200 protein-coding genes, 2 tRNA genes and 1 pseudogene (2 of these 203 cut by a window edge) are annotated in these 230686 nt (G+C 52.4%); 127 read left to right on the top strand and 76 right to left on the bottom strand.

What is annotated here, in order from left to right; genetic code table 11:
• From Q4E40_RS11485 to Q4E40_RS11450, 8 genes are all read left to right on the top strand, one after another.
• Window positions 1–38 carry the 3' end of an ATP-binding protein gene (locus Q4E40_RS11485; RefSeq protein ID WP_101444487.1) on the top strand. The gene continues 388 nt to the left of window position 1, outside the view, so 38 of the gene's 426 nt are visible here — the last part of the coding sequence; its start codon lies off the left edge, out of view; its stop codon occupies window positions 36–38.
• Window positions 22–450, top strand: coding sequence for an rRNA maturation RNase YbeY (gene ybeY / locus Q4E40_RS11480; RefSeq protein WP_303412284.1), 429 nt, complete (start codon window positions 22–24; stop codon window positions 448–450). The genes Q4E40_RS11485 and ybeY overlap by 17 nt, the downstream gene beginning before the upstream one ends.
• A 67-nt stretch (window positions 451–517) precedes the next feature.
• On the top strand, window positions 518–2380 hold the full coding sequence (gene mnmG, locus Q4E40_RS11475) for a tRNA uridine-5-carboxymethylaminomethyl(34) synthesis enzyme MnmG (protein WP_303412283.1): 1863 nt from the start codon (window positions 518–520) through the stop codon (window positions 2378–2380).
• Window positions 2381–3268 (top strand): class I SAM-dependent methyltransferase, encoded by an 888-nt coding sequence (locus Q4E40_RS11470; protein WP_303412282.1) that lies wholly within the window; start codon window positions 2381–2383, stop codon window positions 3266–3268.
• A gap of 76 nt (window positions 3269–3344) precedes the next feature.
• Window positions 3345–4961 carry an Ig-like domain-containing protein gene (locus Q4E40_RS11465; RefSeq protein WP_303412281.1) on the top strand — a complete coding sequence of 539 codons (1617 nt, stop codon included), beginning with the start codon at window positions 3345–3347 and terminating at the stop codon, window positions 4959–4961.
• Between the two features lie 1368 nt (window positions 4962–6329).
• A complete protein-coding gene (locus Q4E40_RS11460; protein WP_303412279.1) occupies window positions 6330–8408 on the top strand; it encodes a cation:proton antiporter in 2079 nt (692 codons plus the stop codon).
• Window positions 8380–8886 (top strand): DUF4385 domain-containing protein, encoded by a 507-nt coding sequence (locus Q4E40_RS11455; RefSeq protein ID WP_303412277.1) that lies wholly within the window; start codon window positions 8380–8382, stop codon window positions 8884–8886. The genes Q4E40_RS11460 and Q4E40_RS11455 overlap by 29 nt, the downstream gene beginning before the upstream one ends.
• Before the next feature lie 91 nt (window positions 8887–8977).
• Window positions 8978–9436 carry a hypothetical protein gene (locus Q4E40_RS11450; protein WP_188500777.1) on the top strand — a complete coding sequence of 153 codons (459 nt, stop codon included), beginning with the start codon at window positions 8978–8980 and terminating at the stop codon, window positions 9434–9436.
• A 90-nt stretch (window positions 9437–9526) separates the two neighbouring features.
• Here the strand turns inward: Q4E40_RS11450 and Q4E40_RS11445 are convergent, their stop codons facing one another.
• Both Q4E40_RS11445 and Q4E40_RS11440 read right to left on the bottom strand, forming a co-directional pair.
• The gene (locus tag Q4E40_RS11445; RefSeq protein WP_303412273.1) at window positions 9527–10438 is read right to left on the bottom strand and encodes a hypothetical protein; all 912 of its coding nucleotides are present in this window, start codon (window positions 10436–10438) and stop codon (window positions 9527–9529) included.
• A gap of 274 nt (window positions 10439–10712) precedes the next feature.
• Window positions 10713–11849 carry a hypothetical protein gene (locus Q4E40_RS11440; RefSeq protein WP_425475175.1) on the bottom strand — a complete coding sequence of 379 codons (1137 nt, stop codon included), beginning with the start codon at window positions 11847–11849 and terminating at the stop codon, window positions 10713–10715.
• A gap of 226 nt (window positions 11850–12075) precedes the next feature.
• Here Q4E40_RS11440 and Q4E40_RS11435 point away from each other — a divergent pair, with 226 nt between their 5' ends.
• The 4 genes from Q4E40_RS11435 (at window position 12076) to Q4E40_RS11420 (ending at window position 19645) form a co-directional block, all read left to right on the top strand.
• On the top strand, window positions 12076–13578 hold the full coding sequence (locus Q4E40_RS11435; protein WP_303412270.1) for a glycine--tRNA ligase: 1503 nt from the start codon (window positions 12076–12078) through the stop codon (window positions 13576–13578).
• 1044 nt (window positions 13579–14622) lie between these two features.
• Window positions 14623–17976, top strand: coding sequence for an isoleucine--tRNA ligase (ileS, locus tag Q4E40_RS11430; protein ID WP_303412268.1), 3354 nt, complete (start codon window positions 14623–14625; stop codon window positions 17974–17976).
• Window positions 17977–18075: 99 nt separating this feature from the next.
• Window positions 18076–18696: a lipoprotein signal peptidase gene (locus tag Q4E40_RS11425; RefSeq protein WP_303412267.1), complete on the top strand. Its 621-nt coding sequence runs from the start codon at window positions 18076–18078 to the stop codon at window positions 18694–18696.
• A 178-nt stretch (window positions 18697–18874) separates the two neighbouring features.
• Entirely contained in the window at window positions 18875–19645 is a 771-nt protein-coding gene (locus Q4E40_RS11420; RefSeq protein WP_303412266.1) for a hypothetical protein, read from the top strand.
• 63 nt (window positions 19646–19708) lie between these two features.
• On the opposite strand, the gene Q4E40_RS11415 is transcribed toward Q4E40_RS11420, so the two are convergent.
• Window positions 19709–20371, bottom strand: a complete 663-nt coding sequence (locus Q4E40_RS11415; RefSeq protein WP_303412264.1) for an HAD family hydrolase — start codon at window positions 20369–20371, stop codon at window positions 19709–19711.
• A gap of 105 nt (window positions 20372–20476) precedes the next feature.
• On the opposite strand from Q4E40_RS11415, the gene Q4E40_RS11410 reads away from it, so the two are divergent.
• The 9 genes and pseudogenes from Q4E40_RS11410 to Q4E40_RS20420 all read left to right on the top strand — a co-directional run.
• Window positions 20477–22312 (top strand): ABC transporter ATP-binding protein, encoded by a 1836-nt coding sequence (locus tag Q4E40_RS11410; RefSeq protein ID WP_303412262.1) that lies wholly within the window; start codon window positions 20477–20479, stop codon window positions 22310–22312.
• A 171-nt stretch (window positions 22313–22483) separates the two neighbouring features.
• Window positions 22484–24742: a ribonuclease R gene (gene rnr, locus Q4E40_RS11405; protein ID WP_303412261.1), complete on the top strand. Its 2259-nt coding sequence runs from the start codon at window positions 22484–22486 to the stop codon at window positions 24740–24742.
• 8 nt (window positions 24743–24750) lie between these two features.
• Window positions 24751–25725, top strand: coding sequence for a polyprenyl synthetase family protein (locus tag Q4E40_RS11400; RefSeq protein WP_303412259.1), 975 nt, complete (start codon window positions 24751–24753; stop codon window positions 25723–25725).
• Window positions 25726–26027: 302 nt separating this feature from the next.
• Window positions 26028–26675 (top strand): rhomboid family intramembrane serine protease, encoded by a 648-nt coding sequence (locus tag Q4E40_RS11395; protein ID WP_303412257.1) that lies wholly within the window; start codon window positions 26028–26030, stop codon window positions 26673–26675.
• Between the two features lie 108 nt (window positions 26676–26783).
• Window positions 26784–27257 carry a fasciclin domain-containing protein gene (locus Q4E40_RS11390; protein ID WP_303412256.1) on the top strand — a complete coding sequence of 158 codons (474 nt, stop codon included), beginning with the start codon at window positions 26784–26786 and terminating at the stop codon, window positions 27255–27257.
• A 121-nt stretch (window positions 27258–27378) separates the two neighbouring features.
• Window positions 27379–27816 carry a hypothetical protein gene (locus Q4E40_RS11385; protein ID WP_303412254.1) on the top strand — a complete coding sequence of 146 codons (438 nt, stop codon included), beginning with the start codon at window positions 27379–27381 and terminating at the stop codon, window positions 27814–27816.
• 185 nt (window positions 27817–28001) lie between these two features.
• Window positions 28002–29780 (top strand): SLC13 family permease, encoded by a 1779-nt coding sequence (locus Q4E40_RS11380; protein ID WP_303412252.1) that lies wholly within the window; start codon window positions 28002–28004, stop codon window positions 29778–29780.
• Between the two features lie 246 nt (window positions 29781–30026).
• Window positions 30027–31445, top strand: a complete 1419-nt coding sequence (locus Q4E40_RS11375) for an FAD/NAD(P)-binding protein (RefSeq protein ID WP_303412249.1) — start codon at window positions 30027–30029, stop codon at window positions 31443–31445.
• Between the two features lie 99 nt (window positions 31446–31544).
• Window positions 31545–32222: pseudogene (locus Q4E40_RS20420) on the top strand (DUF2490 domain-containing protein); the annotation flags it as partial.
• A 173-nt stretch (window positions 32223–32395) separates the two neighbouring features.
• Here the strand turns inward: Q4E40_RS20420 and Q4E40_RS11370 are convergent.
• Window positions 32396–34246 (bottom strand): ABC transporter ATP-binding protein, encoded by a 1851-nt coding sequence (locus Q4E40_RS11370; protein ID WP_303412248.1) that lies wholly within the window; start codon window positions 34244–34246, stop codon window positions 32396–32398.
• A gap of 138 nt (window positions 34247–34384) precedes the next feature.
• Here Q4E40_RS11370 and Q4E40_RS11365 point away from each other — a divergent pair, with 138 nt between their 5' ends.
• From Q4E40_RS11365 to Q4E40_RS11355, 3 genes are all read left to right on the top strand, one after another.
• Window positions 34385–35212: an energy transducer TonB gene (locus Q4E40_RS11365; protein ID WP_303412246.1), complete on the top strand. Its 828-nt coding sequence runs from the start codon at window positions 34385–34387 to the stop codon at window positions 35210–35212.
• A gap of 141 nt (window positions 35213–35353) precedes the next feature.
• The gene (locus Q4E40_RS11360) at window positions 35354–36289 is read left to right on the top strand and encodes a hypothetical protein (protein WP_303412245.1); all 936 of its coding nucleotides are present in this window, start codon (window positions 35354–35356) and stop codon (window positions 36287–36289) included.
• Window positions 36290–36316: 27 nt separating this feature from the next.
• Window positions 36317–36769, top strand: a complete 453-nt coding sequence (locus Q4E40_RS11355) for a hypothetical protein (protein WP_303412244.1) — start codon at window positions 36317–36319, stop codon at window positions 36767–36769.
• Window positions 36770–37411: 642 nt separating this feature from the next.
• Here the strand turns inward: Q4E40_RS11355 and Q4E40_RS11350 are convergent.
• Genes Q4E40_RS11350 through Q4E40_RS11340 form a run of 3 tightly spaced genes read right to left on the bottom strand, consistent with a single transcriptional unit; the run spans window position 37412 to window position 41155 of the window.
• On the bottom strand, window positions 37412–38461 hold the full coding sequence (locus Q4E40_RS11350; protein WP_303412243.1) for a glutathione synthetase: 1050 nt from the start codon (window positions 38459–38461) through the stop codon (window positions 37412–37414).
• A 25-nt stretch (window positions 38462–38486) separates the two neighbouring features.
• The gene (locus Q4E40_RS11345; protein WP_303412242.1) at window positions 38487–40361 is read right to left on the bottom strand and encodes a peptidase MATCAP family protein; all 1875 of its coding nucleotides are present in this window, start codon (window positions 40359–40361) and stop codon (window positions 38487–38489) included.
• The gene (locus Q4E40_RS11340; protein ID WP_303412241.1) at window positions 40340–41155 is read right to left on the bottom strand and encodes an N-formylglutamate amidohydrolase; all 816 of its coding nucleotides are present in this window, start codon (window positions 41153–41155) and stop codon (window positions 40340–40342) included. The genes Q4E40_RS11345 and Q4E40_RS11340 overlap by 22 nt, the downstream gene beginning before the upstream one ends.
• A 232-nt stretch (window positions 41156–41387) precedes the next feature.
• Here Q4E40_RS11340 and Q4E40_RS11335 point away from each other — a divergent pair, with 232 nt between their 5' ends.
• The 3 genes from Q4E40_RS11335 (at window position 41388) to Q4E40_RS11325 (ending at window position 44534) form a co-directional block, all read left to right on the top strand.
• A complete protein-coding gene (locus Q4E40_RS11335) occupies window positions 41388–41570 on the top strand; it encodes a hypothetical protein (RefSeq protein WP_303412240.1) in 183 nt (60 codons plus the stop codon).
• A gap of 65 nt (window positions 41571–41635) precedes the next feature.
• The gene (locus tag Q4E40_RS11330) at window positions 41636–43213 is read left to right on the top strand and encodes a rhomboid family intramembrane serine protease (RefSeq protein ID WP_303412238.1); all 1578 of its coding nucleotides are present in this window, start codon (window positions 41636–41638) and stop codon (window positions 43211–43213) included.
• Between the two features lie 589 nt (window positions 43214–43802).
• On the top strand, window positions 43803–44534 hold the full coding sequence (locus Q4E40_RS11325) for a head GIN domain-containing protein (RefSeq protein WP_303412237.1): 732 nt from the start codon (window positions 43803–43805) through the stop codon (window positions 44532–44534).
• A 76-nt stretch (window positions 44535–44610) separates the two neighbouring features.
• On the opposite strand, the gene Q4E40_RS11320 is transcribed toward Q4E40_RS11325, so the two are convergent.
• The 6 genes from Q4E40_RS11320 to recF all read right to left on the bottom strand — a co-directional run bounded on the left by Q4E40_RS11320 (window position 44611) and on the right by recF (window position 50013).
• Window positions 44611–45990 (bottom strand): M28 family metallopeptidase, encoded by a 1380-nt coding sequence (locus Q4E40_RS11320; RefSeq protein ID WP_303412236.1) that lies wholly within the window; start codon window positions 45988–45990, stop codon window positions 44611–44613.
• Window positions 45991–46149: 159 nt separating this feature from the next.
• Window positions 46150–46710 carry an acyl-CoA thioesterase gene (locus tag Q4E40_RS11315; protein ID WP_303412235.1) on the bottom strand — a complete coding sequence of 187 codons (561 nt, stop codon included), beginning with the start codon at window positions 46708–46710 and terminating at the stop codon, window positions 46150–46152.
• A gap of 54 nt (window positions 46711–46764) precedes the next feature.
• Window positions 46765–47421, bottom strand: coding sequence for a hypothetical protein (locus Q4E40_RS11310; protein WP_303412234.1), 657 nt, complete (start codon window positions 47419–47421; stop codon window positions 46765–46767).
• A 30-nt stretch (window positions 47422–47451) separates the two neighbouring features.
• Window positions 47452–47775, bottom strand: coding sequence for a DciA family protein (locus Q4E40_RS11305; RefSeq protein WP_303412233.1), 324 nt, complete (start codon window positions 47773–47775; stop codon window positions 47452–47454).
• 218 nt (window positions 47776–47993) lie between these two features.
• A complete protein-coding gene (sigZ, locus tag Q4E40_RS11300) occupies window positions 47994–48536 on the bottom strand; it encodes an RNA polymerase sigma factor SigZ (RefSeq protein WP_303412232.1) in 543 nt (180 codons plus the stop codon).
• Between the two features lie 370 nt (window positions 48537–48906).
• Entirely contained in the window at window positions 48907–50013 is a 1107-nt protein-coding gene (recF, locus tag Q4E40_RS11295) for a DNA replication/repair protein RecF (RefSeq protein ID WP_303412230.1), read from the bottom strand.
• A gap of 132 nt (window positions 50014–50145) precedes the next feature.
• On the opposite strand from recF, the gene pdhA reads away from it, so the two are divergent.
• The 3 genes from pdhA to ribH all read left to right on the top strand — a co-directional run bounded on the left by pdhA (window position 50146) and on the right by ribH (window position 52676).
• Complete coding sequence (gene pdhA / locus Q4E40_RS11290) at window positions 50146–51192, top strand: pyruvate dehydrogenase (acetyl-transferring) E1 component subunit alpha (protein ID WP_303412229.1); 1047 nt, start codon at window positions 50146–50148, stop codon at window positions 51190–51192.
• Between the two features lie 117 nt (window positions 51193–51309).
• Window positions 51310–52029, top strand: coding sequence for a tetratricopeptide repeat protein (locus tag Q4E40_RS11285; RefSeq protein WP_303412228.1), 720 nt, complete (start codon window positions 51310–51312; stop codon window positions 52027–52029).
• A gap of 170 nt (window positions 52030–52199) precedes the next feature.
• Window positions 52200–52676 (top strand): 6,7-dimethyl-8-ribityllumazine synthase, encoded by a 477-nt coding sequence (gene ribH / locus Q4E40_RS11280; RefSeq protein ID WP_303412227.1) that lies wholly within the window; start codon window positions 52200–52202, stop codon window positions 52674–52676.
• Window positions 52677–52768: 92 nt separating this feature from the next.
• On the opposite strand, the gene Q4E40_RS11275 is transcribed toward ribH, so the two are convergent.
• On the bottom strand, window positions 52769–53365 hold the full coding sequence (locus Q4E40_RS11275) for a DUF3575 domain-containing protein (protein ID WP_303412226.1): 597 nt from the start codon (window positions 53363–53365) through the stop codon (window positions 52769–52771).
• A gap of 345 nt (window positions 53366–53710) precedes the next feature.
• Here Q4E40_RS11275 and Q4E40_RS11270 point away from each other — a divergent pair, with 345 nt between their 5' ends.
• The 11 genes from Q4E40_RS11270 (at window position 53711) to recJ (ending at window position 67083) form a co-directional block, all read left to right on the top strand.
• A complete protein-coding gene (locus Q4E40_RS11270; RefSeq protein ID WP_303412224.1) occupies window positions 53711–54100 on the top strand; it encodes a TraR/DksA family transcriptional regulator in 390 nt (129 codons plus the stop codon).
• 12 nt (window positions 54101–54112) lie between these two features.
• Entirely contained in the window at window positions 54113–54673 is a 561-nt protein-coding gene (scpB, locus tag Q4E40_RS11265) for an SMC-Scp complex subunit ScpB (RefSeq protein WP_303412223.1), read from the top strand.
• Window positions 54674–54763: 90 nt separating this feature from the next.
• Window positions 54764–56689: a pseudouridine synthase gene (locus tag Q4E40_RS11260; protein ID WP_303412222.1), complete on the top strand. Its 1926-nt coding sequence runs from the start codon at window positions 54764–54766 to the stop codon at window positions 56687–56689.
• Between the two features lie 4 nt (window positions 56690–56693).
• Complete coding sequence (locus Q4E40_RS11255) at window positions 56694–57416, top strand: type III pantothenate kinase (protein WP_303412221.1); 723 nt, start codon at window positions 56694–56696, stop codon at window positions 57414–57416.
• The gene (gene bamG, locus Q4E40_RS11250) at window positions 57409–58704 is read left to right on the top strand and encodes a BamG family beta-barrel-assembly machinery protein (protein WP_303412220.1); all 1296 of its coding nucleotides are present in this window, start codon (window positions 57409–57411) and stop codon (window positions 58702–58704) included. Before Q4E40_RS11255 ends, bamG begins: the two co-directional genes overlap by 8 nt.
• A gap of 95 nt (window positions 58705–58799) precedes the next feature.
• Window positions 58800–59336 carry an LPS export ABC transporter periplasmic protein LptC gene (gene lptC / locus Q4E40_RS11245; protein ID WP_303412218.1) on the top strand — a complete coding sequence of 179 codons (537 nt, stop codon included), beginning with the start codon at window positions 58800–58802 and terminating at the stop codon, window positions 59334–59336.
• Entirely contained in the window at window positions 59336–59509 is a 174-nt protein-coding gene (locus Q4E40_RS11240; protein WP_303412217.1) for a hypothetical protein, read from the top strand. Before lptC ends, Q4E40_RS11240 begins: the two co-directional genes overlap by 1 nt.
• A 13-nt stretch (window positions 59510–59522) precedes the next feature.
• Entirely contained in the window at window positions 59523–60821 is a 1299-nt protein-coding gene (locus tag Q4E40_RS11235; protein WP_303412216.1) for a hemolysin family protein, read from the top strand.
• 74 nt (window positions 60822–60895) lie between these two features.
• On the top strand, window positions 60896–63001 hold the full coding sequence (locus tag Q4E40_RS11230) for a peptidylprolyl isomerase (protein ID WP_303412215.1): 2106 nt from the start codon (window positions 60896–60898) through the stop codon (window positions 62999–63001).
• A gap of 140 nt (window positions 63002–63141) precedes the next feature.
• Window positions 63142–64977 carry a tetratricopeptide repeat protein gene (locus Q4E40_RS11225; RefSeq protein WP_303412214.1) on the top strand — a complete coding sequence of 612 codons (1836 nt, stop codon included), beginning with the start codon at window positions 63142–63144 and terminating at the stop codon, window positions 64975–64977.
• A 390-nt stretch (window positions 64978–65367) separates the two neighbouring features.
• The gene (gene recJ, locus Q4E40_RS11220; protein WP_303412213.1) at window positions 65368–67083 is read left to right on the top strand and encodes a single-stranded-DNA-specific exonuclease RecJ; all 1716 of its coding nucleotides are present in this window, start codon (window positions 65368–65370) and stop codon (window positions 67081–67083) included.
• Between the two features lie 48 nt (window positions 67084–67131).
• Here the strand turns inward: recJ and Q4E40_RS11215 are convergent, their stop codons facing one another.
• Both Q4E40_RS11215 and Q4E40_RS11210 read right to left on the bottom strand, forming a co-directional pair.
• Window positions 67132–67416: a hypothetical protein gene (locus Q4E40_RS11215; protein ID WP_303412211.1), complete on the bottom strand. Its 285-nt coding sequence runs from the start codon at window positions 67414–67416 to the stop codon at window positions 67132–67134.
• A gap of 79 nt (window positions 67417–67495) precedes the next feature.
• Window positions 67496–68359, bottom strand: a complete 864-nt coding sequence (locus tag Q4E40_RS11210) for a glycoside hydrolase family 25 protein (RefSeq protein WP_303412210.1) — start codon at window positions 68357–68359, stop codon at window positions 67496–67498.
• Between the two features lie 200 nt (window positions 68360–68559).
• On the opposite strand from Q4E40_RS11210, the gene lptB reads away from it, so the two are divergent.
• The 4 genes from lptB (at window position 68560) to Q4E40_RS11190 (ending at window position 71898) form a co-directional block, all read left to right on the top strand.
• A complete protein-coding gene (gene lptB, locus Q4E40_RS11205; RefSeq protein WP_303412209.1) occupies window positions 68560–69291 on the top strand; it encodes an LPS export ABC transporter ATP-binding protein in 732 nt (243 codons plus the stop codon).
• 39 nt (window positions 69292–69330) lie between these two features.
• Complete coding sequence (locus Q4E40_RS11200) at window positions 69331–69711, top strand: four helix bundle protein (RefSeq protein WP_303412207.1); 381 nt, start codon at window positions 69331–69333, stop codon at window positions 69709–69711.
• A gap of 18 nt (window positions 69712–69729) precedes the next feature.
• Window positions 69730–71247 carry a GH3 auxin-responsive promoter family protein gene (locus Q4E40_RS11195; RefSeq protein ID WP_484573332.1) on the top strand — a complete coding sequence of 506 codons (1518 nt, stop codon included), beginning with the start codon at window positions 69730–69732 and terminating at the stop codon, window positions 71245–71247.
• Between the two features lie 141 nt (window positions 71248–71388).
• A complete protein-coding gene (locus Q4E40_RS11190; RefSeq protein WP_303412205.1) occupies window positions 71389–71898 on the top strand; it encodes a hypothetical protein in 510 nt (169 codons plus the stop codon).
• Window positions 71899–72061: 163 nt separating this feature from the next.
• Here the strand turns inward: Q4E40_RS11190 and Q4E40_RS11185 are convergent, their stop codons facing one another.
• From Q4E40_RS11185 to gltX, 5 genes are all read right to left on the bottom strand, one after another.
• The gene (locus tag Q4E40_RS11185) at window positions 72062–72265 is read right to left on the bottom strand and encodes a hypothetical protein (protein ID WP_303412203.1); all 204 of its coding nucleotides are present in this window, start codon (window positions 72263–72265) and stop codon (window positions 72062–72064) included.
• 55 nt (window positions 72266–72320) lie between these two features.
• Window positions 72321–72698 (bottom strand): hypothetical protein, encoded by a 378-nt coding sequence (locus tag Q4E40_RS11180; protein ID WP_303412202.1) that lies wholly within the window; start codon window positions 72696–72698, stop codon window positions 72321–72323.
• A gap of 41 nt (window positions 72699–72739) precedes the next feature.
• Window positions 72740–73507, bottom strand: a complete 768-nt coding sequence (locus Q4E40_RS11175) for a TIGR00266 family protein (RefSeq protein WP_303412201.1) — start codon at window positions 73505–73507, stop codon at window positions 72740–72742.
• Between the two features lie 44 nt (window positions 73508–73551).
• Complete coding sequence (locus Q4E40_RS11170) at window positions 73552–73923, bottom strand: hypothetical protein (RefSeq protein WP_303412200.1); 372 nt, start codon at window positions 73921–73923, stop codon at window positions 73552–73554.
• Window positions 73924–74054: 131 nt separating this feature from the next.
• Window positions 74055–75596 carry a glutamate--tRNA ligase gene (gene gltX, locus Q4E40_RS11165; protein WP_303412199.1) on the bottom strand — a complete coding sequence of 514 codons (1542 nt, stop codon included), beginning with the start codon at window positions 75594–75596 and terminating at the stop codon, window positions 74055–74057.
• A gap of 165 nt (window positions 75597–75761) precedes the next feature.
• On the opposite strand from gltX, the gene Q4E40_RS11160 reads away from it, so the two are divergent.
• Complete coding sequence (locus Q4E40_RS11160) at window positions 75762–76784, top strand: YihY/virulence factor BrkB family protein (protein WP_303412197.1); 1023 nt, start codon at window positions 75762–75764, stop codon at window positions 76782–76784.
• A gap of 160 nt (window positions 76785–76944) precedes the next feature.
• Here Q4E40_RS11160 and Q4E40_RS11155 read toward each other — a convergent pair whose 3' ends face one another.
• Together Q4E40_RS11155 and Q4E40_RS11150 are read right to left on the bottom strand one after the other, a co-directional pair.
• Window positions 76945–78576, bottom strand: coding sequence for a hypothetical protein (locus tag Q4E40_RS11155; protein WP_303412195.1), 1632 nt, complete (start codon window positions 78574–78576; stop codon window positions 76945–76947).
• Between the two features lie 266 nt (window positions 78577–78842).
• Window positions 78843–79223, bottom strand: coding sequence for a RidA family protein (locus Q4E40_RS11150; RefSeq protein ID WP_303412193.1), 381 nt, complete (start codon window positions 79221–79223; stop codon window positions 78843–78845).
• A gap of 49 nt (window positions 79224–79272) precedes the next feature.
• Between Q4E40_RS11150 and Q4E40_RS11145 the strand changes: the two genes are divergently transcribed.
• A complete protein-coding gene (locus tag Q4E40_RS11145) occupies window positions 79273–79956 on the top strand; it encodes a 3-hydroxyacyl-CoA dehydrogenase family protein (RefSeq protein WP_303412192.1) in 684 nt (227 codons plus the stop codon).
• Between the two features lie 193 nt (window positions 79957–80149).
• Here Q4E40_RS11145 and glmS read toward each other — a convergent pair whose 3' ends face one another.
• The 3 genes from glmS to Q4E40_RS11130 form a co-directional block, all read right to left on the bottom strand.
• On the bottom strand, window positions 80150–81985 hold the full coding sequence (glmS, locus tag Q4E40_RS11140; RefSeq protein ID WP_303412191.1) for a glutamine--fructose-6-phosphate transaminase (isomerizing): 1836 nt from the start codon (window positions 81983–81985) through the stop codon (window positions 80150–80152).
• 94 nt (window positions 81986–82079) lie between these two features.
• The gene (locus tag Q4E40_RS11135; protein ID WP_303412190.1) at window positions 82080–83459 is read right to left on the bottom strand and encodes a DUF4270 family protein; all 1380 of its coding nucleotides are present in this window, start codon (window positions 83457–83459) and stop codon (window positions 82080–82082) included.
• Window positions 83443–84258 (bottom strand): glycogen/starch synthase, encoded by an 816-nt coding sequence (locus Q4E40_RS11130; protein ID WP_303412189.1) that lies wholly within the window; start codon window positions 84256–84258, stop codon window positions 83443–83445. Before Q4E40_RS11130 ends, Q4E40_RS11135 begins: the two co-directional genes overlap by 17 nt.
• A gap of 136 nt (window positions 84259–84394) precedes the next feature.
• Here Q4E40_RS11130 and panC point away from each other — a divergent pair, with 136 nt between their 5' ends.
• The 7 genes from panC to Q4E40_RS11095 all read left to right on the top strand — a co-directional run bounded on the left by panC (window position 84395) and on the right by Q4E40_RS11095 (window position 90257).
• Entirely contained in the window at window positions 84395–85243 is an 849-nt protein-coding gene (gene panC, locus Q4E40_RS11125) for a pantoate--beta-alanine ligase (protein ID WP_303412187.1), read from the top strand.
• A gap of 103 nt (window positions 85244–85346) precedes the next feature.
• Entirely contained in the window at window positions 85347–85694 is a 348-nt protein-coding gene (gene panD, locus Q4E40_RS11120) for an aspartate 1-decarboxylase (protein ID WP_116545020.1), read from the top strand.
• A gap of 9 nt (window positions 85695–85703) precedes the next feature.
• Complete coding sequence (locus Q4E40_RS11115; protein ID WP_303412185.1) at window positions 85704–86747, top strand: lysylphosphatidylglycerol synthase transmembrane domain-containing protein; 1044 nt, start codon at window positions 85704–85706, stop codon at window positions 86745–86747.
• The gene (gene rfaE2, locus Q4E40_RS11110) at window positions 86731–87219 is read left to right on the top strand and encodes a D-glycero-beta-D-manno-heptose 1-phosphate adenylyltransferase (protein ID WP_303412183.1); all 489 of its coding nucleotides are present in this window, start codon (window positions 86731–86733) and stop codon (window positions 87217–87219) included. Before Q4E40_RS11115 ends, rfaE2 begins: the two co-directional genes overlap by 17 nt.
• 15 nt (window positions 87220–87234) lie before the next feature.
• The gene (locus tag Q4E40_RS11105) at window positions 87235–87912 is read left to right on the top strand and encodes a zinc metallopeptidase (protein ID WP_303412181.1); all 678 of its coding nucleotides are present in this window, start codon (window positions 87235–87237) and stop codon (window positions 87910–87912) included.
• A gap of 123 nt (window positions 87913–88035) precedes the next feature.
• Window positions 88036–89175 (top strand): acyl-CoA dehydrogenase, encoded by a 1140-nt coding sequence (locus tag Q4E40_RS11100; RefSeq protein WP_303412179.1) that lies wholly within the window; start codon window positions 88036–88038, stop codon window positions 89173–89175.
• A gap of 158 nt (window positions 89176–89333) precedes the next feature.
• On the top strand, window positions 89334–90257 hold the full coding sequence (locus tag Q4E40_RS11095; protein WP_116545025.1) for a helix-turn-helix domain-containing protein: 924 nt from the start codon (window positions 89334–89336) through the stop codon (window positions 90255–90257).
• On the opposite strand, the gene Q4E40_RS11090 is transcribed toward Q4E40_RS11095, so the two are convergent.
• Genes Q4E40_RS11090 through Q4E40_RS11080 form a run of 3 tightly spaced genes read right to left on the bottom strand, consistent with a single transcriptional unit; the run spans window position 90240 to window position 91997 of the window.
• On the bottom strand, window positions 90240–91004 hold the full coding sequence (locus tag Q4E40_RS11090; protein ID WP_303412178.1) for a phosphoglycerol geranylgeranyltransferase: 765 nt from the start codon (window positions 91002–91004) through the stop codon (window positions 90240–90242). The two genes, Q4E40_RS11095 and Q4E40_RS11090, sit on opposite strands and share 18 nt — an antisense overlap.
• Window positions 90982–91626: a hypothetical protein gene (locus Q4E40_RS11085; protein ID WP_303412177.1), complete on the bottom strand. Its 645-nt coding sequence runs from the start codon at window positions 91624–91626 to the stop codon at window positions 90982–90984. The genes Q4E40_RS11090 and Q4E40_RS11085 overlap by 23 nt, the downstream gene beginning before the upstream one ends.
• On the bottom strand, window positions 91623–91997 hold the full coding sequence (locus Q4E40_RS11080) for a phage holin family protein (RefSeq protein ID WP_116545028.1): 375 nt from the start codon (window positions 91995–91997) through the stop codon (window positions 91623–91625). The genes Q4E40_RS11085 and Q4E40_RS11080 overlap by 4 nt, the downstream gene beginning before the upstream one ends.
• A 152-nt stretch (window positions 91998–92149) precedes the next feature.
• Between Q4E40_RS11080 and Q4E40_RS11075 the strand changes: the two genes are divergently transcribed.
• Window positions 92150–93247 (top strand): J domain-containing protein, encoded by a 1098-nt coding sequence (locus tag Q4E40_RS11075; RefSeq protein ID WP_303412175.1) that lies wholly within the window; start codon window positions 92150–92152, stop codon window positions 93245–93247.
• On the opposite strand, the gene Q4E40_RS11070 is transcribed toward Q4E40_RS11075, so the two are convergent.
• The 3 genes from Q4E40_RS11070 to Q4E40_RS11060 all read right to left on the bottom strand — a co-directional run bounded on the left by Q4E40_RS11070 (window position 93244) and on the right by Q4E40_RS11060 (window position 94105).
• A complete protein-coding gene (locus Q4E40_RS11070) occupies window positions 93244–93750 on the bottom strand; it encodes a TlpA family protein disulfide reductase (protein ID WP_303412174.1) in 507 nt (168 codons plus the stop codon). The genes Q4E40_RS11075 and Q4E40_RS11070 overlap by 4 nt on opposite strands.
• Window positions 93751–93753: 3 nt before the next feature.
• Window positions 93754–93885: a hypothetical protein gene (locus Q4E40_RS11065; RefSeq protein WP_303412173.1), complete on the bottom strand. Its 132-nt coding sequence runs from the start codon at window positions 93883–93885 to the stop codon at window positions 93754–93756.
• 144 nt (window positions 93886–94029) lie between these two features.
• Window positions 94030–94105 (bottom strand) — tRNA-Phe (locus Q4E40_RS11060).
• 168 nt (window positions 94106–94273) lie between these two features.
• On the opposite strand from Q4E40_RS11060, the gene Q4E40_RS11055 reads away from it, so the two are divergent.
• The 4 genes from Q4E40_RS11055 (at window position 94274) to Q4E40_RS11040 (ending at window position 99235) form a co-directional block, all read left to right on the top strand.
• Window positions 94274–95647, top strand: a complete 1374-nt coding sequence (locus tag Q4E40_RS11055) for a 4Fe-4S dicluster domain-containing protein (RefSeq protein ID WP_303412171.1) — start codon at window positions 94274–94276, stop codon at window positions 95645–95647.
• A 136-nt stretch (window positions 95648–95783) separates the two neighbouring features.
• Window positions 95784–96602 (top strand): (Fe-S)-binding protein, encoded by an 819-nt coding sequence (locus Q4E40_RS11050; RefSeq protein WP_303412170.1) that lies wholly within the window; start codon window positions 95784–95786, stop codon window positions 96600–96602.
• A gap of 178 nt (window positions 96603–96780) precedes the next feature.
• A complete protein-coding gene (locus Q4E40_RS11045; protein WP_303412168.1) occupies window positions 96781–97263 on the top strand; it encodes a hypothetical protein in 483 nt (160 codons plus the stop codon).
• Between the two features lie 25 nt (window positions 97264–97288).
• The gene (locus tag Q4E40_RS11040; protein ID WP_303412167.1) at window positions 97289–99235 is read left to right on the top strand and encodes a CHU_0125 family OmpA-like outer membrane integrity protein; all 1947 of its coding nucleotides are present in this window, start codon (window positions 97289–97291) and stop codon (window positions 99233–99235) included.
• A 98-nt stretch (window positions 99236–99333) separates the two neighbouring features.
• Here Q4E40_RS11040 and Q4E40_RS11035 read toward each other — a convergent pair whose 3' ends face one another.
• Window positions 99334–99879: an outer membrane protein gene (locus Q4E40_RS11035; RefSeq protein WP_303412166.1), complete on the bottom strand. Its 546-nt coding sequence runs from the start codon at window positions 99877–99879 to the stop codon at window positions 99334–99336.
• Between the two features lie 222 nt (window positions 99880–100101).
• On the opposite strand from Q4E40_RS11035, the gene Q4E40_RS11030 reads away from it, so the two are divergent.
• Together Q4E40_RS11030 and Q4E40_RS11025 are read left to right on the top strand one after the other, a co-directional pair.
• On the top strand, window positions 100102–101271 hold the full coding sequence (locus Q4E40_RS11030; RefSeq protein WP_303412164.1) for an AIR synthase related protein: 1170 nt from the start codon (window positions 100102–100104) through the stop codon (window positions 101269–101271).
• A gap of 170 nt (window positions 101272–101441) precedes the next feature.
• Window positions 101442–102173, top strand: coding sequence for a proline and serine-rich protein 1 family protein (locus Q4E40_RS11025; protein ID WP_303412163.1), 732 nt, complete (start codon window positions 101442–101444; stop codon window positions 102171–102173).
• A 494-nt stretch (window positions 102174–102667) separates the two neighbouring features.
• Here Q4E40_RS11025 and Q4E40_RS11020 read toward each other — a convergent pair whose 3' ends face one another.
• Window positions 102668–103660, bottom strand: coding sequence for a helix-turn-helix transcriptional regulator (locus Q4E40_RS11020; protein WP_303412161.1), 993 nt, complete (start codon window positions 103658–103660; stop codon window positions 102668–102670).
• A 160-nt stretch (window positions 103661–103820) separates the two neighbouring features.
• Here Q4E40_RS11020 and Q4E40_RS11015 point away from each other — a divergent pair, with 160 nt between their 5' ends.
• The 3 genes from Q4E40_RS11015 (at window position 103821) to Q4E40_RS11005 (ending at window position 109777) form a co-directional block, all read left to right on the top strand.
• On the top strand, window positions 103821–106856 hold the full coding sequence (locus tag Q4E40_RS11015; RefSeq protein WP_303412159.1) for a SusC/RagA family TonB-linked outer membrane protein: 3036 nt from the start codon (window positions 103821–103823) through the stop codon (window positions 106854–106856).
• Between the two features lie 27 nt (window positions 106857–106883).
• Window positions 106884–108401, top strand: coding sequence for a SusD/RagB family nutrient-binding outer membrane lipoprotein (locus Q4E40_RS11010; RefSeq protein ID WP_303412157.1), 1518 nt, complete (start codon window positions 106884–106886; stop codon window positions 108399–108401).
• A gap of 80 nt (window positions 108402–108481) precedes the next feature.
• A complete protein-coding gene (locus tag Q4E40_RS11005; RefSeq protein WP_303412156.1) occupies window positions 108482–109777 on the top strand; it encodes a PepSY-associated TM helix domain-containing protein in 1296 nt (431 codons plus the stop codon).
• A 141-nt stretch (window positions 109778–109918) separates the two neighbouring features.
• Here the strand turns inward: Q4E40_RS11005 and Q4E40_RS11000 are convergent, their stop codons facing one another.
• Window positions 109919–110416, bottom strand: a complete 498-nt coding sequence (locus Q4E40_RS11000) for a DUF4293 domain-containing protein (protein WP_303412155.1) — start codon at window positions 110414–110416, stop codon at window positions 109919–109921.
• Between the two features lie 64 nt (window positions 110417–110480).
• Here Q4E40_RS11000 and Q4E40_RS10995 point away from each other — a divergent pair, with 64 nt between their 5' ends.
• The 7 genes from Q4E40_RS10995 to Q4E40_RS10965 all read left to right on the top strand — a co-directional run bounded on the left by Q4E40_RS10995 (window position 110481) and on the right by Q4E40_RS10965 (window position 118226).
• Window positions 110481–111680, top strand: coding sequence for an acetyl-CoA C-acyltransferase (locus Q4E40_RS10995; RefSeq protein WP_303412154.1), 1200 nt, complete (start codon window positions 110481–110483; stop codon window positions 111678–111680).
• A 137-nt stretch (window positions 111681–111817) separates the two neighbouring features.
• Window positions 111818–112279: a hypothetical protein gene (locus tag Q4E40_RS10990; protein ID WP_303412153.1), complete on the top strand. Its 462-nt coding sequence runs from the start codon at window positions 111818–111820 to the stop codon at window positions 112277–112279.
• Window positions 112280–112448: 169 nt separating this feature from the next.
• Window positions 112449–113216, top strand: a complete 768-nt coding sequence (truA, locus tag Q4E40_RS10985) for a tRNA pseudouridine(38-40) synthase TruA (protein ID WP_303412151.1) — start codon at window positions 112449–112451, stop codon at window positions 113214–113216.
• A 1-nt stretch (window position 113217) separates the two neighbouring features.
• Window positions 113218–114525, top strand: coding sequence for a cystathionine gamma-synthase family protein (locus Q4E40_RS10980; protein ID WP_303412149.1), 1308 nt, complete (start codon window positions 113218–113220; stop codon window positions 114523–114525).
• 717 nt (window positions 114526–115242) lie between these two features.
• The gene (locus tag Q4E40_RS10975) at window positions 115243–117012 is read left to right on the top strand and encodes an ABC transporter ATP-binding protein (protein WP_303412148.1); all 1770 of its coding nucleotides are present in this window, start codon (window positions 115243–115245) and stop codon (window positions 117010–117012) included.
• Entirely contained in the window at window positions 117009–117530 is a 522-nt protein-coding gene (locus tag Q4E40_RS10970; RefSeq protein ID WP_303412146.1) for a GyrI-like domain-containing protein, read from the top strand. The genes Q4E40_RS10975 and Q4E40_RS10970 overlap by 4 nt, the downstream gene beginning before the upstream one ends.
• An 84-nt stretch (window positions 117531–117614) precedes the next feature.
• Window positions 117615–118226 carry a TetR/AcrR family transcriptional regulator gene (locus Q4E40_RS10965; protein ID WP_303412145.1) on the top strand — a complete coding sequence of 204 codons (612 nt, stop codon included), beginning with the start codon at window positions 117615–117617 and terminating at the stop codon, window positions 118224–118226.
• Between the two features lie 110 nt (window positions 118227–118336).
• On the opposite strand, the gene Q4E40_RS10960 is transcribed toward Q4E40_RS10965, so the two are convergent.
• Both Q4E40_RS10960 and Q4E40_RS10955 read right to left on the bottom strand, forming a co-directional pair.
• Window positions 118337–118765, bottom strand: a complete 429-nt coding sequence (locus tag Q4E40_RS10960; RefSeq protein WP_303412144.1) for a hypothetical protein — start codon at window positions 118763–118765, stop codon at window positions 118337–118339.
• A gap of 136 nt (window positions 118766–118901) precedes the next feature.
• Complete coding sequence (locus Q4E40_RS10955) at window positions 118902–120686, bottom strand: ABC transporter ATP-binding protein (RefSeq protein WP_303412143.1); 1785 nt, start codon at window positions 120684–120686, stop codon at window positions 118902–118904.
• 149 nt (window positions 120687–120835) lie between these two features.
• Here Q4E40_RS10955 and Q4E40_RS10950 point away from each other — a divergent pair, with 149 nt between their 5' ends.
• From Q4E40_RS10950 to coaE, 8 genes are all read left to right on the top strand, one after another.
• Entirely contained in the window at window positions 120836–121936 is a 1101-nt protein-coding gene (locus Q4E40_RS10950; RefSeq protein WP_303412142.1) for a Glu/Leu/Phe/Val family dehydrogenase, read from the top strand.
• A gap of 241 nt (window positions 121937–122177) precedes the next feature.
• Window positions 122178–123317: a transcription antitermination factor NusB gene (nusB, locus tag Q4E40_RS10945; protein WP_303412141.1), complete on the top strand. Its 1140-nt coding sequence runs from the start codon at window positions 122178–122180 to the stop codon at window positions 123315–123317.
• 80 nt (window positions 123318–123397) lie between these two features.
• A complete protein-coding gene (locus Q4E40_RS10940; protein ID WP_303412140.1) occupies window positions 123398–123703 on the top strand; it encodes a YtxH domain-containing protein in 306 nt (101 codons plus the stop codon).
• Between the two features lie 2 nt (window positions 123704–123705).
• Window positions 123706–124704, top strand: a complete 999-nt coding sequence (locus Q4E40_RS10935) for an isocitrate/isopropylmalate dehydrogenase family protein (protein ID WP_303412139.1) — start codon at window positions 123706–123708, stop codon at window positions 124702–124704.
• A gap of 25 nt (window positions 124705–124729) precedes the next feature.
• Entirely contained in the window at window positions 124730–125269 is a 540-nt protein-coding gene (locus Q4E40_RS10930) for a DUF1573 domain-containing protein (RefSeq protein ID WP_303412138.1), read from the top strand.
• A gap of 32 nt (window positions 125270–125301) precedes the next feature.
• Window positions 125302–125604 (top strand): preprotein translocase subunit YajC, encoded by a 303-nt coding sequence (gene yajC, locus Q4E40_RS10925; RefSeq protein ID WP_303412137.1) that lies wholly within the window; start codon window positions 125302–125304, stop codon window positions 125602–125604.
• Between the two features lie 12 nt (window positions 125605–125616).
• Window positions 125617–126594: a YbbR-like domain-containing protein gene (locus Q4E40_RS10920; RefSeq protein ID WP_303412136.1), complete on the top strand. Its 978-nt coding sequence runs from the start codon at window positions 125617–125619 to the stop codon at window positions 126592–126594.
• A gap of 4 nt (window positions 126595–126598) precedes the next feature.
• On the top strand, window positions 126599–127204 hold the full coding sequence (gene coaE / locus Q4E40_RS10915) for a dephospho-CoA kinase (protein ID WP_303412134.1): 606 nt from the start codon (window positions 126599–126601) through the stop codon (window positions 127202–127204).
• Window positions 127205–127927: 723 nt separating this feature from the next.
• Here the strand turns inward: coaE and Q4E40_RS10910 are convergent.
• Window positions 127928–128002, bottom strand: a tRNA-Val gene (locus Q4E40_RS10910).
• A 203-nt stretch (window positions 128003–128205) separates the two neighbouring features.
• Between Q4E40_RS10910 and Q4E40_RS10905 the strand changes: the two genes are divergently transcribed.
• Entirely contained in the window at window positions 128206–130707 is a 2502-nt protein-coding gene (locus Q4E40_RS10905; RefSeq protein ID WP_303412133.1) for an AsmA family protein, read from the top strand.
• Between the two features lie 402 nt (window positions 130708–131109).
• Here Q4E40_RS10905 and Q4E40_RS10900 read toward each other — a convergent pair whose 3' ends face one another.
• Entirely contained in the window at window positions 131110–132336 is a 1227-nt protein-coding gene (locus tag Q4E40_RS10900) for a Glu/Leu/Phe/Val dehydrogenase dimerization domain-containing protein (protein WP_303412131.1), read from the bottom strand.
• Between the two features lie 438 nt (window positions 132337–132774).
• Between Q4E40_RS10900 and Q4E40_RS10895 the strand changes: the two genes are divergently transcribed.
• Entirely contained in the window at window positions 132775–133083 is a 309-nt protein-coding gene (locus Q4E40_RS10895; RefSeq protein ID WP_076421268.1) for an ArsR/SmtB family transcription factor, read from the top strand.
• 166 nt (window positions 133084–133249) lie between these two features.
• Here the strand turns inward: Q4E40_RS10895 and Q4E40_RS10890 are convergent, their stop codons facing one another.
• Entirely contained in the window at window positions 133250–133657 is a 408-nt protein-coding gene (locus Q4E40_RS10890) for a hypothetical protein (protein ID WP_303412129.1), read from the bottom strand.
• A gap of 340 nt (window positions 133658–133997) precedes the next feature.
• Between Q4E40_RS10890 and Q4E40_RS10885 the strand changes: the two genes are divergently transcribed.
• Together Q4E40_RS10885 and Q4E40_RS10880 are read left to right on the top strand one after the other, a co-directional pair.
• On the top strand, window positions 133998–134252 hold the full coding sequence (locus Q4E40_RS10885; protein ID WP_303412128.1) for a Bor family protein: 255 nt from the start codon (window positions 133998–134000) through the stop codon (window positions 134250–134252).
• A 37-nt stretch (window positions 134253–134289) separates the two neighbouring features.
• Window positions 134290–134478: a hypothetical protein gene (locus Q4E40_RS10880; RefSeq protein WP_303412126.1), complete on the top strand. Its 189-nt coding sequence runs from the start codon at window positions 134290–134292 to the stop codon at window positions 134476–134478.
• Window positions 134479–134549: 71 nt separating this feature from the next.
• On the opposite strand, the gene hemA is transcribed toward Q4E40_RS10880, so the two are convergent.
• Window positions 134550–135824: a glutamyl-tRNA reductase gene (gene hemA, locus Q4E40_RS10875; protein ID WP_303412125.1), complete on the bottom strand. Its 1275-nt coding sequence runs from the start codon at window positions 135822–135824 to the stop codon at window positions 134550–134552.
• Between the two features lie 113 nt (window positions 135825–135937).
• Here hemA and Q4E40_RS10870 point away from each other — a divergent pair, with 113 nt between their 5' ends.
• Window positions 135938–137113, top strand: a complete 1176-nt coding sequence (locus Q4E40_RS10870) for an ATP-binding protein (protein ID WP_303412124.1) — start codon at window positions 135938–135940, stop codon at window positions 137111–137113.
• Window positions 137114–137281: 168 nt separating this feature from the next.
• Window positions 137282–138217, top strand: a complete 936-nt coding sequence (locus tag Q4E40_RS10865; protein WP_303412122.1) for a GNAT family N-acetyltransferase — start codon at window positions 137282–137284, stop codon at window positions 138215–138217.
• 28 nt (window positions 138218–138245) lie between these two features.
• Here the strand turns inward: Q4E40_RS10865 and Q4E40_RS10860 are convergent, their stop codons facing one another.
• From Q4E40_RS10860 to dusB, 4 genes are all read right to left on the bottom strand, one after another.
• Entirely contained in the window at window positions 138246–138698 is a 453-nt protein-coding gene (locus Q4E40_RS10860; protein WP_303412121.1) for a hypothetical protein, read from the bottom strand.
• 10 nt (window positions 138699–138708) lie between these two features.
• Window positions 138709–140706, bottom strand: a complete 1998-nt coding sequence (locus tag Q4E40_RS10855; RefSeq protein ID WP_303412120.1) for a Na+/H+ antiporter NhaC family protein — start codon at window positions 140704–140706, stop codon at window positions 138709–138711.
• 160 nt (window positions 140707–140866) lie between these two features.
• Window positions 140867–141706: a DMT family transporter gene (locus tag Q4E40_RS10850; RefSeq protein ID WP_484573333.1), complete on the bottom strand. Its 840-nt coding sequence runs from the start codon at window positions 141704–141706 to the stop codon at window positions 140867–140869.
• Between the two features lie 223 nt (window positions 141707–141929).
• On the bottom strand, window positions 141930–142919 hold the full coding sequence (gene dusB / locus Q4E40_RS10845) for a tRNA dihydrouridine synthase DusB (RefSeq protein ID WP_303412119.1): 990 nt from the start codon (window positions 142917–142919) through the stop codon (window positions 141930–141932).
• 53 nt (window positions 142920–142972) lie between these two features.
• Here dusB and Q4E40_RS10840 point away from each other — a divergent pair, with 53 nt between their 5' ends.
• The 6 genes from Q4E40_RS10840 (at window position 142973) to Q4E40_RS10815 (ending at window position 148635) form a co-directional block, all read left to right on the top strand.
• A complete protein-coding gene (locus tag Q4E40_RS10840) occupies window positions 142973–143938 on the top strand; it encodes a CPBP family intramembrane glutamic endopeptidase (RefSeq protein ID WP_303412118.1) in 966 nt (321 codons plus the stop codon).
• Between the two features lie 45 nt (window positions 143939–143983).
• Window positions 143984–144811: a phosphatidate cytidylyltransferase gene (locus Q4E40_RS10835; RefSeq protein WP_303412117.1), complete on the top strand. Its 828-nt coding sequence runs from the start codon at window positions 143984–143986 to the stop codon at window positions 144809–144811.
• Window positions 144812–144905: 94 nt separating this feature from the next.
• Window positions 144906–146180, top strand: coding sequence for a Glu/Leu/Phe/Val family dehydrogenase (locus Q4E40_RS10830; protein WP_303412116.1), 1275 nt, complete (start codon window positions 144906–144908; stop codon window positions 146178–146180).
• Between the two features lie 122 nt (window positions 146181–146302).
• A complete protein-coding gene (locus tag Q4E40_RS10825) occupies window positions 146303–146986 on the top strand; it encodes a phosphatidylserine decarboxylase family protein (RefSeq protein WP_188500665.1) in 684 nt (227 codons plus the stop codon).
• A 247-nt stretch (window positions 146987–147233) separates the two neighbouring features.
• On the top strand, window positions 147234–148049 hold the full coding sequence (locus tag Q4E40_RS10820) for a metallophosphoesterase family protein (RefSeq protein WP_303412115.1): 816 nt from the start codon (window positions 147234–147236) through the stop codon (window positions 148047–148049).
• 1 nt (window position 148050) lies between these two features.
• Window positions 148051–148635, top strand: coding sequence for a hypothetical protein (locus Q4E40_RS10815; protein WP_303412114.1), 585 nt, complete (start codon window positions 148051–148053; stop codon window positions 148633–148635).
• 87 nt (window positions 148636–148722) lie between these two features.
• On the opposite strand, the gene Q4E40_RS10810 is transcribed toward Q4E40_RS10815, so the two are convergent.
• Together Q4E40_RS10810 and ribD are read right to left on the bottom strand one after the other, a co-directional pair.
• Complete coding sequence (locus Q4E40_RS10810) at window positions 148723–149205, bottom strand: GAF domain-containing protein (RefSeq protein ID WP_303412113.1); 483 nt, start codon at window positions 149203–149205, stop codon at window positions 148723–148725.
• 78 nt (window positions 149206–149283) lie between these two features.
• On the bottom strand, window positions 149284–150318 hold the full coding sequence (gene ribD, locus Q4E40_RS10805; RefSeq protein ID WP_303412112.1) for a bifunctional diaminohydroxyphosphoribosylaminopyrimidine deaminase/5-amino-6-(5-phosphoribosylamino)uracil reductase RibD: 1035 nt from the start codon (window positions 150316–150318) through the stop codon (window positions 149284–149286).
• A 162-nt stretch (window positions 150319–150480) separates the two neighbouring features.
• On the opposite strand from ribD, the gene prmC reads away from it, so the two are divergent.
• Together prmC and galE are read left to right on the top strand one after the other, a co-directional pair.
• Window positions 150481–151335, top strand: coding sequence for a peptide chain release factor N(5)-glutamine methyltransferase (prmC, locus tag Q4E40_RS10800; protein ID WP_303412111.1), 855 nt, complete (start codon window positions 150481–150483; stop codon window positions 151333–151335).
• A gap of 604 nt (window positions 151336–151939) precedes the next feature.
• Window positions 151940–152965 carry a UDP-glucose 4-epimerase GalE gene (gene galE, locus Q4E40_RS10795; RefSeq protein WP_303412110.1) on the top strand — a complete coding sequence of 342 codons (1026 nt, stop codon included), beginning with the start codon at window positions 151940–151942 and terminating at the stop codon, window positions 152963–152965.
• A 93-nt stretch (window positions 152966–153058) separates the two neighbouring features.
• On the opposite strand, the gene chrA is transcribed toward galE, so the two are convergent.
• Both chrA and Q4E40_RS10785 read right to left on the bottom strand, forming a co-directional pair.
• Window positions 153059–154228, bottom strand: coding sequence for a chromate efflux transporter (gene chrA, locus Q4E40_RS10790; protein ID WP_303412109.1), 1170 nt, complete (start codon window positions 154226–154228; stop codon window positions 153059–153061).
• Window positions 154229–154293: 65 nt separating this feature from the next.
• Window positions 154294–155277: an isopenicillin N synthase family dioxygenase gene (locus Q4E40_RS10785; protein WP_303412108.1), complete on the bottom strand. Its 984-nt coding sequence runs from the start codon at window positions 155275–155277 to the stop codon at window positions 154294–154296.
• 98 nt (window positions 155278–155375) lie between these two features.
• Here Q4E40_RS10785 and Q4E40_RS10780 point away from each other — a divergent pair, with 98 nt between their 5' ends.
• A complete protein-coding gene (locus Q4E40_RS10780; RefSeq protein ID WP_303412106.1) occupies window positions 155376–156212 on the top strand; it encodes a hypothetical protein in 837 nt (278 codons plus the stop codon).
• Between the two features lie 289 nt (window positions 156213–156501).
• Here Q4E40_RS10780 and floA read toward each other — a convergent pair whose 3' ends face one another.
• The 3 genes from floA to proS all read right to left on the bottom strand — a co-directional run bounded on the left by floA (window position 156502) and on the right by proS (window position 159646).
• Window positions 156502–157488, bottom strand: a complete 987-nt coding sequence (gene floA / locus Q4E40_RS10775) for a flotillin-like protein FloA (RefSeq protein WP_303412105.1) — start codon at window positions 157486–157488, stop codon at window positions 156502–156504.
• 9 nt (window positions 157489–157497) lie between these two features.
• Window positions 157498–157971: an NfeD family protein gene (locus tag Q4E40_RS10770; protein WP_303412104.1), complete on the bottom strand. Its 474-nt coding sequence runs from the start codon at window positions 157969–157971 to the stop codon at window positions 157498–157500.
• Window positions 157972–158167: 196 nt separating this feature from the next.
• Window positions 158168–159646: a proline--tRNA ligase gene (gene proS, locus Q4E40_RS10765; protein ID WP_303412102.1), complete on the bottom strand. Its 1479-nt coding sequence runs from the start codon at window positions 159644–159646 to the stop codon at window positions 158168–158170.
• 185 nt (window positions 159647–159831) lie between these two features.
• Here proS and Q4E40_RS10760 point away from each other — a divergent pair, with 185 nt between their 5' ends.
• The 4 genes from Q4E40_RS10760 (at window position 159832) to Q4E40_RS10745 (ending at window position 165989) form a co-directional block, all read left to right on the top strand.
• Window positions 159832–161109 carry a hypothetical protein gene (locus Q4E40_RS10760; RefSeq protein WP_303412100.1) on the top strand — a complete coding sequence of 426 codons (1278 nt, stop codon included), beginning with the start codon at window positions 159832–159834 and terminating at the stop codon, window positions 161107–161109.
• 17 nt (window positions 161110–161126) lie between these two features.
• The gene (locus tag Q4E40_RS10755) at window positions 161127–162629 is read left to right on the top strand and encodes an OmpP1/FadL family transporter (protein WP_303412099.1); all 1503 of its coding nucleotides are present in this window, start codon (window positions 161127–161129) and stop codon (window positions 162627–162629) included.
• A 162-nt stretch (window positions 162630–162791) separates the two neighbouring features.
• Complete coding sequence (locus tag Q4E40_RS10750; RefSeq protein ID WP_303412097.1) at window positions 162792–165029, top strand: S9 family peptidase; 2238 nt, start codon at window positions 162792–162794, stop codon at window positions 165027–165029.
• A gap of 159 nt (window positions 165030–165188) precedes the next feature.
• Window positions 165189–165989, top strand: a complete 801-nt coding sequence (locus tag Q4E40_RS10745; RefSeq protein WP_303412096.1) for a YybH family protein — start codon at window positions 165189–165191, stop codon at window positions 165987–165989.
• A gap of 19 nt (window positions 165990–166008) precedes the next feature.
• On the opposite strand, the gene Q4E40_RS10740 is transcribed toward Q4E40_RS10745, so the two are convergent.
• From Q4E40_RS10740 to Q4E40_RS10720, 5 genes are all read right to left on the bottom strand, one after another.
• A complete protein-coding gene (locus tag Q4E40_RS10740) occupies window positions 166009–166866 on the bottom strand; it encodes a RelA/SpoT domain-containing protein (protein ID WP_303412095.1) in 858 nt (285 codons plus the stop codon).
• Between the two features lie 80 nt (window positions 166867–166946).
• Entirely contained in the window at window positions 166947–167651 is a 705-nt protein-coding gene (locus Q4E40_RS10735; protein ID WP_303412093.1) for a chloride channel protein, read from the bottom strand.
• Window positions 167627–168055 carry a chloride channel protein gene (locus tag Q4E40_RS10730; protein WP_303412092.1) on the bottom strand — a complete coding sequence of 143 codons (429 nt, stop codon included), beginning with the start codon at window positions 168053–168055 and terminating at the stop codon, window positions 167627–167629. The genes Q4E40_RS10735 and Q4E40_RS10730 overlap by 25 nt, the downstream gene beginning before the upstream one ends.
• A gap of 263 nt (window positions 168056–168318) precedes the next feature.
• Complete coding sequence (locus Q4E40_RS10725; protein WP_303412091.1) at window positions 168319–169764, bottom strand: aldehyde dehydrogenase; 1446 nt, start codon at window positions 169762–169764, stop codon at window positions 168319–168321.
• A 329-nt stretch (window positions 169765–170093) separates the two neighbouring features.
• Window positions 170094–170882: an SDR family oxidoreductase gene (locus Q4E40_RS10720; protein WP_303412089.1), complete on the bottom strand. Its 789-nt coding sequence runs from the start codon at window positions 170880–170882 to the stop codon at window positions 170094–170096.
• Window positions 170883–171001: 119 nt separating this feature from the next.
• Between Q4E40_RS10720 and Q4E40_RS10715 the strand changes: the two genes are divergently transcribed.
• The 7 genes from Q4E40_RS10715 to Q4E40_RS10685 all read left to right on the top strand — a co-directional run bounded on the left by Q4E40_RS10715 (window position 171002) and on the right by Q4E40_RS10685 (window position 180299).
• Window positions 171002–171529, top strand: coding sequence for a 3-hydroxyanthranilate 3,4-dioxygenase (locus Q4E40_RS10715; protein WP_303412088.1), 528 nt, complete (start codon window positions 171002–171004; stop codon window positions 171527–171529).
• A 92-nt stretch (window positions 171530–171621) separates the two neighbouring features.
• Window positions 171622–172701: an amidohydrolase family protein gene (locus Q4E40_RS10710; RefSeq protein WP_303412087.1), complete on the top strand. Its 1080-nt coding sequence runs from the start codon at window positions 171622–171624 to the stop codon at window positions 172699–172701.
• Between the two features lie 168 nt (window positions 172702–172869).
• A complete protein-coding gene (locus Q4E40_RS10705) occupies window positions 172870–173949 on the top strand; it encodes a hypothetical protein (RefSeq protein WP_303412085.1) in 1080 nt (359 codons plus the stop codon).
• 120 nt (window positions 173950–174069) lie between these two features.
• Window positions 174070–175347 (top strand): kynureninase, encoded by a 1278-nt coding sequence (gene kynU, locus Q4E40_RS10700; RefSeq protein WP_303412083.1) that lies wholly within the window; start codon window positions 174070–174072, stop codon window positions 175345–175347.
• Window positions 175348–175560: 213 nt separating this feature from the next.
• Window positions 175561–176886, top strand: coding sequence for a mechanosensitive ion channel family protein (locus Q4E40_RS10695; RefSeq protein ID WP_303412082.1), 1326 nt, complete (start codon window positions 175561–175563; stop codon window positions 176884–176886).
• Between the two features lie 183 nt (window positions 176887–177069).
• Window positions 177070–179310, top strand: coding sequence for a monovalent cation:proton antiporter family protein (locus Q4E40_RS10690; RefSeq protein WP_303412080.1), 2241 nt, complete (start codon window positions 177070–177072; stop codon window positions 179308–179310).
• A gap of 47 nt (window positions 179311–179357) precedes the next feature.
• On the top strand, window positions 179358–180299 hold the full coding sequence (locus Q4E40_RS10685) for a mechanosensitive ion channel family protein (RefSeq protein ID WP_303412079.1): 942 nt from the start codon (window positions 179358–179360) through the stop codon (window positions 180297–180299).
• A 94-nt stretch (window positions 180300–180393) separates the two neighbouring features.
• On the opposite strand, the gene Q4E40_RS10680 is transcribed toward Q4E40_RS10685, so the two are convergent.
• A complete protein-coding gene (locus Q4E40_RS10680) occupies window positions 180394–181806 on the bottom strand; it encodes an alanine/glycine:cation symporter family protein (protein ID WP_303412078.1) in 1413 nt (470 codons plus the stop codon).
• Window positions 181807–182186: 380 nt separating this feature from the next.
• On the opposite strand from Q4E40_RS10680, the gene Q4E40_RS10675 reads away from it, so the two are divergent.
• On the top strand, window positions 182187–182780 hold the full coding sequence (locus Q4E40_RS10675; protein ID WP_303412077.1) for an alpha-ketoglutarate-dependent dioxygenase AlkB family protein: 594 nt from the start codon (window positions 182187–182189) through the stop codon (window positions 182778–182780).
• Between the two features lie 78 nt (window positions 182781–182858).
• Window positions 182859–184244: an FAD-dependent oxidoreductase gene (locus Q4E40_RS10670; RefSeq protein WP_303412076.1), complete on the top strand. Its 1386-nt coding sequence runs from the start codon at window positions 182859–182861 to the stop codon at window positions 184242–184244.
• 190 nt (window positions 184245–184434) lie between these two features.
• Here the strand turns inward: Q4E40_RS10670 and Q4E40_RS10665 are convergent, their stop codons facing one another.
• Entirely contained in the window at window positions 184435–185709 is a 1275-nt protein-coding gene (locus Q4E40_RS10665; protein WP_303412075.1) for a porin family protein, read from the bottom strand.
• Window positions 185710–185882: 173 nt separating this feature from the next.
• On the bottom strand, window positions 185883–187148 hold the full coding sequence (locus tag Q4E40_RS10660; protein WP_303412074.1) for a PorT family protein: 1266 nt from the start codon (window positions 187146–187148) through the stop codon (window positions 185883–185885).
• A gap of 277 nt (window positions 187149–187425) precedes the next feature.
• Between Q4E40_RS10660 and Q4E40_RS10655 the strand changes: the two genes are divergently transcribed.
• Entirely contained in the window at window positions 187426–187920 is a 495-nt protein-coding gene (locus tag Q4E40_RS10655; RefSeq protein WP_303412073.1) for a DUF4168 domain-containing protein, read from the top strand.
• Window positions 187921–187981: 61 nt separating this feature from the next.
• Here Q4E40_RS10655 and Q4E40_RS10650 read toward each other — a convergent pair whose 3' ends face one another.
• The 3 genes from Q4E40_RS10650 to asnS form a co-directional block, all read right to left on the bottom strand.
• Window positions 187982–189517: a hypothetical protein gene (locus Q4E40_RS10650; protein ID WP_303412072.1), complete on the bottom strand. Its 1536-nt coding sequence runs from the start codon at window positions 189515–189517 to the stop codon at window positions 187982–187984.
• A gap of 71 nt (window positions 189518–189588) precedes the next feature.
• Window positions 189589–190107 (bottom strand): outer membrane beta-barrel protein, encoded by a 519-nt coding sequence (locus Q4E40_RS10645; protein ID WP_303412071.1) that lies wholly within the window; start codon window positions 190105–190107, stop codon window positions 189589–189591.
• Window positions 190108–190286: 179 nt separating this feature from the next.
• A complete protein-coding gene (gene asnS / locus Q4E40_RS10640; protein ID WP_303412069.1) occupies window positions 190287–191726 on the bottom strand; it encodes an asparagine--tRNA ligase in 1440 nt (479 codons plus the stop codon).
• Window positions 191727–192011: 285 nt separating this feature from the next.
• On the opposite strand from asnS, the gene rpoN reads away from it, so the two are divergent.
• The 4 genes from rpoN to Q4E40_RS10620 all read left to right on the top strand — a co-directional run bounded on the left by rpoN (window position 192012) and on the right by Q4E40_RS10620 (window position 195979).
• Entirely contained in the window at window positions 192012–193457 is a 1446-nt protein-coding gene (gene rpoN / locus Q4E40_RS10635; RefSeq protein ID WP_253401177.1) for an RNA polymerase factor sigma-54, read from the top strand.
• 138 nt (window positions 193458–193595) lie between these two features.
• Window positions 193596–194216, top strand: a complete 621-nt coding sequence (locus Q4E40_RS10630) for a hypothetical protein (RefSeq protein ID WP_303412066.1) — start codon at window positions 193596–193598, stop codon at window positions 194214–194216.
• Between the two features lie 67 nt (window positions 194217–194283).
• Complete coding sequence (locus Q4E40_RS10625) at window positions 194284–195066, top strand: enoyl-CoA hydratase-related protein (protein ID WP_303412064.1); 783 nt, start codon at window positions 194284–194286, stop codon at window positions 195064–195066.
• 187 nt (window positions 195067–195253) lie between these two features.
• The gene (locus tag Q4E40_RS10620; protein WP_303412063.1) at window positions 195254–195979 is read left to right on the top strand and encodes a TapB family protein; all 726 of its coding nucleotides are present in this window, start codon (window positions 195254–195256) and stop codon (window positions 195977–195979) included.
• Here the strand turns inward: Q4E40_RS10620 and Q4E40_RS10615 are convergent, their stop codons facing one another.
• The gene (locus Q4E40_RS10615) at window positions 195980–196690 is read right to left on the bottom strand and encodes an ABC transporter ATP-binding protein (RefSeq protein ID WP_303412062.1); all 711 of its coding nucleotides are present in this window, start codon (window positions 196688–196690) and stop codon (window positions 195980–195982) included. It lies immediately after the preceding gene.
• 239 nt (window positions 196691–196929) lie between these two features.
• Here Q4E40_RS10615 and Q4E40_RS10610 point away from each other — a divergent pair, with 239 nt between their 5' ends.
• A complete protein-coding gene (locus Q4E40_RS10610) occupies window positions 196930–197514 on the top strand; it encodes a DUF4142 domain-containing protein (RefSeq protein ID WP_303412061.1) in 585 nt (194 codons plus the stop codon).
• Window positions 197515–197610: 96 nt separating this feature from the next.
• On the top strand, window positions 197611–198183 hold the full coding sequence (locus Q4E40_RS10605; RefSeq protein ID WP_303412060.1) for a DUF4142 domain-containing protein: 573 nt from the start codon (window positions 197611–197613) through the stop codon (window positions 198181–198183).
• A gap of 57 nt (window positions 198184–198240) precedes the next feature.
• On the opposite strand, the gene uvrA is transcribed toward Q4E40_RS10605, so the two are convergent.
• From uvrA to Q4E40_RS10590, 3 genes are all read right to left on the bottom strand, one after another.
• The gene (gene uvrA / locus Q4E40_RS10600; RefSeq protein ID WP_303412058.1) at window positions 198241–201135 is read right to left on the bottom strand and encodes an excinuclease ABC subunit UvrA; all 2895 of its coding nucleotides are present in this window, start codon (window positions 201133–201135) and stop codon (window positions 198241–198243) included.
• Between the two features lie 131 nt (window positions 201136–201266).
• The gene (locus Q4E40_RS10595; protein WP_303412056.1) at window positions 201267–201650 is read right to left on the bottom strand and encodes a YidH family protein; all 384 of its coding nucleotides are present in this window, start codon (window positions 201648–201650) and stop codon (window positions 201267–201269) included.
• An 87-nt stretch (window positions 201651–201737) separates the two neighbouring features.
• On the bottom strand, window positions 201738–202133 hold the full coding sequence (locus Q4E40_RS10590) for a YidH family protein (protein WP_303412054.1): 396 nt from the start codon (window positions 202131–202133) through the stop codon (window positions 201738–201740).
• 185 nt (window positions 202134–202318) lie between these two features.
• On the opposite strand from Q4E40_RS10590, the gene Q4E40_RS10585 reads away from it, so the two are divergent.
• The 3 genes from Q4E40_RS10585 to Q4E40_RS10575 all read left to right on the top strand — a co-directional run bounded on the left by Q4E40_RS10585 (window position 202319) and on the right by Q4E40_RS10575 (window position 208249).
• Window positions 202319–205003, top strand: a complete 2685-nt coding sequence (locus tag Q4E40_RS10585) for a TonB-dependent receptor (protein ID WP_303412053.1) — start codon at window positions 202319–202321, stop codon at window positions 205001–205003.
• A 71-nt stretch (window positions 205004–205074) separates the two neighbouring features.
• On the top strand, window positions 205075–206142 hold the full coding sequence (locus tag Q4E40_RS10580; protein WP_303412052.1) for a DUF4249 domain-containing protein: 1068 nt from the start codon (window positions 205075–205077) through the stop codon (window positions 206140–206142).
• A 16-nt stretch (window positions 206143–206158) separates the two neighbouring features.
• Window positions 206159–208249, top strand: coding sequence for a hypothetical protein (locus tag Q4E40_RS10575; RefSeq protein WP_303412051.1), 2091 nt, complete (start codon window positions 206159–206161; stop codon window positions 208247–208249).
• A 159-nt stretch (window positions 208250–208408) separates the two neighbouring features.
• On the opposite strand, the gene Q4E40_RS10570 is transcribed toward Q4E40_RS10575, so the two are convergent.
• On the bottom strand, window positions 208409–209272 hold the full coding sequence (locus Q4E40_RS10570; RefSeq protein WP_303412050.1) for an LOG family protein: 864 nt from the start codon (window positions 209270–209272) through the stop codon (window positions 208409–208411).
• Window positions 209273–209413: 141 nt separating this feature from the next.
• Window positions 209414–210661, bottom strand: coding sequence for an ABC transporter permease (locus tag Q4E40_RS10565; protein ID WP_303412049.1), 1248 nt, complete (start codon window positions 210659–210661; stop codon window positions 209414–209416).
• 182 nt (window positions 210662–210843) lie between these two features.
• Between Q4E40_RS10565 and queA the strand changes: the two genes are divergently transcribed.
• From queA to Q4E40_RS10550, 3 genes are all read left to right on the top strand, one after another.
• Entirely contained in the window at window positions 210844–211890 is a 1047-nt protein-coding gene (gene queA / locus Q4E40_RS10560) for a tRNA preQ1(34) S-adenosylmethionine ribosyltransferase-isomerase QueA (RefSeq protein WP_303412047.1), read from the top strand.
• 96 nt (window positions 211891–211986) lie between these two features.
• Window positions 211987–212619: a CatB-related O-acetyltransferase gene (locus Q4E40_RS10555; protein WP_303412046.1), complete on the top strand. Its 633-nt coding sequence runs from the start codon at window positions 211987–211989 to the stop codon at window positions 212617–212619.
• 31 nt (window positions 212620–212650) lie between these two features.
• Window positions 212651–213343: a 2-C-methyl-D-erythritol 4-phosphate cytidylyltransferase gene (locus Q4E40_RS10550; RefSeq protein WP_303412045.1), complete on the top strand. Its 693-nt coding sequence runs from the start codon at window positions 212651–212653 to the stop codon at window positions 213341–213343.
• On the opposite strand, the gene Q4E40_RS10545 is transcribed toward Q4E40_RS10550, so the two are convergent.
• The 3 genes from Q4E40_RS10545 to Q4E40_RS10535 all read right to left on the bottom strand — a co-directional run bounded on the left by Q4E40_RS10545 (window position 213340) and on the right by Q4E40_RS10535 (window position 215953).
• Window positions 213340–214068, bottom strand: coding sequence for an ABC transporter ATP-binding protein (locus Q4E40_RS10545; protein WP_303412044.1), 729 nt, complete (start codon window positions 214066–214068; stop codon window positions 213340–213342). The two genes, Q4E40_RS10550 and Q4E40_RS10545, sit on opposite strands and share 4 nt — an antisense overlap.
• A gap of 72 nt (window positions 214069–214140) precedes the next feature.
• Window positions 214141–214362, bottom strand: coding sequence for a DUF2795 domain-containing protein (locus tag Q4E40_RS10540; RefSeq protein WP_007652164.1), 222 nt, complete (start codon window positions 214360–214362; stop codon window positions 214141–214143).
• 277 nt (window positions 214363–214639) lie between these two features.
• Entirely contained in the window at window positions 214640–215953 is a 1314-nt protein-coding gene (locus Q4E40_RS10535; protein WP_303412038.1) for a DUF349 domain-containing protein, read from the bottom strand.
• 367 nt (window positions 215954–216320) lie between these two features.
• On the opposite strand from Q4E40_RS10535, the gene ettA reads away from it, so the two are divergent.
• Window positions 216321–217991, top strand: a complete 1671-nt coding sequence (ettA, locus tag Q4E40_RS10530) for an energy-dependent translational throttle protein EttA (protein ID WP_303412036.1) — start codon at window positions 216321–216323, stop codon at window positions 217989–217991.
• A gap of 1005 nt (window positions 217992–218996) precedes the next feature.
• Here the strand turns inward: ettA and Q4E40_RS10525 are convergent.
• Entirely contained in the window at window positions 218997–220565 is a 1569-nt protein-coding gene (locus Q4E40_RS10525; RefSeq protein WP_303412034.1) for a serine hydrolase, read from the bottom strand.
• 121 nt (window positions 220566–220686) lie between these two features.
• On the bottom strand, window positions 220687–221700 hold the full coding sequence (locus tag Q4E40_RS10520; protein ID WP_425475174.1) for a zinc dependent phospholipase C family protein: 1014 nt from the start codon (window positions 221698–221700) through the stop codon (window positions 220687–220689).
• Between the two features lie 142 nt (window positions 221701–221842).
• Here Q4E40_RS10520 and Q4E40_RS10515 point away from each other — a divergent pair, with 142 nt between their 5' ends.
• The 4 genes from Q4E40_RS10515 to Q4E40_RS10500 all read left to right on the top strand — a co-directional run bounded on the left by Q4E40_RS10515 (window position 221843) and on the right by Q4E40_RS10500 (window position 225570).
• Window positions 221843–222877: a patatin-like phospholipase family protein gene (locus Q4E40_RS10515; RefSeq protein WP_303412032.1), complete on the top strand. Its 1035-nt coding sequence runs from the start codon at window positions 221843–221845 to the stop codon at window positions 222875–222877.
• A 28-nt stretch (window positions 222878–222905) separates the two neighbouring features.
• Window positions 222906–223328, top strand: coding sequence for a DUF1810 domain-containing protein (locus Q4E40_RS10510; RefSeq protein ID WP_303412031.1), 423 nt, complete (start codon window positions 222906–222908; stop codon window positions 223326–223328).
• Between the two features lie 161 nt (window positions 223329–223489).
• Window positions 223490–224572 carry a signal peptidase I gene (gene lepB, locus Q4E40_RS10505; protein WP_303412030.1) on the top strand — a complete coding sequence of 361 codons (1083 nt, stop codon included), beginning with the start codon at window positions 223490–223492 and terminating at the stop codon, window positions 224570–224572.
• Window positions 224573–224691: 119 nt separating this feature from the next.
• Window positions 224692–225570, top strand: a complete 879-nt coding sequence (locus Q4E40_RS10500) for a hypothetical protein (RefSeq protein ID WP_303412028.1) — start codon at window positions 224692–224694, stop codon at window positions 225568–225570.
• Window positions 225571–225651: 81 nt separating this feature from the next.
• Here the strand turns inward: Q4E40_RS10500 and def are convergent, their stop codons facing one another.
• Together def and ruvX are read right to left on the bottom strand one after the other, a co-directional pair.
• On the bottom strand, window positions 225652–226212 hold the full coding sequence (gene def, locus Q4E40_RS10495; RefSeq protein ID WP_303412027.1) for a peptide deformylase: 561 nt from the start codon (window positions 226210–226212) through the stop codon (window positions 225652–225654).
• The gene (gene ruvX, locus Q4E40_RS10490) at window positions 226209–226625 is read right to left on the bottom strand and encodes a Holliday junction resolvase RuvX (protein WP_303412025.1); all 417 of its coding nucleotides are present in this window, start codon (window positions 226623–226625) and stop codon (window positions 226209–226211) included. The genes def and ruvX overlap by 4 nt, the downstream gene beginning before the upstream one ends.
• 1253 nt (window positions 226626–227878) lie before the next feature.
• Here ruvX and Q4E40_RS10485 point away from each other — a divergent pair.
• Both Q4E40_RS10485 and Q4E40_RS10480 read left to right on the top strand, forming a co-directional pair.
• Entirely contained in the window at window positions 227879–229564 is a 1686-nt protein-coding gene (locus Q4E40_RS10485; RefSeq protein ID WP_303412023.1) for a S41 family peptidase, read from the top strand.
• A 76-nt stretch (window positions 229565–229640) separates the two neighbouring features.
• Window positions 229641–230686, top strand: the 5' portion of a protein-coding gene (locus tag Q4E40_RS10480; RefSeq protein WP_303412021.1) for a homogentisate 1,2-dioxygenase. 154 nt of this gene lie beyond the right edge of the window; only the first 1046 of its 1200 coding nucleotides appear in the window; its start codon is at window positions 229641–229643; its stop codon lies beyond the right edge, outside the window.

Here is a 230686-nt window from a genome sequence, read left to right as displayed (position 1 = left end):
TTAACATCACTTCCTTACAGAATGGATCATCTAATTGAGTTCTTCAGCGAGGACATCGAATTCTCGCTGGATAACCCAGAAAAGATTTCCGACTGGATCGCAGACATTATAGAGCAGCACGGGCATGAACTGGTAGGTCTGACTTACATTTTCTGCTCTGACGACTACCTGCACCAGATCAACGTTGAGTATCTCGATCACGATACGCTCACAGACATCATCACCTTCGACAATGCCGACACAGAGGGCACTATCGAAGGTGATATTTTTATAAGCGTAGACCGGGTGCGCGATAATGCCGCTACGCATGGTACTTCTTTCCAGGACGAACTTCACCGCGTCCTCATCCATGGTGTCCTTCACTTGCTAGGTTTTAAAGATAAAACCCCTGAGCAGGAAGCAGCTATGCGCAAACTCGAAGATTCTTCCTTATCTTTGCGGAAATTTTAATCGCAAAAAAGGGAATTACCGGCCCTTTTTAGATGTTTCACGTGAAACATCTCTAAATCCAGAATACATGTTTCCAGAATACGATATCATAGTTGTAGGTGCAGGCCATGCGGGCTGTGAAGCCGCTGCCGCTGCCGCCAAAATGGGCTCAAAAGTTCTATTGGCAACCATGAACATGAACACCATTGCACAGATGTCTTGCAACCCGGCTATGGGCGGCGTGGCAAAAGGGCAGATTGTGCGCGAAGTAGACGCCCTGGGTGGTATGAGCGGTATCATTACCGACGAGACCATGATCCAGTTTCGCATGCTTAACAAATCGAAGGGCCCCGCCATGTGGAGTCCCCGAGCGCAGAGCGACCGCATGCGATTTGCTGAAGCCTGGCGTCTGACACTGGAGCAGACCGAGAACGTGGACTTCTGGCAGGAGATGGTGACAGGTATAGAAGTAGAGCAAGGAAGAGCCGTTGGCGTGCGCACCAGCCTGGGGATAACTATACGTGGAAAGGCCGTTGTATTAACGAATGGCACTTTTTTGAATGGTATTATCCACATCGGGGAGAAGCAAATGGGCGGTGGACGCTCAGCTGAGAAATCTGCAAAAGGCATAACAGAACAACTAATTCAGCTTGGCTTTGAGGCAGGCCGTATGAAGACTGGCACACCTCCAAGAGTGGATGGGCGTTCACTGGACTATACTCGTATGGAAGAGCAGTTCGGTGACGAGAATCCTTCGAAGTTCTCTTACAAGGAGACAACGCCATTGGCAAAGCAGCGCAGTTGTTTTATTACCTATACCAATTCTGACGTACACGAAATCCTGAAAACAGGCTTCGAAAAGTCACCGATGTTCCAGGGTCGAATCCAGGGATTGGGGCCACGCTACTGTCCATCCATCGAAGACAAGATCAATCGCTTCGCTGACCGTGACCGTCATCAGATCTTTGTGGAACCGGAAGGATGGAATACAGTAGAGGTATACGTGAATGGTTTCTCGAGCTCTCTGCCGGAAGATGTGCAGATGAAAGCACTTCGTAAGATCGTAGGCTTTGAGAACGCCAAGATGTTCCGCCCAGGCTATGCCATCGAGTATGATTTCTTCCCACCGACTCAGCTCAACCTGACACTGGAGACCAAGGTGGTGGAGAACCTTTACTTTGCCGGCCAGATAAACGGAACAACAGGGTATGAAGAAGCAGCTTGCCAGGGATTAATGGCAGGTATAAACGCACACAACAAGATAAACGAAAAAGCACCGTTTATACTTAAGCGATCAGAAGCTTACATCGGTGTGCTGATTGATGACCTTGTAAACAAAGGGACTGATGAACCATACCGCATGTTTACTTCCAGAGCAGAGCACCGCATCCTGCTACGTCAGGACAACGCTGATATCCGCCTGACAAAGCTCGGCTACGAACTGGGATTGGCAGATGAAAGCCGCATGGCAGCTGTGGATAAGAAGATAACTGAATCTGCTGATATCATCGCCTACTTGAATAACAAACCGATTGAGCCCGGAGATATCAACAGCAAACTAGAGGAATTGGGATCGGCTCCGATAGTTGAAAAGCAGCGAGCAGGACAACTGATCAAGCGGCCGAACATTGAAATAAAGCATATCGCTGAAGCTGTCCCAGCTGTTGCTGAATACCTGAGCAAGTTTAAAGCTGACAGTGTAGAGCAGGCTGAAATAGCGGTGAAGTACGAGAGCTACATTGTAAAGGAGCATACCATGGCCGCCAAGATGGGCGAGCTTGAGAATTATAACATCAAAGAGAAAATAGACTACCGCAACATACCTGCCTTGTCAGCAGAAGCACGCGAAAAGTTGCTGCGCGTACAGCCTGAAACAATCGGACAGGCATCGCGCATCAGTGGCGTGTCACCAGCTGACATATCGGTACTAATGGTATACCTTGGAAAATAAATGAGCTACGAAAGACTGGAGCAATGCCCAATATGTGGCAAAGAAGATTTTAAGAACTTTCTGGTAGTGACAGACAATGCGGTCTCTAAAGAGAGCTTTGTAATTGTGGAGTGTGAGAACTGCACCTTCAAGTTTACAAACCCGCGACCCAATGCTGGCAGTATGGATAAGTATTACGAATCTGAAGAATACATATCACACAGCAACATAAAGACGGGCATTATCAACAGGGCCTATCATGTGGTGCGCTCCATTACGACAAAGCAAAAGGTAGAGCTTATCAACAGACACACTCCGGCCAAAGGAAACATTCTGGACTATGGCTGCGGCACAGGCGTATTCCTGAATGCCTGTAAACAGGACGGCTGGGGTATAAGAGGAGTAGAGCCAAATGCCCGGGCACGCGATGAAGCCTCATCACTGACAGGGGAAATGATAGCGAAAGGAATCGAAGAGATCTCCGGTGAAAAGTTCGAGGTCATTACCATGTGGCACGTACTGGAGCACATTCACTTGCTAAATGAGACATTGGCAGGGCTCATCAACCTGCTACAGGATGACGGGACCTTGATCATAGCAGTTCCCAATGCAGATTCACATGACGCACAGCAATACAAAGCAGACTGGGCAGCCTACGATGTGCCACGGCACCTCTACCACTTCACGCAACCTACCATGAAGCGCCTGCTCAAAAAGCATAAGATGCAATTGGAGGAAGTGTTGCCGATGAAGTTTGATGCCTACTACGTGAGCATGTTAAGCGAGAAACAGAAAGAGGGGAAGACAAAAGTCATCAGCAGTGTGGTGAACGGGTTCAAGTCAAACAGCTATGCGGAGAAAAACGGCAATGATTATTCGAGCCTTATCTTTGTAGCAAAACGAAAATAGGCACCACAAACGATTGTTAATAAATAAGAACAAGGCAAGCGAAAGTTTGCCTGTTTTTCATTTAAACGAATAGTAGATGAAACTTGTCAACAGTATTTTCCTCGCCGCTTCTCTGTTAACGCTGGCATCCTGTGCAAGCATAAATAACCCCGAAGGAGGTCCAAAAGACGAAGACGCACCCGAATTGCTTAACAGCAATCCGAAGTCCCGGGAGTTAAGTGTCAGCACCCGCACAATCACTTTGGACTTCAGTGAAGAGGTGCAGCCAAACAATTTACAGAAGGAATTGCTCATCACGCCTTTTACTGAAAACAAGTACCAGGTGAGGTTAAACAAGACCAGATTAGAACTGGTTTTTGAAGAGCCGTTTGAGGAGAACACCACCTACACCTTCAATTTCAGAAAAGGTATACAGGATATCACAGAGAAGAATACAGCGGAAGGATTAGGGCTCACGTTCAGTACAGGCAACTTCATTGACTCAAGTAGGGTAAGTGGGCAGGTGATCAAACTGCTGACACAAGAACCGGAGAAAGAAGCCGTGGTTGCCTTATACCCCACGAACGATACCCTCAGCATTCGGAAAAGCAGGCCTTACTACCAGACGCAGACAGATGCGAACGGGGAATTTGCATTTGAAAACATAAAGGATGGCGAGTACAGGATTTACGCGCTGACGGATAAGAACAACAACTCGCTCTATGATAACGAAGAAGAGTGGATAGCCTATAAGGCAGAACCAATAAGCGTAACTAACAAGGAGCAGGATGTGGTATTGCAAACTGTAAGAATTGACACCAAACGTCCCCTGCTGCAACGACGTGAAAAGTATACCGATCGCTTTGTAGCCAATTACAATGAAGGGTTGGAAGCCTTCATTGCAACTCCCGTCAACTCGCCAAAGGATACTCTGGTTCATAAAATATCAACAGATGGAAAGATCGTGGATGTATTTGGGAGCAACCGTTTCCCAGGGGGCAGGGCCATATTAACCGCACTGGACTCCGCTGCGAACCGCACCGTTGATACGGTTCAAATAGCTTTTGAAGGAAAGAGAGCACAACGCGTAAGCGGAGCAAGGCTGAAAGCAAGTGGCAATGGTACTGACAATAGCAACACGATAAATGAGGGCCAGCTAGTAACGATTGAATTGGAAACGCCGGTAAGCATTAAAACGAAAGAGCCCATTCGCCTGCTGGCTGACAGCACGGAAGTGGCCAGGCTAACATATCCGGATCAGGTGAAATTAGACCGCTCAGCAACAGAGATTAGTTTCACAATGCCGCGATGGAAGAATACAATACGAGAGGCCACAATCATTTTAGACAGCGCAGGTATTGTGCCGGTACAAGGAGAACAGTTCAGTAAGCCTGCTATACAGGTGACGGTAGCAGAAGCACGCGGAGCCGGTAGTTTGAGGGGAGCTGTGAAAACAGAACAGAAGTACTACATTGTGCAGTTAGTAGACAACCAGTACAGAGTGAAGAACCAGGTGCGTAATGCCAAAACGTACAACTTCAGGAACATTGAGCCGGGCACTTATTTTATCCGGGTGATACTGGACGCCAATAACAATGGCAAGTGGGATGCAGGAGACCCCGAACTAGTCAGAGAGCCGGAACAGGTATACCTCCATGACAAACCATTAGAGATAAGGGCAAACTGGGACATGGAAGAGAATGTATCATTTTAAAAGAAAAAGGAAGCTGCAACAGCTTCCTTTTTTTATCTCTATGTCAAATTGTAGATATTAACTTCAAGTGGATAAAAGCTGTAGAAAAGAGCTACAAGTAATACATGGCGTATAAAGATGTTGTATTGTCAACAGTAGGACGTAACCTAAGAACATATATTATGGACTTAGACACACATCAGAAGTACAGGAAGTAATAGCGCTCAAAATCTCCAATCGTTAGCACGCAAACGCAAAGAACAGGTAGTAAAGGATCTTTGATCCAATAGAAGAAGGATAGGCTCCACATCAGGTGCAACAAGATCAAACACTATTGGGGAGTCTTAAAATACCTCAGGTAGGAAAACCTGCAGGCGTATAAAATAAGATGCAGATCATTGAAGTAGACACAACGCAAACTCATTGAACACCTATCAATTTCCCTTCCAATTAAAAACTCACAAATTAGCTTTCCAGGAAAGAGCCTCAAACAAACATATTAGAGAGTGAAGTTGACTCTAATACATACTCGCCCTTACTGATACTATCCCTAGCCAACCATCCCTACAAGAGCAATTAAAACGGACTTAATTCACAAGGCGGAAAATTACAAGTTGGGATAGCCCTTAACTCAAAGTATAAAAATACGGGAAGCAAAACCACGAGAGCAACCAGTTGGATGCGGGTCGGTGCATGGTAGCGAATCAACCAATACGTGAAAAACTATTATTGGAAAGTCAACCCCGGCTTGCAAATAAAGTCTTCGGAATGCCGTAAGAGGTAAAACCTAAACATCGGATCAGAAGAAAAACCAGCGATTTCCTGGAATCAAAAAAGGTGGTTAGTAATCCACAAAAAAGGTGGGTATATCTGTGGACAAGTGTGGAGTAAATCTAATAACTCAACACGCATATGTTCCACAGGTAAGACAAGAGGGCTGTGGAACACCTAAAAAGTGGAAAGCGGTTGACAAAGGTATACCCAGAAAAGGCTTTTCCACGGTAGCCCCGGTATGTGAAAAAAGTAATGCACACAAAATGGGCAAAAGTGGATAAGAGAGGTAAGTAACTGAAAGCTAAAAAATAACAAAAAGATAATGTGTGGGAAGTCAGGTGCACAGACAAGGTATAGCAAATGAAAATGAGGACAAGTCAGGATGTTCCACACTTGTCAACTTATGAACAGCCTTAATAATGAAAGAAGATTTATTTAAAGATTTATCTAATTAAAATTAATAAGGTCAGGTAAGATGTGGAAAGCTGGATAAGTCGGCTCAAAAAGGGAAAAGAAGAGCGGCCGGAATGCACGGGAAGAAGAAGCACGAAAAAAAAGCAAAAAAATAAAAGCCCTATATTTATACGGAGAAAAAGAGAACGCTAAAATAAAACTATGACATTACTATTAAAACTAGTACCCCCCTTCGAAGACCCAGTGCTGATTTTCACGCTGGTGCTACTGATTATCCTGATTGCCCCCATTATACTCAACAAGCTGAAAATACCGGGTATAGTGGGTCTAATACTGGCGGGCGTAATAGTAGGGCCAAACGGGTTTAACCTGTTGCTGCGCGACTCCAGTATCATCTTGTTTGGTACGGTTGGCTTGCTTTATATCATGTTCCTGGCCGGACTGGAAATCGACATGATAGATTTCAAAAAGAACCGAAACAAAAGTCTGGTCTTTGGAGCATTCACTTTCCTGATACCGATCACGGTCGGTACAATCATCTTCTATTACGTCATGGAGTATGAGCTGATCTCTGCCATACTTCTCTCCAGTATGTTTTCCTCGCATACCCTGATTTCCTACCCCATTGTCAGTCGATTAGGTTTAACTAAAAACGAAGCAGTGACCGTGACCATCGGCGGGACAATTGTGACCGATACAGCTGTACTCCTTGTACTGGCAGTAGTAGCGGGAGGGGCAGCAGGAAACCTGGATGCCTGGTACTGGATAAAACTGGCCATATCGCTGACTATATTCGGGGGCATCGTTTTGTTTGTGTTCCCACGCATCGCCAGCTGGTTTTTCAAGCAGATAGAGAGCGAAAAAGGGGCACAGTACATTTTCGTGCTCACCATGGTGTTTGCGGCAGCCTTCCTGGCAGAGTTGGCCGGAGTTGAAGCCATTATCGGAGCCTTCCTGGCAGGTCTGGCGCTTAATACCCTGATACCGCATAGCTCAGCGTTGATGAACCGCATCGAGTTTGTGGGCAACAACATCTTCATCCCATTCTTCCTGATTAACGTGGGCATGATTGTGGATCTGAGCGTTCTTTTCCGCGGACCAGAGGCCCTGATCATCGCAGGCATCATTGTGGTTGTAGCACTCAGTACAAAGTACCTGGCGGCTTGGGCCACGCAGAAGGTATACGGCTACAGCGCCACGCAACGCAACCTAATATTTGGTTTGAGCAGCGCGCACGCAGCCGCGACACTGGCCGTAATATTGGTGGGTTTCAACCTCGGCATCATAAACGAAGAAGCCCTGAATGGAACCATCGTACTGATACTGGTTAGCTGCCTGGTCAGCTCTTTTGTGACAGAGAAGGTGGCAAAAAAACAGGCCATCATCGAGAGCCGACGCAAGCCGGACCTAAGCGAAAAACCAGACCGCATCCTAGTACCAATTGCCAATCCGAAAAATATCGAAAACCTGATCGACCTGGCTGTGATGTTGCGCAACCCGGATTATCAGGAGCCCATCTACCCGCTGGCCGTCGTGCTGGACAATGAGCAAGCCGAGGAAGAGATTTTCAAAAAGAACAAGATGCTGCAGGAAGCCATCACCTACGCATCGGCTACGGACAATGATGTGCAGCTGGTTGCCAAGATCGACATCAACATAGCCAGCGGCATACTCCGTGCTATGAAAGAGTTGATGATTACGGAGGTGGTGCTGGGCTGGAATGCAAAGATCACGACCCGCGACCGCATCTTCGGGACGGTGCTCGACAACCTGTTGGAAAACACCGAGCAGATGATACTGGTTTGCAAGATCATGCAGCCGCTGAATACCACCAGTCGATTGGTGGTGATCGTGCCGGCATACGCCGAACTGGAGCGGGGCTTTTTGCGCTGGATGCGATCTGTGAGCATACTGGCAACACAGCTGGGGGCCAAGGTCGTGTTTATGGCAGGTCACAGAACCATAAACAATCTCAAGTTAACGGTGAAGAGCAGCAAGCCGGCCATAGACGCTACTTATGTGCCAAGGCCGTCCATGCCCGAGTTTGAGAGCAACCAGACAGGTATAGGCAAAGACGATATGGTGGTTGTGATTTCGGCGCGCAAAGGCACGGTGTCTTACAACGGCGTACTCGATAATGTGCCCCGCGTACTTTCACGCAACTACAAAGACAATAGCTTTATCATCATATACCCGGAGCAGCACCCGAACCTATACCAGGACAATCAGTTCAAAACAACGGGCTATACCAATGAACCAAGAGAGATCGAAGGCTTTTAAGTACGAACTGGATTTCAAAAAAACGGACTTCAGGAAAAATCCGGAGCTATACCGTATAGGAAAAGGAGAACAGGGCGTTTTGCTGGTAGAGCCCTATAAGTCGGAAATATTACCGCACTGGCGCTTTAAGACGCCCGAGGTGGCACGGGAGTCTTCGGAGTATATCTACGGCCTGTTCCTGGATTACCTCCGTCAGAACGACTTTGTGGGCGCCGATATGGCCCGTAAGTTTTTGCAGATGGGCTACACCCGCTCGCGCCGCTACGCCAACCACCGCACGGGCCAAAAGTATAAAGGACCCGTTCCGGATGATAAGAAAGGGCAGAGCGGAGCACACGGGAGAGACCAATTGCCGCTTGACCCAGACCCTGTAAAAGCTGAATCGGCTCGTATTTTCAAGGCCAAGTGGGATGAGGCCAAAGAAAATGAAGCGTATAAAAAGCTGATGGCAGACTTCAGGGCGACATACGAGGCGTAAAAAAATTGAAGGAGATGAAATCATTTAACCTTTTAATTCCGAAATTAGTAAATCACATATCTTTGCATACAAGATAAAATTAGAGAGCAACATGGTTAACAAAGAAATCAGGTTAGGCAAAGGGCTTGGTAAGATCAAGTTTGGCCTTACAATGGAAGAAGTAGAAGCGCTATTGGGCGAACCTGAAGAGATAGAAGAGTCCGACGAAGAGGATGAGTTTGAGCATCAGGCCTGGAACTATTGGGAAGAGGGCTACTCGCTGTACTTCGACAAGGAAGATGATTACAAACTCAGCTGCATCGAAACGGCCAACCGCGAGGTGAAGCTGTGGGAAGAACGCATTTTCGAGATGAGCCAGGAACAGCTGAAAAGGCTGTTTGCTGACCACGGGTATGAGGATCTGGAAGAAGAGGAAATGGAAACAGGTGAGACGCGCATTTCTTATGAGAAAGAGATGATCGACCTGTATTTCGACGAGGACCAGCTGATTGCCGTGAACTTCGGCGTGTTCATCAACGACAATCTGGAGGTTGTTTGGCCAGAGAAATAAGAAAACGTCATAAATAAAAAGAGAAAGCCCCGGTAACTACATAGTTACCGGGGCTTTTGTTTTGGCTAAAAAACCAGGATAAAGTTTCTTCTACAAGCCTGGTCCACATGCATACTCAAAAACATCCGGGCTTTGCAATATCTGGCTCGAAGTAGTGGCATAAGGATAGCCGTTTTCATTGTACAGCAACGAATATTGAGAAGATGAATAACCAGAAGGCGACCCGTCTGCAAATTCCAGCAGGTATTCATACTTTCTGTAGTTAGCTGGAGAAAAGGCCAGGTTATAATTGGTAACAGGATCTAAGCCTGCATTCACAAAATCCGGAAGGAGCAGGCCATAGTAGGGATTTTTCATGTTATCATAATCACCAAAAGAGCTGGTGGCGGTGGAAAGACGCTTTTTGCTTCCGGAATCGTAAACATAATACTCGGTCATGATCCGGACGATATTGTGGTTTGCGTCCAAGGTATAGGTACTTTCCTCTAACAGCACATGATCATAAGCATCCCATTTTTCTACCTTAGAAAGAAGCTGTGAACTATTATAGAAGTACTTGTAAATATAAAAGTCTACAAGTGCTCCACCGCGTGGCAGGTAGAGTCGTAATTCATATAACTGGTTATTGCTGTTATACCTATAATCCCAAATCCTGGTGTTTACGAATTCATGGCCAAATTTCCGAATCTCATAAATTTTGGATGGCAGTTTAGAAACACCTTCATAAACAAGGCTGTCTTTGAAGATGTCCTTTCCCGGGTAGGGGTGAAAATCAAGATAGCCTTTTATAACACGACCTGCCTTATCATACTCCAGCCTCCACCTGTCTTCCGTACTGATAAGGGGCGCCGTAGTTCTAGCTCTTTTCAGTACGAAGCTGGTTAATCTGCATTCCTTGGGCACATCCTCCTGATCGTCTTTGCAAGCCAGTGTGAAAAGAGCCAGTATAAAGAACAGGGAGAGCTTTTTCAGAAACCTGGGCCCATTAACGGTAAAAGACATAGTAAGGCGAGTTTTCATGTTTACTAAACAGGGAGTATTATATTTTTCCTGAAGCAAATTCAGGTGCTTTTGCAGCTTATTACACTGGCAAATCGGGCTGCAGGAGTAGGTGGGATAATAAAAAAATAAAGGGCTGAAGTATTCAAGCAACTTATACTTCAGATTGGTTCAAGATATGGGAAATATCTAAAAACAAAAAGCACCGGAAACTTACCTGTTCCCGGTGCTTTTTGTTTTATCCTGATCTCAGGATGCACAAAGTATGAACCTTCCCTTATTCGAAGAAGAAGCCCTTGAGCTCTTCCTGCATAACCGGGTTAATGGCGATGGCCAGAATCAGGGAGATGATCAAACCGATGGTAACGGAAAGAACGTCTTTGCCAATTAGTTTAAAGGTTTTGGCAAACTTGTCCGGGCTGTCATGGGCACGCAGGCGCATACCCAGCTCACGACCGGCGAGCAAGCCTACAAACACCCAGGTCGTGCTCATCGGCACGTTGTTCACCTCTTTGAAATAGTAAAGTATAAGGGAGTACACCAGGTCGATGATGGTGGCGCTGCGCACATCGCGTACGTCCGACTTCTCGTTGATAACGTTCTGTATCCTGTCTCCTTTTTTGAAGAACAAAAAGCCCAGGCCCAGGAAAATAAACAGGGTAAATACCAGGAATTCGTACACGTTCAACTGACGCGGCAGGTATACGGCGATATTGGCCAGGTCCTGCGCCAACCAGGTATACCATAGGAAACCACTGATGATCCACTGAGCCCAAACCCAGAACGCATGTGCCTCACCTTTGATAAAGCGCTTGATCACCTTGGAAAGGGTGATGTAAATGAGGAAGGCAGATATGAAAGCCAGGAAGTAGCCCGATACGCTTTTGCTGAGCATGCTGACGATGGTGCCAGACGTAGCCGAAAACACACTAAGCAGCATGAATGTGGTGGAAACCGGAATACGGAACCTTGTCAGCAGCAGCAGAATAATAGGGGAGGCCAGCTGCAGGTATACAAAACTGGTCGGTGCCACCTCCAGACCAGGCGTGGCCAGACGCTCATAAGACACGTCACCGTCGAATGCCACCCAGCTGTAGGTAACCGTTGCCACAAAAATAAGGCCCATAAAGAGCCACTGCCAATACCATTTCTTGTCCTCGTTGGAGCCGATAAACGTACCGATGGTCTGGATACTGTCGTTTGCAATGGCCGAGTAGCCCGCAAAAGCGAAACCCACCCACATGGCGATGGAAGGATATGGATAGACAACACCCGCCATGATCAGGGAGAATGCAATAAAGTAAAGGAACTTCTTTTCCTTCTGTACAACTACGTCCAGCAGACCAAACCTCTTGGTGAACTTGTGAGGTTGAGCACTAACTCCGAGTTTTTTGGCTTTCTTAGTCTTGGCCATCATTAAAAATTGGGTGAGATTTAAAAAACGACGCAAGTTATCACATAATAGGCGAGAGGTAGTGCCGCCAATGTTAAGAAATTGTTAACAGCCGAGAGATTATAGCTGCTATACCTTTGATTATACAAGCCAATAAGGGAAAATTAAAATATGGAATGGCGGCCCTACCCGAAAATCTATAATGAGCGTTTGGCATAATCACACCTTAATCTTCTATCTTTGCAGCATGGCGACACAAGAGAAAACCCCTGTAGAAAACGCACAGTTAAAAGACATTATCTCGCACGCAAAGGAGTACGGCTTCGTGTTCCCGTCGAGCGAGATCTATGATGGCCTGCAAGCCGTGTACGACTACGGCCAGATGGGCGTAGAGCTCAAGAACAACCTCAAGAACCTGTGGTGGAAGTCCATGACGCAGCTGCACCAGAACGTGGTAGGTATAGACGCCTCCATTTTCATGCACCCGCTCACCTGGAAAGCCTCCGGTCACATCGACAGCTTCAACGACCCGATGATCGACAACAAGGACTCGAAGAAGCGCTACCGTGCCGACGTACTGATCGAAGAGAAGGCCGCCCAGTACGAGGCCGATGGCCACTACGACAAAGCCAGCGAGCTACTCGTGGAGATGGGCCGTTTGCTCGGAGCCGAGGAACTGGACGCGGTACGCGAGTTGATCATTCGTGAAAACATCAAATGCCCGATTTCCGGCACCACCAACTGGACCGAAGTGCGTCAGTTCAACCTGATGTTCTCCACCCAGGTGGGTTCGGTGGCCGAAGACTCCAGCACCATTTACCTGCGCCCCGAAACGGCCCAGGGTATATTCGTGAACTTCCTGAATGTGCAGAAGACCGGCCGCATGAAAGTGCCGTTTGGTATCGCGCAGATCGGGAAGGCCTTCCGAAATGAGATTGTAGCGCGTCAGTTCATCTTCCGCATGCGTGAGTTTGAGCAGATGGAAATGCAATTCTTCGTGCGCCCTGGCACCGAGATGGAATGGTACAACACCTGGAAAGAGAACCGCAAGAAGTGGCACGAAGCCATCGGTATACCTGCCGAGAGCCTGCGTTACCACGACCACGAGAAGCTGGCCCATTACGCAAACGCCGCCGTGGACATCGAGTTCAAATTCCCGTTCGGCTTCAAAGAGGTGGAAGGCATTCACTCCCGCACTGACTTTGACCTAACACAACACCAGGAGCTGAGCCGCAAGAAACTGCAGTACTTCGACAACGACCTGAAAGAAGACGGCAAGCCGTACGGCAACTATATTCCTTACGTGGTGGAGACATCCGTTGGAGCGGACCGCCTGTTCCTGATGACGCTCTGCAGCGCCTATACCGAGGAGGAGATCACCGAAGGCGACCAGACCAAAACGCGTACCTTCCTGAAACTTCACCCGGCACTGGCTCCGGTGAAAGCCGCTATCCTGCCGCTTACCAAGAAGGACGGGCTGCCAGAGAAAGCAACCGAGATTTTCAACGCGCTGCGCTACGATTTCAACACGATTTACGAAGAGCGTGACTCCATCGGCAAACGCTATACCCGTCAGGACTTGATCGGTACACCGTTCTGCATCGCGGTGGACCACCAGACATTGGAAGATAACACGGTAACCGTGCGCGACCGCGACTCACGTGAGCAGGTGCGCATGCCGATCAGCGAGCTGCACAGCTACATCGACAAAGCCGCTAACTTCAAGAGCATCTTCGAAAAGCTGGCCTAAGGTATAGGTATAGCCTGGATTAAGAACAGCCCGCGGCATTAGTCGTGGGCTGTTTCGTTTTTAGCCCACCGTTGTAAGCCTGATAACAGGTATAGGCTGCTTTTCTAAAGTATCTGATAGGCTTAACTATACCATACGGGTAGCTAAAAATGTCTTAATACTGATGAAAGTGTTGTTGTTATGTTAAGTTGACTGCTTGTTAGTGTGGAAAAATCAACGTAGGTGGAAGTGTGTTGAATGGATATGGTCCTGATTAAAAGCGATTTACGATCAATCTGATACGAGATAATCAACAACTATACCTGTAATCATCAATTTGTCGCAGCAGGAAATTAAGGCTGGTCTATACCTTGGTTGTGATCAGCTAAACCGGCAGGTATAAAAAAGTACTTGATATTACTACTGTATGCCGGAGCACTTTTGAGCTTGGTTTCCGCACAGGCTAAATAAGCTTTTTGCAACAGAAAGGTATAAGGCCGGCCGTGTAAAACTGTTTTATAAAGTGCCCATAGGCCGCATACGCCCATTCTGCCAGTCATTATTCCACAGCTTTTGTTGGGTTGTGGCGCTAATTGCAGGCTTGATTTGTTAGGTATAAGTAGAACAGAGTTTGCAGAAAAGTCCTGTAAGCTTCCACGTGGAAAGCAGCAAAAAATTAAAAATACTTACCTTTGTACTACAGTTGGAATATTTGGGGTAAAAAGGCACTTTATCAGCGCCGAAAAAAGGCAGTTAGTGGTTTTGGATCATATGAGTTCTTATGTAAGGTCCGCAAACCCCACCGAGAAAAAGTGGTTCCTCATCCCCTTGTCAGCGTCGTGTGATCTGAACAGGGAGAAGTGATCAAACAGACGTTCAGGCAAGGGTGAGGTGGGTCAATACGGATTGCATTGTGCCCAAACCTGATTATCTTGCCAAATGGCCGCGTTGGCTTTGAGAACAGCAAGGACTGAGGTACCCAATATCCTGCATAAAACAGAATGCCCAGCTAAAACAGCTGATTTGAATTTTGACGAAGAATTACCTGAAGAATAAGTGCTGAACATGGCAAAATATAACGAATACAAAAATCTTAACTACGCGCAAGTAGGCGAGGAGGTGCTGGCATTCTGGAAGGAACACAACATCTTCCAGAAGTCGGTGTCGACAAGGGAGGGGCACAAGCCTTTCGTGTTTTATGAAGGACCGCCGTCAGCGAACGGCACGCCGGGCATCCACCACGTGATGGCTCGTGCCGTGAAAGACATTTTCTGCCGCTACAAGACCCTGAAGGGATTCCAGGTGAACCGCAAAGGCGGCTGGGACACACACGGCCTGCCCGTAGAGCTGCAGGTAGAGAAAGAGCTGGGTATCACCAAAGAGGATATCGGCAAAAAGATAACCGTAGAGGAATACAACCAGCGCTGCCGCGAAACGGTAATGCGTTTCAAGAGCCAATGGGACGACCTGACCGAGCAAATGGGCTATTGGGTGGACCTGGATAACCCCTACATCACGTTCGAGAACGAGTACATCGAGTCGGTATGGGCACTGCTGAAGCGCCTGTATGACAAAGGTCTTTTATACAAAGGCTATACCATCCAGCCTTACTCACCAGGCGCCGGCACCGGTCTGAGCTCGCACGAACTCAACCAGCCGGGCTGCTACAAGATGGTGAAAGATACCACGATCGTGGCGCAGTTTGAGGTGAAGAAGATCACCCGCAACATGTTCCTGTTTGAGTACGAAGAGGAGAAGGTATTTTTCCTGGCCTGGACGACCACACCCTGGACGCTCCCAGCCAACACCGCGCTGGCGGTAGGCAAAGGCATCAAGTACGTGAAGGTGCGGACCTACAACCCCTATACCTTCGAGCCGATCTCGGTGATACTGGCCAAGGATCTGGTGAGCCGTTACTTCAATCCGAAAGCTGCTGACCTGGCCCTGACGGATTATAATGCTGGCGACAAGCTCATCCCGTTCAAGATAGTAGAAGAGTTCACAGGCGCCGACCTGGCAGGAGTGGAATTTCACCAGCTGATGCCGTACGTGCAGCCCGATAAGCCGGCTTTCCGCGTGGTGGTAGGTGATTTCGTGACGACAGAAGACGGTACCGGCATCGTGCATATCTCCCCAACCTTTGGTGCGGATGACTTCCGGGTAGCTGCCCAGAACGACATCCCGGCGCTGCTGGTAATGGACGAGAATGGCAAGCCTGCACCTATCGTGGACAAGCAAGGCCGTTTTGTAAAGGAGATCACCGACTTTGCCGGCATGTACGTGAAGAATTACGACGGGCAGGACGAGTCTGCTGCGGATTACAAACCGACCGACGTACTGATCGCCATCAAACTCAAAGAAGAAGGCAAAGCCTTTAAAGTAGAGAAATACGAGCACACCTACCCGCATTGCTGGAGAACGGACAAGCCGGTGCTGTATTATCCGCTCGACAGTTGGTTCATCAAAACTACGGCTGTGAAGGACAGGATGATCGAGCTCAACAAGACCATCAACTGGAAACCGGAATCGACGGGTACAGGCCGCTTTGGTAACTGGCTCGAAAACCTGGTGGACTGGAACCTGTCGCGCTCCCGCTACTGGGGCACACCGCTGCCGATCTGGCGAACGGAAGACGGCGAAGAAGAAATCTGCATTGGTTCTATCCAGCAGCTGAGCGAGGAGATAGACAGAGCGGTGGAAAAAGGCTATATGGACGCCTCCGTGGAGATCAACGACCTGCACCGCCCGTATGTGGACAACATCGTGCTGGTAAGCCCGTCCGGAAAGCCAATGTACAGAGAGACAGACCTGATCGACGTTTGGTTTGATTCGGGCGCCATGCCTTATGCACAGTGGCATTACCCGATCGAGAACAAAGATATCTTCGAACAGAACTTCCCGGCCGATTACATTGCCGAAGGCGTGGACCAGACGCGTGGTTGGTTCTTTACGCTGCACGCCCTGGCTGTTATGCTGGAGGACAGCGTAGCCTATAAGAACGTGATCGCCAATGGCCTGGTGCTGGATAAGAACGGCAACAAGATGAGCAAGCGCCTCGGCAACGCCATCGACCCGTTCGAGATGATTGGCAAGTATGGCCCGGATGCCGTGCGCTGGTACATGATCGCCAACGCGCCACCATGGGATAACCTGAAGTTCAACCCGGAGGGAGTAGTAGAGACCCAGCGCCGTTTCTTTGGAACGCTGCAGAACACCTATTCCTTCTTCGCGCTCTACGCCAACCTCGACAACTTTACCTTTGCCGAGGAAGACGTGCCGCTGAAACGCAGAACCGAAAGCGACCGCTGGATCATCTCGAAGCTGAACACGCTGGTTGTGGATGTGGATGCCTACTTGAATGACTACGACCCGACCCGTGCGGCCCGTGCCATCCAGGATTTTGTGGTGGACGACCTGAGCAACTGGTATGTGCGCCTGAACCGCAAACGTTTCTGGAAAGGCGAGTACAATGAAGACAAGATCGCTGCTTACCAGACGCTCTATACCTGCCTGGAGACAATCGCCAAACTGATTTCTCCGATCGCGCCGTTCTATGCCGAGCAGCTGTACCGCGACCTGAACCATGTGAGTAGAAAGCACAAGGAAGAATCGGTGCACCTGGCCTATTACCCGGAGGTGGAGCACACGGCCATCGACAAAGACCTGGAAGAGCGCATGGCGCTAGCCCAGACCATCTCGTCGCTGGTGCACTCGCTGCGTAAGAAGCACTTCATCAAGGTACGCCAACCTTTGCAGCGTATCCTGATCCCGGTACTCAACGAACATACCCGTCACCAGATCCAGGCGGTGGAAGACCTGATCATGAGCGAGGTGAACATCAAGCACGTGGAGTACATCGACGATACGTCGGGTATTCTGGTGAAGAAGATCAAGCCGAACTTTAAGAAGCTGGGTCAGGTGTTTGGTCCGAAGATGAAGCTGGTGGCTGCTGCCGTGCAGCAGATGAACCAGGACGACATCGCCCACCTGGAGCGTGAAGGCGGCATCGAGCTGCAGATCAATGACGAGGAATCGGCTGTGCTGACGCCGGACGACGTGGAGATCTCTTCGGAGGACATCCCGGGCTGGTTGGTAGCCAGTGAAGGCAAGCTGACTGTGGCGCTCGACGTGACCATCACCGAAGAGTTGAAACAGGAAGGCATTGCCCGCGAACTGGTGAACCGTATCCAGAACCTGCGCAAGGACAGCAACCTGGAGGTGCAGGACAAGATTCACATCGTGCTGCAGGCATCAGTAGAAGAGGTAAACGCTGCTGTGGAAAACTTCCGCGACTACATACAGGCCGAGACGCAGGCGCTGAGCCTGGAACTGACTGACCATGTGGTAGATGGCACGCTCCTGGAAGTGGATGATTACCAGGTGAACATCCGTATTCGCACCGAAGCGGTAGTAGCTTAAAGAACAATAGGCCCCGGCTGCATGAAACGGCCGGGGCTATACCTTATACCTTTATCCTGCGGCGGTTCACCGAAGTCCCTGCAGCCTAATTGACGAAACATGAAATATTGGAAGTACTACCTGGTGGCCCTTATCGTCATCATCATCGACCAGGCTGTGAAGCTAATCGTGCATTACAACATGGAAATGGGTATGCCAGGCGAGATCGTTTTGCTGGGCGACTGGCTGAAGCTGCACTATACCCTGAACCCGGGCATGGCCTTCGGTGTGGAGCTTGGCTCTGACTACGGCAAGCTGATGCTGTCGCTGTTTAGATTAGTGGCCGTGTTTGGCATTGCCTACTATATCTACCACCTGGTCAAAACAAAAGCACCCAAGGGCCTGATCTGGTGCATTGGCCTGATTCTGGGCGGCGCCATCGGCAACCTGATCGACAGTACGTTCTACGGCGTGTTATTCGACAACCATCCGTATGGCTCATCCACACCCTGGTTCCATGGGCAGGTAATCGATATGTTCTACATCGATATATGGGAAGGCATCGTGCCGCACTGGATTCCGTTGCTGGGTGGCAAACCGATGTCACTGTGGCCTATTTTCAATGTGGCGGACTCGGCTATTTTTATTGGTGTGCTGATCATCCTCTTCAACCAGAAGCGTTTCTTCGCGCACTACGACGAGCCAGCCAAGCAACCTGCTACTGAACAACAGGGATTCTAAGGTATAGGTATAAGCAAAAAAAAGCGGCTGTTCCATGTGGAATAGCCGCTTTTTTCATGTGCTGCAGTCAAGAAAAAAATCAATCCATTTTTCCGCAAACCGTCGGAAACAGTTAGAATAATTCCGCTTATATTTCATGCCGCTTTCTGGCGACCATGCATTTATGATCCCAAACCCGATGAAATTAAGTAAGCTTATAGCAGCTGCAGCTTTAGGTGTAGGCCTGTCTGCCTGTGGTTGCGAAGACGTGAACCTGGGCAAACTGGAGTTCACCAACCAACTGGTGTCCTTTCTGCCTGCCCAGCCAACGCAGGGGAAGAGCTATTACATCAAGGAAGAGGGCGCTGATCGGAAAATGAAATACGTAAACGCGGATGGTGTGACCACTGTCGAGATACCTGTGAGGAAGACAAACTACAGCGGCAAATTTGATCCCAATTCCTGCAAAGAGTATTTCACGGCAGACCAGAAGGTATACGCAAGCCAGGTAGAGGGCGAGAGCCTGGTCAGTATCAGCGTCACCTATCGGAAAAACGTAAGCACGGACCGGTTCAACAACATCACAGACAAAGCTGCGGTAGGGGATGTCATCGAGTTTGCAGTCGGCTACAACAACAAATTTCCGGAACCGATACAGACCGGCACTTCCAGCAGCAGCAACTTCATCACAAGCCGAACCTTCCTGTTTTGGGATGCGACAACCAATACAATTGACAACTATACCTATACCCAGGAGTTCCTGCCAACCGTGACCCTTGATGGCGTGGCGCATGACAAGGTATACCATTTATACCTCAACCAACCCAACTATTACAGACCGGAGGAACAATACATCCACGACCGCTACCCGGCTTTGGATTATGTGCAGGGAATTTATGTGAAGGAAGGATTCGGAATTATACAGGCGTACACTTCCAAAGGCAAGCAGGTTGTGCTAAGCGTGCATTAACGATAGACTTTAACTTATCCGCACAGTAGCTCGCTATACCCTCAGTACAAAACTATGTTCCGATTACAGAACACCCATTTTCTCCAAACGCTCTTTTAGATCCTCCGGCGAGGTGAAATGAATTGACTCGATGCCTAGTTGCTCGGCCGCTTTGATGTTGCGGAGGTTGTCGTCAATGAAAAGCACTTCGTCAGGCTGCAACTCATACCTATTCAGCAAGGTGTGGTAAAAGCTGTGATTGGGTTTGCGGTCGTTTTCGGTGCCCGACACCACAATGCCGTCAAACCAGCCAAGGAAGTCGTAGCGCTCCAAGGCAATCGGGAAAAGTTCGGCTGACCAGTTCGTCAGGGCGTATAGCTTGTGCTCCCCCCGTGACTTCATCACGCGTAGAATCTCCACAGAGGCATGAATCGGCCCGCCCAGCATTTCCTCCCAGCGGCCATAGTAGGCTTTAATATGCGCTTCGTGCTCGGGATGTCTGGCGATCAGGTAATCGTTGGCTTCCTGAATCGTGCGGCCGCCATCCTGTTCTTCGTTCCAGTCAAAGGTGCAGACGTTTTCCAGGAAATGATGCATTTCTGCCCCATCGTCGAAAATCCTGCGGTATAGGTAATGCGGGTTCCAGTCGATGAGCACGGCGCCAAGATCCCAGATGATGGTGCTTTTCTCGTTGGCTTCGGAAGAAGTGAAATGAGTAGGGTGATTATATTCTGATTTGTTCTGCATTGCTTTTTTGGTAAAACTTAAATGTACTATGAAGAAGGAAAACAAGAAAGGCTTCGCAATCATTCAAAAAACCTTATTTTTACCAGAAGCACCAAGCCATCGCCCTTGTCTATACCTACGCCCATACTGCAGGTCACCGATCTTGAAACCACTTTCGCCACACGGCAGGGAATAGTCCGTGCGGTGGACTGGATTTCTTTTGAGGTATACCCCGGTGAAGCGGTGGCGATTGTGGGCGAGTCAGGTTCGGGGAAGACGGTGACGGCGCTTTCGCTGATGCAGTTACTCGACGCCCAGGCGCAGGTAGCAGGGAAGGCCGTGTTTCAATCGGAGCGACTGGGAGGGGTAGATCTCTTACAGCTGAAGGAAAAGCAACTGCAGCAGATTCGGGGCAACGAAATGGGCATGGTTTTTCAGGACCCCATGTCGTCGCTCAACCCGGTTTTTACCTGTGGACAACAAGTAGCAGAGGTCCTGCTGTGGCATCGCAAAATTTCAAAAAAAAAGGCTAAAGAGCTTGTATTGCTCCTTTTTGAGCAAGCCAGGCTGCCCAGGCCAGGGCAAATTTACGACAGTTATCCACACCAGATTTCGGGCGGGCAAAAGCAACGCGTGATGATCGCGATGGCCATGGCCTGCGAGCCTGTCCTCCTTATTGCCGACGAGCCGACGACCGCTTTAGACGTGACGGTACAGGCCCGCATGCTTTCGCTGATTGATGAGCTGCGGGTAAAGCAGAACATGGCAGTGCTGTTTATCAGTCATGACCTGGGGGTAGTGGCCGAGATAGCCGACCGCGTGCTGGTGATGTATAAGGGCCGTATCGTAGAGCAAGGGAAAGTGCTCGACATCTTCACCAATCCGCAGCACCCTTATACCAAAGGTCTACTCGCCTGCCGTCCTACGCTCAGTTCCAGCTCGCAAGCCAGGCTGCCGGTGGTGGCAGACTTTATGGAGGAAGACGCGCAAGGCATCATCCACGAGAAGCAGCCACAGGTATACGAGCCGTCTTTGGTGGACGTGGTGAATGCCTACGTGGGCACCGTATCCGGTATAAAGCAACAACGCGACAACAGCCAGAAACCGCCTTTGCTAGAGGTGCAAAATCTGCAGGTATACTTCCCCATCAAGAAAGGCATCTTTTCCCGCACCACAGGCCAAGTGAAAGCGGTCGACGGCGTGAGCTTTGCACTAAAGCACGGTGAAACCATTGCGCTGGTGGGCGAGTCGGGGAGCGGCAAGACGACACTGGGCCGCGCTATTCTGCGGCTGGTGGAGCCGACAGCGGGCAGTGTGCTGTTTGAGGGAAACGATATCGCCAGTATGAACGCGGAAACCCTGCGCCAGAACCGCCGCCACTTCCAGATGATCTTCCAGGATCCTTATACCTCGCTCAACCCCATGCAGACCGTAGGAGAGGCCATACTGGAGCCGATGCGTGTGCATAAGCTTTACGGAAACGACAAAGAACGCCGCACCAAAATGCTGGAACTCCTTGAGAAGGTAGGACTTAAGCCGGAGCATGCGCAGCGTTATCCACAGGCCTTCTCGGGTGGTCAGCGGCAACGCATTGCCATCGCGCGGGCCCTGGCGCTGCAGCCGAAGCTGTTGATATGTGACGAGTCGGTGTCGGCGCTGGATGTGTCGGTGCAGGCACAGGTGCTCAATTTGCTCAACGAGCTCAAGCAGGAGTTTAACATGACCTACCTCTTCATCACCCACGACCTGGCCGTGGCCAGGCACATGGCCGACCGCATTCTGGTGATGCACGAAGGACGCATGGTAGAAGAGGGTGTACCTGCGCAACTTTTCCAGCAGCCACAGCACGCCTACACGCGTTCGCTGCTGCAAGCTATACCTGTCGGTGGGCCCCAAGCCATTGCAGCGGCGCAGGAGAAGCGGGCAGCTCTGAGATCAGGTATAGCGCAGTACCAGGATTAATATAGCCGTCTGCATAGCCCATATATAGACTTTTCTCTATAAATTCACCTGAAATTGAGTTGGCTTTAACCTTAGTCTGCCTTGCGGGCGTATAGAGTCAAAACCATTTCAACCAATTATTGCATGGCCCGAGGTGCGGCATACCCGCACCGGCCAATAGAAACAAGATACATGAGAAGTAAAAGACCAAGCAAAGGCGGCAGAGACAAAGACAGCCGCAACGAAAAAGGCGGCTCCCGCAGAGGCGAGTCTTCCAGAAGAGAACCATCCGCCGGTGGCGGCTCCCGCAGAGGCGACGGCCAAAGAGGCGGCGGCAGAGACCGTTCAGCCAAAGGCATTGTGCTGGAGATGTTCTCCAATAGCCCCGATACCGTATTCACGCAGCGCCAGATGACCCGCAAGCTGGGTGTAGTTGACAAGAAAGGCCGCGATGACCTAATGGTGATTGTCAATACACTGCTGCGCGAAAACAAGTTGTTGCTGATCGACGGCGACAAATACCAGCTCAACCTGCGCGTCAACATCATCACGGGCCGCGTGGACCTGGCCAACAGCAAGTATGCATACATTGTGTCCGAGGAAACAGAAGACGATGTGCGCGTTTTCCGCGAGCACCTGAAGTACGCCATGGACGGCGACCTGGTGAAAGTAAAAGTGCTGCCCACGATGCAGGGCGGCCGTTCAGAAGGCATGGTGGTGGAGGTACTGGAGCGCTCGCGCACTGAACTGGTAGGCCTGATGGAGCTCACTAAAAACTTCGGCTTCGTGGTGCCCGACTTCAAGCGACTTTACTTCGACGTATTCGTGGGCGAGCGCAACCTGAACGGGGCGCAGTCAGGCGACAAAGTGCTGGTGAAGATCATCGAATGGCCCAAAGAGCCGGGCAAGAACCCGACGGGCGAAGTGATTCGCGTATTTGGTCCGGCCGGTGAGAACGAGGCCGAGATCCACTCCATTATGGCCGAGTTTGGCCTGCCGTTCGAGTTTCCGGAGACGGTGGAAGAAGAAGCCGAGCAGATATCGGATAAGATACCAGCCGGTGAGCTTGCCAAGCGCCGCGACATGCGCGACATCACCACCTTCACCATCGACCCCGCCGACGCCAAAGACTTTGACGATGCGCTTTCCATCCAGAAACTCGAGAACGGGAACTGGGAGATTGGCGTGCACATCGCCGACGTGACGCATTACGTGCACCCGCGCAGTCTGCTCGAGAAGGAAGCTTTCCACAGAGCCACTTCGGTATACCTGGTGGACAGAACCATCCCGATGCTGCCCGAGCGCCTTTCCAACAACCTGTGCTCCCTGCGTCCGAACGAAGAGAAGCTAACCTTCTCGGTGGTGTTCGAGATTGACGACAACGGCAAGCTCTATGATACCTGGTACGGTCGTACGATAACATATTCTGACCGCCGCTTTTCCTACGAAGAGGCCCAGGAGCGCATTGAGACAGGTGAAGGCGACTTTGTGGAGGAAATCAACACCCTGAACAACATCGCCAAGAAACTGCAGGCCAAGCGCTTTAAAAACGGGGCTATCAGCTTCGAGACAACCGAAGTGAAATTTAAGCTCGACGAGAATGGCAAACCGCTTTCAGTTTATGTGAAGGAGCGCAAGGACGCCCACAAACTCATCGAGGAATTCATGCTGTTGGCAAACAAAAAGGTGGCTGAGTTTGTCTACGGCTTAGGCAAAGGCAAAAAGCGCCCGACCATGGTATACCGTACGCACGGCTCCCCGGACCCCGACAAGCTGAGCACGTTCTCGATCTTCGCCAGCAAGTTTGGCTACAAAGTGGACCCGGATGGCGACATCTCTGATGAACTTAACAACCTGACGCACGAGATTGAAGGCAAACCCGAGCAAAGCGTGCTGCAGAACCTGGCGATCCGGACAATGGCCAAAGCCAAGTATAGCACCGAGCCGGAGGGCCACTTTGGTCTGGCTTTTGATCATTACTCGCACTTTACCTCGCCCATTCGTCGTTACCCCGACATGATGGCGCACCGCCTGTTGCAGCATTACCTCGACGGGGGCACTTCGGAGGACAAAGAGGCGTTTGAGGAACGCTGCCGCCACTCTTCGGAGATGGAAAAACGCGCTGCCGATGCTGAGCGTGCCTCTATTAAGTACAAGCAGGTGGAGTTCATGAAGGACACCATCGGCAACCAATACAAAGGAATTGTGTCTGGTGTGACAGAATGGGGTATATTTGTGGAGATTGAAGAGAACAAGTGCGAAGGCATGGTGCGCCTCTCGAGTCTGAATGACGACTACTACGAGCTGGACGCCAACAACTACCGCATCATTGGTCGTCAGTCGAAGCGCATCATCTCTTTTGGAGATGAGGTGATGGTCGAGATTGTGAGCGCCAACATGGCCGAGCGCACCATCGACATGGAACTGGTAGAAACCCTTAAAAGACATTAATACAACCTGTGGATATTACGCAGCTTTCAACCCAGCTTAACCAAACGCTGAATACCCTCCGTTTTGGCGAACAGCCCACGGAGTTGTACGAGCCCATCCGCTACATTATGTCGCTGGGCGGAAAGCGGATAAGGCCCTTACTGGTGCTTCTGGCTGCAAAAATGTACGATGATGATGTGGACAACGCACTATTGCCCGCTGCGGCCGTAGAGGTTTTCCACAACTTCACGCTCATGCACGACGACATCATGGACAAGGCCCCCCTGCGCCGCGGACAGCAAACCGTGCACGAAAAGTGGAACGCCAACACCGCTATCCTGAGCGGTGACGTGATGCTGGTGCGCGCCTACGAAATGCTGCTGGGCATAGCGCCCGACAAACTGGGCAAGGTGCTGCAGCTCTTCAGCAAAACGGCCGCCGAAGTGTGCGAAGGGCAGCAACTCGACATGAACTTCGAGCGCCGCGAGCAGGTGAGCATCGAAGAGTACATCCACATGATTACCCTGAAAACGGCCGTGCTGCTGGGCTTCAGTCTGGAACTGGGTGCCATCCTGCAGGGAGCCCCTGACAGCGACGCTGAGCACCTGAAGGAATTCGGCGACAACGTAGGCATCGCCTTCCAGCTTCGCGACGACCTGCTTGACGTGTACGGCGACAAAGACAAGTTCGGCAAGCAGGTGGGCGGCGATATCCTTTCGGACAAAAAGACCTTCCTGATGCTGACGGCCCTGGAGCAAGCCAACCAGGGGCAACTGCAAACCATCCTCGACTGGCGCGACAAGACCGACGCAGGTATAGCCGAAGAAAAGGTGCAGGCCATCACCGCCATTTACGACCAGCTCAACATCCGCAAGCAAACCGAACAGCAAATCGATTTCTACTTCCAGCAAGCCCTGTACCACTTAGATGCCGTGCAGGTGCCGGTAGAGCGCAAAGCTACCATCCATGGGCTGGCGCTGCAGCTGATGGAGAGGGATTCGTAGAATTGCTAAATTGTTGGTTCGCAGGTGTTGGGTTTTCAGGTATAGCTTCGCAGGTATAGCGATTTATATTGGCAGGTATAGCAGAGGACTGTGTAACTAAAAAGAGATGCTGAAAGGTATAGCGGAGGTCTTCAGATAACTTTAGCTTATGCCTGAAAGTCAAATCAACTAAACAGTACCCGATAAAAAGTTAGTGTCAGCAAACATCAAGCGTTTGTGAATGCGATGAATCACTTATGCACTCAATCACCCATTCAAAAATAAAACACCTACTCATTCGCTAATTCACCCAAAACAAAAAAATGAGCCTTACCATCATCCTGATCATCATTACAGTGGGCATTTCGTGGTATGCCTGGAAAAACCACGAACTCATGCAGAACTGGATCATGTATCCTTATGCAGTTCAGCGCGACAACTCCTGGTATCGCTTCATTACCTCTGGCTTTCTGCATGCCGATTATATGCACTTATTCTTTAATATGTTCGTCCTATACTCTTTTGGGCAGAACATCGAATACATCATGGTGAATGGCATCTTTAACGGTGAGGGAGTACTGGGAGGATTTGGCCTGATAACGGGAGAGCTGCTCTACTTGCTCATTTTTATAGGCGGTATTATCGTCTCTGATATTCCAACATTTATCAAACATAAGAACAATCCGGTCTACCGGGCTCTAGGTGCCTCAGGCGGCGTGGCTTCTGTGGTTTTCGCAAGTATTATGTTTAACCCGCTAGGCGAGATAGGTATACTCTTTATCCCTATCGGAATCCCAGGATTTATATTTGGCCTGCTTTATATGATCTACTCATATTACCAGGGCAAGCAAATGGGCGACAACATCAACCACGATGCACACCTTTACGGTGCTGTATTCGGGGTAATTATGACATTGATACTCGTTCCAAAAGCAGGGCCTCATTTTATTCAGCAAATTAGCAGCTGGTAACTGTTCGGGTAGGTATAATTGCACTCTTCTGGCCTGATTCTTCGAAGTTAAAATCTGGCTGAGAGCCAGTGAATTCCGTATAAATGCAAAAGAACAGCATTTGTACCGATGAAATCGAAACTATATTATATATACCTTGGAATAGTACTTTTTGTAGCCTTTTCCCTGACCAGCAAACAAGCCGTGGCGCAGGACAGTGAGCTGCAGCGCACCACCATCATGCAGTACGTCATCAATGAGCGCCCTGTGCTGGCCGAGCTTCTGACCACGGCAGGTATGGCTCCCGCCCTCTCCGGCAGCACCGCCTATACCTTGCTGATGCCGCCCGAGGCGAGTTTGCAGGAATTGAAAGGCCAGCCTGTAGAGACAATACGCGCTGTGATGGCAATGCACCTAATCAAGGGTACGCTGTCTGCAACCGACTTTAAAGAGGGAAGCCGTTTGCAGACCAATGGCAGTGCGTCACTGAACGTGTGCCGTAAGAAGGACAACACGCTCCTGAACGGCGTGCAGCTGCACACCGCGGACATTGCCCTGCGGAATGGTCGGGTGCACGAACTGGGAGGGGTGTTGCAGCCTTAGGAATGGAAAATATCCGGACCAAATCCACGATTGCACCATCTTACCTTTTATCAGCCTATTCATACTTGAATAGGTATCATGCATTCGTTGAACAATTGCGTATGCTATACCTGAGCCCTACATGGATAGCAAAACGCCACATACCGACCCTTCTATACCTACCCAGCAAAATGTTGTCCGTAACGCTTGTTACGAAATCGGCTATGACGGCATCAGGAACAGATTATACCTCAGCATACTGGGCTTTTGGAAGAATACCGACATCGTACCTGACTTTCTGAAGGATTGGGACGGGGCATTACAGTTGGTCTCGCCGGGCTTCACGCTCCTTATTGACATGCGCACCATGATCACCCACCCGCAACAACTCTGCAGTATGCACGAGGAGGCGCAGCGCAAAATGAGGGCAGCCGGACCAAGCAGGATTGCCAATGTCATGCCGCTTGATAAAATTGCCAGTCTGCAGGCAGCCGATAGCATCAAGAAGATAGAGCTGCCTTTCCAGCTTTTTGAAACCAGCGAAACGGCCCAACATTGGCTGGATACAACAATGGCATAACCCCAGCACAGCTGTAGCATTTGCTGTGCTGCCAGTGTATTTTTCCTTCCCGTTAATTCCTTTCTTTTGTAACTGTTTGACCACAAAACCAGTTATAGCTACCAATTATTCCGCCCTTGTCTGCGGCAACGCTATACCCGCTGGCTGGCAGCGCACCAAGCCGGTTCCATACCTAACTATCAATCATGACATACGAGATTGGCGTGGTTCTATCTGTGATAGCGGTGGCTGTGGTGCTTTTCGTCAGCGAAAGGCTCTCCATCGACACGACGGCCATACTTGTCATGACGCTCTTCATGATGCTCGGCATCCTCACACCCGCGGAGGGCCTGGCCGGTTTCAGCAATCCCGCCACCATCACGGTCGCCTGCATGTTCATCATCAGCTCAGCCATTTTTAAGTCGGGCTCGCTGAGTAATGTGGGGGTGCTGCTCACCCGGATAGGCCGCAAAAGCAACCTGCTCTGTTTACTGGCTGTGATGCTGGCTTCAGGTCTGCTCTCTGCTTTTATCAACGACACGGCGGTGGTGGCCCTGCTCATGCCCATGGTGATACAGGTGGCCCGAGACACCCGCATCAGCCCTGCCAAACTGCTGATGCCCCTGTCTTTCGGAGCGTTGCTGGGTGGTATCTGCACCCTGATCGGCACCTCTACCAACATACTGGTGAGCGGCATCGCGGAGGCGCAGGGAGAGGCGCCTATCGGTATGTTCGAACTCACATCGGCGGGCATTGTATTTCTGATCGTCGGGATACTGTACATGGTGTTTGTTGGCCGGTTTCTGCTCCCTGACCGCAAGGTGGCCGAAGACCTGACAGAGGACTTTAACATGGGCGACTACCTGACCGAGATCGTGCTGCTGCCCAACTCCCCCTCCGTAGGTATGCCGCTCAGGAGTTCCAGCCTGGTGCAGAACCTCGATATAGATGTGCTGCAGGTGACCCGCGACAAGTATAAGCTCAACGCCACCCCCTATACCATGCTGCGGTCAGGCGATGTGCTGAAGGTGCGCTGCGACGTGGAGAAGCTCAAGAAAATGAAGGTGGAGAAGGGCATCAAGCTGAAATCGGAGCGAAGGCTCAAAGACGAGGACCTGAACAACACCGCCACCAAGCTGTTCGAAGCCATCGTGACGCCCAACTCCTACATGGTAGGCAAGTCCTTGAAAGAGCTTGACTTCAGGGCCTACAACCACGGGGCCACCGTGGTCGCCATCCGCCACCGCGATGAGATCCTCCACGAGAAGCTCACCCATACCCGCCTCTCAGCCGGCGACGTGCTCCTGATTTCAGCCGACAAAAACCAGGCCCTGAACCTGCGCAGCAACGAGGACATTCTGCTTATCTCCGAAACAGAGCGCAGCCACTACGACTACAGCAAGATTATACCTGTGTTGGTAATAGGGGCAGGGGTGGTGCTTACAGCAGCCACGGGGCTGGCGCACATTGTGCTCAGCGCATTGGCTGGGGTGGTGTTGCTGGTGCTCACCAAATCCATCCGCCTCGACGAGCTCTACAAAGCCATTGAGTGGAAAGTAATCTTTATGCTGGCCGGTGTGCTTTCCATGGGCACGGCGCTCGAAAAGACCGGCGCAGCCAGCCTGCTCTCAGGCTTTTTGGTGGAGTCGATAGGCAGCTACGGGCCGCACGCACTATTGTCGGCTTTCTTCTTCATCACTTTCATGACCACCAATTTCATGTCGAACAACGCGACGGCGGCCCTGCTGGCGCCCATTGCCATTGTGGCGGCCAAAGAGATGGGCGTAAGCGTCCGGCCCTTCCTGATGGCTGTAACTTTTGCGGCCTCGCTCAGCTTTATCACGCCGATGGGCTACCAGACCAATACCATGATTTACGGCCCGGGTAACTACCGGTTTGTAGACTACCTGCGTGTAGGTACGCCACTCAACATAATGCTGTGGCTGGTGGCCTCGTTTATCATCCCTTTCTTCTTTCCGTTCTAAACTGTTCCACGTGGGACAGCCGGGGCAGCGGTGTTCAGTAGACCAAGGTATAGGCGGCGGTATAATCAGCTTAAAGTCAATGTTATTAAGCGAGGCAGCTTATCAACTCAGCGTCTGGATTACCGTAAAATCAGAATGCTGTTTTGAAACAGTTGCAGGCACCTAGCGCGCTTACACGCAGGCAGTAAGCACTAGGCCACACGCTCGGCCAAAGAGAAAGAAGTCTATACCTTAGCTATACCAACCATGACAATCGCTATAATAGGAGCAGGGCTAAGCGGTACGCTAACAGCTATCCATCTGTTGAAAAATGCTGCGTCGGGCACTACGGTTTACCTGATAGAACCGGATAGGTATAGAATGAACCGTGGTGTTGCCTACTCAAGCCAGTTGCCTTTTCAGCCACTCAATGTGCCCGCTTCTGCCATGAGCCTTTTTGCTGACGAACCACTCGATTTCTTTAACTGGCTGGAAAAGTACGCTCATCTGTACCAAAGGCAAATTTCGCTGCCAGTCCAGTCAACGGACTTTATCCCGCGTACTGTTTTCGGCGATTACCTGAAAGCGCGCCTGCTGGAGGCGGAGGCTGGTGCGGCGAAAGGCGTTTCGTTTGTGCGGGTGTATGAAGAGGCGCTATCGGTATCGAGGCAGGGCCGTGGTTTTGCTGTAAGCTGTAGCAACCAGCTCAACTTGAGCGCCAACAAAGTGGTGCTGGCCGTGGGCAACTTCCCGCCGGCGCCGTTACCTATACCTAACCAAAGCTTCTATAAAAGCCCATGCTATGTCGCCTCTCCCTGGTCGGCCAAAGGGCTGAGAGGTCTGCAGGCACAGGAGCCCCTGCTGCTGATTGGTTCCAGCCTGACGATGGTGGATCTGGTGGGCAGCCTGCAGGCACAAGGCCACAAGGGCAAGGTATACGTGGTGTCGCGCCACGGGCTGCTGCCGCAGCCTTTCGATGTGAGCACGCGGCCATGCCCCAACCTGGCGATCCCGGCAGCGGCGTATCTGTCCGCATTGGGTTTGTTGCGTTTCGTTCGGGAGGAGATAAAGCGAGCTGAAGCGACAGGCTATACCTGGCGGAGTGTGCTGGACGCGCTGCGTGATGATGTACCCGTGCTCTGGCAGTCTTTGCCATTGAAAGAGAAAAAGATTTTTCTGCGCCACGTTCGGCCATACTGGGAAGTGCACCGCCACCGCATGCCGGCCGCCTCAGCCGCGCTGCTGCAGGAACTACAGAAAAACGGTCAGCTGGAGGTAATAGCGGCCGCTGTTGTGGATGTGCACGAGAAGGGGAATGGAGCGCGCGTTACCATCAGGAGAAGGCATCACAAGGCAACAGAAGAAATTGAGGTAGGCAGGGTCATCAACTGCACGGGCCCGCAATGCGATTACACCCAGGTAATAGCTCCGCTAGTACAGCAGTTGCTGGCGGACGGCCTGGCACAGCCCGATGTGCTATACCTGGGGCTTAAGACGACACCAAGTGGCAAGCTGGTCGATGCAGCAGGCAAATCCGTGCGCGGCGCGTTCACCCTCGGGCCTCCCAGGAAGGGGATGCTGTATGAATCGACTGCGCTGCGTGAGATAAGGCAGCAGGCAAAAGCGCTCGCATTCAGATTGATTCGAGAGGGGAAAGCCACATTGGAAATCGCTGAAAAAAGCTGACCTGTTAAAGACCGACCATGGGAGAAGACCTGTTCCTGATCTTACTGGCAGTACTGAGTCTGGCCTGTGTGTTACTGGTTTGGCATTTTATGGCGGAGGATGAATAACTTACAGCTTTGGGTGCTGCTTGCGGTGGGGCTGCTGCATAGTGCAGCGGGTTTTGCCCAATCTACTGGAAAAGAGGTGACACACCAGCAACTGGCCTGGTTCACTTTTTCAAACACGCTTAAGTTCAGCGACAAGTGGTCGTTAACGTCGGAGGTGCAGGAACGGCGATTCGTAAACCCAGACAGGCACGACCAGTTCCTGGTTCGCTCGCAGGCCCGCTACGCATTGGGCGAAAACTGGGAGGCAGTGGCGGGCTTTACGTATATCCGGCAAAGCCCCAACGACCCCAAAGCCACGCAGCGGCTCGTTGTGCCCGAACTAAGGCCGCACATCCAGCTCAATTATAATCAGCCCCTTGGGAGATTAACCATTACCCACAGGTATAGAGCCGAGAAGCGCTTTTTCAGGAATACCAGCAACGGAGAGCTGGCCCCCGGGTATAACAGCAATTACCGTTTCAGGTATAGGCTAGGGGTGGAATACCGGTTGGCAAGTATTAACGACCAGCCGCTCAAGCTTAAGCTAAACGACGAAATCCATATCAATGCGGGCAAAAAAATTGTGTACAACCGCTTCGACCAGAACAGGATATATGCCGGATTGAGTTACGCTGTATTGGACAATCTGGAAGTAGAGGCGAGCTACCTGCACTGGTACCAGCAACGATCATCGGGCTACCAGTTCTACAAGCGGCATATCGTGCAGCTGGCCATCTCCCACAAAATTGATTTAACAAAGAAGCGGAAGGAATCGGAAGGAATCGGAAGACTAAGGTATAGCCGTACGCCATCATTCCTCACGGGAGTGGGCTTTATAAAAAGTTATTTTGTCCTGATACTTGGTTACAGATACCCTTTCGCCTGCAGCGCAAAAAGCTCGGCATACTTGCCGTTTTGCGCCAAGAGTTCTTCATGCGAGCCCAATTCTTTCAGTTGCCCCTGCTCAAGGAACAGGATGCGGTCGGCCATGCGCACGGTGGAAAAGCGGTGGGAGATGAGCACGGCGGTTTTACCGGCGATCAGCTCCGAGAAGCGCAGAAAAACCTCGTGTTCAGCACGGGCATCAAGTGCTGAAGTGGGCTCGTCGAGGATCAGCAGCTGCGCGTCGCGCATGTAGGCCCGGGCCAGTGCCACCTTCTGCCATTCGCCTCCCGACAGCTCCACGCCTTTGTTAAACCGCTTGCCGAGCACCTGTTCATAGCCATCCGGCAGGCGCTGTATCACGGGGTCGGCCAGGCTCTTCTGTGCGGAGCCCTGTATGCGATCGCGGTCAGCAATGTTGCTGATCTGCCCGATGGCGATGTTGTCGGAGGCCGTCATCTGGAAGCGCACATAGTCCTGAAAGATAATGCCGACCTGGTGGCGCAGATCGTTGAGGTCGTACTCGCGCAGGTCGATGCCGTCGAGCAGGATGCGGCCTTCGGAGGGTTCGTAGAGGCGGGCCAGCAGCTTGACCAACGTGGTTTTACCGGCACCGTTCTCGCCTACCAGCGCCAGTTTTTCGCCGGCCTGCAAATGGAAGGACAGGTGTCGCACCGCCCACTTTTCGCTGTTATGGTACTTGAAACCGACATTTTCAAAAGTAAAGCCCTCTTTTATAGGCCGAGGTATAGAAAGCGGATTGGCAGGCGGGGTGATCTGCGGCTTCAATTCCAGAAAATCAAAAAGATCCTGCAGGTATAGCGCACTCTCCGCGATCTGCGAAAAGCGGGTCATGATGCCCTGCAGCAGGCCCCGCATGTTGCTGAACGAGCCCGCCAGAAACGTGAGCGTACCCACTGTAATAGCACCGGCCACCGTTTGCGCCAGTATAAAAATATAGGCCCCGTAATAAGCCAGTGTTCCCAAAGAGGAGAGGGCACTTCCCCATACGGCCCGCCGCACGATCAGGCTTTTGTTCAGGGCATAGTAGCGGTCCGAGAGTTGTTTAAAACGAGTAGCCAGGAAACCCGACAGGTTAAAGGTTTTGATCTCCTTGGCCGTTTCGTCGGAGGCCCCGATGTAGCGCAGGTAGTCGAGTTCGCGGCGCTCGGGTGTCCAGGAGCGGGAGAGGGAGTAGGTGCGTTCGTTGAAGTGCGTCTCGCCCAGAAACGAAGGGATAACGGCCACCAGCAGGATCAGGATGAGCCAGGGATTAAAGGCAATCAGGCCCACGGCCAGAAAAGCGATCGTGACCATGTCCTGCAGCTGCGAGAGCACCTGCGACATCAGCACCACCCGGGTGATCGTTTGCCGACGCGCCCGCTCCAGTTTGTCGTAAAAAGTAGCATCCTCGAACTGCGCCAGGTCTAGCCGGGCGGCGTGTTCGATGAGTTGCACCGAAGTGTTGTTGGAAAAAAGATCGCCCAGCAGGCTATCGAGCAGCGTGATACCCCGGTTGAAGATATCTGACAGGATGGCTAGGCCCAGTTCCGCCGCCACCAGTATCCAAAGAAAACTCAGGTCACGCTCCCCGGTCACATCGATCAGTCCGATCACCTCATCGATGATCAGCTTGCCCACATACAGCATCGCCAGCGGTATAGCCGATTTGACAAGGCGCAGCAGCACGTTGCCGATGGTCATACTGGGGCTTGTGTTCCAGATCAGGCGGAAGAATTTGGGCAGGTTTTTCAGGGCACCCACCTGCTCGCGGAAGCTCTTCTTGTCGTCTGCCTCTTTCGCCCCACGGGCACCTTTGCTTGGTCTGTTCATCGTCAATCTATACCTGAAACCTATACCTATACCGAAAAAATAAGCAGATGTTTTATCCTGCGGCCTGAATCTTAACAAAAGCTGTAGGATAACCTCCTGCTGATACCCTATATTCAGAATTGTGCTTATTTTTAGCGGATGAAACAAATTTACTCATTTCTGATCCTGGTTTTGGCGCTCTTTTCAGGGCAATCGGTGACCGCGCAAACCGTGAAAACAAGGTATCTGTCGGCCATGCAGAAAGAGGTGCCGGCTGCCGAGGTACATTATTTTGAAGAAATAAAAGAGGACTCGCTTGGCGGAGGAACCCGCACGCTATACCTGGCAAAAGACAGCAGCAAGGTCAGGCTCGTTCACTACAGCGACCTGAAAGGAGGTACTTACGGCTTCGGCGTGCAGCACGGACCGGTGTATGAGTGGCACCCCAACGGGCAGATGAAGCTGGAAATGGCCCACTACAACAACAGATGGGACGGACCCTATACCTCGTGGTATGAAAACGGGCAGGTGAAGCTAAGCACCAGGTATAGCCAGGGCAAGGCGGTTGACACGCTGAAGACTTTTTATGAAACGGGAGCATTGCGCCGGGTGGAGGTATACCAGCAAGGCAAAATGGTGTCGGGCGAGATATACGACGCGAGCGGCAATAGCCTGGATTTCATACCGATGGAGGTGATGCCTGAGTTTCCCGGAGGCGAACAGGTGATGCTGCGCTGGATCGGGTCGGTGCTGAAGTATCCGAAAACCACCCGCAAGGCAAAAGTCGAGGGACTGGTGATCATTTCGTTTGTGGTGGACGAGCAGGGTAAGATAGGAAGTACGGAGTTGATCAAGGGGATACACCCGGACGCCGATGCCGAAGGAATCCGGGTCCTAGAAGCCATGCCCACCTGGAAGCCCGGCCTGCAGGAAGGCAAGCCCGTTCCGGTACGCTATACCCTGCCGTTGCGTTTTTCGCTAAATTAAGAGCTCAGAATACGGGAGGTATAAAGTAACATTGGTCTAATGAATATAGATTTTTAATATATTTATAAAATGCAGGCCGATCTTTTGCAAATGCAGCACGAAGTTTGAGCAATACCAAGTCAGAACAATTCGTAAAGACCTATGAAAAAATCTGTACTGTTCATGGTGCTGGCCGGGGCTGTTTCACTACAGGCCTGCTCGCCCTCCCTTTACCCAGAAGTGGACGAACGATTGACCACGCTCCCCTTGCAACCGCATGCTAACGAAATAGAAGTGTTCTTTGCGGGGGAATGGCCGCAGGAGCAATACATAAAACTGGTAGCGCTTGAAACGAGGAGTACTGAGCATGTGCCCTATGCCAGCATGATCAAGAGCCTGCAGGACAAAGCCAGAGCCTACGGCGCCGATGCGGTAGTCATACAGGGAAATAACTTCATGTCCGATGTGCATACTGATGTGATAACGAACAGGGTGCAGACCACTAACTGGGGTGCGCTCATGGGGGTGGGCATCAAGTATAAGAAGAACCTGGACACCAACCTGATGCCCAAAACACAGGAGGTAGAAATATATGATCCGGTAATGGGCTCCTTTCAGCCGTTGATCAACCTGGCTTATCTGCCGAACGGGGAGCTTAAGGCGAAAGAGGAATTGCAGGATAACGCAGCGATCGTGTATAGTAACTACATTGGCCGCTATACCATGCGCTATCTGAACAAGCCGGAGTCAGGCTGGTCGCATCGCCTACAGGAAGGTTATGTAGTAGAGCGGGAGCTGCACAAAGACGGCATACTGCAAAAGCGCATGGAGTTCGACTACGACATATCCAGACGGCTAAAGCAGATCCGGATCAGAAACACGAGCAGCACTTCAGACGAGATAAACTTTGTGTATGATGAAACAGGTAGGTTGAGCCAGCGCCATATCCTGAGAAGTGGCAATCCTTACATCGAGGAGGTCTACCACTACAACGAAGCGGGGCAGGCATACGAGGTGCAGATCTATAACACGAACCTCCCCGAAAAACAGCCGCTTTTGCGAAGTACCTATACCTATTACACCCTGGAGGAAATCTGAAACAGGGCTTCTGCAGTATAGTAGCCTATGACACGCTACCTGCTGCTTTTCCTGACGGGCTTTGCCCACGCACTTCTGATCCTGCTCTATACCGACCTGGCTGGCGATGAAGCACTCTTTTACCGGCAAATGGGGTTGATCGCGGCTGTTCCGCTTTTTGCCTTCGCTTCGTGGCTCACTTTGTTCAGCATGCGGTTAGGCGCGCTTGTGTCCTTGCCTTGTCTGCTATTACTCGTGTACTGGAACCTGCGCACCGCCGAGCGTATCATCGCGCAGAGCTCCGCCTTCGATACGGTCATTGCCATCACCCACTTGGCGGTAGGCCTGATAGCCCTGGTCACCTTGATGACCAGCCTCCGCTACGTGTTTAAAACAAAAATGCCGTGGGGAGCGGGCACTCCTTCACCGGGGCTGTTCCTGAAACTGCTCCTGACCGCTATACCTATCACGCTGGGAACGGCCTATCTACTGTATGCCTGATCTGTCTCTTGAAGAATGTATACCTGATTGCTTCTTAAAGGAAAAGGCGGCAGACCTTTTTAGAGGCAGGTATCTGGAAAACGCGAATCAGAAAAGCTTTTAAATGAGAAAAGCCCCGTCAAAATGACTGGGGCCTTCTCTCACCTTAAAACAAACTAATCTAAACTTTAACTAACCTTATCTTTGTATCTGCTCAGGGCAGATTTTATAGCACTTTTTGAAAGCCATGCTGTACATAGCTAATAAAATTCAAAAAAATCATAGAGAGATTTGCGTCTTTAGGAATTGCTCCACATATTAGCCTTCCGGTTATGTGTCTCTCTCAATTCGGGTGCAAAATTATGGTTTTGTTTTTACAAAGCAAAGCAGTGCGCATAAATTTTTTTGCATTTTCCGTATGTAGCTGGTTATCAGCAGAATATTTTTATTTTTATTCCCGCATCCTTCCCGTCTTTTGTCTTTTCTCCCGGGTTTTCCAAGCTTTAAGTGAAGTTTCCTGTGCGCTATACCTCGCCAACAGGCAGCAGGTATGCTACCTGATAGGGCGTTCGTTCCACTATACCTGACACATAAAAAAGGCAGCGGGAAACGCGTTTATAATTAGCGCACTTCCCACTGCCTTTTGAGCTTCTGAAGCCCGGCTTAGATCATCGCCACCGTCTTGTTGTCGATCTGCGCGCCATAGGTTTTCTTGTAGTGCACCTTACGCTCCAGCGCCTCGATGACAGGTATAGAGAAGTCTACCCCCTCCAGGTTGCTGGCAGTTGGCATACCACCCGGGCTGAACACGTTGATCTCCATCAGCTTATCGCCCACAATGTCAAGGCCTACCATAAACATGCCATCCTGGATGAGCTTTGGGCGCACCAGTTCTACCAGGTCCAGGGCTGTCTGGGTGATCTTGGCGGCCACGGCAGAGCCTCCGGCGTGTATGTTGCTACGGATGTCGTCTTTGCTGTTGACGCGGTGCATGGCGCAGTACTTGCCTTTGTGCTGCAAGGCCTCGCCATTCACTACAAAGAGGCGTGTGTCTCCTTCAGCGGCCTGTGGCAGGTACTCCTGCGCAATCACGTAGCCGTCGCGGCTGATGGCTTCCACAATCTGGTTGAGGTTAGTCGCGTCATTCTTCTTCACCATAAACACGCCCGAGCCGCCCGAACCCTGCAGTGGCTTCAGGATGATGTTGTTTTTCTGCTCGTTAAAGAACTCCTTTATCTCCTCTTTGTCGCGGGTGATGAGGGTGCGGGGACGCACTGCCTCCGGAAAGTGCTGGAAGTACATCTTGTTCACGGCATCGGAGAGCGAAGTCGGGTCGTTGAGCACGATCACGCCGTGGCGCTGTGCCAACTGACCGAAGATAATGCCCGCGTTCTGCGCCCAGCTGCGCCCTTCACCTTCCGACGAAGGGTCATTGCGCAACATCAGCACATCTATTTCCGGAGCGGTCACGCGGGCCTGCTTCGCCTTGGGCCCTTGTATGGCTTCCAGAAACGTGGCTGGGGATTTATATTTTTGCTTGGAGTCAGCAAAAGTGGCCGTGGCGCCCATGTAGCCGTCGGGGTAATAAGCCAGGTCACCCACGCCCATCAGCAGCACCGTATGCCCCAAATTGTGCATGCGCTGCGCCAGAAAAATAGTGGTATGGTCGGGCTTTTCTGTTTTTACGTCGTTTACTACGAATCCTATTGTCATGTCTATATATCAGTATTTATTGGGATTAATTTTCCAGTAGGTTAAATACTGATATCCCTGTTTTTAGTTTTTCCAGTTTGGGTTGCACGGCCGGATCAGTGAGGTAGCGGGGCCGGATGGGCACGGGTCGCAGCACCTGCCGGTAGATGAGCTCCTGCACAATGGGAATGTACTCCTGCCGGATCTTCCCGATCAAAAGTGGTTCCAAATCGTTGCCTTCCTTGAGATAGTGCAGCAGATGCACGAGCCCGCGCAGGTATACGGCATCTTTGGTGAGTCCGCCCCCCCTGTGCACGCGCATGGTTACGTTAAAGGCCGTTTCATCGTCGAACTTGTACTCATCTTTGAGCCGGCAGAAGTTGTCGGTAAAGCTGCAGCCTTTGACAAGGTGGTGCACGGCCACCACGCGGGCAGCCAGTATGCGCAATCGGTCTTGGTCAAGGCCACCCACCAGGTACTCGCTCAGCACGGCCAGCCCTTCCTGCAATTCCTCGTAGCCTGGCGCGCCCACATACAGCTGCTGCAGGGGCTGCGCCTTGCCGTTAAAATAGGTGAGAATGTGCGTGCCCACCTCGTGCTGAATCAGCGCTTCGGCGCGGTGACGCGGTATTTTGGCATCGGTGCCGATGTTGAGCCTGCCTTTGGAGACAATCAGCCCGACAATGTCCTTGCGAATGTCCACACCCGACTCGAGCGGTGGGTATTGGCTTTTGAGGAAAGCGATTTCACGCTCGGCCAGCGCGGCAAACTCGTCCACAGGTATAAGGGGCACATCTTTCTGGCGGGCGGGCTCCGGTATAGCGGCCAGTATACCTTCCGCTACTTTCAACAACTGTTCATCCACGCCACCGAACAGCTGCATGCTGCTGTACAGAAAGTGCGGCGTGTTGCGGTTGGCCAGCATCGTCAGGGTTTTGTCGAGCTCGTTGCGCTTGTCCCGGAACAGAAAGGCCAGCGTCGGGTCCTCCACCTTCTCAATCGGGATGTTGTAGAGTTTGCGCTTGAGCAGGTCGGCGTCCATGGGCATGAGGCGGTAGTGGAAGTTGGGCGCCTGCCTGTACTTATTTATGCGGAACTCATCCCAGGCCTCGACAGCATTAATGGGCGTGACGAGCAGCAGAAACCGGAACTGGTCGCTGATGGCTGTGAGCTGCCTGTCGATACGCCAGACGGCTGGCACCACCGCCTGCCGGCCCAGTGCCTGAAAATGCTTAGGCTGATGGGTGGTCTGCACGCGCACAAAGTCGAACACAGCTTTTTTGATGGCGCTCGACACATGGCTGCGCAGCGTGCGCTGCAGCAAGGGGTATACCTGTCCGGTGCCGGCCTGGCGGTAAATGGGCTTCAGCTCCAGCCCGAGCATGAGCGTGCTGTGCTGCTTCAGTTTTTCTTCGCTCATCAGGCTCTTGGGTCCTTCCAGCAAGGCCTGGTTAGAGGCTGTGGCCACCGTAACAGGCAGGTTGCTGATCTTGATGCTGGCCAGTTCGGTCTTTAGCGTGCGGATGGTGGCGGGCAGCGCCTCTTCGGGCCCCAGCACCCGAAAGGTCGGGCTATCAGGCGGGCTAGTGTCCGGGGCGGCGAAAAGCTCAAGTACCATAAAAGCGCCAAATTCATCGGCCATGGCTTTGGCTATTTCGCCTATCAGCTGCCGCAGTTCGGGTGTCTGCTCTTCGCGGGCGATGATATAGGCGGCTTCGGCTTTCACGAAGTCGGCGGTGGCATGGTCGGGCTGGCCTGCCGGGTGTCGGTAGAGCACCAGAAAGGGCAGTGGCCTGTCGATGTGCAGCAGGCCGCCATCGGGCAAACGGCGGCGTACCTGTCGGCCCCGCTTCAAACTCCGGACAATGCCTTTGATGAAAATATCGGAGATAGTGTCGGTCATGGCGAGAGGGTTTTGCATACCTGTTCACGCGCTGCCAAAACAGGAGCAATCGTGTGCTGCAGCGCTTTCCTGATTTCCTGCAACTGCGCTTCGTCTGCTTTGCCCGTCCACTCGTCCATGAAGAACTTCTTGAACTCGATAGAGATGACGCAGGAGCGGTCGGGGAAAGTATCGTGGATCCAGCGCATGAAGTGGCCGCCTTCGAACTTCACGTTTTCGCGCACATCGAGGTGGCGGCCCTGGTAATCGTACGCTTGCAGGCTTTGAGTGAAGGCATCGACCACAGGCGCCCAGAGCTGCCGGTTCATGTTGCCGGTGCCCAGGTTCACTTCGGGATTTGCCTGGGGGTCGGCTTCCGGACCATTGGCGCCATCGCGGCGGTGGTTGTAGGTATGGAGGTCGTATATCACAAAGCAACCGTGGCGATCGGCTATACTTTGCAGCATCTTTTTCACGTTGGCATAAAACTGGTCGTAGCGGGCCAGCGACTCCTGCGCCAGTTCTTCCGGCAGTTCATCTTTCCAGACGGTGAGGCCCCAGGCGTCTTCGGGTTTGCGGTAAATGGCTTTCTCGCGCGGGCGGTTCAGGTCCATTTCAAAGCGGGAGTTCAAACCTATTATCTGGTTGTCGGTTATACTTAACCAGCCCGCCGTAAAGGGGTCTTCCTCGCGCAACCGCTCATCTGAAGACAGCGAGAAAAGGGATCGGATGTTGTCGCGCACGGCATGACCGTCGTGGATGGCAGTGGCAATGAGGGGGCTTGGGCCTGTCGTGATGGTATAATAGGGTGGTGCTTGTCTAGAATCAGGCATAAAATCTTTTTGGAAACTTTTACCCGATATTTATACCTAAGGTTATTCTACAGGCATGTTTGTTTAAACCTTGATATTCAATCACAAACAGTTCATAGTGTCAGAGCGAAAGCTTATGCCGGAATGGTTTGTAGATTGATGAGAAATAAATAGATTTAGAAGTATAGAACAAATTTAGTTACTATAAAGTATAGCTATATACCAATTGTTTCACCAAAATGTAGAGTTGCCCATGCGTCAGATTTACAAGAATGCGTTGTTAGCTATTGCCATTTTCTCAGTGATCCTGCTCATGCAGAGCATCCGGAACGGAGGACTCTTCCTGACGGAAACACTAGCCCTTGTTTTGTGGTATGCCATCGGTCTGACAGGAGCCTTATTGGTGGGAAAGGGGATGCTAGCCTATTCCCGGTAATATCCCCAGTGCTTGTATAATGCGTCCGCTGCCTTATCTTTACAGGAAGAGAATAAGGTTTGCAGATGGAAAACAGTTATGCAGCAGTGGCCTCTGAAAAAGAGGACGATCAACTGCTGGAAATTTTAGGGGAACATGCAGCATACGAGCCGGAAGCTATACTGGCCTTGATCGCTGAGATTGAAAAAAGAAACCTACAGGCTCCGGATCTGGAGCAGATAAAGCAGGAAACCCTGCAAGCCCTTCAACAGCGCGAGCTACAGTTGAACCCTGAACCCGCAGGACCGACTTCCTTCGCAGACAAATTCAAAGACTTCTGGACGCTCTTCGTGCCGCAACGGCATTACTTCGTCACGCCTATCCTGGTCAACATCAACATCGTTATTTTCGTGCTGCTGGTGCTCACGGGCATGCACGTGCTCTCGCCCGAGGGAGAGGACCTGTTGAACGCTGGCTCCAACTACGGGCCTTATACCCTGACCGGAGAGCCATGGCGCCTATTCACGGCCATGTTTCTGCATATCGGCATCATCCACCTGCTTGTGAACATGTATGCACTGGCCAGCATAGGCGGGGCGCTGGAGCCACTGGTGGGTCGCAAGCAGTTTATCACGGCCTACGTGCTCTGCGGACTGGCGGGCAGCCTGGCGAGCCTGTGGTGGGACCAGCAGCGCAACGGTGCCGGAGCCTCCGGGGCTATTTTTGGCATGTTCGGCATGTTCATGACCATGGTGCTGCTGGAGCGGCGGATGACCTGGGCCGAGAAAAAAGGCATGGTGTACAATATGCTGGGCGTCATAGCGCTGAACCTGGTGTTTGGCCTGCAAGGAGGTATAGACAACGCGGCCCACACGGGAGGTTTGGTGCTGGGGATAGCGTACGGAGCCGTGCTGATGCTGCGCTCGGGCAGGTACTTTACCCAGCAGTATAATTTGCGCGGAAGCATCGTGACGGTGGCGCTATTGCTGGTTGCTTTCGTGGGCCTATACCTGCAGATACCGACCGAGAATGCCAAGTACCTGACCATGCTGGACCGCTTTGGCGAGCGCGAAACAGCGGCGATGGATGTGATGAAGGAAATGGAGCTGGATGCCACGCTGATCAATGGGGGAAAATACCTGCCAGGGCTGGAGCAAGGTATAACCTTGTGGGACGAGAGTATTAAAGAACTGATTGCACTGCAGGAGTTGCCTGACTTGGGCGAGCAGCAGGCAAAAGAAGTGGAGATTTTGCTGAACTATACGCAGCTGCGCAAAACATCCTATCAGATGATGCGCGACGACATACAGAGCAATCAGCCGTGGATGCACTCAAAACAACAGCAGGTGCTGTGGGCCATTAGCACCTATGTGCAGGAACTGAACGATTTGCGTGGGGGAGAAGAGCCCGAGCCAACAGCATCCGAAAACGAAATACCTGTTCGTATGGAGGTAGACGACCTGGAAAAGCTGGACCCGGACGCAAAACCCCTGTTTGTGATAGATGGCGAACCACTGGAGCAAATGAATCCGGATGATGTAGAAAAGATCATTCACCCGGACGACATTGCCTCGGTAACAGTGCTGAAAGGAAAAGAGGCGGTGGCACTTTACGGGGAGCAGGCCCGAAATGGTGTCGTGCTCATCACCAAAAAGAAGGAATAACCTATTCTGATAACCGGAACAGGCAATTTCATGTAGTTATAGAACTACTAATTTAGAATAACCTACGTGCCTTGCAGAGGCCCTGCCGACATACGGATGGTAACCTGTCCGCACGGCGGGCAGGAAGTGCTGCACAAAAACCGCTGCCCCTGGTTTCTGGTCACCTTAGGCTCCAGCGTGCTCACCCTTATACTGGCTGTTGAGCGGAGCTACTTTCAACATAATAACTTGTGATGCCACTTGCCTGGTTAGTAATAGCAATCGTGGCTTTCGGCATCTTCTTCGGGCTTTTGCTCCCGCACATCTCCCGAAACATACCGCCGACTGGCTGGATGTAGCCTATACCTTGGGTGCGCTGGTTTTTCAGTCCGCCATCAACAAGCCTTCACGGCAAACAGCTCTCAGGCACCAGTCCATACCTTACAACTCCTTCAGCAGGGGATTCTCGAAAAGTATAATTTTTTCTGAGCTCCAAGCAACCTTTCGGGAATCCGTGCATCTATTAGGCAGTGAAAAGCTTCAAGGCAGGTATAGCCTGCTGCCTGGCCAACACACACTTCTAACCAAAACCATCAAACAAAATAAAACTATGAACACCATTAACATCTACAAAACGTTAACCTCTGTTCTTTTAGTGGCCTTTCTGCTGACGAGCCTGACCACCATGGCGCAAGAGCGTCGCAATCTGAAAGGCGAGGGGGAGCCTGTGTCACAGAACAGAACCGTATCCGGTTTTAAAGGAATCGACGTGAGCGGCGGCTTTGCAGTGGAAGTGACGCAAAGCGGCAAAGAGGGCGTGCGGATTGAGGCGCAGGAGAACCTGCTCAACAGTATCAAAACAGAGGTGAAAAACGGGGTGCTTCACATCTATACCTCTGATAACATCAGCACCAGCAAAGGCCTGAAGGCTTATGTTTCCATTAAGGAACTGAACATGCTCGATATCAGCGGCGGCGTGAAAGTGAAGGGCAACTCCACCTTTAAGTCGGATGCCTTTAAAATGGATCTGAGCGGCGGCTCTAACGTAACGCTGGCCCTGAATACCAAAAAACTGACAGCTGATATGAGCGGTGCCAGTAAAGTAATGCTAACCGGCCGTGCCGACGAAGTACGCATGGACTTGTCAGGGGCTTCAAAAGTAGACGCCGCTGAACTGGAGGCCAGTAATGTATACCTGGAAGCTAGCGGAGCCAGCAATGTGAAAGTGTATGCCAAAAAAGAGTTGAGCGTGAATGCCTCCGGTGCTACTAAGGTGGCTTACAAAGGCGACCCTAGCGTATCGTCCAACGTGTCGGCTGCAGCCAAAATTTCTAAAATGTAAGAGAATACATCGCATATAAAGCAGAAAAGGGCAGCCCGCTGGGTTGCCCTTTTCTTTTGCGTTGTCTTGTCTATACCTACTGGCGCACCGGCACCGGCAATACCGGCAGACTGGTATGGCCCAGCTCGTCAGCGGCCTGTACGGCAAAGAAGTAGTTGTCTTTTGAATAAGGTAGTGTCACTTTCGTGTCTTTCACAAAGAACTTCTTGTCCCAGGTCTGGCTGCTGGTTTCGCGCATCAGGATGTAGTAGCCCGCCGGTTTTTTGCCTTTGGCTGGGGCGTCCCATTTCAGGTCGGTTTTATTGGTGAGGTTGGCGGTGAGCACGCCCACTTTTTCCGGCGCATGCGGCGCCCGGCCCAGGTTGGCCATGGTCGCCAGGTTCACGGCAGTGTTCTTGCGCAGGTACTCGAAGTCCATAAACTCTGTCAGGTCGCCGTACTGCTTGCCGTTCTCTTTGCGCACATCCTGGTGCTGGTGGTCGAAGTCCTCGTTCATCTCGCTCATGCGTACCGCGGCATAACCCTGTTGGTTAAAGGGCGTGTGGTCGCCGCCACGCAGGAAACGGTCCGGACGGTAGCCGAGCACCACCTCGATCTGGTCTACATAAGCCTCGCCGGCCATCTTCATGTAGCGGGCCAGGTTGCGGCTCGGGCCGTCGTTCTCAGAGCCCAGGGTACGGCGCAGCCTCGCTTGTTCTTCGGTTTCGTTGGAAGGCGTAGCTTCACTGAACACACGCACGCGGGTATTGTCGTGGATGCCCATTTCAGCGGAATAGGAGTTGCCTACGATGTCGTTGTTGAGCACGGCCACCAGGTTCCAGCCTTCTTTCTTGACACGCTCGGCCATGTGGCGGGAACCGTACAAGCCCTGCTCTTCACCCTGAAAAGCCACAAAAACTAAGGTTGCCGGAAACTGGCGCGAAGCCATCACGCGGGCCATCTCCATCACAATCGCCACACCGGAGGCATCATCGTTGGCACCAGGTGCTTTGCTTTTGGCGTCCATCACGTCGGTAGCACGGGAGTCAAGGTGGCCTGCCACAATGATCACGCGGTCATCGTTCGGGTCAGCGCCTTTGAGCGTAGCGACCACGTTGGCCATCTCCACGTCCTGCGGTATGCGGCGGCCGTCACTCTTTACGGTATAGCGGTCCATCTCCACGGTCATGCGGCCGTTGGAGGCTTTTGCGTATTTCTCAAACTCCGACTTTACCCACTCGCGGGCGGCACCTATACCTCTTTTTTTGTCTGTGGTAGAGCTCAGGGAGTGGCGGGTCTCAAACGAAACCATCTTTTCAACAAGAGCCTTCAGGTTATCTGCCGACACTTCGCCGACCATCTTATGGATTTCTTCGTCATGTGTGGCCGGTGCCTGTGCCGCGACGGTTTGGCTAAGGTATAGCCCTGCCAGCAGGCAAAGCGCCAGCAGTCGGGTGAACTTTGTTCTGTAAGTCATTGGTGTTAGGTGAGGTCGGTTAAGTGCTTAGTTGGTTAGATTTAGTTTCTAAATATAAGCAGCTTCAGGAAAGAATGAAAAGAAAGGCTGAGCCAAAGCATAGGCAGGCGAAGGTATAGCAGAGGAATCCAATTTGAGATGTAAATTTCCCAAGCGAACTCAAGGCGTATAGTTCAGCTGACAGCGCTCCCCCTCGAGTTTGTGTAGTTCCGCTTCGACAGCGATCCCGTGTTTGGCCTCGGTAAGCTCCGTTTGGTAGCGCTGCGCCAGTTCGCGGCGCTTGATGGCTTCCAGAAAACGCCGGGCATCCTCGCGGCTTTCCAGCGTGAGGCCAGGCACCTGCGTCGGTTTATCGTCGTCGCCTTTGGCTACCATGGTAAAGTATGAGGTATTGGTATGTTTGACGATGCCTGTCTTCACGTTCTCAGCAATCACCTTTATACCTACCATCAGCGACGTATTGCCCACATAGTTCACCGAGGCCAGCAGCGACACCAGCTCGCCCACCTCCACGGGTTGCAGGAAATGCACGCCGTCCACTGTTACGGTGACGCAGTAGTTGCCGGCGTGCTTGGCGGAGCAGGCGTAGGCTACTTTGTCCATGAGCGAGAGCAGGATGCCACCGTGTATCTTGCCGCCGAAGTTGGCGTAGCTCGGGATCATGAGCTCGGTCAGGGTGGTGCGGGAGTAGGAAACGGGGCGGAATGCAGGTATAGCCATGTGCTGTTTGTCGATTATGGCAAGGTATACGGGGCTGCTAGAAGAGGGGGTACGCTACTGCTGCAAATAAGGCGCCACTTCGGAGAGCTTAAACGAAACGGAAGCACCGTCTATGGAGAGGCATGCTTCAGGCAGGCCAAGCGAGGCATGAAAAACCAGCTGATCGTCTTCGAAGCCGATGTTCAGATCGTCATATCCAAACTCAGGTATAGATTCCACCATGGCAAAGCAGTCACTAAAGTCAGGGTCGCCTGAGAAGAGGTGGTACTCAGCCAGTACCCGTTGGTTGACTTGCCGGAGCAGATCGTTTCGTTTGTCGTTGAACAGCAATTCGTTTTTTACCGGCACGTATTCATCACCTTCCAACTTGTACAGGGCGTGCTCCCAGCTGTAGCGGCCTTTGTAGTCGGGCATGCCGGTGGCCACCGATTTGTAATTCTGGTAAGTGCAGGTTCTGACAATGATCGGATCTTCAGAGCCCGGGTTGTCCTCGTCTTTTTCCTCACACGAAGTAGTGGTATTTTCAGTCGTGGCCTGTGCTTCGGGCTCAGTTTCAGGAGAAGCTGCCGTGTCGGGTGCAGCCGCTATCGTTTCTTCTGCAGACTCGATCGTAATGCCGTTGGCCTCTGTCAGGCTCCGTTTGCTTTGCTCACAACCCAGGCACATGCTCAAGCACAGCACCGACGGGATTAAAAACGCAAGGTTTCTCATAAAATGAAAGCAGCAGATCAGGTATGGGGGCTACAAAAATACGACTTCTTTGACTACCTCATCACCCATGGCGCGGTTGAGGAGCTCTACCACCTTGCTTTTCGACATGTTGAGCTCGTGCTTGAGGGGGGCGGAGGTGAGGCGCACAAATAATTTCTGATCCCGGAAGTATAGCTCCTTCGTTTTCATGGCAATGGGCTTGCCCATGATCTCTTCCCATCGCTGTACCAAATCCACTTCGTTCAGCTTGCCTTGCAGCCGGTAGGCCTTCAGCAACCCTTTGATGCTGTCGCCGATGGTCTGCACGTCAGTCTTTCGCTTGGCAATCTCCTCTTTCTTCTTGTAGTAGCGCACGGGTGGTTGGTTTTTGTATAAGCGGGTTCGTTTTCACAGAGGCGTGTATTTCAGGCAAATTGCTGCCTTGTAAAAAACTTCCAGGGAGCTTTCCGTTTGGCTTTTAATTCCCTCTCGTAAAGCAGAGGCAAAAGTAATCATAAAGCTTCAGAGTTATAGCTTATACGCTGGGTATAAGTTATAAAGCCACGGCACTGCATTAAATTAACCCGCTTCTACTAGCTTTCGAAGCCACAGCGCTGGCAATTCTGCTCCCCCTTCAGCTTGCCTTGCGCATCTATTGTAAATTGGCAGCATTCCACGAACTTCTCTTTCAGCATTTCTTTCGCGCGGTGTACCCTCGACTTTGTGTTCGCAAGCGAAACCCCGAGCAGTTTGGCCACTTCCTGCTGCTTCCTGCCCTCCAGGTTGATCAACTCGATCACGTTCCGATACTTTTGGGGAAGTTCATGGATGAAGGAATCGAAACAGCAGTACATGTCCCTCGCCTCTGGCTCTGAGAGACTTTCAAGGGTTGTGTCTTGCAACTCAACCGACTGTCTGGTTTGCTTATAAAAATCTATAATCTGGTTTCTGGTGATCTGATAGGCCCAGGCCTGCACGCTGGAGTGATTTTTAAGGTGGGGGAGGTTGAGGTGGATCTTGATGAAAACCTCCTGCAGAATATCCTCTGCCTCCGCCTGATTTCTGACTCTTTTCAGAATAAAGCGGTAGAGATTCTCCCTCAGGCCATTCCAGATATGTAAAGTGTCTTTTTGCATTTCAAGTAATTTTAAAGAGAGGAGAGGTTGCCCCTCCTCTCTTTATACCTTGTTAACAGCAGTTTACGCAATTATCACATTCGCACTTGTCGCATGGGCACTGGCCTTCGGCACAGTTTACGCAATCGCAATTGCCACACTGGCAATCAGGACAGGTACAGCCTCCTTGTTTCTTTTCGGTTTCTTCGTTGAGCAGCATGATCGTCTTCATAAGATTGATTTTTAAATTTATCTGTGCTGTAGACTGCAAAAGCTCAAAAAGGATTCAAAGTTTTGGAGGTATAAAATTGTGCTGTCCGGAGTTCGGTAAAATACCCAACTCCCAGATAACATCAACCTAAGGAATAAAGTTGAAACCAACCGGCAACAATTACCCAATCAGCTTTACCGTGCCCTCCTTTACTTCAAACCTACGGATCTGGTCCGACAGGTTTTCGAGGATCTTATCAGTTCTTTCCAGGTGCGTGTCCGTCAAAAATATCTGGCCGAAGGTATGGGCGGCGACCATTTGCATGAGCTTGGTGATGCGTTTCTCGTCGAGGCGGTCGAAGATGTCGTCGAGGAGGAGGAGGGGCTTGTGGTGCTGACGCTCGGCCATCACCTCGAAGTGCGCTAGCTTCAGGGCGATGACATAGCTCTTCTGCTGGCCCTGTGAGCCGAAGCTTTTCACCGGGTTGCCGTCCATCAGGAACACGAAGTCGTCTTTGTGCGTGCCCACGGTGGTGCGCTGCAGGGCGCGGTCCTTCTGCTCGGCCTGCTCCAGCAGCTGCGCAAAGTTGGCCTCTGCCAGCTGACTTTTGTAAGTGAGCGTCACGGTTTCGTGGCTGTCGGAGATGTGGCGGTAGTGTTTCTGAAAAACCGGCTCAAAGCTCTCCAGAAAAGCCATACGCTCCCGGGCCAGTTGCTCGCCCAGCGGCACCAGCTGCTCGTTGAGGATGTGCAGGTAGTCGCGGTCGAAGTAGCGGCGCTCGGCAAACTGCTTGAGCAACGAGTTGCGCTGCTTGAGGACGTAGTTGTACTGAATCAGCTGCTCCAGGTAGGTGTGGTTGAGCTGCGAAATCAGGCTGTCGAAGTACTTGCGGCGCTCCTCGCTGCCCTCCCGGATCAGGTCGGTATCGTAAGGCGAGATCAGCACCACTGGGAAGCGGCCGATGTGGTCGCTCATCTTCTCATAGGCCACCTTGTTGTGCAGCACCGTTTTTTTCTGCCCTTGCTTCAGGCTGCAGGTCACGGTGTGCTTCTCACTGTCGATCTTAAAGCGGCCTTTCACCATAAAGTACTCCTCGCCCTGCTTGATGTTGAGGGCATCGGAGCTGTTGAAGGCACTGCGCGTCATGGACAGGTAATGGATAGCGTCGAGCAGGTTGGTCTTGCCGCTGCCGTTGTCGCCGATAAAGCAGTTTATGTGCGGCGAGAAACTAATGTTAGCGTCGTCGTAGTTCTTGAAAAACAGCAGACTTAGATTTTCGAGGAGCATTAGTTTCGTCTTTGATTTCTTTTTCCTTAATTTCGCATGCTAAAACCCGACAGTAAGCCGATTTGCCGTCCATTTTGGGCCGAATCTCGCTAAAAAAGCTGTAGGGACAACAATCACGTTACACAAATACTCATGGCTGATACGAAAGAAAAGGCAAAAGCGAAGTCGCAGAAAGCAAAGGTACAGGCTGAACCATCATTTTCAAAAGAGACCTATATGCGGTGGTACGAGTCGATGAAACTCATGCGCCGTTTTGAAGAAAAATCCGGGCAGCTGTATGGCCAGCAGAAGATCAAAGGCTTCTGCCACCTCTACATTGGCCAGGAGGCCTGTGTGGCCGGTGCGGCTACAGCGCTCACCAAAGACGACAAGTGGATTACCGCTTACCGTGACCACGCGCACCCGCTGGCGCTGGGCTCATCGCCAGGAGCGATTATGGCCGAAATGTTTGCAAAGGTGACCGGTTGCTCCAAAGGCAAAGGCGGCTCGATGCACATGTTCGACAAAGAGGTGAACTTCATGGGCGGCCACGGCATCGTGGGCGGCCAGGTGCCACTGGGCGCAGGTATAGCCTTTGCCGAGAAGTATAACAAGACCGGTAACGTGTGCATCTGCTACATGGGCGACGGTGCCGTTCGTCAGGGTGCCTTCCACGAGGCCCTGAACATGGCCATGACCTGGAAGCTGCCGGTTATTTTCGTGATCGAAAACAACGGCTACGCGATGGGTACATCCGTGACGCGTACCTCTAACGTGACAGAGCTTTACAAACTGGGCCTTGCGTTCGATATGCCATCGGAGCCGGTAGAGGCCATGAGCGTGGAGAATGTGCACGAGGCGGTGGCAAGAGCTGCCGAGCGTGCCCGCGCCGGTGAAGGACCGACCCTGCTGGAGTTCAGAACTTACCGCTACAAAGGTCACTCCATGTCTGACCCTGCCAAGTACAGAACCAAAGAAGAACTCGAAGACTACAAAGGCCGCGACTCGATAGAGTCTGTAAAAGCCACCATCATTAAAAATGGCTGGGCAACAGAAGAGGAGCTGGACGAGATCGACGAGCAGAAGAAGCAGATCGTGGCCGAGGCTGTGAAGTTTGCCGAAGAGTCTCCATACCCGGATCCTTCTGAGCTGTACACCGACATTTATGTGGAGCCGAACTATCCATACATAATGGACTAAATTCTAAATATTTAAAGATTAGGAATTAAAAAACATAAATTTGATGTTCTGGTCTTATGAGATTTGGAACGAATCGCTTTTAATTTCTATTTTTGAGTTCTTATTTCAATTAAACTAATGGCAAAAGAGACAGTAAAGAAGCACAGCGAGTTTGAGGAGCTGGTAGAGAGTCCGGAGGTGTTGGCTGAACGCCTGGCGCATTCGGAGGACTTTGTGAAGAAAAACAAAACCAAGCTGCTCGGTGTGTTTGCCGCCATTGCCGCTATTGTTGTTGCAGGTTTCCTGTATTATAACCACCGCACTACCCAGAACCAGGAGGCGCACGAAGCCATGTTCCAGGCTGTGTACTACTTTGAGGCCGACTCGCTGAACAAAGCCCTGAACGGCGACGGACAGTACGACGGTTTGCTGAGCATTGCGGATGAGTATAGCGGAACAGAGGCCGGCAACCTGGCCAAGTTCTATGCTGGCGTTGCTTTACTGAAGGAGGGAAACTTTGCCGAGGCACAGGCTCACTTAGAGGACTTCAAATCGGATGATTACCTGATGCAGGCGCGTGCTTACAGCCTGACGGGCGATGCCCTTTCTGAGCAAGGTAAGTACAAGGAAGCCGCTGACCTGTATAACAAAGCAGCCAGCCACAACAGCAACGCATACTTCTCACCACAGTACCTGATGAAGGCTGCCGTAGCTTACGAAGCTGCCAACGACTTCAAGGCTGCTGTCGGCATGTATGACAAGATCATCAAGGATTATGCGACGTCAGCTGAAGTAACCGATGCCAAAAAGTACAAGGCGCTTGCTGAGTCACTGGCCGGCACAGCTGCTGCCAAGTAAGATCCGATAGGCGAAGGCCTGGATATAAAAAGCGCTTTTGTCTTTCCGGCAAAAGCGCTTCTTTTTTTAGGCTAGCGGGGCATGGAACGTAAGCGCTATACCTTCTGTATGGCGTGGTGCTATACCTGCGAGTCAACAATTTAACAATTTAACCATCAGCAATTTAACACATGGCTACTTCTCTCAAAAACCTGAACGACTATAAGAAAGAGGGCTTCGGCGATATATCTGAAAAGAAATTTGGCATTGTAGTGGCGGACTGGCACCATGAGATAACGGATGTGCTGTGTGCAGGCGCTATTGATACCTTGCTGCAGCACGGAGCCAAAAAGGAGAACATTTTCCGCAACACCGTGCCGGGCAGCTTCGAGCTAACACTGGGTGCACAGTTCCTTGCCTTGCAGGAAGAGATCGACGCGGTGATCTGCATCGGCGTCGTGATCAAGGGTGACACCAAGCACGATGACTACATCAACCACGCGGTGGCGAATGGGCTTACCAATGTGTCGCTCAAGTTCAACAAGCCTGTTTCGTTTGGCCTGGTGACTACCAATACCCTGGAGCAGGCCCTGGACAGAGCCGGCGGCAAGCACGGCAACAAAGGCGTAGAGGCAGCCGCAGCAGCCATTCACATGCTTAGCTTCTAGGCTGAGAGCAGGTATAGAGGTATAACAAAAAGGCCCTTGCTAGTTGTAGCAAGGGCCTTTTTGTTATACAAGGGAATACAGGTATAGGCAGGTTAAAAATTATAGCCAATCGCTATACCTGGCCGAACGGCAAAACCGCCTCCCAAAAGCATGTCGCCGATGATACCTGTATCAAAGTCTTCCTCTGTCCCGACGTTCACCTTCAGATTGCCGCCATTGTAGCCGGCGCCCAAAAACACATCGAAGGTAAAGCCGCTGTTAAAGATCCATTGGTTACCGATGGCCACACCAGCTCCTATTGGCTTATAAGTGGCACTGTAGTCTCTTCCTTCTTCGTCCTGCTTCTCTGCTGTCAGTTTAAAGCTCCTGATACGGCCATAGCCTGCCACATACGGCCCCATGGGCGCTACCTTGTTTTCAGAGAAATAATACCGAAGCTCAGGCGTAAAACCGTATCCACTGAACTTGATATTAGAGATAGACACGCCTGTAACAGAAGCGCCAAGCTGGGCACTCAGGTTATCGGTGATGGCATATTCCAGAAAGCCAGAGCCCGTAAGTGCGAAAGCGCTCAACGGGTTTACCTTGATAACGGCCCTGTTCGGCTGTTGTGCTTGAGCCTGAGCCTGTTGAGCAGGTATAAAAAGAAGTGCCGCAGCGGCAAAAGCGAGTATTATTCTGTTTTTCATATATTGAAGCGAGTATATCGAACCTAATTGGGGCAGATCATGTTCAGGCTATCAGCAAGTTCCATTCCAGTATTGTCGCCAACCGGATAAATGAGCGGAAAGACAAAATTAAAATTAAAATAGAGAAGGCAGGTAGCAAATTATAGATATAACTTCTATTTTTGCACGAAATTTAGCTTAAATAATAATCTGAACATCAGCGTGGTTCGGTTTTTGGGTTTAAGTTTGAAGCAGTAAACTAAAACGCACCCTTTGCTGTTGAATAGGCACAAGCGCTAACACGACAGAGGGGCGGTTTTTTGAGAATCAAGACAAAAAGCTATAACCTAGTTCTAAGATAGTATAATGAACACAAACGAAGAGAGACAGCGGTATTCCCGTGAGGAATTGGCAGAATTTGAAGCAATCATCCAGGAGAAGCTGACGAATGCACGCAAGGAAGTGTCTTTTATCAAAGAGACCCTGAGCCGCAAAAACGACTCGGGCACCGATAACACGGCATCTCCAACCAAAGTACTGGAAGACGGAGCAGACACAGCGGAAAAGGAAAGCCTGAACCAGCTGGCATCGCGTCAGATGAAGTTTATCCAGCAGCTGGAGAATGCGTTGATTCGCATCAAAAACGGCACTTACGGTGTTTGCATCGTGACGGGCAAGCTGATCCCGAAAGAGCGTCTTCGTGCCGTGCCGCATACGCAGCATACCATCGAAGCCAAGCTTCAGCGTAACGACTAGTAAATTTTTACTTTGAATATACTGCAGAATCACATTCAGGCACTGGTATTTTGTGCCCAATCGCCAATAAGCATTGAAGAGGTGCAGCGCTGCCTGACGGAGTCGCTGCAAATGGAGGTGCTGGTGAGCGACGTGCTGGAGGCTATTGAGAATATCAATCAGCAGCTGGCCGAAGCTGGTTTTGCCTTTCAGATATATGCTATCGGGGGCGGTTACCAATTCCTGACCAAGCCGGAGTACCAGGAAACGGTAAGTACTTACCTGAAGCACAAGTCAAAAAAGAAATTGTCAGCGTCTTCTTTGGAGACGCTGGCAATTATTGCCTACAAGCAGCCGATCACCCGCACGGCGCTGGAGCAGATTCGTGGCGTGGGCTGCGACTACGCCATTCACAAACTACTAGAGAAAGAGCTTATCGAAATCAAGGGTAAAGCCGATACCATTGGGAGACCCGTACTGTACGGCACGTCTCAGAAGTTCATGGACTATTTCGGTATTAACCACATCAAGGACCTTCCACAGCTAAAGGATTTCGCCTCAGAAGAAAACATGATCGGCGAAATAGCCGACTAGCGAACCCCCATCATTCATTAGAGTATACTATTCTTACATATACTGCACACAAGGGTACAGTAGCGATACTGCATCGATAATAATTAGACAATGGCAACAGAAAACGAAAGACCTTCACGCGACGGCGAAGGCAGAAGATCGTCTGACAGAAATGAGTCAGGCAGACCGTACAACGACCGCGGCGAAAAGAAGATTTTTAACAGAAGAGATAAAGGCGAAGGAAGAGATGGCGGAGAGCGCCGCTCTTTCGGAAACGATAGAAGAGACGACCGCGGAGACCGCAAACCATACGGCGACCGCCGCGAAGGTGGCGAGCGCCGCAGCTTCGGTGGCGACAGAGAGCGCCGCGAGGGTGGCGAAAGAAAGTCGTACGGTGATCGTAGAGAAGGCGGCGAAGGCCGTTCTTTCGGAGGCGATCGCGAACGCAAATCATATGGTGACCGCAAGGAAGGTGGCGAAAGACGCTCTTTCGGTGGTGACCGTGAGCGCAAACCCTACGGCGACAGAAAAGAGGGTGGCGAACGCCGCTCTTTTGGAGGAGACCGGGAACGCAAGCCTTATGGCGACCGTAACGAAGGAGGCGAACGCAGATCCTATGGCGATCGCCGCGAGGGTGGTGAACGCAAAGAGGGCGGAGAGCGCCGCTTTGACTCTGAGCGTGGCGAGAGAAAATCCTTTAGCCGCGATAACAGAGAAGAAGGTGGTGAGCGCCGTTCATTCGGTGAAAATCGTGAAGAAAGAGGCGAACGCCGTTCGTATGGCAACGACCGTAGCGAAGGCGGAGAACGCAGGTCTTTCGGTGGCGACAGAGAGCGTAAATCTTATGGCGATCGTCGTGAAGGCGGCGACCGCGAGCGTAAACCATACGGCGACCGCCGCGAAGGTGGTGGCGACCGCAAGCAATACGGTGACAGAAGAGAGGGCGGTGAAGGCCGTTCTTTCGGAGGAGACCGGGAGCGCAAGCCTTATGGCGACCGCAGAGAAGGTGGTGAAAGAGAAGACCGCGGCGAGCGTCGCAGCTTCGGTGATCGTCGTGAAGGGGATGACCGTGGTGAGAGACGTTCTTTCGGAGGTGATCGCAGGGAAGGTGGTGAGCGCCGCAGCTTTGGTGATCGCAGAGAAGGAGGCGAACGTAAGTCATTCGACCGCAAAGACAAGTTCAGCAAAGGGGGCGAAGAGCGCCGTGGCCGTAGCTTCGACAGCAGCTCCGATTCAGAGCACAATCCGGAGACGCCGAACTACGACCTGCGTCGCTACAAAGACAATCCACGCATCAAGAAAACCAACCGCAAAGGCGAGGACGAGGACGGAAGCATCCGTTTGAACCGTTACATTGCCAATGCCGGTGTATGCTCCCGTCGTGAGGCGGACGAACTGATTCTGTCAGGCGAGATCAAGGTGAATGGTGAAGCAGTAACCGAAATGGGCTTCAAAGTACAGCCTTCTGACACCGTGACATACGGCAAGAAAGTGCTGAGCCGCGAGAAGATGGTTTACGTGCTGCTTAACAAGCCAAAAGACTTTATCACGACTACAGAAGACCCGGAAGGTCGCAAAACGGTGATGAGCCTGGTAGAGAAAGCCTCAAAAGAGCGCATCTTCCCGGTGGGTCGCCTGGACCGCAACACAACCGGTCTGCTGCTGTTCACTAACGACGGGGAACTGGCCCAGAAACTGACGCACCCATCCAACGAGATCAAGAAAATCTACCAGGTGGAGCTCGACAAGCCGATCACCAAGGACGATTTCCAGAAAGTGGTGGAAGGCGTGGAACTGGAGGACGGCAAAGCGATGGTAGACGACGTGGCCATGCTGGGCGACTCGAAGAAGTTCCTCGGACTGGAGATCCACATCGGACGCAACCGCATTGTTCGCCGTATTTTTGAGCACCTGGGCTATGACGTAGTAACGCTGGACCGCGTGCAGTACGCCGGCCTGACCAAGAAGGACTTGCCACGCAGCGAGTGGCGTTACCTGTCTGAGAAAGAAGTGATTCGCCTGAAATACTTTATGTAAGCACATGCGCAGCATCGCCATTGACATAGGCAATACGGGAGGCAAGTACGGCGTCTTTGAAGAAGACGCCCTTGTCTCGCAAGGCAGTTTTAAAGAACAGGAGGGATTGCCGCAAGCGGTAGCGTCCCAAACCTTTGACCATGCCATTATTGCCACTGTGAGTGGTGGTGCAGTAGAACAAATAAAAGCAGGGCTGTCAGTGTCCGGAAGCATCATCGAGCTTTCGGCGCAGACAGCTCTGCCTGTTTCTAACGATTACAAGACGCCCGCAACACTGGGTGCCGACCGCATCGCAGCCGCTGTGGCAGCTAATTATTTCTTCCCCGGGCGCAACTGCCTCACGATTGATGCAGGCACGGCCATCACTTATGACTTTATAAATGAGCGTGGCCATTACCGGGGTGGAGGTATAGCTCCCGGCATCCAAATGAAATTCAAGGCTCTGCATAATTTTACGGGCCGCCTTCCGTTAATACAAGGAATCCACGAAAATTTTCCTTTGATCGGCCAGACCACACAAGAGTCGCTGGAGAGCGGTGTGCTGGGTGGTACGGTGGCAGAAGTGGAGGGTATAATCAGCGCTTACCGGCAAAAATCAGATAAACTGGTGGTTATACTTTGTGGAGGAGACGCAGGATTTTTTGAAAGTACCGTAAAACACCCCATCTTTGTAATTCCTGAACTGGTCCTGATTGGACTGCAAAGAATATTAAGACATAATGTATAAAACGCTCCGTTTACTTATTTGCGCATCCGTGCTGTGCCTGGCGCAGGGCGTGCAGGCGCAAAGCATCGGTAACTCGCCTTACTCCCGCTACGGATTAGGAGAACTTAACACAAACTTAGGCAATCTGCGTACGGCAGGTATGGGCGATGTGGGCGTAAGCACTGGGAACAGCTTTCATTCCAACACAGCCAACCCGGCACTCCTATACTACAACAGCATCACTGTGTTTGATGTCGGCATAACCGGCAGGTATAAAACCCTAAAGAATGCCAACCAATCGCAGCGCGACGGCGACGCCAACCTGACTTATCTGACCCTGGGCGTGCCTATCAGCAAGCGTTGGAGCTCTGCGCTCAGCTTAAGACCTTACAGCTCGGTTGAATATAACATCACAAACATGGGTTCTTTGCCGAACAGGCAGGAGGCTGTGGTAATCAGCGAATACAGTGGCGAAGGCGGCATCTCAGAACTCTACTTTGGGCACGGTGTCCGGATTGCGGACGGCCTGACAATTGGCGCCAGCGCCTCATACCTGTTCGGCACTATCTCGCAGGAGTCTTCTTCTATCGTAGCAGATACCTCGATCAGCAACGCCTCGCTGGAGCGGGTGGCCTACGTAGAGCGCACCCGGTATTCCGATTTTATTTTCAGGGGTGGCGCCAACTACCGCAAGAAGATCGCTGATAAGGCCTTTGTGAGCGCAGGGGCAGTTTACGCACTGGGCGCCGATCTAAATGCGAAGCGCAACTCAGCTTACGAGCGCCGCGACTTGGGTGATGGCCTTAAGGGAGCGCCGATGCTGCCAGACAGTGTTAAATCCTCGGTGAATGTTCCGCCAAGCCTGAGCGCCTCCATCAGCTACGACAATGGCTCTAACCTGACCATTGGCACGGAGTTTATGACGCAGGACTGGTCAGACTACCGCAACCTGGACGGAGAGCAGGAACTGGGCAAGAGCTACAAGATTGGTTTTGGAACTGAGTACACGCCAAATCCTACCGCCATCGACAGCTACTTTAAGCGTGTTACGTACCGGGGTGGCCTGCGCTATGGTCAGAGCCCGTACATAGTTAACGGCGAGAACATCAAGGATATGGCCGTTACGGGTGGTGCAACATTGCCAATTGGACGGGGTAATTACTTTGAGCCGCCCTTCCAGCTGAACGTGATGATGGGCTATGGCAAGAGGGGCACAACCGACAATGGCCTGATCGCCGAAAACTACTTTCAGTTCGGTGCAGGCGTGACCGTCAACACCCGCTGGTTTGTAAAACGCAGAATAGAGTAAACTATTCTGACTTTAAAAGCATTATTAAAACAGGCCGTTCTGACGACGGTCTTTTTTAATTTTTAGTATCTTCACTTTCGATAAGGATAAAAAGCATGCCGAGATCTATTTTTTCAGTGCTGATCGCCTTGCTAGCCCTACTGGCGGCAGGCTGCGGAACAGACCTGAAAGACCCGGACCAGGAGAAAAAATACGAAGGCCCGTTTCGGGAGACAGCCAATGTGCTGACGCTCTACAGCGACTCGGCCAGGGTAATGGTCAGGCTGCAGACCCCGATGCAGGAGGACTACGAAAATGGCGATGTAGTTTTCCCGGATGGCATTGATGTGGAGTTTCTGGAAGAAGGGGAGACGGTGACGTCGACGCTTCGGGCCAACTACGGCAAGCAGGAGCGCAACAAGGACCTATACCTGGTGCGGGGCAACGTGATCGTGCACAACCTGCAGAAGCAGGAAAAGCTCGAAACCGAAGAACTCTACTGGAACAAAGCCAAAGCCCAGATCTACACAGACAAGTTTGTGAAGATTACGACGCCTGAGGAGATCCTGATGGGGCACGGCCTGGAGGCAAACCAGGACTTTAGCAATTATAGAATCAAAAAAGTGACGGGCGTATTCAGCCTGAAAGAATAATGAGCCAAAAACTGGTTAATACTATTTTATTGTCGCTGGCCTTTGTGGCCATGGTAGTCGGCGTGCACAGAAGCATTCAGGAGTCTGATATAGCTGGCAATTACTGGATTTACATGATCGGGTTCATGCTCTACATCGTGTACCATTACCGCAAGAAGAAACAGACTGAGTAGTCTGTAACATCTTATGATAGACCCCGACCAGATACTGCTATTAATTCTTGCACTGCTGTCCTGCGCCTTTTTCGCAGGTATAGAAATCGCCTTTATGGCAGCGAATAAACTGCAGATAGAGCTCGACGAGAAAAATAACGTCCTCTCCGGGCGCATTCTCACGTACCTGATGCGACACCCCGCCCAGCTGATGGGCACCACGCTGATTGGCTACGCTCTTTCGCTGGTGCTCTACGGCTTCGTGATAGCGGGCATCCTCTATACCTTGTTCCAGGCCTTTCTGCCCGGGGCTTTGCAACTGGCGCCGCTCATCTTGGTGCTGCAGGTGCTGTTTGCCTCGGTCTTCGTGCTGCTCACCGCCGAGTTTCTTCCCCGCAGCCTCTTTGCCATTAACCCCAACCGCATGCTCGACGTGCTGGCTATACCGATGCTGGTGCTCTATTACGTGCTATACCCGGTTGTCATCCTGTTGATGAGGCTGAGCAAATGGATTGCCGAGCGTGTGCTCAAGATCGAGTTCTCGGACGAGCACCCGGTGTTTGGGGTGACAGACCTGAACGCCTTCATCAAAAATAGGCTATACCACCCGGTAGAGGAAGGAGCCCCGGAAGTGAATCAGGAAATATTTCATAATGCGCTCGAGTTTAAGAAAGTGCGTGTGAAAGAATGCATGGTGCCGCGTACGGAGGTGGAGGCCGTAGAGGTAAATGAGCCGGTAGAGCTGCTGCGCGACACCTTCATCAAAACCGGGCATTCCAAGATACTGGTGTACGAAGACTCCATCGACAACATCATCGGGTACTGCCACCAGTTGGCCATGTTCCAGCAGCCACGCCACATCCGCGAGATCTTGTCGCCGGTGAGCCTGGTGCCGGAGAGTATGCTGGCCAGTGAGTTGTTTTTGCGTTTCGGCACAGAGCACCGTACCGTGGCGGTGGTGGTGGATGAGTTCGGCGGAACGTCCGGTATCGTAACCGTGGAGGACGTGATCGAGGAGATCGTAGGGGAGATACAGGACGAATACGACTACGAAGCGCTGCTCGAGCAGGTGTTCCCGGCCAAGGACCTCTACCTGCTGAGCGCCCGCCACGAGATCGACTACCTCAACGACAAATACGAGCTCCACCTGCCTGAGGGGGATTACGAGACATTGGGCGGACTTATCTTCTCGGTACTGGGCGAAATACCCAAGCCGGGCGATGTGGTGGAGCTGCGTCCCTTTACGGTTACCATCCTCTCGATGGATGATAACCGCATCAACGCCGTGAAGCTCTTCAAAGACCCAGACTTACAGGCAGATGGCGTATTTTAAACAGATGTGCACAAAATTTTGAATTTTTGCACGATTAACCTTATTTTGCACATCCTTTATCATTCGTATAACACATGGCATTAATTAACAAGATTAGAGAAAAGTCGGGTTGGGCTGTTGGCGCTATCGCCATTGGACTTGGCGTATTTGTAGTAGGCGGCGACCTATTAGGGCCAAACTCCAGACTTTTGGGTAACGATGCGACTACCGTAGGCGAAATAGCCGGTGAGGAAATTGACTACCAGCGCTTCGATATGGTGTTTCAGCAGATCAAAGCCCAGTACGAAGGACAGGTACAGCGTGCTGCCACAGAGAGCGAAATGGCTATGATGCGTGAGCAGGCCTGGAACCAGCTAATCTTCCAGATTGCCTTGCAGAAAGAGTATGACCGTCTGGGCATCGAGGTGTCAGAAGAAGAACTGGCCGACATGGTGCAGGGTAACAACATACACCCTTCAGTGCGCCAGGCATTCACTAACCCGCAAACAGGCGAGTTTGACCGTGCCCAAGTTGTTCAGTACCTGCAGAGCCTGGACCAGACCGGTGGCCGCCCGATGTGGGTTAACTTCGAGCAGAGCATTCTCAACGACCGCATCCAGACCAAGTACAGCAACCTGCTCACCAAGTCGGTGTACGTAACAACGGCTGAAGCAAAGAAACACTTCGATGCGCAGAACACGATGGCCGACATGAAAGTGTTGTACATCCCTTACTTTTCGATCGCTGACTCTGCTGTGAGCGTAACAGACGCGCAGCTGAAAGACTACTACAACCGCAACAAAGAGCTTTACAAAGTAGAGGATGGTCGTACAGTAGAGTTTGTGACCGTTCCGGTGGCTGCTTCTACCGATGACATGAACTACTTCCAGGAAGAGTTGAAAGACATGACAGAGCAGTTCGCGGCATCGACCAACGACTCTGCTTTTGTGAACACGCACTCAGACGTGCCATACGACGGCACGTACCTGCACACAGCAGAGTTGCCTGAGCAACTGCACAAAATCGCACCGCTGGAAGAAGGCAAGGTATACGGCCCTTACAACGACGGCGATACCTATGCGCTGTACAAGATCATGGACATTAAGGACGGCAGCACAAACACTGCTCGTGCCAGCCACATCCTGATCAAGCCGGAGAACGACTCACCGGAGGCGAAGCAGGCTGCCCTTGCCAAAGCAAAAGACATTCATGCGCAGATCAAGAACGGTGCTGACTTTGCTGCTCTGGCGGCACAGCATGGTTCTGACGGTACTGCGTCAGTAGGTGGTGACCTGGGTTACTTCACAGAAGGCCGCATGGTGCCAGCATTCGAGAAGGCCGTGTTTGGCGCTTCTGCCGAAGGCCTGCTGCCTACCCCTGTTGAAACAGAGTATGGCTACCACATCATTAAAGTAACGGCTCCTAAGTCGAAGCGTACTTACAAAGTGGCTGCTGTGCAGCGCGCACTGGACGCAAGCGACGCCACCCGCGACCAGGCCTATGCAATGGCTGACGAACTGGCCGGCACAAGTGGCTCAACTCAGGAGTTCAGAGAGAACGTGAAGAAAAATGAAGCCCTTTCTATTGAAGAGGCGCCGAACGTAGGTAAAAACAACGTGCTGGTAGGTAACCTGAGCAACGCCAGAGAACTGGTGCGCTGGGCTTACTCAAAAGACACTTCGGTGGGTGATGTATCGCCTGTGTTCGAAATTAACGACCAGTACGTGATCGCTACCCTGACTGGCAAGCGTGAAGCGGGCTACGCCAAGTTGGAGGATGTGAAAGAAGAGCTGACCGCAGCCGTTCGTAACGAGGTGAAGGCACAGCAGATCATGGATAAGCTGAAAGGTGCTACAGGTTCAATCGATCAGATCGCGGCTAACTACGGTCCGGATGCGATTGTAAGAGACGCCGAGGAAGTATCGCTTGCCTCTGGTGCTATACCTGGCCTTGGCCTGGAGCCAGTGGCGATCGGCAGTGCCTTTGGCTTGAAGCCAGGCAGCCGTACTGCCCCGATCGAAGGACAGGGCGGTGTGGTGATGGTAGAGCTGATCAACCTGACCAAAGCGCCGGATGCACAGGATCTTTCTGGCGTGAAAGCACAACTGGCCAACACCCGCTCTTCGCGTGTAGAAACCAACGCATTTGAGGCGATCAAAGAGAAAGCCGATATCAAAGACAACCGCGTAAGATTCTTCTAAGAACTGCACGACAGGTATAGGAAAAGGGCTGCCCCATTAGGAGCGGCCCTTTTCTGTTTATGGCTGAACCGAAATTATTGGCTATCTTCATTTTCGGGAGCCAAGTCCATATCAAAAAGCCCGTCTACACGTTGTAATAGATGATGTTTATACCTGCCTATACCTATTTACTACGCCTGCTGTTTGTGCTCCTGTTTGTGGTGCTGGCAGCGCCTTTTACCATGGCGCAGACCCAGGAGCTGGCGCTGGCACGCGAGTACCTCAGCAAAGGCGAGTACCAGAAAGCGGAGGCCATCTACAGCAAGCTGATCGACGACCAGCGCCTTTTCTCTGTCGTGTACCCCGACTACCTGAAAACCCTGCTGGCGCAGAACAACCACAAAGATGCTGAGAAGTTGGTGAAGCGCACCATCAAGCGCTACCCCGGCCAAATTAGCTACAACGTTGACTTAGGTATAGTGTACCAGGCTGCCGGCGACAAAGCAGCGGCCGAGAAGCATTTCGACAAACTGATCGCGCAGCTAAAGCAAGAGGAGGTGATTGTGGCAGCCAGCGTGTTTGTGCAGCACGAGTTGTTTGACTATGCTGAGAAAGCTTACCTGCGCGGGCGTGAGCTCAGCAAAAATCCCTATGAGCACAACCGTTCGCTTATCGCGCTCTATACCTTCCGCCAAAAGCACGAAAGCCTGATAGGGGAGGCACTCAACCTGCTGCAGGAAAATGAAAGTGAGCTCATCTATGTGCAGAACATGCTGCAGAACAGCATGCAGGACGAAAAGACGATGAATGCGCTGGAAAAGGAACTGATAACGCGGGTGCAGCAATATCCAGATCTGCTGGCTTATAACGAACTGCTGATCTGGCTCTACATCCAGCGCCGTGACTTCTATAGCGCCCTGCTGCAAGCCCGCTCCGTGGACAAACGCACCCGAAGCGGCGGTACCCGTGTGATGGAACTGGGTGCCATCAGTGCCCGCAACCAGGATTACCAGGGCGCCATTGAAGCCTACGAGTACATCATCAAAGAGTATCCGGATGGCCCCTACTACCTGATTGCCCGGCAGCGGCTGATACACGCCCGTGAGGAGCAGGTGGAGAACACCTTCCCGGTTGACCTGGATAAGATCAGGACGCTGATATCAGACTACGAAGCACTGTTGGCCGAGGTGGGACGCAATGACCAGACGGTGGAGGTGCTGCAGCACATGGCCAACCTGTATGCTTTTCACCTGGATGAAAAAGACAAAGCCATCGCCTTGTTGCAGGAAGCGATCGCCGTGCCGCGGGCCAAGGCCGACTTTGTGGCCGAGAGCAAACTTACGCTGGGTGACATCTACCTGCTGAAGGGGGAGCCCTGGGAGTCGACCTTACTGTACTCGCAGGTGGAGAAGTCGCACAAAGAAACGCCGATCGGGCATGAGGCCAAGCTGCGCAATGCCCGCCTCAACTACTACAAAGGCGACTTTGAGTTGGCCCAGGCCCATCTCGACATCCTGAAACTGGCCACCAGCCGCGAGATCGCCAACGACGCCATGGACCTGAGCCTGCTCATCACCGATAACACCGGTCTGGACACATCTACTGTAGCGATGGAGGAATATGCGGCCATCGAGCTGCTCGTTTTCCAGAACAAGCTGGATGAGGCGCAAAAGAGGCTGGATGCCATGCTGCAGAAATTTCCGGGCCACAGCCTGACCGACGAGATTTACTTCCAGAAGGCGACGATTTACGAGCGCACCGGTGCGTTTGACAAGGCCATTGCCAGTCTGGAGAAAGTGGTCAGCGCTCCTGCCGATATACTGAGTGATGATGCGCTGTATAAGATGGCCTACATTTATGAGGAGAACCTGAAAAATAACCAGAAGGCACAGGAGCTATACAACGAGTTTCTGGTGAAGCACCAAGGCAGCATTTATGTGGCTGAAGCCCGTAAGCGTTTCCGCAACCTGCGCGGCGATGCGCCCGTCGTGAACTGACAGGTATAGCGCTCAGTCGCAAAAGCTATACTTCCAGCTGTTTAGCCCGGATTCACACAGGCCCACAAGCTCCCATCCACCCGGTGTACGCCTAATGGGGCGTGCTTTAAAAATCTTTGCGAAAGGTATAAACTTTGTTCTGCTCTACATCCTAAGCAAAGAAAAGGAACAGGAACAGGATGAAAATAAGGAAGAATCCATACATGATCAGGTCGAGCGAGTAGTTCTTATACTGCTCATAAATTTCTCTAAGTCGTTTCATGATCTGGTGAATTGTATGACTGCAAATTACAAAAAATAGCGCAAAGGTGCTGTGTTATGGGATGCGGCCGACCCAAATCCTGCTTAAATTGACTAACTTTGCAGCCGGGATTATTTGTGAAGCAGCATATGGAGAAAAGGTGGGTATATAACGAAAGCGTTGCGCCAGCGATGATCAATCAATTGGCCGAATCGCTCCGGATCAGCACCACGCTGGCCGACGTACTGTGCCAGCGCTCTATCTGCACGTACGAGGAAGCCAAAGCGTTTTTCCGACCTAGCCTGCTCGACCTGCACGACCCCTTCCTGATGAAGGACATGCACCGCGCCGTCGACCGGCTGGCTGAAGCGCTTCACCGCTCCGAGCGGATACTGGTCTACGGTGACTACGACGTAGACGGAACCACCTCTGTGTCGCTCATGTACAGCTTCCTGCTTCCGCTCACCCAACCCGGCCAGGTCGAATATTATATCCCGGACAGGTATAAGGAAGGCTACGGCGTCTCCACACAAGGTATAGATTACGCCAAAGAGCAGGGCTTCACACTTATCATCAGCCTCGACTGCGGCATCAAATCGGCCGACAAGGTAGCCTATGCCAAGACGCTGGGTATAGACTTCATCATCTGCGACCACCACTTGCCCGACGAGGACATTCCGCAGGCCGTGGCGGTGCTGGACCCGAAGCAGATCGACTGTCCCTACCCCTACAAAGAACTGTCAGGTTGTGGCGTTGGCTTTAAGCTGGCGCAGGCTTTTTGCATTCAACAGGGCATTCCGCAAGAAGAAACTTTTAAGCTGCTCGACTTGCTGGTGGTGAGTATTGCTGCCGATATTGTGCCGATCACGGGTGAGAACCGTATCCTGGCATACTTTGGTCTGCAACTGATCAACGGACCAGGCCCGCTGCGCCCGGGGCTCGAAGCACTGAAGGAACTGGCAGGTATAAGCGGCGAAATGGACATCACCAGTGTTGTGTTCGGCTTTGCGCCCCGCATCAACGCGGCAGGTCGTATGGGCGATGCGAAGCGCTCTGTGCGCATGCTGCTGGCCCAGACGAAGGTAGAGGCCTTTGAGATGGCCGACATCATCAACGAGTCCAACAAAGAGCGCCGCGACAAAGACTCCAACATCACCAAAGAGGCGCTGCAGATGATTGCCGAGGACGAGTTTCTGCGCAACGCCAACTCGACGGTACTCTATAAAGAAAACTGGCACAAAGGCGTGATCGGTATCGTGGCTTCACGCTGCATCGACCATTACTACCGGCCTACCATCATCCTCACGCAGTCCAACGGCAAGGCGTCTGGCTCGGCCCGTTCGGTGCATGGTTTCAACGTGCACGACGCCATCGAAAGCTGCTCCGACCTGCTCGATCAGTTCGGAGGCCATATGTACGCAGCCGGCCTTACGCTGCCCGTGGAAAACGTGCCTGCTTTCCGGCAGCGTTTTGAAGAGGTGGTGGCCCGCACGATCACCGAAGACCAGAAGATCCCGCAAATAGAGGTAGACGCCAAGATCAGGCTCAACCAGATCACCCCGAATTTCTACAAGATCATAAAGCAGATGGAGCCTTTCGGGCCGGGCAACATGAAGCCCGTGTTTGTGTCGGAGTGCGTGTACGATACGGGGAGCGTGCGTGTGGTCGGCGACAGCCACCTGAAGCTGCGCCTGACGCAGGACGGCTTTTATGACATTGACGCCATTGGCTTCGGCTTTGGCGACTTCTTCCGGCACATTTCCAAAGGGATACCTTTCGATGTCTGCTATACTGTAGAAGAGAACGAGTACAGGGGGAACGTGACGCTGCAGCTGCGCATCAAGGACATCCGGATGCTGAAATAGTAACTGAAATGTCTGTTACAGCTCTTGTGCAAGGCGTTAAGTCTGTCGCTAAAAGGAGTAACCATACAAAAGGATAAGGCAAAGCGTGCACAATCCTATACCTAGCAACCCCAGCTTGATGTGCCGGCTCCTGTAGGCCAGATAGCCCAGCAAAACACCCAGCGCCTCCACTGTAAACAAAACAACCCGCAGCGGGAGGCTCATGGTGTAAACAGAAGCCATGTGCAGCATCTCACCTGTATCCACCTGGCTTTCTTCTGCCTGAAGGTAGAAATAGGTGATCACAATCAGACCGACCAGGCCGATTAACACAGAAGCGACTCCCATTTTCATATACCTAGGATTACGCACAAGTAGCAAAAATGAATGAAGCGAGCCCTACAGTTGCAGGGCTCGCTTCATTCATGGGGTGTTAAGGTTGTTCGGTGTTGCTCGCCAGAAGCTTTACGGCGGGCAGCTGCTCCAGTTCCGCCAGGATTATTTTCTCCGGGTATGGCGTCAGCTTCGGTGGCACGCACATTAGGTTCAGGCTGTTGAGGTCGCCTGCAAAGTAGTTAAGATCGATCGCCGCATTCACGCCGGACAGCCTGCCCGTATCGGTATACTGCCAGAAAAGCCATTTGTCTTCGTGGTGAATGTCGGGCTCGATGGTGTTGTAGCGGGCAATCCAGAAATGGTAGTCCTTGAAGTGCCCCTGCAGCCAGCGGCGGTAGAAATTCTGATTGGTATAGATAATCGGCTTTACGCCATAGTGTGCAGTCACGGCTTCCAGCCAGATGCGCATGTTCTTTCGCATGTCGGCAGGGGAGGTATGCTTTTCAATCACTTCCACATCCAGCACCGGAGGCAAATCGCCTTCGTGCAGCTCCACCGTGTTGATGAACATTTCGATCTGGCCCTGCACCGGGGCGGCAGGTATAAAGAAATGATAGGCGCCCCGTTTGATGCCCACGCGCTTTGTTTCGGCCCAGTTGCGGGCAAAGTATGGGTCCAGCCTATAATCGTCCTGCGTTGCCTTTACGAATGCAAACGTTACGTCAGCATCGCGCACCTGCTCCCAGTCCACCTCCTTCTGCCACTTGGACACGTCGATGCCCTTCAGGCTCGAAGAAGTGATCAACGCTGTCTTGGTAGTAGCACTTGTATTTTTGGCAGTAGTGCCGTTGTTTTTTGCATTATCGGACTCTCCGGAAGGAAACCCGGTAAACATGAACGAAAGCAATAAGCCGGAGTAAGCCACCTTGTGGACGGCCATGTAAAGTAAAGAAAACATCATAAAGGCTGGTTAATCGGAATTCCAAACTAATAAGAAGACGCGACACTAACAACAGTGTGCCCGGAATAATTTCATTTCTAAAATTAGATTTTCTGAATATAAGGTCAGGTATACCTGCTGTTATACCCGCCAGGTATAGGTATAAAACTTGGCAGGATTACTGCATTGCAGGACGGGTCTAGAATGCGTAAATTAGCCCGATGATATTAAGAGCCGAACATCTATATAAAAAATATAAGTCGCGCATGGTCGTGAACGACGTGAGCGTGGAAGTGAACCAGGGTGAGATTGTGGGTTTGCTGGGACCGAACGGTGCCGGTAAAACCACCTCGTTCTACATGATCGTGGGGCTGGTGAAACCGAACCAGGGCCGTATTTTCCTCGATCAGGAAGATATAACCGACCTGCCCATGTACAAGCGTGCCAAGCGCGGCGTGGGCTACCTGGCGCAGGAAGCTTCGGTGTTCCGGCAGCTGACGGTGGAGGAGAACATCCTGGCCCCGCTGGAAATGACCAACCGCCCCAGGAAAGAGCAGCTCGAAAAGGTTGAGGAACTACTGGAAGAGTTTTCGCTCACGCACGTGCGGAAAAACAAAGGCATTGTACTTTCAGGAGGTGAGCGCCGCCGCACCGAGATCGCCCGCGCCTTGGCTGTCGACCCCAAGTTCGTGCTGCTCGATGAGCCCTTCGCCGGCGTAGACCCGATTGCCGTGGAGGAAATCCAGAGCATCGTGGCCAAGCTCAAGAGCAAAAATATCGGCATCCTGATCACCGACCACAACGTAAACGAAACCCTTTCCATTACCGATCGCGCCTACCTGCTGTTCGAGGGCAAAATCCTGAAGTCAGGTACCGCCGAGGAACTCGCCGCCGACGAACAGGTGCGCCGCGTATACCTGGGCAAGCACTTTGAGTTGAAGAGGAAAGTTTAGGTTAAATTGTTGAATGGTTAAATGGTTGTTCGAAGAGAGATGGAAGAGAAAAAATATCTTAAATTAAACGACATTGAAGCCTACAAGATCAGTTTTGCATTAAGTAATCATATCTGGGACATTGTGATAGCCTGGAGCCACTTTCCTCAAAACACGGTGGGGCAGCAGTATGCTACGGCAGCAGATAGTATCTCAGCCAATATTGCGGAGGGGTTTGGCAGGTATGGGAAAAAAGACAAAATAAAGTTTTACCGCTATGCACAGGGCTCCATGTACGAATCGTTTAATTGGACCGAGAAAGCAAGAGTACGTAAGCTGATTACTGAGGAGCAGTACCAGTACATATTAGGTGAGTTGAAAAAGCCGCCAATAGCCATCAACAGCCTAATAAAGTGGACAAACAACAATTTAACCATTTAACAATTTAGCCTTCAGCCTTTGGAGATCATCAATTCTATCGTGACGTGGGTGATGAAGAAGCGGATTCATGACATTGATCTGTTTCGGAAGTACCCGCATGAAGTGCAGAACGAGCTGTTTCAGAACCTGATCAGCACAGCGAAGGGCACGGAGTTTGGCAAGAAGTATGGCTTCGGCGATATCAAGTCGGTGAAGACCTTTCAGGAGCGGGTGCCGATTGCTGCTTACGAAGACTTGTACCCCTACATTGAGCGCGTGATGAAGGGCGAGCAGAATGTGCTGTGGCCAAGTAAGATCGAGTGGTTTGCCAAATCGTCGGGTACCACCAACGCCCGCAGCAAGTTTATACCTGTCAGCCCGGAGTCGCTGGAGGACTGCCACTACAAGGGTGGCAAGGACATGCTGTCGCTCTACGTCAACAACTACCCTGACACCAAGCTTTTCACGGGTAAGGGCCTCTCCATCGGGGGCAGCCACCATCCCAACGAGTTCAACGCCAAAACCTCCTGTGGCGACGTGTCGGCGGTGATCATGCAGAACCTACCGATCTGGGCCGAGGCCATGCGCACGCCACCGCTCAAAGTGGCCCTCATGGACAAGTGGGAGGAGAAGATCGAGAAGATGGTGGAAGTGACCGTGCCCGAGAACGTGACCAGCCTGAGCGGCGTCCCTACCTGGACCTACGTGCTGCTGAAACGCATTCTGGAGGTGACGGGCAAGCAAAACATCCTGGAGGTATGGCCGAATCTGGAGCTTTTTACGCACGGGGCTGTTGCCTTTGGACCTTACCGGCAGCTGTTCAGGGAGATCATACCTTCCGATAAGATGCGCTACCTGGAGGTATACAATGCCTCGGAGGGCTTTTTCGGAATACAGGACCAGCGCGACACCGAAGACGAAATGCTGCTCATGCTGGACTACGGTGTGTACTACGAGTTTATCCCGATGGACCAGTTTGATGAGGAGAATCCCGCAACGCTAACGCTGGACCAGGTGGAGTTGGGCAAGAATTACGCCATCGTGATTTCGACCAACGCCGGTTTGTGGCGCTACAAGATCGGCGACACGGTGCGCTTCACCAACCTCAGCCCATACCGCATCAAGATATCCGGTCGCACGAAGCACTTTATCAACGCTTTTGGCGAAGAGGTGATCGTGGAGAACGCCGAAGTAGCCATCACCAGGGCCTGCGAAGCCACTGGTGCGATCATCTCCAACTTCACAGCCGCACCTGTGTACATGGAGAGCGGCAAGCGTGGCGGTCACGAATGGCTGATTGAGTTCGAGAAAGAACCCGATAGTTTGCCCCGTTTCACCCAGGTGCTCGATGAGACCCTGCGTGAGATCAACTCCGACTACGACGCCAAGCGCCAGAATGACATCGCCCTGCAGGAGCCCATCGTGCATGCTGCCCCGAAAGGCACTTTCATGAACTGGCTCAGCAAAAAAGGAAAGCTCGGAGGCCAGCACAAAGTGCCAAGACTCAGCAATACCCGCGAGTACCTGGAGGAGATCTTAAATTTAGTAGAGAGTTAAAAATTATAGAAAAGTATCTAAAGCCCCTGCAGCTATACCTGCAGGGGCTTTTTCATGTGAAGTGAAATTAGATTATGCTACTCTATTTTTATTTTTGATATTTAGAGTGATAAGCGATTCAACCACTTAAGCACCAGCTACATGAAAGCAAAATCTTATACCCTCAACCAGTTCGGGAAAGTCATCACAATGCTGCTGGTAGCCGTCAGCCTCACGTTCACAGCCTGCGAAAAGGAGGAAGGGGAGGTGATACAAGATATTGCGATCGAGCTCACCTTCAAAGATTCCGCTGGTAATGATCTGTTGGATGCAAAAAATCCCCATGCCTTTTCTACCAACAACATAGACCTGTACTACCTGACTAACGGAAAGCAGGAGCGCGTCTTTGATGGGAAAATGGATTATCCGAAGCAGTTCTTTGTGTTTCAGACCGGAAGCCAACATGTCATGCGGCTTTTCCCCAGCCTCGATGAAGAGAATATGCGAACGCAGACTTACCTTAAGCTTAATGAAACAGATACCGACACGATATCCTGTATTATAAAAAGGTGGGGGAAAAGCAACCAGTCTGTTGCCGTAACCAAGGTATGGTATAACAATGAACTGGTATGGGAAGGAGCGGGGCCAAGGTATGTGGAGATCGTGAAATAAGGCGCCGGCTCAGCGTGTCATTTCGGGCGGCAGCGAGAAATCAGGAATAGTGAGTCGTTACGACTCCAGATTTCTCACCAGCGTTCGAAATAACATTAAAAAACGCCCGGCAGTCTATACCTGCCGGGCGTTTTTGTCTTTAAGCTATACTCAGGTATAACGGCTATTTAAGCAAACCATATAAGGTCACGAACACTGCGAAACCCAAGACGAACAGCAGAACCAAATTTAGGTATAACGGCACCGTCTTGCCTTTCACCTTTTTATAGTCAAAGCCTTGACCATTCAGTACCATAAACAGAATAAGGTTGATGATGGTCAACACCCTGTTCACGGCGTTCCAGGTAGGCTTGATTTCTAAAGTCATGGTACAGCTTTAAGGTATAAAGATAGCGCTAGGTATAAGTTGGAAAAGCGGATGCTTACGCTGCCAGTTTACGCGAGTTCGTTACAGTCAACAAAACCCCCATGGCAAGCCCGCTTAATGAAAGGATTGAGCCAACAGCGATCAACTGTATAGCACTCCCATTAACAACTTCAAAATCGCTAAACTCTGAAAGAACTGCCAAAAAAGCTACGAAGCTGATTGCTGCGGCGAATACGCCCAGACACGTTCCTGCCAATTTATTCTGCCACACGGCTTGAATAGCTAGCGCGACCATGATGCCCAAGGCAACGAGGCTGAAATTTTCTTTGGCAACCAGGTCGCCAAAGAACCAGAGCGCGGCTAGTCCGATGAAGTAGGTATATGGAAGTACTTTACTACTTCCATAATTGCGCAATTGATGGAATCCTTTCATTTATAGGGGCTCTTAAAAATTACTCATTCATCATTATTCCTCTACTCTAAAAAGCTGCTCATAAAGCCGCCTTCCTTCTTGGCATTCTCGCCGTGCGGCATTAGCGCCTGGATCAGCTTCTTCACTGGCATGGACTGGAGCCATACCCTGCCGGTACCGCGCAGGGTGGCCAGGAACAGGCCTTCGCCACCGAAGATCATGGATTTGAGTCCGCCGGCCTGCTGAATGCTGAAATCTATACCTAGCTCAAAGGCCACCACACAACCAGTGTCCACGCGCAGGGTTTCGTTGTTGAGTTCTTTCTCTACGATAGTACCGCCCGCATGCAGAAAGGCCAGTCCGTCGCCGGTGAGCTTCTGGAGGATAAAGCCCTCGCCACCGAACAGGCCGGAGCCCAGTTTCTGGTTGAAGTGCATGGCCAGTTTGGTGCCCAGCGCCGCTGCCAGAAAGGCGTCGCGCTGCGCAATCAGCGTGTTGCCGGCGAGCTGCTGCAGGTCGATGGGCAGGATGGTGCCGGGGTAGGGGGCCGAAAAAGCGACCCGGCTCTTACCATGGCCTTGGTGCGTGAAGTGCGTCATAAACAGCGACTCACCCGTAATCAGGCGGCTGCCCATCGAAACCAGTTTGCCCAGAAAGCCCTGGCTGGGGTTGGAGCCGTCGCCCATTTTGGTCTGGAAGTCGATGCCTTCTTCCATGTAGACCATGGCGCCGGCCTCGGCAATAACCGTTTCGTTGGGGTCGAGCTCTATTTCGAGTACCTGTATGTCGTTACCGAAAATGCGGAAGTCGATTTCGTGTGCGTTTCTCATAGTTTTTAGGACTTAGGTTTCAGACAGACAAGATAACAAATTATCTAATCCGCTTCATCTTCTTCGTCCTCTTCCGCCTGACCTTTTTTTCTACGGGCCTTCGGCAGGTCCTTGTCGTCTTCGTCATCCGAAACGGAGCTGGTGCCTTTTACGAAGTCCTCATCGGTTTCTTCCACTTCTTCGCCTTCCTCAATGTGATATTCATCCTCTTCCTCCTTCTTGGCACGCTCGGCGGCGTCGCGCTTCACGAGCTTCTTGTCTTCCACGTTCTTGTTCAGAAACTCGTTTATCTGGTCAATGGAGTAGTTGGAGATGATCTCGCCTTGCTTGTTCACCTTTATCTCGAAGCCCTCGAGGTCTTTGTGCACGCGGGTTTTCTTCTTCGAATTTTTATTTTCTTTCTTATCCTTAGCCATACCTTGGGTCTGTTGCTTTCTGAAGTATAAGGCGAAATGGCCAAATAGTTACAAACAGGTATAGCGGGCAGGTATAAAAAAGAGCGGCTATCCCTTTCGGAATAGCCGCTCTTGCAGGTATAAGGTATAGCCTAAGCCGTTGCGTACTGGCTCAGGGCGCTGATGGCAGCGTCGATGCGGCTCTGGGTTTCCTCACGGCCGATCACCTCGATGATCTGCATCAAATCAGGACCCGCCTCGGCACCGGTCACGGCCAGGCGAAGTGCCTGCATCACCATGCCGATCTTCATGCCGTGGCGCTCCAGGATGCTTACCAGCAAATCCTTCACAGTGTCGGCGTTGAAGTCGCTCAGGCTAGAGAGCTCGTTGCGGAAGTCGGTGAAAACGGCCACAGCCTGGCTGTTCCACTTCTTGGAGGCCACTTTCTCGCTGTACTCGGTAGGCGCTACGAAGAAGTATGCGGCCTCACGCCAGAACTCCTGCGGGAAGCTCACGCGCTCCTTCATCAGGCCGGCGATCTTCTCAGCTTTCTCAGGCGAGCAAGCAATGTTGTGCTCTTCCAGGGCTTTGAGCAGGTAGTCTGCCAACTCGGCGTCCGGCTTGGCGCGCAGGTACTGCTCGTTGAACCAACGGGCTTTCTGTATGTCGAAACGGGTGCCGGACTTGCCGATACGCTCAATCGAGAATTCATTAGCCAGCTCGTCCATAGAGAAGATCTCCTGCTGCGTGCCCGGGTTCCAGCCCAAAAAGGCGAGGAAGTTGATGAACGCTTCCGGAATATAGCCTGCCTCGCGGTAGCCGGAAGATACTTCGCTGGTAAACGGATCTACCCAACGGAGCGGGAACACCGGGAAACCGAGCTTGTCGCCGTCACGCTTGCTTAGTTTGCCATTGCCGTCAGGCTTGAGCAAAAGCGGCAGGTGCGCGAACTCCGGCATGGTGTCTTCCCAACCCAGGTAGCGGTATAGCAGCACGTGCAGCGGCGCCGATGGTAACCACTCCTCCCCACGGATCACGTGCGTGATCTGCATCAGGTGGTCGTCCACGATGTTGGCCAGGTGGTAAGTTGGCATGCCGTCTGACTTCATCAAAACTTTATCATCAATGGCAGAAGAGTGCACCATGACCCAACCGCGGATCAAGTCTTTCAAACGCACTTCTTCTTTGCGTGGCACTTTCAAACGAATTACATACGGGTCGCCTGAATCCAGACGCTTCTTTACTTCATCTTCCGGTAGCGTGAGCGAGTTTTTCATCGTCATGCGTGTGATGGCGTTGTACTGCGGTGTAGCTACCTTGGCGGCCTTCAGGCGCTCGCGCATTTCGTCCAGCTCCTCGGCCGTGTCGAAAGCATAGTAGGCGTGGCCGCTCTCGATGAGTTGCATGGCGTACTGCATGTACATTGGCTTGCGCTCCGACTGGCGGTAAGGTGCGTAGGGGCCACCGTTCCATGGGCTTTCGTCCAGCTCAATGCCGCACCACTCCAGCGACTCCCGGATGTAGTCTTCAGCGCCGGGCACAAAACGGTTCTGGTCGGTGTCCTCGATGCGTAAAATCATTTTGCCGCCGGTTTTCTTGGCCAGCAAAAAGTTGTAAAGGGCCGTGCGAACACCGCCGATATGGAGAGGCCCTGTCGGGCTCGGGGCAAAGCGTACTCTAACTTCTCTTTCCATGTATGGTTATTTCAAAAAGGCATTGCTAATTCAGGCACAAAGGTACAAAATAAATTCTCGTTTCGGTAAGTGTTGCGTGCTCTAACCTATACCTGTACGAGGTTCAGGTATAAACATAACCTTTCACCTGCGTATCAGTTTTAGGATAATATCCCTTACCTCCCCATGCCCCGCAAGACGCTGAAAAAGATATGGTGCCTGCTCCAGGAGGCTGGCCTTGAATTCATCGAGAACAACTCCTTCCAGAAAGGGGCGGCGCTGGCCTATTACACCATTTTCGCGCTGCCACCTATTCTGCTGATCATCATCAACGCCACTGGCTATTTTTTTGGCGAACAGGCTGTGTCGGGAGAGGTCTATTACCAGATCCGGGAGACGATCGGCTCAGAGGCCGCTTTTGCCGTGCAGCGCATGGTCGAGAGCATCAATGATATTACTTCCTTCAACTTCGCGACCGTCATCATCGTGGTTACGCTCTTTATTGCAGCCACGGGCGTATTCGTTTCGCTGCAGGATTCGCTGAATGAGGTATGGTACGTGCGGCCCGCCCCCAAGCGCGGCTACGTCAAGCTGATCCTCGACCGCTTTCTGTCCTTCGCTATGATTCTGGCCATCGCCATTCTGCTGATCGTGTCGCTGCTGGCCAACACCATCTTGGTCGCCATTGGTGATTTTCTGGAGGCCCGTTTGGCTGGTTGGATCGTCTACGTGATGCGCGGCGTCAATCTGGTATCGGGTTTCGTGCTGATGACTTTTATGTTCGGTTGCATCTACCGCTTTCTGCCCGACGCCAAGATCAAGTGGCGCGACGTGTGGGTGGGCGCTCTGGTGACGTCGGGGCTCTTTGCCATCGGCCGCGAAGTCATCGGCCTATACCTGGGAACGAGCAACATCACTTCTATCTACGGGGCGGCGGGTTCTGTTATTGTGATCCTGCTGTGGGTGTTCTATACTTCCCAGATCATCTTTTTCGGGGCCGTGTTCACGTTCGTCTACTCCCGCAAGTATGGCTTCAACATTTACCCAGCCGAGTATGCCGTGCGCTTTATCCGCCAGGAAATAGAAGTAGGCCACACCGCCGTGAACGCCGAACCGGGTAAGTTCACCAAAGATATTTATGGGGAAGAGGAAGCGAAGGAAGCCGCCAAGTCCGATGAGCACGATAAGTCAGCGGGGGAGGGGATTTGAGGGGGAGTTTAACGCTTGGGGTATCGCCGAAGCCGTAGCCTTTTATCGCAAAATTTAAACTGGAGAACTATCACTCAACTCTACACAATTGTTCAAGCGAGGCCGTTCAGTCCCGCTTTTGACAATACCTTGTTAGCCGTTCAGTCGGCCGTCAGTCAGGTTAGGCACGCATGTTATCAGGGTTTTCAGTCTTTGCTGCCGCCAATGCTAATAATAGTAAAGTGATGAGCCAGATACCTCCCCACGCATATTTTGCAAAGTCAAAGGTTCTGGAATAATCGCTTGTGTAATTTGCCCACACCACCCTGAAATGTCCGTCCGGTATGCCACTCACCGGAAATGAAGTGTCGCCAACGTGCAGTTCCAGCCTGCCGCCTTCCCGTTCTGTAGTCATCAGGTGAACAGGCACGCCGGATGCAATAACGCGACCATCTGACATAACATTGCCAAGTGCGTAGACAGCCACATCAGAATGGGTGTCTGGCAATTTAGAAGTACCTATACCACTTCGCCCGTGATGCCACACATCGTAACCCACACCTGCCCAGGTCGTGAACCGCCCTAAAGGGTCTGAAATTATTGGTTGACTCGCAACTACATTCCATGTGAGCCCATCAGGCGTTGTAACAGTTGCGTTGATGTCAACTTTATCATGTGGCGGCAAAGGTGTCCTGTGGGTGTTTGCATTTTCGGTGCGGGCCTCTATGGCCGCTGTTGTAGCTGCCATATTATTGCTGTAAAATTGTCCCTGTTCCAATGTTGCTGCGCTTGAAGCAGAAATAGTAACGCGGTGTACTTCCGGTCCCGTGTATTTAAATACAACAAAGCCTACAATGATAATAGCAATGGCAGCGGCTAATAAGCCTATGCTCATTATTTTAGCTGGTTTTTTCTCCGTAGCATTAGCTGCGCCACCTCCTTTAATGCGGCGGTTGCCTATGAAAAATGCTATAATAGCAACGATTAGCGTAATAGGAAGGATAATCAGAAATTCATCACGATAGGAAAGCCAATGAACCTCGGAAGAGGGCGGATATTTTTCGAATATCCTAAGCGATGGGTTGGGAAGTCCTATGGGTGCGAGGTAATGTGTGTAGGCTGACAATAAAAATGCGAGCATTACGCCGCCGGTTATGTAAGAAGTGCGTCCCTTGCCAACAATTGCCCACCAGGCAAATATAAAAGGGAATGATACTGCAAGACGAACAATAAACCATGTAGCTCCGGGGAACTCACTTTTTAAAATTGTTTGTACCAGGCCCAATATAACTACAATTCCGGCAGCCATAATGAGAGCGACAATAGCGATCTCTTTAAAGTACTTAAGTTGTAGACCTGTATGTTTTGCATGCTTATGTTTCCGCCAGAGCCAAAGGGCCACCAAATAACCCAGGTAGTAAATACCAAAATGTACTGGCAATCCCGTCAACCAGGTACGCTCTAAGTCTAGCCACTCACCATGCCCCGGCAGGCCAATAGGAGAAAGTATCCAGTAATAAGTAGTTAGTAAAAAAATGTGGACGGCGGTCAGGATAGCACCCCTTCCTACGCCTGCACCAAAGAAAGCTGTGCCAAGTCCAAAGACAGTAGACATCAGCAGCCCGTCGGTAATCCAATAAGTCCAATAAGGGTCATTTCCCCAAAGCATGGCATGAGCAATAGCTGCGTCACCAAACATGGCAAGCAATGCTGCAAGAAAGGTGAATTTCATGATGCCTATAAGAGGAATTGGGCTACCATTTGGGTGCATGGCTTTAGTGCCTGGGTTTGACACTGTTTCATATTTTTCCATAGCAGAAAACTTTATAGCGAAACCCAAATCCTGCCACAACCTGTCTTACTCCCCACCTGGGTATTACAAAACTTATACTACGACTTTTGGAAATAGTTACCGGGTGACGGCTGACCACTGTATAAACGGAATAAGCATACAGGTTTTCGTCATGTAGACAGATAACTGGGACCGGATTACCGAAAACACCATATATGCACAAATACCTCCAACCCCATCATCAAATGACAAGGCTGGAGGTATAGCAATTATTTAATTAAGCTTTCCTACAAAGCCGCAATACAGGAAATCTCCACATTCACATCTTTTGGCAGGCGGCTTACCTCCACGGTCTCGCGGGCGGGCGGGTTGGTTGGGAAATAGCTGCCGTATACCTCGTTTATTTTGCCGAAGTTGCCCAGGTCTTTCACGAAGATGGAGCACTTAAGCACATTGTCGAAGCCCATACCTGCCTCTTGCAATATGGCAAACAGGTTCTTCATGACCTGGTGCGTTTCCTCCTCGATGGTGCCACTCACCAGCTCGCCGCTTTGCGGGTCCAGTGGGATTTGTCCCGACACATACATAGTGCCGTTGTGAAGCGTCGCCTGGCTGTAAGGCCCTATTGCGGCCGGTGCTTTCGGGGATGTGATGATGCTGTGCGTCATAGTCTGATTCGTTTTAATGTGTATCTTTACTGATCAAAAGTACAGAAATATGCACATACTTGTTTTGTCTGGTGATGAAATGGCCGCTGAGTTCCGGCAGAAGTTTCCTGAAGGGAGCAATGGCAACACCTATACCTTTCTGAACAGCCGTCACCTAACCGACGATCAGTTGAAGCCTTCTGACATCGTGTTTGACTTCCTGCTGCACGAGGAACCGGAGCGCCTAAGCGATTATGCACCAGGGCAGGTAGTGTTCTGCCAGGCCGTAACGAAACAACTGGCTGCACTAGTGCATGAGTCGAGCTTGGGGAATACCTGCACGCTGTTCGGCTTTAACGGACTGCCGACGCTGTTCAACCGCCCTGTTCTGGAGGTAAGCCGGTACCAGCAGAGCGATGCCGAAAAACTGCAGCAGGTATGCGAGCAGCTAGGCACGGAGTACCAACTGGTGGAAGACCGCGCAGGTATGGCTACGCCGCGCATCCTGTGCATGATCATCAATGAAGCCTGCTATACCTTGCAGGAAGGCACTGCTTCCATCCAAGATATTGACCTAGGCATGAAGCTCGGCACCAACTACCCGCACGGACCTTTCGAGTGGGCAAATGCCATAGGTATAGCCAATGTGTACCAAGTGCTTGAAGCCATGTACGAAGACACGAAAGAGGAGCGCTACAAGATTTGCCCGCTACTCAGGACGAAGTACCTGAAAGGCGAGAAGTTTGAGTTGTAATATTAGTTTGGATTAGGGCTTTCGGACACGATTAACCCACCCCTACCCCTCCCAAGAGGGGAATTTCTGCCGCTACTACTATAAAGGTATAAGCGCAACAGATAAGCAGCTAACAAGAGTGGCGGTGTTAGATTAGCAAAAAAAGGGGGAAGCCAGTCAGCTTCCCCCTTCTCTTTTATACCTAAACTTATAATTACTCCACCGTCACAGACTTCGCCAAATTACGCGGCTGGTCTACGTTACAGCCACGCATCACCGCGATGTGGTACGAGAGCAACTGCAGCGGAATAACGGACAGCAACGGCACCAGGTGCTCACTCGTTTCCGGAATCTCAATCACGTGGTCTGCCATAGCAGGTATAGTGCTATCGCCTTCCGTCACTACAGCGATGATCTTGCCTTTGCGGGCCTTCACCTCCTGTATGTTCGACACGATCTTCTCGTACGAGCTGTCTTTGGTAGCGATCACTACCACCGGCATGTGCTCGTCGATCAACGCGATCGGGCCGTGCTTCATTTCGGCGGCAGGGTAGCCTTCGGCGTGGATGTACGAAATCTCTTTCAGCTTCAGGGCGCCTTCCAGTGCAACCGGGAAGTTGTAACCACGACCCAGGTATAGGAAGTTTGTGGCGTCTTTGTACTGCTCGGAAATACGCACGATCTGGTCGTTCAGCTCCAGCGCTTTTTCTACTTTGGCGGGTATGCTCTCCAATTCCACCATCAGCTGGCGCAGCTTGGTAGTTTCCAGGGTGCCGCGCTTGCTTCCCAATATCATGGCAATCAGCGACAGCACCGTTACCTGTGCCGTGAAGGCCTTGGTAGACGCTACGCCAATTTCAGGACCCGCGTGGGTGTAGGCACCCGCGTCAGTAGCACGGGCGATAGACGAGCCTACCACATTGCAGATACCGAAGATCGTAGCACCTTTCGATTTCGCCAGTTCCAGTGCCGCCAGCGTATCAGCCGTTTCACCAGACTGTGAGATGGCCACCACAATGTCGCGCTCGCTTAGGATCGGGTTGCGGTAACGGAACTCAGAGGCGTACTCCACTTCCACAGGTATGCGGGCAAGGTCTTCGATCAGGTACTCGGCCACGAGGCCGGCGTGCCAGGAAGTACCGCAGGCCACGATGATAATGCGCTCCGCGTTCACAAATTTGTTTTCGAACTCACGGATGCCGCCCATCATCATGTGGTCGCTCTCCGCGATCATTCGGCCGCGCATGCTGTCGAGGATAGAGCGTGGCTGCTCAAAGATCTCCTTCAGCATAAAGTGCGGGTAGCCGCCTTTCTCAATTGACTCCAGGGCCATTTCGAGGCGCTGTACGTAAGGTGTTTGCACCACGTCCTCTTTGGTACGGATCTCCAGCTCACCGTTTTTGATCACCACCAGTTCGTAGTCATTTATGTACACCACATCGTTGGTATACTCAATGATCGGGGTAGCGTCAGAAGCGAGGAAGTATTCGCCCTCGCCTATACCTACCACCAGCGGGCTGCCTTTGCGGGCAGCGATCAGCTGGTTATGGTCGTCTTTCGAAAGCACCACGATGGCGTAGGCACCTACGACTTCGTGCAGGGCCAGACGCACCGCTTCGGCCAGCGTACAGTTGCTGTTCTGCTTAATGTCTTCGATCAGGTTGATGAAAACCTCCGAGTCAGTCTCGGACTGGAAGGTATGGCCTTTTTCGATGAGGAGCTGCTTCAGGGAAGCATAGTTTTCGATAATGCCGTTGTGGATGATGGCAATGTTCTTGGAGCTAGAGTAGTGCGGGTGTGCATTTACATCGTTTGGCTCGCCGTGGGTAGCCCAGCGGGTGTGGCCCATACCGATGTTGCCGTGCACATCTTTGTCTGCAATAAACTCTTCAAGGTCGCTTACCTTGCCTTTTCTTTTGAAGATATTTAAACCTCCGTTCATCAGGGCTATTCCTGCGCTGTCATAGCCTCTGTATTCAAGTCGTTTCAAGCCCTTAAGGACTATAGGGCAAGCTTCTCTATGCCCTACGTATGCTACAATTCCGCACATATAGTATAAAATTTCATTAAAAAAATAAAGGGTACCTACAAAGGTACCCTTTTCTATAATATGTATAAAATTTCTAACTAAAATTTAGGACTTTCTACTGCAGCTTTGAGTAATATATTAGTAGTCTGACCGGATTTGCTTCATTGTTTGTGATAATAGTGCGGTATGGGCGCACTTCCGGGCGTATAGTAGTTGACCTGTCTTGATTCGAAGTGGAGCTTACAGCACCCAGCATCAGACCATTGTTTGACTTCAAGCCCATCACCACACCCTGCAAGTAGCTGGTTACGTTCATGGTATAGTAGTCCACGCCATTTTTGCGGCTGCTGGCCACCAAAGCCGGATAGTTGGTAAACAGGGGGTTAATGCCATCCTGCTGCACGGCGCGCACGGTGCCGGTTATGTCTTTCAGAAACTGGTTCGCATTGTTGGTTTCATACAAAACCAATTGTGGCGGTCTCGGCAGGTTGTTAGCCGAGGAAGCCGCTTTGACAGGTATGATCAGTTCTGCCCGGTTGATGATCAGGTTACCCGGCAGGTCCTTGATTTTGTCCAGGTAAGGGAAGGTGATCTTGCTGAGCAACTGCGTGCCCGCCTGCACATAAGAGTCTCCGCCTGTCTCCGTGGCAGGTATGAAGCTGCCGTTGGTCTGCAGCGCCGCTACCGCAGTGCCCGTGCGATCAGATGTTAGCTGCGTGAAGTAATTGCCGGTGCCCATCAAGAAGTTATGCTGCCTTGCCGTGCCTTCCGCCGTTTTGTAATGCAGTGACAGGCTTGAGTTGGTGCTGCTCAGGGTCAGGCCCACAATACTTCCATTCTCGCCCTCAGGCACCGTTAGCGCAAGCCCTTTGAAAAAGTTTCGGAAGCCCGCCTGATCGGCTAAACCCGCTTGGCCGGATTGGGCCATAAACTCGTTTGCCAGCTCAGTGCTCAGTTTTATCTTAAGCAGTCGTGTCTTTTTGGTCGTTGCCCCGTTAGTCGTTTCTGTATCTATGCGGGGGATGAAAGCCCGCGAGCCAACAGGGTTCTGGTCATAGGGGAACGGGGTGGTAGTGAAGTAGGACGTTCTCTCATCAAAAGTACCGGTCAGGCGGTGCACATTTACCTGCATCGCTTTCAGGGTGTCCGCATACTTAAACGAATAGTCCAGCGTGAGTACCAGCGAGTCTGCTTTGGCGCCTGCGCCAAAGTTTAGGCTAGTGCCGTTGAGTGCCACCTCCGTGATCGTGCTGGCACGTACCTTGCCTAATACCGGATCGATGTACTGACCCAGCAGGGGCGGCTGCGAGCGGAACGAAGGGATGGAGTCCCCCTGAAAAACGGTTCCGGTCCGGATGGTAAGAGTGTCAGTGAACTCGGTGCCTATCAGGTTTTCGTCCTGAAGTTCGAGTCCGATGTCTTTTGGGTCTTCGCAGGCTGTGAGGGCGGCAAATGAAAAGAAGAAAAGGAATAATCTTCTAGCGGCTGAGTTCATTATATAAGTTGAAGTATGAATCACACAGGTTGTCGTCGGCACTGATGGTATTGATGTTCTTATTTGTCTCCACAAATTCGCTGAACAGGGCATTGATGTTCTCGCTGAAGTTCTCGTTCGTCTTGATCACAGAGTCAGCGTATTCCATGCCCACCTTGATAAAGCTATCCAGGTCCGCTTCCTGCAAAGAGGCCAGCATGCTGTTGTCGATATCAAGCATTTTTACTTTTTCGAGCAGGTCGCCATCAAACTTGTGCTTGTACTCGTGGTTGTAAACCGTAAAGATAGACTTCGAATCCTTAAAGATCGGGTCTTTCTTGTAAGTAGTTTTCAGGTAAAGCGGTATCAGGCCGGTCATCCAGTCGTTGCAATGCACGATGTCAGGCTGCCAGCCCAGTTTCTTCACTGTTTCGAGCACGCCCTTGCAGAAGAAGATGGCACGCTCGTCGTTGTCCTGGTGGAAGTTGTTGTTCTTATCCACAAAAACGGACTTGCGCTGGAAATAGTCTTCGTTATCGATAAAATATACCTGCAGCTTGGCATTTGGGATAGAAGCTACCTTAATAACAAGCGGCTTCTCGTCATCACCTACGGCAATGTTGATGCCCGACAGGCGAACTACCTCATGCAAACGGTTTTTACGCTCGTTTATTATACCGAACTTGGGCACGAAGATGCGGATCTCCATACCTCTTTCCTGCATACTCTGCGGCAGCGTGTTCAGAAATTCTGCTACTTTAGTGGTTTGAAGGAAAGGAAGGATTTCGGTGGCGGCGTACAGGATTCGCAATTTGGACATGGGTATGGAATTAAAAATTAATGAGCAACAGTAATGGGACGTGCAAAATTAGCATTTTTTATTCTAATTTTCAATTTAATGTTCTATAACCTACTTTTGCGGGCTTTCAGCAATTGCATCTTTTATACCTATTAATATGGAAGTTATAGAGCAGGTGTCAGCCCTGAGGGCCATTGTGACGGCGCTGCGTTGCGGCGGCAAGCGCATTGGTTTTGTGCCCACCATGGGCGCCCTGCACGAAGGGCACCTGCAACTCCTGCGCGCCTCGGCCCGCGAGAATGACATTACGATCTGTAGTGTGTTTGTGAATCCGACTCAATTCAACAGCGCCTCTGATTATAAGCTATACCCCCGCACGCTCGAGTATGACATCAGCTTGCTGCAAACCGTTGGCTGCGACTATCTGTTTGCGCCGAGCCCGGAGGAGATATACCCACAACAGTCTGTGCTGCAGTTTAGTTTCGGTGCCCTGGAAGCCGTGATGGAGGGAGAGCACCGGCCCGGCCACTTCAACGGGGTGGCCACTGTGGTGAGCAAATTGTTTCATATCGTGCAGCCGCACAAGGCCTATTTCGGGCAGAAGGATTTGCAGCAGGTGGCCATCGTGCGGCAGCTGGTGCAGGCCCTGAGCTTTGACCTGGAACTGGTGTGCTATCCCACCGTGCGCGAGACCGACGGGCTGGCCATGTCGTCACGCAACAAACGCCTGAGCGAGGCACAGCGGCAGCTGGCCCCGCAGCTATACAAGGCCCTGCAAACGGCGGCGGCCGATCTGCAGCAGAAGCCCATCCAAACTATCAAAAGCGAATTGGCGCTGCAACTGCAGCAGGAAGAAGAGATCAAGCTGGAATACTTTGAAGTAGTGGACCCGCTTACCTTGCAGCCACTCGGGGATATAAGCGGGCAGGATGAAGTGGCCCTTTGCATTGCCGCCTATGTAGGAGAGGTGCGCCTGATCGACAATGTGCTCGTGAATCTAAAATAAGGCTGATTTGTTTAGGAGGGTAGAGAGCTAAGAAGATGCTGAAACGCTGGTAGTTTATCTGCCGCTAAATGCATAACTTTGCGGCCTATTACAAAAATAAACCATGTATATTGAGGTTTTAAAATCAAAGATCCACCGTTGCCGGGTTACGCAGGCGGAGTTGCACTATGTAGGAAGCATCACGATTGATGAAGACCTGATGGATGCCGCCAACGTGGTGGAGAATGAGAAAGTACAGATCGTCAACATCAACAACGGGGAGCGCTTCGAGACTTATGTGATTAAGGGCGAGCGCGGTACCGGAACGGTTTGCCTGAACGGACCGGCTGCCCGCAAAGTGCAGGTAGGCGATATCGTGATCGTGATCTCTTACTGCTCCATCAAATTTGAAGACGCCAAAAGCCACCAGCCAACGCTCGTGTTCCCGGATCAGCACAACCGATTGGTGTAACGCCACCGCATGAGAAAACTGCTCTCTTTTCTGAAGTACGGCCTGCTTCTGGGGCTTTCCGCATTCCTGATGTGGTATGCCCTCAAAGAGCTCGACTTCGAAAAACTGTGGGCGGAGCTACAGAACATTAACTACAGCTGGCTTGCGCTCTCACTGATGATGGGGTTGGCGGCCTACCTGAGCCGGGCCTACCGCTGGTACATGCAAATACGGCCTACGGGCTACACCCCTTCCTTTAAGAATACCTACAATGCCATGATGGTGGGCTATGTGGCCAACCTGGTACTGCCCCGTATGGGCGAGGTGGTGCGCTGCAGCATGCTCCGTCGCAGCGATGGTATACCTGTCAACAAGGCCTTCGGCACGGTCATCGCCGAGCGCATCATCGATATGGTCATGCTGCTCCTTTTCCTGGGGCTTACCTTTCTGCTGGAGGTCAACCGCCTCCGCGACTTCCTCTTCGGCCTTTTCACGGATAAGTACGCCAGTCTGGAGCAAAGCTTCGGGTCGCTATACCTGTTGGTTGGGCTGGTGATGGCGGTTGGCATCGTATTCCTGGTGCTGGGGCTGCTATACCTGAACAGGCTCCGGCAAAACGCCTTCTTCAGGAAAACCGTCACCTTTGTGCGCGGCATGCTGCAGGGCGTGTTCAGCATCACCAAAATTGAAAACCAAGCTGCTTTCTGGGGCCATACCCTGTTTGTGTGGGCCATGTACTACGGCATGAGCTTTGTCGTGTTCTACGCTATACCTGCCACATCGGGGTTGACGCCAGTAGCCGGGCTTTCGGTGCTCGTGATCGGCACGCTGGGTATGGCAGCGCCTGTGCAGGGCGGGGTGGGCGTGTACCACCTGCTGATGCAGACGGTGCTGCTGCTGTACGGTATACCGAAAGAGGCAGGTATGGCCTACGCCCTGGTAGCGCATACTTCGCAAACACTTTTGGTAGTTGCCATGGGAGTGCTTAGTTTTATAACAGGTATGTTGCAAACGCCTGCCGTAGCAGAGGAGCTCACGGAGGCAAACCCACCAATACATGAACTCGAAAGATAAAATCCTATCCCTGCCCGACCTGCAGGAGCAGGTGCAGGGCTGGCGCAGCCAGGGGCAGAAGATCGTTTTCACGAACGGCTGCTTCGATATTCTGCACCTGGGCCACGTCGATTACCTTGAAAAAGCACGACAACTTGGCGACAAACTGGTGCTGGGACTTAACACAGACGCGTCAATAAGCCGTATAAAAGGTCCAAGTCGCCCGCTGCAGGACGAAATGTCACGCGCGCGGGTTATGGCATCGCTTTTGTTTGTGGATGCCGTAGTATTCTTCGATGAAGATACGCCACTCGAGCTGATCAGGGCTGTGCAGCCCGATATACTGGTGAAGGGCGACGATTATACCATCGAAAATATAGTGGGGCAGGATGTCGTTACAGCAAGAGGGGGCGAGGTGAAAACCGTGCCGCTCGTGCAGGGCTACTCCACCACGAATGTTATTAAAAAAATAGAGAACCGACCAAATACTTAAAAGTTAAATAGAGAGATGGGAATATATTTGATTGTTATCCTTTTTATGGGCCTCAGCATGTGGGTAAGCTGGAGGCTGAAGAGCAAGTTTAAGAAGTACTCAGAGATTCCGCTGCAGTCGGGCTACACCGGTCGCGAGATTGCCCAAATGATGCTGGCCGACAACGGCATACACGATGTGAAAGTGATATCGGTGGCTGGCCGACTGACAGACCACTACAACCCGGCCGACAAGACCGTGAACCTGAGTGAGTATGTGTACGAAGCACGCAGCGCCGCTGCGGCAGCGGTGGCAGCGCACGAATGCGGTCACGCGGTGCAGCATGCCAAGGCGTACGGCTTCCTGAAATTCCGCTCGGCCATGGTGCCGGCGCTGAGCATCGCCTCGCGCTACATGCAGTGGATCATCCTGATCGGTATCCTGATGCTGCAGACGACGCCTATTCCGTTGACAATTGGTGTGGCGTTGTTCGGTCTGACCACCATCTTCAGCTTTGTGACCCTGCCGGTGGAATTTGACGCCAGCAAGCGCGCCCTGGCCTGGATCAGCTCCAACAATATCGTGACGCCACAGGAACTGGCCATGTCGAAAGACGCGCTGAAGTGGGCAGCCATGACCTACGTGGTAGCGGCGCTGGGCTCTCTGGCCACGCTGCTGTACTACGCATCGGTCTTAATGGGCCGCAGAGACTAAGCTGGTTACTATGCACCTGATACATTAATCGAAACGCCATCCGTTCAGAACGGGTGGCGTTTTGTTTTTTTTCATAGTTTTGTACTATAATCCATTAATTACAGTCCTTTTATATATAAAAGCATGAATTTTCAATTAACTGAAGAACATTTGGCGGTGCAGGCTGCTGCCCGTGAGTTTGCGCAAACAGAATTGCTGCCTGGTGTAATTGAGCGCGACGAGCACCAGAAGTTCCCGACTGAGCAGATCAAGAAAATGGGGGAGCTTGGCTTCCTGGGCATGATGGTGGACCCGAAGTACAACGGCGGCGGTATGGACACCATCTCCTATGTGCTGGCCATGGAAGAGATCTCTAAAGTAGATGCTTCTGCTTCTGTCGTGATGTCGGTGAACAACTCGCTGGTATGCTGGGGTCTGGAGAAATACGGCACGGAAGAGCAAAAGCAAAAGTACCTGACGCGTCTGGCAACGGGCGAGATCATTGGTGCTTTCTGTCTTTCAGAGCCAGAGGCTGGCTCTGATGCAACCTCGCAGCGCACCACCGCCGAAGACAAAGGCGACTATTACCTGCTGAACGGTACCAAAAACTGGATCACGAACGGTAGCACCGCTTCTGTATACCTGGTGATCGCGCAGACTGACCCGGAGAAGAAGCACCGCGGCATTAACGCCTTTATAGTGGAGCGCGGTATGGAAGGCTTTCAAATTGGTCTGAAGGAAAACAAGCTGGGTATCCGTGGCTCTGACACGCACTCTTTGATGTTCACCGACGTGAAGGTGCCGAAGGAGAACCGCATTGGGGAAGACGGCTTTGGCTTTAAGTTCGCCATGTCCACGCTGGCAGGCGGCCGCATAGGTATAGCCTCGCAGGCTTTAGGTATAGCGTCAGGGGCTTACGAGCTGGCAGTGAAGTACTCTAAGGAGCGCAAGGCATTCGGCGTGGAGATTTCTAAGCACCAGGCTATCCAGTTTAAGCTGGCCGACATGGCCACCAACATTGAAGCTGCCCGCATGCTTTGCCTGAAGGCCGCTTACCACAAAGACACCCACCAAGATTACGGCATGTCCGGCGCCATGGCGAAGCTGTTTGCCTCAAAAGTTGCCATGGACACAACCGTGGAAGCAGTGCAGGTACACGGCGGATATGGTTTCGTGAAAGAGTACCATGTGGAGCGTTTGATGCGCGATGCTAAAATCACACAAATCTATGAGGGTACTTCTGAGATCCAGAAAATAGTAATTTCAAGAGAATTGTTAAAGTAATTTGGCACTTAAACCTTTGCTGCTGTGTTATTTAGGCTAAGGATATGGTTTATTGAATTAAAATTAAATATTTAAAATATTTTGAATTTTATAAAGATTAGCCTAGCTTTAGGACAAAATTAAAGGGTTTATAGTATAAAAGTTAGTTGGTAACACACATGGAAGATTACAATAAGATTATTGAGTCGCTTGGGGTGCGATTCATTAAAGCGAAAAATCTGGTGTTGCAGCAGCCGTTTTCGGTTCGCAACTACTACGATGTAGGCAACAACCTGATTCTGCTTCATAAAGGTACAATTTTCTTTGGCGAAGAGGAACAGATGGTAGAAGAGGGCGAACTGCTCTTTATACCTGGTGGGCGCAGCACAAAGGTAACCTATGGTTCTACCGACGGCCGCTCCATCACAAATGATGATCTGATCACCAACAGAGAAAAGTTCTTTAAGAGCAACAACGACCTCGACCTGATCGGCGACGCCGAAGAAAGCCACAGCTATGTGAGCTTCGAAGCAAAGGTGTTCGATTCTGTTAACTTCTTTGCATCGCTTGACCTGCCTGCTTTCCTGATCTCAGGAAACAACAAGCTGGCTAACCTGGTGATCAAAGTGGTGGAAGAGAACATTCAGGACCTGCCTGGCAAGGAGCGCCTCATCAGCATCTACACCGAGAACATCGTGGTGGAGATCGTGCGTCACATCCTTCGCAACAAAATGTTTGTGGAGCAGCTGGCTACGAACAGCACGTACTTCAAGGACCCGCGCCTCATCGACCTGTTCAACTACATCAAGGAGAACCTGGGTGGCGACTTGTCTAACAAAGTACTCTCTAACGTTGCCAACGTATCTGAGGACTATGTAGGTCAGTATTTCAAAATGCTGACAGGTATAAACCCACAGGACTACATTGAATACCAGCGTATGGAGCGCGCCGTGTTCCTGCTTCGTACCACGAAGAAGAGCATCCGCGAAATCGGTAAGGACGTGGGCTACAAAGACACAGCTTACTTCTGCCGTCGCTTCAAGATGATGTTTGGTATACCTGCCGGTAAGATGCGCCGTCGCGAATCAGCGATGAACATCTAAGGCTAGATTATAAGAAGCTATAGTATGAGAAACCTCGGCCAGAAAGCCGGGGTTTTTTTCTATGTGGTTGCCTACCACAATCACATCGGCGCCGGCTCCCAGCGCTGCCTTTGCCTTTTCCGCCGTGTCAATGCCTCCTCCCACGATGATGGGCGCCTCCACTGACTGGCGCACGGCCTTAATCATGTCAGCGCTGACAGGGTGCAGCGCACCGCTGCCTCCATCCAGATAAATGTAACGCAAGCCCAGGAGTTCGCCGGCCATGGCAGTGCAGGCGGCAATGGCCGGCTTGTCATGCGGTATCGGCGTGGTGCCACTCATGTACGAAGCGGTGGTCTGGCGGCCGGATTCAACGAGGATGTAGCCGGTAGGGTATACCTGCAGCGCACTGGCTTTGAGGATGGGGGCCGAAAGCACATGCTGGCCGATCAGGAAGTCGGGGTTGCGGCCCGAGATAAGGGAAAGAAGCAGAATACCATCAGCCTGTTTATCGATGTGCAGGCTGTTGCTTGGGAAAAGGATAACCGGGATGCTGCTGTTCTCTTTGATGAGCCGGATGATGGCGGCCTGGTTGTCGGTGGTGATGAGGCTGCCGCCGACAAAGAAAAAATCTACCTGGTGGGTTTCGCTTAAAGAGAGCAGGTTCAGGCAGGAAGCTTCGTCCAGATTATCGGGATCGATCAGGAGGGCGAAGTGCTTTCTGCCTGGCTCATGCTGCTGTCTGTTACAAAGGTTGTTGAATGGCATCCTCTTCTGGAATGGTATAAGCAATGGTCTCTATTTCAGTCACCTCGATAGGTGCTGCTGCAATATCGCTATTTTTAGAAACAGTGCTTAAGTATTCCTCCACCTTTTTAGTAAGGTATACAAGGAGCAGGGCCATTACCTGCTGACTGATGACCTGCATCAGCTCAGGGCTTACGAAGCTCCTGGAAACGCCGGTTTGTTGCTGCGGGGCGCGCTGCGCGTGCGGCATGCGCTCAGAAGATAAGGTATAGGCGTCCTCCTGCTCGTGCACAAAGGAGTCGTATCCGGCCACGTCTGCATTGCTGGCGGTATAGCCGCCTTCTTGTTCGTATGTATACCTGTTGAAGCCCGGTATGTCCGCCTCCCTGGCAGCGTACTTCGATTGCTTGGCCGCCTTCCTGCCCTTCAGCGTTTTAACTTTTTTTTTACCGCCGCTGAACATGCTTCGGAGCAGTAGCCCTGCTACCAGTACACCGCCCGCAATGGCGACCTTCTTGCCGATTTGCTGGCCCTGTGTTTTTATCTGGTCCACGTCACCCATTAGCGCCTTCTTGTATTCTTCTTTCTGGCGCTCCAGCAGTTCGCGCTCGTTGTCGAACAAAGGGTTTATTATCTCGCTCATATCTGATTTTCTCGTTTATCGGTTTTATAGATGGTATTGTCCAGAGCCTTGTCGGCCATACCCTGGAACACTTTTTTGTCGAGGCCTATTAGCAGTATTACAAGCACCACCACATAGAACAAGGCAATAATCCCGAAGCCCCAGAAAGAACTGTCAAGCAGGTGGTTGAGCAGCAGCCCCAGGAAAATGCTCACAAACAGAAAGCTCATCAGGCCGAAAAATCCCAGCAGTACCCCATGTATGGCACCCACCATGGCCGCCTTCATCTTTTCCTGTATCTCAAGCCGTATAATGTCTATGCGGGTATCGATGTACCCCATCAGGTTCTCGATCAGGTTGGTGCTTTTCTCTCTTGTGCCGTTGTCGTTCATAGTGCCCAGCTTTTTTAGTGCTTTTTCTGTATACGGTAGTATATTAAAATATGTACGGAAGATGCAATCAGTTAAAGTTACAGTACGGAATTTGCTGTATCTTGTCCGTGTTTACTTAACTTAAGTATTCCTTTTTTGTTACATTAGCCCCCTTGGATCATAACCTATATAGCATTCTGGGCGTGAGTCCCACGGCGTCGGCGCAGGAGATCAAACTGGCTTACAAGCAGCTGGCTTTGAAGTACCACCCTGACCGTAACCCGGACAATGCGCGTGCCGAGGAATTGTTCAAGGTCGTCAACTCTGCCTACCAGACCTTGTCAGATCCGGGCAAACGTGCGCGCTACGACCTGCGCCTGCAATACCTGCGCGAGCAGCGGCAGGCTATACGCCAGCACCAGCCGTATCATCATGACCGCTACCGGCAGACCCGGCCACCGGCTCCCGTGTCGGAGCGCCACTACCAGAACATACCCCGCCGCGAAGGCCGCCGCTTTGTGCGCAAAGACCTCTACATCACACTCGGCTTTTTCGCTTTCATGTTTGTGTTCAGTGTGCTGCTCAAGTCCACTATGGACTATATCACCGGCGAAGACAGGTATAAGACGGCCCTCAGCTACATCGAGCACGGCAAGTATAGCAGTGCGCACAGCCTGTTGAATGACGCCATCTATTTCCGGCCAAAGCATGCGGACGCCTACCTGACAAGGGCGAGCATCTCGATGAACGTGTATGAGAATTACCGATCGGCTGTGGAGGACCTGAACCAGGTGATCGCGCTGCAGGACAGGCCCTCTGCAGAAGTGTTTTTGATGCGGGGCAAGAGCCTTGCCAAGCTGGAGAAGTATCCTGAGGCTGAGCGGGATTTTGGGATAGCCCTAACGCTGGACAGTACCCTGCACACGGCGCAGCTGGACAGGGGGGAGGTGCGCTTATTTTACCTGCAGAAGTTCGAGCCGGCCATCGCCGACTTTACCAGCTTTCTACGCTATACCTCCAAAGGCGAATCGTGGGCAAACGCGCTGACCTTCCGGGGCTTCGGCTACTACAAAACAGGCGACTACGCTGCCTCAGAGGCCGACTACCGGCAGGTGCTGCAAGCCGATAACGCCAATGGCCGGGTGTATTACCTGCTTGGCCGCACCGAGGTAGAGCAGGCGCAGCCCGACTCCGCCTGCGCCCATTTCAACGAAGCCTACCGACTGGGTTACTCCGCGGCGCTGCTGGAGCTTCGGGCCAATTGTCGTTAGAAGTATTTTAGCAGCTTCTGCTGCATTTTCTCACTGTCCCAGGTCTGTCCTCCCAAGTAGATCTCTTTTATCTCACCTGCCGGGTTCAAAATGTAGGTGGTCGGGTATACCGTCAGCTGCTGGTTGGCAAGAGGTGTGTTGGCCTTGAGGTAGGTAAAGGAGTAGGGCTGCCTACTTCGGAACTTCAGCAGTTTCTCCAGCTTCTCATCCGACACGGTAACGACGGCTATCTTATCAGGGTGCAGCTGCTGAAGGCGGTCCATGGCAGGCATCTCCTCGATGCAGGGCTTGCACCAGGTGGCCCACACGTTCAGCACGACCACTCTTCCCTGGTACTTGTCAATAGAGATGGGTTCGCCCTGCAGGCTGGTGAGTTTTAGCGATTGCCAGTCCACGCGTTGCGGCACGGTTTGGTTGAGCATGTAAAAGGCAAAAACGGCAATGATGCTCGTTACGGCAAAGCCCACGGCATAGGCAGCCCAAAAGGTTTGGCGGCGGGTCATGGCTTAGACTTGGATATTCTGGATGAAAAACATGTAAACGAGCGCAAGCAGGAGCACCGTGCCGATGCCGGCAGACATGCCCGCAAAGATGGCGCTCCAGTAGGTTTTTTTCATGGCAGTGATTGAATGTTGCAACAGCTAAGTTACTAAAATGCAGGAAGAATCGCAGCCCGAAAACAATTTAGACAACCAGTGGCTTATTATGAAGTATAGTAGGGCAGCAGAAGCGAGAAGGGTATAAAACAGAAAACCCTTACCGGTTAGGGTAAGGGTTTAAGCTGGTGGTGATGATTGGAATCGAACCAACGACACAAGGATTTTCAGTCCTTTGCTCTACCAACTGAGCTACATCACCAGCTCTGTTGTTACCCCGTCTTTCGAAAGAGTATGCAAAAGTAGTAACCAAATTCGAAGACGCAAACTTTCGGGCAAAAATATTTTAAAAAAGGGCCTCCGTATACGTTTATTCTCACTATTCTGCTATCTTTATCTACGAATTGGTATGTATAACGAATAATTCACCGTGATTCAACTCGAGAACATTATCTTTCTGATAGTAGCAGCCCTGGGCATCGGCCTGTTTGTGTGGCAGATTCGCAAGATTCGCAAGAACATTCTCATAGGCCGTGATGTCGACCGGAGCGATAATCCGTCGGAGCGCATCAACAAAACCCTGCTGGTGGCCTTTGGGCAGCAGAAGATGTTCAAGCGTATGCTGCCTGCCGTGCTGCACCTTTTTGTGTACGTGGGCTTCCTGGTGATCAACATCGAAGTGCTGGAGATCATGATCGACGGGATCTTTGGCACACACCGGGTGCTCGGTTTCATGGGTCCTTTCTATGACGGGCTGATGGCCGTGAACGAGATTCTGGCTGCCCTGGTGATTGTTGCCTGTGCTATCTTCTTGTGGCGTCGTAACGTGACCAAAGTGCCGCGCCTGGCTACCGGCGTGGAGATGCGCGCCTGGCCCAAAATGGATGCCAACGTGATTCTGATCACGGAAATCGTGCTGATGTTTGCCCTCTTTGCCTTCAACATTGCAGACCTGAAACTGGCGGCGCTCAACAACCATACCTTGCCGGGTACCTTTCCGGTGAGCAGTTCCTTTGTGGATATTTTCGGCAGCGATGCCGGCACGCTGGCGAACATAGCAGGCGTGGGCTGGTGGATCCACATCATCGGTATCCTGGCCTTCATGAACTACCTGCCAAGCTCCAAGCACTTCCACATTATCATGGCTTTCCCGAACGTGTACTTCTCCAAGCTGTGGCCGAAGGGCAAGTTTACCACTAACCCAGCTATCACGCACGAGATCAAAGCCATGCTGGACCCCAGCTACCAGCCGCCGGCTCCGGAAATGGACGCCGAGGGCAACCCGATCGTGCAGCGCTTCGGTGTAAAGGACGTGGAAGACCTGACCTGGAAACAGCTGATGGATTCCTATACCTGTACCGAGTGCGGCCGCTGTACCTCGGTGTGCCCGGCTAACATTACGGGCAAGCTCCTGTCGCCACGCAAGATCGTGATGGACACCCGCGACCGCCTGGAGGAGAAAGGCGAGCATCCGGCCATTTTCGCGCCGAACCACTACAAAGAGATGGGTGTGGAGCGCGTGCAGACCACGGATGAAAAGGCGCTGCTGCGTGGCTACATCACACCGGAAGAGCTGTGGGCTTGCACGACCTGCAACGCCTGCGTGGAGTCCTGCCCTGTAAACATCGACCAACTGTCCACGATCATGGACCTGCGCCGCTACCTGGTGCTGGAAGAGTCGGCTGCACCGGCCTCGCTCAACGCCATGTTCACCAACATCGAAAACAACGGAGCCCCCTGGGCCTTCCCGGCATCCGATCGCTTCAATTGGGCAGAAGACCTGTACATGCCTTCGAAGAATTAATTGCTTGATTGCTAATTATTAAATTGTTGAAAAACTAAGTGTCACGAAACATTAACAATTTAACCATCTAACAATTTAGCAATCGAAATAGAGTAGCAACAGCTACAACAAATAAGCTTTAGAATTACCCTACCAGATGGAAGAGAATAAAAGACTAGTGAAAGTGCCAACCATGGCGGAGATGGCGGCAAACGGCGAGGAGCCGGAAGTGCTGTTCTGGGTTGGCTGTGCCGGTTCGTTCGACGACCGCTACAAGCGCGTAACGCGCGCCTTTGTGCAAATATTGGAGCACGTAGGCGTGAAGTATGCTGTGCTGGGCACTGAAGAGAGCTGCACCGGCGATCCCGCCAAGCGTGCCGGCAACGAGTTCTTGTTCCAGATGCAGGCGCTTACCAACATCGAAGTGCTGAATGCTTATAACGTGAAGAAGATCGTGACGGCCTGCCCACACTGCTTCAACACGATCAAAAACGAATACCCGGACCTGGGCGGCAACTACGAGGTAATTCACCACTCTACGTTCCTGCAGCAGCTCATTAACGAAGGCAAGGTAGCGGTAAAAGGTGGCGAGGCCTTCAAGGGCAAGCGCATCACCTTCCACGATTCCTGCTATCTGGGCCGCGCCAACGACATTTACGAAGCGCCACGCGACGTACTGGCCGCTTTGGATGCCGACCTGGTGGAAATGAAGCGCAGCCGTGCCAACGGACTTTGCTGCGGTGCCGGTGGTGCCCAGATGTTCAAAGAGCCCGAGCCAGGCAAAAAAGACATCAACATCGAGCGTACGGAAGAAGCACTGGCAACCCTGGGCACTGGCAACGGCGTGATCGCGACAGCCTGCCCATTCTGCATGGTGATGATGAACGACGGCGTGAAAAACAAGGAGCAGGAAGAAAGCGTAAAAGTTTTTGACATTGCCGAGCTGATCGCACAGGCGGAAGGTCTTTCAAAGTAGTATCAGATTGCTATATTGTTAAATTGCTTCATTGTTGATTCCTGCAGAGTGGAAAAGGGAATACTTGGCCTATCGGATTTAATTTGAAACGTCAGGTATAACCGGGCACTAAAGGCGCTCAACAAGCTGCACGTTTTTTGAGGCAACAATTTAACAACCAACAATTCAACAATTAATTATGTACATTCCTTTTGACCAACTGCCACCGCATGCCCGGCTCTGGATCTACCAGGCGGACAGGGCGTTGACGCAGGCAGAGCAAGCCGAAATAAAGCCGATGCTGGAGCATTTTGCTGCTGACTGGAGCAGTCATGGTGCGGGCTTGCAGGCGTCGGCGAGTTTGTTGCACGACCGCTTTCTGGTGCTGGCTAACAACGAAACCGTTACCTCTGCCAGTGGCTGTTCTATTGATAAGTCCGTGAGCTTTGTGCGGGAACTGGAGCAACGCTTTGGCGTTTCGTTCTTCGACCGCACCCGACTGGCTTTTTTGAAAGACGGAGAGATGCAGGTGGTAGGCATGAACGAGCTGAAAAATAAAGTAGCCGCCGGCGAGATTGACGGACAGACCTTATATTTTGATACATTGGTAAATAATTACGGAGAGCTGCAGGATGCCTGGCCAAAGCCGGCGCAGCAGAGCTGGCTCTCCAGGTATTTTTAGAACCGCTAATTCAAAACCTACCCCCATGCAGCAGACGCTATCGACCAAGTCAGTGGCCAATTACCTGAAGTTTACAGCAGCCATTCTGCTGCTGGCCGTCGTGCTCAGCTCCTGTGGGGCGGGCATGTACCTGAGCAAGGCCGACAAGCGCTTCCAGGAAGAGCAGTATGAGCGGGCCATCGAGTATTACAAGCAGGCGCTGAAAGGGGCGAAGAACACCGGTGAGATCAACTACCGCATCGCCGAATCGTACCGTTTGTCTAACCGACTGGCGGAGGCCGAAACCTACTACAAAGCCGCGCTCGACAACAACTACCGCAAGGAGGAGGGCTTCTTCTACTATGGTATGGCGCTGAAGGCCAACGGCAAGTACGAAGCCGCTTTGGGTCAGATGAAGGACTACGCCCGCATCGGCAGCAAGCCGGAGCTCAAGGCGCTGGCCCTGCGCGAAGTCGAAACGTTGAGCCAGTTGAGCGGCATCCTGAAAAAGAACACGGGCTTCGAGATCTACAACCTGGAGGCGCTGAATACGGAAGGCTCTGATTTCGCCCCTTTTGTACGTGGCAACGAACTGGTTTTCTCATCCTCCCGCGGACCAGGCAAAACCTACCTGGGCAATGGCGAAGGCTTCCTGAACCTATACGCTACCACGCTCGGCGACTCGGCCAACATGGGGGCTGCCGTGCGCAAACTGGAAGGTGTAAACACCGAAGACCTGCATGATGCGCTGGCTACCTTTGCTGACGAGGGGAATACCATGGTATTTGCCCGTGGCAACGAAGGCACCAAGAAAGGCCGCCGCAATGTGGACCTGTACATCTCGTTCTACCGCTCCAATGCCTGGACCGAGCCGAAACTGCTCAACATCAGCGACCCGCGCGCCTGGGATTCTTCTCCGGCTTTCGCGCCAGACGGCAAAACACTCTACTTCTCCTCTGACCGCAAAGGAGGCCTGGGAGGCAACGACATCTACAAAACCACCATCGACGACAACGGCCGCTTCTCGGCTCCCGAGAATATGGGGCCGAGCATCAACACGCCGGGCAACGAGAGCTACGTGTACGTAGGCCCGGACGGCACACTCTACATCGCCTCCGACGGGCTGCCAGGCTTGGGTGGGCTCGATGTCTTTAAAATAGAAGATGGCAAACCGGTGAATATGGGTGTGCCGGTTAACTCCAGCGGCGACGATTTTGGTATCTTTTTCCAGGACGCTCTCACAGGCTACATCTCCTCTAACCGCGAAGGCGGCAAAGGGGGCGACGATATTTACGCGATTGCCAAATCGGCCCGCAAACTGGTGAATTTCTTTGTGGACGGTACCGTGTACCAGCGCCGCGACAAAGACAAGCAGCAGACGGTGGTGCCCAACACACTGGTAGTGCTGCAGGATAGCAAGGGACAGAAAATAGCCGAAACAAAAGCAAATGACGAGGGTAAGTTCAGCTTCCCGCTCGACAGCGCCACCGCTTACTCCCTGCTGTCCGAGAAACCCGGCTTCTTCGCTGCCCGCCAGCGGGTGACCACGGTAGGCAAAATGCCGCCGCAAAACCAATTGCCGAATGAAGTGAACGAGGTACGCCTCACTGCTGACCTGCTGCTGACCGAGATCGTGAAAGAGAAAGCCATTGTACTCGAGAACATTTTCTACGACTTCGACAAAGCCGATATCCGGCCGGATGCCGCTGAAGAACTGGACAAACTGGTGGAGATACTCGTGGACAACCCGCGCATTTCCATCGAACTGAGCTCACACACCGACTCCCGTGGCGTAGATATCTATAACCAGGACCTGTCACAGCGCCGTGCCCAGTCTGCTGTGAACTACATCATCTCCAAAGGTATAGACAAGTCGCGCATTACAGCCAAGGGCTACGGCGAGAGTCGCCCGGTGGTGCGCAATGCCAAGACCGAAGACGAGCACCAGCGCAACCGCCGCACCGAGTTTAAGGTGGTGCGCATTCAGGAGTAACAGGTAGAAGGTATAGCGTTATACCTTACTAGAAACAGCATCGGCGGCTATAGTCTTGGACAGTAGCCGCCGATGCTGTTTCTATGCCTGTGCTATACCTAGCGGAAGGTATATTTCAGGCCTATACCTAAATTGCTGGACCTGTAATGGTTTACATAGTTTGGTGTGGTGCGTCCATAGCGCAGGAAGGTCGATCGGTAATCGAGCGAAAGGGCCAGAGGAAGCTTCTTGAAAGCGTATTCAGCGCCGAAAGAAGCAACTCCTACCGGATTAATATAGGAGGCGGGTCCATCGAAGTAGGTAGGCGCCGGATTGTTGGTGCGGAGCAAGCCAACGCCTATACCTGCATAAGGTCGGAGGCGATCTGATGTAGCGAGTTTTGGCTGCCAGATGTAGCTGACTGAAGAAAGAAACTGGCGGGATTCAGGATTCACATCGGAGTAAGCCTCTAAGGCAGACTGTTCACCTATGAAATACTTTGCCGCTACGCCCAAAGTTAAGCCCGCCGGTCCGGTTGCGTAGCGGAGGCCAACGGCAAGTTTATAAGGTGCCGATACCTGCGGCTTTACCTGCAGCGAGTCCTGTGCCTGTACCGTTAAAAATGTGAGCAGGCTGAAGTATGAAATCAACAATTTCTTTTTCATATTTAATTTAAGTTTGTTTATATAGAGGAGCCAATATATTTCAGGAAGGTTGCAAGGTATAGGGGTTGCTTTTTCGGAACGCACTACTTTATACCTGCTGGTTTTGGCTCTGCGAAACGCTGGCCCGACTAATAATTGCCACCACGGCTTTTTAAAAGCATTTCTTTTTGCCGTATATACAAAGGCCTTTCTTAAATTTGTAAAGCAAGTAATACCAGCACTATGGAAAATAGATACCTCCGGCGTGGCGTGTCCGCCTCAAAGGAAGACGTGCACAACGCCATCAAGAACATCGACAAAGGACTTTTCCCGAAAGCATTCTGCAAGATCATCCCGGACATCCTCACCGGCGACCCCGAGCACTGTGTGCTCATGCACGCCGACGGCGCAGGCACCAAGTCGTCACTGGCCTACATGTACTGGAAAGAGACCGGTGACCTGAGCGTGTGGAAAGGTATAGCGCAGGACGCCGTGGTCATGAACACCGATGACCTGCTGTGCGTGGGCGCGATGGATAACATCCTGCTTTCGTCTACCATTGGCCGCAACAAGCACCTGGTTTCGGGTGAGGTGATTGCTGCCATCATCAACGGCACCGAAGAAGTGCTGCAGATGCTGCGCGACAACGGCATCGGCATTTACAGCACCGGAGGGGAGACGGCTGACGTGGGCGACTTGGTGCGCACCATCATCGTGGACAGCACCGTGACGGCCCGCATGCGCCGCGACGAAGTGATCTCAAACGACAACATACAGTCTGGCGACGTGATTGTGGGCTTTGCCTCTTACGGGCAGGCTACGTACGAAGACGAGTACAACGGCGGCATGGGCAGCAACGGCCTCACCTCCGCCCGCCACGATGTGTTCCATTCTTACCTGTCGGCTTCTTACCCGGAGAGTTACGATCCGGAACTGCCGAAGGACCTGGTGTACTCAGGCAACTACCGCGTGACCGATGTAGAGCCCGAGACAGGTATAGAAGTAGGCAAACTGGTGCTTTCGCCCACGCGTACCTATGCGCCTATCGTAAAGGCCATACTGGAGCAGCACCGTCCGCATATACACGGCATGGTGCACTGCAGCGGCGGCGCCCAGACCAAAGTGCTGCACTTCACCGACAAGGTACACATCATCAAAGATAACCTCTTCCCGGTGCCGCCGCTGTTCCGCATCATTCAGGAGCAAAGCCATACCGACTGGAAAGAGATGTACAAGGTCTTCAACATGGGCCACCGCCTCGAGATATACCTGCCTGAGCAATACGCCCAAAGCCTGATCGATATTTCCAAGTCCTTCAATGTGGATGCGCAGATCGTTGGCCGTGTAGAAGCCAGCGAGCGCAACGAACTCACGATCAAGACTGATAAAGGGGAGTTTTACTACGAAGGGTAGTAGACGAAACTCACAGATAAAGGAAAACCACAGGTATAGCGCCTGTGGTTTTTTGTTATACCTATACCTGTAACCTACGAAATTCCCGCAGACAAACCCCACTGCACTTTAGTTCCATAAACTGGCACAATAATTGGCTTAGCGAGAGTATACGCTAAAAGCTATACGCCATGAAAAGACTTCTACTTCCGCTTCTGTTTGTGCTGCTGGCGCTGCCGGCTTTCGCACAACCCACCGTCGTGACCTTTTCCACCCACCGGGGTGAGCTGTTCCAGATGGCGCTGGATGGGCGCCTGATCAACCGTTCAGCTTCCAACTTTGTGCGCATCAGCCACCTGCGGCCCGGCAACCATTATGTAGAATTCCGGATCAGGGGCCGCCATGGCATTTACAGGACAGGTATAAACGTGCTGGCCCGCGCCGGCTACGAAACGAATTATTCTGTGCGCGTATCCGGTAGAAAAGTGGCCCTGCATGTGATCAGCGAAATACCGCTTGGTCCGCCGCCGGTAGTGGTCGTGCCACCGCGCTATCCCGACCGATATGAGCCCGCTCCGCCGCGCTACGAGCCGGCACCACCCCGCTACGAAGAGCCCGCCAACGGTTGCCGCAACCTCATGGACCGCTACGAAGTGGACCGTCTGCTCGACGCCATGAAGGGCCGCGACTTTGAGAGCACCCGACTTACTGTTGCCCGCGAGGCAGTGCGCAATAGCAGCATCCTGTCAGAAGATCTGCGCAATGTGCTGCTGGCTTTTGAGTTTGAAAGCACCCGCCTCGAGTTTGCCAAGTTCGCCTACGACAGCGTGTGCGACAAAGAGCGTTTCTACTACATTTACGATGTCTTCCAGTCGGACCATAACGTGCGGGAACTCGAGCAGTATACCAGCCGGAGGCGCTAAGGTATAGCACCGTCCGCTAAAGCACCGAAGGGAGCAGTAGGTATAAGAACCTGCTGCTCCCTTCGCTTTTGCTATACCTGAGCAAATGGCCTGGCACCCTCAATGCCATCAATTTAAGGACTTTCCTGTCCTCTAGACCCTTGGGAGAGATCTGGTTTCTTTCACAATTTGCGCATTCATTCAGATTTCTTACAAGGGTCGAAATGGTACTGAAACGCAAAAGTTTAGGGAACCGGGATGTGCTTGCATCGCTACCGTGTTACAAAATCGCACCCTAGGTTTTCCAACCCTTCAGCTTAGCGCCGTCTCTCGCTCGCGTCCCGCGAGTGTGAGCTATTATGCGGACTCTGGCCGCTTTTTCTATACCTATTGGCACAAGTGGCGGGACGCCACCAAATGACGCACACTCGCCAGAGGCGAGCGGGAGCATTTTTTTAGGTCTGCAAAACTTCGAACTTATGTAACTTCAGTTTCTAATTCTTTCTGGCGCAGCACTACGCCTTTATCTTCTGGGGCAGGTAGCCGAAGTGCTTTTTAAAGGCGGTCGTGAAATGGGCGGCATACTTAAAGCCCAGGGCGCTGGCAATATCGCCAACTTTCTGGTCGCCTTCCAGCAACATTTTGCGGGCCTGCTCCATGCGGTAAGTGTTCAGGTAGCCAAACACCGTGGTACCGAACACCTGCTTGAAGTGCTTTTTAAGGTAATACTCGTTCGTCCCGACCAGATGGGCCAGGTCAATGAGCGAACAGGGGCATTCCATATTCTGGAGGATCAGATCGCGGGCGTGGAGCATCTTTTCGATGTCCGTCTGTTTTAGCCCGTTCGTGCTCGGCGTGTCGTCCTGCTCACACAGTTCAAACTGCAGCATCAGCAGCTCAATCACTTTTGCCTGCACAAACATGCGCTTGCAGTAGCCCGTGTACATGCAGTTGAGCAGCTCGTGCAGCACCGCCATTATTCTGGGAGTGATGGGCAAATTCGCATTTCTGAGTCGCGCAGGCTTACCAGCCAGGATTTGCTCCCGCATCTCTGAAAACGGGCTGCCTGTCTCAGGCAAATAATGGAGTAGAAAGTCAGAGGGAATGTAGACCGTCAGCATCTCCACCTGAGGGCCGGGCTTTATTTCCTGCTGCGCATCCGCGTCGGAGAAGAAAAGCAGGTTGTGCTGGTGGGCGTCAAAGCTGGCAAAGGGCTTTGGCCTGTCCCCGACTCTAAAAGCGCTCTTGCCGCGCATCGAAAAGTACAGCTGCGCAAAGTCCTCGCTATTAAAGCAACCCACCACCTTTTTGCTGGACAAGCTGATAGAGGTATGGCTGAAGTGAATCTCGCCCGAAGGGAAGCGCATGTTGGCCTCGGCAGCCGCGCGCGCATTTTGGCCTTGGCAGGCGCAGAAGGTGGGCTGCTTTTGCTCAGCCAATTGCTGGCTGGTGCAGTCCCTCTCACTGGTTCTCGGTTCGCTCACGTCATGCTCCATGTTTTCCCTCATCTGATAAAAGAATTCCCTTACCCGTTACCGAAATAGCTTTGTAAGTTATACTTTTGCGCAAGTTACGTTTATTTAGACTATATCTAAATAACGAAACGCCTAAAAGAGGTAATTGCTATACCTGCAATCGCCTTACAGCAAAAAATATACTTCTTTAGATATGTTCAAACATTTACTGGCGTCGGCTTTCCTTATACTGATGACGCTCGGGGTTTCAGCACAGGACCTGGCCGTTTCGGGGCAGGTGACGGAACAGGCTACTGGCATGGCACTACCCGGTGTTACGGTCAGAGTGAAAGAAACCAACAACGGAACCACAACGAACCCGGACGGCGCTTTTCAGATCCGAGCGAAAGAGGGGGAGGTGCTTGTTTTCTCATACATAGGCTATGCCTCCCAGGAAGTGCCGGTAAACGGGAACACCGGTTCGCTGCAAGTGGAACTGCAGCCTGGCAACACACAGCTATCCGAAGTGGTAGTGACAGGCGCACTTGGCATCAAGCGGCCCGCCCGCGAACTGGGTACGGCCAGCGCCCAATTGAACACCGCCGAGCTGAACCAGGGCAAAGTGGTGAACCCCATCCTCGGGCTGGCCAGTAAGGTGTCGGGTCTGCGCATCAACATGTTCGACAGCAAAGTAGACCCGGATGTGCAGGTAAACCTGCGCGGCATACGCTCGCATACCGGCAACAATGCTCCGCTTTATGTAGTGGACGGTGTGCCTATACCTGACATCAACCGCCTCAACCCAAACGACATCGAAAGCATCAACGTGCTGAAAGGCGCCAACGCAGCTGCCGTGTATGGCTCTGACGGCGTGAATGGCGTGTTGATGATCACCACCAAAAAAGGCCGGGCAGGAACGCAGCGCATCACCTTCTCTAATACCACCACTTTCGACAAAATTTCCCGTCTGCCGGAGCAGCAAACAGAATTCGGGCAGGGCCTGAACGGCGTATACGATCCGCTGCAGTACCAGTCCTGGGGCCCACGTTTTGACGGGGAGGTGCGCCCGGTAGGACCTGTGCTACCAGACGGCAGCCAGTGGCAGCTGCCTTACAGCGCGCACCCGGAAGGTAGAAAAGCGTTCTTCAACACGGGCTTCACCACCCAAAACGATCTGAATTTTTCAGGCGGCGACGAGAAATCTACCTACTATTTCTCGCTGCAGGATGTGCTCACCAAAGGCATCATTGAAGGAGACAAAAACAGACGCTCCGGCGCCCGCTTCAACGGTTCCCGTTCGTTTGGCAAGCTGAGCACCAGCTACAACGTTAACTACGTGTTCAACAAGAGCGACGTAACCCAGAGCGAGCCTTGGTCCACGGTATACCGTCTGCCGGTCAGCCTGCCTTTTGCCGACCTGAAAGACTGGGAAAACACGCTGCATGCCAACCCGAACTACTGGTTCAGCACCAACCAGCCCAACCCATACTTCAACGCCGACAACCAGCGCACGGTAAACGAGCAGCAAACCCTGACTGGAAACATCGAGCTCAACTACGAGCTTGCCCCCTGGGTCAGCGCCATCTACCGCCTGGGCCTTTACAGCCGCAACACCGACACCCGCACCACGGTAGGCAAGTATACCTATACCACACTGGGTCGCACCAACATACCGGGTAGCGTGAACGATGCCACCAACACCTTTCGCCGCATCAACAGCGATTTCATCCTGGACCTACACAAAGACTTCGGCAAGTTCAGTACTCGTTTGCTGTTGGGCAACAACCTCCGCACCGACGACAGCAAGACAACCAACCTGAGCGCTTCGGCGCTGGTAGTGCCCGGCCTGTTCAACCAGGATAACCGTCTGGGGCAGCTGGGTGGTAAGTCCGGCATCAGCCAGAGAAGGCAAGTGGCGGTGTTTGGAGAATTGACAGCTGGCTACAACAACTACCTGTTCCTGACCTTTACCGGTCGCCAGGAAGCCGTGTCGGTGCTGAGCCCGGAGAACCGCAGCTACTTTTACCCGGGGGTGAGTTCGTCTTTCGTGTTCAGCGATGCCATACCTGCACTCAAAAACAACAGCACACTCTCCTACGGCAAGGTATACGCCTCCTACAACAAGACCGGTAACGTGGTAGTGGAGCCTTACCAATTGCAGAACGTGTACAGCCAGAGCAACGGCTTCCCTTACGGCAACCTGCCGGGCTTTAGCCTGGGCACTTCCGATGCCAACCCGAACCTGAAGCCTGAGTTTGTGACCTCGTTTGAAGTGGGTACGCAGCTGAGCTTCTTCCAGAACCGCCTGAACCTGGAGGCCGCCTACGTGGACGCCAGGACTACGGATGGTACCATTCTGGCTGACATCTCTGCCGGGTCAGGCTTTACATCGGCCTGGGTAAATGCCTTTAAGGCCAGCAACAAGATCATCGAACTCAACCTGAATGGGGACGTGATCCAGCGCGGAGACCTGTTGTGGAATGTGGGCGCCAACCTCACGCATATAAAGAGTGACGTGCAGGAGATCTACGGTGGCATCGATCAGCTGTTCCACTTCCGACAGAACTACCTGATCGTGGGCAAGCCTTACAACAGCTACCTGTTCAGCGACTACAAGCGCGACCCACAGGGCAGGGTGATCGTGGACCCGACTACCGGCAACCCGGTAAGCGGTTCGGAGCTGTACTACGGCGGCACCGGCACACCTCCTTACCAGCTCGGCCTGAACACCACTTTGCACTACAAGGGCCTGCAGCTGGGTGCGCAGTTTGACTGGCGCATGGGCGCCGTGGTCTACACCGAGGCGGCAGCCCGCATGATCTCAGACGGTACCAGCCCGCTCACCACACAGTATGGCCGCGAACCGTTCGTGATTCCCAACTCCGTGATCGAAACGTCTCCGGGCGTGTTCACACCTAACACCGAGATAAAGACCAAGGGCGACCGCAACTACTTTGCAAACCACTACGCCACCGTGCAGTCGAACTACGCGGTTAGCGCCGACTTCTTTAAACTGCGCGAGCTGAGCCTGAGCTATACCTTGCCCATGGAGTGGCTCGAAGGCCAGAACCTGGTGAAAGAGGCGACCATCGGGTTTGTAGGCCGCAACCTGTTCTCTGTCTGGGCAAAAGACAACATTTACAACGATCCGGAGTTTGTGTACGCCGGCGGAAGCAGCGAGGGCTACATGAGCTGGCGACACCTGCCGCCAACCCGCTCGTTCGGTTTCAATTTAAATGTGGCATTCTAAATAAGATCATTCTGCATACTTCGTGATATGAAAAAGTTATTCTTCTTTATCCTGATCGCGCTGGCCAGCACCGCTTTTACCGCCTGCGACAGCTTTCTGGATACGAACGTGAACCCCAATGCCCCGACCGATGTGCCGGTGGAGCAAAAATTGCCTAACGCGCTGGTGAAAACAGTGAACCTCGAAACAGGCGCCCTGAACCAACTTGGTGCGGTATGGGCAGGTTACTGGGCCAAGGCCACCGACGGTCCGGTGAACACTTCGCTGTTCAGGCTGGAGGAAACCTACGGTGTGGAGGCCATGTCCTTTGACCGCGACGGTCGCCCGATCTGGGAAGACAGCTATACCACCTTGGTGAACTACAAAGATATCGAGAACAGCGCCGCTGCCACCGGCGACCTGGCCTATGTAGGTATAGCCAAGATCATGCAGGGCTGGCACTTCATGCGCCTCGTGGATCTTTACAACAACGTGCCTTTCTCGGATGCCCTGCAGGGTAGCAAGAACGTAACGCCGAAGTACGAAGACGGACAGCAGGTATATGACAGTGCCATCAACCTGATCACAGCAGGTATACAGGACATCAAGGCAGCTCCGGCCTTGTCTAAAAAGCCTGTGACGGACGATGTAATTTTCAAGGGCAACCTGACACTGTGGGTGAAATTTGCCAATACCATTAAGCTGCGAGCCTTGCTCCGCCAGTCAGAGGCCGGAAGAGCAGGTTACATCAACGACGAACTGGCCAAGATCAGACAGGAGGGGAGCGGCTTTTTGGGTGCCGGTGAGAGTGCCCTGGTGAATCCGGGCTACCAGATTACGGCCGGGCTACAGAATCCTTTCTGGGATGCTTATTATCGCAACCAGGCCGGAGCACTTACCACCGGCTACAATACACTGCGCCCCACGGCATATCTGGTGCAGCAGTACAAAGAACGCAACGACCCGCGTCTGCCCAAGCTCTACCGCAGCGTGAACGGCGACTATGTAGGCGCGCCGCTCGGAGCAACGAGTGCTGACTTTACCATGGCCAAAACATCTGCTTTGCTGGGACCGAACGAGAACGGAAACCAGCCGGCGGGTTTACTCAAGAGCGCACAGCAGCCCTCTGTCTTGCTGTCTTCCTTTGAGAGCTTGTTTTTGCAGGCCGAGGCGGCCGAGCGGGGATGGCTGAGCGGGGCTGAGCAACTCTATGAGGAAGCCATCAGAGAATCGTTCAAATACATGACCGTGCCGGCAGCAGAATTTACAGTATATAATCTTCAGCCATCTGTTAACTTTGCACTTGCTCCGAACAAGATCGAGCGCATTATCGAGCAGAAGTGGCTGGCGCTGAACAGCATCAGCAGCATCGAAGCCTGGAACGACTTTAGAAGACTGAACTATTTGAGCAGGTTGCCGCAGTCGCTGCAGAGCCCGTCCGCTGACCCGGATTTCAGGCCGCGCCGCCTGACGTATCGCCAGTCGGAGGTATACACCAACAGCGAAGAAGTAGCCAAACAAGGGGCCATCGATCCATTCCGCTCGCGGGTATTCTGGAACAAGTAAACTAAACATAGCAACACAGTACCTTCCCTTCCTTGCCGGCAAAAGCAAGGAAGGGATTTTTAGCTAAACATCTCTCCATCATGAAGCAGAATCAAAAACCGAAATCGACCTGGCAAAAGGTGCGCAAGCTGTTCAATGACCTCCACCTGTGGATGGGCATCGCGAGCGGCTTGATCCTGTTTGTGGTCTGCCTGAGCGGCACGATCTATACCTTCAACACCGAGGTGCAGGAGTTTATGGAGCCGGAGAAGTTTACTGTGCAGGTAGAGGCGGGGGCTGAGCCCATGGCAGCTGAAGCGATCATTGCAAAAGTGGCAGCCGAGACGGGCGGTAAGGTGAGCGCTATTACCATACCTGCCGACGCCAGCCGCACCTACACCGTGAATGTGAAGAAGGAAGAAAAGGGTGGGGAAGGTAAAGGCGGTGAAGCCCGTGGCGGCGACAAAGGTGGCCGTGAGAAAAGTGGCGAGGGCAAAAAAGGCACTGAAGGAGCCGTAGCCAAAGGCGGCGGCCGGGGCACCAACTACCTGGTGAACCCCTACACCGCAGAAGTGATCGGCACAACAGAAAGCCCGACCTCCGAGTTTTTCATGACGATGTTCCGTCTGCACCGCTGGCTGTTGCTCGACACCGAAACAGGCCGTCCGATCGTGGGTTGGGCAACCGTTATCTTCACCCTGATCGTGATCAGTGGCTTGGTGATCTGGATTCCGCAGAAAGTGAAGAACTGGCGGCAAGGCCTCAAAATAAAGTGGAGCGGCAACTGGAAGCGCGTGAACCACGACCTGCACAACTCACTTGGTTTTTACTCATCTTTCCTGCTGCTGGTGATGTCGCTGACCGGCCTCACCTGGTCGTTTGAGTGGTACAAAGAGGGCTTCTTTAAAGTGTTGGGCGTAACGCCGCAAAAAGACCGCAAAGAAGAGCCGCTTTTCTCGACTGTGCCAACTGATCCAACGCAAGTTGCTACGCTTTCAATTGCGGACTACCTGAAGTCGGCCGATACCGTGCTGCCTTACAAAGGCGACTACCGCATTTCGTTTTCAACTGATTCAGCCGCTACTGTTTCCATCAACAAGAACAAAGTGGGCTTCTTCGCGCCCGCGGCTTCAGACAAACTGCAGCTCGACCAGTACAGCGGCGAGGTGCTGAAAGCAGAGATATTTGCCGACAAGCCGCTGAACGAACAGATCACGTCGTCTATCAAGCCACTGCACGTGGGCAACGTATATGGCACCTTCTCCAAGATACTTTACTTCATCGCCTGCCTCGTGGCGACCAGTCTGCCTATAACAGGCACGATGATCTGGATCAACAAGCTGCGCAAGAAGTCGAAGAAGGGTGCTATACCTGTGGCGAAAAGAGCGGTAGTTTAGAGGCGGTAGCTTAGGCTTTTTTTCTCGTTGCACTCGAAATGACAAGGTGGTTTTCACCACTCAGTACTCAACTTAAAAAGGAAGGGCTTCTGTACATCACAGAAGCCCTTCCTTTTTATGCATTTGGCAATGCGCTATACCTTAGCGCAGTCTGTCGACAGAGCGAACCAGGTCCTCGTCTTTTTTGATGAAGCGGTTAGCCAGGGCATTGAGAAACAGCGCTAGCACGGGCATGTAGAATCCGGCTTCGTAATTGCCTGCGTTACCGGCGGCCATTGCGTTGCCTACATAGTTGGCATAGTAAAATGAGGTGCCAAACAGCGCGATCAGGACCAGCGAGTTAATCAGGCCGAACTTCATCTGATTGAGGCGGCTCTTGTACTGGAAAATCTCATAGATGGCTACACCTGCGGCCACAATCGCGAGGATGCCAATGGCGATGGTGCTCGTGCCTGTCTGGGCGCCAGCCTGCACCGCCTCGCCCTGTTCGTTCACTGTCTGGAAAAACAGGTTCCAGGCGGTTAGCACGACTTCTTCACCGGTAGTGGCATCTACTTTAGACCAGATTGGCAAAAACAACAGGGATACCATGGCCACTACGATGAGGGCCAGAAATACGGTTTGAATTCTTTGTATCATAAGGGGGTTAATTTAACTTGCAAAGAGATGCAAAATTAGACAAAGACCTGTAAAACAAAAATTGATGAGCACAGCTTATATAATTGATATCGTTAGAACACCCGTTGGCAAGTTTACCGGAGCCCTCAGCAGCGTGCGCCCCGACGACATGGCAGCCTTCATTCTGAAAGAGTTGATGGCCCGCAATCCGCAGCTGGACCCGAGCCTGATCGAGGATGTGGTGCTGGGAGCTGCCAACCAGGCCGGCGAAGACAACCGCAACGTGGCCCGCATGGCGCTCCTGTTGGCCGGGCTTCCGCACGAGATCGGTGGCGTGACCGTGAACCGCCTTTGCGCTTCGGGATTGCAGTCCATCATCGACGCGGGCCGTGCTATAAAGAGTGGCGACGGTGATGTTTACCTGGCTGGTGGCGTGGAGAGCATGACGCGTGCCCCTTTTGTGATGGCCAAAGCCGAAACCGCTTTCGCCCGCACCCCTGAAATCTATGACACCACTATCGGCTGGCGCTTTGTGAACAACCAACTCTCGTCGCTGCACTACCCGTACAGCATGGGTGAGACGGCCGAGAATGTGGCCGAGCGCTACGGTGTTTCACGTGAAGCGCAGGACGAGTTTGCCCACAGCTCGCAGCTCAAGTACAAGGCCGCCGCCGAGGCAGGTAAGTTCAAAGATGAGATTATACCTATACCTGTTCCGCAGCGCAAAGGCGACCCGATTCTCTTCGACACCGATGAGCACCCACGGCTTTCTTCCGTGGAGAAACTGGGCACGCTGGGCGCAGCCTTCAAAAAAGGCGGCACTGTGACGGCGGGCAACGCCTCCGGTATAAACGACGGAGCGGCCGCTTCGCTGGTAGTGAGTGAGGAAATCGTGAAGCGCTTCGACCTGAAGCCAATGGCCCGCATTGTGTCGGCGGCAGTGGCCGGTGTAGAACCCGCATACATGGGCATGGGCCCGGTTCCGGCTACCCTGAAAGCCCTGAAACGCGCAGGCCTCACCATCAACGACATTGGTTTGGCGGAGATCAACGAGGCGTTTGCGGCGCAGGCTATACCTTGTGTGCAGGAACTCGGCATCAACCCGGAGATCGTGAACGTGAACGGCGGCTCCATCGCCATCGGGCACCCGCTCGGCGCCAGCGGTACCCGCATCTCAGCTACCCTGCTGCACGAGATGAAGCGCCGCAACAACGTGCGCTACGGTCTGGCCACTATGTGCGTGGGCGTGGGGCAAGGAGCAGCCATCATTTACGAGAAACTATAGTTATTTTTTATATCAGGAAAGGCCCTTCTGAAGCTTCAGAAGGGCCTTTTTCTTTTGCATAGTGTGCCGCAGTGGCTAACCGGATAGAAACTGGCACCTCCTTTGCCTACATTTCATCAAACCTAAAACAAAAGCTTATGAAAAAGTTGATGACACTGGTACTGGTAGGTTTGATGGCATTTGGGGCTCAGGTAGCCACCGCCGCCGACTACAATGGTGATAAAGATAAAGGCAAGAAAAAGGGCAAGCCCTCTTTTGTAGAGGAGAAACACCGGGCGCATGCCGAGTGGAAGCGGGAGAAGGAGTATGAGAAGGCCCGCAAAAAGGAATACAAAGACCGTGATGACGACGATGATCGTTGGGAGGATAGAAGAAGAGATGACGAGCGTTGGGAGCGACGAAGAGAAAATGAGAGAAGAGATGATGATCGCTGGGAACGACGAAAAGAAGACGAGAAAAGAGCAGAACGGCAGGAGCGTGAGCGCTGGGAGAAGCGGGATGAGCAGCGCCGCAATCGCAGCCTGGGCGAAATTCTGCAGGAAGGTGTGAGAAACGGCGATATCGGTAATCGCTCCCCTGATCCCAGCCACAGAAACTAAACAACCTTTTGCTATAACGATACTAGTGTAGAGCACACAGTTTCACCCTTTGCAGAGGGCACTCCTGATGGGAGTGCCCTTTCTGTTTTTATAAACTATGAGGCGTGGCCTGCAGTAGTTAGGTGTACTAATTTTCTCTCACTGTTGTCAGGAAATCTTATCTTTGCCCATGCGGTATTTTCTGGAAATCGCCTACGACGGCACTCGTTTTCATGGTTGGCAGGTGCAGCCCAACGCACTCTCTGTGCAGGAAGTGCTCGACGATTGCCTGAGCAAAGTGCTGCGGCAGCCTATCAGTTCCACGGGCAGCGGCCGTACCGATACGGGTGTGCATGCGAGTCAGCAATTCGTGCATTTTGATGTGGAACAGGAGTTGGATCCCGAGCAAGCGGTCTACCGCTTCAACCGCCTCTTGCCGGCTGATATCGTGGCGAAGAACCTATACCTGGTTACCGACGAGGCCCACGCCCGCTTCGACGCCTTTGAGCGTACCTATCACTACCACATCACACTGGCCAAAGACCCTTTCAAAAGATACTACGCCACTTACCTTCCGCGTTCCGTGGATGTGGCGCAGATGAACGAGGCAGCAGCCGTATTGCTTCGTTACGAGGATTTTACGACCTTTAGCAAAGTCAAAGGCGACACCAAACACTACCGCTGCAACATGTACGAGGCCGTATGGCGACAGCAGGGCGACGAGCTGGTGTTCACGATCCGGGCCAACCGCTTCCTGAGAGGTATGGTGCGGTTGGTGGTTGGCACCTTGCTGGACGTAGGGCGCGGCAAGCTCACGGTGGCCGACTTTGAGCGGATTGTGGCCAACCAGGACCGCAGCAAGGCCAGTGGGGCAGCTCCCTCCGAAGGGCTATACCTGGCCAAGGTGTCGTATCCGGAGCATATTTTCAAGACATCACCCAAAACAAACCCTTTATAGCATGCAATTACCAGAAGACCAGAACGGTCCACACCTAAACGGCAAACACCTGCGCCCCGAAAGCTTGATGATGAGCTACGGGTACAACCCGGAGTGGTCAGAAATGGCCGTGAAAGCGCCGATCTACCAGACGTCTACTTTCGTTTTCAAGAACGCGGAAGAGGGCAAGGCCTTTTTTGAACTAGCGTATGGCCTGCGTGAAAAGCACGCCGAAGAACAACTTGGCCTGATCTACAGCCGCCTCAACAACCCCGACCTCGAAATCCTCGAGAACCGCCTCCGCTTCTGGGACGGTGCCGAAGAGGCAGCCGTGTTCGCTAGCGGTATGGCCGCCATCAGCACCACGCTGCTAGCCTTGCTTAAGCCAGGTGACCTGATCCTGCACAGCGAGCCTATTTACGGCGGTTCGGATTATTACATCAAAAACATTCTGCCCAAGTTCGGCGTGAAGAGCATGGGCTTCCGGGCCAACACTCCGATAGAGGAGGTAGAGCAAATGCTCGAGGAATCAGGTATGGCCGACAAACTGGCGATGGTATACCTGGAGACGCCAGCCAACCCGACCAACCATTTGGTGGATATCGAGGCCTGCGCCGCCATGGCCAGAAAACACTCCACTGCCGACAAAAAAGTAGTGGTAGCCGTGGACAACACCTTCCTGGGCCCGGTGTTCTCGCACCCGCTCAAGCACGGCGCCGACCTGGTGCTCTACTCCGCCACCAAATACATCGGCGGCCACTCCGACCTGATCGCTGGTGCCTGTGCCGGTCCGGCCGACCTGATGAAGCAGGTGAAAGGCATGCGTACGTTCATGGGTTCCATGGCGAGTCCGTGGACAGGCTGGATGCTGATGCGCAGCCTGGAAACGCTGAAAATCCGCATGGAGTGTCAGGCCCGTGGCGCTGAAGTAGTAGCCGCCTATCTGAAAGAGCACCCGAAAGTAGACAAGATTTACTTCCTGGGCTACCTGCAGGACAACCCGCAGCAGCAGGCTATTTACGACAAGCAGTGCAAAGCGGCAGGCTCTATGATTTCATTCGACATCAAGGGCGGCGAGAAAGAGGCCTTCACCTTCCTCAACAACCTGAAGCTGATCAAACTGGCCGTGAGCCTGGGCGGCACGGAATCGCTGGCTGAGCACCCTGCCTCCATGACGCACTCCGATATCTGTCTGGCCGACCGCGCCGTGATGGGGATTGGCGAAGGTATGGTGCGCATTTCGGTAGGCGTGGAGCATCCAGAGGATATTATCTCTGACATTGCGCAGGCGCTTGAGAAAGTAGCTATACCTGCGGAAGCGGAGGTATAGGTATAAGACATAATCTGGTTAAAGCCCTTCTCTGGTTTTCTGGGGAGGGCTTTTTTGTGCCTTCAGGAGTAATCGCTATACCTGATAAATCCCGAAAATCCTGATGCAAAAACCATTAACTTTGCAAGCGGTTAGCATGTAGTATCCGTAAGGGTATAGCTACGGCTGGTCTGTGGGCCTATGGCGCGAGCGTCCTCGCTCGTGTCTGCTATGGTGGGGCCTCTGGCCCAGGTATAGGTATAGCAAACAGTATTGTTTTATAGTTTCGCCTGTGCGGCGGGCACTTACTTTTTTCCTTGATGAAAAAAGTAAGCAAAAAAATCAAGACGCTTTTGAACTCGCTGACCGCTCAAACAAAAAATCGTCAAAAGCGCACCTGGCACCATTGTCAGTTTCATAGCCAGTGTGCAAGTTAGTCTTGCTATACCTGCCGGTGGTTATTGCCACAAGGGTTATACCTTGGAATGGCAGCAACTGATTCCACGCCTTGGGCTACTGAGAACGAGAATTCGAAAGTAGCCAACGAACTCTGAGGAGTTAGGGGTGGTTGGACCCGGTCTAGCAAAACATGACCAGCAGCTACAAGGCTTTTTACTTGTAGAATGGTAATAGCTAATTCCCCTCTGGGGGTAGGGGCCCTCGACAAAAGGAGGGGTAGGGGTGGGTAAATCATACCTATGATCAACCACTCCAAAAACAGAAAACAGAACAACGAATTTGGAAGATAAACCACAAAATACAGGCAAGGTATTCGATGCGGACGTGATCCGGCGGCTCTTCACCTTTGTGAAGCCGTACATCCGGATCTTCTACTTCATCGTGTTCCTGACGTTCGCCTCGGCTATACTGGCTGCGGTGCGCCCTTTCCTGATTCAGTATACCGTGGACCAGGAAATCCTGCAGAACGACTGGGAGGGCCTGAACAAGATGTTCGTGATCCTGGCGGTGCTCTTGGTGGGGCATGCCATCGTGCAGTACCTCCATACCTATTTCGCAGGTTGGCTCGGGCAGCACGTGGTGCGCGACATCCGGGTGCAGCTCTACCGCCACATCCTCAAACTGCGCCTCAAGTTCTTCGACCGCACGCCCATCGGCACACTCGTAACCCGCAACGTGTCGGATGTGGAAACACTCTCGGATGTGTTCAGTGAAGGACTGGCCGCCATGATCGGCGATATCCTGCAGCTGGTCTTCATCCTGGGCTTCATGTTCTACATCGATTGGGAGCTGGCGCTGGTCAGCCTGTCTACTTTCCCGATCATGCTCATCAGTACCTACATTTTCAAGGAGAAGATCAAAGACACGTTTCAGGATGTGCGGACGGCCGTGGCGCGGCTCAATTCGTTTGTGCAGGAGCATATCACAGGTATGAGCATTGTGCAGATCTTCAACAACGAGAAGCGCGAGATGGAGAAGTTCAAGGAGATCAACAAGGAGCATACCCGCGCAAACGTACGCTCTGTGCTGTACTACTCGGTTTACTTCCCGGTGGCGGAGATCATCGGTGCGGCCGGTTTGGGCCTGCTGGTATGGTATGGCGCCCACGGCGTGATCGACAACGACGTGTCGCTGGGTACGCTGATGGCCTTTATCCTCTACATCCAGATGTTCTTTCGCCCGATCCGCATGATCGCCGATCGCTTCAACACGCTGCAGCTGGGCGTGGTGAGCACCGAGCGCCTCATGCGCCTGCTCGACAGCAAGGAGATGATCCCCGACAATGGTGATTATAAACCCGAGAAGATAAATGGCAACGTGAACTTCAAGGATGTGTGGTTTGCCTACAAAGACGAGGACTGGGTGTTGCGTAACATTTCGCTCAACGTGAAGGCGGGCGAATCGGTGGCCTTTGTGGGAGCGACGGGTGCCGGCAAGACCTCGATGATCAACCTGCTCAACCGTTTCTACGATATCAACAGCGGCCAGATCCTGATCGACGGACACGACATCAAAGCGTACGACCTGGATGTGCTGCGCCATCACATCGGCGTGGTGTTGCAGGATGTATTCCTCTTTTCGGGCACCATCGCCGACAACATCAGCCTCGGTAACAAAGCTATTACTGAAGAGCAGATGTGGCATGCCGCCGACCTAGTGGGCGCCCGCAAATTCATCGAGCGACTGCCGGGCGGCCTGCACTACCAGGTAATGGAGCGTGGGGCCACCTTATCAGTGGGGCAGCGGCAGCTGATCTCCTTCGTGCGGGCCATGGTCTACAACCCCGAAATCATCATCCTCGACGAGGCCACCTCCAGCGTCGACTCTGAGACTGAAGAACTGATCCAGTACGCCATCGACCAGCTCATGCACGGGCGAACGTCCATCGTCATCGCCCACCGTCTGTCTACCATCCAGAAGGCCGACAAGATCATTGTGATGGACCGGGGCGAGATAAAGGAAATGGGTAACCACGAGGAATTACTGCGCCGCGACGGTTACTACGCACAACTCTACCACATGCAGTACAAAAACATGATCGACCTATGAACAAGAAATTCTTGTTAGTGATGCTGGTACTCTCCTTCATCGTGGCGGCTTTTTATGCCTATCTGGGAGGTTTCAGCTCAGCTAATGTATCAGAAGCCAGTTCAACGCAACTATATGTGGCAGGCCGCGCCTTCCATGGTTCTGTAAACGACAGTGGAATCAATGACGCTTTCCGGAGAGCCGCCGAGGTGCTCGACAAAAAAGAACTGGAAGGTATGCTGGGCAACATTTACTACAACAATCCCGAGGGGCGGGCCGATAGCGTGAATGCTTTTATCGGGGTGGTTATACCTGACAGCACCATGCAGATCCCTGCCGACTACGAACTGCGGGTAGTGCCCGCCGGCCGACGTGTCCTACGTGGCGAAGTGAACGCCCATTACATGTTGGCCCCAAACAGACTCTACGAAGCCATTTTTAACTACGCCAAGGAGAAGAATTTGGAGCTGGAAACCTTCTACGTGGAGTGGTTTCCCGATGACCACCGGGGCCTGGTGGAGGTTCCGATTCAGGACTAGCTTGCAGGTATAGATTATCTCTCTATATTTGATAAAAGGGGAATGGCTGTACCTTTCCCCGTGGAACGATAGCAACAGAGCAAATTGGGCAAAAAGGCAGAGGCAAAAAAAGAGCTGATACTGGACGCAGCCAAGTCGGTGTTCGGCAAACTGGGCTATAGCAAAGCCACGCTGGATGATATTGCTCATGCCATCGGACTTAAGAAACCCACGCTCTACTATTACTACAAGAGTAAGGAAGTGCTCTTTATCGAGGCTTTCTCGCAGGAGTGGAAAGACAGCCTGTACCGGATCAAGAAAATTGCCGAGCAGGAAAGAGATCCCCGCGAGCGCCTGCTGCTTTACATCCGCTCATCGCTGCGCTACTATCAGGAAATCGTAACGCAGCACACCATCTCTATCCAAGTGCTCATCGAGACGCGCATTATGTTTCAGGAGCTGTTCAAGGAATCGCGCGCCAAAGAGACGAATTTCTACGCCTCCGTCATCAAGGAAGGTATAGCCAACGGCACTTTCCTTGACTGTGAAGCTGAGCGGGTGGGCTACTCCATCATGGTCGTCAAAGACCTGATCCAGTTCGAAGAGTTTCAGCGTGCCCAGTTCCACAACCTGCCTTCCATCGACTTCGAGAAAATAGAGCGCGAGGTGCTGTATACGGTCAATCTGATACTGGAAGGTATACGGGTGAGAGCGTAAGGAATAAAAATGCCCCAACGAAAGCAAGCCGCTTGCATTGGGGCATTATCATATCAGGCCTATTCAGGCTAGAAACTCTCCAAAAAGTGGGTGCTGGGTTTGGCCGTTGATTACTCAGCCATGCTGTTGTTTTGACTGGCTTTGTATTCTTCCAGCTTTGCCTTCAGCGCGTCCACATCGGCGTGGTGGCCTTTGGCTACTTCAGCAGCGTCGAGCTCGATGAGCATGTTCTGCATTTGCTTCAGGTAGGCGGTTTTATCTTTTTTGAGGCAGCCTTTGTGGTTGTCCTTGCAGGTGCCGTCCTCGTCCATGGGCTTGAACATACTGCCCTCGCCATAGATGAGCCACTGCGTGTTCAGGTCCTGAAAATTCTTTACGATAGCCACTAACTCATCGAGCAGGTAGTTTTTCCCTGACAGGATATTGGCAAGCACTGCTTCATCGCTGCCCGTCATCTCGAGGAGCTGCCGCATTTCCAACTCTTTGATGCTGGTATAAAAACGGAACCTTTTGCCGATTTGCTGTATGTCAATAGCCATAGATAGAGATTTAGGAGTTGAATAAACTTGCTATACGTACCTATAACAGTTTCTGTATCAAAAAATTCCCTCAGATGATACTATGCCCGGTTGAAGCGTCTCTTTTCGGGTTCATAATCAGCAACTTATAAAGGGGCTACTGCGAGTCCTCTGCCTGCAGCTGCCTCTCATAAAGCACCTTGTAAAGCCCCTGTTGCTGTATCAGCTCCTCATGGGTGCCGTGCTGCACAATCTCACCGTCGTCGAGCACCAGAATCTTATCGGCCAGCTTCACAGACGACACGCGGTGCGAAATGATGATAGAGGTACGGTTGGCCATGATGCGGCGCAGGCTGTTCAGGATGGCGTTTTCTGTCTTCGTGTCCACCGCTGAGAGTGAGTCGTCCAGAATCAAGATACTTGGCTCCCGAACCAGTGCCCTGGCAATGGAAACCCGCTGCTTCTGTCCGCCCGAAAGGGTAATGCCGCGCTCGCCCAGCTTCGTGTCGAACTGCTCAGGAAAGCGCATGATGTTTTCGTACACGTCGGCATCCTTGGCGGACTGTACCATCTGCTCTTCCGTGATGCTTGGCAAACCAAAACCGATGTTGTTGCGGATAGAGTCGGAGAAGAGGAACACATCCTGCGGTACGTAGCCAATCTGGCTGCGGAGGCTCTCCAGATTATAGTCACGCACATCCACCCCGTCAATCAGAATGCGACCGCCGGTGACGTCGTACATGCGCGGCAGAAGCGTGGCAATCGTGCTTTTGCCCGAGCCGGTGTTGCCGATTACCGCCAGCGTTTCGCCGTGGTTGATGCGGAACGAGATGTTTTTGAGTGCATGGATATTCGTGTCAGGGTATACAAAATCCACATTTTCGAACACAATGTCCCCCTCAATCGGCTTGGCGATGTTCGCGCGCGACACGATGTCGTTTTTGGTGTTCAGAAACTCGTTGATGCGGGCCTGCGAAGCGGCGGCGCGCTGCACCAGACTGGCCGTCCAGCCCAGCGAAGTCACAGGCCAGGTGAGCATGTTCACGTAGATGATGAACTCGGCAATGTTGCCGGTGGTAATGCTGCCGTTCATCACTTCCTGACCGCCGATGTATACCGTGATGATCGTGCTCAAACCCACCAGGAACAGTACCAGTGGGAAAAAGAGCGAATTCACGAAGTTGAGCTCCAGCGATTTATCCTTGTAGTTGTTGCTGGCTTTGGTGAAGTTGTTATGGGAGTCGTCTTCGCGCACAAAGGACTTGAGCACCCGTATACCTGAAAAAGCTTCCTGCACAAAGGTCGTTATACCTGACAGACTGCGCTGGATCTCGTCGGACTTGCGCTCGATGATGTTGTTGACGTAGTAGATGCTAATGGCCAGGATCGGCAGCGGAATCAGGGTATAGAGTGTGAGCTTCACGTTTACCGACAGCATGTACGGAATCACCATCAGGAACAGAATGACCAGGTTGAGGCCGTACATAATAGCCGGGCCAAGGTACATGCGCACACGGCTCACGTCTTCGGAGATGCGCGACATCAGGTCGCCGGTGTTGTTTTTGCGGTAAAAGCTGAGCGGCAGGCTCTGGTAGTGTTCGTATATCTCGTTTTTGAGGTCGTTCTCGATCAAGCGGCTCATCACGATGATGGTCTGCCGCACGAAGAACAGGAAAAGGCCCCGCAGGAGCGCCATCACCAGGATCACGACCCCGTACACCAGGATGCTGCTGGCAAAATTGTCGTACACCAGTTCCTGCTGCTCCATACCCTCGTAAAGGTTGTGCAGGTTGATGCCCTCCTTGATCAAATTGAAGGCATGGCGCACCACCTGGGCGGGCAGAATCTGGAAAAAGTTGGATATGATGATGAATACCAGGCCCCAAAGAAGACGGTATTTATACTTGAGTAAATATTTATTGAGGTAGCGGAGTGATTTCACAGCAAGAATATGGAACTCAGAGGCTTTTACGTAGAGTTAACAGGTACAAATTGAATTAATCAAAAAAAGAATTAATTTTGCAGCATGAAACGGGAGGCATCCCTCCCTATCTTCTACAAAGATAGAATAACCCTTAATCAAAATCATAAATGGTCGAACTAAAAGAAGTTGAGCTGAAGAAAGACAAGTCGGTCTTCGGTCAGATATCAGAGTATAACCATGAGAAAGTAGTTTTCTGCCATGACCACGAGACTGGCCTGAAAGCGATCATCGGTATCCACAACACAGTACTCGGCCCGGCGCTGGGCGGTACACGCATGTGGGCGTATGCTTCTGAGGCTGAAGCGCTTGACGATGTGCTGCGTCTTTCAAGAGGTATGACTTACAAGGCTGCTATCTCTGGTCTTAACCTGGGTGGCGGCAAGGCCGTGATCATCGGTGATGCCAAAAAAGACAAAAGCGAATCGCTGATGCGCCGCTATGGTCGTTTTGTGAAAAACCTGAACGGTGCTTACATCACTGCCGAGGATGTTGGAACGACCACCAAGGACATGGAGTACATCAAGATGGAGACAGACTACGTAGCCGGTCTTCCTGAGGCGATGGGCGGCAGCGGGGACCCGTCTCCGGTGACTGCGTACGGTACTTACATGGGTATGAAGGCGGCTGCTAAGAAAGCCTACGGTTCTGATTCGCTTGAAGGCAAGAAAATCTCTGTACAGGGCGTTGGTCACGTAGGTGGTTACCTGGTAGAGCTACTAGCCAAAGAGAACGCACAGATCTTTATCACTGACATCTACGAAGACCGTCTGCGCGACATCTCCTCTAAGTACAAAGCCAAAGTGGTAGGTATGGACGAGATCTATGACCTGGACGTAGATATCTACTCTCCTTGCGCATTGGGTGGAACCGTGAACGATGACACCATCAACCGTCTGAAGTGCCGCGTTATCGCAGGATCGGCCAACAACCAGCTGCGTGAGGAAACCGTGCACGGACCAGCGCTGGTGAAAAAAGGCATCCTGTACGCGCCGGACTTCCTGATCAACGCCGGTGGCCTGATCAACGTGTACTCTGAGCTGCAGGGCTACAACCGCGAAAGCGCCTATGCCCAGACAGAGCGCATCTACGGCTATACCCTCGACATCTTCGACAAGGCCGAGAATGAGGGCATCTATACGCAGCTGGCCGCTACCAAAATGGCAGAGCAGCGCATCTACAGCATCGGCAAGGTAAAATCTACTTACTAGGTTCTGCCTTCGTGACTATATTCAAAACAAAAGTGCTGCATTAACCTGTGGCACTTTTGTTTTACTACAGCACATATTTATTGGCGCACGGGTTCGCCTTTGCGTATACCTTTACCAGCAGCGGCCATACCTGTCTGCTGCTTTTGGTGCCACCGCACCGACTTTAGTAAAAACACATATCAACCAACACGTTCTTTAAAATACCATTATGCTCAACCGCAGAACACTTCGAATCAAGGCTATGCAAGCCATTTATGCCTACAAACAGGCCGAAGGTTCGGATTACCAGCTGGCACTTGACCAGATAGCAGAAGACTTCGCACCAGACCTGAACTCGATGGAGGTGCAGGACCGCAAGCTGCTTGAAGGCCGCAAACAAATTGCGCAGCTACTCTTTAAGGAATGGCACGAGACGGGCCAGTTCGAGACAGAAGAAACCGACAAGGAGATAATTGATGCGGTAAACAGAGCTGTTGTGGCTTATAAGAACCTCACCAAAAAAGACTACAAACAATACAGCAGCCAGATGATGAGCGCTGTGGAGCGCATCTACGATCACTACCTGGGCACCCTGCAGATTCTGGAGCTGATCAACGAGCTGGTGAAAGATGAAGAGGAGAAAAAAGAGAAACGCTTTACGGCCGCCACAGGTCCTGATGTAAAGCGCTTTCTGAACAACCGGGTAGCGCAGCGCATCCTCACCAACAAGTCGTACCAGCAGCACATCATCCGTCGCAACATCAGCTGGGGCTCCGACATCAGTGAGATTCGCCTCGTATATAAAAATATCCTGAAGCAGGATGAAGTGTTTCTGAACTACCTGGCACTGCCTGAGCCTACGCTCGAAGAGGACCTGGAAGTGGTGAAACATATTTTCAAAAACATTATTTTTAAAGAAAAAAACTTACAATCTTTGTTTGAAGAGCAGGATTTGAACTGGGTGGAGAACAAATCCATCGTGAAAAGCCTGGTCAACAAGACTGTCAAGATGTTTGGCGAAGAGACCGAAGAAGAGCCCGTATTATTGGATCTTTCGGCTAACTGGGAAGACGACAAGGCCTTCTTTGAGGAGCTCTACCACCAAACCCTGCAGGATGATGAAAAGTACGAGGCCATGATTGCCGCAAGCGTGAAGAACTGGGATGTGGAGCGTGTGGCCCTGCTTGACAAGATCATCCTGAAGTTGGCGCTTTGCGAAATGCACATCTTCCGAAGCATACCCGTTAAAGTGACCATCAACGAATACATTGAGATATCGAAGCTGTACAGCACGCCCAAGAGCAAGCAGTTTGTGAACGGTGTACTGGACAAGATGGCGCAGGAGCTGACCACAAAAGGAGAAATCCGCAAGTCAGGCCGTGGTTTGATCGACAACAAATAAGGTATTGTCCGTCTTTAAGGCCCTTTATACCGTAATAAGGGGAAACGACATACCTAATATATAAGTATAGAGATAATCCTATGAGTAAGAAGACGAGCAACATACTGTTTTTCGTGTCCGGAGCCGCTGTGGGAGCCATGGCAGGCATCCTGTTCGCACCAGAAAAAGGCAGGGAAACACGCAGCTGGCTGAGCTACCGCCTTGAGAAATACCGCGATACCCTTTCAGACCTGCTGGAAGAACTGGTGGAAGACCGTGGCCGTGTGACATCAAGCGCCAAGTCTGAGGGACAGCGCGTGATACAGGACGCAAAAGACAAAGCCGAGAAACTGCTGGGCGATGTGGATTCACTTATCAACGAGATTAACAGCAGGAAAGAAATATAAACATGAGAGATATTACACTGATTCCCGGCGACGGGATTGGACCAGAGATTACAGAAGCCGTTAAAGCTGTTTTCAGCGCTGCTAACGTGCCCGTAAACTGGGAAGAGGAAAATGCAGGACAGACCACCTTCGATTCGATCGGTGAACTGATCCCTTCTACACTGATTGCCTCGCTTAAGAAGAACAAAGTGGCCCTGAAAGGCCCTATCACTACGCCGGTCGGCAAAGGTTTCAAGAGCATCAACGTGCAGCTGCGCCAGATGTTCGACCTGTACTCCAACGTACGCCCTGCCAAGACAACGCCCGGTGTGAATACCCGCTTCGATAACGTGAACCTGGTGTTGTTCCGCGAGAACACCGAAGGTTTGTACTCCGGATTGGAGATGTTTGACGAGCGCCTGCAGATCTCTGACTCAGTAGCCCGCCTGACGCGTGTAGGTTGCCGTAAGATCGTCCGTGCCGCGTTTGAGTATGCCAACAAACACAACTGCAAAAAGGTGACGGCAGTGCACAAAGCCAACATCCTGAAAAGCGCCGGCGCCCTGTTCCTGAGCGAGGCCAGCGAAATTGCAAAAGAATACCCGCACATCCAGTACGACGACAAGATCATCGACAACATGTGCATGCAGCTGGTGATTAAGCCGGAGCAGTTCGACGTGATCGTGACCACCAACCTGTTTGGCGACATCCTGTCTGACCTGTGCGCGGGTCTGGTAGGTGGCCTGGGCGTGGTGTCGGGTGCCAACATCGGCAGCGACATGGCCATTTTCGAAGCCGTACACGGTTCTGCTCCTGATATCGCAGGCCAGGGCAAGGCAAACCCAACCGCGCTGCTGCGCTCCGCCATCATGATGCTGCACCACATCGATCTGAAAGATGAGGCGAACCGCATTGAAACCGCTCTGGACGCAACGCTTGCCAACAGAGAGCAATGCACAGGCGACCTGGGCGGCAAAGCCGGCACCATGGAATTTGCACAACACATCATTTCGAAACTATAATCAAGCAAAAAGCTGTTTAACTGATATGAAAAAGAACTTCTTATTAGCCTTAGCGCTTGGCACTGCCATGACAGTGACCAGCTGCGATCAGAACAACACCACAGAATCGGAGGCAACGACTGCCGAAGCAACTGCAGCTGTAGATCAGCCGCAGGTTGTAGACAACCCGAACGTAGTGCCAACCAGCCAGGCGGCCGGCACAGAGAACATGGCTGTGATGAACTTCGAGACAACCGAGTTTGATTTCGGTACCATCAAAGAAGGCGATATAGTGGAGCATACCTTCAAATTCACCAACACAGGCAAGTCGCCGTTGGTGATCGAGAGTGCTTCTGCTTCTTGCGGTTGTACCGCCCCTGACTGGACGAAGACCCCAGTTGCTCCAGGTGAAGCAGGTGAAGTGAAGGTGCGTTTCGATAGCCGCAACAAGCCAGGCCAGCAGTCTCCGACTGTAACAGTACGTGCCAACACGGAGCCTAACATCGTTCGTGTGTTCATGAAAGGCAACGTAACTTCATCAAGCATTCCAACTGCAGGCGCCGACGGTCCTGTGAAACTTAACTAAAAAATCACGCTCTCAAGAGCACAACCCTTTTTATGCAAACGATATTCCTACAAGCCGCACCAGACGGAGGCATACTGCCTCAGCTGCTCATGTTCGGCGCTATTATCCTTGTTTTCTATTTTTTCATGATCCGCCCGCAGCAGAAGAAAGCGAAGGACCAGAAAAAATTTCGTGAAGAGCTCACCAAAGGTATGCAGGTTGTGACAATAGGCGGACTGCATGGCCGTTTAACAGCTATAAACGATGACACCGTAGAGATAGAGGTAGACAAAGGCGTACGCCTTGTGTTTGAAAAATCTGCTATCTCGCTGGAAGCCACTGCTAAAGTGAAATAAGGATAAGACACCTTGTCGTTTGAGAAAGCCCGAAATATCATTTTATGGTTTGTAAGGCCATTTAAGCCCCAAACAGAGCACTACTGGCGAATTGTAGTGCTCTGTTTTGTGGCTGCCTCTACTTTTTGGCTGCTTAACGCCCTTAACAAAAGCTACTCTACCCAAACCACCTACCCGGTGCGCTTTGTGTACAATGATCAGCGCCTGGTTCCAATTAGTCCACTGCCCGAAGAGGTGGCGGTTAACGTTACCGGTCGGGGGTGGAAACTCCTCCGCAAAGCACTGAGGGTAGAAGTACAGCCCGCAGAAGTCTACATCCGTAGTCTGCCCCGCAACAATTACCTGCTTGGCTCCGCCTTAAGACCCGCCCTGGTGAATGCCATGGATGGACTGCAGCTTAACTTTGTTGTAACCGACACCCTTTTCTTTAACTTCGATGAGACGGTGACGCGTCGTATTGCACTGCAGCTCGATCCTGCACAGAAGGTGACAGGCGAACGTCACGCCTTGCTGCGCCCTGTTCGCATCGATCCCGACACCATCACCTTCCGCGGCCCATCCTCCATGGTCGATAGTCTGCCGAGCCCCTTTATGCTGCGACTGCCGATCACTAACCTGACCGAGTCAGCGAAGATCGTGGTGCCCATCGAGTATGACAACAAATCGCTGGTGAAAGCGGATATAACAGAAGCCACTGTTTCGGCAAGGATAAAGCCGCTGCTGCAGCGTGAACACCAGGTTGTGCCAGAGATGGTGAATGTGCCGTTGAACACTGAGGTAACCTTGCGCCCGCAGGTGGTGCTGATTCGCTACCTCGCACTCGAAGATTCAGCGGCCGTCATCAACTCCGAAGCATTCAAGGCCATCGTGGACTTCTCCAGGTATAGCCGCCTCGACTCCACCGTGGTGCCCGAGCTCGTGCAGAAGCCTGCCGGCGCCCGCAACATCACGCTCTGGCCTGAGCGCATCAAAGCTGTATTGGAAAAATAAGAGCATGCTCAGGATAGGTATAACCGGCGGAATAGGCGTAGGCAAAACCATTGTCTGCCGCGTGTTCCAGGTATTGGGTATACCTGTGTATGACGCTGACACCCGCGCCAAATGGGTGATGCAATACGACCCTGCATTGAAGCAGGAACTGCAGGCCGCCTTTGGGAAAGAAACCTATACCTTAGAAGGACATCTGGACCGAGCTTATCTGGCGTCGGTGGTCTTCAACAACCAGGAGCGGCTGGACAAGCTGAATGCCCTCGTGCACCCACACGTCGGCCTTGACTTTGAGCGCTGGGCTACAGCCAATGCCACCGCGCCATACCTGATCAAAGAAGCAGCGCTGATGTTTGAGTCGGAATCGTGGCGGCAAATGGACGAGATCATTGTCGTGACTGCCCCGCTGGAGGTACGCCTCAAGCGCCTGCTTAAACGTGATCCGCACCGCACGGAAGCCGATATAAAAGCGATCATCAGCAAGCAGCTTAGCGAAGAAGAGAAAATAGCCCGTGCACAGCACATTGTCTACAACGACGACCAACAGCTTATTATACCCCAGGTGCTGGCCCTGCATGAGCAATTCCTCCCCAAGTCAGGTATAGCTAAGTAGTATTCCCAAGCTACCCAATTGCAGGTATAATATACCTATACCTGACCTCACATCCGCAAAATACCTGTGCCTATAACTGGCACAGTCATTCCCAAAGCCGATACTCGTAAAGCAAAGTCCCTTCGGCTAGATTTATACCTTATGTTGGTATGCAAAAAAGTTGGGGTATGGACCGAACGATTTCACACTGCTAATCCTTTTTTCGAAAAGGTATACGCCTGCTCTGGAATAGAGTGTGCTGATCTAAATTGTGTCTAAAACGGATGGAGGGTTAAATTTAAACAACTTGCCTTAAGGCCCGACTAAGAGGTAAGGCTGTTAAGCTTTGTAGAAAACTATCCCTTTGAGGACACGTGATACATGAGCTGAAACCTGCGATCAGCGGTCAATAGGGGAGAGGCATTTCAATGCAGTACTTTAGCGATTGATCTTACATCCCCCTGAGAGCTTCCCTCGCAAGTTTCGAACTCGCTCTTACTTGTCCTCAAGGGGAGACTGAGGTTTCTACTATGCTCAATATGCGGCGCTTTCGAAAGCAGGTATAGGACAGAGCTTAACTGCGCTGCTGACTGAGAGGGAAATTGAAAAGCTTCTGCAGTACAGAGTATTATATTCGGAATCAGGGCGTTATACAAACAGGTAAAGGACAGGCCAGATCGCGGGGGCGCAACTCTCAGAAAAGTATGGACATAAAAAAAGGACAACTTTTAAGTTGTCCTTTTGTGGGGCGTACTGGATTCGAACCAGTGACCCCCTGCTTGTAAGGCAGGTGCTCTGAACCAGCTGAGCTAACACCCCGTTTTTTCGTTTTAGAGACCTTTTGTCCCCGTTTGATGATGCAAATATGGGGTGATTTTTTGGAACTGCAAAACATCTGATAAAAAAATCTTAAAATTTTTTTTCGAGCCTCATCCTCTATTGTGCACGTGTGAATACTGCAGTACCTTTAGCTTTTGTAAGATGCTTAAAATCTGAACTTTCTCTTGGGACGAATTCGTGTTGTGAAAAAAGTGCTATTTTATGTCGCCCTGGCAGCAGTGGCGATCACTGGCATTTCGGCGGGACTGGTGTATGCGTACCAAGATAAAATAATCGGTCTTTTTGTGGCTGAAGCCAACAAGCACATCACCACCAAGGTGGATGTCGGCAAAATCTCCCTCTCCCTCTTCGACAAGTTTCCGCAGGTGGCCGTGGCGCTCGAGCAGGTGAACGTGCACGAAGGTATAGCGGAGAGTGATTCGTCGCTGGCCCGCGCCGAGAAGCTGTACTTCACGTTCAGTGTGTTCGATATCATCCGGGGGAAGTATGACGTGAAGCAGCTATACCTGGAGAACGGCTCCATACACGTGCGGGTGCTGAAAAACGGGCAGGTCAACTACCATATCCTGGCAACAGATTCCAGCAACGCATCCGGTGACTTCGCCTTCAACCTCGAGAAGATTAACCTGAGCCAGGTGGCGCTGCGCTATACCGACCTGCAGCTGAACCACTACATCGAAGCCGATGCGCAGCAGTTGGTTGCCGCAATGGCGATCACAAACGAGAAGATAGCCATCGAAACGAAGGGGAATACCAGGATCAGCACCATCCGGATAGGGGAGAGTGAGTATTTCAAGGAGAAGTCAGTAGTGCTGCATACCGCCCTGACAATAGACCGTGCGGCGCGCACCATTGCTTTGCGGCCATCGGTTGTGCAGGTAGAAGGCGCAGCCTATGAAGTAGGCGGGCAGATTGCCTACGGCGGCACGACAGAGCTGAATTTACAACTGCAGGGTAAAGACACCAACATCCAGTCGCTACTCTCCTTACTACCCCAGCATATTACACGCGAGTATAGCCAGTACCGCAGCGAGGGCGATGTCTTCTTTAAAGGCACTGTAAAAGGCAAGGCATCCGGCAAGCAGAACCCAGAGGTCGCTTTTAAGTTCGGCGCCCGAAACGCTTCCTTCTTTCACCCCGACACCAAGCAGAAGATCGAGGGCCTGCACCTGGATGGGTACTTTACAAATGGCAGCAGCAAGGGCGCCGCAACGTCGTTGCTGGAGTTGAAGAACCTGAAAGGCGTGCTGAACAAGCGCCCTTTTGAGGGGAGCCTGACCTACCGCAATTTTGAAAATCCCTACCTCGCCTTCAGTGCCAAAGGTATGTTGGATGTGGGCTATGTGGTAAGCCTGCTGCAGCTGGATGAGGTAAAAGGCGGAAGCGGCCTGGCAGATGTGCGCATCGCTTTTGCGGGCAACCTGAAAGAGTTCAAGGCCAGGCCGGGCAACAGCACGCTCAACACAAGCGGCGATATTACGCTGCACGACGTCATGCTGAACCTCAAGGAGATGCCGATGCCGCTGAAAGGGTTGAACGGTAACTTCATTTTCAAAAAGAACGATGTAGCCGTGTCGGATTTCAAGGGGCAGTTGGGTGACTCAGACTTTGTGCTGAACGGGATGTTCCGGAACGTGATGGCCTGGTTGCTGCTCGACAAGCAGCGCCTGCTCGTAGAAGCCGACTTCAGTAGCCAATACCTCAACTTTGACCAGTTGCTGAGCGAAGAGCTCAATACCCCGGCCGACGCCAGGCAGGCCAGCAGTGCTGCCTATAAGTTCAACATCTCGCCCGATATTGCTTTCGACCTGGGTGCCACCATCCGGCAGGCTAAGTTCAGGCGCTTCAGGGCGGAGCACATCAAAGGCGAGGTAAAGCTGCGCAACCAGATCGTATCCTCCCCCAACATCTCGTTCAATGCCATCGGAGGCAACTTTGCCGTGCGAGGCAATCTGGATGCCCGCAACCGCGACCACATCAAGGTGAGCACCGCCACCAAGCTGAGCAACATGAGCGTCGACAGTCTCTTCTATGTCTTTGAGAACTTCGGACAGAGCTTTATTTCTGATAAGCAGCTGCGCGGCAGGCTGACCGCCAATATTGTATCGGATGTGTACTTCGATAGCCAGCTCAATACCAAGACGGACCTGATGCAGGCCGAGATTGCGGCCACCGTGCGCGACGGGCAGTTGATCAACTTTGCCCCGATGCAGAAGATGTCGGCTTTCGTGAAGCGTTCAGAACTGGCGAACATGAAATTTGCAGAGCTGAGCAACAACTTCTGGATACAGCAGCGCACTATCTTCATTCCGGAGATGGACATTCGCTCCAACCTGTCGGCTATACCTTCGGTGTCTATCTCGGGTACCCATTCTTTCGACCAGGACATGGACTACCGCATCAAGCTGCCGCTCACGAAAGATCGCCGGCCTGACCGCGACAACGTTTACGGTGTGGTAGCTGAGGACCCGGATGCAGGCAACAGCTCACTGTTCCTGACCCTGCGTGGAAAAGAGAGCGACTTTAAGCTGGCGTACGACAACGAGCGTGTGCGTGAGAAAATCAAAACCGATCTGAAGCAGGAAGGGCAGGAGCTAAAAGAGCTGCTGCGCGGCAAAAAACCTGTGAAGAAGCAGGAAAAGAAAGTGGAACTGCAGGAAGGCGAGTACTTCGACTTTGACTAGGTCAGAAATAAAACGGCTATACCTGATAAGGCCCTATGCAGAACTGCGACAGCAGCCAGGTATAGGCATGAGGTTATGGGGAGGTAGTGGCTGTATTGTAAAAATTATATTTTACTTACATCCTCTGTTAACTTACGTTTACGGTACAAAAGTAAGTGTTTGTTAAAAAAATACTGTTTATTGTATAACCTGAGCAGCAATCGGTCGTTAGATAAAACAAAATTACAATAACGATTTGTATTGAATTTTGAATATAGATTTGGTGATAACTGCAAGGCTCCTTGGGAAGGTCCTATCTTGTTGAGGAAGACGTAGCAGCTTGAAAATATAAGGGTGAAAAAAAAGCCGGAGTTTCTCCGGCTTTTTTATTTATACCTAGGCCATAGAGGCCATTATTTTAGATTACAGCAGTTGGCTAAGCGCAATTTCAAAAGAGGCCTTCGCGATCTCTGTTTTTGCCTGGTTCTTGGTGTGCGTTTTCTCAAGCGCCTCCCGGATGACACGGGAAATATCGTGGAAAATGGCATCGTCCGTAATCTCCACCTCATTCTCCATCAGGTAGGCAAACACACGGGCCATGCCGCAATTGGCGATAAAGTCAGGTATAACGGAAATGTTTTGATCGGCGAACTCGCCGGTAGAACCGAAGAATATCTCCGGATCCTGGAACGGCACATTGGCCCCGCAAGAGATCACCTCCAAGCCACTGGCGATCATTTGCTCAAGTTGTCCGCGCGTAACAAGGCGCGAGGCGGCGGCAGGTATAAATATTTCGGCAGGAAGCGACCAGATGCGGCTGTTCATCTCTTCGAATGGGATGAGGCCCTCTGCATAAAGCGTGTTGCCCTGTCTGCCCAGGTATAGCTCCCTGATCTCTTCGAAAGAGAAGCCTTCCTCCCTGATCAGGCCGCCCGTACGGTCGATGATGCCGACAATCTTAACACCCTTGCCGGCCAGGTAGAAGGCAGCGGCAGCACCAACATTTCCCCAACCCTGTATGATGGCACGCTTGCCTTCATACGAGCCGCCCCAAATGGTGTAATAGTGGCAAACAGCTTCGGCCACCCCATAACCTGTAATCATGTCGGCTACCGTATACTTGCGGGCCGCAGCCGGGGTATAGGCGGGGTCCTCAATCACCTTGATCACGCCTTGGCGCAGCTGACCTATTTTGTTGATCTTCTGGGGCTCTGTGGCGTTAAAATGCCCGTTCACAACGCCTTCCTGCGGGTGCCACAGGCCGTAGTCTTCCGTAATCGGGATCACTTCGTGTATCTCGTCCACGTTGAGGTCTCCGCCCGTTCCGTAGTAGTTCTTGAGCAGCGGAATAACCGCCTTGTACCAGCGCTCCAGCACGCCGCGCTTTCGCGGGTCGGCCGGATCGAAGTTTATACCTGACTTGGCTCCGCCAATGGTTGGACCCGACACGGTGAACTTCACCTCCATGGTTTTGGCCAATGATTCTACCTCACGCTTGTCCAGGCCTTTGCGCATGCGGGTGCCACCGCCGGCCGCACCACCGCGCAGCGAGTTGATCACTACCCAGCCTTCGGCCTCGGTCTCAGCGTCCTTCCACTCAAATACTATCTCAGGTCTTTTATTCTCAAATTTTTCGAGAAGCTCTTTCATGGGTTTGTTTGTAGTTAAGGGTTTACAGACCGCAAAGGTACGAAAATACCCCGGAGCGTACAGAGCACGAAATCCCCCAGCTGCTCAGTCATAAGGATTGTACTGTACCGTGAATGCGCGTTGCGACACTGATTTTTTGGCGAGCGGCTCGGTGTGTTGGACATTTCACGGAGGCAGTCAATTAGGAGAGAGCCATATAGTAATCTAGCAACATTAAGTATTTCATATATCCAATTTTAATTTTTATACGTACATCTACTCAATTCAGCATTCAGGATGTATCTGACAAGGAGTGTGTTGTGTTATGGGAGCCTTCAGAAGAAAATTTTAAAATTCCTTTGAAGCTACATCAGCCAAATGTCGCGGTTGCCGTATATATCTTAATATGAATTGTATTGTTTAAATGTATGTAGAAACTGTTAGGTATAATTATTAATTATGAAAAGTTTGTTATCTAGAATTGAATCTAAGAAAATAGATAAGGCGGCAGCCATGCTTAAAGTGTTGGCACACCCAAAAAGACTGGCGATAGTGGACTTGCTCGGCAAGGAGGATAAAATGACTGTTACGGAAATTTATAAGTACCTGGACCTGCCACAGGCTATTGCTTCCCAGCATTTGATTACGCTGAAGGACAAAGGAGTGCTATCTTCCTTTAAGGTAGGCACCAAAATTTACTATTCCCTTGCCATTCCAAAACTGATCGACGTGATCGATTGCTTGGAAGAATGTTGCATTGATATTTAGTGATCCGCCCAGGTGCTGAAGCACCTAGTATTACATTCATAGAAAAGCCAAAGGTCTCCGTTCCCTTCGTAAAATGAAGCAGGCGGGGACCTTTGGCTTTTTTATATACTAAATAAAACAGGCGGTTCACAAAGTCCCGCGTAAAGTGGATTCCTGTGTTTCAGGCTTAGAGCAGAATTTTACCTCCCGTTTCTTGCTGTTTTTTTGTTTTCGCTTCCTTCTTGGTCGGAGCAGCTGCAGACTTTTCTTTTTTCATAGCCTTCTCAACTTCACGCTTCAGTATCTCGTGGCCTTCGTGGGTAGTGGCAGCAGAAAGTGCCACGGCATCCGTACGGCGCACCACGCGGGCAGAAGTAGAGGCAACGTGCGGCTTTGAAGTTGCTACCCATTTAGCATCCGCATCTGCATAAGCATCCGCAGGCTTGTCGGCTACCAATCTATAGTCTGACTTCTGGATCGGGGCAATGCCATCATTGGCAATGTCGCGCTCGGTCAGCATGAATGAGTGGCTGGTGCAAGAGCTAAATAGCAGAATAACAGTGATAAAAGATAGGAGAGTAGAGATGTTTTTCATTTTTTACTGCACTAAGGGTGATGAAATAGAATTTACTTGCCGCTGTTCTCGTAGCCTGGATCGGAGGTTCTTCTGTTTAAAGTGAATATCTTATTTAAATATTTATATATGCAAAGATATGTAAAAATGTTTATATACCGCAAGTTTAAACATATAAAAAGCTGACCATGAAAAGTCAGCTTTCTAATTAACAGGTCAGGACTTTATATATTTTAATTAATAAATGTATATATATAGAATTTAGTATATTCGTGTGTTCGAACATTTATATACGTTTTACAATTTATCAACTTATCACAAAATGAAAAGAAATTTACTTTCGCTTATTATCGGAGCCGCTATGACGCTGTCCATGACTTCATGCTATACCTACACTTTTACAGTGGGTAGTGGCGCGCAGTCTAATGTTCAGGTAAAGAAAATGAACCATTACCTGATCTATGGTCTGGCACCAATAAGCACGTCTAACCCGAAGGACTTGGCTGGAGGAGCTGATAACTACACTGTTACAATTACCCATACCTTCGTTGATGGTCTGCTGAATGCACTGACATGGGGGATTTACACGCCAACAACCACGATTGTTACGAAGTAATACTTCCTGAAGCTATTTTCTTGTAACTCAATCTGATATGATGAAGGTATTTGTATTCCTGGTTCTGACTGTGTTGGCGATCTATTTCGGCTATGCGATTTTTTCTTTAGAGTTTGATAAGCTCTCTGACTATGGAATGGGTTACCTGGCAGGCAATTGTATACTATTTGTATCGGTGCTGGTCAGTGCTTTTGTAGTTGGCAAAAAGATTGCGCTACAGGAATAAAGAATATTTCAAGAGATAAAAAAAGCTGGCTCGTATGGGCCAGCTTTTTTTATCTCTTGAAATATCAATGGTTAGTTTGCGTCAATCCCTTGCTTTTCCAGATCAAACAGATCGTTCAGCAGATCGATCAGCGTTTCGGCTTCACCGCGCTTGCAGGCCGCTTTCAGTTGCAGCACAGGTAATTTAATTACTTTCTGCATCATTGATTTGGTGATGCTATCCACGAGCTTGGCTTCTTTCGGGCCGAGCTTTTTCATGTAGCGGGCCATCTCTTCCTGACGGATCGACTCCAGCGCGTTTTTCAGTTTGTTGATAGTAGGCGATACCATCATCTCTTTCGACCAGTCGTTAAACTGCTCGATCGACTCTTCGATGATGGCGCGTACCTGAGGCACGGAGTCGATGCGCTGTTGCAGGGCAGCTGAGGCCTTGTTCTGTATTGTATCGATGTTGTAGACCAACACGCCTGGCACGGCCTCTACCTCGGCCTCCACGCTGCGTGGCACAGACAGGTCTATGAAGAACTTAAACGTGAGCACGTTCAGGCGCTGGATCATTTCCTTGGTGAAGAAAGGCGTTTCGCGTGCCACCGACGAGATGATCACGTCCGCCTCCTTCAAACCCTGCACGATCTCTTCGAACGGAAGCACGGCCATGCCGCACTCGTCTGCCAATGCCTGCGCTTTGGCCATCGTTCGGTTGGTGATGGTGACGTGCTGATAGCCTTTGTCTTTGAGGTGACGGCACACATCGGCTCCAATCTCGCCTACTCCCACCACCAGGATCTTCGGCTCGGCCACCACATCGGCGGTTAGCTCCTCGATCAACTCAATGGCGGCATAAGACGTAGAAGCGGCACCGTCGCGGAAGGCAGTCTCCTGCACAACGCGCTTGTTGGTGAAGAAGATGGTGTGCATCAGCCGGTGCAGGAACGGACCGGCCGTCTCGTTATCGGCTGCCCACTGGTACGACTGCTTCACCTGGTTGGTGATCTGCATATCGCCCACCACCTGCGACTCCAGCCCCATGCTTACCTCAAATAAATGCTGAACGGCACCGTTGTGCTCGTTGAGGATCGTAAAGTAGTCGAGGTATTGGGTGATGTTGTTGATGCCCTTGGTGATGCCGAGCAGCTTCACAATTTCGGTACTATAGTCCACATCGGAGTTATAGTATACTTCGGTGCGGTTGCAGGTGGAGAGCACCAGTATGTCAGAAGCCTGAATAAAGCTTTTCAGCGTCTGAATAAATTGCCTGCATGAGTTCTCATCTAAGGCAATCAGTTCCCTGATATCCAGCGGTGCTTTCTTGTAGGACAGGCTGATTGCTTTAAAGTTCTGAAGCATAACTTTCGTTCGGAATACTAAAGTGCAAAATTACTGCTTTGCTTATTAAAAAGAAACTTACTTGACCTTATTAATTAATTTATACTAATTTCAGATAATTTTCGCGCCGCCGCATGATTCCCATTTACGCCCAGAAAAACAGAATAAAGTTTCTTGTCGTTATTGTCGCGCTCTTTATTGGGGCGGTTACCATTACGTACACTAACGTATTAGTGAGCAAACTGTCTGAAAGAGAGCAGGAACTGGTGCAGCTCTATGCCAAAGGGCTGCGCTACATGATCAATGCTCCCAGCGATGACAACATCGTTTTTATTGAAGAGGAGATCCTCTCATCCAACCACACCATACCGGTTATCCTGACAGACGAGAACGAAAACATTCTCGATTTCAAGAACATTAATCTGCCTGACAACATTTCGGAGGAACGCAAAAATGACCTGTTGCAGCGTGAGATTGCCCGCATGAAGGCGCAGCACGCCCCGATTATTGTGCCCTGGGCGGAAGGCTCCGAGAACTATGTGTTCTACAAAGACTCGGACCTGCTTTCGCAACTCCGCTACTACCCCTACGTGCAGCTGATGGTAATTGCCTGCTTTGCCCTGATGGCGTATTTTGCTTTCAGCTACTCCCGCAAGGCCGAGCAGAACAGGGTATGGGTGGGACTGGCCAAAGAAACCGCGCACCAGCTGGGGACCCCGCTTTCTTCCCTCATGGCCTGGTACGAGTACATGAAGTCCAGCCCGAAATTCGAAAACGAGCCTATTACGGCCGAGCTTTGGAAAGACATCCGCCGCCTGGAGATCATCACGGAACGCTTCTCCAACATAGGCTCGGTGCCGCTGCTGCGCGACGAGAACATTCTGCAGGTAACGGAGAACGCGATCGGCTACCTGCAAAACCGTATTTCGAGCAAGGTAGACTTTACGGTAGCGTCTAGCTTTGCACCCGAAATCACTGCCAAGGTAAACGTGCCGCTCTTTGATTGGGTGATTGAGAACATCTGCAAAAATGCGGTGGATGCGATGGAGGGCCGCGGCAGCATCCGGCTGCAGCTCTCGCTGCTGGGCAAGAGTCAGATCGCACTCGACATCAGCGATACAGGCAAAGGTATACCGAAGAGCAAGATGGATTCAGTATTTTTGCCGGGCTTTACAACCAAAAAAAGGGGCTGGGGGCTGGGACTGGCGCTGGCCAAACGCATCATCGACAACTACCACGAAGGCAGGCTTTATGTCAAGTCTTCTGAAATCGGCAAAGGCACCACCTTCCGGATCGTGCTGAACAGGTGAAGTTGAGTTAGAAAGATGGGAAGTTGGAAAGATAGAAAGTTTGGGAGTTGAAAAGCTGAGAAGCCTGAAAGTGACATGTAGCGATGTTGAATCATCACGCCGTTGGCAGGTATAGCCATCTTTTATCCTTTGTCAAGTAATCTTTTGTAACATAGTGTTTCCTTGTGAATGGTAGCAGTAGTCAGGTATAGCGACAGGTATAAACCGGAGTGGGATGCTTTTGTGAAGGCCTCCAAAAACGGCACGTTCCTGTTTCAGCGCGACTATATGGAGTATCATGCTGACCGCTTCGAGGACCACTCGTTGCTGTTTTACCACAAAGACAAGCTGGTGGCGGTGCTGCCGGCCAGTGCTGTAAACAATGAATTGCATTCGCATGCGGGATTGAGCTATGGGGGGATGGTAAGCAGCAGGAAAATGAAAAGCCCACTGATGCTGCAGGTGTTTGAGGCTGTGGTCAGGTATAGCCGGAAGCAGCATTTCAAGGCGCTTTATTACAAAGCCATCCCGCACATCTACCACCAACTGCCAGCCGAAGAAGACCTTTATGCCCTGTTCAGGCATGAAGCTACGTTGTACCGCCGGGATGTAAACTCTGTGATCGACCTGGGGCAACCTGTCAGGTATAGCCAGGACCGCCGTTGGCGCTTGTCACAGGGCAGGCAGCAGGAGTGGCAGGTGCAGCAGTCAGAGGATTATGCTGGTTTTATGCAGCTTGTAGCGACGACGCTTGAAAGCAGACATGGGCTACAACCAGTGCATACAGCAGCGGAAGTCGGCAGGCTGGCGCAACTATTCCATGAGAACATCAGGCTTTACACCATTACACAGGAAGGCGAGCTGCTGACGGGTGCCCTGGTATACGAAACCGCTACTGCGGCCCACTGTCAGTATATCGGCGCAAACAAAAAGGCTCAGGAAGAAGGCGCAGCTTACGTGCTGGTTGATCACCTGATCCGCAAGGTATACCCACACAAAAAGTACTTCAGCTTCGGCGTTTCCACAGAGCAGCAGGGGCTATACCTGAATGAGGGCCTGGCAAAGTATAAGGAGAGCTACGGCGCCCGTACCCTGGTGCACGACTTTTATCGGCTGGACTTCTAGTTTCCGGTCGGGAGGCTCTTTCCTGATTCTACTCCAGGTCAAGCTGCCTGCCTTCGGCTTTGGCCTGTTCATCGAGCTTCGTGCCAACTGCTATACCCATCCCTATCCCGATCGGCATACCTAGTCCCAAAAAAGCGAAGTTCTTCAGCGTTAAGGCGAACACAATTCCGAATGGGATTCCCAGTGCCGATATGCCAAGCGCCATCCACAGTTTCTGATGATGTTTTTGAGGCACCAGTTTTAATTGCTTCTCCACCAGTTTGAGGATGGCGCCCCGGGTTTCCTTTAGCTTGGCAGCATGCTGTGGAGCAGGAATCTCCAGGCGATTGAGCGGCTCAAGTTGCTGCATGATGGCAGCGGCTATACCTTCCGGAATGGCTTTGCTGTTCAACGCATCGATCAGCTTTTGCATGCGGTCAAACTCTTCGGCCAGTGTCTCAGACTGTGCTATACCTTCTCGTAGCTGCAGTTTCGGGATCATCAGTTCTTGGTTAAGATTGCAGGCTTGCTACTTCAACGGGTGCGGGCTCGTGTTCCACTTTCTTGCCAAATAACCTGATAATGCCCCACAGCACGGCTATCCCGATAAGGTATACCAGAAGCCAGTTCACGCCCCAGCTCGAGAGCGAGGTACAAACCAGGTTGGCCACCAGCGCTACTGTAATGGCATAAGGCAGCTGCGTCTTCACGTGGTCGATGTGGTTGCAGCCCGAAGCCAGGGAACTGAGAATGGTGGTATCGGAAATAGGGGAGCAATGGTCGCCGAATACGGCGCCGGCCAGCACTACGGAGATCACATTGTACATGATCGGCATCGTCTCCTCTACGCTCATGCCGTGCTGCTGACTCACATACCAGGTGGCGGGCAGCATCAATGGGTATAGAATGGCCATGGTGCCCCAGCTCGATCCGGTTGAAAACGCGATGATGCCCGCTAGGAAAAAGGTGATCTCAGGCAGCCAGCGCGGCGAGACGTTACCAGAGAAAAGCGAGGTCAGGTACTCGGCCGTGTAAAGCTCTTTGGTGACCTGCGCCAGCGACCAGGCCAGCACGAGGATCAGCATGGCCGGCAGCATCGTCTTAAAGCCCGTCAGCAGCGACTCCATCGTTTCATAGATGCTCATGATGCGCTGGCTCACCGTAAGAGCTATCGCGACTACCACCCCCGAGAGCGAAGCCCAGATCAGGGCAACGTAGGAGTTAGAGTCGCCGATGGTGATGGAGAGCTTCCGGAAGAAGCCAATGGCCGGGTCGGTCCAGGTGTCGGGATTGTAACCCGTATAGAGTAGCCCGATGACTGTTCCGAAAACCACGACCAGCACCGGTATCAGCGCATTGAGAGCGCGGGACCGCTCCGGGTCGATGGCATCGAACTCGGCCATTTCCAGGTGTTGGCGGGCGTCGCTGCGGCTGTCGGGGCGGTGGTTGCTCACGGCGCCTGTCGTGCGGGCGCGCCGCTCGGCCTTGTACATCAGGCCATAGTCGCGGTTCATCCAGATCAGCAACAGCATGAACACCAGCGTGAGCACCGGGTAGTAGGCATACCGCAGGGAGTTTAAAAACATGGAATAAGCGCCCTCCTCTATACCTAGCGTGACGGTGGCATCCTTGATATAGCCCAGCTCAGCGCCAATCCAGGTGGTGACGAACGCGATGGCGGCCACAGGGGCCGCGGTGCTGTCCACGATGTAGGCCAGTTTTTCTCGCGAAACGCGGTGCCTGTCGGTCACGGGGCGCATGGTGTTGCCCACGATCAGGGAGTTGGCGTAATCGTCAAAAAAGATGGCAACACCCAGTACCCATGTCACCAGCTGCGAGCTCCGGGCGGAGTGCGCGTAGCGCGAGAGCCAGTTCACGACGCCCGCCATACCTCCGTTTTTCGAAATAATGGCCACCATGCCGCCAATCAGCATCGAGAAAATGACGACGGAAATGTGGTCCGAATCTGTGAGGGCGCCAACAAGGTACGTGTCGGCAACGGCCAGCAGGCTGGCAAAGAAAGCCTTGAAAGACAGGCCGTATATCACAAAGCCACCCACCCAAATGCCGGCAAAAAGGGCCAGCAGCACCTCTCTGAAGATAAGGGCCAGGATGATGGCAATAAGTGGCGGCAGGATGGAGAGCCACATCGGAAAGTGACGCACGCCGTGTTCGGCTTCGGCATCGAGGCGGTAAAGTCGGGCTATGGTATGCGTGCCAACATTGGCGCTCACCTGTATCAGGTTGGCCTTTTGGGGGAGTGAGAACCGGGCCTCGCCTTCCGTAAAGCTAACGTCCTGCAGGGTGCCGTTGAGGCGCACAGGCAGGGGGCCGCTATACCTGACCAGGTTACCCGACTCGTTGGTGGCATGCAGCGTAAAAGCCGTGTCGTTCACGGCCTGCAGTTTTAAATCCTCAATGGCTAATTCTGAGTTGTCTGCCTGTGCCATTGCCTGAAGGGAGAGAAGCATCAGCAGCACAAGACTCAAAAGGGTCTGTAATAACCTCATGTGGTTGTCGGGTCGGTTCTTGTAAACCCTTAAATAAGTAAATTATCGAGAGATTAGAAAATTCTGATATTCGCAAATTGCCCTTGGCTCAAATAAAACAACTTCTGCCTGGGTATGACAGAAGCTGTTGATTCGGGTCTAGCCTTAGAGATCTTAGAAATTACTTGGCTCTGTTTACAATAAAAACCCCCGCCAGAATAATGACCATGCCCACGTAGTGCCAAAGGTGGATCACCTCACCGTCCAGCACGCCCCACATAAGCGCCACCACAGGTATCAGGTACGTGGTGGAACTGGCAAACAGGGTGGTGGAGATCTGAATCAGTTTGTTGAAGAGCACCAAGGCGATGGCGGTGCTGAACACGGCCAGTATGGCAATGTACATCAGCGCCTCCCAGGCACCCGGCACATGATGCAGTTTGTACCAGAAATCGGTGGTGAACAGGTATACGAGCGCAACAGGCCCCACCGTGAGCAGCGCCAGACTGGACACAGCAATCGCCTTCATGCCGTGCAGGCGGAACTTGATGAGGTTAGCGCTGATGCCGTAGAAGATGGTGGCCAGCACGATGTACAGGCCATAGTACATGTTGTCGAGCTCGGCGTTGCCATTGCCTGTGAATATGAGAACAGCTGTGCCCGCTATACCTACCACAATGCCGAGCATCCGCATCCAGGTAATGGACTGGCCAAACAGGGCGGCACCTACCAGCAACGTAAACAGGGCCGTGAGTGAGTTAAGTACACCCGCCAGTCCGCTGGCCAGGCGCGTCTCAGCGATGGCAAACAGAAAAGCCGGGAAGAAGTTGCCCAGCAGACCGCTGCCCAGCAGAAACTTCCAGCGGCCCGGCTCCACCTTGCGCATATTCTTAATGGCAAAAGGCAGCAAGGCGGCGCAGGCAATGACCATGCGCAGCGCGCCCAGTTCATCGGAAGAGTAAACTACCAGGCCTTTCTTGATGAGTATGAACGAGGTGCCCCAGATCAGGGCAAGTATGATGACCAGTATCCAGGCAATGGCCGGCGTGCTTGTTTGCTCTTGTGGGGGAGCGAGGGATGGTTTGATAGTCAGAAAGTTTAGAAGTTAGCAAGTCAGGAAGTCGTCTCCAATGATAACCGGCTTCCTGAACTTATCTGCAAATATAAAAGGAGTTGAAGTCTCAGCATGCATGCCGAACCTTCAACTCCCTGAAAACTTTCTAACTTCTAAACTTTTAAACTGGTTACACCTCCTCATACGCCATGGTATGGGCGATCTCGTCGAGCGTGTCGTAAATTTCCTGGATGTCTTCGGACTGCACCAGTTTCATGCGCAGCGGCTTGAAGTGCGGCAGGCCGCGGAAATAGTTGGTGTAATGGCGGCGCATCTCAAAAATGCCCAGCTTGTCGCCCTTCCACTCCAGCGAGTGTGTGAAGTGCTGGCGGCAGACCTCTACACGTTCCTCCAGGGTCGGAGCCGGCAGTACCTCACCGGTTGCCATGTAGTGCTTGATCTCGTTAAAAATCCATGGGTGGCCAATGCTGGCGCGGCCGATCATAATACCATCCACGCCATACCTGTTCTTATACTCCAGCGCCTTCTGCGGCGAGTCAATGTCGCCGTTGCCGAAGATCGGGATGTGCATGCGCGGGTTGTTTTTTACCTCCGCAATCAGGCTCCAGTCGGCTTCGCCTTTGTACATCTGCACGCGGGTGCGGCCGTGTATGCTCAGTGCCTTTATACCGATGTCCTGCAGTCTTTCCGCCGTCTCGACGATGTATTTTGTCTCCTCGTCCCAGCCCAGACGGGTCTTCACGGTCACGGGCAGGTGCGTGGCTTTCACGATCTCCTCGGTCATCTTCACCATCTTGGGCACGTCGCGCAGCAATGCGGCGCCGGCGCCCTTGCAGGCTACGTTCTTCACCGGGCAGCCGTAGTTGATGTCGATCAGGTCCGGGCCGGCCTGTGACGATACAATGGCGGCTTCGCGCATCGAGTCGATGTCGGAACCGAAGATCTGAATGCCGATGGGGCGCTCGTAGTCAAATATGTCGAGTTTTTGGACACTTTTGGCGGCGTCACGTATCAGACCCTCAGAAGAGATGAACTCGGTATACATCAGGTCTGCCCCGTTGGCTTTGCACACTTTTCGGAAGGGCGGGTCGCTCACGTCTTCCATCGGTGCCAGCAGCAGCGGAAACTCGCCCAGTTCTATGTTCGCTATCTTTACCAAAGCAAAAGTTAAAATTTCACGTAAATTTACGTCAATTAAACCTAATCTTCTCTATGAAAGGTTTCATCTCCGAAGATCGACACCCATTTTTAGTGCTGCTGCTGTTGCTGGCATTCATGCTGGGCGGCTATTTTGTGGCCAGTTTTATCTACCTGGCGCTGGTGACGACGGTGCTCGGAATAGAGGTGATCGACCTGACCAACCTGCTGGCCAACCCGACAGAACACCCGGAAGCTGCCGATGCGCTGCTACTCTTTCAGGGGCTGGTGCAGTTCTGCTCTTTTGTGCTGGGGCCGCTGCTGATGCTGCGCCTGGCGGGGGTGAACATCGGCCATTACCTGAACTGGAAAAAGCTGCCTTTGCCCACCTTGCTGCTGCTGGCGGGTTTGCTGATCATCTTCATCATGCCGGCCAACTCACTCATCATCAGCTGGAACGCTGAGCTCTCGCTGCCTGGCTTTATGAAAGGCTTTGAGGAATGGGCCCGCGCCAAAGAAGACGAACTGGCCGAGCTGACCAAACTGATTGCCAACTTCGGCACGCTCCCGCGCCTGCTGATGGGCCTGCTGGTGATTGCCGTTATACCTGCCATTGGCGAAGAACTGGTGTTCAGGGGAGTTTTGCAGCGACAGGTGCACCGCTGGTCCGGCAACGCGCATGTGGCGGTGTGGGTGGCGGCCATCATCTTTTCGGCCATACACGTGCAGTTCTTCGGCTTTATTCCGCGCGTGCTGCTGGGCGCTTTGTTCGGTTACCTATACCTGTGGTCGGGCAATATCTGGGTGCCGATCGTGGCGCACTTCTTCAACAACGGCTTCACCGTGTTCCTGCTATACCTGCAGCAAACAGGCGCCATTGACTTTAATATAGAGTCGACGGAGCCGATGCCGGTGATGACCATTTTGATTTCGGCGGTGCTGAGTGCGGCCGTAATCTATTACCTTTACAAGCAATTTATGCTCACGCCCACACGCCCCGAAAGCCTGGCCGAGGCCGCGGGAGAGCGTGAGAACAGTTAAATTCAGACAAATCACCCGGCTGATGCTGCCGGCAACCTACATCGCATGAGCACCAAGCTATCTGCCCTTAGTAATTTACAGCAACGCCTGATTGTCGGAGTATTGGGGGCGGCCCTTTTCATCGGAGGCATCCTCTTCAGCGAGTGGACCTTCTTTATCCTGTTTCTGGGCCTCACCGTGCTGGGTACGCTGGAGTTTTACAGACTGGCGGGCACGGCAGGTATAAAAGCCAACAAGGTATACGGCACGCTGCTGGCAGCCGGCATCTTCATCGCTGTTTTCCTGATCGAGAAAGCGGACACACCGGCCGAACTGCTATACCTGTTCCTGCCGGCCGTGTTCCTGCTATTTGTGCTGGAACTGTACCGCAAACAACCGCAGCCCTTCACGAACATCGCTTTTACGTTGCTGGGCGTGCTCTACATTGCCGTACCTTTCACGCTGCTGCAGCAACTCGGGTATTTGCAGGGTGAGTACCGCTGGCAACCCATCCTGGGGCTGCTGCTGCTGATCTGGTCCTCTGACACAGGGGCTTACATTGCGGGCAAAAACTTCGGCAAAAACAAACTCTTCGAGCGCATCTCTCCGGGCAAAACCTGGGAGGGCTGGATCGGCGGCACCATCCTGACGGTGCTGGTGGGCTGGTTACTGTCCGCGTTCTTCCTCGATCTGGAGCTCTACCAGTGGATTGGCATAGCGATCATCGTTGCGGTTTTCGGCGTGCTGGGCGACCTGGTGGAGTCCTTGCTGAAGCGAAGCCTGGGCGTAAAGGATTCGGGCACGCTGCTGCCTGGCCACGGGGGGATTCTGGACCGCTTCGACAGCCTGGTGCTGGCCGTTCCGTTTATTGTCGCATTCCTTAAAATTTTCTAATTTATTGTTGATTAAGGTGTAGGTGTGTGTATATAATAATTACATAACTTTACCACCATAATTGTTAACCACCGATAAAATCAAGCTTAAAATAATGTTATACAAAGAGCCAGCACCGATAAAGGACAGGGAGAACCCATTTGAATCGATGATGTCGCGTTTCAACATCGCGGCAGAGATACTTGGGTTGGATGAGGAAGTTTACAATGTACTCAAGACGCCAACGCGTCAGGTGATCGTGAACGTGCCTGTTACGATGGACGATGGAAAAGTACGCGTATTCGAAGGTTACCGTGTTATTCACTCCACTATCCTGGGTCCGTCCAAAGGTGGTGTGCGCTTTGCGCCGGACGTGTTCCTGGACGAGGTAAAGGCTCTGGCTGCCTGGATGACCTGGAAGTGCGCCGTGGTGGACATCCCTTACGGGGGTGCCAAAGGAGGCGTTATCTGCGATCCTTTCTCGATGTCTGCCGGTGAAATGGAGCGTCTGACCAGAGCCTATACCCAGGCGCTGGTGGATACCTTCGGCCCTGACCAGGATATACCTGCCCCTGACATGGGTACCGGTCCGCGCGAAATGGCCTGGTTGATGGACGAGTACTCCCGTATGAAAGGCTCCACCATACACGCGGTGGTAACGGGCAAGCCACTCGTGCTGGGCGGTTCGCTTGGCCGCGTAGAGGCAACTGGCCGCGGCGTGATGGTGTCAGCGATGGCAGCCATGGACAAGTTGGGCATGGACCCTGCCAAATCAACAGCCGTGATACAGGGCTTCGGTAACGTGGGCGCCTGGGCAGCCAAACTGATGGCTGAGCGTGGTGTGAAGATCCTGGGTGTGAGCGACGTGAGCGGGGCTTACTGGAACGACAACGGCATCGACATTGAAGAGGCGATTGAATACAAAAACAACAACAAAGGCCGTCTGGAAGGCTACAAGAACGCTGAGAAAATAAGCAACGACGAGCTGCTGGTTTCCAAAGTGGACGTGCTGGTGCCGGCCGCTGTGGAAGACGTGATCACGATCAAGAACGTGGACAAGATTCAGGCCCGCCTGATCGTGGAAGGTGCCAATGGCCCTACTTCTTACAAAGCCGACAACATCATCAACGAGAAAGGCATCATGGTGGTGCCGGATATCCTGGCAAACTCCGGTGGTGTAACCGTGTCTTACTTCGAGTGGGTACAGAACCGCATGGGCTTTAAGTGGACGCTGGATCGCGTGAATGAGCGTGCCGAGCGCATCATGAACGAGTCGTTTGAGCGCGTGTACGCCGCTTCGCAGAAGTACAACGTGCCCATGCGTATAGCCGCCTACATTGTAGCCATCGACAAAGTGGCCATGACGTATAAGTACCGCGGTGGCTTCTAAGCGAAGATTTTTAGTAGAATAATCGAAAGATTATATAATTTTGGATCAGATAATAGCCCATCTACTAAACTGGATGGGCTATTATAACTTATATAAAGACCTGTAGCATTTAGTTTTCACGGATGAAAATTCATAAAGAAGGAAGAAGGATTCTATTTTTTACTTTGTTGATCTTGGTGGTACTCAACCTGTTGCTGTACCATTTCAACGCCGATAACAATACCTTCAACAAGATTTTCTCCGGTGTTTCAGTTGTGCTCTTCCTGCTCATTCTGCAATTTTTCCGCAGCCCTTACCGCAACCTGTTATTGCACGAAGATCTGATCGTGGCGCCTGCCGACGGCAAGGTGGTGGTAATCGAGGAGGTAGAGGAGACCGAATACTTCAAAGACAAGCGCAAGCAGATCTCCATATTCATGTCGCCGATTAATGTGCATATCACACGCAACCCGGTTTCAGGTATCGTGAGCTACTTCAAATACCACCCGGGCAACTACTTCGTGGCCTGGCACCCGAAGTCGAGCACGCAAAACGAGCGTACCACGGTGGTGGTGGAATCCACGGCCGGTCCGGAAGTATTGTTCCGCCAGATTGCCGGTGCGATGGCGCGCCGCATTGTGTGGTATGTGAACGAGGGCGATGAGGTAAGCCAGGGCGAGGAGTTCGGTTTCATTAAGTTCGGCTCGCGCGTAGACATCTTCCTGCCGCTGGACACGGAAGTGAAAGTGGAACTTGGCCAGAAAACCAAAGGCGGCCAGACGGTAATTGCCCAACTCAAGACCGAAACCCCAACTTTCTTTGGGTAAGATCAACAGCTAGCTTTACAAGCAAAGGTATAAAAAGGCCCTGTCGGAGACTATCTCCGGCAGGGCCTTTTTGCTGACAGGCTATACCTAAGCGAGGCTGCCCGTAAATATATGTAACCGTTCGGAAGCAAATTCAACGTTTAAACATTAAATTTGCAGTAGGTTGTTGCGTTAGTCAATTTGGCAACTAACATTCCTTACCGAAAAGCGTTAGTGAAGAAGCGCCTTTACGGCGCCTGTCGCATCCATGAGAAACTTTTATACCCTGTTGCTGCTTCTGCTAAGCCTGGTACTATTTCCGGCCTGCGAAGAGTTGTTTGAGTACCATCCGAATCAGATCATACTAAACGAAGACGAGCGCAACCTCACGGCACGCCACCTGGCACGCCTGCAAAACCAGCAGCCCGGCGATACGCTGCACCTGCTCGTCATGGGCGACACTCAGCGCTTTTATGATGCGGCCAGCGACTTCGTAGATAAGGCCAACACTTTCCCTTACATCGATTTTGTTATTCACCAGGGCGATATTTCTGACTTTGGTATGTCACAGGAGTTCCGTTGGGTACACGACATCATGAAGCAGCTGAAGTGGCCCTACCTGACGGTAGTTGGCAACCACGACCTGCTGGCCAACGGGCGCAAGGTATACCAGCAGATGTACGGCGACTTTAACTACAGCTTCGACTACGGCCACACCCGCTTTGTGTTTATCGACACCAACAGCCGGGAGTACAACTACAATGGCAAAGTGCCCGACATTGGCTGGCTCAGTCAGCAACTGCTTCAACAGGAGGGCGATAACTGGCAGCAGGCTATTGCGGTGTCGCATATACCACCTTATGACGATGACTTTGACACGGCCTTAGAAAGAGTCTTCCATCAGACTTTGAAGGAGAGCGAACGGGTGCAACTGAGCCTGCACGGGCACATCCACGGCTTCAGAGCCGACTTCCGTTACGATTCTACCCTGTTATACCTGGCTACCTCCACTGTGAAGGCGCGCGAATTCACTTACCTGAGGGTATGGGATGGGGGCTATGACTACGAGAGAATTGCCTACTAACATGGAGCGGTCCTTTATCATAGCACTCGTTGGCCTGCTGCTCATGCTAAGTCCTAAGGCTGTGCTCAGTCAGGAAAATGCGTATTCGCCGTACCATGCCAAGGTGCAGTATGCGGGCAGCATCGGGTTTGCGTCGGTAGGTATAGGGCGGAGCTTCTTTGACGAAAAGCTGGAGACGGACCTGTTTGTGGGCTACCTGCCGGAGCGCATCGGAGGGGACCATATCTGGACGGCAGCGCTTAAAGCCACCGCTATACCTTTTAAAGTTATACCTGTCAGGTCACTGGACTGGCAGCCTTTGCGGTTGGGCCTGCAGCTGGGCCATACCTTTGGAGAGGAGTATTTTATTGTGGAACCGCGCGATAAATATGAAAAAGGCTACTACGGCTTCCCGACGGCACTACACTTATACCTGCAGCTGGGCGGCCAGCTGGACTTCGGCCGCATACCGAAACTGGACCGGCTGGGGCTGTACTACGAAGTGAATACCAGTGCGGAGTACCTGATCTCATACATCCAGAACCCGAAGTACCTGGGCTTGGGCAAGATCTTTAACCTGGCGTTGGGGGTTCGGGTGAGGCTATAGGCGGAAACTACGTTAGAAGAGCATCCCAAAAGCAACGGCCATCCCTCTGCGCAGAGGGATGGCCGTTGCTTTTAAGAGCAGGGAAGTTTAATACCAGCTTTCCACCAGCTTCATCAGCTGCTCGAGGTACTTCTGGTCCACTTCGTCAAAATCGTTGAGCTTGTCGCTGTCCACGTCCAGCACGAGTTTCACCTCGCCGTCTTTTATCACTGGTATCACGATCTCGGACTTAGAGTCGCTGCTGCAGGCGATGTGGCCCGGAAAGGCTTCCACGTCAGGCACCAAGATCGTTTCACGGCGGGTATAGCAGGCCCCGCAAACGCCTTTGTGGTAAGGTATACGAGTGCAGGCCACGGGCCCCTGAAATGGCCCCAGCACCAGCTGCCCTTCTTTGTTGAAGTACACGCCTACCCAGAAAAAGCCCATGCCCTGGCGCAGGGCGGCCATCATGTTGGAGAGGTTGGCGATCAGGTCGGTCTCGCCGGTTACGAGTGCCTCGATCTGAGGAACGAGGGCTTTGTATTTTTCTTCTTTGCTTAGGTTCTGGTCTATTATAAGTGATTCAGCCATAATGGTTAAGGTATAGGTATAAGTGCGCTACCAAGGAGATCTATACCTGCAAAGCAGGATAGCGCCTCTGCGCAGGGTTTAAAAGTTAAGTTCTGAAATACTGTTTCGGTAATGCAATAGCCTGTCGGAGCCAGCGCTCTGCACTTCCAGTAACTGGCTGTGCACCATACCCGGAGCCGGCGTACCGTCGCGCAGCACCAAGCCCGCGCTTTTAAAACAGATCGCTTCGTCCCACAGGTTTTCCTTCAACAGACTTTTGAGCAAGTAAGTGCCCCCTTCCACCAGGAGCGACAATACCTGGCGCTGGTGCAGGTCCTGCAGCAGTTGTGGTAGCAACGGCTCGTTTTCGCGGAGCCGCACATACTGCAGGCGCTCGTGTCGCTGCTCCCGTTGCTGGTAGGTATACACCACGGTGGGCAGGCTCATATCAAACAAATGGAGGTGATCGGGCAGTTGCAGCCTGCGGTCGATGACCACACGCAGCGGGCTGTGGCCGGGCCAGAAGCGGGTGTCGAGGCGCGGGTTGTCACAGGCCGCCGTATGGCTGCCCACCATAATGGCCTGCTCCTCAGAGCGCCACTTGTGCACCAACCGGCGCGACAGCGGGCCACTGATCTGCACCTGTTGGTTGTTGGGGCCGCTGATAAACCCATCGGCCGACTCCGCCCACTTCAGCAGGATGTAAGGCCGCTTTTGGGTATGGAAAGTAAAGAAGCGCTTGTTCAGCTCCAGCCCTTCATTTTCCAGCACGCCCACTTTTACCTGCGCGCCCGCCTCAAACAGCTTTTTGATGCCACGGCCGGCTACTTTGGGGTTCGGGTCTGTGTTGCAAATCACCACATCGCGCACGCCGCTGCTGATCAGCAGATCAACACAGGGCGGTGTTTTGCCGAAGTGGGAGCACGGCTCCAGCGTGACGTATACCCGGCTTTTGGGCAGCAGGCTTTTGTCGTGCACGCTGGCAATGGCATTGACTTCGGCATGCGGGCCACCAAACACGCGGTGCCAGCCTTCCCCGATAATGCGCCCCTCATGCACGATCACACAGCCCACCATCGGGTTGGGGTAGGTATAGCCGCTGCCCAGCCTGGCCAGTTCCAGCGCGCGTTGCATGTACAGTTCGTCAGTCAGGTTCAGAGGTCTGGGTGTTATAGTTTAAGGTTCAATATAAACAATTCGTCTGTGTAGAGAGCCAGTTAAGGATAGATTTATGGCTTATACGCAATAAAATTTTACTTTTGCAAAGGTACCTAAAATCACACAAAACCTATACCTGTGGCCACCATACAGCAAACATCACAGTACATCCGCGAAAGTATACAGGAGGCTTTCCCCGAACCGGAGGCCGGCGCCATCGCACAACTGGTGCTGGAGCATGTGCTACAGAAAAGTCGCCAGCAGCTGAGTCTGGCCCAGCAGGAAGAACTAAATCCGGAGCAGGAGGCGCAGGTGCAACAGGCCGTGGAGCGGCTGAAAAAACAGGAGCCGGTGCAGTACGTGATCGGCACCGCCCACTTCTACGGCCTCGATCTGCTGGTGGACGAACGTGTGCTGATACCCCGCCCCGAAACGGAGGAGTTGGTCAATCTGGTGGTGCACGAGCACAAAGACCATAGCAGTTTGCAGGTGCTCGATATCTGCACCGGTAGTGGCTGTATCCCTTTGGCGTTGGCCGCACATTTGCAGGCCGACCGGGTATACGGATTGGAAGTGTCGGAGGGAGCGCTGAAAGTAGCCCGTGCCAATGCCCGCCAGCTAAAATTGCCGGTGGCCTGGCTGGAGCAGGATGTTTTCGAGCCGATACAAGGTATAGCACCTCATTCACTGGACATCATCACGAGCAACCCGCCTTATGTGAAAGAGCAGGAGAAGGCCCTGATGCGTGCCAATGTGCTGGCGTTTGAGCCCCATCTGGCCCTGTTCGTGGCCGACGAAGATCCGCTTAAGTTCTACAAACGCATTGCGGAGGTGGGAGTGGGGCTGCTCAAAAAAGGCGGTCGGCTATACTTCGAAATAAATGAGCAGTATGGGCAGGAAGTGCGGCAATTGCTGTTACAAGCAGGTTTCGCGCAAGCGCAGGTGGTACAGGACCTTTTCGGCAAAGACAGAATTGTGAAAGGGGAGCTGTAGAAGCTTTCATTTATTTCAACCGCGTCTTCTCTTCCAATACCGCTTTGGCCGTGCCACTTGTAACAACAATTACATTTTAATATTATATTTTTGTGTGGCTCCGTTATACAGCAGAGCACGCTTGAGAAGTCAAGTATAGTTTAGCTATTAAAGTAGAAACAGAAGGAATCTGATGAGCCAACCCAGGGTATACCCAGCCAATAGAAAAGGCTTGATCAAATTTCTATTGAACGGGATGCTCCTGCTGCCATTGCTGGCGCCTGTTGGGCTTATCACCTGGATCTACTTTGGCACAGTTTATTGGCTCTAGGACGGCAGGCTTAGGTATAAGTCCGGCCCTCGGAATGGTGCAGTAGCGGTAGAGATGATCACGCAGATAGTGGAAGGGAAAACAAGTTGGGTGGGGATGAAACCGGCGTTAGCCTGAAATGGACTGGTGATTCAGTACAACCGCTTCGATGAACTATACATCGCACCTGAAAGTAACCAGAAAGTGATCGCCGGTCTTTTGGCGATCAACCAGAACATACAAGTTGTTAAACAGTAGTTGGCCAGGAGGCTGCTGCACAAGAGAAAACTTAATACAAGCCTGAAAACAAATCATATGAAGAAAATATTAGTGACAGGAGGGGCGGGCTACATCGGTTCCCATACCGTGGTAGAGCTGGTAGAGGCAGGCTACGAGCCCGTTATCATCGATAATTTCTCTAACACCGAAGAACGCTCCCTGCAGGGTATAGCCGACATCTTGGGCGGGGATGTTACCTGCCACCGCATTGACTGCACGGATACGGCAGCGCTGCGCGAGGTCTTTGAAAAGGAAACCGATATAGAGGGTGTTATACATTTTGCCGCTTTCAAGGCCGTGGGCGAGTCGGTGGATGAGCCGCTCAAGTATTACCACAACAACGTGGGTTCGCTGGTGGCTTTGCTGCAGGTGATGAAAGAGTTTAACGTGAACAAGCTGGTATTCTCCTCATCCTGCACGGTATACGGCATACCTGCAGAGCTGCCTGTGACGGAGCAGACCCCGGTGCAGAAGGCTAACTCGCCTTACGGCAACACTAAGAAAATCTGCGAGGAGATCCTGACAGATCTGGCAACCAGCGGCAGCGACATGTATACGACTGCGCTGCGCTACTTCAACCCGATCGGGGCGCATCCATCTGCTAAAATAGGCGAGCTTCCGTTGGGAGTCCCCAACAACCTGGTGCCTTTCATTACCCAGACAGCTGCAGGTATACGCGAGCAGCTAACCATCTTCGGCAACGATTACGATACCCCGGACGGCACCTGCATCCGCGACTACGTGCATGTGGTGGATCTGGCCAAAGCACACGTGGTGGCGATTGAGAGGCTCTTGTCTGGCAAGGCTGGAAATATCGAGTTTTTCAACGTGGGTACTGGTACAGGCAATACCGTGTTGGAAGCGGTGCAGGCCTTTGAGCGAGCCACCGGCGAGAAACTCAACTACAAGATCGGTCCCCGCCGCCCCGGCGATGTGCCGAAAATATTCGCTGATGTAACCAAAGCCACCGAAGAGCTAGGCTTTAAGACCACCACTACCCTAGAAGAAGCGATGAAGAGCGCCTGGGATTGGCAGATGCATTTGAAAGAAACAGCAAAGTAAGTATAGCTCAACCATTTTAACAAGAAAGCTGCCTGTGCAAAAGCATGGGCAGCTTTTTAGTTGGGTATAGCCTGATGCCAGGTATAGCGGGCGTTAAAATATAAAACCCAGCGCAAAGCCTACCAGGATAATGATGGGCGCAGGTATACGGGTGAAAAGCAACACACAAAAGGTGGCCACCACAATGCCAAAATTAAGCGGTGTGTTGTCGATGGGATGATAGAGCATAATGGCCGCCGCTACCACCATCCCCGAGCTCACGGCATTTATACCTTCCAGCGAGGCCCGCACAACCCTGTATTTTTTCAGATCGTCCCAGAAACGGATCACGAAGAAGATCAGGAAGGTGCCGGGCAGGAAAATACCGACCGTGGCTACCAGTGAGCCCAGCAACTGCCCCCATACCCCATGCTCCCGCATGGCCAGGTTCCCGATAAAAGCGCAGAAAGAAAAGACCGGTCCGGGAAGAGCCTGCGCCACCGCAAATCCGGACAGGAACTCTTCGCCTGTCAGATACTTCTTAAAGTCGACAAACTCGGTGAACATCAGGGGGATGAGTACCTGACCGCCACCAAATACCAGGCTGCCGTTTCGATAAAAGTTCTCGAAGAGTCTGATCGGAAGGGATGAGGTCGCCCCACCCAGCACGGCGGCCACAATGAGTACCGCCACATAGAGCACAAAGTTTGCCCACTGGATGCGGAGCTTTTTGTCCTTCTCTTGCGGGTGCTGCCTGAAGCGAAGCGCCGTGATAGCGCCACCAGAGATTAGGAGCAGCGGGTATACCCAGGGAGAATGGAAGAAGTAGGCCAGTATACCTGAAACCACCATAATGCCAATGGCCAGCTTGGTGTTGACTACTTTGGAACTGATGGCATAGGCCGCATACGAAACGAAACCAACCGCCATGGGCTGAATAAAGCGCAGAAAATCAAGCGAGATGTTGTTCTTCTGCATGTAAGAAATGCCCAGCGCCGCGGCAGCCATAATGCTGGAGGCAGGCAGTAACCACACCAGGAGTGTCAGGTAAGCCAGGTTCGGCCCGCCGATGCGGTAGCCAATGGCCGTGAGGGTTTGGGTAGAGGTGGGGCCAGGCAGTATCTGGCAGAGGGCGTTGAGTTCGATAAGCTCCTGCTCCGTTAAGTAACGGCGCTTGTTCACCAGCAGCCGGAGCATCAAAGCGATATGCGCCTGCGGTCCGCCGAACGAGGTCAGGGCAAGCAATAGTACGTCTTTCAGGAAGATGTAGTAGCGCAGACTCATGCCGTAGGTTCAAAAAAAGAGAGACAGTGCGGGCACCATCTCTCTTCTTACTGGTTTCAGTTCAGTTAAGCTTTTTTAAGTCCCAGTTCTACCAGGCGCTCGTTCAGGTACTCACCTGCTGTCGCATCCGGATAGGCCTTTGGGTTCTGCTCGTCTATGCAGCTCTCCAGGCAGGTCAGGTCCATTTCAGAACGTGGGTGCATAAAGAACGGGATAGAGTAGCGGGAGGTGTGCATCAGCTCGCGCGGTGGGTTTACCACACGGTGGATCGTTGACTTCAGCTTGTTGTTAGTAAGGCGGGCCAGCATGTCGCCCACGTTCACTACTACCTGCTCTGGCAAGGCTGTGATCGGGATCCACTTGCCGTCGCGGCGCAACACTTGCAGGCCGTCAGCACTGGCGCCCATCAGCAGCGTGATCAGGTTAATGTCGCCATGCTCAGCGGCACGCACGGCATCGGCCGGCACGCTGTCCGGGTTCTCGATCGGGAAGTAGTGGATCGGGCGCAGAATGCTGTTGCCATACTTCACTTTCTCGTCGAAGTAGGTTTCTTCCAGGCCCAGGTGGATCGCGATGGCGCGCAGTACCTGCTTGCCGGCAGCCTCCAGTTTGGTGTAAGCCTCCAGAGTGGTTTCTTTTAGCTCTGTTACTTCGGCTGGCCAGATGTTCTCCGGATATTCTTCTTTGATCGGGTCGTTGTCAGGTATACCGCTCAGCTCCTGACCCACGTGATAAAACTCTTTCAGGTCGCCGGTATTGAACCCTTTGGCCTTTTCTTTCCCCTTGCCCACATAGCCGCGCTGGCCGGCGAGTTCAGGATTCTCGTACTTCTGCTTCACCTCATCCGGCAAGGCAAAGAATTTCTTAACGGCAGCGTAGAGTCTTCCCGTCAGGTCATCGCTCAGGCCGTGGTTTTTTAAGGCGATAAAGCCAATGTTCTGATAAGCGTTTCCTAACTCCTGCACAAAACGTGCTCTTCGTCCCTCATCACCTGCTGTGAAATCAGCTAAGTCCAATGAAGGAACTTCATCAAACAAAATCTCGCTCATATAGTCTTTTTTGTATACTTTTACGTTAATATTACGTAGTGCGCAATATACAAATAAAAACAGTATATTGGCTATTTGCTAATTCAAACCCTCTCTAGATGAAAAAAACCTATTTACTTTTTGCTTCGGCCCTTATGCTGGCTTTTGCTTCCTGCGACACTACACGCCAGATGCAGGACGATGAAACTCGTACGCCGGTAATGGCAACCACCACAGGTCCAACGCCGACGGGAGCCGTGATGAGTAAAGGCGGACTGCGTGTATTCGCTTTCGACGATTCGCAGAAGTACCCTGAGTCGCAGCTACGACTGAATACTCCTCCAGCGAACGGCGTGGTGCAGCCTGGCCCTGTAGAGTTTGTATACGAACTGTCTAACTTCCAGCTCACGCGCATGACGCCTCACTCCAATTCGGAGTTCATGGCTAACTCAAAGGAAGGGCAGCACATCCACAACATTGTTGACAACGAGCCTTACACGGCCCACTACGAGACTACATTTACGAAAGAGATGGAGGAAGGTGAGCACGTGGTGCTTTCGTTTATATCGCGTTCTTACCACGAGAGTCTGAAGCACAAAGGCGCTTACGACCTGCGCATGATTACGGTGGGCAGACCACAGCAGCGCATGGACTTCGACCTGAAGGGGCAGCACATGTTCTACAGCCGTCCGAAGGGCGAGTATGTAGGCAGCGACACCCGCCGCATCATGCTGGACTTCTACCTGGTGAACACCGACCTGTCGACTACCGGTAACAAGGTGCGTGCTACGATCAATGGCAACGAGTTTATCCTCGACAAGTGGATGCCGCACATCATCGAAGGCTTGCCAATGGGTGAGACTACCATCAAGCTGGAACTGATCAACAACGCCGGCGCCGTTATACCTGGTCCTTACAACACGGTAACGCGCACCATCACGCTGAAAGAAAGCTAGGATCTAAATTGAAGTAACGCATAAACAAACAAAAGCCCGCAGCCACAAGCGCTGCGGGCTTTTGTTTTGTAGTAGCAGGTATAGGTATACCTGCGCTGCATGCCTTGTGTACGTCGCAGCCTGTGGCGACTACGGCTGCCTGTAGCGCCACCTTCTTGCGGCAGTTGGTCACCAATCAGAGGTGGAGACAATCAACAAGTATAAGAACCCGGCCGTACGAATTGGCCAAAAACAACAGCGGCTATACCTGATGTAGGTATAGCCGCTGTTGTTATGTGAGCAAAAGAATCTATTCCTTTGGCTTATTCTGCCCGCCCTGGCTTGGGTTGGCAATGGAGTTGCGCATGTCGGTGTCGCTTTGGATGTTCTGCATCTTGTAGTAGTCCATGATGCCGAGGTTGCCGCTGCGGAAGGCCGCTGCGATGGCCTGCGGAATTTCTACTTCGGCTGCGATTACGGAGGCGCGGGCTTCTTGGGCCTTCGCCTTCATTTCCTGCTCTACGGCAACGGCCATGGCGCGGCGTTCCTCTGCTTTTGCCTCGGCTACTTTCAGGTCGGCACCTGCCTGGTCAATCTGCAGTTTCGCGCCGATGTTCTCGCCTACATCAATGTCGGCGATATCAATCGAAAGGATCTCATAAGCTGTTCCGGCATCGAGGCCTTTTTGCAGCACCAGTTTCGAAATCATGTCTGGGTTTTCCAGCACGCTCTTGTGCGATGCCGATGAACCGATGGAGGTCACAATGCCCTCACCCACACGAGCCAGAATCGTCTCCTCACCGGCACCACCTACCAGCTGCATGATGTTGGCGCGGACCGTCACACGGGCTTTGGCAATGAGCTGGATGCCATCCTGCGCTACAGCTGCTACGTTCGGCGTATTGATCACTTTCGGGTTTACAGAAGTGGTTACGGCCTCAAACACATCGCGACCTGCTAGGTCAATGGCGGTGGCCTGCTTGAAAGAAAGTGGGATGTTGGCTTTGTCAGCTGATATGAGCGCCCGGATTACGTTGGGTACGTTACCGCCGGCCAGGTAGTGGGTTTCGAGCTCGGTGGTGGTCACGTCTATACCTGCCTTGGTGGCGTTGATCATGGAGTTGACGATCAGGCTTGGCGGCACCTTACGGATACGCATGAACACCAACTCCAACAGGCCAACTTTCACGCCTGAGAAGAGCGCCGTTATCCAAAGACTGATGGGGACAAAGTATAAGAAGATGAACAGCAGGATAATGCCGCCCGCAATGAGGAATAAGAGTGAAAAATTTTCCATTGAGTTGTTTTAGGTAATTGCTTCTACTGTGATTCTATTCGCTACTATTTTGATTATGCGCACAGGCGTGTTAGGTGGCAGAAAGGTGCCCGTTGTCTGCACTTCGTGACGCCGCTCCTTAAAGATGGCCGTGCCCTGTGGCCGCAGCGCCGATACGGTTATACCTTCTTCGCCTACCTCCAGCAAATGGGGGTTTTCTTCATTCACCCGGCTTTTGTTGCTGTCTTTGAGCGCAAACCGAGACCAGGCGTCTGACCTGAAGCTATAGAAAAGCGTGAGCCCCCCGGCCAGGACTGTGCCTGCTAATACAAGATGGCCCGTTTCTGTACCCAAAGCGGCGTAGCTGATCCAGACACCCACACCAGCAAGTATAACGCCCAGTATGCCCACAATGGTGATGCCCGGCACGAAAATGAGCTCCACCACGATCAGGACAAGGCCGATGCCAATAAGCAGCACTACTGTAAGCCAGTCGATGAGCATAGTTTTGGAGTAGGTTTAGGTAAATATAGCAAATAATTGATAATTGTTGGTTGTTGAATGTCGATTGGGTAGGAAATTATACGTAGCCATCGTAAGGGGTGATAACCTGGATGTTCGCAAAGCAAAAGCGCCGCCTCCCTGTCTGGAAAGCGGCGCTTTTTATGTTTAACTGCAGAAAGCAGTCAGCAATTATCAATTAATAGGCCTTCGCGAAGTATACGCGCTGCTTCGATGGCTTGCCTGTGACCATGTCCACACCGTCTTCCTCAGGCGTGTCCAGGGCGATGCAGCGGATCGTGGCTTTGGTTTCTTCCTTAATGCGCTCTTCCGTCTCCGGTGTGCCGTCCCAGTGGGCCAGCACAAAGCCGCCTTTGGTGTCGAGCACCTGCTTAAACTCCTCGTAGCTGTCTACCTTGGTGGTGTGTTCCTCACGGTAGCTCAGTGCTCTGCTGTAGATGTTCTCCTGTATCTCGTCGAGCAGGGCAGGGATGTAGGTTGCCAGGCTGTCGAATTGCTGCGTGCTCTTCTCCTTGGTGTCACGGCGGGCGACTTCGGCCGTGCCGTTCTCCAGGTCGCGGGCACCGATGGCGATGCGTACGGGCACACCCTTCAACTCCCACTCGGCAAACTTAAAGCCAGGGCGTTCGGTATCACGGTTGTCGAACTTCACGCTGATGCCTTTGGCCATCAGCTCTTTTCGGAGCTGCTCTACTTTCTCGCTGATCTGAGCCAGTTGCTCTTCGCCTTTGTAAATCGGCACGATCACCACTTGGATAGGGGCCAGTTTTGGAGGAAGCACCAGGCCTTCATCGTCGGAGTGGGCCATCACGAGCGCACCCATCAGGCGCGTGCTCACACCCCACGAAGTACCCCATACGTGCTCCAGTCCGCCTTCTTTGGTAGCAAACTTCACATCAAAGGCCTTTGCAAAGTTCTGGCCCAGGAAGTGAGAGGTACCTGCCTGCAAAGCCTTGCCATCCTGCATCAAACCTTCGATGCAGTACGTGTCGAGGGCACCGGCGAAACGCTCATTTGGCGTTTTTACGCCACGGATAACCGGCAGGGCAATGTATTGCTCAGCAAAGGTGGCGTATACCTCCAGCATCTGCTTGGTCTCGGCAATAGCCTCATCAGCGGTAGCGTGGGCGGTGTGACCCTCCTGCCAAAGGAACTCCGTCGTGCGCAGGAATAGACGCGTGCGCATTTCCCAGCGTACCACGTTCGCCCACTGGTTAATGAGCAAGGGCAGGTCACGGTAGCTCTGGATCCAGCCTCTGTAAGTGTCCCAGATCACGGCCTCAGAAGTTGGTCGAACAATCAGCTCCTCCTCGAGTTTAGCATTCGGGTCCACGCGCAGTTTGCCGGGCTTGTCTGGGTCTGATTGCAGGCGGTAGTGTGTCACCACGGCGCACTCCTTGGCAAAGCCTTCGGCATTCTGCTCCTCGGCCTCGAACAAACTCTTGGGCACAAACAGCGGGAAGTAGGCGTTCTCGTGTCCGGTCGCTTTAAACATATCGTCCAGCACACGTTGCATTTTTTCCCAGATGGCAAATCCGTATGGCTTGATAACCATACAGCCGCGAACGGAGGAGTTCTCCGCCAGACCGGCTTTTTTTACCAGTTCGTTATACCATAAGGAGTAGTCTTCGCTTCTTTTTGGCAGCCCTTTACTCATTTTTAAAATTATTTATTGTATATCTCTAATTGTAAATCTTTTTGGAATGAATATTGCTCTCCGTGTAGAGAAGATTTAAAATCATTCCGGCCCAAAATTACGTTAATATATTATACTATTGATAAGGTTTTGCGCTATTGTGTTTATATCTTTGATATAGAAGCATTTTAGAAACACAGAAGGCCATGAAAAAAATAAACATATACACCGCAATAGCCCCTGTGATTGCACTTTTCGCGGTTGGTTGCAGCAGCCCGGTAGCTATGCAGTCGACGGAGTATGATGATATGTATTACAGCTCATCAGACCGTACCGAATATGTGCAGCCGCAGGCTCAAGCTCCCCAACAGCAGCAATATGCTTCTGCTGAGGAAAACCAGCAGGCCGCCACTGGCGATGTCACTCAAAACTACGCCTCCGACGAGTACTACGACGGCCGTACCTACCGCCCGCAGGCAACCTGGAATAACGCTAATTACGCTTATGTAGACCCGTACTGGACATCCTCGTATGTTCACCGTATGAACCGCGTTAGTCCGTTTTACGACCCCTACTACTATGACCCATTTTACGATCCGTTCCTGTATGACCCGTTCATGCACAGAGGCGGTTTGCGGGTGAGTATCGGACTAGGCATGGGCTGGGGCTCTGGCTGGAACCGCTGGGGACACTCTTACGGTATGTATGATCCCTACTGGGGCAACAGATACTGGCCGTACAATAACTACTATGCTGGCTACTACAATGGGTATAACCGAGGCTACTATGGCGGAAATCGCTTCGTCTATGATCGTCCGGTCGTGGTGCAGCCACGTCAGGTGCAGTACGGACCGCGCGGTGAGCGCAGTGTTGTGCCGGCAACGGGCAACCCGGAGCGTGTAACTGGCCGACCAAACCGATCAGAAGCAGTTAGCAACGAGCAGCGCACGGAAGGTGCAGATTATGCCCGCCCAAGCAGAACAGAACGTGCCAACGGCAATACGAATTCAAGAAGCCAGGAGATCAACGCAGGAGAAAACACTGGCCGTACGTTGCCAGCCAGACCGGCCACTACGAATCGTGGTTACGATCCGCAGAGCGGTCAGGTAAGGCCTTCGCGCCAGCAACCGGAAGGTCAGCAGCCTGTGCAGCGTATCAACCAGTCGAGAGAGGAATATGTGTCGCCGGCTACCCAGCCGCGAGAGCGCCAGCAGCGTATACAGCAGCCTACACAACGCCAGGAGAGAATACAACAGCAGCCGGCGCAACGTCAGCAGATTCAGCGCGAGCCCGTGCAGCGCTCACAGCCAAGCTACCAGCGTAGCCAACCGGTGCAGCGTTCGCAACCAAGCTATCAGCGAAGTGAGCCAGTGCAGCGTTCACAGCCTAGCTACTCGCCACCATCCAGAAGTTCAGGCACATCAAGCCCTCCAGCACGTTCTAACTCCAGCGGCGGTGGCCGTGGAAGTAGAGGAGGAAACTAACCACTAACCACTAATCCATGAAAATTACTAAGATTGTTTCCGCCAGCCTGGCGCTTCTGCTGGGCTGGGGCGGAACCGCCTTTGCCCAGGACGAGGTAGATGCCCTGCGCTACACCCGTTACGGAATCACCGGGTCCGCACGTATCCAAGGTATAGGAGGAGCACAAACGGCACTCGGAGCGGATGTGTCTACCATAGCCTCTAACCCAGCTGGTCTTGGAATGTTCAGGCGGTCGGAATTCAGCATTACCCCGGGCCTTAGCTTTTCCTCTTCAACAGGGCGTGTCGGTGGCATTTCTACGAATGATGAGCGCAACAACGTGGCCGTGCCCCATATCGGCTTTGTGTTTGCCGACCGACAGGCCAACGATGACAGTGACTGGCGTGGCGTGACTTTTGGTATCAGCTTTAGCAGACTCAATAGTTTCAACAACAGAACCTCTTACCGCAACACAGCCGGCGGGCAAGATCCGACTATAGTCGAGTATTTCACGGAACTGGCGAACCTGCGCGGCCGCACACAGACTGATCTGGATAATGAGTTCGACAATGGATTCACGACCATGGAGGGCTTGGCCTACGGCACTTTTTTGTTTGATTTTGATGAAGAGGGCTTTGCTATACCTACCTATCGTGAAGGCGAGATCAACCAAACAGAAGAAATTATCAGGAGAGGATCTCAGAACCAGATTGACATAGGCGGCGGCACCAGTTACCGCGACAAAATATACCTGGGCGCGTCGCTTGGTGTGGTCACCTCAGACTTCAGGCAGGAGCGGATTTTCAGAGAGGCCGAAGCCAGTGCCAACTCTGATTTTACCAGCCTGGAGCTGCGCGACGAGTACAGAACGCGCGGCACGGGCGTTAACCTGAAACTGGGTATGATCTTCCGCCCTTCTGATGTTATCCGACTGGGGGCTTCTGTTCAAACGCCAACGCTCTACAACTTCGACGAGACGTATCAGCGCTCCATGTATAGCCAGTTTTTGCCAGGTGAGAATTACAGCGCTGCAGAGTTGCCGGGCGAGTTTTCCTATAAACTGACTACACCGTTCCGTGCCTCGGGTGGTGTTGCCTTCTTCCTGCAGAAGTATGGTTTTATAGCAGCTGACATCGAATATGTAAATTACTCCAATGCCCGCTACTCTGAAGGCGATGACTTTGGTGGCAATAGCAGCTACTTTAACAGCGTGAACGACCGCATTTCCGGCAATTACCAGTCGGCACTTAACTTTAAGGTAGGCGCTGAGGGGCGTTACGAAGTGTTTCGTTTCAGAGCGGGTTACGCCATCACAGGCGACCCCTACCAAAATGCTGATTTTGACGGCAAAATAAACACCTTTACGCTGGGTACAGGTATACGGCTGAACAAGTACTACGCTGATGTGGCTTTTACCAGTTCCACAGCGAACAGCCTGTACAGCCCCTATAACTTCAACGACCCGTCCGTATTTGTGCCGGTGGTTGACATCGAAGACAAGCTCAACACCGTGCTGCTGACTGTCGGCTATAACTTCTAAGCAAGATTTTTTTCCTGTTTTCAGAAAGGCGGCGGATTCCGAAAGGGATGCCGCTTTTTTGTTGGGCTATACCTGTGGGCGGTACGGTTTTGGCGGTAAGGTATGGCAATACCACATTATTCTGATAAATTAGCAAACTAAACGATAACAACCCTTATACAAATGCATATCAACCTTAAAACCAATTTTCTGGCTGTGGTGCTCCTTTGCTTTGCTTTAGTGGCGCAGGCGCAGCAGAAGAAAGAAGTCACGCTGGAGGACATCTACCAGAAGGGCACCTTCTCGGCAAAATCGGTGTACGGCGTCAATTGGATGAACGATGGCCGCTACTACAGCTCGCAGGTAGCCGACGAGAAGAACGGCGTAAATGACATTGTGCGCTACGACGTGACGACCGGCCAGCCGGTAAACACGATCATTGAAGGTGAAGACCTGAAGCCGGAGGGCAGCGACAAGCCGATCAAATTCGACAGCTATACCTTCAGCTCGGATGAGAAAAAAGTGCTTTTCGGCACAGAAAAAGAGCAGCTCTACCGCCGTTCTTCCAAGGCAGAGTTTTATGTGTACGATATCGCCTCCAAGAAACTGACCAAGCTGAGCAACGGTGGCAAGCAGCTTTACGCTACGTTCTCGCCGGATGCCAAGCGTGTGGCGTTTGCCCGCGAAGGCAACATGTTCTTCGTGGACCTGAGCAACATGAAGGAGACGCAGATTACTAACACCGGCAAGTTCAACTCCATCATCAACGGCTACGCCGACTGGGTATATGAGGAGGAATTCTCGTTTGCGCAGGGTTTCCACTGGTCACCAGACGGCTCTAAGATCGCTTTCTATACCTTCGACGAGACGAAAGTGCCCGAGTTTAACATGCAGATGTGGGGCGAGCTATACCCGCAGGACAACAAGTTCAAATACCCGAAAGCCGGTGAGGCCAACTCGATCGTGACTGTATCGGTGTACAACGTGGGCAACGGACAGACCGTGAAGATGGACACCGGCAACGAGACGGACATCTACATCCCGCGCATCAAGTGGACCAACGACAGCAACCTGCTTTCGATCCAGAAAATGAACCGCCTGCAGAACACGCTGGAGTTGCTGCACGCCAATGCCACCACCGGCAAAGCCAACGTGGTGCTAAAGGAAACCGACAAAGCGTACATCGACATCACCGACGACCTGACCTACCTGAAAGACGGCAAGCACTTCATCCACTCTTCGGAGCAGGACGGCTTTAACCACCTGTACATGCATAACATGAACGGCAAGCTGGTGCGCCAGATCACAAAGGGCAACTGGGAGGTTAGCAACTTCATCGGTTTCGATGAGAAAAACGACAAGCTGTATTTTATGTCGACGGAAGTATCGCCGATGGAGCGCCACCTGTTCAGCATCAGCAGCAAAGGCAAAAACAAAAAACGCCTGACCACCGAGGCAGGTACCTACAGCGTGAACATGAGCAAGGACTACAAGTATTACCTTGCCTACCACACCGCTGCCAACACTCCACTGACTGTTAGTCTGCACACTGCCAAAGACGGCAAGCTGGTGAAAGTGCTGGAAGACAACCAGAAGCTTCGCAACACGCTGGCCCAGTATGATATCGCCAAGCAGGAGTTCTTCACCATGAAGACCCCGGACGGCACGCAACTGAACGGCTGGATGATCAAACCAACCGATTTTGATCCGAAGAAAAAGTACCCGGTGCTGATGTTCGTGTACGGTGGCCCAGGTTCCCAGACCGTCAACAACAGTTGGGGTGGTGCCAACTACCTGTGGTACCAGGTGCTGGCTAACAAAGGTGCTATTGTGGTGAGCGTGGACAACCGTGGCACTGGTGCCCGTGGCGCTGAGTTCAAGAAAGTGACGTACGCCAACCTTGGCAAGTATGAGATCGAAGACCAGATTGAAGCGGCCAAGTGGCTGGGTAATCAGTCCTACGTAGACAAAAACCGCATCGGCATCTGGGGCCACAGCTATGGGGGCTACATGACGCTGCTCGGCCTGACCAAAGGCAATGGCGTGTTCCGTGCCGGTATCTCCGTGGCTCCGGTTACGAACTGGCGCTATTACGACACGATCTACACTGAGCGCTACCTGAAAACACCACAAGAGAATGCTTCTGGCTACGATGATAACTCGCCGCTGTTCTTTGCTGACAAACTGCAGGGTGAGCTGCTGCTGATCCACGGTACCGGTGACGACAACGTGCACTTCCAGAACGCGGTGGAGATGCAGGACGCCCTGATCAGCGCCAACAAGCAGTTCGAGAGCTTCTTCTACCCGAACCGTAACCACGGCGTGGGTGGCGGCATTACGAGCCTGCACCGCTTCACCATGATGACCGACTTCCTGGAGCGCAACCTGATCAACCCGACGACAGCGTCGCAGAATCAATAAGGTATAGCGTATACCTGAGCGAAAAGGCCCGCCAGCAATGGCGGGCCTTTTCGTTTCATAGAGGCAATTTTATTAAGTGAAACACTCAATAAAATAAGTGACTAGTTGCAAGTGCACAGCGGATAGCTGCTAAATTTAGGAAGGCTATACCTGTTCACTATGAAAAAACTACTTTTCCTGTCCCTTCCGTTTATGCTATGCACTTTTCAGAGCCTGGCCCAAAGCCGTGATAAAGCGCTCGCTGAACTGGTGGAAGCCGAGATAAGCTTTGCATCAACCTCTGTTGAGAAAGGTATACGGGCTGCCTTCCTGGAGTATTTGGCAGACGACGCGATTGTGTTCCTGCCTGAGCCGATGAATGGCAAAGAGGGCTATGGCAGTCGGCCGGAAAGCAGCGCCAAACTTTCGTGGTACCCTGCGTATGCCGATATCTCCAACTCCCTGGACTGGGGCTATACCACCGGACCCTACGAGGTGAGAGCCAACCCGACGGATAAGCAGCCGACAGGAGCAGGCTTTTACCTATCGGTCTGGAAAAAGCAGCCTGACGGACAGTGGAAAGTAGCCATCGACCAGGGGAATTCTTATCCGGTAGCTCAGATAAAGGCGGAAGCCTATAAGCCGACGGCAGGCGTTGAAGCAAGTAAAGGAACAGCGCAGGATTTACTGCAAAAAGATGTGCTGCGGGTGCAGCCTTATCACGACGAAACACTGATTTACGGGGCAGGTCAGTACCCTTTCAGGTATAAGAAGCTGAGCATAGAGCCAGCTTCAAACATATTGTATACTACACTCGGGCACGATATTTCGCCGGCAGCTGATATGGCCTATACCTACGGCAGCTATATCCGCGGCAAAGTTGGAGAAGGAGAGACAGGCTATTACCTGAAAGTCTGGAAAGCGATAGACGGCGGCTGGAAACTGGTAGTGCACAACCTGGTGCCAAACAAGAAGCAGTAACGCGTGTCAGGTATAGTCTTTACCATACCTTCGTCAGGATGCGTTGGATTTGCTCCTGCAGTCGACGTTTTTCTGCCTGGCTTATGGGAAGCGCCTGCAATTGTGCAAATAGCTTTGACCGTTCTTCTTCAGGGATTTGATTTGAGGTATAAATCAGGTTAAACACTACCCTGATAAAAGAAGCAAGCTGATCGGACTGACTAGTCAGGCGGTTAAGGATCGTTAGTAGCTCCCGAACGGTGGCGCTGCAGCTCTGGTCCGGGTAACGGATGGTATGGTCAATCTCGCTCCAGCCTTCTTCAAAAAGAGTGCGCAGCTGTATCTCCACAAAATAACGTTGTCGGTTTGGCTGCGTGCGAATCACAAAGTGCACCGCCCTATACCCATGATCATGTCTCCTGATGTCGCAGCCAGCAGCAGCGAATTCGTCTGCAACAAAATCGGCTTCTCCAGCACCGATATAGGCGATTGGAGGTCGCTTCAACTCCCATCTGTCTTTTATGAACTGCCCAATATCCTGCCAGGACGCCTTGTAGAGATATAACACCCGCACACCAGCCAAATCATTAATCCAATCGACGTAGTTGTGCTCATCAATGGTACGGTCAGGATACTCCATTTTTTTGCGGATGATCTTGCGGAGCAGGTGCAGCGGGTCTTTCACCCGATACCTAACGGCATGTACGTCGGGCAGGTACTGCAGACTTCGGGATGTCTGTGCCGCAATCTCCAGTAGCTCCGACTTGCGCTGTATAAAATCGTGGTAAATGGCCACCAGCGTCTGCGGCGCTATACCTTGCGCGCGCCATTCTGCCTCGGCTATACCTAAGCTGGTCAGGATAGCTGCGGATTGCCCGGAACCGGTATTTTTCTTCAAACCCCTAAACCAATGTTTCTAAGTACTTACGTGTTAAATCGTTAAAGGCATATAGGCGCGTGCAGGCATTTAAAAACAACCTATTCTTTTACACCAAGCTGCGCATTGATCAGTGGGGTTTTAGGAGCCAGAAAAAAACCGGTGAGGCTTGCAAACATGATCGGGATAAAGTGCTGGAAGCCAGTTAGCGTTGCGAGTAGAATAATCGTACTGATAGGAGTGCGGGTGACGCAGGCATTAATAGCCGCCATACAGCTGATTAGGATAAGCGGTAGGTTCTGTCCTGGGAAAGCCTGGTTGACGATCATGCCTACAGTAGCTCCCACGAAGAAGAGTGGAATAATAAATCCGCCCCGCCAACCCGAAGTAACTGTAAAGCTGATAGCAAGGATTTTTGCTACCAATAGCAGGAGCAGAAACCCGAGTGTAAACTCCTCAGCCAGGAGCACATTGAGCTCGTCGTGGCTGAAGTAGCGCGAAAGCGGAACATAGTAGGCGATGATGCCGATCAGTAATCCTCCTACGGCCATTTTCACGTAGATCGGGACTCTGAACTTTTTGAAGAGCGCCCTGCACTGGCGCACCGTGAAAATAAAAAGCCAGCCCGCCGCAGTACCTGCCAGCGCATAGAGCATGGCGTAGAAAAAGTCGTTTAATTCAGGAGTCGCGTACACGGGGAAGTTCCAGGTGGGCCCTATGCCAATGTGCGTGATCAGGATAAAAACAACATAGCTGGAGCAACTGGCGACAAAGGCAGGTATCAGGGCCTGGTAGTACTCCACCACATGCTTATGTGAAGGATTTCTAAAGCAAACAGGGTGCCTCCAAGTGGTGCGCCAAAGAGTGCTGTGAAAGCGGAAGCCATGCCTGCTATGGTTAGAGACCGGAGGTCTTCCCCTCTTATTTTGAGTTGTTTCGCGATCCAGGTGCCGGTAGAGCCAACCACTTGTACCAACGGTGCCTCCGGGCCGGCACTACCGCCGCTTGCAATACACAACCATGACGACAAGATCATGGAGGGATTGTTCTTGGGCTCCAGGTGCCCGCCCTTGAAGCGGATGTTGTTCACGATGAGGTCCATCTCGCCGGGGTCGCCGAGATAGTGGATGATAAGGCCGGCGAGTAAGCCGGCCCCAGCCATGAGCGGAATAACAAACAAGCCCTGTATAGGTGCCAGAAAGTGAAGCATCCCCTCCAGAACCATCCAATAAATGCCTGCAATGATCCCCCCAATTATGCCAATAGCTACCCACAGCAGGAATATCTTGCTGAATACAAATGGGTTAAACTGTAAAGGATAGTTAATCTGGTTCCGCAACGTAACGGCCAGTCTTCTTCTCTTAAAGTCCATCCTGCAAAAGTACGCATAAATGCAGGGAGAGGTAAAAGACTGCTGATTTTAGAGCTAGGCGAACTGTAAGGAAGGTACTATGCAACGTATAGAGAGCTTTCCTACAGCTTCACACAAACATTCTGTGGCTCTGTAAAGAAACGCAGTGCCTCAAAACCGCCCTCGCGTCCTACACCCGAGTTTTTCATGCCACCGAAAGGAGTTCTCAGATCACGCAGGAGCCAGGTGTTGACCCAGATGATGCCGGAATGAACCTGGTGCGCGACACGGTGCGCACGCGGCAGGTTCTGTGTCCAGATGGTGGCGGAGAGGCCGTAATCGGTGCAGTTGGCGTATTGGATGACCTCTTCTTCGGTGTCGAAAGGGGTGAGCGTAACGACCGGACCGAAGATCTCCTCAGTGTTGGTGCGGCAGTTGTAGGGGAGGCCTTCGATGATGGTCGGGGCGATGAACCAGCCGTTCCGGCAGCGTCCTTCTACCTGCACTTGGTGTCCGCCGGTCAGGATGGTGCCGCCCTCTTGCTTTGCGAGTTCGATATAGGACAGCACTTTTTGCATGTGCTGTTCCGATACCACCGCGCCCATTTTCGAGTTTTCTTCCATCGGGTCACCTACCTGCATCGCCTTTACTTTTTCTACAAATGCGTCGCGGAATTTCTCGTACAGCGGCCGCTCGATGAAAATGCGGGAGCCGCAGAGGCAGATCTGTCCCTGGTTGGCAAAGGAGGAGTGAATGGAGGTATGGAGGACATTGTTGAAGTCGCAGTCGGCAAAGATGATATTTGGGTTCTTGCCGCCCAGCTCCAGTGAGAGCTTCTTGAACATCGGGGCCGCCGTGGCCGCGATGGTGCGCCCGGTGGCCGTGCCGCCGGTGAAAGAGATAACCGGCACTTTCGGATGCGCCGTCATGGCCACACCTACCTTGTGGCCGTAGCCATGCACAATGTTGAGCACGCCTGCCGGTAAGCCCGCTTCGATGCAGATTTCTGACAGCATATAAGCCGTCATAGGAGTGACCTCAGAAGGTTTCGCCACCACGCAATTGCCAGCGGCCAGGGCAGGAGCTATTTTCCAGGTAAACAGGTATAGCGGCAGGTTCCAGGGCGAAATGCAGCCCACCACGCCATGCGGATGGCGCACGGTATAGTTGATAGCATCGGTTCCCTCCATGTAATGCGCCTCCGAAGCGAAATGCTGGATCGCAGTGCCGTAAAAGCGCATGTTGCTACTCGCTCTGGGTATATCCACCGACTTCGCCAGTTTTAGCGGCTTGCCATTGTCTATCGATTCCGCTTCGGCCAACGTGTCCAGGTTCTGGTCAATCAGGTCGGCAATGCGCATCAGGATCTGTCCGCGCTTCTCGGCAGGCGTGTTCGACCAGGCCGTGAATGCTTTCAAAGCCGCCTGTACCGCCTGCTCCACATCCTGCTCGTCTGAGTCAGGTATAAGCGAGTACACCTCGCCCAAAGCGGGGTTGTAGTTGTCGATGTACTGCCCTGCCACAGGCATTACCAACTGGCCGTCGATGTAGTTATGGATGTGTTGCACAGCTAGGGAATTAACAATGAATAATTTTTTAGCGCCTAAATTTCTCTATAGTAAACCTGAGTTGCTTCAGGATGACTTTTCTGAAAGGCTCCGCTAAAATGTAAACAACTGCAAGTGACACGAAGTACTTAGCTGACATCGGATACTCCACGAGTATGTCAAAATAATTGCAGATATACATCAGAGCGGCCACCAGATTTAAGCATATCAGATTGAAAAGATAATCTTCTAATCTAAGTTTATAAAATCTGGATAAGCTCAACAGAGTTGCCACAAAGCATAAGTTGAGGAAGACCATTACAAAAAGCGTTGCCATTTCAGGTGCTTACTTACAAGCTCCCCGTCCTACCACCATCCACCGGCACATTGATACCGTTGATATACGCCGCCGCGGGCGTAGCCAGAAACGCAGCGGCTGCCGCTACTTCTTCGGGTTCAGCGAAGCGGCGGGCCGGGATTTCAGCCATCATCTCTTCTTCCACCTTATCTACGGCGCTGTCGGTTTTCTTCGCTTTGTTTTCGATGATGGACTCAAGCCGGCCGGTGCGGGTCGCGCCAGGGAGCACGTTGTTCACCGTGATGCCGAACTGCCCCAATTCGTTAGCCATGGTCTTGGCCCAACTGGCCACGGCGCCGCGTATCGTGTTCGATACGCCCAGGTTCTGCAATGGCTGTTTCACCGACGTGCTGATAATGTTGATAATGCGGCCGTAGCCTGCCTTTTTCATTAGCGGAATCACTGCCTGCGCCAGGTTATGGTTGTTGATCAGGTGCATGTTAAAGGCGCTCAGAAACTCTTCGGGCTTCGCATTCACAATCGGTCCGCCAGCCGGGCCGCCGGTGTTGTTGACGAGGATGTGTACCTGCTCGTGTTGCTGCAGGTATACCTGTAGTTGCTGCACCAGTTCTTCTGGCATACTGAAATCGGCTACCAGATAATCATGTTGCTGGCCTTTGCTGTTGTCCAGTTCCCGGGCTGCTTCCTGCAGCTTGGCTTCGTTGCGGGCCACCAGCGTTACGCTGGCGCCGAGTTGGGCCAGCTCTATGGCGATGGCTTTGCCTATACCTTGCGTGCTGCCGCAAACGATGGCTCTTTTATCGGTCAGGTCTAAGTTCATGCTTAAATGTACGTAAAAGGCTTTAAACTTGCACGGCAGTCTGGGGCGGAGTTATACCTGAGCTACCATTTCTACATACTTTTTCGTACATTCAAAAATCAACCTAATCCGATAGAACTATGGCCATACAGCGCGCTTTCAATTTCAAGCAGTGGATAGAGGAGCACCGTCACCTACTCAAGCCACCGGTGGGCAACCAACAGGTATACAAAGGCAACGATGACTTTATTGTGATGGTGGTGGGCGGCCCTAACGCCCGCAAAGACTACCACTACGACGAAAGCGAGGAATTCTTCTATCAGGTGGAAGGCGATATTGTGCTGAAGATCATCGAGGACGGCAAGCCCGTGGATATTCCGATCAGGGAAGGAGAGATCTTCCTGCTGCCCGCCAAAGTGCCACACTCCCCGCAGCGCCCTGCCAACACCGTCGGCCTGGTGATCGAACGCTACCGCAAGGAAGGCGAGAAAGACGGTTTTATGTGGTTCTGCGAGAACTGTGGCAACAAGCTGCATGAGGACTTCACGGAAGTAACGGACATCGTAAAGCAACTACCGGTGATCATGGGCAACTTCTGGGATAATGAGGAGTTGCGTACCTGCAAAAAGTGCGGCGAGGTGCTGCAGCCACCGGTGAAGCCTGCGTAAGGTATAGGTGTAGAATCTATAAAATGTGTATCTTGATGAATTGCCTGATTTGGCCGTATACCGTATAGCCGCATTTTCGCCCGTTTACCAGCATGCAAAACCAGAAGCCTATACCTACCGAGCATAATCTGTTCAAGATTGACATTCACACACACATCCTGCCCGCTACGTGGCCCGATCTGCGTGAGCGCTATGGCTATGGCGGATTTGTCAGGCTGGAGCACCACAAGCCCTGCTGCGCCCGCATGATGATGGACGATAAGTTCTTTCGCGAGATTCAGGATAATTGCTGGGACCCCAACGTGCGCATGCACGAGTGCAGTCACCACCAGGTGGGCGTACAGGTGCTGAGCACGGTGCCCGTCATGTTTAATTACTGGGCTAAGCCCGAGCATACCTACGACCTGTCCAGGATGCTCAACGACCACATCGCCGGTATAGTAGCCGACTACCCGGACCGCTTCATCGGCCTCGGTACCATCCCGATGCAGGACCCCGAATTAGCCATCAAAGAACTGGAGCGCTGCATGAAAGAACTGGGTATGGCAGGTATACAGATCGGGTCGCACATCAATGACTGGAATCTGGATGCGCCCGAACTGTTCCCGATTTTTCAGGCGGCCGAAGAGCTGGGTGCAGCCGTGTTTGTGCATCCCTGGGATATGTATGGCAAGGAGAAGATGAGCAAGTACTGGCTGCCCTGGCTCGTAGGTATGCCTGCCGAAACGAGTCTGGCGATCTGCTCCATGATATTCGGTGGTATCTTCGAAAAACTGCCGAAGCTACGTGTCGCCTTTGCCCATGGCGGAGGATCTTTTCCGGCTACCATCGGCCGCATCGCACACGGTTTTGAGGTGCGCCCCGACCTGTGTGCCATCGACAACAACGTGAACCCACGCGAGTACCTGGGCAAGTTCTACTTCGACTCGCTCGTGCACGATCCCATGGCACTGGATTATCTCGTGAACCTGGTGGGTGCCAACAGCATCGCCCTCGGCACCGATTACCCCTTCCCGCTAGGCGAACTCGAGCCCGGCAAACTGATCGAATCCATGCCTTACGACCGCGCCACCAAAGACCGCATGCTGCACGGTACTGCCCTGGAATGGCTGAATCTGGAAAAGAGTCTTTTTGTGAAGGACTCGGCGATTGTTTCGAGGGCGAAGGTATAAATCGCAGTTATTTTCTAGTACCGCCTGTACGTGGCTACCTCTAACAAGCGCCTCATTTACATATGTTTCCAGTGTGCCGTCTTTATAACAAAAGATGTGTGGAAGGTATAGTGTAAATATCTGGGGTTAAATTATATTTGCTCCCCGAATTATAATTTCCCCTTTTTTATGAAACTCAAACTTATACTCTTTCTTCTATTCTTCCCGGCGGCGCTGTATGCCCAGATCCAAAGTCAAAAGGGGGCCATTATCCTGAAAAGTGGAGATAATCTGACGGGAACGGTCACTTATTTTTACGACCAGCCAAATGAGATCAGCTTCTCCGGTGATCAGGGAACCAGGCAGGTATTCACAGCAGATCAGGTAACGGAAATAAAGCTCGATAACGGCGAGAAGTTTATAGCAAAACGCTATAAAACGAATGCTGACAGTGCTACTTTGGTGCTGAAAGTATTGATCGAGTCGCCCAAAATTTCCGTCTACGTGAGAGAAGAGAATTCAACAGAATACTACTATGTATCCAAGGATGATGCGCTGCACAGACTCGAGAATAACAGCGTATATGAAAAACAGGGGGATAAAAAGTATTTGCGGAAAGACCACAAGTACATCGGCACGCTCAGCTCGCTGATGCATGACCGCATGGACCTTGTGCAGCAGTTGGAGAAGACAAGTTTGAGAGAGAATAGCCTGACCAGGATAATTCGGGAATATAACCAGGGAGAGGCTAGCTACGAATGGCAGGGCGATAAGAAAACCGAGAGAGAGCCGAACTGGGTTTTCTTTGCGCAATACAGCAAGTATGGCTTCAGCAAGGACATTCCGATTGAAGCACGTGGCTACGGAAATAAGGCTGGTCTTCAATATTACTTCTCTAAGCACAGCCGACATTCTATTAAGGCGTCCATGGATTACTCTTCTTTCAGATTCGGGGAAGAGAAAGCACAGATGTATGGCTTGGGCTTGCGGTATGAAATGGCGTTTAAGAAAACAGAAAAATTCAGCGCTTACATGCTCGTTCACTTTTTGGATATTGCCTATATGTCTTATAGCCATCCTGCAGAAGGCTATAATGAAAATGGGCTTAAGTCTGCGCTCCGCTTTAGGCCTAGTATTGGATTTGAATCGAAACTATTGCCCAGAATGGCGGCTTACGCAGAAATCAACAACCTGTTGGTTCTAGAGGAGCTACCGAAATCGTTCAGCCTTGGCCTAAAGTATGATTTTGGGAAGACAAATTGGAAGTAACTGGGAGGTTAAGGAGCCTGGGCTTACTAAATTTTGCCCAGTTATTTTCTATCTTCGCGGGAGATGAACTGAGGGGCTGATGCTGCCTTTTAGCTGTACACTCTTACCCGTACCGGAAAAATGAACTACCAGAATAGCCTTGCCTTTGCGCAGGAACAAGATAACCTCGACCCGCTCAAGCATTTTAAAGACCGCTTTTACTTTCCGCAGGTAAACGGCCAGGATGCCATCTACTTCTGTGGCAACTCGCTCGGTTTGCAGCCCAAGTCGGCGCAGATGTACATCGACAACGAGATGTACAAGTGGGCGAACTACGCTGTAGAAGGCCACTTCAAGGGCGAGGAGCCCTGGTTCAACTACCACAAGCTGCTCACCGACGGGGCTGCCCGCGTGGTGGGTGCCAAGCCGCAGGAAGTGGTGATCATGAACCAACTCACCGTGAACCTGCACCTGATGCTGGTGTCGTTTTACAGGCCAGAGGGCAAGCGCATCAAGATCATCATGGAGGGCGGGGCCTTCCCGTCGGACCAGTACGCGCTCGAAACGCAGGTGAAGTTCCATGGCTATACCCCGGAGGAGGCCATCGTGGAGTTGTTCCCAAGAGAGGGCGAGCACACGCTGCGCACTGAAGACATCCTGCAGAGCATCCGCGAGCACGGCGACGAACTGGCGCTCGTGCTGATGGGCGGCATCAACTACTACACCGGCCAGGTATACGACATGCAGGCCATTACCCAGGTGGGGCATGAAGTGGGCGCAGTGGTCGGCTTCGACCTGGCGCATGCGGCCGGTAACGTGCCCGTGCAGTTGCACGACTGGGATGTGGACTTTGCCGTGTGGTGTACCTACAAATACCTTAACTCCGGACCGGGTGGCACGGCGGGCGTGTTCGTGCACGAGCGCCACGCCAACAACCCGGACCTGCCGCGCTTTGCCGGCTGGTGGGGCCACGACGCGAGCGTGCGTTTCCAGATGAAGAAAGGCTTTATACCCATGGCAGGCGCCGAAGGCTGGCAGCTGAGCAATGCCCAGATCCTGCCGATGGCGGTGCACCGCGCCTCGCTCGAGCTGTTCGACGAGGCCGGTATGGCGAATCTGCGCGCCAAGAGCGAAAAGCTGACGGGGTACCTTGAATACCTGATCGACGATGTGCAGGTGGGCAAAGACGTGCTAGAGATGATCACGCCACGCGATCCGCAGGCCCGCGGTTGCCAGATATCACTGCTCGTAAAGCAAAACGCCCGCGAGCTGTTCAATAAACTGATGGAAGCCGGCATTATTGTGGATTTCCGGGAGCCGAGCGTGATCCGTGTCGCGCCCACGCCGCTTTACAACAGCTTCGAGGAGGTATACCGCTTCTCCGAAATCCTGCACGCCTGCCTGGAAGGACACCATTAAGCAGTTTTAAAGCAAAAGCCCTATCTTTGCAAAGCGCTGGCAATTGCCAGCGCTACCCTACAGAACGCTCCTTAGCGCAGCACCATCACAACTTCTACCGGCACAGGCCGGTGGGCACAAGTCACTTGTCAGTGGTTCCGGTGCCGGCCCTATTCAAACAGGCAGAAGCATGTCATTCACCTCCCAGTCATTTTAACCCCTTTACCCATTACCATGAACACTACTTATTCGAACGATCAAATCAGTAGCTGGACATCTGACCAATTGTTGAAATTAGGTATACCCGAGCAGGCAGCCATGTACATCAACCTGTTCGCCCTGATTGCGGTGACAGCCCTGCTGGTATACCTGACCGATTTATTCACCCGGAAGCTGCTGGTTGGCACCCTGCATAAGGTTGCGGCCAAGTCCAGCACCAGGCTGGTTGAGTACCTGGTGCGTAATAAAGTAATCGTATACTTGGCCCGCATCGTGCCGCTCGTTCTGGTGGTGGAAGCTATCCCGATCGTGTTTGCCGATTTCCCCGGCTGGGTCGCACCGCTCATCAAGTTAACCGACATTTACATGATCCTGCTGTGGATGTGGGTGGCGCGGGCGCTGCTGCGAACCTGTAAGGACTTCCTCAAAACCACCGAGACCTTTAAGGAAAAACCGGTCGAGAGTTTTCTGCAGGTGATCACCATCTTCCTGTACTTCATGGCCGGGCTGCTTATTTTCTCCACCCTTACCGGCAAAGACGCCTGGACCTTCATCACGGCGATGGGTGCGGCCTCGGCCATTCTGATGTTGATCTTCAAAGACACCATCATGGGTTTTGTGGCCAGTATTCAGATCTCTTCCAACGACATGGTGCGCATCGGCGACTGGGTCACCATGGACAAGTATGGCGCAGACGGGGCCGTGACCGAAATAAACCTGACGACGGTGAAAGTGCAGAACTTCGACAAAACCATCACCACCATCCCTACCTACTACCTGATTTCCGACTCATTTAAAAACTGGCGGGGCATGCAGACCTCGGGTGGGCGGCGCATCAAGCGCTCTGTCTACATCAAGATATCGAGCATCCGTTATTTGTCAGCCGAAGAAGTAACCCGTTTGAGCAAAATTCAGTTACTGAAAAGCTACCTGGAGGAGCGCCAGGGCGAAATCAGCCGGTTCAATAAAGAGAACGAGATCGACAAGAGTCTCCTTATTAACGGCCGCAGCCTGACCAATGTGGGTGTGTTCAGGAAGTACATCGATGCCTACATCAAGCAGCACCCGGGCACTCACAAAGACATGATCATGATGGTGCGCCAGCTCGAGCCAACCACCACCGGTATGCCGATCGAGCTATACCTGTTTGCCAACAGCATTGTGTGGGTGGAGTACGAAGGCATCATGGCCGATATTTTTGACCACCTGCTGGCAGCAGTTAAGTATTTTGATCTGGAGGTGTTCGAGATGCCGGCGGCGGACGATGTGCGGAGTCTGCACTTCAATGCAGCCGGTACTGCGGGAGTACGTTACCCCATGGCGGAGACCATGCAGAATTAAGGCTTCGGTAGTTAGAAAAATATGCATCGCGCCGGCTGCAGGACAAGTATAACTAATAAATTGCCTGCCTGCTAATATTGGGGTATGAGGCCTGCATGCAGTCATTTTTCTAATTATATTTCAAGGTTGGCAAGCTGCCACCGTATTGAATTCAGACCGAATGTTTAAGTACGACACGACTATATGACCCACCTCCCCAATCTGGTCCTGGACCTCGGGTTGATTCTTGGTGCAGCCGGCATCATGACGCTTATCTTTAAAAAACTGAAGCAGCCATTGGTGCTGGGCTACATCATTGCGGGCTTGCTGGTGGGCCCCCACGTTAAACTGTTCCCGACCATAGTTGAGCTGGAGAACATCAACGTATGGGCCGAGATCGGGGTGATTTTTCTGCTGTTCAGCCTGGGGCTGGAGTTCAGCTTTAAAAAACTCGTGAAAGTAGGAGGGGCCTCCTCCATCATGGCTGGGGTAGAGGTGGTGGTGATGCTCCTGCTGGGCTACCTCACAGGCAAACTGCTGGGCTGGAACACTATGGACAGCGTGTTCCTGGGCGGTATCCTCTCCATCTCCTCCACCACCATTATCATCCGGGCCTTCGACGAACTGGGCGTGAAGTCAAAGCGCTTTGCCGGGCTGGTATTTGGGGTGCTCATCGTAGAAGACCTGGTGGCCATCCTCCTGATGGTGCTGTTATCGACTTTGGCGGTGAGCCAGCAGTTTGCGGGCACCGAAATGCTGCAGGCCGTGCTCAAGCTCGCCTTCTTCCTGGCGGTGTGGTTCCTGGCAGGCATCTTCCTTATACCTACGCTGCTCAAAAAGGCAAGCAAGTTGATGAATGACGAGACACTGCTGATCGTTGCCATCGCGCTTTGCTTCCTGATGGTGATTCTGGCGGCGCAGGTGGGCTTCTCGCCGGCGCTGGGGGCCTTTATCATGGGCTCCATACTGGCCGAGACGACCAAGGCCGAGAAGATAGAGCACCTGGTCATGTCTGTGAAAGACTTGTTCGGCGCCATCTTCTTTGTGTCAGTGGGCATCCTGATCAATCCGGCGATGATTGTGGAGTATGCCGGGCCCATTGCCATCATTACGGTCGTCACGCTGGTGGGGAAGCTGCTAAGCATCACGACCGGTGGCCTGATAGCGGGGCAGGGACTCAAAACTTCCATTCAGTCAGGTATGAGCGTGTCGCAGATCGGGGAGTTTTCGTTCATCATCGCCACCCTGGGCCTTACGCTTAAGGTAACCAGCGACTTCCTATACCCTGTGGCGGTGGCAGTGTCGGCTATTACGACCTTCACCACCCCTTACATGATCAAAATGTCTGAGCCGCTTTACGAAACGGTGGAGCGAATGCTGCCAAAGAAATGGAAGAAGCGGCTCAACGAGTATAGTTCCGGTGCCCGGTCCATCGGCACGGCCAGCGACTGGAAAATACTGCTGCGCTCCTATGTGGTGAACATGGTGGTGGCCTCTGTTTTGCTGGTGGCGATCGTGCTGCTGTCTCAAAACTACCTATATCCATTCATGACCCAGGAAGTCATACCCGGTATTTGGGGAGGCGTCGCCACGGTTAGTATCGCCCTGGTCCTGATGCTGCCCTTCCTGTGGGCCATGGCCGTGTACCATCCGCAGAAAGAGGCGCAGGGCCGTATCTGGGCCAACCGCAACTACCGCAGCCTGATTATTGTGCTGGAGTTCACCAGGGTAGGTATAGCCATCCTGGTTATCGGCTTTTTGCTCAACCGGGTGGTTTCGGTGCAGGTGGCGCTCGTGGTGAGTCTGCTTATCATTGTCCTGCTGGTGCTCTTCTCTAAAAGGATTCAGAACTTCTATATCCGGATAGAGAACCGGTTCATGTCGAACCTGAACGCCCGCGAAATAGCGGCTGCCAGCAGCATGACCCATACCCTGGTGCCCTGGGACGCGCACCTGACCAGCTTTGAGGTGGCGCCAAACGCCGAGGTGGTGGGCAAGAGTATGAGCGAGCTGCAGATACGCGAAAAATATGGCATCAATGTGGCCGTTATAGAGCGGGAAGACCGTACCATTATGGCTCCGACGCGCGACGAGCGTATATTTCCCGGTGATAAAATCTACGTATTCGGCACAGACGAGCAAATCGCCGTCTTTGGAAATTTCATCAGCGAGGCGTTTATACCTGCCCAGGACGGCGCGACTACCCGCGAAGAAGTAGGTTTACAGAAGCTGGTTGTATCGTCTGACTCGATGCTGCACGGCCGCACGGTGCGCGAATCGGGCGTGCGTGAGAAAACGAAGGGCCTGATTGTTGGTATAGAGAAGAAAGGCAGGCGCATCCTCAACCCCGACTCGGAGTTAGTGATAGAGGAAGGCGATATAGTTTGGATTGTGGGTAGCCCGCGGCGCGTGCGGCAGCTGGAGGCGACCCGCCAGAAGGTTTGAAAAAAGCGCTTTTTTTACGATTTTAGCCTGAGAAAGAGATAAGCACTATGCGCAAGATTGAATACTGGATAGAGGATAATTTTCACCTGTCAGCCCAGGTACAGGAAAACGTTTTGAAGTCGCTGATAGCATTGCTGGTGCTCTGGGTCCTCAGCCGGGTGCTGTTGCGGCTGGCCTCGCGGCAGCAGACGGACACGCGCAAGCTGTACCAGTGGAAGAAAACGACTAACTACGTGGTAACCGCGCTGGGCATTATTTTTCTGGCCAACATCTGGTTCGAAGGGTTCAAGTCCATCACCACGTTTCTGGGTATCTTCTCGGTGGGTTTGGTGGTGGTGCTCCGCGACCCTATCCTGAACATGATGGGCTGGGTATTCCTCATCTGGAAGCGCCCTTTTAAAGTAGGCGACCGCATCAAAATAGGCCTCTATACCGGTGACGTGATCGACATTGGCTTCTTCCAGTTCACCATCAACGAACTCGGCGAGTGGGTGGATTCGGAGCAGGCGACGGGGCGCGTGGTGCACATACCTAACAGTCAGGTGTTCACGCAGGGGCAAATCAACTACAACTACGGCTTTCCGTTTCTGTGGCACGAGGTGCAGCTGCGCATCACCTTCGAAAGCAACTGGCAAAAGGCCAAGGTCATTTTGCAGGACATTGCCCTGCGCCACTCTGAACGGCTGAACGAAGAACAGGAGCAGCGCGTGCGCATCGAGGCCCAGCAACACCTGATCTTTTACCGGAGCTTCGAGCCAAAAGTGTTTATCAAAGTAAGAGAGAACGGCATACAGATCACGGTACGCTACCTTTGCAACCTCAACGGCCGCCGCGAAAGCGAGAACAAGATATGGGAAGATACCTTGACGGAGTTCTTGGCCACATCCGATATCCGGTTCGCCTACCCAACCACCCGCTTCTACAGCGCCGGCGAAGGGCAGGAGAGCGAAATGCAGCATATGGAAGGCGGGAGAAGGGGGATGGAGTAGGAGCGATAGTAAACCAAAAAGCGGAGCCGGTTCTTTGGGAAACTGGCTCCGCTTTTTATACCTAAGGAGATCTGATTTCTAAACTTTCAAACCCCTAAACTCCCATACTTTCTACCTTCTCAACTTTCTGACTTTCTAACTTCTTAAACTCCTTCATCCTTGTAAAGTAATCACGCGCGGCGGCCATTACTTTAGGCGATAGCAGTAGAGCTGAGATCATGGTCGGGATCGCCATCAAAGCGAACATACCGTCGATCAGGGCGATTACGGCCGTGATGGTGGCTGTGGCGCCGAACACGATAGTGACTACATAGAAGTAGTTGTAGTAGTGCTTGTATTTCGCCCCGAAGAGGTAGCTGAAGCACTTAGTACCATAGTAGGAGTAGGAAAAGAGCGACGTGAAAGCGAAAATCAGGACGCAGACCATCAGCACATAACTGCCGAAGCCCGGCATGGCATTGTTGAAGGCGGTGGCCGTCATGGTTACGCCGCTGGCCTCGGAGGTTTGCCATGTACCCGTCACAATGATCGCGAAGGCAGTAAGCGAGCACACGATAATGGTGTCGATGAAGGGGCCCAGCATCGCCACCAGTCCTTCGCGGATCGGCTCATCGGTTTTAACGGCTCCGTGCATCATGGCGGCCGTGCCTATACCTGCCTCGTTCGAAAAAGCGGCACGGCGGGCTCCCGCTATAATAATGGCCCCTACAGCACCTCCCAGTACTGAATCAGCAGTAAAGGCATCAGTTAAGATCAGGAGGAAGGCGTCAGGTATAGCAGCATAGTTGACGGCCATGATGTAGAGCACAGCCAGCATGTACAGCACGACCATGCCCGGCACCATTTTGCCTGCTACCTGGCCTATGCGCTTGATTCCTCCAAAAATAACAAGCGAGGTGACGATCACGAGCACAATCCCGATGATCAGGTTGGTATAGAACAGGTCAGTGGTGGCGAAGCCACTGGGCACCAGCACCACCTCCCGGATAACCTGGGTTAGCTGATTGGCCTGGAAAATAGGGAGTGTGCCAAACATGCCTGCCACTGCGAACAGCACAGCCAGCGGCTTCCACTTTTTGCCCAGCCCTGTTTCCACCACATACATGGGGCCTCCTTCCAACTGGCCCTTGCTGTCGCGGCCGCGGTACATCACCGCCAGGGTGCAGGTAAAGAACTTGGTGGCCATGCCTACAAAAGCACTTACCCACATCCAGAACAACACACCTGGCCCGCCGATGGCTATGGCAACAGCCACACCGCTGATATTACCCATACCTACTGTGGCTGCCAGTTCCGCCGAAAGCGCCTGGAAGTGGTTGATCTCACCCGGATCGTTCGGGTCATCGTATTTGCCGCGCAGCACGTTGATGGTATGGCGCATGTAGCGGAAAGGCAGGAAGCCTGAGTAGAGCATGAAATAAACACCGCCTCCCATCAACAGCACTAACAGTGGCATGCCCCAGGCCAGGTCGCTGAACGCGACAAAGAATTCTTCTAATACTTTCAAAACAAATCTTGTATTCGGTAAAAAGCCATAAAGATACGTCTGGAATAGCAAAATTCCTTTCTCTATGCTAAAAGGGTTTTAAAAGTGCGGTGCTGGTAGCACAGCTTCCTTTCCCAGCGCACCAGCCATAAATTGCCTTTGCGTGTAGTTGAGCTAACTTTTGGATTGCAATTGTGCTCCTGAATTTTCTTGCTCAAATTTTTTTCTTTGCAGCGCTGTTTCCTTAGAATGTTAGATTTGGACTAAAGGTATACAGCCTGGTAACCCTGCATGCGCAGACGCGGTACAGCACCTAGCCGGGGTTTGCAGCCACAAAGTATTGGTAGGTATAGGACTCCTGGTGAAAACAGGTGAAGACAGGCAAAAGCCGGAGAAAGCAGATGATACAGAAGAACGAAAACTTCACGCAACTCGACATACCGGAGGCCGAGGTATACTACGCGCCGCACTTTTTCAAGAAAGAGGAAAGCGACCTATACCTGCAGCTGCTAACGGAGGAAGTGGCCTGGCAACAGGAGGAAATCAGGATGTTCGGCAAACAACTCCCGCTTCCCCGGCTCACGGCGTGGTACGGCGACAAAGGCTATACCTACTCCGGCCTGTACAACGCGCCCCAGCCCTGGCTGCCTATCTTGTTGGAACTAAAGGAGCGGGTGGAGGCCTCCTCCGGCGACAGGTATAACAGTGTGTTGCTCAACTACTACCGTCACGGGCAGGACAGCATGGGCTGGCACGCCGACGACGAGAAAGCGCTCGGACCAGGTATAGCTTCCATTAGCTTTGGCGGGGAGCGGGACTTCGCTTTCCGGCACCGCCGGCGCAAAGATCTGCCCACGGTTAAACTCACCCTGCAGCATGGCAGTTTGCTGCTGATGCAGGGTGCCACGCAGCAGCACTGGCAGCACCAACTCCCCAAAACCAGCCGCCAAATCGCACCCCGCATCAACCTCACTTTCCGCACTATTGTGGGCTAAGGTATATTGCCGCCGAGTATTGTCTTTCCCGATTGGAAAACGTTTCTTTACAAACAGTATATTCTATACCCTTGCACTATGGCCGAGAGAAAGAACATCACCATCATGGGAGCCGGACTGGTTGGTTCGCTGCTGTCGCTATACCTGGCCAAGCGTGGCCACAAGGTGGACATTTATGAACGCCGGCCCGACATGCGCAAGACCCTGCTCGATGGTGGTCGTTCGATTAACCTCGCCCTGAGCGACCGTGGCTTTCGGGCCCTGCGCGGTATAGGTATAGAAGAGGCCGTGCGCAAAGTGGCCATCCCCATGCACGGCCGCATGATGCACGACGAGCAGGGTAACCTCACGTTTCAGCCTTATGGCAAAGAGGGGCAGTCCATCTACTCGGTGTCGCGGGCAGGATTGAACGCCGCCCTGATGGATTTGTCGGAGCCGAACCCCAACATTACCTACCATTTTAACCGGCAGCTGCTCGACCTGGACCTGCACCGCAACAAAGCCACGCTGCGCAACCACGAAACTGGCGGGTTGGAGGAGCTGCAAACAGAAATGCTTTTCGGGGCCGACGGCGCTTTCTCGATGGTGCGCAACGCTATGCAAAAAACCGAGCGCTACAACTACTCACAGAGCTACCTCGAGTATGGCTACAAAGAGCTGACTATACCTGCGGCGGCAGGCGGCGGCTGGCTACTGGAAAAGCACGCCCTGCATATCTGGCCGCGTGGCAACTACATGATGATTGCCCTGCCCAACCTGGACGGCAGCTTTACCTGTACCTTGTTTTTCCCCTACGAAGGCGCGCTTTCCTTTGAGAGCATCAAAACAGACGACGACCTGCGCAACTTCTTCCTGCAGGCTTTCCCCGATGCTGTGCCCCTTATGCCTGAATTGGCGGAGGACTATTTCTCGAACCCCATCGGTTCGCTGGTGACGGTGAAGTGCTTTCCGTGGTCGTTTGAGGACAAAGCCCTGCTGATAGGCGATGCCTCCCACGCGGTGGTGCCGTTCTACGGGCAGGGGATGAATGCCGGCTTTGAAGATATCACCGTGCTTGACCAAATGCTGGAAAACTTCAATGGGGATTGGGAAAGCCTTTTCAAGAAGTTTGAGCGCATACGCAAACCCGATGCCGACGCCATTGCCGACCTGGCCGTGATGAACTTCATCGAAATGCGCGACAAGGTGGCTGACCCGCGCTTCCTGCTTCGCAAGAAAATCGAAGGCAAAATCAACCAGCAATACCCCGACAAGTGGATTCCGCTCTACTCCATGGTCACCTTCACCGACCTGCCGTACTCCTACGCCCTGGAAACCGGCCGCCTGCAGGACGCCATTATGAAAAAGGTGATGAAGCACATCAAAACCGTGGAAGACTTCGATAAGCCGGAAGTGCAGAAACTGCTGGAGAAGCAACTTGTAGAGAAAGAGAAGCTGAAGGGGTATCAGGAGCAGGAGGTGTAGGGCCTATACTACCCATCTACTTTTCTTTCTATACCTGCTAAAGACAACTGCTCTTCCGGAACGCTAACGCCGGAAGAGCAGTTGTCTTTAAAGCCATTAGGTTAATGACAATAAGTGTACATCCATTTCCTGCCTATCAGCGGATGAAAAGAATTTGTCATCTGCTGATAGGTGATAGGAAGCAACTGATTTATTTGAACAGGTGAGCAGCCATTAGGTAAAAGCCCTGGTGCTTGTCGGTCAGCCAAACCCTGGAGTCTGAATTGCTGAGGTCTGTAGCCAGATACCGGCCATACTCATACCTGAACTGCAGTAAAGCAGCGTGTCTTTCGTTTATCTGAAGTTTGGTGCCCACAGCAGCAGTTAAGGCATGCGAAAGCGTGGTGCCAACCTCATTTCTCCCCATCCTGCTGTTTTGTACGTGGCCGGTAGCATGGTACTCGGTTCGCTGAGTTCCTGTTACCTTGCTGTCCAGGATGTAATCAGTCACTATACCTGCACCAAAGTAAGGGCTGAACCTGCCGTTGGTGGTGATCGTGTGGCGGAGCATGATAGGCAACGACACGCGTGTCATCGCAATGGTATATTCTCCACTGATCGTGTAGGAATCTCTGGGATAGTTGAAGCTCCCGATGTGTCGCTCCTGGCTATACATCGGCTCCATTTGCACTGACAGACGTTCGCTTTTCTTTGGTGAGGTGAAGTTTAACACGCCGCCAAAAACAAAATTGTGTGTCATGGAAAAGTCTGCCCCGTAAAACTTGTGTATGGTGGTGTTGTGGTTGAACTGAAGTGACGTTGAATAGCTGCCTGCAAACACGCCCAGTTCTGTCTTGAGCCATGAATGATCCTTTTTGTAGGAGATGGCACTGGTTGGCGCTGCACAGGTATTGTAATTTCGGACGATGGCCGTTACATCCGGCACATGCAGGCGCTGCCGCACTTTCAGCATCAGTTTGTCAGGCACCGGACAGTCGAGGGTGAGGGAGTTAATGAGGATCAGGTGTTGGGTGGAAGTACTGACCGTCTGTCTTTCCCCTGTGTACATGGGCAGATTATGATCGTCGTTCTGCAGGTATAAGTGCTTCAGGCCGCTGTTCTCTTTCTCCAGGTATAGCAGATTGTTCTGGGTATAGAGCATAATTCTACCCTGTTCCACTACCTCTACGAACATGGGGTTCGACACGCCTTCACCGCTCGGCACCTGCTTGCTCATAAAAGGAGCCTCTCCCTCAATGCCGTAGGCCAGGATGTCGGCAGGGAGGTATTCTTTGGCCTCTGCTTCTTCCGAGGTCTTAAAAATACAACTTTGATAGGTCAGTTTGCCTTCGCGGTATCGCACCAAGCCTTTGGTTGTGTCGCCGTCGGCCTGTACGATAAAGCCCGGCCTGTAAATCTGGGCGGTCGCATGAAAAGGGATAAGAAGGGCCACCAAGGCCAGACCAGCAAGTAGAAATTGTTTCATAAAGGATTGGGTATAGGTAGTAGGGGTATACAGGGTTGGGAGTTTAGTGAGTTCCGGCCGATTTATAAGGTATAGATGTCTAAAGATTACTGGTTGGAGCTAGAATCCAGGGACAAGGTCCGGCGGTTTGCTGATTCCGTTAACAGTTTTAACACACTTAAGAAGCCGTCAGCCTAAAGGTATACCCCGAGCAGTATTGAAACCGTCCTGGTATTGGAGGTGAGCGCCTGGCTTGTTTTGCTTACGATGCCCTGCTCGTGCAAATCCTGTCCATGCTCGTAACGGGCTTCCAGCGACAGGCGACGCTTGCTGATGTGAAGGTAAGCGCCTGCACCTAGCATAAAACCCTGCTGTACATTGTTCACAAACCCGGGAATGTCGCGGTCGCGCAGCGTAGGTTTGCTGTTCTCGGTCTGGCGGTAATACTGGGTGTGCGTGTACTCGCGGCGCTGCATAAAGTTATGGAAAACACCCGCATTCACGAAAGGCTGGACTGCCTTGCCGGCAAAGTCGTAGCGGAAGGCAGTGGTCAACTTAAAGGCACTCAGGTCAAAAGAAATCTCGTTGTCGTAGTACGCATCAAACCAAACATAGGTCGGGTCAGCCTGAAAGCTGTTCTGCGCATAGCGCCCCTCCAGCAGCAGCGACGCGTTCTGGTTGATGCGAGGAGAGTAGAGCAGCAAAGCCAAGCCAAAAGTAGGGTGCGTGTTACTGTTGAATTCGGCGTGATCGAGGTGCAGGTACCTTTCGTCTTTGGCCGAGAAGTGAAGCGAGGTATGGCTCATACCCGCCACAACGCCCGGACGAATGGCAAACCACTTCTTCGATTCTTTAAACGTGATCTGTTCCTGCGGGTCTCCGGCGCAGGTATTGTAAGCGGTAATCAGGTCCACGAGGCTTTTCTCAGCCAGCTTCACCCGCTCTACTCTCTGGAACATCTCGAAGCAATCCTGCATCAGGGTGTTGAGGGTGCGCACGTAGTGGTTGATGTCTCTTTGAGCTGTTATGCCATACGTGTTGACATAGGTTTCTTTTGTGATGTAAAGCTTGTGCAGTTTCTCAGAGCTGTCGCGCTTGTCAACAAAATAAGTGCCCTTGTACACATACAGGCTCATGGTGCCGCGCACCAACTCCTGCATAAACACATACTCAGCAGCCAGGGTATCTGCATGGTCGAGCGTGCGGGTGCGGAAGTTGCGGTCGCCCGGAAAGCCGTAGCCTGCTAAGTCATTGGCAGTATAGGAGGCCGTGGTCGACTGGCCGTCTCTTTTGAAGCCGATCGTTTTGCCGAGCGCATCAGTGCGATAACTTACCTGGCCTTGCAGCGTGTCGCCCTGCGGAAGCACGACGTAACCGGGTTTGTAATCACTTTGTGCTGCAACTGGTACTGAAAGTAGGACCCCCAGGTACAGGGTAATAAGTTTGTATAGGTTTCTCATGCGCGCAGGTTGTTCAAAAAAAGGATTGAACAATAAATATAGTAGGATATACCTATATAGACCAGTATTCTCCTGATATTTTGTATAATATTATACAAGGGCATCCTTTGTTATGCAAACGGCTGGCATTCGCTTTTGGCAGGATTATTGGACCATGGAGCGGCAGGCAACTAAAAGCTGAAAACTATTTTTCTCAAATAATGTATAGTTTAAGTGGTAATTGAGAGAGCCTGCCTTTCCTTATTGATCATTTCAAAAATTTTAACCCCCGAGTCTTATGAATATTTTCCATAAACTGAAAGTCACTGCTGTGGCAGGACTTGTTGTAGGTTTCGTATCTGTCAGTGGCAGCGCTCTGGCACAGCAGACCACTCCCCAGAAAGCGCCGCAGCAGCAAACGCAGGCTATTTCTGACCAGGATATCAAGCTGTTTGTAGATGCCAGCACCCGCCTGATGGAGCTGCAGCAGGAAAGTGAAAAAGCCATGCTGGTGATTCTGGAAGAGGAAAAACTGAGCGTGGATAAGTTTAACGCCCTGGCGCAGGCACATCAGCAGCAGAAACTGGACGAAGCTGAAGGCACAGCCGCTGAAAAAGCCGCCTTTAACAAAGCGATCGGTCGCATGATGGAAATGCAGCCTGACATTGAGAAGAACATGCAGACGGCCATCCAGAAAGACGGCATGACGATGGAGCGCTACGAGCAGATCATGTTGGCCTACCAGCAAGACCCTGCCGTGCAGGCAAAAATCCAGAAATTGATGGGCTTGTAAAAGGAATAGCTAATTAAAGCAAAAAAGCTTCGCCGGATCCGGCGAAGCTTTTTTGTTGGGCTTAGTTCTGTGTGAACTCCAAAATTTTAAAGGTCTTGCTGCGCTTGTCGAAGTAGCCGTAGTGCAGCTTGTTGTTGCCATAGCGGTACAGGGTTTTATACTCCGGCGTCTGCTTCAGCTCCTCTTCATAGGCCTCTATCTTATCCTGCACGGTGGCGGCCGTGCTGTCGTCTTTCGCCACAAAGGCTTTGTCGAGCGTTTCGCTGTCCAGCACAGCTCTGAAGTAGGTGCTGGTGCCCGGGCCTACCGACTCGCCCGCCTGGTTGTAGAACGGGTCGTAGTAGTAGCGGTTGTAGGGGGACATGCTGTAGCTGTACGGCAGCGAATAGGCTGGTATCCAGCGGCCCGGCATCAGGAATAAGCCGCGGGAGGTCTGGATATAGCGGTCCGGCGTGCGCACCAGCCTGGTCGGGTCTCCGCCAGGGTTGCGGCGGGCCGGTGGCTGATATGAACCAATGGTCAGCTGCAGCGTGCTGTCGTTGAAGGCATCCACCGTAATGGCAGGCTTGCCGGTTGATAAGTTGCGCATCACTTTAGACGTTTTCTCGATCACGCTATTGCCGGACGAAAACAAGGCGCCCGCTCCCCGCTGGTGCACCGGCGTGGCTTTGATGTCAATGTCCTGGTCGGCCGTATACCTGTACTCCTTGATCGGCTGCAGGCTGCTGAAGTCGAAAGCAGTCAGCGTAAACGCGTCTTTCTCGAGCTGTACCCGAAACAGGGTATTGCCATGCAAAAAGGAGTTGAAATTGGCCTCGTTTTTTACAGCCAGCGACGGTAGGGTGCGGTACTCCGTTTTTCCGCTTGGCCAGTCGAGTGTCAGGATCTCGGTAGTCAGTTCGTTTTTCTTGCCACGCAGCGAAAAGCCGTCGAATACCAGGTATAGCTTGTCGCCGCGGGTATAGATCTTGCTGCGGTGCTGGCCGGCAAACACGGTGCGCTCCAGGTCAGGGTGCACAAAGATCAGTTCCTGTTGGCGCTCGCCTTTGGTGCGGGTACGTGGTAGGTCGGCCAGTTGGAACGTCTTCTTCTCGTAATAGCTTTCGTCCAGTTCCCGGTGCAGGATCAGGTTGTCCTTTTTATCGGTGTAGATCATGTAGAAGTGCGAGGCGTCCGCAAAGGCCCCAACAAACGTTTCATTTCTTTCGCGACGCAAGGGCACATCGGGCAGGCTGCGGAAGGCACCGCTATACCTGTTCACGGCAAAGGGGCGCACAAACTCCTTGTTGCCGTTGACAAAGCGGCTGTAAAACACAAACTCCGTATCGGTTACGCGGGTGCCCAGCACCTGGGGTTGCTGGCCGTTGCGATAGGGGATTTCCTGTGTGGCCACGGTCTGCCCCTGGGCATCTACCAGGCTAAAGTTCAGCTTACCGCCTTGAAAAAAGTAAAGACAAACGTTGCCATCGCCATCCGCTACCGACACCAGGTCTTCAGCCCGGCGCAAGGGTAGCTCCAGACTGGCGAACTCCTGCTGCGCACGTACCTCCGGGGCCGCAAAACCAAGCAGGAGCAAGGCTAATATTATATATCGCATAAGACTATTTATTAGGGATTTATCTTATGAACGATAGCAAATTTCTAGCCAGAAAGATAATATTACTGACACTATTTGCTACTGATGCAATAGGAGAGGGATAGTTGGAATACTTGGTTCTTAGCGTCTATGACTTTGGCAAGTCCCACCTGGTGTCGAAGGCTGCCGGTTAGTTTGGCTTCATCTCCGAAAGTAATCCCGTAGGCCAGCCCATAGTCACTTCCTTTCATGTTCGGCCTGGAAGAGTAGGCCTCAAATTCATATCGCTCAGACAGCAACAGTCCTGCATAGCCACCACCCTGTAAGCTTACACGGGGGGCAATAAAAGCCTTGGCAAGCAGAGGAACATTGAAGTAATGTAGCAACAGGTGGCCCCTGTCGATCTTGGCTCCCTGAAGAGAATACTGAGCCTCCATTTGTATACCTAACCAGTCGTTTTCCATGGTAAGGTAAGTTATGCCGGCATGGACTCCAATCTGTCCGCCAAACCAAGGCTCCTCTTTGGGTGCTAAGGTCGTCAGGCTTGGCCCGATTTTGATACTGGTGTACTTCCTTTTGTCGGAGGAGGGAGAGGCCTGCTCTTGTGCCATCAGCGTAGTAGAGCAAAATAAAAAGAGTCCTATAAAGATTATGTAGAATTTATGCATAGGAAATGGAAAGAAATTAGACACATAAAGATAGGTGAATGCAGGATAGCTTTTTTCAGCTATAACGAAAAAGCCCGGCTAAGGTATAGCCGGGCTTTTGTAGGTATAAGTTATAGCCTGTGTTAAAACTCTGCGTTCCCCGGGGTGCGTGGGAATGGAATTACGTCGCGGATGTTGCCCATACCAGTCACAAACTGCACCATGCGCTCGAAGCCCAGACCGAAGCCGGCGTGCGGACAGCCCCCAAAACGGCGGGTATCCAGGTACCACCACAGGTCTTCCTCTTCAATGCCCACGCCCTTCATGCGCTCCACCAGTATCTCCATACGTTCCTCACGCTGCGAACCACCCACAATCTCGCCGATGCCCGGCGCCAGGATGTCCATCGCGGCCACGGTCTTGCCGTCGTCGTTGAGGCGCATGTAGAAGGCCTTGATATCTTTCGGGTAGTCGGTCACGATCACCGGTTTCTTGAAGTGCTTCTCCACCAGGTAGCGCTCGTGCTCGCTCTGCAGGTCGATGCCCCAACTCACGTCGTACTGGAATTTCTTCTTCTTATAGTGGCTGGAGTTCATCAGAATGTCCACCGCCTCGGTATAGGTCACGCGCTCAAAGTTGTTGTTCACGACAAACTCCAGCTTCTCGAGCAGCGTCATTTCCTGGCGCTCGTTCTGCGGCTTGGCCTTGTCTTCCTCCACCAGGCGCTGGCCCAGGAACTCGATGTCCTCGCGGTTGTGCTCCAGGGCGTAGCGGATGATGTATTTGATGAATTCCTCGGCCAGGTCGGCGTTCATTTTCAGGTCGTAGAACGCCATCTCCGGCTCAATCATCCAGAACTCGGCCAGGTGACGGGCGGTGTTGGAGTTCTCGGCACGGAAGGTCGGGCCGAAGGTATAGATGTCGCTGAAAGCCATGGCCGCCAGCTCGCCTTCCAGCTGACCTGACACCGTTAGGTTGGTGGCCTTGCCGAAGAAGTCCTCCTCGTAGTTGATCTTGCCGTCTTCCGTGCGCGGGAGGTTATCCAGGTCAAGGTTGGTGACATGGAACATCTCACCGGCGCCCTCTGCGTCAGAGGCCGTGATGATCGGCGTGTGCATGTACACGAAGCCCTTCTCGTTGAAGAACTTGTGCACGGCAAAGGCCAGCGTGTTGCGCACGCGGAACACCGCGCCAAACGTGTTGGTGCGGAAGCGCAGGTGGGCGATCTCGCGCAAAAACTCCAGCGAGTGCGCCTTTTTCTGCAGCGGATAGGTCTCCGGATCGGCCTTGCCTACTACCTCGATGGTATTGGCTACTATTTCAAAGGCCTGCCCTTTGCCCTGTGAGGCCACGAGTTGGCCCGTGATGGAAACGGCAGCGCCGGTTGTCACGTCTTTCAGGGACTCTTCGCCGAACTTCTCAGCATCGGCTACTACCTGCAGGTTCTGTATCGTGGAGCCGTCGTTCACGGCAATGAAATTCACAAACTTGTTGCCGCGCTTGGTGCGTACCCAGCCCTTCAATAATACCTCTTTGCCTTCTTCGGCACCAGTCAGTAGCTCTTTTACTTTCGTGCGTTGCATGTTATTTCTAGTAGCGTAATGTGTCTGAACAAATTATGGGTTAAGGTATAATTTCCGGCCCTCCTGAGAAAGACGGAAAAGATGCCATGCTGCCCCGAACCAACCGTCCTAACCTGCTTAGGGAAAGTCCTGTAGCGGGCAGGTGAACTATAGTTGGCTCCCTGGTGCAGCCCCCTTTTCAATAATCCCTCAAAGTAACGATATTTTAACCTTTTTTGTAAATGCAAGTAAAATTATCCTAAATTTGAAGGTGCACTAAGCGGCACGAATATCCGTTTTCCTACTATGCAGCGACTCGATTTAAGACAACTCTTATCCCAGAAGTTATCGCCGCAGCAGATACAATTTATCAAGCTGCTGCAGATACCTACTGTTGAGCTCGAGGCGCGCATAAAAGAGGAGATGGAAGTGAACCCGGCGCTGGAAGAAGGCCGTGAAGAGTCCGAAAACGAGTACAGCGACTCAGAATCAGAGGACTACGACAGCGAGGACGACTACGGCAAAGACGAAGTTGACATCAACGATTACCTCAACGATGACGAGATAAGCGGCTACAAGATGCAAGGCGACCGCGGTGGCGATGAGGAAGACCGCGAGATGCCGATTGCCATGTCCAGCTCGCTCAACGACAACCTGATGGACCAGCTCGGTTTCCTGGCCCTCGACGACAAGCAGTATACCATTGGCATGCAGCTCATCGGCAGCATCGACAGCGACGGTTACATACGCCGTGAGCTGAGCTCCATTGCCAACGACCTGGCTTTTTCGCAGAACGTGATGACCACCGAAGAGGAGATTGAGCAGGTGCTGCACATGGTCCAGACCTTCGATCCGGCAGGAATAGGCGCCCGCGATCTGCCGGAGTGCCTGCTGCTGCAACTCGAGCGCCGAGAGCAGGACGAAACTACCCGGCTGGCTGAGCGCATCATCAAGGAGTCGTTTGACGAGTTCACCAAGAAGCATTATCAGAAAATACAGTCGAAGTTTAACGTTTCGGAAGATGAGCTGAAAAAAGCCATCGACGTAATCATCAAACTCAACCCGAAACCGGGCGGAAGCGGGGCCGGCATGGCGCGGGTGCAGTACATTATACCTGACTTTATCCTGACCAACGAAAACGGGCAGTTGCAGCTCTCGCTCAATTCCCGCAACGCCCCGGACCTGCGCATCAGCCGCTCCTATGCCGACATGTTCGACGCCTACGACAAGTCAGATAAGAAGGACAAGAAGCTGAAAGAGACGGTAACTTTCGTGAAGCAGAAGCTGGACGCGGCCAAATGGTTTATTGATGCCATACGCCAGCGCCAGAACACGCTGCTGCGCACCATGGAGTCGATCATCAAGTACCAGCACGAGTTTTTTCTGGAGGGCGACGAAAGCAAGCTGCGCCCGATGATTCTGAAAGACATCGCCGAAGACATTGGCATGGACATCAGTACCGTGAGCCGCGTGGCCAACAGCAAAGCTGTGCAGACGGAATTCGGCATCTATCCGCTCAAGTACTTTTTCTCCGAAGGCATTGCCACTGACTCCGGCGAGGATGCCAGCAGCCGCGAGGTAAAGCACATCCTCAAGGAAATCATCGACAAGGAAAGCAAGCGCAAGCCGCTCTCCGATGAAAAGATCGAAAAGATGCTCAACGACAAGGGCTACAACATAGCCCGCCGTACCGTGGCCAAGTACCGCGAGCAGCTCAACATACCGGTGGCCCGCCTGCGGAAAGAACTTTAGTAGAATGACTAATGATGAATGAATAATGAGTAGTTAATAATGATGAATAATTAATTAGCTGTTCATTGTGAGGCGTATACCTGTCAGATAACTCAAAATTTTAGTCATTATTCATTTATCATTAATAATTAACCTTTCTTGAACCGCTCCCTCGCCCGCTTTTTGTCTGTTGCGTTTCACCCTCTGCTGATGCCGACGTATCTGTTTGCCATCATCCTTTATTTTTTGCCGGTTTCTTCTATCTCGCTTCCACTGCAAAGCCGCTGGATCGTGCTGAGCATGATCTTTTTCACCACGTTCATGGTGCCCGGGCTGGGGGCTTTCGCCATGTTTAAAACCGGCTTCATCGACTCTTATGAAATAGACCGGCGGGAACAGCGAAGCAGGCCGCTTCTGTTTACCGCCCTTTGCTATGCCGTCACGACCTACCTTTTTTACTCAGAGTCTGTGTTTGATCAGCTCTTCTATTTCGTGATGGGCGTGGTCACAGCCTCCGTTCTGGTGGCCTGGTGCGTTTCATTTTTCTGGAAGATCAGTGCGCACGGCATTGGGTTGGGAGGAGCCTTGGGAGTGCTTCTGCTCATGAACAAACTCATGCCCGAATCAGGTTTGCTTATACCTATCGTGCTGCTGGTTTTAGTGTCAGGGGCGGTGCTCTCGGCGAGACTGGCCTTGCATGCCCATACCCCGGCGCAGGCGTATACGGGCTTTCTGACAGGGCTTTTGCTGGTACTGTTGGCGGGCTTTGTGGCCCTGTAGCCGCTTTTGCTCTTCAGGGTGATTATCTATACCTTTGGTTATCTCTTCTACAAAAACAAACGACAACATGAACTACGAATGCTTGCTATATGATGTGCAGGGTGGCATTGCCACCATCACGCTGAACAGACCCGATGTTTTCAACGCCTTTAACGACAAGCAGAGCTACGAGCTGCAGGACGCCCTCAAACAGGTAACCCGCGATGACAGCGTGCGTGTGGTGATTTTGACAGGCGCTGGCAAAGCCTTCTGCTCCGGCCAGGACCTCAAGGCCATTGCCAGTGCCGACAAGCGTGATCTGTCGGAGTCGCTGGAGAAGCGGTATAACCCGATCATCCGGGCCATGCGCAGCCTGCCCAAGCCCATCATCTGCAAGCTGAACGGGGTAGCCGCCGGTGCCGGTTGTTCCCTCGCCCTAGCCTGCGACCTGGTAGTAGCATCCACTGCCGCCAGCATGATCGAGGTGTTCGTGAACGTAGGCCTGGTGCTCGATTCCGGTTCTTCTTTCTTTTTGCCGCGTGTAGTGGGTTCGCTGAAGGCTTTTGAGCTGAGCACACTGGGCTCTAAAGTAAGCGCCGAAGAGGCCTTGCAACTGGGCATGGTAAACCGCGTGGTGGCTCCGGAAGAGCTGGATGCGACTGTAGCCGAACTGGCTGCCCGCTATGCTGTGGCGCCTACCAAAGCCATCGGTTTAATGAAGAAGATGCTCAACAAGTCATTTAATTCCACGCTGGACGAAATGCTGGATTACGAGGCCCACTGCCAGAAAATAGCCGGAAGCTCTGCTGATTACAAAGAGGGTGTAACGGCCTTTAACGAAAAGCGCAAGCCAAACTTTACAGGCGCCTAGCCCGCTTTACCTTTACCTACTTTATTGAAGCCAGGCCTTGTGCCTGGCTTTTTTTATACCCTGTGTTTCAGTCCGATCACTGGTCAATTATGGCCACCTACCTGCAAGTCAGGTGTTTATAGGGGTATTGCATAAATTATAACTATCTTTAGAAAAGTTATTGATATCAATTTAACAGGTAAAGACTATGAGAAAGATGTACCTTCTTTTTGTTATCGCCATGCTGTGCGGATTCTTATCAGTGCCAACCACTACCATAGCGCAGGACTGCAGTGGCTACCTTTTGCTCACCGAAAATGCCGAGTACGAGATACTTAGCTACAACCAGCGCAATAAGCTCACCGGAAAGGTAGTGTATAAGGTAACCGATGTGCGGCAAAACGGCGGCAAGTCGGAGGCGACGGTCCATACCAAGATGTATGACGAGAAAGGGAAAATGGCCAACGAGGGGAGCTACCAGGTAGGCTGCGAAAACGGCTCCGTCTGGGTGGACATGCGCTCCCTGATGAACCCCGACATGATGTCCGCCTACAAAGACATGGAAATCAAGATGGAGGGCGACCACATGGATTACCCGGCCTCCCTTAGCCCCGGCCAAAAACTAAAAGACGGGAGCTTTACCATCGATGTGCTGGACAAGAACAGCGGGCAGAACTTCAGCACGATTACGATGCTGGTGACCGACCGTACCGTTGGCGAAAAAGAGCGGTTTGAGGTACCGGCCGGTACCTACGAAGGCTTCAAGATAAACCAGGACATGGAGGTGCAGACCCGCGCCATGGGTATGAAAATGCCTGGTACCCGCATGCAGACCGTGGAGTGGTTTGTGCCTGGCACGGGTTGGATAAAATCAGAAACCTACCGCAATGGCAAGCTGATGGCCTACAGTGTGCTCAGCAAGATCAACAAGTAATCAGAAAGAGTAGCCGATCGAGAAGTTGAGCTGTGGGGAGGGACCCACTGTTATAACGGCACCCTCGTCGGAGTGGACCACATGCCCGATGATATTCTCTTTGATCAAATCGCCGCCATTGGTGGCATTGGCGATTTTGACGCGTCCTCCAAGCCCGCCAGAAAGCTCGGTTGTAAAGTGGCGCCCTAGTCGGAACTGATAGCCTAGGTGGTAGCTCAGGTCCAACGCGTTCTGGTAGAGCCGGCCTACATACCTGAAGTCGGGATCGCTGGGCGGCAGGTCGGGCAGGTCGAACACGTTGCGCTCAAACACAATGAAGCGGTAACTGAACATGGGCCCGTGAAAAAAGCCAAAAGGGGGAGATTTCTTCTTAGAGGTATAGTAACGTTGGCTCATCCGGATGCCGATGCCCATCACGTCTTTCGCATTCGAAGTCCATCCATCGCCTTTCAGGTGCAGTTTGTAGAAATAGCTCAGCCCAAACTCATTGCTGATGCCGGGCGAACGCACCTTCTCGTACGATACAAACACCTCCCCATAATGCAGCGGATGGATCTTGAGCGTCTTGTCATGGTCGCGGTCTATGTTGATCATTTCGGTGCGGTCTTCTCTTTCCTCCTCCGTTACTTGCGCGTGGGCCGCAGAGCAGATCAAAAAGCAACTGCCGAATAGCAAGGCTGCAATGGCGCGCATGGCAAAGAGTCGTATCATGAGGTATGGCCTGTGCAGGGTTTGGTAGCTTATTTCATGTGTATATCGTTTTATACCTGAGATAGTTGTAGTCGTTTGCGCCTAAGTTTTATACACACGCACTCTGTGCCTGAATATCGCTAAAACAGAGATTTTTGTCCGTCTCCCCTATATTCGAGCCACATGATATAACTCCATAGCCTTAGGGGCGTATACCAATTTGTTTAAACTATCTAACTATTTATAAAGAAACTCATACTATGAAAAGAATTGCAACATCAGGATTAATGGCCTGTGCCTTCCTATTTGGCACCATGGCCTGCGGTGGCTCCGGCAACGACAGCGTGGATCAGGCGCAGGATGTAACTGAGGAGCGTTTTGAAGACACTGCCATGGAAGAGGAGCGCGATGACCAGGCCGAGTTTATGACCAAGGCAGCCAGCAGCAGCATGATGGAAGTAGAGGCAGGCAAGCTGGCGCAGGAGCGTGCCACAAATCCGCAGGTGAAGGAATTTGCCGCGATGATGGTGAAGGACCACACGGCGGCTAACAAGGAAATGAGTGACCTGGCGCTCAGCAAAAACATCACGCTGCCAGACAGCATGAGCAATGAGCACATGAGCCAGATGCGTGACCTACGCGAAAAGCAGGGAGCCGAATTTGACAGAGATTACATGGACAAAATGGTGAGCGCCCACGACAGTGACATCAGCCTGTTCGAAGATGTGACGGAAGATGCCGACTACGATGATGCAGAAGTGAAGGCCTTTGCCACCAAAACGCTACCTAAGTTGCGCGAGCACCACAAGCGCGCTCAGCAGATCAAAGACGGTCTTAAGCAGTAAGCGTTAACCCAAACACTGGGCATTTCCTAAAAACTAATTATCTTGGGCATCTGCACCCGGTATGGCTGCAGATGCTCATATTTTAAACCCATGTGTATGATCCGAAAAATTACCCTATACCTTGCCAGTGCCATGCTTCTGCTGGGCACTGCCAGTTGCGGCCCCGGCGACAGTATTGAGCAGGCCGCCGCACAAAGCGTAGCACAGTTTGAGGCCGCCGGCGTGCAGGGAATGAAAAACGATGCCTTGTTCATAGCCGAGGCCACCAGCGCGAATATGCTGCAGGTGCAGCTCAGTGAACTGGCTTTGGAAAAAGCTGTCAGTCCGGAAGTAAAGGAAATGGCGCAGGAAATGGGCGCAGGTCACCAGCGATTGATGGAAGACTTGCAGAACGTAGCCGTGCAAGGTGAGTTTGTAGTGCCCAACGAAATGGGCAGAGCGCATCAAAAAGTATACGACGATGTGAGTGCTGAAACAGGTATAGGTTTTGACCTGGCCTACATTAAGCGCATCCGCGAAGAGCACGACAACCTGCTGAACCGGTACGAGGACATGGCCGAGAACGCCCAGGTGATGGAGGTAAAACAGTTCGCCTCCAAGCAACTCCCGCTCCTGCGCCAGCACCTCCAAAAGACAGAGGCACTGGAGGACAGGCTCGAAAGCATCTAAAACAAAAAAGCCGCTCCCATATCTGAGAGCGGCTTTTTTTATAGGTTGCTATACCTGCTAAGCCTGACCGTTTTCGCGGTAGTGGCTCGTTTTCAACTCCTCTTTCAGGAAGCGGGCGGTATAGCCTTTGCCTTTTTTGACAATATCTTCCGGCGTGCCGGCCGCTACAATGGTGCCACCGCCCTCGCCACCTTCCGGCCCGATGTCGATGATCCAGTCGGCGATCTTGATCAAATCCAGGTTGTGCTCGATGATGAGTACTGAGTTGCCTTTGTCGGTTAGCTTGTGCAATACCTCGCTCAGGTGCTCGATGTCCTGGAAGTGAAGACCGGTAGTTGGCTCGTCCAGAATATAGAGCGTCTGGCCGGTGTCCTTCTTCGACAACTCCGTAGCCAGTTTCACGCGCTGTGCCTCACCTCCCGATAGGGTAGTCGCTTGCTGGCCGAACGTGATATAGCCTAAGCCCACTTCGTTCAATGTCTGGATCTTACGCAGGATACGCGGCTGACTTTCAAAGAAATCCACCGCCTGCTCCACGGTCATATCCAGCACATCGGTAATGCTCTTGCCTTTGAAGCGCACTTCCAGCGTTTCGCGGTTGTAGCGCTTGCCTTTACAGACCTCGCAGGGCACGTATACGTCCGGCAGAAAGTTCATCTCGATTGTGCGCATACCTGCCCCTTCGCAAGCCTCGCAACGGCCACCCTTCACGTTGAACGAGAAACGACCGGGCGTATAGCCCCTGATCTTGGCTTCCGGCAACTGCGCGAACAAGGTACGGATGTCGGTGAACACGCCGGTATACGTGGCCGGGTTGGAGCGCGGTGTACGCCCGATCGGTGACTGGTCCACTTCAATTACTTTGTCGATATGCTCCAGTCCTTCTATTTTCTTGTAAGGAAGCGGATCGCGCTTGGCCCGGAAGAAATGCGTGTTCAGGATCGGGTAGAGTGTGTCGTGTATGAGCGAGGACTTGCCACTGCCCGACACACCGGTCACGCACACCATTTTGCCGAGCGGCAGTTCCAGCGTCACATTCTTTAAGTTGTTGCCGGTGGCGCCTTTCAGTTTCAGTACCTGGCCTGTGCCCGGGCGTTTCACACGCGGCACGGCTATACCTCTGCGGTTGCTCAAAAAGTCGGCCGTGGTCGTGCCGGCGTTCATCATCTCTTCCGGTGTGCCGGCAGTTACCACTTGTCCCCCATGTATACCTGCGCCCGGACCGATGTCCACCACGTAATCGGCTTGCAGGATCATATCCTTGTCGTGCTCCACTACAATGATGGAATTACCCAGATCGCGGAGGTCCTGCAGGGCCTTGATCAGGCGCTCGTTGTCGCGCTGGTGCAGACCGATGCTTGGTTCATCCATGATGTAAAGCACGCCTACCAGCTGCGTACCGATCTGCGTAGCCAGGCGTATACGCTGGCTCTCGCCACCGGATAGCGTCTTCACAGGGCGGTGCAGGCTCAGGTAGTCCAGGCCCACATCCAGCAAAAAGCCGATGCGCTTGCGAATCTCCTTCAACAGCTCACGGGCGATCACGTTCTGGCGCTCGCTCATGCGTTCTTCCACACCCTCAAACCAGGCAGCCAGTTTGTTGATGTCAAGCACCGAGAGTTCGCCGATGTTCGTGTTGGCAATCTTGAAGTGCAGCGATTCTTTCTTGAGGCGATACCCGTTGCATTCCGGGCAGGTGGTGGTCTGTGCAAAGTCCTCTACCCATGAGCGGATGTTATCGGAGTCCGATTCCATCTGGTTTTTCAGGAAGTTGACGATGCCTTCGAACTCCACCACATAGTTGCCCTTTTTAGTATTTACCTCCAGGTCTTCGTCCAGCCCATAAAGCAACACCTTCAGCACATCCTCCGGCAAATCCTTGATCGGGGTCGAAACCGACACTTTGAAATGCTTGAAGAGCGCCTCCATCTGCTTGAAGATCCAGATGTCGCGGTACTCGCCGAGCGGTGCTATGCCGCCGCGGCGTATGCTCAGGCTATTGTCAGGTATAACCGACTCTTCCGTGATCTCCTGTATCTCACCCAAACCGGTACACACCGGGCAGGCGCCGTACGGGGAGTTAAACGAGAAGGAGTTCGGGGCCGGATCGTCGTAGGCGATGCCGGTGGCCGGGTCCATGAGGTGGCGTGAGAAGAAGTGGGTTTTGTCAGCGTCCATATCCAGGATCAGCGCCGTGCCCTTGCCGTGCGTGAGCGCATTCTGGATAGAGCCCGAAAGACGGAAACGGTCTTCCTCCTTCACCACGATCTTGTCGATCACGATCTCGATGTCGTGGATCTTATAGCGGTCCACCTGCATTTTCGGGTCGATCTCCAGCAATTCGCCATCCACGCGGGCTCGTATGAAGCCCATCTTTCGGATCTGCTGGAAGAGCTCGCGATAGTGCCCTTTACGGCCCTTTACCACTGGGGCCAGCACAATGATGCGCTTGCCGTCGAAGTTCTCCAGGATGTGGTTCACGATCTGGTCATCGCTCTGGCGCACCATTTTCTCACCGGTCACATAGCTATACGCCTCGGCCGTGCGGGCCCAAAGCAGACGCATAAAGTCGTAGATCTCGGTGATGGTGCCCACGGTGGAGCGTGGGTTGCGGCTCGTGGTTTTCTGCTCGATGGAGATCACCGGCGAGAGGCCTTCGATCTTGTCCACATCGGGGCGCTCGAGTCCGCCCATAAAGGAGCGGGCGTAGGCCGAGAAGGTTTCCATGTAGCGGCGCTGGCCTTCGGCGTAGATAGTGTCGAAAGCCAGCGAGGACTTGCCCGAGCCACTAATGCCGGTAAAGACCACCAGCTTGTAGCGCGGCAGCTTGATGGAAATGTTTTTGAGGTTATGTTCGCGGGCACCGTATACTTCGATCTGCTGTGTTTCGCCATTTTGCGAAAAGGCAGTGTCGGTGCCGGTTGCTGTGTCTTGCGCTTGGTTAAAAGCCATTCAGGAAAGCTTGATTTTAAATAGCAAAGTTACAAAAATATCAGCGCCTCCGTACCCGAAGATGCTAACCCTTCTTAACAGCGATCGGCGCTAAATGGTTTAGCTTTCAGCAATTATCCTTAGCATATACCTCAATCTACGTTTCCGTAGCGCGAAGCCTGCTTTTCGTAGAGTGCTTCGTGGTGGTGGCTGGTGGGTTCGTAGCTCTGCCAGTGGCGTTTGATCAGCTTTTGCTTCTTAAGATAGCGCACAAAACTGTAGACTGCCAGCAGCACGCCAAGTAACATCAGGGTAAGGCCGATCAATTTCATGTACACCAGGTGCGAAAACTTGATAGCGGCAAAGCCACCGGCAATAAGCGCAATGGCAGTCCGTAAGTACGCCATGAAGGTACGCTCGTTGGCGAAGATAGTCCGCTGGATGGCCATCTCGTCGCGTATCTCCGTGTTCTTCTTCTCCAGTTTCCTGAGCTTCTTCTTGAGCCTTTTGATTTCGTCTTGCTCCGGCACCTGCATTGATTCCTTTTTTGAGAAATATACGAAACAAATACGACGAAGTGCAGCCTATACCTGCTGCGGAACTAACCCGGCTGATGGCCTCGGTTAAGCAGCGGATTGCTTGCCGTTCTCGCCGGGTTGGGGCAGCTCGTTGTGCGCCCGCTCGTGCTCGTGGCTGGTGGGGCAGTAGTCCTGGTGGTGCCCCTCAATGATGCGCTGCTTGTGCCTATACCTGACAAAGCTGTAAACTGCCAGTATGATGCCAACCGGGATCAGGATGACGCCAATGACGTCCAGGTAGAGGTCATCGGAAAGTTTGATAGCCACATAACCGCCCACGGAGATCGTCATAGCCGTGCGCAGGTAGGCCATCAAGGTGCGTTCGTTGGCGAAAATGGTGCGCTCAGCGGCCATGTGATCCCGTATCTCAGCGTTCTTCTGCTCCTGCACTTTCAGCTTCTTTTTGAGCTTCTTTATCAACTCTTTGTCTGTTTCTGACATAGGCTTGGCTCTCCATTTATTATGTACGATTCTATGGCAGTTAAGTAAAATGTAAAAGCGCAAAGCTTTTGCGCAGCGGCCATTCCAAAATTTTCAAATTCAATGTTAAAACTATATATTGCTAAGGTGCAATGTAGTCGCTTTCTATCCCTGCTGCGCACCTACGCCAACCGCATCCCTGTTTTATGAGAAGACGCTACCATTACTTTCTGCTTATTTTCCTGCTGCTATTGCCCGGCTATACCTGGGCACAGGATACCGGGCAGATCCGCATTACGGCCAGCTACCAGGAGCAGCCCCTGCAGGCGGTGCTGCAAGACCTGCAGCAAAAGCACAAGCTGCGCGTATTCTACCAGCCCGAGTGGGTAGAAGGAGTACAGATCACTCAGGTGTTTGATCAGGAACCGATCGCCAGCGCACTGCAAAAGCTTCTGGGAAGAGCCCGCTTGTCGTTTGTGCTCTATGACGACCGCACCTTTGTGTTGGTACCCCAGTCTGCGGCCTCCATTTTCCGGTCCGACACGGTGCAGTCGGGGGCAGCTGTTGCAGGACAGGCCACTGAGCGCATTGTGACTTTGAGCGGGCAGGTGCGCAACGCCAAAACAGGCGAGCCCTTTATCGGAGCCACCGTGCTGCTGGTGGAGACAGGGAAAGGCACTGTGGCTGATGAGCAGGGCAGGTATACCTTATCGGTGCCCGCGGGGAACTATACCTTACGGGTGCGGGCCATGGGCATGGTAGAGGACCAGCGGCGGGTGAGCTTGCAGCAAAGCCGTACTATGCACGTCGAGTTGTTCGAAGTAAGCAACCAGCTGCGGGAAGTAGAGGTATCGGCCAAAGCGCCCGACCATAACGTGGAAAGCCTGGAGATGGGGGTGGCCCGCCTCTCGATACAGGAAGTGCGCAAAATGCCCAACTTTCTGGGCGAGGTGGACGTCTTGCGCAGCATCATTACGCTGCCGGGCGTGACCACCGTCGGCGAGGGGGCGAGCGGCTTCAACGTACGCGGTGGCAGCATCGACCAGAACCTGATCTTGCAGGATCAGGCACCGCTTTTCAGCTCCTCTCACCTGTTTGGCTTCTTCTCGGTCTTCAATCCGGATATGGTACAGGATGTTACCTTGTACCGTGGCGGTATACCTGCCCGGTATGGCGGCCGCATCTCGTCGGTGCTGGACGTGGAGCTGAAAGAGGGCAACAAGAAAGCGCCCATCCTGAGCGGGGGTATCGGACTGCTGGCCAGCCGCCTGATGGTGGAAGCGCCCCTGCTCAAAGACAAAGCCTCTTTTGTGCTCGGAGCCCGTGGGGCCTACCCCGGACTGGCCATGCGCTATGTACCCGACAAGGCTGTGCGCGACAGCGACGGCTACTTCTATGACTTCAATGCCAAGGTTGACTACACCATCAGCGCCAAAGACCAGCTCATGGTGTCGGGTTACCTGAGCCGCGATGGTTTCCGCTTCGGAGCGGACACCACCTATACCTGGGGTACTGCTACCGGCACCGCCCGCTGGAACCACACCTTCAATGACAAGCTGCTGTCAAGCGTGACTGGCGTGGTGGGAGACTATGACTATGGCGTGGAAGCCAAAACAGAGCCCTACAGCTATACCCTCGACTCGGAGATCAAGTACAAGCAGCTCAGGGCAGACCTGAATTATGAGCCTTCCGTGCGGCATAAGATGGGTCTGGGCGCCTCCTCCTCCTGGTATGAGTTCAGCCCCGGCACCCTGACGCCTGGTTCAGAGCTGTCGAGTTTACTGCCCGTCCATATGCCGCGTGAGCGCTCAGTGGAAGCGGCCCTATACCTGGACCACGAATACACGCTCAGTCCAAGGATTTCGGTCAGCTACGGCCTGCGCTACTCCTCCTACTATAACCTGGGACCAGGCGATGTGTACGTGTACGATCCGGAGTCGCCCCGGCGCGAGTCAACCATTATTGATACGCTCAGCTTTAGCAATGGCGGTGTGATACAGCGATACGGTAACTTTGAGCCGCGCGCTTCGCTAAAAATAAGCCTGGGGGAGAACAGCTCTGTCAAACTGGGTTACAACCGGATGGCGCAGTACATTCACCTGATCTCCAACACAACAGCCGCCTCCCCGGTGGATATCTGGAAAACGAGCAACCCGCATCTGCGTCCACAGCTCGGGGACCAAGTGGCGCTGGGCTTTTTCAAAAACCTGCAGGACAATACCATTGAGCTCTCAGCAGAGGCCTATTACAAGAAGCTGCACGATCTGGTGGAGTACAAGGACGGGGCCCGGCTCCTGCTCAACAGCACCCTCGATGCCGACCTGCTGCCCGGCGAGGGCAAGGCCTACGGACTGGAGCTGATGGTGCGCCGCAATAGCAAAAAGCTGACAGGCTGGGCAAGCTATACCTACTCTAGGTCGCTGCGCCGCGTCAACGGCCCCACGCCCGAAGAGCGCATCAACAACGGCAACTTCTTCCCGGCCAACTTCGACAAACCGCATGACCTCAGCCTGGTCCTAAACCAGCAGCTGACCCGTTTGATCAGCATGTCTGCGAACTTCACCTATAGCACAGGCAGGCCGATCACTTATCCGGAGTCAGTTAGCTATATCGACGGGCTGCTGATGGTGAATTACAGCGACCGCAACCAGCACCGCATACCCGACTACCACCGCCTGGACCTGGCCTTTGTGATAGACGGCACCAACAAACGGAACGCAAACTGGGTGAGCAGCTGGGCTTTCTCAGTATACAACGTGTACGGTCGCAAGAACCCTTATTCGGTGTTCTTCAAACCAGCCTACGGCGGCACCATTCCGCAGGCCTACCGCCTGTCAGTGATCGGGTCGGCGGTTCCGGCTATCACTTACAACTTTAAGATCACAAGATGAGTGCGGGGCGATGGAATGGACAGGCCTGGCGCAGAGTCCTGATTTTACAGAGAAATGAAAATAACCTGAAAATGCAGTTAGTAACTAAGTGTCATCAAACCCGGGTGTGGGCCATGCTGCTTCTAATGGTTTGCCTGCAGGCCTGCGTGGAGCCTTTTGAACTCCAGACCGGCACAGCGCAAAAGTCGCTGGTGGTGAGCGGCCTGATCACGGATCAGAATAACCCGGAGCTGAACAAAGTCACCCTTACCTGGACTGCCCCTTTCGATAGCGAAAACCAGCAGGTAGTGGTAGAGCGCGTGCATAACGCCACTGTCATGGTACAGGACAACCTCGGCAACAGCATGCCTTTGTACGAAGGGCCCGGAAATGGCGTGTATACCCTGGGTGCGGATGATTACCGGGTAGAGCAGGGCAGGAGCTATACCTTGCACATCACGCTGCCCGACGGCCGGGAGTATACCTCGCGCCCGGAACTGCTGCGCCCGGTGCCTGCCATCCAGGGTATAAGCTATGAGTTCAAGCAGTATACAGACGTAGTGCGCAACTCAGCGGGTTTGCTGATCGAGCGCAGGTCAGTGGGTTTTGAGGTGAAAGCCCAGGTACAGGACCCCACTGAGCGAGGCAACTACTACCGTTGGGATACCGAAGGCGTTTTTGAGTTTTACACCAATACAGGTGACGTACCGGTGCCGTCGGTGTGCTGGGCCAATATGGGCAGCATCAACACCAAAGTGGTGACGAATAATGACAGGCTGGTGAATGGCCGCTATTTTGAGCAGCCGGTGGTGGTCGTGCCCGCTGATATCCCAACCAAGTACCGCATTAAGATCAGGCAGTTCTCGCTAACAGGCGAAGCATATGAATTCTGGCGCCTGTTCAATGAGCAGCAGTCCAGCGTAGGCAGTATTTTCGATCCGCCTCCGGCACGCATCAACGGCAATATGTACAGCGTCACCTACCCCGAGGAACGGGTAGTAGGGTATTTCACAGCTTCGTCCATGGTAGAAGACTTTATCGTGATCCAACGCCTGTTCTATGCCCCTTTCCCGGGGCTGCCATACGAGTTGCCTCTTGGAGACTGCCGCTATACCTTCTTATACCCAAATGTATCCGACGAACGGCCAATCGGCTTCTAATACTTAACTTCAACAGATGCACATACCCCTTGACAGCATCCCCAAACTGGCAGCCAGGCTGCTACTAGCCCTAGCTCCCATGCTTAGCATGCCGGCTTTTGCCCAGCAGGAGCAGGTTGCCAAAGCCGCCGCCGCCCAGGTACAGCGCCAGCTCTCCGATGAGCAGGTACAACTGGTACACAGTCAGCCCTGGTACATGGCAGGAGAGCGGCTTTGGTACAGTGCTATTGTGCGAAAGAGCTCCACTGCTCCCGCGAGCCGGGTGCTTTATGTAGAGCTGCTGGATGCCAAGGGCAGCACCCTGATCAACCAGCGGTTAGTGCTGGAGGACGGAAAAGCACAGGGAGACTTCCTGCTGCCCAAAAACATGCCTTCGGGCAACTACACGCTGCGGGCTGCCACCAACTGGATGCGGAACTTCAGTGCGCGGCAGCACTGGCAGGAGCCACTCACCGTTGTAAACCCGAACGAAGTGAAAGCGCTGGAAGGGCGACCGGCAGCAACCAAACCCATGCAGGTGCGGTTCTTTCCCGAATCTGGTACATGGCCGGCGGGAGCGCCTGCCAAAATAGTGGCAACCGTGACCAATGCGGCCGGAGTAGGTATAGCCGCTCAAGGTATAGTAGCTGATACGGCCGGGCAAACCATGGCCACTTTTAAAAGCGACGAGTCAGGTATAGCGGTGTTTAGTTTGACGGCCGCAGAGCAGCAGGAACTGGTCGCACAGGTACAGGCAGCAAACTATGCAACGCGACAGGTACCGCTTCCGAAGCCAAAGAAACAGGGCGCAGGCCTGGTAGTAGGGAAAGTAAGCCCTACAGGTATACAAGTAAATGTGCAGGCCCAATCGGCTGCAGGCCATGTGCTGGTGGCATTGTCAGAAGGCAAGGTATACTTCTCCCAGCACGTTACCGGAGCCGGGCAAGTCACCGTGCCCTGGCTCCATGCAACACAACCGGAATGTCGCCTGCTGCTGCTCAACACGGGTGGCCTGGTAGAAGCAGAGCAGTGGGTGATGCTGCCCCAGACAGCAGGCATAGCAGTACAGGCCGACCGCCAGCAGTACGGCACCCGACAGCAGGTATCTGTCACCGTAAAGGGGCTGCAGCCCCATACATGGCTCGCGGCCGCTGTGGCGGAGCAGCGTGCCATGCTACAACAGCCCAACGGATTTGCAGTTGCAAACGGTGTTCGGCAAGGATATGAAACAGACCAGGAACTGTGGGAGGCAATTGCCAGAAACGAAACCGAAGCCCGCTTCCGAAGAGAGCCCCTAGTAGAGCCCATGCGACAGGCAGATGTAAAGGCTCCCTTTCAACAGGAAACCTTCGCCAGGCAAACAGACACAGCTTTTGTGCAGGCGTTGCCGCCGCACGTGATACGCGTTACCCAGAAACACTATACCCGTACCAATATCCATGAGATTTATGGCCTGACAGAACCGCACTCCACCGCCCCGCTTCCACGTTTGCCAGCCGACCGGGTGTTCAAGCTGGATGAGTACGTTGCTTTCCAGGATGTTGAGGAGGCCATTCGGGAGGTGTCTACCAACCTGCGCATGCGCAAAAAGAAGGGCAGGCAAACGGTGCGACTGCTCTACGTCTCCTCCGAAACCAAGCGCATGATGAAAGAGGAACCGCTATACCTGCTGGACGGCGTGATGCTGGAAAATATGGATGAGATCATAGCGCTCGACCTGAATGACATTGCCTCCATTGAGATTGCCTGGTCAGAGGAGAAGTTGTATGCCGGCAACCTGGGGCGCCTGGTAGACAACGGCATGTTCGCCATCTATACCAAAAGCGGGGAGGCCCGCGAAAGACTCAAAGAAAAAGGGCTGCCCGTACTCTATGAGCAGTATAACCTGCCCCGGAACTTCGTAGTGCCAGCCGCCCCCTCAGGCGACGCTTCGCAGGCCCAACTACCGGATTTCCGGCAACAGCTGCATTGGCAGCCATACCTGCAGGCCGGAGCCGACGGCAGTGCCACCTTCATGTTCTATACCTCCGACGAAACCGGTGTGTTTGAAGTAAAAGTGCAAGGCCAGACAGCGGAAGGTATACCTATAGTCGGCAGTACCTCAATTGAAGTAAAGCTGTTAAACTGAAGTCAAAGTAAGACTAAGCTGTAGCAAGTGCTCTTCCTGTGCCTGCTCTCCTCATGAACCCGCTCTGTTGTTAGGCATTGCAAGATGATATATCAGCATAAAAAAAACGCCCCACTGTTCTGCAGCGGGGCGTTTTTTTTATGGAAGTGCTTGCTTCTCTTAGAAGTTTGGAGACAGCAGGTATTTGCTGTAGAAATCGTCGATCACTTTCACCGCCTCGGTGGCGTCGTCCACGATGTGCACCAGGTTCAGGTCTTCCGGGCTGATGTTGCTTTCCGTGTTCAGCATCACGTCCTCCACCCACTTAAACAGGCCTCCCCAGAATTCGCGGCCCACCAGCACGATCGGGAATGCGCCGATTTTCTTGGTTTGGATCAGGGTGATCGCCTCGAACAACTCGTCGAGTGTGCCAAAGCCACCCGGCATCACGATGAAGCCCTGCGCATACTTCACGAACATCACCTTGCGAACAAAGAAATAGTCGAAGTTGATGAGCTTGTCGGAATCGATGTAGATGTTGTTGAACTGCTCGAAGGGCAGGTGGATGTTCAGACCCACCGACTTGCCACCCTCGGAGTGCGCGCCTTTGTTACCGGCCTCCATAATGCCCGGTCCACCGCCCGTGATCACGCCATAGCCATGGCGTACCAACTTGGCAGCGATCTCCTCGGCCATGATGTAGTACTTGTGGGAGTTCTTGGTGCGGGCCGATCCGAAAATAGAAACGCAGGGACCGATCTTGGCCATCTTCTCGAAGCCTTCCACGAACTCAGACATCACCTTGAAGATCTGCCATGAGTCGGCGATCTTGATCTCGTTCCAGTCCTTGTCTACAAAGGCCTTTCTGATTTTGATGTCCTCTGCAGAAGCAGGCGGGGCCTGCACGTGCCCGGCCTCGCGCAGGTCGGTAATGGTTTTTGCTTTATTTTCGTTTACGTCCGGGTTTAGGATCGTTTGTCCGCTGCCGCTGTTGTGTGACTCGTCGTTGAGTTTCGTTTTGCTTGTCTTTCTAAGCTTTGCCATAAATCTTTCTTCGTCTTCTTCAGGAGGCAGGCCTCCTGCGGCGCACTCAAAATGAGGCGCCTTCTTCTATTTAATAAATAATTTAAAGGGTTTGTGTCTGCAGCATGGAGGCTAAACTTTGCAGCCACGGTTGTGTTTTTTCTACTTGGAGCGAATCGCAATCACCGGGTCCAGGTTTGAGGCGAGCACCGCCGGAATGATACCCGACAGCATACCTATCACCGCCGATACGCCAAGGCCCAGAATTATGTTGCCTGCCGAGAGCGATATCTTCATCATGTCCTGCGGAATGAGCGTGAGCAGGAATACCAGCAGGATGCCGATGCCACCGCCGATGACGCTCAAAAACACGGACTCGAACAAGAACTGGAACAGGATAAAATAGTTTTTGGCGCCCAGTGATTTTTGTATACCGATGATGTTGGTTCTCTCTTTAACAGACACGAACATGATGTTGGCAATGCCGAAGCCGCCCACCAGAATCGCGAAACCGCCGATCACCCAGCCGGCCAGGCCGATGACCTGGAACAGGCCGGTGATGGCCTGGGTGGCCATTTCGGGCCGGTTGATGGCGAAGCTGTCCTCGTCGCGTGGTTTCAGGCCCCGGATGTTGCGCATCATGCCGCGCACCTCATACTCCAGTTCCAGCAGCCCCACGTCATCGTCGCGGCCCTTTACGGCTATGGTCGAGCCAATGCCGTTGGGGCCGGTCGCGTACATCTTGCTGAACGTGCCGTAAGGTATAATGCCCATCTGGTCGAAGTTAGGCATGCCAAACATGCTTTCGCCCTGTTTTTCCATCACGCCGATGACCGTGAACTTATGTCCGCTCACTCTTAGCTCCTGCCCGATGGCAGATTGGCCCGGGTAGAGCGTGCTGGCCACTTCGTCGCCTACGATCATCACGTTCCGGGCGGCGTCTACCTCCTGCGGCACGAAGTAGCGGCCCTCGGCCACCGGAATTTCCGTTACTTTGTTATAGTCGTAGGTAACGCCCATCAGGCCGGCATCCTTGAAACTGTTGTTGCGGTACTTGAACAGGCTACGTCCTTTGTTGGCAAAAATAGCCACGCCGGCATCGTTGGTCAGGTTGCGGTCCAGCAAGCGGTATTCGTGGGTGTTGGGCTGCGGGCGCTTGAAGTACTTCCACCAGGGGTATTCTCCGCCAAAGCTCCAGGGCCACTTCTCTACATACAGCACCTTGTCACCAATGAAACTCATGCTGTCACGCACGTTGCGCTCAAGCGAGTCGACCAGCGTGAAAACCGAGATAATGGCGAAAATGCCTATCGTGACGCCCAGCAGGGAGAGGATCGTTCGGAGCAGGTTAGCGCGTAGCGCCTGCCATGCAAAGCGGAAACTTTCAGCTATTAGGCGGATGTAGATCATAGATTGGCGTATAGCAAAGTAATTTTCTTAAAAGTAAGAATATTTCGGGCAAACTAAGTAAATTTGCGGTTTGATTTTTTAATTGTATCATGGGTAAGCCATCCTGAAATTTCAGGAAAAGAGCACATTACCTGATACAGGCCGTTCTAAGTCAGCACGATTTATACCGTATTATAAAAAGTATGAAGTTATCAGAATTTAAGTTTGAGCTACCTGAGAACCTGCTAGCAGCGCATCCTTCCGCCAACCGCGATGAGTCGCGCATGATGGTGTTGCACCGCGACACGGGCAAAATTGAGCATCGCATTTTTAAAGACATCCTCGAGTACTTTGACGAGGGCGATGTGATGGTAGTAAATGATACCAAAGTATTCCCGGCCCGCCTGTATGGCAACAAAGAGAAAACCGGTGCCAAGATCGAAGTGTTTCTGCTTCGTGAGCTCAACAAGGACATCCACCTGTGGGACGTGCTGGTAGATCCGGCCCGAAAGATCCGGGTGGGCAACAAACTATACTTCGGCGACAGCGACCTGGTAGCAGAGGTGATTGACAACACGACTTCCCGCGGCCGCACGATCAAGTTTTTGTTCGATGGTCCGGACGAGGAATTTTACAAGACCATCAACGAACTGGGCGAGACGCCGCTTCCAAAGTACATCAAGCGTGAAGCTGAGCCGGAAGACAAAGAGCGTTACCAGACCGTATATGCCAAAAACGTAGGTGCCGTAGCCGCGCCAACGGCCGGTCTGCACTTCACGAAAGAAGTACTTAAGCGCCTCGAAATCAAAGGAGTGGATGTGACGCCGCTTACACTGCACGTGGGCCTGGGCACTTTCCGCCCAGTGGATGTAGAAGACCTCACCAAGCACAAGATGGACTCTGAGAACTTCATGGTGCCAGCCGAGACAGCCGAAATGGTGAACAAAGCGCTGGATAACAAGAAGCGCGTGTGTGCCATCGGTACGACGACCATGCGTGCGCTGGAGTCGTCGGTATCGGCGAGCAGCCGCCTGAAGCCAAACGAGGGCTGGACGGACCGCTTCATCTTCCCTCCGTACGACTTCAAGATCGCCAATGCACTGGTGACCAACTTCCACATGCCGGAGAGCACGCTGCTGATGATGACGGCTGCTTTTGGTGGCTATGAACTGGTGATGAAAGCCTACGAAGAGGCCGTGAAAGAGAAGTACCGTTTCTTCAGCTACGGCGACGTGATGCTGATCCTCTAGTGGCAGGTATAAATATTTAGCAAAGCCCCGGCTCTCCAAAGTCGGGGCTTTTTGTTTTATTTGCAGCTTCATGTATTGTGCTACCAGCCTGAATGTATGAACGGTCCAGATCCAGAAAATACTTTTCCGCTTGCCCATCACCACAACCTGGTTTTCCTGAAGAACATCATCCGGAACCCCAACATTGTGGTAGGCGACTATACCTATTACCATGACATGGATGATCCGCACAACTTCGAGAAGAATGTGCTGTACCATTTCGATTTCATAGGCGATAAGCTTTGCATTGGGAAGTTCTGTGCCATCGCCTCTGGCGTGAAATTCATTATGAACGGGGGTAATCACGAAACCAGTCCTGTCTCTACCTACCCTTTCGCTATTTTCGCAAACGGCTGGGAGCAAGCGGATGCCGGAACAGACAAGTATCCCTACAAAGGAGACACGGTGGTAGGGAACGACGTCTGGATTGGTTATGAAGCGGTGATCATGCCCGGCGTAAGAATTGGGAATGGCGCCATCGTGGCGACCAAGGCCGTGGTCACCAGAGATGTGCCGGACTACGCTATTGTGGCCGGGAACCCGGCGCAGGTGGTGAAGATGCGGTTCACAGAAAGCGAAATCACACAATTGCTCCAAATCGCTTGGTGGGACTGGAGCATAGAAAAAATCACCCGAAACTTACCTTACATCACCGCGGCCGATGTGGCCCGCCTGGCCGATTGTGAGTAACAAAGACCGCATTAATAGAAAAAGCCAGCATATGGAGGAATCTTTGCAACAATACGCCATTATCGTTGCCGGAGGCACGGGCAGCCGCATGCAGCACAGCCTGCCCAAGCAGTTCATCGAGCTTGCCGGCAAGCCTGTCCTGATGCACACGATCGAGCGGTTCTATACCTACAACCCCGCCATTCGCATCGTGGTGGTGCTACCCGAGGACCAGTTGCAGGTATGGCGAAACCTTTGCAAGCAGCATAAGTTTCCGGTGTTCCACATGGCAGTGCCGGGCGGAAAGACCCGCTTCGGGTCGGTGAAGAACGGGCTGGCCACGGTGCAGGGCGAGGCACTGGTGGCGGTGCATGATGGTGTGCGCCCGTTTGTGAGCACAGGCATCATCAAGGCGGCCTTTGCGCAGGCGGCAGAATCGGGCGCTGCCGTGGTGGCTGTGTCGCCGAAGGACTCTATCCGGGAGCTAACCGAAAGTGGGAGCCAGGCCGTACCGCGCACCAGGTATAAGCTGGTGCAGACGCCCCAGTGCTTTAGGGCCGATTTGTTGCGGGCGGCTTACGAGCAGCCTGAGCAGGAACACTTCACGGACGATGCTTCGGTGGTAGAGCAGCTGGGCGCAGGTATAGCGCTGGTGGAAGGCAGCTACAGTAACATCAAGATCACTACGCCGGAAGACCTGCTGCTGGCCGAAGTGCTGGTGAAGCAGTTTGAGTCGCTGCCTTAGCGGACAATGCGTTGCGCTTCCAGGTATACCTGGTTCTGCTGCACCGTTTCGGGGGAAAGCGGCTCGAGTGTAGGGTCGGGTTTGGAGAGGTTGAGGAGGAAGCCCTGCATCGGCTGCAGGTTGTAGAGGTCATGTGTTATGCAGAATACCGTTTTGCCTTTTTGCTGCACCCAATGCTGCAAAAGTCGGAATACCTGCTTCTTATAGTACACATCCAGCTGTTGCGTAGGCTCGTCGAGCAATACGACATCGGCGTCCTGGAGCATCAGTTGCGCCAGCCATACCATTTGCTGTTCACCTCCTGAAAGCGTTGTAAAGTCCTGCTCCTGCAGATGCGTCAGCTCCAGCTGCGCCAGCGTGTCTCGGGCCTGGGCGTAATCTTGTGCGGTGTAGTTCTCAAAAAAGCCCTTCTTTCGGAAAAGGCCCATCACAACCAGGTCAAGCACGCTGATCGAGAAAGAGACAATGTTCTTCTGGGGGAGATAGGAGAGGAGGCCGGAGGCTGCGGCGTCTTTGGTGTGGCGCAAATCCTGGCCATGCAGCAGGAGTTGCCCCTGGTAGGGTATTTTCTGCTGGAAAGCCCGGAAAAGGGTTGTTTTGCCCGCTCCGTTATGGCCCACAATAGCCACAAATGCCTGTGCAGGCACAGAAAAAGAAAGGTTGCGGATCAGAGTTCGATGCTCATAACCCGCAACCAGATTTTTTACTTCAACGATGCTTTTCAATGAATAATGAATAGTGAATAATGAATAATATAAAGTCAATTACTCATTATTCATTATCTAATTAGTCATTAATTAGTACTCGTCTTCGTTGAACATGAAGTCTTCCTTGGTAGGATAGTCAGGCCAGATCTCCTCGATGTTCTCGTAAGGCTGTCCGTCGTCTTCAAGTGCCTGCAGGTTTTCTACAACCTCCATAGGGGCGCCTGAGCGGATAGAATAATCGATCAGCTCGTCCTTAGTGGCTGGCCAGGGTGCGTCCTCCAGGTATGATGCTAATTCCAGTGTCCAATACATAGTATGTGTCTCCTTAAATAATGGCGTTTGAAAAATAAGTTCGCAAAAGTATGAATTAATTCACAAACTAAAATTTTTTTGAAATATTTATTGCTTTTTGTGATTGTTTTTACCAAAACAACGCATATGTACAGTAAATGTTCATTTTAAGTCAAATTTTTTAGGACTCCATTTTTTACTGCAATGTACCTTGGTTAGGCTGTATGTAAATATAGAAAGCGTCTGCCGCATTCGCAACAGACGCCTTCCCAAAAGATATAGTTAAATCTTTATCTTCCTATTTATTGATCGTGCTCAGCTGTTCCTGGAACATTTCGATCAGGGCCTGCTTGGTCGTGATCTTGCGGTTGAAATTACGGATCTTGCCTAACAGCATGTTGCGGAACGAGTCGTTGCTTGGGGCCTCGCTCAGTTTGCCCAGGTTTGTTTCGAGCACCTCCAGCTCCTGGCGGTCAGACTTGATGAAGTCGCGCAGAGCGTTGATGCGGGCGTTAAGCCCTTCCTCGTGGCCATAGGTTTCGTTGGCGTTCTGCTGGCGCTTGCGGATGTAGTGCTCCAGGCTGCTCATCTCGAACACGCGGTCACAGGCCTTGATAAAGCGCTCCCAGATCGCATCCGAAACATCAGGCCGTACGGGGCCTACCTTTTTCCACTCGGCCTGCAATTCCTTGGCGCGCCTCACGGCGTCGTTCAGGCTGTTGTGCTGGAGTAGTTCCTCTGCCTGGCCTACCAGTTCCTGCTTGCGTTCCAGGTTGGTTTCGTAGTATTTCTCTTTCGAGTCGGTCTTCTCGTTCGTGATCTTTACTTTGAGGCGCTCAAAGAAGTGGTTGTGCGCTTTTCTGAACTCGGTCCATAACTTGTTGGTCGTGGCGCGCGGCAACGATCCTCCGATCTGCTTCCATTGTGTCTGCAGGTCTTTCAGTTTGGCAGTTGTGGCTTCCCACTCCTCAGAGTTTTGCAGCGCCACCGACTTGGCGATCAGGTCTCTGTACCTGTCGTAAGTGCGGTTCTGCATCGTTTTCTTGTCGTTGAAGAAGGACTTTTTACGCTCAAAGAAAGACTCCAGCACTGTTTTAAAGCGCTCCTCAATCTCCTCGGTCAGATCTTTCTCCACCGGCCCGGTCTTGATCCAGGTGGCACGGAGATCCTTCATCTTGTCAGAGGTCTCTTTCCACTCTACGCTGTCCTGCAGTGCCTCCGCCTCATGTATAAGCCCGATCTTGATGCTAAGGTTCTTCTCGCGGTTCTGCTTGATGGTCTCATTTATATCCTCCTCCGCTTTGCTCAGCGTATGGTAAATGGACTCAAAGTCACCCAGCGCATCATAGTTACCTACCTGGTCTTTCATGTGCAGCACCTTCATCAGGAAAGAGCCTTTGTTCTCGGAAGTTGCAATGCGCTCGAGCAGGGCGTTCACCTTATCGCTAAACATGTGAAAGCGCTTGGCAAAATAAACCAGCGAGTCTTCCTCTGATTCTTTCACCTCGCCTACCTTTCTGTCGGGATAGGTCATAAAAGCTTTCAGCCATACTTGCTGGTCTTGAATAAAGCCATACTTTTTGGCTTCTTCCAATAGGTCGTTGTTTTCCATTTAAGGATCGGGTTAGAATCGGAACATAAAAGGGCAAAGGGTCCAAAATTTTAGACTAACCTTAGCATACGCAAGTCAGGTGGTAGCGTTGACAGTCTGCAGATTAGCCGCAGAAGTCTTCGTGTAATAACCTGACCTGGTGCCACGATAAGTCTGTGCGGACTTCTCCCATACAGTTTTTCTACAAGTTTAGTGATTTCAAAGCACTTTTGTGAACCATAAACACATGAATTTTTACGATATTTGTATTTGTCGGCATAAAAAATGGCTAAACTGTGCGCTTTTGTCGGGCAGGGTGCTGTAAATGCCGTTTCTAATGAAATTAAAACTGCTGTCTGCGGACAGTACTAAACTGATATACAGTAAAATGAGCAACGAAACCATTATTTTCTCCATGGCTGGGGTCAGCAAGATCTACCCCCCACAGAAGCAAGTACTTAAAAATATTTACCTCTCCTTTTTCTATGGCGCCAAAATAGGCGTGCTGGGCCTCAACGGCTCTGGTAAGTCGAGCCTGCTCAAGATCATCGCCGGTGTGGACAAGGAGATCCGTGGCGAAGTAGTGTGGTCGCCGGGTTACTCGGTGGGCTACCTGGAGCAGGAGCCACAACTGGACCCGACCAAGACGGTGCGCGAAGTGGTAGAAGAAGGCGTGAGCGAAGTGGTTGCCCTGTTGAAGGAGTTCGACGAGATCAACATGAAGTTCGCCGAGGAAATGACGGACGATGAGATGAACAAGCTCATCGAGCGCCAAGGCATCGTGCAGGAAAAACTGGACCACCACAACGCCTGGGAACTGGACAACCGCCTGGAGCGCGCCATGGACGCCCTGCGCACACCGCCGGAAGAGGCCCTGATCGGCAACCTGTCGGGTGGTGAGAAGCGCCGCGTGGCCCTGTGCCGCCTGCTGCTGCAGGAGCCGGACGTGCTGTTGCTGGACGAACCGACCAACCACCTTGACGCGGAATCCGTGGACTGGCTGGAGCAGCACCTGCAGCACTACAAAGGCACTGTGATTGCCGTAACCCACGACCGCTACTTCCTCGACAATGTGGCCGGCTGGATCCTGGAACTGGACCGCGGCGAAGGTATACCTTGGAAAGGCAACTACAGCAGCTGGCTGGAGCAGAAGGCTGCCCGCCTGGCAAAAGAGGAGAAGACGGAGAGCAAGCGCCAGAAAACCCTGCAGCGTGAGTTGGAGTGGGTGCGCATGGCCCCGAAAGCCCGTCATGCCAAGTCGAAGGCCCGTATCAGCCAGTACGATAAACTGGCCAGCGAAGAAGCCTCTAAGAAAGAGGAAAAACTAGAGCTCTTTATACCGGACGGCCCGCGTTTGGGTGCGCAGGTGATTGAGGCGCATAACATCAGCAAAGCCTACGGTGATAAGCTGTTGTTCGAGAACCTGAGCTTCGCCTTGCCGCAGGGTGGCATTGTGGGCATCATCGGTCCAAACGGTGCCGGTAAGACGACGCTATTTAAGCTGATCACAGGCCAGGAAAAACCGGATGCAGGTGAGTTCACGGTGGGTTCTACCGTGCAGATCTCCTACGTGGACCAGGAGCACGCCAATCTGGACCCGAACAAATCGGTGTTTGAGGTGATCTCGGGAGGTACAGAACACATGATGATGGCCGGCCGCCAGGTGAACTCCCGCGCTTATGTGAGCAAGTTCAACTTCTCGGGTGGCGATCAGGAGAAGAAAGTAGACAAACTGTCGGGTGGTGAGCGTAACCGTGTGCACCTGGCCATGACGCTGAAAGAAGGCGGTAACCTGTTGCTCCTTGACGAACCGACCAACGACCTGGACGTAAACGCCATCCGCTCGCTGGAAGACGCACTGGAGAACTTTGCCGGGTGCGCCGTGATCATCTCGCACGACCGCTGGTTCCTGGACCGTATCTGTACCCACATCCTGGCCTTTGAGGGCGACTCGCAGGTATACTGGTTTGAAGGTAACTACACAGACTACGAAGAGAATAAGAAGAAGCGTTTGGGCGATACAGAGCCGAAGCGTATACGCTATAAGAAACTGGTATAGTCGCACCGCCGTGTGCTGATAACCAGGATTTTAGTCCTGCAGAATCCCCTGTTGACCTCACGGTTGGCAGGGGATTCTGCTTTTTTAGGAGACTAATTGGGTAGCGATGTGTGTCAATTTAGAAATATTTCTAAAATATTTTTAATATAAACATGATTGTATTATTTACATAAGTAATTGCTTATACGTATGCAATTGGTTATTAACGAATTGTATTATGGGAGGGTAGGGAGTGACTCAGGTGGTGTGGGTATTGTTATAATAAACAGAAATTATATTCAATTACTTGCATATGATAATAATTTAATATTCATTTGCAATGTCTTCCAGAAAAAATATGAATATGTTTTACTGGAAGTGAATTTTTTTATGTTTAAAATAATTAAGTCTAACCTAAACCTTAAAACGTTCTATTGTCATGAAAAAATTTACTCTTAATGAATCTTTAGCTAATGTAATTGTTGCTGTGTATTTTGTACTAGGTGGTGTAATCAGTAGCGTACTAGTAACAGTAGTGTAATTTAGCTTACAAACATATTTCTCACGAAGGGCGATGCTTTAGAGCATCGCCCTTCGTGTTTATAACACTAATTGACACCCGGATGAAAACATCCTGCAAGTGGCTGGTGACGTTACCCTATAAAGAGTATACAGTGTGCGTATAAATGCCTGGAAGCTAGAAACGTATCAATATCTCTATATTCATATATATAAAATAATATAATTTTTGTAAATAGTACAACATTTGTACACATACCTCGTAAATAGAATCAACGGCGGCCAAAGGTAATTTAAAGATCTACTCATTTTTAAAAGGTTGTCACTCATGAAAAAACTCTACTACGACGATGATGCGCTTGCTTACATTGTAATCGCTGGTTATTTTGCTGTTGCCAGCATTATTTCAGTGGTTGTAGCATACTAAGCTAGTTCGGATCACAAAACAACCGGGCCATACCTTGCAGAAGGTATGGCCCGATTTGCGTATAGGAATCCTGTTATTTCTTACTTCACCTTCCTGAACTCGAGTTCGCTGAAATGGAAATCCGGGTTATTTGAGTCCAGTCGCATCTCAGCGATTTTGCCGTCCGGCCCTACGATGAAGCGCACTTTGGTAGGCGTGAGCAGGGCAAAGTTGTTTTTCCACTCCAGGTCAAAGATATCGTGCTGCCAGTGCGTGAGTTTGCCGCCCAGGGCTGGGGCCGGAACCAGATCCAACACCAGTTGCTTGTTTTTTACCGTGATGGTAGCGTCGCCGTAAAGTGGGCTGTTGTAAGTGCCGGCATAAGCCTCCAGGTCCATGTTCGGCTTGCTCTTGCGCGTCTTTTCTTTAGGGGCTTTGGCAGTAGCTTCCTCTTGCGCCATGCGGGCTTTGGCCGTGTTGTCGAGCGAAAATTGGCTCCAGTCGCGACCGTTCTGCACTCCGAAGAACTGGTCCAGGGTATAGTTGGCCAGCGGCGACATAATGCCGCTCATGCTGTTGGTTAAAATCACGATGCCGAGGTTCTCCTCGGGCACCAGTACGGTGCGGCTGTTCATGCCTTCGTGACCGCCGCCGTGTGCTATTATTTTGCGACCTTCGTAGTCGTTCAACATCCAGCCCAGGCCAGCGGCCGAGAAGTGCGTGGAAGGCACGTTGGCTTCGGCTTGCTTGGATATAGGCAGGGCGTTGTGCGCAGTCCACATCATGCGGCTGGCATCTTCACTGAAAATCTTCTGGCCCTTGTACGTGCCGCGGTTGAGCTGCAGGCGCATCCACTGGGCCTGCTGGTTCACGCTCGTGAATATACCTGCCGCCGGGTTCCAGTTGTCCCAGGCTGTGAATTTGGTCGGGTAGGGTTTGTTCTTCTCATCGTTTCCGTGCGGAGAGGCAACGTTATCCTTGCCAGACAGCTCGTTCACGGAGGTATAGGAGCGGTTCATGCCCAGCGGCGTGAAGAAGCGTTGCTTGATAAAATCCTCCCACTTCTGGCCTGACACGGCCTCTATCACCTCGCCGGCGGCGATGAACATGATGTTGGAGTAACCATACCCGTCCCGGAAGCTGTAGGCAGGCTGCAGATGACGGGCGCGCTCCAGAATCTCGCGGCGGCTGTAGGTGGTGTTGTACCAGAGCAAGTCTCCGCTGAAGGTGCGGAATCCGGCCCGGTGACTGAGCAGGTCTTCGATGTTGAGCTCCTGGGTTACATAAGGGTCATAGAGCTGCAGCCAGGGTAGGTGCTTGGTTACCTTGTCGTTCCAGTTGAGCTTGCCTTCGTCCACGAGGATGCCGAGCGCGGCGGCGGTATAGGCCTTGGAATTGGAGGCGATGCCGAACACGGTGTTGGCGTCTACCTGCCCGCCTGCCTTGAGGTCGCGCACGCCATAGCCTTTGGCGAAAATCACGGAGTCGTTCCGTACGATGGCGATGGCCATGCCGGGCACATCCCAGTCTTTGAGGGCTTTTTGGTAATAGGCGTCGAGCTTTTGCAGTGTAGCAGCCGTGTTTTGCTGCGCCGAGGTCTGCAGGCTAACGATGGTTGCTAACGTAAAGAACAGCGCAAAGCGCTTTAAGAAGGTATAGGTATAGCTCATGGGTGAGTGAGTAGGTTGCAGAGGCAAGTTAGGTAATTTTACATCCTTTGCATAACACCACATGCTCGTTGTTGTATAGACGCCAGTAAAGATTCTGAGCTTTTGCGGGAAGCAGTAGGAGCTACTCTTTTCGCCCTGAAATGCATGTGTTTCGGTATAGGTGGGTTTCGCCTTCCTCGCGTGGCAGGTGCGGTCCTTGCTCGTATTCCTTCAACTCCATGCGCAGGCGTTCCTGTTCTTCTGCCGAGAGAGCAGTGGCTAATCCGCGCAGGTCAGGCTGACCGGCATCTACCCAGGCCGTGAACCAGTAGCTGGCCACGTGGTGAATGGCCAGACGCATCTGCCGCTCCACCTGCCCGTTCAGCCGGCGGTGGTAGGCTTCGGAAAACTCTCTGGAGTATACCCGGGTGGTCAGGTTGCCGCGCACTTCGTAGCTGTATTTCTTTTCTTCGTCAAACGCCAGCGTCAGTTCCCGTTCAAAACCCAGCACAGAGTCGAGGGCCAGGTGGGCGCTGGCGACAATGTCCCATGCCTTGAGCTGCGGTTGCTCTATGTACTGCGCCTGCCCCACAAAAAAGTCGTAGTTGTCGGAGAGCAGCTCCGGCAGGCGACTTTCCCAGAAGGCGTGGATGCCGCGCTGCCCCGTCAGTTGTCCGTTGTAGTTGCGGGTAGTGTGCAGCGGCACGCTGGCATCGGCTATGTAGTGGCCCATGTCGGCGGAGAGGCGTAGGATCTGGTCGAGGTTGCGGTCTTTGAAAGCCAGCGTAAGCTGAAACTTCATGCGGTTGATGTGCCAGGGCACAATGCCATGCGCCATGAGCGTATCCTCGCCATATCGCTCCACGGCCTGCTGCCAGAAGCGGGGCATTTTGTAGAGGGCGCTGTCGCCGTACACGTCCAGGTCGATGTAGTGACGCGGTGCTTCGCCGGCCACTGCATAGCGGCGGCGGTCCGGGTTCACGGCGTTTTCGGTGATGTAGCGGATGTGCTTTTTGTAGAAACCCACCATTTCGGGCGGTAGGGTGTAGACGGCCAGCCGGTTGATGCGCTGGTGCGCGAAAAAGCCCCAGCCATGCCCGGTGAGCGGGAGCAAGAACATAAAGAGGAGCAGTACAGCGATTTGTCGGAAAGCCATACCTGCGGTGTACGAAGAATTAGGGAATTTGTATATTGTATAGCAATCGGTTGGACAGTTCTCTGTTCGTGCCTGGCAGGCAGAAGCGACGGACCTTGCCGTTTGCCAGATCCTGCACCGTCATGAATTTACCCATCTGCTTATGAAGAATTATGTTAGGCTCGCCATTCTCTTCTGCCTGCTCGCTCCGCAGGTATACGGCCAGGATTGTGAGATCAGGAACCTGGCTTTTGAAGGGGCAGGTATACGGGGCATTGCCTATGCCGGCGTTATCAGTGAACTGGAGCGGCATGGCAAACTGCAGGGCATAGAGAAGGTCGGCGGCACATCGGCCGGGGCCATTACGGCCATGATGGTATCATTGGGCTATTCCGCCGAAGAGATTGCGGACATCATCTCGTCCACGCAGTTCAGGAAATTCAATGATGGCCGCTTTATGTTCATCGGCGGCTTTGTGCGCATGCACAAGCTGTATGGCTGGTATCGGGGTGACAAATTCACGGATTGGACCGCCAAGCTGATCGAAGAAAAAACGGGCAATCCGGACATCACCTTTCAGGAGCTGAACGCCCTGGGGTATAAAGACCTGTACATCACCGTAACCAGCTTGAACAGGCAGCGGCTGCTCGTTCTCTCCAGGGAGACTTACCCGAACATGAAAGTGAAAGACGCGGTCAGAATATCGATTTCCATACCGCTCTATTTCAAGGCCGTCTTTATAGACAGTGATGGGAGGGTGTACAAAAAGCCGGATGCAGGCCAGCACCTGGATGTGGTGGTGGATGGCGGCATCATCGGCAATTTCCCGATCACGATGTTCGATACTGTAGTAGCGGACTCAGCCGGGAGAAAGCAACGTATACCTAACCACAGCACCGTGGGTGTGAGGATAGACTCGGATTCGCAGATTGAGAACGACGCATTGACAAAAGAGCTGGTGCCCATCGAAATACGGGGTCTGAATGATTATATGGCTGCGCTCTATACCTTGGTCATCGAGAACCTAAACCGGAATGAGTTGACCGAGGCTGACTGGGCCAGGACGGTTTCTGTTTCATCGGTCGGTATAAGCCCGCGCATCAGGAAAATGTCAAAGGAGGAGAAAAACAGCCTGATCCAAAGTGGCAGGGAGTATACTGCCAACTACCTGCTGCGTACATGCAGTATCCACAACTGAAGTGGTCAGTAACGCTATACCTCTTGATATGAAAACACCCGATCACCTGAACCGATTCCTGGACGCGCAGGCCAGCAGTTACGAGCAGGCGCTTTCCGAAATAAAAAGCGGCCGCAAGCGCAGCCACTGGATGTGGTTCATTTTTCCGCAGCTGCAGGGCCTGGGCTACAGTGAAACCGCCCGTTTCTATGCCATCAAAGATTTGGAAGAAGCCCAGCTATACCTGCAGCACCCCGTACTGGGGCCGCGCCTGGTGGAGATCTCTAAAGCCATGTTGGCATTGGAAGAGAAAACAGCTAACCAGATTTTAGGAAACCCCGACGACTTGAAACTGCGCTCCAGCATGACCTTGTTTGCTGCTGTGCCTGGCGCTGACTCTATCTTCAAAGCCGTGCTGGATAAATATTATAAAGGCGAGGCTGATGAGAAGACGCTGCAGCTATTGAAGTAATTCACATCTTTCTTACGTCATCAGGTAAGAGGCATAATAACAGGCAGTGGTTCGGGAGTATTCTTATCCCGTAGGTATAGCCTGATAATTTTCATTGCAGCAGGTATAATATGCTGACCTGTAATACAGTTAAAGTATAGTAAACCTACTATACTTAGAAAATGCAGCTACAATTCTGGAAGAAGAAACCGGCCGGTAGGCCAGCCAACAAAAGTGCCTTGCGCGAGTGGGGTAACGCGTTGATGTTTGCCGTAGTCGTATCCACGTTCTTTCGCTGGGCAACGTTTGAGGCCTACGCTATACCTACCTCTTCCATGGAGAAATCGATGCTGGTGGGCGATCGCCTGTTTGTGAGCAAGCTGCATTACGGCCCCCGTACCCCGATCACACCGCTGCAAGTACCGCTCACGCACCAAACCATCTGGGGCACAAATCTTCCAGCCTATTCTGATGCGTTGCAACTGGAGTCGACGCGCCTTCCAGGCTTTTCCGACATCAGGCGCAACGACCCGGTCGTGTTTAACTTTCCGGATGAAGCTGCGCACCCGGTGGACCAGCGGACGCACTACGTGAAGCGCTGTGTAGGTATAGCCGGCGACACGCTCGAGATCCGCGACAGGCAGCTATACCTGAACGGCCAGCCGCTCGACAACCCGGAGAAGATGCAGTACGCCTACTTCGTAGCAAGTGATAAGGTGCTGCAGCCGAAGTTCTTCCAGGAGCGCGCTATAACCGACGTATACCCTGTGCCGGGCGGCTACATGCTGCACACCACGCCTGCCGTTGCGGAAGAACTCGCCTCGCTCGATTTTATCCGGCAGGTAGAATTACAGCAGATGCAGGCCGGCGAGGTGGAACCGGATATCTTTGGCAGTTCTGGCTGGAACCGTGACAACTACGGCCCGCTTTATATACCGAAACAAGGCGCCACAGTAGCCATCACACCCGAAACGCTGCCACTTTACGAGAAGATCATCCTGGACTACGAGCAAAACGAAAAGGCTGAAGTGCGTGACGGCAGGCTATACCTGAACGGGCAGGAAGCGAAAAGCTATACCTTCCGACAGAACTACTACTTCATGATGGGCGATAACCGTCACAACTCCCTCGACTCCCGCTACTGGGGTTTCGTGCCGGAAGACCATATTGTAGGCAAACCTCTATTCACCTGGTTTTCGGTGGATGACAAAGCGGAGTTGTTCGAAAAAGTGCGCTGGAACAGGCTGTTCAGCTGGATAGAGTAAGGTGTTGGGGTTAATACATAGGATATAGTGAATATGGTATGGATATTGCTTGCTAGCATCTTGTCTTTCAGGAATATATATTTATACCAATGTTTACTAACCCCCTTATCCAAACGCCTATGAAATCTAATATACTATTCGTCCTGGGCTTATACCTGAGCATTTTTTTAACCAGTTGCAACGATGATGATTCTGTAAATCCCGCTGATTTGCAGGTAACCGTGCGTAGCTCCAGCCAGACGCTTGTGGAAGGGGGCGAGGCTGTAGAAGTGACTGTTGAGATAGACAGAACTTACAAAGAGCTTAAATACCTATACCTGGAAGGGGCTGCAATGTTTATGGACAGGGAGATCCGTCATGATGACGGATGGCTTACTGCAGAGGTGGATGGCAAGCAACGAAATTTGACGCGCTTACCCATACCTGCTGGGGAAAGAAAAAGAACTATACGCCTGCGGGTAGACAAGGATGAAGTGTACCAGGGCAATAGCACGTTCGAAATAAAAGTCTACAGCTATGAGAAGGGGGTAGTACTACCCAAAACTAGCCTATCCATTGATTACCAAGATATAACGCCGAAGCCAGTTTTCGGTTTATTTAAGAAAAATGAAAGAGATGTAACACGAACAGTTAATATAGCGCATCTTGACAATCAGGGCCGATTCTATCTCACTGTAATGGCAGACAGAGCCTTCACACAGCCTCAGAAAATCTCACTTTCATTTTCTGGTACAGCAGAGGATGGAGTGCATTACCAGAAAGAAGCGCAACTGGAGCTTGACCCAAGGCATTTTGATCAGCCCTTTAAAGGCAATAGCTACCAGGTTTTACAAATTAACAAAACAGGTAGCTTCAACCCTGAGAAAACCATAAACATCAAACTAACTGCAGCTGAAGACGGGGCAATTGCAAACGGAGAGGAGTACATATGGCCGAATCCATACGGAGGAGAACCTTTCAACATGGTAAACACCTATACATTAACCGTAACAGAATAGTGTGAAAGTGTAGTTAAACCATAAAAAAAGCGCCTGCCTCATCTCTGGGGCAGGCGCTCTTGTTTTATAGTAAGGTATAGCCTATCGCTTCACCGGGAACTTCATGCGGTAATCCGCGTCCACTTCACCTTTTGATATTTTCGTCAGTTTGTTCTTGATCAGGCGCTTCTTTAGTCCGGTCAGATGATCCGTGAACAGGATGCCCTCAATGTGGTCGTATTCGTGCTGGATCACGCGGGCTGTCATGCCATCGTAGGTGTCGGTGTGCTCGTTCCAGTCCTGATCGAAGTAGCGGATCACGATGCGCTCGGGGCGGTAGACCACTTCGCGCACACCCGGAATGCTCAGGCAGCCCTCCTCAAAGCCCCATTCTTCGCCATCCTCCTCAATAATTTCCGGGTTGATGAACGCCTTCTTCACGCCTTTGCCCTCGTCGCCCTCATCCATCATGGGCTCCGAGTCAATCACGAACAGACGGATGCTCTTGCTGATCTGCGGGGCAGCCAAGCCCACACCGTGTGCATGGTACATGGTGGTATACATGTCTTCGATCAGCTCGTTCAGACCTTCGTAGTCTTTGGGGATGTCCTGCGCCGGCTCCTTCAGCACCGGGTCGCCATAGGCGGTAATTGGGTAAATCATATTGCTCTGCTTTCTAAATACGACTGTAAAATAATGGCGGCGCTCACGCGGTCCACGGTGCCTTTGTCCTGGCGGTCCTTTTTCTTAAGTCCACCGGCCAGCATTGCTTTCTGAGCCATGCTGGAGGTAAAGCGCTCGTCCACGGTATGCACCGGTATACCCGGAAACTCCTTTTGCAGCTTACGCACAAAACCGATAACGTGTGGCGTTGCGTCGGTTGCCTCGCCGGTCAGGCGACGGGGCATGCCTACTACCATAGCCTCTACGGGCTCGCGCTGGGTATAGGCTTTCAGGTAGGTAATCACATCTTTGGCGTGTATGGTCTCAAGTGGCGAAGCAATGATCTGGAGCGTGTCGGTCGCTGCCAGCCCCACCCGCTTGTTGCCATAATCTATACCTAAAATTCTCGCCATTCTACCTGATTAGTTGCCGCTGTTACTCACTAACAGGAGGCTTACACTTAAAAATACAAAGTTAAGGGATTTAATCGGGATTTGTAGTGATTTGGCGGGATCAGGATTTACGGACTGCTAATGCCGGAGAGGGTAAAGACCGCACAGCGCCTGGGGGCCGCAGAGGTATAGCTTGTCTGAATCTTTATATAGGGCCCCTACCCCAAGGATTTACAGGATTCAGGGATTTACAGGATTTTCACACAAGATTTTAACTGCCTCTCCAGGAAGGGGAATTTCGGCCGTTGCCATTTTACAGGTATAGGCGCTTTGTAGGAAATTTACCCCATCCCAGCCTTCCCCTAAGAACAGGGGAAGGAGTTGTGCACGATTGTCATTCCCCTGCCCCCTTCTTTGTCGAGGGCCCCTACTCCCAAGGGGGACTTTTGGCTTATGCTTTCCATTCTGTCATCCTGAAAGGATCTTGGTTGAAGGGAGGTTAATCGGTTGCTATAAAACACCCCACCCCTCTCTTTTTAGAGGGCTCCTACCCCACAGGGGAATTTCTGCCGCTGCTTAATTGTCAGGCAGAGCCTTGTAGTTATAGCCGTTCCTGTGCTGTACCGGGTCCAACCACACCTAACCCCTCAGAGCTATGCTCGCTACTTTCGAACTCTCGTTCTCAGTAGTCCAAGGCGGGGAATCTGTAACTGCCAATCCAGAGGTATAAGTCTTGTAAAAGAGACCACACAGACCACTGGCAGGTATAGCAAGACTGACTTGCCCCGGAACCGATGAAATAGATCACTCTAGCCAGGTGCACCTTTATGGCGCTCCACTGTTCGAGCGGTCAGCGAGTGGGGGTAGGGGCCCTCGATTTGGAGCGTCTTGATTTTTTTGCTTACTGGGGGTAGGGGCCCTCTTTCTTTTCATCAAGGAAAAAAGTGAGTGCCCGCCGCACAGGCGAAGCCACAAAGCAATACAGGTTGCTATACCTAAAAATGCCATAGCTATACCACATACTACACCCGCCGGAAGGCGTAGCTATGCTAGCAAAGACAACCCCGCTGGCAAAGCAAATCACCGCTACAGCATTATTTTATACTAAAATGGAATAAAACCCGACCAAAGCTTTGTTGAAAGAATAACAAGCTATAGCGTATGCAGGTATACTTACAAAGAAGCCTTGCATAGAGAAGCGTGAATATTTATCTCCGTAAAGCTGCACAAAAGCGCCCGCTTAGCTTTATATTTAACCGTTTTTAGAGATTGAGATGAGCGAAGAAACCAAACATAACCCGCAGGAGGAGCCGGAAACAAACGGACAGGGCGAACCCCGCAACACACCCTTTCAGGTGCGGCTGCCCCTGTACATTGCCCTGGCCCTGGTGGTGGGGGTGCTGATCGGCGCCAATACTTTTTCCCCTTCCGACACCAACCCGCAAAGCACGGCCAAGGCTTATCTGAAGTTTCGGGACGTGCTCAGCTACATCGACCGCGACTACGTGGACACCGTGGATACCGAGAAACTCACCGACCACGCCATCACCAAGATGCTCGAGAAACTCGATCCACATACCTCTTACATTCCGGCCGCCGACCTGGCCATGGCCCGCTCATACCTCGAAGGCGACTTTGAGGGAATCGGTGTGGAGTTCAACATTTTCAAGGATACGATTTATGTGATCACGCCCCTGAGCGGCGGTCCGTCGGAGGCCGCAGGAATACAGGCCGGCGATAAGATCATCACAGTAGATGGCGAGAATATAGCCGGTACCGGCATCACGAACGAAGGCGTTTTCAAGCGGCTACGCGGACCAAAAGGCACCGACGTGAAGATCCAGGTGCTTCGCAAAGGCAATAAGAAGCCGTTCGACTTTACGATTACCCGCAACAAAATACCTACCGTGTCGGTGGATGTGAGCTACATGGTGAGCAACAACACGGGCTACATCAAGGTAAGCCGCTTCGCCTCCAATACCTTCGACGAGTTTAAAGTGGCGCTTTCGGCCTTGAAGAAAAAGGGTATGCAACAGCTGATTCTGGACCTACGCGGCAACCCCGGCGGCTACATGGACCACGCCACCCGCATGGCCGACGAGTTCATAGCCGGCGACAAGATGATCGTATACACCGATGGCAAAGGCTCCCGCTACGACTCCAAGTCGTTTGCGCGCACCAAAGGCGACTTTGAAAATAACCCGGTCATTGTGCTGTTGGACGAGGGCAGTGCCTCCGCTTCCGAGATTGTAGCTGGTGCCCTGCAGGACAACGACCGCGCCCTGATCGTGGGTCGCCGCTCGTTCGGCAAAGGGCTGGTGCAAATGCCTATACCTTTAAATGACGGCTCGGAGTTGCGCCTGACTATTTCGCGCTACTACACGCCTAGCGGTCGCTCTATCCAGAAGCCGTACGTGGCCGGCACCGAAGATTACCAGAAAGACATGCTGAACCGTTTCGAGAACGGCGAGTACTTCCACCCGGACAGTAGCCTGTTTGTGGATTCGCTCAAGTATAAGACGGGCAAAGGCCGCGTAGTGTATGGCGGCGGCGGTATCATGCCCGATGTGTTTGTGGCGCGTGACACGACTGAGATCTCCGACTTCCTGGGCCAACTGTATAGCAAGAACGTGATACGTGAGTATGCGCTGGCTTACTACAACGACAACCGCAAAGACCTGGAGAAGATGCAGATGGACAAATTCATCAAATCCTTCAACGTGTCGGACAAGATGATGAAAGACCTGCTCAAGATGGCATCTCAGTCGGAGGTGACGTATGACGAGGCGCAGTACAAGCGCTCGGATGCTTTGCTGCGCAACAACGTAAAGGCTTTTATCGGCCGCAGCGTGTACGGCAATCCGGGTTTCTTCCCGATCCTGCACGAAAAGGACGAGGAGTTTCAGGAAGCGCTCCGCCAGTTCGGAAAGGCGCAGCGTCTGGCCAAGGGAGGCGTATAACAGACCAAAATTTATACCTGTAAAAGAAAAGAGCGCCCGGTGGGGTAGCTTTTAAAACCATAACCAAAGAAAAGGAATGGCTTACTATCACAAATTGGGCTCTTTCCCGCAAAAGCGACACACGCAGTTCAGGCAGGAAGACGGCAGTCTGTACGCCGAGCAGCTGGTGGGCACGCTGGGCTTCAGTGGCCTGTCGTCGTTGCTCTACCACAAGAATCCGCCAACGCGCATCACCCGCATCGGGGAGCCTATACCTTACGCGCCTAAAATTGCCGAAGGTATAAAGCTGGCCCCGCATCACCTCAAAACACTCGACCAGACCATCACCGGCACCGACTACCTGAGCGCCCGCAAAACCATGATGCTCAACAACGATGTGGCCATCAGCATTTGCAACCCGTCGGAACTGAAGATGGACTACTACTATAAAAACGGCCATGCCGATGAGGTGGTGTTTGTGCATGAGGGCAGCGGCGTGCTGCTGTCGCAGATGGGCAAGCTGGAGTTCCGCGAAGGCGATTACATTGTCATTCCGCGCACGATCATCCACCAGTTCCACTTCAACGACGGACCGGTGCGCTTGCTGATCACCGAGTCGTTCAGCCCGATCGAAACGCCGCGCCGCTACCGCAACCACTTTGGGCAGCTGCTGGAGCATTCGCCGTTCTGTGAGCGCGACATCCGGGCCCCGCACGAGCTGATAGAGTACACCGAGGGCGGCGAGCATTTGGTGCAGATCAAGAAAGACGGCATGCTGCACCAGTACTACTACGACTTCAGCCCGTTTGACGTGGTGGGTTGGGACGGCTACTTCTACCCATACGCGCTGTCCATTTACGATTTCGAGCCTATTACCGGCCGCATCCACCAGCCACCTCCCGTGCACCAGACCTTTGAGGCGCATAACTTCGTGATTTGCTCGTTTGTGCCGCGTTTGTTCGACTATCACCCACAGGCTATACCTGCGCCCTACAACCACTCTAACGTAGACTCCGATGAGGTGCTCTACTACGTGGCCGGCGACTTCATGTCACGCAAGGGCGTGGACAGGGCCTCGTTTACGGTGCACCCGGGCGGTATACCGCATGGCCCGCACCCGGGCACAGTGGAGGCGAGCATCGG

The organism is Pontibacter coccineus, from assembly GCF_030546575.1.
GTDB lineage: Bacteria > Bacteroidota > Bacteroidia > Cytophagales > Hymenobacteraceae > Pontibacter > Pontibacter coccineus.
The sequence above is the reverse complement of the archived record's forward strand: the minus strand, read 5'-3'. Positions and strand labels throughout refer to the sequence as shown.

Coding starts and splice junctions, on each gene's coding strand:
- Q4E40_RS10835 (WP_303412117.1), top strand. CDS start 143,984: ATGAGCACCAAGCTATCTGCCCTTAGTAATTTACAGCAACGCCTGATT.
- Q4E40_RS10620 (WP_303412063.1), top strand. CDS start 195,254: ATGAGAAAGATGTACCTTCTTTTTGTTATCGCCATGCTGTGCGGATTC.
- Q4E40_RS10540 (WP_007652164.1), bottom strand. CDS start 214,362: ATGTATTGGACACTGGAATTAGCATCATACCTGGAGGACGCACCCTGG.
- recF (WP_303412230.1), bottom strand. CDS start 50,013: ATGCTCCTCGAAAATCTAAGTCTGCTGTTTTTCAAGAACTACGACGAC.
- hemA (WP_303412125.1), bottom strand. CDS start 135,824: ATGCTTCAGAACTTTAAAGCAATCAGCCTGTCCTACAAGAAAGCACCG.
- Q4E40_RS10710 (WP_303412087.1), top strand. CDS start 171,622: ATGCAAAACCAGAAGCCTATACCTACCGAGCATAATCTGTTCAAGATT.
- Q4E40_RS11255 (WP_303412221.1), top strand. CDS start 56,694: ATGCGCAGCATCGCCATTGACATAGGCAATACGGGAGGCAAGTACGGC.
- Q4E40_RS11360 (WP_303412245.1), top strand. CDS start 35,354: ATGAAAAAATCTGTACTGTTCATGGTGCTGGCCGGGGCTGTTTCACTA.
- Q4E40_RS10590 (WP_303412054.1), bottom strand. CDS start 202,133: ATGTCAGAAACAGACAAAGAGTTGATAAAGAAGCTCAAAAAGAAGCTG.
- Q4E40_RS10995 (WP_303412154.1), top strand. CDS start 110,481: ATGAGCACAGCTTATATAATTGATATCGTTAGAACACCCGTTGGCAAG.
- Q4E40_RS11380 (WP_303412252.1), top strand. CDS start 28,002: ATGACATACGAGATTGGCGTGGTTCTATCTGTGATAGCGGTGGCTGTG.
- Q4E40_RS11040 (WP_303412167.1), top strand. CDS start 97,289: ATGCAGCAGACGCTATCGACCAAGTCAGTGGCCAATTACCTGAAGTTT.
- Q4E40_RS11365 (WP_303412246.1), top strand. CDS start 34,385: ATGAAACAAATTTACTCATTTCTGATCCTGGTTTTGGCGCTCTTTTCA.
- Q4E40_RS11045 (WP_303412168.1), top strand. CDS start 96,781: ATGTACATTCCTTTTGACCAACTGCCACCGCATGCCCGGCTCTGGATC.
- Q4E40_RS10485 (WP_303412023.1), top strand. CDS start 227,879: ATGAGCGAAGAAACCAAACATAACCCGCAGGAGGAGCCGGAAACAAAC.
- Q4E40_RS11420 (WP_303412266.1), top strand. CDS start 18,875: ATGAAATTAAGTAAGCTTATAGCAGCTGCAGCTTTAGGTGTAGGCCTG.
- mnmG (WP_303412283.1), top strand. CDS start 518: ATGTTTCCAGAATACGATATCATAGTTGTAGGTGCAGGCCATGCGGGC.
- Q4E40_RS11105 (WP_303412181.1), top strand. CDS start 87,235: ATGGGAATATATTTGATTGTTATCCTTTTTATGGGCCTCAGCATGTGG.
- Q4E40_RS11135 (WP_303412190.1), bottom strand. CDS start 83,459: ATGAACTCAGCCGCTAGAAGATTATTCCTTTTCTTCTTTTCATTTGCC.
- Q4E40_RS11080 (WP_116545028.1), bottom strand. CDS start 91,997: ATGAACGACAACGGCACAAGAGAGAAAAGCACCAACCTGATCGAGAAC.
- proS (WP_303412102.1), bottom strand. CDS start 159,646: ATGAGTAAAGGGCTGCCAAAAAGAAGCGAAGACTACTCCTTATGGTAT.
- Q4E40_RS11050 (WP_303412170.1), top strand. CDS start 95,784: ATGGAAGAGAATAAAAGACTAGTGAAAGTGCCAACCATGGCGGAGATG.
- Q4E40_RS10660 (WP_303412074.1), bottom strand. CDS start 187,148: ATGAGAAACCTATACAAACTTATTACCCTGTACCTGGGGGTCCTACTT.
- Q4E40_RS10730 (WP_303412092.1), bottom strand. CDS start 168,055: ATGCTTCACTTTCTGGCACCTATACAGGGCTTGTTTGTTATTCCGCTC.
- Q4E40_RS11185 (WP_303412203.1), bottom strand. CDS start 72,265: ATGACTTTAGAAATCAAGCCTACCTGGAACGCCGTGAACAGGGTGTTG.
- Q4E40_RS11160 (WP_303412197.1), top strand. CDS start 75,762: ATGCCCCGCAAGACGCTGAAAAAGATATGGTGCCTGCTCCAGGAGGCT.
- Q4E40_RS11000 (WP_303412155.1), bottom strand. CDS start 110,416: ATGATACAAAGAATTCAAACCGTATTTCTGGCCCTCATCGTAGTGGCC.
- Q4E40_RS10665 (WP_303412075.1), bottom strand. CDS start 185,709: ATGAAACAATTTCTACTTGCTGGTCTGGCCTTGGTGGCCCTTCTTATC.
- Q4E40_RS11035 (WP_303412166.1), bottom strand. CDS start 99,879: ATGAAAAAGAAATTGTTGATTTCATACTTCAGCCTGCTCACATTTTTA.
- Q4E40_RS10980 (WP_303412149.1), top strand. CDS start 113,218: ATGCAATTACCAGAAGACCAGAACGGTCCACACCTAAACGGCAAACAC.
- Q4E40_RS11315 (WP_303412235.1), bottom strand. CDS start 46,710: ATGGCTATACCTGCATTCCGCCCCGTTTCCTACTCCCGCACCACCCTG.
- Q4E40_RS10990 (WP_303412153.1), top strand. CDS start 111,818: ATGAAAAAGTTGATGACACTGGTACTGGTAGGTTTGATGGCATTTGGG.
- Q4E40_RS11310 (WP_303412234.1), bottom strand. CDS start 47,421: ATGAGAAACCTTGCGTTTTTAATCCCGTCGGTGCTGTGCTTGAGCATG.
- Q4E40_RS10550 (WP_303412045.1), top strand. CDS start 212,651: ATGGAGGAATCTTTGCAACAATACGCCATTATCGTTGCCGGAGGCACG.
- Q4E40_RS10675 (WP_303412077.1), top strand. CDS start 182,187: ATGATACAGAAGAACGAAAACTTCACGCAACTCGACATACCGGAGGCC.
- Q4E40_RS11230 (WP_303412215.1), top strand. CDS start 60,896: ATGGCATTAATTAACAAGATTAGAGAAAAGTCGGGTTGGGCTGTTGGC.
- Q4E40_RS11370 (WP_303412248.1), bottom strand. CDS start 34,246: ATGAACAGACCAAGCAAAGGTGCCCGTGGGGCGAAAGAGGCAGACGAC.
- rfaE2 (WP_303412183.1), top strand. CDS start 86,731: ATGAACTCGAAAGATAAAATCCTATCCCTGCCCGACCTGCAGGAGCAG.
- Q4E40_RS10885 (WP_303412128.1), top strand. CDS start 133,998: ATGACGCTGTCCATGACTTCATGCTATACCTACACTTTTACAGTGGGT.
- Q4E40_RS11180 (WP_303412202.1), bottom strand. CDS start 72,698: ATGAAAGGATTCCATCAATTGCGCAATTATGGAAGTAGTAAAGTACTT.
- Q4E40_RS10555 (WP_303412046.1), top strand. CDS start 211,987: ATGAACGGTCCAGATCCAGAAAATACTTTTCCGCTTGCCCATCACCAC.
- Q4E40_RS10750 (WP_303412097.1), top strand. CDS start 162,792: ATGCATATCAACCTTAAAACCAATTTTCTGGCTGTGGTGCTCCTTTGC.
- Q4E40_RS11130 (WP_303412189.1), bottom strand. CDS start 84,258: ATGTCCAAATTGCGAATCCTGTACGCCGCCACCGAAATCCTTCCTTTC.
- lptC (WP_303412218.1), top strand. CDS start 58,800: ATGCCGAGATCTATTTTTTCAGTGCTGATCGCCTTGCTAGCCCTACTG.
- Q4E40_RS10900 (WP_303412131.1), bottom strand. CDS start 132,336: ATGAAAGAGCTTCTCGAAAAATTTGAGAATAAAAGACCTGAGATAGTA.
- Q4E40_RS10785 (WP_303412108.1), bottom strand. CDS start 155,277: ATGAGCGAGATTTTGTTTGATGAAGTTCCTTCATTGGACTTAGCTGAT.
- Q4E40_RS11260 (WP_303412222.1), top strand. CDS start 54,764: ATGGCAACAGAAAACGAAAGACCTTCACGCGACGGCGAAGGCAGAAGA.
- Q4E40_RS11200 (WP_303412207.1), top strand. CDS start 69,331: ATGGAAGAGAAAAAATATCTTAAATTAAACGACATTGAAGCCTACAAG.
- Q4E40_RS10715 (WP_303412088.1), top strand. CDS start 171,002: ATGGCCATACAGCGCGCTTTCAATTTCAAGCAGTGGATAGAGGAGCAC.
- uvrA (WP_303412058.1), bottom strand. CDS start 201,135: ATGGCTTTTAACCAAGCGCAAGACACAGCAACCGGCACCGACACTGCC.
- Q4E40_RS10970 (WP_303412146.1), top strand. CDS start 117,009: ATGAACAAGAAATTCTTGTTAGTGATGCTGGTACTCTCCTTCATCGTG.
- def (WP_303412027.1), bottom strand. CDS start 226,212: ATGATTTACCCAATTACCGCCTATGGCGACCCGGTGCTGAAGGAGCCG.
- Q4E40_RS11025 (WP_303412163.1), top strand. CDS start 101,442: ATGAAAAGACTTCTACTTCCGCTTCTGTTTGTGCTGCTGGCGCTGCCG.
- Q4E40_RS10685 (WP_303412079.1), top strand. CDS start 179,358: ATGCGCAAGATTGAATACTGGATAGAGGATAATTTTCACCTGTCAGCC.
- Q4E40_RS11015 (WP_303412159.1), top strand. CDS start 103,821: ATGTTCAAACATTTACTGGCGTCGGCTTTCCTTATACTGATGACGCTC.
- Q4E40_RS10855 (WP_303412120.1), bottom strand. CDS start 140,706: ATGAGGTTATTACAGACCCTTTTGAGTCTTGTGCTGCTGATGCTTCTC.
- Q4E40_RS10525 (WP_303412034.1), bottom strand. CDS start 220,565: ATGAGCTATACCTATACCTTCTTAAAGCGCTTTGCGCTGTTCTTTACG.
- Q4E40_RS10935 (WP_303412139.1), top strand. CDS start 123,706: ATGAGAGATATTACACTGATTCCCGGCGACGGGATTGGACCAGAGATT.
- chrA (WP_303412109.1), bottom strand. CDS start 154,228: ATGAGTCTGCGCTACTACATCTTCCTGAAAGACGTACTATTGCTTGCC.
- Q4E40_RS10820 (WP_303412115.1), top strand. CDS start 147,234: ATGAGAAACTTTTATACCCTGTTGCTGCTTCTGCTAAGCCTGGTACTA.
- Q4E40_RS10575 (WP_303412051.1), top strand. CDS start 206,159: ATGCACATACCCCTTGACAGCATCCCCAAACTGGCAGCCAGGCTGCTA.
- lptB (WP_303412209.1), top strand. CDS start 68,560: ATGATATTAAGAGCCGAACATCTATATAAAAAATATAAGTCGCGCATG.
- Q4E40_RS11455 (WP_303412277.1), top strand. CDS start 8,380: ATGAACCAAGAGAGATCGAAGGCTTTTAAGTACGAACTGGATTTCAAA.
- Q4E40_RS10825 (WP_188500665.1), top strand. CDS start 146,303: ATGAAAATTCATAAAGAAGGAAGAAGGATTCTATTTTTTACTTTGTTG.
- Q4E40_RS10695 (WP_303412082.1), top strand. CDS start 175,561: ATGAACACTACTTATTCGAACGATCAAATCAGTAGCTGGACATCTGAC.
- pdhA (WP_303412229.1), top strand. CDS start 50,146: ATGGCTGATACGAAAGAAAAGGCAAAAGCGAAGTCGCAGAAAGCAAAG.
- Q4E40_RS10595 (WP_303412056.1), bottom strand. CDS start 201,650: ATGCAGGTGCCGGAGCAAGACGAAATCAAAAGGCTCAAGAAGAAGCTC.
- Q4E40_RS11450 (WP_188500777.1), top strand. CDS start 8,978: ATGGTTAACAAAGAAATCAGGTTAGGCAAAGGGCTTGGTAAGATCAAG.
- Q4E40_RS11210 (WP_303412210.1), bottom strand. CDS start 68,359: ATGATGTTTTCTTTACTTTACATGGCCGTCCACAAGGTGGCTTACTCC.
- panD (WP_116545020.1), top strand. CDS start 85,347: ATGTATATTGAGGTTTTAAAATCAAAGATCCACCGTTGCCGGGTTACG.
- Q4E40_RS10895 (WP_076421268.1), top strand. CDS start 132,775: ATGAAAAGTTTGTTATCTAGAATTGAATCTAAGAAAATAGATAAGGCG.
- Q4E40_RS11460 (WP_303412279.1), top strand. CDS start 6,330: ATGACATTACTATTAAAACTAGTACCCCCCTTCGAAGACCCAGTGCTG.
- Q4E40_RS10625 (WP_303412064.1), top strand. CDS start 194,284: ATGAACTACGAATGCTTGCTATATGATGTGCAGGGTGGCATTGCCACC.
- Q4E40_RS11440 (WP_425475175.1), bottom strand. CDS start 11,849: ATGGCCAAGACTAAGAAAGCCAAAAAACTCGGAGTTAGTGCTCAACCT.
- Q4E40_RS11090 (WP_303412178.1), bottom strand. CDS start 91,004: ATGCCATTCAACAACCTTTGTAACAGACAGCAGCATGAGCCAGGCAGA.
- Q4E40_RS11240 (WP_303412217.1), top strand. CDS start 59,336: ATGAGCCAAAAACTGGTTAATACTATTTTATTGTCGCTGGCCTTTGTG.
- Q4E40_RS10585 (WP_303412053.1), top strand. CDS start 202,319: ATGAGAAGACGCTACCATTACTTTCTGCTTATTTTCCTGCTGCTATTG.
- Q4E40_RS11335 (WP_303412240.1), top strand. CDS start 41,388: ATGCGTCAGATTTACAAGAATGCGTTGTTAGCTATTGCCATTTTCTCA.
- Q4E40_RS11320 (WP_303412236.1), bottom strand. CDS start 45,990: ATGACTTACAGAACAAAGTTCACCCGACTGCTGGCGCTTTGCCTGCTG.
- Q4E40_RS11445 (WP_303412273.1), bottom strand. CDS start 10,438: ATGTCTTTTACCGTTAATGGGCCCAGGTTTCTGAAAAAGCTCTCCCTG.
- Q4E40_RS10605 (WP_303412060.1), top strand. CDS start 197,611: ATGATCCGAAAAATTACCCTATACCTTGCCAGTGCCATGCTTCTGCTG.
- kynU (WP_303412083.1), top strand. CDS start 174,070: ATGAACTACCAGAATAGCCTTGCCTTTGCGCAGGAACAAGATAACCTC.
- Q4E40_RS10780 (WP_303412106.1), top strand. CDS start 155,376: ATGAAAAAAACCTATTTACTTTTTGCTTCGGCCCTTATGCTGGCTTTT.
- Q4E40_RS11425 (WP_303412267.1), top strand. CDS start 18,076: ATGAAATATTGGAAGTACTACCTGGTGGCCCTTATCGTCATCATCATC.
- Q4E40_RS10870 (WP_303412124.1), top strand. CDS start 135,938: ATGATTCCCATTTACGCCCAGAAAAACAGAATAAAGTTTCTTGTCGTT.
- Q4E40_RS11435 (WP_303412270.1), top strand. CDS start 12,076: ATGGCGACACAAGAGAAAACCCCTGTAGAAAACGCACAGTTAAAAGAC.
- Q4E40_RS11285 (WP_303412228.1), top strand. CDS start 51,310: ATGGCAAAAGAGACAGTAAAGAAGCACAGCGAGTTTGAGGAGCTGGTA.
- Q4E40_RS10745 (WP_303412096.1), top strand. CDS start 165,189: ATGAAAAAACTACTTTTCCTGTCCCTTCCGTTTATGCTATGCACTTTT.
- Q4E40_RS10570 (WP_303412050.1), bottom strand. CDS start 209,272: ATGGCAAAGCTTAGAAAGACAAGCAAAACGAAACTCAACGACGAGTCA.
- Q4E40_RS11385 (WP_303412254.1), top strand. CDS start 27,379: ATGGATAGCAAAACGCCACATACCGACCCTTCTATACCTACCCAGCAA.
- Q4E40_RS11190 (WP_303412205.1), top strand. CDS start 71,389: ATGAAAGCAAAATCTTATACCCTCAACCAGTTCGGGAAAGTCATCACA.
- Q4E40_RS11005 (WP_303412156.1), top strand. CDS start 108,482: ATGAAGCAGAATCAAAAACCGAAATCGACCTGGCAAAAGGTGCGCAAG.
- asnS (WP_303412069.1), bottom strand. CDS start 191,726: ATGCAACGCACGAAAGTAAAAGAGCTACTGACTGGTGCCGAAGAAGGC.
- Q4E40_RS10865 (WP_303412122.1), top strand. CDS start 137,282: ATGGTAGCAGTAGTCAGGTATAGCGACAGGTATAAACCGGAGTGGGAT.
- Q4E40_RS10520 (WP_425475174.1), bottom strand. CDS start 221,700: ATGGCTTTCCGACAAATCGCTGTACTGCTCCTCTTTATGTTCTTGCTC.
- Q4E40_RS11345 (WP_303412242.1), bottom strand. CDS start 40,361: ATGCAAAACCCTCTCGCCATGACCGACACTATCTCCGATATTTTCATC.
- Q4E40_RS10960 (WP_303412144.1), bottom strand. CDS start 118,765: ATGGCTATTGACATACAGCAAATCGGCAAAAGGTTCCGTTTTTATACC.
- Q4E40_RS11235 (WP_303412216.1), top strand. CDS start 59,523: ATGATAGACCCCGACCAGATACTGCTATTAATTCTTGCACTGCTGTCC.
- Q4E40_RS11355 (WP_303412244.1), top strand. CDS start 36,317: ATGACACGCTACCTGCTGCTTTTCCTGACGGGCTTTGCCCACGCACTT.
- Q4E40_RS11170 (WP_303412200.1), bottom strand. CDS start 73,923: ATGGCTAAGGATAAGAAAGAAAATAAAAATTCGAAGAAGAAAACCCGC.
- truA (WP_303412151.1), top strand. CDS start 112,449: ATGCGGTATTTTCTGGAAATCGCCTACGACGGCACTCGTTTTCATGGT.
- Q4E40_RS10830 (WP_303412116.1), top strand. CDS start 144,906: ATGTTATACAAAGAGCCAGCACCGATAAAGGACAGGGAGAACCCATTT.
- floA (WP_303412105.1), bottom strand. CDS start 157,488: ATGGAAAATTTTTCACTCTTATTCCTCATTGCGGGCGGCATTATCCTG.
- Q4E40_RS11465 (WP_303412281.1), top strand. CDS start 3,345: ATGAAACTTGTCAACAGTATTTTCCTCGCCGCTTCTCTGTTAACGCTG.
- Q4E40_RS10500 (WP_303412028.1), top strand. CDS start 224,692: ATGAAATCTAATATACTATTCGTCCTGGGCTTATACCTGAGCATTTTT.
- Q4E40_RS10510 (WP_303412031.1), top strand. CDS start 222,906: ATGAAAACACCCGATCACCTGAACCGATTCCTGGACGCGCAGGCCAGC.
- Q4E40_RS10670 (WP_303412076.1), top strand. CDS start 182,859: ATGGCCGAGAGAAAGAACATCACCATCATGGGAGCCGGACTGGTTGGT.
- Q4E40_RS11010 (WP_303412157.1), top strand. CDS start 106,884: ATGAAAAAGTTATTCTTCTTTATCCTGATCGCGCTGGCCAGCACCGCT.
- ribH (WP_303412227.1), top strand. CDS start 52,200: ATGGCTACTTCTCTCAAAAACCTGAACGACTATAAGAAAGAGGGCTTC.
- Q4E40_RS11325 (WP_303412237.1), top strand. CDS start 43,803: ATGAACACCATTAACATCTACAAAACGTTAACCTCTGTTCTTTTAGTG.
- Q4E40_RS11330 (WP_303412238.1), top strand. CDS start 41,636: ATGGAAAACAGTTATGCAGCAGTGGCCTCTGAAAAAGAGGACGATCAA.
- Q4E40_RS11150 (WP_303412193.1), bottom strand. CDS start 79,223: ATGACGCACAGCATCATCACATCCCCGAAAGCACCGGCCGCAATAGGG.
- Q4E40_RS10515 (WP_303412032.1), top strand. CDS start 221,843: ATGAAGAATTATGTTAGGCTCGCCATTCTCTTCTGCCTGCTCGCTCCG.
- Q4E40_RS11415 (WP_303412264.1), bottom strand. CDS start 20,371: ATGCAGAACAAATCAGAATATAATCACCCTACTCATTTCACTTCTTCC.
- Q4E40_RS11390 (WP_303412256.1), top strand. CDS start 26,784: ATGAAATCGAAACTATATTATATATACCTTGGAATAGTACTTTTTGTA.
- Q4E40_RS11395 (WP_303412257.1), top strand. CDS start 26,028: ATGAGCCTTACCATCATCCTGATCATCATTACAGTGGGCATTTCGTGG.
- ileS (WP_303412268.1), top strand. CDS start 14,623: ATGGCAAAATATAACGAATACAAAAATCTTAACTACGCGCAAGTAGGC.
- lepB (WP_303412030.1), top strand. CDS start 223,490: ATGCAGCTACAATTCTGGAAGAAGAAACCGGCCGGTAGGCCAGCCAAC.
- Q4E40_RS11145 (WP_303412192.1), top strand. CDS start 79,273: ATGCACATACTTGTTTTGTCTGGTGATGAAATGGCCGCTGAGTTCCGG.
- gltX (WP_303412199.1), bottom strand. CDS start 75,596: ATGGAAAGAGAAGTTAGAGTACGCTTTGCCCCGAGCCCGACAGGGCCT.
- ribD (WP_303412112.1), bottom strand. CDS start 150,318: ATGCAACGCGCGCTGGAACTGGCCAGGCTGGGCAGCGGCTATACCTAC.
- Q4E40_RS11115 (WP_303412185.1), top strand. CDS start 85,704: ATGAGAAAACTGCTCTCTTTTCTGAAGTACGGCCTGCTTCTGGGGCTT.
- galE (WP_303412110.1), top strand. CDS start 151,940: ATGAAGAAAATATTAGTGACAGGAGGGGCGGGCTACATCGGTTCCCAT.
- bamG (WP_303412220.1), top strand. CDS start 57,409: ATGTATAAAACGCTCCGTTTACTTATTTGCGCATCCGTGCTGTGCCTG.
- rpoN (WP_253401177.1), top strand. CDS start 192,012: ATGCAGCGACTCGATTTAAGACAACTCTTATCCCAGAAGTTATCGCCG.
- Q4E40_RS10810 (WP_303412113.1), bottom strand. CDS start 149,205: ATGGCTGAATCACTTATAATAGACCAGAACCTAAGCAAAGAAGAAAAA.
- Q4E40_RS11270 (WP_303412224.1), top strand. CDS start 53,711: ATGAACACAAACGAAGAGAGACAGCGGTATTCCCGTGAGGAATTGGCA.
- Q4E40_RS11215 (WP_303412211.1), bottom strand. CDS start 67,416: ATGAAAATGGGAGTCGCTTCTGTGTTAATCGGCCTGGTCGGTCTGATT.
- glmS (WP_303412191.1), bottom strand. CDS start 81,985: ATGTGCGGAATTGTAGCATACGTAGGGCATAGAGAAGCTTGCCCTATA.
- Q4E40_RS10705 (WP_303412085.1), top strand. CDS start 172,870: ATGAAACTCAAACTTATACTCTTTCTTCTATTCTTCCCGGCGGCGCTG.
- panC (WP_303412187.1), top strand. CDS start 84,395: ATGGAAGTTATAGAGCAGGTGTCAGCCCTGAGGGCCATTGTGACGGCG.
- yajC (WP_303412137.1), top strand. CDS start 125,302: ATGCAAACGATATTCCTACAAGCCGCACCAGACGGAGGCATACTGCCT.
- Q4E40_RS10720 (WP_303412089.1), bottom strand. CDS start 170,882: ATGAACTTAGACCTGACCGATAAAAGAGCCATCGTTTGCGGCAGCACG.
- Q4E40_RS10880 (WP_303412126.1), top strand. CDS start 134,290: ATGATGAAGGTATTTGTATTCCTGGTTCTGACTGTGTTGGCGATCTAT.
- Q4E40_RS11350 (WP_303412243.1), bottom strand. CDS start 38,461: ATGACAATAGGATTCGTAGTAAACGACGTAAAAACAGAAAAGCCCGAC.
- Q4E40_RS10565 (WP_303412049.1), bottom strand. CDS start 210,661: ATGATCTACATCCGCCTAATAGCTGAAAGTTTCCGCTTTGCATGGCAG.
- nusB (WP_303412141.1), top strand. CDS start 122,178: ATGCAAGCCATTTATGCCTACAAACAGGCCGAAGGTTCGGATTACCAG.
- Q4E40_RS10760 (WP_303412100.1), top strand. CDS start 159,832: ATGAAAAAAATAAACATATACACCGCAATAGCCCCTGTGATTGCACTT.
- Q4E40_RS11020 (WP_303412161.1), bottom strand. CDS start 103,660: ATGAGGGAAAACATGGAGCATGACGTGAGCGAACCGAGAACCAGTGAG.
- Q4E40_RS10650 (WP_303412072.1), bottom strand. CDS start 189,517: ATGCGATATATAATATTAGCCTTGCTCCTGCTTGGTTTTGCGGCCCCG.
- Q4E40_RS10840 (WP_303412118.1), top strand. CDS start 142,973: ATGAAAGGTTTCATCTCCGAAGATCGACACCCATTTTTAGTGCTGCTG.
- ruvX (WP_303412025.1), bottom strand. CDS start 226,625: ATGGCGAGAATTTTAGGTATAGATTATGGCAACAAGCGGGTGGGGCTG.
- Q4E40_RS11030 (WP_303412164.1), top strand. CDS start 100,102: ATGGAAAATAGATACCTCCGGCGTGGCGTGTCCGCCTCAAAGGAAGAC.
- coaE (WP_303412134.1), top strand. CDS start 126,599: ATGCTCAGGATAGGTATAACCGGCGGAATAGGCGTAGGCAAAACCATT.
- Q4E40_RS11155 (WP_303412195.1), bottom strand. CDS start 78,576: ATGGAAAAATATGAAACAGTGTCAAACCCAGGCACTAAAGCCATGCAC.
- queA (WP_303412047.1), top strand. CDS start 210,844: ATGAAGTTATCAGAATTTAAGTTTGAGCTACCTGAGAACCTGCTAGCA.
- Q4E40_RS10580 (WP_303412052.1), top strand. CDS start 205,075: ATGCAGTTAGTAACTAAGTGTCATCAAACCCGGGTGTGGGCCATGCTG.
- Q4E40_RS11095 (WP_116545025.1), top strand. CDS start 89,334: ATGGAAGATTACAATAAGATTATTGAGTCGCTTGGGGTGCGATTCATT.
- Q4E40_RS11225 (WP_303412214.1), top strand. CDS start 63,142: ATGATGTTTATACCTGCCTATACCTATTTACTACGCCTGCTGTTTGTG.
- Q4E40_RS10655 (WP_303412073.1), top strand. CDS start 187,426: ATGAATATTTTCCATAAACTGAAAGTCACTGCTGTGGCAGGACTTGTT.
- ybeY (WP_303412284.1), top strand. CDS start 22: ATGGATCATCTAATTGAGTTCTTCAGCGAGGACATCGAATTCTCGCTG.
- Q4E40_RS11175 (WP_303412201.1), bottom strand. CDS start 73,507: ATGAGAAACGCACACGAAATCGACTTCCGCATTTTCGGTAACGACATA.
- Q4E40_RS11070 (WP_303412174.1), bottom strand. CDS start 93,750: ATGACCCGCCGCCAAACCTTTTGGGCTGCCTATGCCGTGGGCTTTGCC.
- Q4E40_RS10610 (WP_303412061.1), top strand. CDS start 196,930: ATGAAAAGAATTGCAACATCAGGATTAATGGCCTGTGCCTTCCTATTT.
- Q4E40_RS10690 (WP_303412080.1), top strand. CDS start 177,070: ATGACCCACCTCCCCAATCTGGTCCTGGACCTCGGGTTGATTCTTGGT.
- Q4E40_RS11470 (WP_303412282.1), top strand. CDS start 2,381: ATGAGCTACGAAAGACTGGAGCAATGCCCAATATGTGGCAAAGAAGAT.
- Q4E40_RS11275 (WP_303412226.1), bottom strand. CDS start 53,365: ATGAAAAACAGAATAATACTCGCTTTTGCCGCTGCGGCACTTCTTTTT.
- Q4E40_RS10535 (WP_303412038.1), bottom strand. CDS start 215,953: ATGGAAAACAACGACCTATTGGAAGAAGCCAAAAAGTATGGCTTTATT.
- Q4E40_RS11340 (WP_303412241.1), bottom strand. CDS start 41,155: ATGCCTGATTCTAGACAAGCACCACCCTATTATACCATCACGACAGGC.
- Q4E40_RS10815 (WP_303412114.1), top strand. CDS start 148,051: ATGGAGCGGTCCTTTATCATAGCACTCGTTGGCCTGCTGCTCATGCTA.
- ettA (WP_303412036.1), top strand. CDS start 216,321: ATGAGCAACGAAACCATTATTTTCTCCATGGCTGGGGTCAGCAAGATC.
- Q4E40_RS10645 (WP_303412071.1), bottom strand. CDS start 190,107: ATGGCACAAGAGCAGGCCTCTCCCTCCTCCGACAAAAGGAAGTACACC.
- Q4E40_RS10860 (WP_303412121.1), bottom strand. CDS start 138,698: ATGATCCCGAAACTGCAGCTACGAGAAGGTATAGCACAGTCTGAGACA.
- sigZ (WP_303412232.1), bottom strand. CDS start 48,536: ATGCAAAAAGACACTTTACATATCTGGAATGGCCTGAGGGAGAATCTC.
- Q4E40_RS10890 (WP_303412129.1), bottom strand. CDS start 133,657: ATGAAAAACATCTCTACTCTCCTATCTTTTATCACTGTTATTCTGCTA.
- Q4E40_RS10940 (WP_303412140.1), top strand. CDS start 123,398: ATGAGTAAGAAGACGAGCAACATACTGTTTTTCGTGTCCGGAGCCGCT.
- Q4E40_RS10615 (WP_303412062.1), bottom strand. CDS start 196,690: ATGATACGACTCTTTGCCATGCGCGCCATTGCAGCCTTGCTATTCGGC.
- rnr (WP_303412261.1), top strand. CDS start 22,484: ATGAGAAGTAAAAGACCAAGCAAAGGCGGCAGAGACAAAGACAGCCGC.
- Q4E40_RS10950 (WP_303412142.1), top strand. CDS start 120,836: ATGGTCGAACTAAAAGAAGTTGAGCTGAAGAAAGACAAGTCGGTCTTC.
- Q4E40_RS11100 (WP_303412179.1), top strand. CDS start 88,036: ATGAATTTTCAATTAACTGAAGAACATTTGGCGGTGCAGGCTGCTGCC.
- Q4E40_RS10930 (WP_303412138.1), top strand. CDS start 124,730: ATGAAAAAGAACTTCTTATTAGCCTTAGCGCTTGGCACTGCCATGACA.
- Q4E40_RS10770 (WP_303412104.1), bottom strand. CDS start 157,971: ATGCTCATCGACTGGCTTACAGTAGTGCTGCTTATTGGCATCGGCCTT.
- Q4E40_RS10755 (WP_303412099.1), top strand. CDS start 161,127: ATGAAAATTACTAAGATTGTTTCCGCCAGCCTGGCGCTTCTGCTGGGC.
- Q4E40_RS11085 (WP_303412177.1), bottom strand. CDS start 91,626: ATGAGCGAGATAATAAACCCTTTGTTCGACAACGAGCGCGAACTGCTG.
- Q4E40_RS11375 (WP_303412249.1), top strand. CDS start 30,027: ATGACAATCGCTATAATAGGAGCAGGGCTAAGCGGTACGCTAACAGCT.
- recJ (WP_303412213.1), top strand. CDS start 65,368: ATGGAGAAAAGGTGGGTATATAACGAAAGCGTTGCGCCAGCGATGATC.